Origin of the sequence: Pseudomonas protegens CHA0 (genome assembly GCF_000397205.1) — a bacterium.
Lineage (GTDB): Bacteria > Pseudomonadota > Gammaproteobacteria > Pseudomonadales > Pseudomonadaceae > Aquipseudomonas > Aquipseudomonas protegens.
In genome coordinates this window covers 125001-355686 of the sequence record NC_021237.1, presented here as the reverse complement: position 1 = coordinate 355686, position 230686 = coordinate 125001, and the positions used below count along the sequence as shown (strand labels likewise).

Below are 230686 nucleotides of genomic sequence, written 5' to 3'. Positions count from 1 at the left end.
CTCCGCCAGCAAGGCCGCATCCGACCACCTGGTCCGCGCCTGGCAGCGTACCTATGGGCTGCCGGTGCTGATCACCAACTGCTCCAACAACTACGGCCCGTTCCACTTCCCCGAAAAGCTGATTCCGCTGGTGATCCTCAACGCCCTGGCAGGCAAACCGCTGCCGGTGTACGGCAACGGCCTGCAGGTGCGCGACTGGCTGTATGTCGAGGATCACGCCCGGGCCCTGTTCAAGGTGATGACCGAAGGCACGGTCGGCGAGACCTACAACATCGGCGGCCACAACGAGCAGAAGAACATCGACGTGGTACGCGGCATCTGCAGCCTGCTGGAAGAGCTGGCCCCGCAGAAACCCCAGGGCGTGGCTCACTACGCCGACCTCATCACCTTCGTCCAGGACCGCCCCGGCCACGATCTGCGCTACGCCATCGACGCCGGCAAGATCGAGCGCGAGCTGGGCTGGGTTCCGGAAGAAACCTTCACCAGTGGCCTGCGCAAGACCGTGCAGTGGTACCTGGAAAACCTCGAGTGGTGCCGCCGGGTACAAGACGGCAGCTACCAGGGCCAACGCCTGGGTTCCACCGACATCAAGGATCTGATTGCATGATCAAAGGCATTGTTCTGGCGGGCGGCTCCGGCACCCGTCTGCACCCCATCACCCTCGGTGTGTCCAAGCAGCTGCTGCCAATCTACGACAAGCCGATGATCTACTACCCGATCTCGGTACTGATGCTGGCCGGCATCCAGGACATCCTGATCATCTCCACCCCCCAGGACCTGCCGCAATACCGCAACCTGCTGGGTGACGGCAGCCAGTTCGGCGTGCGTTTTTGCTACGCCGAACAGCCTTCGCCGGATGGCCTGGCCCAGGCCTTCCTGATTGGCGAGGAGTTCATCGGCAATGACCCGGTGTGCCTGATCCTGGGCGACAACATCTTCCACGGCCAGTACTTCGGCGAACAGCTGCGCGATGCCGCCAAGCGCACCAGCGGCGCCACGGTGTTCGGCTACTGGGTCAAGGACCCGGAGCGTTTCGGGGTCATCGACTTCGACAGCGAGGGCCGTGCCCTGTCCATCGAAGAGAAACCCAAGAAGCCGAAGTCCAGCTACGCGGTCACCGGCCTGTATTTCTACGACAATGACGTGGTGCAGATTGCCAGGGACGTCAAGCCTTCGCCCCGGGGCGAACTGGAGATCACCGACGTCAACAACGCCTACCTTAAGCGTGGCGACCTGCACGTGGAGCGTTTTGGCCGGGGCTTTGCCTGGCTCGACACCGGCACCCACGACAGCCTGCTGGAGGCCTCGCAATACGTGCAGACCATCGAGCATCGCCAGGGCCTGAAAGTCGCCTGTCTGGAAGAGATCGCCTATGAGAACCGCTGGATCAGCCGCGAGCACCTGCTGGAGCGCGCCGCTTACTTCGGCAAGACCGGCTATGGCCAGTACCTGTTCACTCTGGCGGGGGAGACCCAATGAACATCATTCAGACAGAGCTCACCGGTGTACTGATTATCGAGCCCAAGGTCTTTGGCGACGAGCGTGGCTTCTTCTACGAGAGCTTCAATGCCAAGGCCTTTGAAGAGGCCACCGGCTTGCAGAAGAGCTTTGTACAGGACAATCACTCGCGATCCGTCAAGAACGTCCTGCGTGGTCTGCACTACCAGATTGAGCACCCGCAGGGAAAACTGGTCCGGGTGATTGCCGGCGAGGTTCTGGACGTAGCCGTCGATATCCGGCGCAGCTCCCCGAACTTTGGCCGTTGGGCAAGTGTTCGCCTGTCTGCACATAACAATCGCCAACTATGGATTCCCGAAGGGTTCGCCCATGGCTTCGTAGTACTCAGCGACGCTGCCGAGTTTCTCTACAAGACCACCGATTACTACACGCCTTCTGCTGAACGTTGCATCAGCTGGGACGATCCGACCCTGGCGATCAACTGGCAGTTGCAGGATATGCCAACGCTCTCGGCCAAGGACCAGAAAGGTAAAAGCCTAGAAGAGGCCGATCTGTTCCCATGAACGCTCCTCTGAAAATCCTTATCAGCGGCCAGCACGGCCAGGTCTCCCGGGAGCTGCAGCAGCGCCTCGGCGACCTCGGTGAGCTGGTGGTCCTGGGTCGTGAGCAACTGGACCTGAGCCACCCGGAACAGATCCGCCAGCAAGTGCGCGCCATTCGCCCGGACCTGATCATCAATGCCGCCGCCCACACCGCCGTCGACCAGGCCCAGAGCGAGCCGGAGCTGGCTTTTGCGATCAACGCCACGGCCCCCGGGATCTTCGCCCAGGAAGCCTTCGAGCTGGGTGTGCCGCTGATTCACTACTCCACCGACTACGTGTTCGATGGCAGCAAGGAAACGCCCTATGTGGAGGACGACGAGCCCAACCCGCTGAGTGTCTACGGCGAGAGCAAGCTGGCCGGCGAACGGGCGATCCGGCTGGTCCAGGGCCAGCATTTGATCCTGCGCACCAGTTGGGTCTACTCCAGCCATGGCAAGAACTTCCTGCTGACCATGCAGCGCCTGCTGCAGGAAAAACCCGAGCTGCGGGTGGTGGCCGACCAGATCGGCGCGCCCACCTGGGCCGGCACCATCGCCACCAGCACCCGGGCGCTGATCGAGCGTTGGCGAGCCGGGCAGCCCGGCGCCTGGGGCACCTACCACCTCACCGCCCACGGCGAGACTTCCTGGTTCGGCTTTGCCCAGGCCATCGGCGAGCAGTTGCTGGCCATGGACAAACCCTGCGCCGTCCTTGAAGCCATCCCTTCCAGCGCTTACCCGACACCGGCGCCGCGGCCGTTGAACTCGCGCCTGGACTGCAGCCGCCTGGCACGGGAGTGGGGCGTGGTCCAGCCGGACTGGCACACCGCATTGCGCGAGTGTCTTGCCGAGCAGGGCTAGGCATAATGCGCCTGTATCCACAGGCGCCTTTTCCATGACCCCACCCCTTCCCCGTCGCCCTCGCTGGCGCAGCCTGGCCTTGCTGGCACTGTGCCTGGCGCCGTTGCTGTGGCCGCTGGAGCATCTGGCGGAGCGCTACTACCGCAACGAGCTGACCAGCCAGAACCGCCAGACCCTCGACCTGTACGTGGCCAACCTGCTGGGCACCCTGCACCGCTACGAAGTGCTGCCGCAGATCCTCGGCGACTTGCCGGCACTGCGCGCGGTACTCGGCGCCCCGGACGATGGCGTGACCCAGGGCAACGCCAACCGCCTGCTGAAGAACATCAGTGCCCAGACCGGCGCCGAGGTGATGTACCTGATGGACACCAGCGGCAAGACCCTGGCGGCCTCCAACTGGGACAAGCACGACAGCTTCGTCGGTCGCAATTTCGCCTTCCGCCCCTATTTCAGCGAGGCCATGGCCGGGCGCCTGGGGCGCTTCTTCGGCCTGGGCACCACCTCGGCCAAGCGCGGTTACTTCTTTGCTGCCGCGGTGCGCGATGGCGAGCGGATCCTTGGCGTGCTGGTGGTCAAGGTCGACCTGGACCACACCGAAAGCCTGTGGGGCAAGACCCCGGAACAGCTGCTGATGACCGACCACAATGGCGTGGTGATCCTCACCTCGCGCCCGGAATGGCGCTTTCGCGCGACCCGGCCGCTGAGCGACGAGGAACGCCAGGCGATCGTCGCCATCCAGCCCTATCCGACTCGCGACCCAAGGCCGCTGAACCTCAACCCCAATGCCTGGCTGACCCAGACCCAGCAGATCGACGAAACCCGCTGGGCCGTGAGCATCCTCGCACCGCGCACTCTGATCGACCGGCCGGTGCGCACGGTAGTGGCCGTGGGCGCCGCCGCGCTGCTGGTGCTGATGCTGTTGCTCGGCCTGATGATGCAGCGCCGCCGCCACTACCTGGAGCGGATCGCCTTCGAAGCCAAGGCGCGGCGCGAGCTGGAGATGCGTGTGGCCGAGCGCACCAGCGACCTGGAAAGCCTCAACCGGCGCCTGAAGCAGGAAGTGCTGGAGCGCGAAACCGCCCAGCAGGAACTGGTGCGGGCCCAGGACAACCTGGTCCAGGCCGGCAAGCTCTCGGCTCTGGGCACCATGTCGGCCAGCATCAGCCACGAGCTCAACCAGCCCCTGGCGGCGATCCGCAGCTATGCCGAGAACGCCGAAGTGCTGCTGGACCACCAGCGCACCGACGACGCCCGAGGCAACCTCAAGCTGATCAGCGAACTGACCGGGCGCATGGCCTCGATCATTGCCCACCTGCGGGCCTTCGCCCGGCGCGATCACCACGCCCCGGAAAGCGTGGCCCTGCAACCGGCCCTGGACGACGCCCTGGCGCTACTGGCCAAGCGCCGCCGGGCCATGGAAGTGGAACTGATCCGCGACCTGCCGGCTGCCACCCTGTGGGTCGAAGCCGGGGAAACCCGCCTGCGCCAGGTGCTTGGCAATCTGCTGGCCAACGCCCTGGATGCCCTGACCGAAAAAGGCCCACCGCGCAAACTCTGGCTGAGTGCCGAATCCACCGCCACCGGCGTCAACCTGTACATTCGCGACAACGGTCCGGGCTTCTGCATGGAAGCGCTGGGTCGCGCCGGAGAGCCGTTCTACACCACCAAGACCCGTACTCAGGGCCTGGGCCTGGGGCTGGCCATCTGCGACACCCTGATGCGTGCCTTCGGTGGTGAACTGTCATTCGCCAACCACCGCGAAGGCGGGGCCCTGATCACCCTGCGCCTGCGGGCCGGGGCCCCCGGAGTCAGCCTGCAGCCCTCCGAGGACCGCGGGGTATGAAGCAGAGCGGCAACCCGATATCAACCCTGTCCGGCCCGGCGCTCCCGGCCCCGACACGATCTGGAAAGTGAGCGATGAGCCATCCCGAGAGCCTCGATCCTCAGTTGCAAGTGGTGCTGATCGACGACGATCCCCACCTGCGCCAGGCCCTGAGCCAGACCCTGGACCTGGCGGGGCTCAAGGTGCTGTCCCTCGCCGAAGCCCAGGGCCTGGCGCCGCGCCTGGAGCGGGATTGGCCGGGGGTGGTGGTCAGCGACATCCGCATGCCCGGCATGGACGGCCTGGAGCTGCTCAACCAGCTGCATGCCCAGGACCCGGAACTGCCGGTGCTGCTGATCACCGGCCACGGCGACGTGCCCCTGGCCGTGCAGGCCATGCGTGCCGGCGCCTATGACTTTCTGGAAAAGCCCTTCGCCAGCGATGCCCTGCTGGACAGCGTGCGCCGCGCCCTGGACTGGCGGCGCCTGGTGCTGGACAACCGCAGCCTGCGCCTGGCCCTCAGCGACCGTCAGGAACTCAGTGCGCGGCTGGTAGGCCAGTCGCCGCCGATGCTGCGCCTGCGCCAGCAGATCGGCGCCCTGGCGGCGACCCGGGCCGATGTGCTGATCCTCGGCGAGACCGGCGCCGGCAAGGAAGTGGTGGCCCGTGCCCTGCACGATCTCTCCGGACGGCGCAACGGGCCGTTCGTGGCGATCAACGCCGGTGCCCTGGCGGAGTCGGTGGTGGAAAGCGAGCTGTTCGGCCACGAGCCGGGGGCCTTCACCGGCGCGCAGAAACGCCGCATCGGCAAGTTCGAATTTGCCAACGGCGGCACCCTGTTCCTCGATGAGATCGAAAGCATGAGCCTGGATGTCCAGGTCAAGCTGCTGCGCCTGCTGCAGGAGCGGGTGGTGGAACGCCTGGGGGGCAATCAATTGATCCCGCTGGATATCCGCATCATCGCCGCGACCAAGGAAGACCTGCGCCAGGCCGCGGACCAGGGACGCTTTCGCGCCGACCTCTACTACCGCCTGAACGTCGCGCCGCTGCGCATTCCACCGCTACGCGAGCGTGGCGAAGACGTGCTGATGCTGTTCCAGCACTTCGCCGACGAAGCCAGCACCCGCCACGGCCTGCCGCCCCAGGAACTGCAACCCGGACACCGTGCCTTGCTGCTGCGCCACAGCTGGCCGGGCAACGTGCGCGAGCTGCAGAACGCCGCCGAACGCTTCGCCCTGGGCCTGGAACTGGCCCTGGACAACAGCGAGCCGGGTACTCTCGCGGCTGCGGCCCCGAGCCTGATCGAAGGTGGCTTGAGCGAGCAGGTGGAGCACTTCGAAAAGACCCTGATCGCCGCTGAAATGGCCCAGCCCCACAGCTCCATGCGCAGCCTCGCCGAAGCCCTGGGGATTCCGCGCAAGACCCTGCACGACAAGCTGCGCAAGCACGGTTTGAACTTCGCCGACGGCGGCGCCAACCAGCCCGGCGACGAATCAGAATGAAGCGTTCCGTTATTCCCTTGACCCCTGAGGCCCCGGCATGAATCGCGACAGTCGATACCTGGAATCCATCCTCCACCGCGACATCCCCCTGACACGGGACATGGGTCTGCAGGTGCTCGACTGGCAGGTGCAAGAGTTGCGCCTGCACTTGCCCCTGGAGGCCAACGTCAACCACAAGAGCACCATGTTCGGCGGCAGCCTGTACTGCGGTGCGGTGCTCGCCGGCTGGGGCTGGCTGCACCTGCGGCTCAAGGAACAGGGCATCGATGACGGGCACATCGTCATCCAGGAAGGCCAGATCAGTTACCCGCTGCCGGTGACCGGCGACGCCGTGGCGATCTGCGCCGCACCGGATGACAAGGTCTGGAACAAATTCCTCGCCATGTATCAGCGCTACGGCCGTGCCCGGCTGACCTTGCACACCCGGGTCGTCAATGCCGGCAGCGCAGAAGACGCCGTGCGTTTTACCGGCCAGTACGTCCTGCACCGCTAACCCGTTTGCGACCCGGCTCAAATCTGTAGGAGCTGGCTTGCCAGCGAAGAGGCCGGAAATGCTTGCACAGGGCCCAAGGGCCCCGTCGCCGGCAAGCCGGCTCCTGCACAAGGGTGGCAGCGGCAAGTCGCCGCGAGGTGATCAGGAGCGGGCCAGTTCCAGCAACTTGGCGCGCCAGGGCGCCTTGGCCGGCAGGGCCAGGAAGAAGCCGTTGAGCAACGACTCCCGAGGTGGATAGCAGAACGGCGCACCGCTGAGATCCAGCACCTCGCCGCCCGCGCCTTCGAGCACGCCCTGGGCCGCCGCGGTGTCCCACTGCGAGGTGGGCGCCAGGCGCGGATAGCAGTCCGCCGCGCCTTCGGCCAGCAGGCAGAACTTCAGCGAACTGCCGATATTGGCCAGTTGCAATTCACCCAGGGCGGCGCTCAAACCACTGAGCAGACGTTCCTGCTCCGGGCTCGAATGCCGGCGGCTGGCCACCACGGTAAACGCCTCGCCGGCCCCCGGTTGCTCACGCACCTGGATCGCCTGCGGTGCCTGCCCGCGATCCACGCGCCAGGCCCCAAGGCCGGCACCGCCCAGGTAGCAGCGGCCACTGGTGGGCATCGACACCACGCCGAACACCACCCGCCCCTGCTCGATCAGGGCGATATTGACGGTGAATTCTTCACTGCCGGAAATGAATTCCTTGGTGCCGTCCAGCGGGTCCACCAGCCACCAGCGCTGCCAGCTGGCGCGGGTGGCCTGGGGAATGTCCGCATCCTCTTCGGACAGCACCGGGATGCTCGGGTCCAGGGCCGTGAGGCCGGCCACGATCAGGTGATGGGCGGCCAGGTCGGCGGCGGTCACCGGCGACTCGTCGGCCTTGTGATTGACCGCCACATCGGCGCGCCAGAACGGCAGGATCGCTTCACCGGCACGCAGGGCCAGCTCGGCAACCGGCGCCAGCAAGGGGTGGGGAAAATTCATTGACGTCTCGCTCATGCTTGAAAGACCCCGCGCTGGCTCAGCAGGTCGCGGGTCAGGTACAGCGCAGCCAGGGCCCGGCCTTCGCTGAACTGAGGGTTCTGCGCCAGGCTCGCCAGTTCGCGCAGGTTGACCTTGTCGACCCGCATCGGCTCCGGCTCGTCGCCTTCCAGGCGCTCTTCATACAGATCGGTGGCCAGCACTACCTGGATCTTCTGGCTCATGTAGCCCGGGGACAGCGACAGCTCGGTCAGGTGCTCCAGTTGCCGCGCGCCAAACCCGGCCTCTTCCTTGAGCTCGCGCTCGGCCGCTGCCAGCACATCCTCCCCCGGCTCGATCAGGCCCTTGGGCAACGACAGCTCGTAGGCGTCGGTGCCTCCGCAGTATTCCTCCACCAACACTGCATGCTCGGCGTCGAGCATTGCCACGATCATCACCGCGCCATAGCCGGCGCCCTTGCCCACCAGGCGCTCATAGGTACGTTCGACGCCATTGGAAAACCGCAACTGCACCTCTTCGACACAGAACAGACGACTGGTGGCGACGATCTCGCGGGCGAGTACGGTGGGTTTCTGGCGCATAGCGGGCTCCTTGGCGATAGCGGGTTACTATACAGCCTGTTTTAAAGTGACTGGGTTGCAGATTGCCGGTGCACAGCACCACGGCGGAACCTATTGTTTACTGCGTGTGACCGCCCTCTTCGAGGCGGCTCCTTTCTATCCGTTCTAGTGACCGGGCCTCCCTGCCCCACTGGCCTTGTCGACCCCGCCGGTCGGCTGTTTTCTTACCACTGGAGAAGTGTTCGATGGCCCTACTGCCCTGGCACCAGATCGATACCGTCCTGCTGGACATGGACGGCACCTTGCTGGACCTGCACTACGACAACCATTTCTGGATGGAACACCTGCCCCAACGCTACGCCGAGCTGCACGGGGTCAGCCGGGCCATGGCCGAGCTGGAGCTGCAGCCCCTGTTCGAACGCAACGCCGGCCAGTTGCAGTGGTATTGCCTGGACTTCTGGAGCGCCGAACTGCAACTGCCGGTGCGCGAGTTGAAGCTGGAAACCGCGCACCTGATCGCCCTGCGTCCGGACGCAGACACCTTTCTTGCAGCCATCAAGCAAGCCGGAAAGCGGGTGATCCTGATCACCAACGCCCATCGCGACTCCCTGTCATTGAAGCTGGAACGGATCGAACTGGCGCCATACTTCGAACGCCTGATCAGTTCCCACGACTACGGTTTCCCCAAGGAAAGCCCCCAGTTCTGGGACGCCTTGCAGGCCGATATCCGGTTCGACCCGGCCCGCAGCCTGTTCATCGACGACACCCTGCCCATCCTGCGCAGTGCGCGGGACTTTGGTGTGGCGCAGTTGCTGGCGGTGAGCCAGCCGGACAGCCGCAGAGGGCCGAAAGACACCGCGGAGTTCGCGGCGGTGGGGGATTACCGGGCGTTGATCGAAGGCTTGTGAAGCCCTTCGCGGGCAAGCTCGCTCCTACAGAACCCCGTGGGAGCGGGCTTGCCCGCGAAGAGAACCGATCATTCGGGAATACGCAGCACCTGGCCCGGGTAAATCTTGTCCGGGTGGGACAGCAGCGGCTTGTTGGCCTCGAAGATCTTGTTGTACTTGTTGGCATCGCCGTACTGCACCTTGGCGATGGCGCTCAGGGTGTCGCCTTTCTTCACGGTGACGAATACCGCAGAAACCACCGCCGGACCGGTCACGGTGATCTGGTCCTCGACACTGCCGACGCCGGAAATGTTGCCCAGGGCCAGCAGGATCTTCTCCTTCTCTTCCTGGCTCGCCACTTCACCGCTGACAATCACCTTGTCACCTTCCACCGTGGCATGAACATTGGGATTGCCCAGGCCAACCTTTTCGATGTGCTCCTTGAGTTGCTCACTGGCATTGGCGTTACCCGGGGTCAACAGGTCGATCAGTTTCTCACCGGCTTCCTTCACAAAGCTGAAAATGCTCATGTCGCACACTCCTTGGTTGATAGATCCAGACGCGAAAGACTAGACCAGCCTGGCCGGATGAGGTTCCCGGGCGACCAGTGACCCAAGGTCACAGGCCCGCGGTAGAATCCCAGCCTTTTGCCGCTCCGGAGCGAAGATGGACCTCAAGCAGCTGAAATTCCTCATCGCCCTCGACGAAACCCGGCATTTCGGCCAAGCCGCCGCGCGCTGCCACATCACCCAGCCGACCCTCTCCATGCGCCTGCGCAGCCTGGAAGAAGAGCTCGACTTGCCGCTGGTCAAGCGCGGCCAGCGTTTCGAAGGCTTCACCGCACCCGGCGAGCGGGTGCTGGCGTGGGCCCGCACCGTGCTCACCGCCCATGACGGGCTATTGGCCGAGGCCGCCGCCTGCCGCGGCAACCTGGTGGGCACCCTGCGCGTAGGGGTGGTGCCGCTGTCGAGTTTCAATCCCCAGCCACTGCTGCAGCGCCTGCATGCCGAGCACCCGAACCTGCGCTTCGAACTCTCGTCCCTGAGCTCGGAACAGATCCTCGAACAGTTGGCCAGCAATCGCCTGGACCTCGGGGTTTCCTACCTGGAGCGCCTGGACAGCGAGAATTTCGACTCCCTGCCCCTGGAACCGACCCACATGGGCCTGCTCTACGACCACCGGCACTTCAGCTTCGGCGAGCAGCCCCTGAGCTGGGAGGCGCTGATCGAACTGCCCCTGGGCCTGCTCACCAGCGGCATGCACTTTCGCCAGTCCATCGACCACAACTTCCACATCCGCGGCCTGCAACCGCAGCCGGTGCTGCAGACCGACGCCGTCCATCAGCTGGTGCAGATGGTCCATGGCGGCCTGTGCTGCGCCGTGATGCCTCTGGACAGCAGCCTGGAAACCCTCACCGAGCACCTGCGCCTGCAACCCATTGCCGATGCCCAGACCCTGGCCCGCCTGGGCCTGATCATGCGCCGCAGCGCGCCGCGCTCGGCCCTGGCGCAAGCCTGCTTCGCCCTCTACCAGCAATCCTTCGGCGATTCTTGATCGACGCCATCTATCAATAGATCAGTACTAGCAATTAGACGCGACAGATTGCCGCGCTTAGTCTTGGGAGCCGTTACGCCGCTGGTCACCCCGGCGCGGCGCCAGCCCCGGCGAAACGGGCACCCGCACTCGCTGCCAGCCAGCCCCACAGCATCCCTCGAACGCTAGTACGCGAAGGCATTTGCCCGGCCAGACGCTGGCCGCGCGAGCAGCGTCTCAACCTTGTCCACCTGCCGCCGAGCGTGCGCTGCGGGTCAGCAGCCTGCGATGGAGAGTCGCCCGTGAGTACACATAACCAAGCCGATCAGAAACCCGTAGCCCGCTACAAGCCCTACAAGGGACCCGCCGGTGGCTGGGGTGCCCTGATCAGCGTGGCCCAGGCCTGGCTGACCAGCGACAACGCGCTGAAGAACATCCGCATGATGCTCAAGACCAACCAGAACGGCGGCTTCGACTGCCCGGGCTGCGCCTGGGGCGACTCGCCGGAAAGCGGCATGGTCAAATTCTGCGAGAACGGTGCCAAGGCGGTGAACTGGGAAGCCACCAAGCGCCGGGTGGACGCGGCCTTCTTCGCCAAACACAGCGTCACCTCGCTGCTGGAACAAAGTGATTACTGGCTGGAGTACCAGGGCCGTCTGACCGAGCCGATGCGCTACAACGCCGACACCGACCGCTACCAGCCCATCACTTGGGAAAACGCCTTCAGCCTGATCGCCAAGCATCTGCGCAACCTGCCCAGCCCGGACATGGCCGAGTTCTATACCTCGGGCCGGGCCAGCAACGAAGCGGCGTACCTGTATCAATTGTTCGTGCGCGCTTACGGCACCAACAACTTCCCCGACTGTTCGAACATGTGCCACGAGGCCAGCGGCGTAGCCCTGGCGCAAAGCGTCGGAGTCGGCAAGGGCACCGTGACTTTTGACGATTTCGAACACGCGGACGCTATTTTCGTCTGGGGCCAGAACCCCGGCACCAACCACCCGCGGATGCTCGAACCGCTGCGCGAAGCAGTGAAGCGCGGCGCCCAGGTGGTATGCGTCAACCCGTTGAAGGAGCGCGGCCTGGAACGCTTCCAGCACCCGCAGAACCCGCTCGAAATGCTCACCAACGGCAATCGACCGACCAACACCGCCTATTTCCGCCCGGCCCTGGGCGGCGACATGGCGCTGCTGCGGGGCATGGCCAAGTTCCTTTTGCAGTGGGAGCGCGATGCGCAGAAAGCCGGGACAGCGTCGGTATTCGACCACGATTTCCTCAACGCCCACACCGCCAACGTGCTCGACTACCTGGGCACCATCGACGACACCCCGTGGGAGCAGATCGTCGAGCAGTCCGGCCTGGCCCTGGTGGAAATCGAGCAAGCGGCACGCATGTACGCCAAGGGCAAGAACGTGATCATGTGCTGGGCCATGGGCATCACCCAGCACCGCCACTCGGTGCCGACCATCCAGGAAATCGCCAACCTGATGCTGCTTCGCGGCAACATCGGCAAGCCCGGCGCCGGGCTGTGCCCGGTGCGTGGCCACAGCAACGTGCAGGGCGACCGCACCATGGGCATCAACGAACGCCCGCCAGTGGCCTTCCTCGACTCCCTGGAGCGGCGCTTCCAGTTCAAGGCCCCCCGGGACAACGGCCACAACGTGGTAGAGGCGATCCACGCCATGCTCGAAGGCCGCTCCAAGGTATTCATCGGCCTGGGAGGCAACTTCGCCCAGGCTACCCCGGACAGCCCGCGCACCTTCCAGGCCCTGAGCAACTGCGACCTCACCGTGCAGATCAGCACCAAGCTCAACCGCAGCCACCTGGCCCACGGCAAGGACGCACTGATCCTGCCATGCCTGGGGCGTACCGATATCGACCAGCAGGCGGGCGGCCCGCAAGCGGTGACCGTGGAAGACTCCTTCAGCATGGTCCACGCCTCCAACGGCCAGCTGCAGCCGCTGTCGTCGCAGATGCGCTCCGAGCCGTGGATCCTCGCCGGCATCGCCGCCGCGACTCTGGGCAGCCAACCGGTGGACTGGAACTGGCTGGCAGCGGACTACGGGCGCATCCGTGACCTGATCGCCGACACCATTCCCGGCTTCAAGGACTTCAATGAACGGCTCAAGCACCCGGGCGGCTTCTACCTGGGCAACAGCGCCGGCTCGCGCCAGTGGAACACCCCTTCGGGACGCGCCAATTTCCGCGCCAACCTGCTGCCCAAGGACCTGATCCACGAACGCACCCGGGCCACCGGGCAACTGCCGGACCTGATCCTGCAGTCCATGCGTTCCCACGATCAGTACAACACCACCATCTACGGCCTCGATGACCGCTACCGCGGGGTCAAGGGGCAGCGCGATGTGCTGTTCGCCAATGAGGCAGACATCATCCGCCTGGGCTTCAAGCCGGGGCAGAAAGCCGACATCGTGTCCCTGTGGGATGACGGCCGTGAGCGTCGGGTCAAGGGCTTCACCTTGCTAGCCTTCGACATTCCGGCCGGCCAGGCCGCGGCCTACTACCCGGAAGTGAACCCGCTGGTACCGTTGGAAAGCACCGGCGATGGCAGCCACACCCCGACTTCCAAGTTCATCGCCATTCGCCTGGAAGCGGCCAGCGACAGCGGCCTGATCATGGCTCGCTCGGCCTGACTCCTGGCTTGAGGGTCTCTTCGCTGGCAAGCCAGCCCCTACGGTTGACAGGTAAGCCGTAGGAGCCGGCTTGCCGGCGAACGCTTCCCCACGACTCTAAATCGCGGACACAAAAAAGGCCGCTCTTGCATAAAAGCGGCCGTTCCGAAGTAGCTAAAGACCCGTAAAAACCACTTAAGTTCCGCAATAAAAACAATAAGTTACGAGATTGTGTACAACTCGTGCTATTCGTCGGATTTCGTTTGTAAGCGTCGTGGTACAGCCTCAGGATCGCGCCGTCATCCCTTTGAGGCTCCTCTATGAAGTTCTCCTCGATTCTCTTGTTGTCCCTTGGCCTGGTCAGCGGCGTCGCCTCTGCCGGTGGCACCACTGAAGCAGGTGTGGGCGGCGCATTGGGCGGGGTTCTAGGCTCGGTGGTCGGTCAGCAGATCGGCGGCAATACCGGTTCCGCCATCGGTGCGGCCCTGGGCGGCGCCGGCGGTAGCGCAGTGGGCGCGGACAAACGCAGCCGTGGCCAGGCAGCCATTGGCGGCGCCCTGGGCGCAGCCGGCGGCAACGTGGTGGGCCGCAGCATGGGCGGCAACACCGGCAGCCTGATCGGCGCAGCGGCAGGCGGTGGCGCCGGCGGCGCGCTGGGCAACTACATGGGCAATGAAAGTGCCCGGGAAGATCGCGACTACCGCGGCCGCGACGACCGCCGCTACTACCGCGACGGCCACCGTGGCCGTGGCCATGCCTACGGGCATCGCAAGCACCGCCACTACCGCGACTGATCCCCTGTAGCCGCTGCCGCAAGCTGCGAGCGAGGCCGCAGGGCTCGCCAGAGCAGGCGCTGCGGTGTGTCAGGCGGCTCGTGGAGACAGGTTAGCGTCTCCTGCGGAGCCGATCGCAGCCTACGGCAGCGGCTACAGATTCCAGATCAATTATCGACGTTCACGCCACCAGCAGCTGTTCCAGGGCCGCTCGCAATGCGGGCGGAATCGGCACCGGCTGGTTCGATGCCCGGTCCACGAACACATGGACAAAACGCCCCGCTGCACAGGCATCCGCCTCTCCCGCCTTGAACACCGCCAGTTCGTACTGCACTGAACTGTTGCCCAGCTTGCCGACCCGCAAACCGATCTCGATGCGTTCGGGAAAGGCGATGGACGCAAAGTAATCGCAGGCCGAGCTGACCACGAACCCCACCACCTCGCCGTCATGGATATCCAGCCCGCCCCGTTCGATCAGGTAGGTGTTCACCGCCGTGTCGAAGAAGCTGTAGTAGGTGACATTGTTAACGTGGCCGTAGACATCGTTGTCATGCCAGCGGGTGATGATCGGCTGGAAATGGCGATAGTCGCCGCGTTGCGGCATAGGCTCGGACATCAGGGCTCTCTCCCATCGTTTGAAGGCCGGGCGATCGGTTGATCGCCCGGCATTTCACCCCAGGCAGCTAAGCCTGGGCAAACCCTTTTCCGGCCGCGGCCAGTTCCTCGATCAACTGCGCCGGGCGCCAATGCGCCCCGTGCTCGGCTTGCAGGTGCTGCAAACGCTGACGGACCTGCTCCAGCCCCTGGACATCCGCCCAGCTCATCGGCCCACCCTGATCCTTGGGAAAACCGTAGCCATTGAGATAGACCCGGTCGATGTCGGCGGCCGACTGGGCGATGCCCTCTTGGAGAATCTTCGCCCCTTCGTTGACCAGCGCCAGCAGGCAGCGCTCGAGGATCTCCTCGGGGCCGATGTCCCGGCGCCGGTAACCCAGCTCCTCGCTGACCTGCAGCACCAGCGCATCCACCTGCAGGTCATGCTCGGCCTGGCGGCTGCCGGGTTCGTAGTGGTAGTAGCCGTCGCCACTCTTCTGGCCGAAACGACCCGACTCGCACAACCGGTTGTCGATCTGCACCTCGGGCGCATCCTGGCCCACACCGTCCAGTTGCCGGGCGCGCCAGCCCAGGTCGATGCCCACCACGTCATACATGCGGAACGGGCCCATGGCGAAACCGAACCCCTGCAAGGCGCCATCCACCTGATAGGGAAACGCCCCTTCCAGCAGCATCTTGCGCGCCTCGAGCACGTAGGTGTTGAGCATGCGATTGCCGATGAAGCCGAAGCAGTTGCCCGCCACGACACTGACCTTGCCCATACGCTGCCCCAGGGCCAGGGCAGCGTCGAGCACCGCAGGAGCGGTCTTGGCCGCGCGCACCACCTCCAGCAGTTTCATGATGTGGGCCGGGCTGAAGAAGTGCAGGCCCAGTACCTGTGGCGCCCGCTGGGTGACTGCGGCAATCGCGTCGATATCCAGGGCCGAGGTGTTGCTGGCAAGGATCGCCTCGGGCTTGAGGGTCGCGTCCAGCTGACGAAAGATCTGCTGCTTGAGTTCGAGGTTTTCGTAGACCGCCTCGATCACCAGGTCCACGTCGGCGAGCTGTGGATAATCCGCCGCCGGCTTGATCCGCGCCACCCGCGCATCGGCCTCGGCCTGATCGATGCGCCCCTGGCGCACGTTGTGGGCGTAGGTGTCCGCCACCGCCGCCAGAGCCTGCTGGAGCATCTGCGGGTTGTTGTCCAGCCACAGTACCGGCAGGCCGGCATTGGCCAGGCACATGACAATGCCACGGCCCATGGTGCCGGCACCGATCACGGCGGCGCGCTGAATATCGAAAGCTGTCTGGCTCATGTTGGCTCTCTTGTGGGCGATCCAAAGACAGCCCCCACCATAGTCAGGCCCTCATCATTTTTGAAATTTATTCCTGTGATGAGCAGCATTCAGCAGATGGATTTTTAGCCTGGCAAATGGGCCTCGCACCACGCCCGCACCGCGGCATAAGGGTAATCTTCCAGTGCCGCGAAACCGGGGATGCTCCGAGCCTTGAGCCGGGTGAACAACGGCACGCTGATACCACAGAGAAAACGGGTCAGGCGTTCCGCCCCGGGTACATCGCCGGTGTGCTGCTGGTGCCTGTGGATAAAGTGGCCACACAGCCCGTCGAAACTCTTATCCACAAGCGCGGACAGAACCGGCGGCTCCGGCAGCCGCGCCACCTGGCCATGGCACACCGAACAATGCCCGCAACGCTGGGGTGCGTGCCGGTCGCCGAAATACTCCGCCAGGCGGTAACCCAGGCACTGCTCGGTGGCGAACAGGTCGAGCATGGCGTGGATCCGCGCAATCTCACTGCCCTCGTGGCGGGTGAAATAACCGTGCAGGTCGGCACTCAGTGCCGCCAGGTCAAAGTCCGTCTGCAACAGGCTGTAGACCTCGGTCATCTGCTTGCTTTCCAGCTCTACCCAGCCTTTTTCCTGGAAGTAATCCAGGGCCTTGACCACCCGGTTGCGCGGCGCCTGGTACTGCTCGTAGAGCGCGTCGAAGTTCACCGTGGCCCAGGTCCTGGCGCGGCTTGAAGTGTTGATCACGGCCTCGACGAAGTCCCTCCGCTCGCCCTCGAAACGCGCCAGCAGGGCCTCGGTTTCCAGCAGCAGTTTGAAGCGATATTCCGCGAAATAGGCATAGCGCGGCGCGATCAGGCCCCGCAGTTCCAACTGCACCAGCAAGGTCTTGAGTGGCAGTTGGCGAATGTTGCTCTGGTCCGCCAGGGGGCCGAGCAGGAACTCCCATTGCCCGTCCGCCGCCGATGCCTGCAACTCCTCCAGCACACAACGGATGCCACTCAATTCCGGGGTGTCGCCGTAGACGAAGTTTTCCAGCACGTTGAGGCTGTCGCGGTTGGCCAGCACCAGGCAATCCGAAGGCTGGCCGTCGCGCCCGGCACGACCGATTTCCTGGCTGTAGTTCTCGATGGACTTGGGCAGATCGAAGTGCACCACGTTGCGGATGTCGCTCTTGTCGATGCCCATGCCGAAGGCGATGGTGGCGACGATGCAGTGGCTGCGGCCCTCCATGAAGCGACGCTGGATCGACTCGCGCTGCTCATGGGGCAGGCCGGCGTGATAGGCCTCGGCGGCGATGCCTTGCTGGCTCAGGTGCTCGGCGATCTGCTCGGCGGTTTTCTGCAGGGTCACGTAGACAATGCTCGGCTGCCCGGCCCGGGCGCTCATCCACTGCACCAGCCGCCGACGCTTGTCGGCCCCCGGTACCGGCTCCACCAGCAGGTTGAGGTTGGGCCGGTAGAAACCGGTGGTTACTACGTCCTGCTGGGCGATGGCGAACTTGGCCTGCATGTCGGCGATCACTTTGGGGGTCGCCGTGGCCGTCAGTAGCAGGGCCTGGGGGATGTTGAACTGGCGCTGGTAGTCCGGCAGTTTCAGGTAGTCGGGGCGGAAGTTGTGGCCCCATTCGGAGATGCAGTGCGCCTCGTCCACCACCAGCAGGGAGATGGGCACCTGTTGCAGAAAATTGCGAAAGCGTTCGTTCTTCAGCCGCTCCACCGAGATCATCAGGATCTTCAGCTCCCCGGAACGAGCCCGGGCCATGACCTCATTGGCTTCATCCCGGCCCTGGGCCGAGTCGATGCTGGCAGCGGCAATGCCGTGGCGCTGGAGGAAGGCCAACTGGTCCTGCATCAGCGCCAGCAGCGGCGAGACCACCAGGGTCAGGTGCGGCAGCAGCAGGGCCGGCAACTGGTAGCACAGGGACTTGCCCGAGCCGGTGGGAAAGATCGCTGCCGCCGAGCGCCCGGCGAGCACCGCGCTGACCGCGGCCTCCTGGCCCGGACGAAACTGTGGATAACCGAAGACCTGTTCCAGGGTGCTGTGCATAAGGGTCACTCCTTGGACCGCTGACCTGTCTTGAAGACTAGCGGGACAGGTCGGCGGGGCCAGAAAAGGTCGAAGGAAAAGCGCTACCGGATGATACCGGGCACAAGAAGCTTCATCGGCAAGCCAGCCCCAGCGCAGGAGCCGGCTTGCCGCTAAAGGAGGCCACCGCTAGCGCAAGGTCCGGCAATCCAGCCACTGCACGCCGTTGTGCTGATTGGCCTTGAGCAAGGCCGGCACCGCCTGGGCGGCCTTGGCATGGGTGTCATGGAACAGAATGATGCCCCGGCGCCAGAGCAGCATCAGTGTCTGCACCCGCTGCGCGGCCGCCTCGGCGCCGACCTTCTTGCTCCAGTCCTGGGAGTCGATGTTCCACAGCATCACCTGCACCCCCTGGGCCTTGAAGAACCCGGCGCTGTCACTGCGACGCTGCCCGTATGGCGGCCGGAACAGCGGCAGGTACTCATTGGTCAACGTGCGGTTGGCCAAGTTGGCGCTGCGAATCACCGAGCTTTGCCATTCGTTCCAGGAGGAGTGGGACTTGTGCTCCCAGCCGTGTACGCCCACACACTGACCGTCGTACAACTCGCGCATTTTCCCTGCCGAAGACTGGCTCAGGCGCGCCTGAAACGAGTCCCCCAGGACAAAGAAAAGGCTATGCAGATCGTAGGCCCGCAGCACCTCGATCAACTGATCCGTAGGCCCGTCTCTCAGGCTCGGCCCATCGTCGAAGGTCAGCAGAAACTGCCGGTCTGCCAGTTCGTCGCCCAGGCGCTCTGCCGGGTCCATGCGCTGGATCTCACTGCTGACGGCGGGAAACAAGGCGGCCAGGCGCAGCTGTTCATTGAGGTACTGCTGATGAAACTGCCCACTGGCCTCACCCCAGGCGCCGTAGGCCGCCTTGCTGGCGCCGGTGAAACTGGCCGCCAGTTGCCGCAGCTCCCCAAGGTTGCGTACCTGCAGACAGAAAGGCTGGCCATCACAGCCCTGGCTGGCCTGCCGGTAGTTGTCCAGCAATTGGTCCCAAAAACGCTGGCGCAGTTGATCCACCGACTTGCGGTCAAGCTGCCGCACTCCAAGCCGCTGCTTGAGGGCCTTGTCATCCAAGGCCTCGGTGGCCAGCAGGGCTTTGCTGAACATCAGAATCTCGGCCCGGGAGGCGGTATCGAAATCTGCGGCGCTGGTCAGCGGATTCGGCCAGCCACTGCGGTCGATGGTGGCGAACACCAGCGGCCCGGCCGCCTGGGCCACCCCTGTGGTCAGACACAGCGCCAGCAACCAGGGGAAAACACGAATTCGCATACCAACCTCCATAAATGCACAACGCGCCACTGCCGGCGCGTTGTGGAGATAACTTCTGCCTGTGTGATCAGCGGTTCTGCAACCGCTCTATCGCCTTGTCGTACACCGGGTTGGCCTTCTGCTCCCGGGCCTTGCGGTAGTGCTCCAGCGCCGTGACCAATTGCCCGGCATCTTCGTAGATGCGCCCCATGTCGTAGTAGGCGCTGGCGCGTATGGTGGGTGCCGACGGGCCACTGGCCAGGGCGATTGCCTGGCGATCGGCGGCCACGGCCTCGTCGGGGCGGCTGTTCTTGCGGTTGGACAGCGCCAGGTTGCTGTAGGCCTGGGCAAAGCCTGGATCCAGCTCGATGGCTTCGCGATAGTAGATACCCGCACTGCCGAAGTCGCCCTTGCGGTAGGAAGCCTCGCCTTTCTGGTTGAGGCTCTTGGCATCCACCGGCCCCTCGTCCCTGGCCAGCACTTCATCGATGGGCTTGCCATTGGCCAGTAGCAGCGGATCGAGGTCGCTCATCCGCGACTCCACTTCCTCGTTGCCTTGCAGCACCCGATCGATGTCCTGCAGTTGGCCATTGGCCGTCAGGCGAAACACTACCCAGAGGTTGCCCTGGCGGTTCTGTGGCACCCGGTAGCTGCGCATCAGCGTCGGACCCTTATAGACAAAGACCTGCGCCTGGCTGCGGCCCAGGCGCAAGGATTCGGGATTATTGCCGTTGGTAAAGTCGTGCACCGCATACACGTAGGCATCGCCCGGCACAGGCTGTTCGATGGTGAGGGTCTCCGGCCCGCGGCTGTCGGTGCTATCCACATTCATCCGCGCCCCCGGCCCGGTGCCGGTGGCGTAATACAGCAACCGGTGGGGATAACTCAAATGCGCATCCAGGTCTTCCCCCGGTGCACTCCAGCTCAGCACCACGCGCAGGCTTTGCGGATCCTTGAGCACCGGGCTCATGGCGTAGCTCAGCCCCTGGCACGGGCACTTGGCCCGCAGGTCGGCATAACCGAGCTTGCGGATCAGCAGTTCACTGCCCGGCGAATCGGCGGCCTCCAGCGTCACTCGCCCCTGGGCATCGGTCCGCCCGGAAGCCTGCCCCAACTGCACTTCGGCATCGGCCAGTACCGCGTCCTTGACCACCGCATCCAGCACCTGGAGCGACAACGACTGAGCCTGCACCGGACTCATCAGCATCCCTAGCCACAACAACGCCGCCAGGCGGAAAAAAGCCATAACAAAATCCCTGTAGATAACGATGGCCGGACCTCTGTCCCGCCCCACCCATCAGCGGCGAACCATACACAGTTTTGCCCGCCAATGCTCGGCCTGGCGCCGTAAATACAGCGCAAAACGACAGTCTTGCCTACCCGGAGCAACGCCCCCCGTCCCGACCTCCGAGCACTTGCAAGCCAAACCCCTACTCGCCTTACACTGCAGCTCCTGGAAACCGCAAGTGAACCCCGACCATGCAACTGGCCCCCGGCTTTCCCGACGACGTCATCATGCGCCAGCTCATGCAACTGCTGCATGAGGAAATAGGCCTGCCCGAGCGCAAGACTCTTCGCCTGAACACCGCGATCAATCTCGACCTGGGTTGCGACGGCGCCGACGCCCGTCATTTACTCAACGCTCTGGAAGAACAGTTTGATATCGATTTTGTCGATTTCGACAGCTATCGCTACTTCCAGCCCGAAGGCTACGATGTGTCCCTCAAGCGTCGCGCCAAGGGTCGGGGAGACAAGCTCCCGCTGACCATCGGCATGCTGTACCGGGCGCTCAAGGAGCAACGCTGGGACACTCAGGAGCTGGAAGGCCTCTAAGGTTCACGGCAGTACATAAGGAAATGCCGTGGACGTACTGATGGGCTTGCTCGCCGCCCTGCTCTGGGGCGGCACCGATTTTCTCGTGGGGCTCAACGTGCGCGCCGTGGGCGTGAAACGTGCGGTGTTCTTCAGCCAGAGCCTGGGGTTCACCCTGATGAGCCTGCTGCTGACGATCTTTCCCGCCTTCCTGCTCAAGGCCATGGCCGCGCCCCTGGAGGTCTGGCTGATGGGCGTGGTCGCCGCGGCCTTCACCGTCTCCGGCGCCCTGGCCCTGGGCAAGGCCTTCGCCCTGGGCAAAGCCTCCATCGTCGCCCCATTGGTGACCTCCTACGGTGTGGTCACCACCTTGCTGTCCTGGGCCAGTGGCGAGCAGATCAGCCCGCTGCAGCTCATGTGCATCCTGTTGTGCGTGATCGGCGTGATCCTCTCCAGCCTGCACTCGGACTCCAAGCTGCCCCACAGCACCGCCGCCGGCCGCTCGATCTTCTTCGCCCTGCTCTCGGCCTTCCTCTATGGCACCAGCTTCTGGCTGCAGGGCCGCTACACCCTGCCGCAACTGGGGCCGATCAGCATGCTCTGGCTGGGTTACGCGGTGGGCAGCGGCGTGATGCTGCTGATGGTGCTCAAAGTTGCGGACGGGCTGAAGATCCCGCCGCTGAAGAACTGCGGCCTGCTGGCCTCCACCAGCCTGATGAACCTGGGCGCCTTCTTCGCCTTTTCCTGGGGTGCCATGAGCGGCTCGGTGTCGGTGGTGACGGTAATCAGCACTCTGTCCGGCGGCATCGCTGCGGTGCTGGGCTATGTGTTCTTCAAGGAGCGGCTGACGGCGGTGCAGGTGACGGGGGTGGTGCTGGTGTTGCTGGGGGCGCTGGTGTTGCACTTGAAGACGTGAGGGTGTCTGGCTGGCCCAGGGGATGCCGCGCATCCCATCGCAGCCTGCGCCTGCGGCTACAGCTGCGCACAAAAAAGCCGCCCCGAAGGGCGGCTTTTTAATGGCAGGTCGAAGCTTACAGCTTCGGACCAGCAGCCTTGATCGCGTCGCTCACGTCGAACTTCTTGAAGTTCTCGATGAACAGGCCGGCCAGGGCCTTGGCGGCTTCGTCGTAGGCGGCTTTGTCAGCCCAGGTGTTGCGTGGGTTGAGCAGGCCGGTTTCAACGCCCGGTACGGCTTTTGGCACGTCCAGGTTGACGATGTCCAGGTGCTCGGTCTCGGCACCGATCAGCGCGCCGCTCTGGATCGCTGCAATCACGCCACGGGTGGTGGGGATGTTGAAGCGTTTGCCCACGCCGTAGCCACCGCCGGTCCAGCCGGTGTTGACCAGGTAGACCTTGGAGCCGAAGCCGCGGATGCGCTTGATCAGCAGCTCGGCGTATTCGCCCGCCGGACGCGGGAAGAACGGTGCGCCGAAGCAGGTGGAGAAGGTCGACTTGATGCCCGAGCCCGAACCCATTTCAGTCGAGCCCACCAGAGCGGTGTAGCCGGACAGGAAGTGGTAGGCGGCTTGTTCTTCGCTGAGGATCGACACCGGCGGCAGTACGCCGGTCAGGTCGCAGGTCAGGAAGATCACGGCGTTAGGCTCGCCACCGAGGTTCTTCGGTGCGCGTTTTTCGATCAGCTCGCGCGGGTAGGCGGCGCGGCTGTTCTGGGTCAGGCTGTCGTCGGCGTAGTCGGCTTTCTTGGTGACCGGGTCGATCACCACGTTTTCCAGAACGGCACCGTGCTGGATGGCTTTCCAGATCACCGGCTCGTTCTTTTCCGACAGGTCGATGCACTTGGCATAGCAACCGCCTTCGATGTTGAACACCACGCCCACGCCCCAACCGTGTTCGTCGTCACCGATCAGGTAACGGCTTTCGTCGGCGGACAGGGTGGTCTTGCCGGTGCCCGACAGACCGAAGAACAGGGTCACGTCGCCTTCTTCGCCCATGTTGGCGGCGCAGTGCATCGGCAGTACGTCGGCAGCCGGCAGCAGGAAGTTCTGCACGGAGAACAGGGCTTTCTTCATTTCACCGGCGTAGCGCATGCCGGCGATCAGCACTTTCTTGGCCGCGAAGTTGAGGATCACGGTGCCATCGGAGTTGGTGCCGTCGCGCTCTGGCTCGCAGACGAAGTTCGGCGCGTTGAGGATCTGCCACTCATCCTTGCCACCGGCGTTGTACTGCTCGGGGTTGATGAACAGGCAGCGGCCGAACAGGTTGTGCCAGGCGGTCTCGGTGGTCATTTTCACCGGCAGGTAGTGCGCCGGATCGGAACCTACATGCACATGGGAAACAAAACGCTCGCGCTCGCCCAGGTAGGCTTCAACGCGGTCCCACAGGGCGTCGAACTTGGCCGCCGGGAATTTGCGGTTGATCGGGCCCCAGGCGATAGCGTCCTGGGTGCTGGGCTCTTCTACGATGAAACGATCCACTGGCGAACGGCCGGTACGATGACCGGTGCGAACCACCAGAGCGCCGGTATCGGCAAGCTCGCCCTCACCGCGGTTCAGGGCTTCTTTGACCAGATCATCCACACTCAGATCGGTGTACACGGCGTTATTGGCTTGCGTCATGAGGTTCCCCGTCGGCCATTGGCCGAGTGCTCCAAACGTTTTGTAGTAGAAACTCGCGCACTACTACCGCGAAAAAAGTGCGCCGGATTATGCCAGAAAAGCCCCAAAATAGTAGGGCCCTCCCGTCAGCACGGCGTAATTCCGGCGTTTGCCAGGTGATTTACCTGCGCTGAATCGTTTTAGTGACGAGTATCTGACGGCGTGTCCACGCCCGCCCCCGCGAACAATTGCGCGATATCAGCGGCATCGAACAGGTAGCGTTCGTTGCAGAACTGGCAATCGATCTCGATGCTGCCGCCATGTTCGACCACCAGTTGCTGGGCATCTTCCAGACCCAGGCTGACCAGCGCATTGCCCGAGCGTTCCCGCGAGCAACTGCAGCGAAAACGCAGCGGCTGCACGTCGAACAGGCGCACGGCTTCTTCGTGGTACAGGCGGTGGAGCACGGTTTCGTTGTCCAGGCTCAGCAGCTCATCGGCGGTCAGGGTGCTGGCCAGGGCAGTGAGGTGCTGCCAGCTGGCGTCACGCTCTTCCTGATCACGCAGGCGGTCGGCGGGCAGTTGTTGCAGGAGCAGGCCACGGGCGCTGCGGCCGTCGGCATAGAGCCAGAAACGGGTGCCGGTCTGTTGCGACATGACGAAGTAGTTGGTGAAGCATTCCGCCAGGTTGGTGCCGTCCAGGTCGACGATGCCCTGGTAGCGCTGGCCATTGGTCGGGTCCACGGTCAGGGCCAGGACGCCGTTGGGCATCAGGTCGGCGAGGGTGGCATCAGGGGCGATCTGCTCCGCGTCGTAACGGGCCAGGCCACGGATCTCGCGCTCGCTGGAGCACTCGATCATCAGCAGCGGCACCGGGCCTTCGGAACGGGCCTGGAGAATCAGCAAGCCATCGAATTTCAGGGTGCCGACCAGCAACGATGCCGCCGCCATCAGTTCGCCAAGCAGCTGTGCAACCGGCTCGGGATAGGGGTGTTTGGCGAGGACTTCCGCGTAACTGCGCTCCAGCGCCACCAGCTCGCCGCGGGTGTCGCTCTCATCGAAGATGAAGCGTTGAGTGAAGTCGGTATCCGGCAAATCAGTCATAGGTCTGGGTATCTGAATGATGACAAAAAGGTGACAAGCACCGAAAATTGCGGCTTTGCACCATGAGGGTGCAGTTTTGCGGTGATTGGAGATATTTTATGAACAATCCGGGTTTGTTCCAAGCAAGGTGGAACCTCGGCAAGCTGGTTCTGTGCAATTTACTCCCTTTGGCCCTGCTGGGTTTCTGGTTGTGGCCCACCGGGCAGGCGCTCTGCACGGTCTTCGACGAATGGCTGTTCCACCACCTCAACGCCCCTCTGGCAAGCAACTCGACCTGGCTGCATATCTGGGCCGTGGCCAGCCTGCGGCCGTTCGATATCGTAGTGGGGCTGATCATGCTCGGCCTGCTGATTCGCGGTGACTGGGTGTTCAAGGCGGTGGACGTGCGCCGTGCCTTCTTCGGCTTTCTATCGATCCTGATTCTGATGGTGGTGATTCGCGCGCTGTTTTCCAAGCTGGTGGCCGTCATGAACTGGCAGCACAACAGCCCGTCCATGGTGCTGGAAGGCGCCGTGCACATGAGCGACTACTTCCCGGGCTGGGAAAAGACCTGGGAACTCAAGGACCGCTCCAGCCAGAGCTTCCCGGGCGACCACGCTTCGGTGCTGCTGATCTGGGGCCTGTTCATGGGGATCTTCAGCCGCAGCATCGGCCAGTTCCTGATCGTCTGGGGCCTGACCCTGCTGTTCATGATGCCGCGCCTGGTGGCAGGCGCCCACTGGGGCCAGGACGACTACATCGGCGGTGTGCTGCTGGCGGTGCTGGCCCTGGGCTGGGGCTACTACACCCCGTACGCGGCGCGGATGTCGAACTTCCTGCTGCGCCTGACCCACCCGCTGTTCAACCTGTTGAGCCGGATGCCCGTGCTCTCGCGCATGAGCGTGGTGCGCGCCAGCAGCCTGCTGCGCTAAGCAGCCCCGTAGGAGCCGGCTTACCGGCTCCTACGGTTTCATTCGTGGTTGCTGCCGTGGAACTTGAACAGGTCCCGGCGCTGTTTCTTGCTCGGTTTACCGTCGGTGCTCACTCCTAGGGCACCAGCCTTGCGCTGGGCCGCAGCGGCTTCGCGCTTGGCGATGCTGGCCTCGGTTTCCGCGTACAGAGCCTGCGCTTCAGGAGCGCCACGGCGGACGATGGACAGGGCCTGGACCACCACGGTGCGTTCGTCGAAGCCGGCGCGAATCTGGTATTCATCGCCTACCCGCGGCTCCTTGCCCGGTTTGCAGCGCTCGCCCCGGTGATGCACCTTGCCGCTTTCAATCGCTGTCTTGGCCAGGGCACGAGTCTTGTAGAAGCGCGCTGCCCACAGCCATTTATCCAGACGAACCTTGTCCTCTTCTTCCTGCTTGTGCGCCACTGGAATTCCCCTCGCTGAAAAATGTCGCAACTTTACCGCCTGCAAGCGGGCTCTCATAAACCCTGCCGCTCACCTAAAATAACCCAGGTTGCGCCCTGATACGCGAGGAGTCCCCGTGACTGACTTCCCCACTTCCCTGACCTCGCCCGGCAACCGTTGCGAAGGTTGCCAGCAAAGCCAGCCACTGGGCTTCGATTTTTCCTTCGCCTACCAGCCCATAGTCGATCTGCGGGACCGCTCGGTCTTCGCCCATGAAGCCCTGGTGCGCGGGGTCAATGGCGAAGGGGCGGGAACGGTGCTGGGCCAGGTCAATGACAGCAATCGCTACCGTTTCGACCAGCGCTGCCGGACCCAGGCAATCACCCTCGCCGCCCAGTTGGGGATGCAAAGCCACCTGTCGATCAACTTCATGCCCAACGCCGTGTACCGGCCGGAACTGTGCATCCGCAGCACCCTGGAGGCGGCCCGGGCCCAGCGTTTTCCCCTGGACCGGCTGATTTTCGAAACCCTGGAAAGCCAGCACGTAGATAACTATCGCCATTTGACCAATATTCTGCGTGAATACCGCGAATTCGGCTTCAAGACCGCCATCGACGACTTCGGCTCGGGGTACTCGGGGCTGAACCTGCTGGCGGATTTCCAACCCGACCTGATCAAGCTCGACATGGCGCTGGTGCGCGATGTGGACCAGGATCGCGTACGCCAGGCGATCATCCGCGCGATTGTCACAATGTGTGCGGAGTTGGGGGTTACAGTCATCGCCGAAGGTATTGAAAGCGCCGGTGAACGGGACTTTCTCAGCGACTGTGGAATTTATCTGATGCAGGGCTACTGGTTCGCCAAGCCTGCATTCAAAGCCCTGGCCGAGGTTCCGGCCGCGGCCTGGAACAGCTAATTGCGGATTTTCCTTATTGAAGACTTTTGACCATTTGACCGTTGTCGGTCTGCGCGAGTGGGTGGCGCTCCCGGATCTGGGCGTGGCCGGCCTGCGCGCCAAGATCGACACCGGGGCCAGCACCTCCAGCCTGCATGCCACCGAGATCGAGCCCTTCGAGCGCGAAGGTGAGCAGTGGGTGCGCTTCAATGCCCACCTGGGCAGTGTGGTGCAGTTGCGTCACCGGCGCTGCGAAGCACCGCTGGTGGCGATGAAAACCATTAAAAGCTCCAACGGCCAGGCCCAGGTGCGCTACGTGATCAGCACCACCCTGGCCCTGGGCGATCGGGTGTGGCGGGTGGAGTTCACCCTCGCCTGCCGCAAGGCCATGCGCTATCGCCTGCTGCTGGGTTCCAAGGCTCTGATCGACGGCCAACTGGTGGTCAATCCGGGCATCAAGTACGTACAAGACAAACCGGTGTTCCCGGTATCCACTACCTCTGCCACAGGTGTTGCATGAAGATCGCTGTGCTGTCGCGTAACCCGCGTCTGTATTCCACTCGTCGTCTGGTCGAGGCCGGCACCGAGCGTGGCCATGAAATGGTAGTGGTCGATACCCTGCGCGCCTACATGAACATCGCCAGTCACAAGCCGCAGATCCACTACCGCGGCAAGCCCCTGGAAGGCTTCGATGCGGTGATCCCGCGGATCGGTGCCTCGGTGACCTTCTATGGCTGCGCGGTGCTGCGCCAGTTCGAAATGATGGGGGTGTTCCCCCTCAACGAATCGGTGGCCATCGCCCGCTCCCGGGACAAGCTGCGCTCGCTGCAGTTGCTGTCGCGGCGTGGCATCGGCCTGCCGGTGACCGGCTTCGCCCATTCCCCGGACGACATTCCCGACCTGATCGAGATGGTCAACGGCGCGCCGTTGGTGATCAAGGTGCTGGAAGGCACCCAGGGCATCGGCGTGGTGCTGTGTGAAACCGCCACGGCGGCGGAATCGGTGATCGAGGCCTTCATGGGCCTGAAGCAGAACATCATGGTCCAGGAGTACATCAAGGAGGCCGGCGGCGCCGACATTCGCTGCTTCGTGGTGGGGGACAAGGTGATCGCGGCGATGAAACGCCAGGCCAAGCCGGGGGAGTTCCGCTCCAACCTGCATCGCGGCGGCAGCGCCAGCCTGATCAAGATCACTCCCGAAGAACGCATGACCGCGCTGCGGGCGGCCAAGGTCATGGGCCTGAGCGTGGCAGGGGTGGATATCCTGCGTTCCAATCACGGGCCGCTGGTGATGGAAGTCAATTCCTCGCCGGGCCTGGAAGGCATCGAGACCACCACCGGCAAGAACGTGGCGGGAATCATCATCGAGCACATCGAGAAGAACGGCGGGCCGAACATGACCCGGACCAAGGGCAAGGGCTAGGGATCGCGTGGCCGGCCTTGCGCTGGCAAGCCAGCTCCTACGGGCTATGTGCTGCCTGCAGGAGCGAAGCCCCGATCAATCCGCATCACGGGGCAGCAGCAAGCCCAGCGGCAGGCGTACTCGCGCTTCCAGGCCACCATCGGGGCGGTTGCGCAGTTCGACATTGCCACCGTGCATGGCGGCAATCCGCTTGACGATGGCCAGCCCCAGCCCGGTGCCCTTGCCGCCGCGGGCACGGTCGCCACGGGTGAAGGGGTTGAAGATCGCTTCCAGTTCCGAAGGATCGATCCCCGCGCCACGGTCCATCACGCTGAGCACCACATAGGGCGCATTGGTGTCACCGGACACATAGGCCGCCACTTCCACTTCCGTACCCGCATGATTCAGGGCGTTACCGATCAGGTTGTTGAGCAGGCGCTTCATCGACACCCGGCGCAACGGGAACGGCTGGATCGGCTCCAGGCGCAGGTGCACCCGTTCTTCGTTCTGGTTGTAGGGCGCCGCCACTTCCTGCACCAGATCGCCCAGGTCCACCTCTTCCACCGATTCGTCGCGCCCATCGCGAATGAAGGCCAGGAACTGGTCGAGAATGGCGTCCATGTCCTCGATATCCCGCACCATGTCGTCGGTCAGGTCAGTGTGATCGCCCATCAATTCCAGGGACAGGCGCAGCCGGGTCAGCGGCGTGCGCAGGTCGTGGGACACCCCGGCCAGCATCAACTCCCGCTCTCGCCCTGCCTGTTCCACGTCCTCGGCCATCTGGTTGAACGCGCGGTAGACCTCGGTCATCTCGCTGGGCGTATCGCTGATGGGCAGGCGCACGCTGCGTCCCTGGCCCAGTTGCCGGGCGGCATACACCAGGCGCTTGAGGGGCTGGTTGAGCTGGCTGACGAAAATCCAGGCCGAGGCGGTGGACAAGAGGCCAATGGCCAGGAACCAGCCCAACACGCTCCAGATCTTCTGCCCCCGCAGCGGATGGGGGTACAGCGGCACCTTGAGCCAGCCGTCCCCCAGGCTCGGCGCCCGCACCCAGAGCGCCGGCGGCGCATGCATGCGCAGGCGCACTTCGGTGTCGGCGCCCAGTTCGGCCTGCATCTGCCGCTGGTAGATCTCGCTGTAGGGCCAATGCTGCTCGCCGGCCGGTACGCCGCTGCCCACCACCTTGATCAGGCCGGCAGCCTCGGCGATCTGGTCACGGTTGGATTCATCGGCGGCCCAGTAGGCGCGCAGGGTCAGGGCCACGCCGTGGCTGTACTGCCGGTCCACCAGCACGTCCTCGTTCATCAACAGATAAACCAGGGTCAATGCCTTGGAAAACAGCACCACGATCAGCACCAGCCACAGGGTGCGGGAGAAGAAACTCTGGGGGAACCACAGCGGGGTTTTCATAACAGCCACTACACACTTTGCAGGAGCGACTCGCGCTCGCACCGTTGCGGAATGCGAACGCCCGGGTCGTTACCGGCCCGGGCGTTGGCTCCTACAAATCAATGATCACTTGGTCGCGGTGCCATCCGGCACAAAGACATAACCCACGCCCCAGACGGTCTGGATGTAGCGCGGCTTGGAAGGATCGGGCTCGATCATCCGACGCAGGCGGGAGATCTGCACGTCAATGGAGCGCTCCAGGGCGTCCCATTCGCGACCACGGGCCAGGTTCATCAACTTGTCCCGGGTCAGCGGCTGGCGGGCGTTCATCACCAGCGCCTTGAGCACCGCGAATTCACCGGTGGTGAGCATGTGCACTTCATTGCCGCGCTTGAGCTCGCGGGTGGCCAGGGACAACTCGTAGTCGCCGAAGGTCACGCTTTCGTCTTCGCTGCCCGGCGCACCCGGCACCGGGGCAGACTGGCGACGCAATACGGCCTTGACCCGCGCCATCAGCTCGTCGGGATTGAACGGCTTGGCCAGGTAATCGTCGGCGCCCAGTTCCAGGCCCTTGATGCGGCTCAGCTCGTCGCCCTTGGCGGTGAGCATGATGATCGGAATCTGGTTGTTCGCGCTGCGCAGGCGGCGGCATGCGGTCAAGCCGTCTTCGCCGGGCAGCATCAGGTCGAGTACCACCAGGTTGAACACTTCGCGACCCAGCAGGCGGTCCATTTGCTCGGTGTTAGGTACTGCGCGGGCACGGTAGCCCTTGCTGACGAAGAAACGCTCCAGCAGGCTGCTCAGCCCCGGGTCGTCGTCAACAATAAGAATTTTTTCGCCTTCAGCAGTTTGTACAGTGCTGCTCATTGGATGCTCCTCTAATCTCGGTGCGCATTATGGCGTAGCTGCCGTTATACGCACCGAGTGCATTGTTAGCAGATTTTTCCTCTATCGCCAGCAAACCCGCTGTCGGCCTGAGGCTGGCGATCACCCCGCAACGGCTAACGCTGGGTATAATGCGCCGCCTTTTGTGTTGGGCAATATCTGATCAGTACGCCTGCGGCCGGTTTATTTTTTTACCCGGGCCGGCAGTATTTTTTCGATTTCACGGGTCAACAGGCAGCCTTTTGATCCAGGTGGCGGCGCGTGCCAGGCCGCTCAACCAGACTCGCCGGGCCTTATTTTCGTGCCCGCGGGCCTGCTTTCACAATTTGTCAGGTGGTTTTATGGACAGCATCAACAGCCGCATTGCCGAGGAACTCGGCGTACGCCCACAACAGGTCGAAGCGGCCGTCGCTCTATTGGATGAAGGCTCCACCGTGCCCTTCATCGCCCGCTACCGGAAAGAAGTCACCGGCAGCCTCGATGACACCCAGCTGCGTCATCTGGAAGAGCGCCTGCGCTACCTGCGAGAACTCGACGAACGGCGGATCAGCATCCTGGCCAGCATCGAAGAGCAAGGCAAGCTGACCCCGGAACTGGCCCGCGACATCAAGCTGGCCGACACCAAGACCCGCCTCGAAGACCTTTACCTGCCTTATAAGCAGAAGCGCCGCACCAAGGGCCAGATCGCCCTGGAAGCCGGCCTCGGCGAACTGGCCGACGGCCTGTTCAACGACCCGAACCTGGCTCCGGAAACCGAAGCCGCACGCTTCGTCGACGCCGAAAAAGGCGTGGCCGACGTGAAGGCCGCCCTGGAAGGCGCCAAGTACATCCTGATGGAGCGCTTCGCCGAAGACGCCAGCCTGCTGGAAAAGCTGCGCAATTTCCTCAAGCAGGAAGCGACCATCAGCGCCCGCGTGATCGCCGGCAAGGAAGAGGAAGGCGCCAAGTTCCGCGACTACTTCGAACACGATGAACCACTCAAAAGCATGCCGTCGCACCGCGCCCTGGCAATTTTCCGTGGCCGCAACGAAGGCATTCTCAGCTCCGCGCTGAAAGTCGGTGACGAACTGCCGGGCACCATGCACCCGTGCGAAGGCATGATCGGCCAGCAATTCGGCATCCAGAACCAGAACCGCCCGGCCGACAAATGGCTCGGCGAAGTGGTGCGCTGGACCTGGAAGGTCAAGCTCTACACCCACCTGGAAACCGACCTGCTGGGCGAACTGCGCGATGGCGCGGAAACCGAGGCGATCAACGTCTTCGCCCACAACCTTCACGACCTGCTGCTGGCCGCTCCGGCCGGCCCGCGCGCCACCCTGGGCCTGGACCCGGGCCTGCGCACCGGCTGCAAGGTGGCGGTGGTGGATGCCACCGGCAAGCTGCTGGACCACGCCACCGTCTACCCCCATGTGCCGCACAACAAATGGGACCAGACCCTGGGCATTCTGGCTGCCCTGTGCGCCAAGCACTCGGTGGACCTGATCGCCATCGGCAACGGCACCGCCAGCCGGGAAACCGACAAGCTGGCGGCCGAGCTGATCAAGAAATACCCGGCCATGAAGATGACCAAGGTCATGGTCTCCGAAGCCGGTGCATCGGTGTACTCGGCCTCGGAGCTGGCGGCCAAGGAATTCCCGGACCTGGACGTATCGATCCGTGGCGCGGTGTCCATCGCCCGCCGCCTGCAGGATCCACTGGCCGAGCTGGTGAAGATCGACCCGAAATCCATCGGTGTCGGCCAGTACCAGCACGATGTCTCGCAACTGAAACTGGCCCGTGGCCTGGACGCGGTGGTGGAAGACTGCGTGAACGCCGTGGGCGTCGACGTCAACACCGCCTCCGTGGCCCTGCTGGCGCGGATCTCCGGCCTCAACGCGACCCTGGCGCAGAACATCGTCAGCCACCGCGACGAACACGGTGCCTTCAAGACCCGCGCCGCGCTGAAAAAAGTCGCCCGCCTGGGTGAAAAGACCTTCGAACAGGCCGCCGGCTTCCTGCGTGTGATGAACGGCGACAACCCGCTGGACGCTTCCGCAGTGCACCCGGAAGCCTACCCGCTGGTACAACGCATCGCTGCCGACACCGGCCGCGACATCCGCTCGCTGATCGGCGACAGCGGCTTCCTCAAGCGCCTGGACCCGAAAAAGTTCACCGACGAAACCTTCGGCCTGCCCACCGTCACCGACATCCTCCAGGAACTGGACAAGCCCGGCCGCGACCCGCGCCCCGAGTTCAAGACCGCCGAGTTCCAGGACGGTGTCGAAGACCTCAAGGACCTGCAACTGGGGATGATCCTCGAAGGCGTGGTGACCAACGTCACCAATTTCGGGGCCTTCGTCGACATCGGCGTGCACCAGGACGGCCTGGTGCACATTTCGGCGCTGTCGGAGAAGTTCATCAAGGACCCACGCGAAGCGGTGAAGGCCGGTGACGTGGTGAAAGTGAAGGTCATGGAAGTCGATATCCCGCGCAAACGCGTCGGCCTGTCGATGCGCATGGGCGACACCCCGGGCGAGAAGATCGACGGTGCCCGTGGCTCCCGCCCCGGCTCGGCGCCACGCTCCTCCCAGGGCAATGCACCGCGCAAGGAGAGCGCCGCGCCCGCCCCGAGCAACAACGCCATGGCCTCGCTGTTCGCCAACGCCAAGCAGTTGAAGAAACGCTGATGCAGATCCCTGCCGGCCTGACCGAAAGCGCCTTCAGCCAATTGCTCGGCTGCCGTCTGCAACGCCTGGAAACCGGCGAAGCGGACGTCGCCCTGGAGCTGACCCCGCAACTGCGCAATCGCGGGCAGAAGCTGCACGGCGGGGCGATCTTCAGCCTGGTGGACATTGCCATGGGGCTGGCCTGTTCCAGCACCCACGGCTTCGACCAGCAGAGCGCCACCATCGAGTGCAAGATCAACTACATCCGCGCCGTGGCCGAGGGCGAGGTGCTGTGCCGGGCCAAGGTGATCCACCCCGGCCGCCGCACCCTGGTGGTGGAAGCGGATGTGATCCAGGGCGACAAACTGGTCGCAAAAGCACAAGGCACCTTCGCGGTCCTATAGCTCCCTGTCATGTATTTGGGTTAATTTCGGCGCTGCAAAAGCGGCGTCGGAGTTTTCTGCCCGCGCTAAAGCCAGATTCAGGGATGAAGGATTGGCGTTTTCAGGCGAGTCGGCTTGACTCAAAAACCAGGCGAAAACGCCAGTTTTAACTTCACCCTTGTAGACCGTCCTGCCCACCCCCATATTGGGGCGACTGACGCGTGAAGGAATCCAACTTGAGCGAACTTCTCAACCGCCGCCTGGCTCTGCTCGGCGAGCGCGCTAACCTCTCTCTGCTCGAGCAGTGCCTGCACGGTATCGAACGTGAATGCCTGCGTGTCACCGGCGAAGGCCGCCTGGCACAGACCCCGCACCCGGAAGAACTGGGTTCCGCGCTGACCAACGAACAGATCACCACGGACTACTCCGAGTCGCTGCTGGAGTTCATCACCCCGGCCCTCAAGGACCCGGCGGACACCCTGGCCAGCCTCGACAAGATTCATCGCTTCGCCTACAGCAAGCTCGGCAACGAGTACCTGTGGAGTCCATCGATGCCGTGCCCGTTGCCGGCCGAGGAAGATATCCCCATCGCCTACTACGGCACCTCCAACATCGGTCAGCTCAAGTACGTGTACCGCAAGGGCCTGGCCCTGCGCTACGGCAAGACCATGCAGTGCATTGCCGGGATCCACTACAACTTTTCCCTGCCGGAACAGCTATGGCCGCTGCTCAAGCAGGCCGAGGGCTTTGTCGGCACCGACCGTGACTACCAGTCTTCGGCCTATATCGCGCTGATCCGCAATTTCCGTCGCTACAGCTGGCTGCTGATGTACCTGTTCGGTGCCTCGCCGGCCCTGGACGCGGGTTTCCTGCGCGGCCGCTCGCACCAGCTGGAACAGTTGGACGCCGAGACCCTGTACCTGCCCTACGCCACCAGCCTGCGCATGAGCGACCTGGGCTACCAGAGCAAGGCCCAGGCCGGCCTGACCCCTTGCTACAACGACCTGAACAGCTACACCGACAGCCTGCGCAAGGCCGTGGCCACGCCCTACGCGCCCTATGTGGAAGTCGGCACCCACAAGGATGGCGAATGGGTGCAACTGAACACCAACATCCTGCAGATCGAAAACGAGTACTACTCCAACATCCGCCCCAAGCGCGTGACCTACACCGGCGAGCGGCCGATCCAGGCGCTGATGGCCCGGGGTATCCAGTACGTCGAAGTACGCTGCCTGGACATCAACCCGTTCCTGCCACTGGGCATCGACATCCAGGAAGCCCGCTTCCTCGACGCCTTCCTGCTGTATTGCGCACTCAACGACAGCCCGCTGTTCGAGAACAACGAGTGCGGCAATGCCACCTCGAACTTCCTCGCCGTGGTCAAGGAAGGCCGGCGCCCGGGCCTGCAGCTGCAACGCCAGGGCCAGCCGGTGGAAATGAAGGAGTGGGCCGCCCAACTGCTGGAGCAGATCGCCCCTCTGGCCGCCCTGCTCGACCAGAGCCATGGCAGCGACGTGCACAGCAAGGCCCTGGACGCCCAATTGGCCAAGGTCAAGGATTCGTCCCTGACCCCTTCGGCCCAGGTGCTGGCGGCCATGAGCGAGCACAAGGAGAGCTTCACCCAGTTCTCCCTGCGCCAGAGCCAGGCCCATGCCGAGTACTTCCGCAGCCAGGCCCTGAGCAAGGAAGAGCAAGCCGCGTTCGAAGAAGCGGCGCGCAAATCCCTGGAACAGCAGACCGAGCTTGAACAGAACGAGGTGGGTGATTTCGACGTGTTCGTCGGTGCCTACCAGGCCAGCATCCTGGCCATCAGCAACTGACGCTTCGCCGGCCAGCCGGCTCCTACACCCCTCCCGTAGGAGCCGGCTTGCCGGCGAACAGCACTCTGCATATTCCCCTCATAAGCTAATGCAAATAAGTTATTTATTTCTGCATTCTTAGATCATTTAGTCTCCTCCCACGCCGATCACCGGCCGCCTATGAGGAGCCTCCCATGAAACTGCATTTCCCCCTTCGCCTCCTGGCGGCCGCGTCCCTGGCCGCAGCGAGTTTCTTCGCCCAGGCGGCCGACGTCACCGTCGCCTACCAGACCACCGTCGACCCGGCCAAAGTGGCCCAGGCCGACGGCAGCTATGAAAAAGCCACCCAGGCCAAGATCAACTGGCGCAAATTCGATAACGGCGCCGACGTCATCGCCGCCATCGCTTCCGGCGATGTGCAGATCGGCTACCTGGGCTCCAGCCCGCTGACCGCCGCCATCACCCGCAAGGTGCCGGTGCAGACCTTCCTCATCGCCACCCAGATCGGCGCCGCCGAAGCCCTGGTGGCCCGGGACGGTTCCGGGATCACCTCGCCCCAGGACCTGGTAGGCAAGAAAGTCGCCGTGCCCTTCGTTTCCACCGGCCACTACAGCCTGCTGGCAGCCCTGAAGCACTGGAACATCGACCCCTCGAAAGTGCAGATACTCAACCTCGCGCCACCGGCGATCATCGCCGCCTGGAAGCGCGGCGATATCGATGCCACCTACGTCTGGGACCCGGCCCTGGGCGTGGCCAAGGAAAACGGCAAGGTGCTGATCACCTCCGGTGAACTGGCCAAGTTCGGCGCGCCGACCTTCGATGCCTGGATCGTGCGCAAGGATTTTGCCGAGAAGCATCCGGAAATCGTCACGGCCTTCGCCAAGGTGACCCTGGATGCCTACGCCCAGTACCGCAAGGACCCGCAAGCCTGGCTGGCCAACCAGGGCAACGTCGACAAGCTGGTGAAGCTCTCCGGGGCCAAGGCCAGCGATATTCCGCTGCTGCTGCAGGGCAACGTCTACCCGCTGGCCGCCGACCAGGTGGTCAGCCTCGGTGCGCCGACCACCAAGGCCATCACCGACACCGCCGCGTTCCTCAAGGAGCAGGGCAAGGTGGAGGCAGTGCTGCCGGACTACGCCCCCTACGTCAGCGCCAAGTTCATCCCTGAATAACCCGCGTCAGGACAGGAGATAGCCGTCATGGCCTTGCTACAACTGGAGCGCATCAGCGCACAGTACCCCGGCGCCGCCGAACCGGTGCTGGCGGATATTTCCCTGACCCTGGGGCCACAGCAACTGCTGGTCGCCCTGGGCCCTTCCGGCAGCGGCAAGACCTCGCTGCTGAACCTGATTGCCGGCTTCGTCGAACCCAGCGCCGGGCGCATCCAGCTCGATGGCGTACCGGTGCAGGGCCCCAGCGCCGAACGCGGCGTGGTGTTCCAGGACGATGCCCTGCTGCCCTGGCAGGACGTGCTGGGCAACGTCGCCTTCGGCCTGGAGCTGGCCGGCGTGGCCCGCGACAAGCGCGAAGCCCGGGCTCGGGAAATGCTTGCCCTGGTGGACCTGGCCGGCTTCGACAAGCGCCGCATCTGGCAGCTCTCCGGTGGCCAGAAGCAGCGTGTGGGCCTGGCCCGCGCCCTGGCGGCCGACCCGCGGGTGCTGCTGATGGACGAACCTTTCGGTGCCCTGGATGCCTTCACTCGCGAGCAGATGCAGGAGCTGTTGCTGCAAGTCTGGCGGCGCACTGCCAAGCCGGTGTTCCTGATTACCCACGACATCGAGGAAGCGGTGTTCCTGGCCACCGACCTGATTCTCCTGGCGCCCAACCCGGGGCAGATCGTCGAACGCCTGAACCTGGACTTCGGCCAGCGCTACGCCGCCGGCGAGTCGGCGCGGGCGATCAAGTCCGACCCGCGGTTCATCGAAACCCGCGAACACGTGCTGGCCCGGGTGTTCTCCCAGCGCAGCGCCACCCAGCAGCAGGAGCGGCCATGAGCAGCTACGAGATTCCCGTCACCGCCACCGGCGATGCCAACCCCAAAGCGCCACAAATCGTGCGCCGCAGCCTGAGCACCCGCTGGATCAGCGTGCTGACCCTGATCGCCCTGCTGGCCCTGTGGTGGGCCGTCACCGCCACCGGCCTGATCGAGCCGCTGTTCCTGCCGCCCCCTTCTGCGGTGCTGCAAAAGGGCTGGTTGCTGGCCACCAGCGGCTACATGGATTCCACCCTATGGCAGCACCTGGCGGCGAGCCTGCAACGCATCGGCCTGGCCCTGGGCTTTGCCGTGCTGACGGCGATTCCGGTGGGCATCGCCATCGGCGCCAACCGCATCGCCCGTGGCGTGCTCGACCCTTTGATCGAGTTCTACCGGCCGATTCCGCCCCTGGCCTACCTGCCGCTGATCGTCATCTGGTGCGGCATTGGCGAGCTGTCCAAGGTGCTGCTGATCTACCTTGCGATCTTCGCCCCGATCGCCATCGCCACCGCCACCGGCGTGCGCACCGTGGACCCGGCGAAGCTGCGCGCCGCCCAGTCCCTGGGGGCTACCCGGGCCCAGCTGATTCGCCATGTGATCCTGCCCAGCGCCTTGCCGGACATCCTCACCGGCGTGCGCATCGGCCTGGGCGTGGGCTGGTCGACCCTGGTGGCGGCAGAGCTGATTGCCGCCACCAGCGGCCTGGGTTTCATGGTGCAGTCCGCCGCGCAATTCCTGGTCACCGATGTGGTGGTGCTGGGGATCCTGGTGATTGCCCTGATCGCCTTCGCCATGGAAATGGGCCTGCGCGCCCTGCAGCGCAAGCTTGTGCCCTGGCATGGCCAGAGCCACTGACTGGCGCCTGCCTTGCGTCGATTGCCTCGGCTGTCTGTAGCCGCTGCCGAGCCCCCGCGAAGCTGTGACCGAGCGCACAGCGCTCGCAGCGATCGACCAGGACGACCGCGCTGCAAGGGTTTGCGTCTGCTGCGCAGCCGTTCGCAGCCTCGCCAAGGCTCGGCAGCGGCTACAAGAGCCGTGCATGCCAGCGATTTCAAGATTGATGCAGATAAACCGAATCCGACCACGCCGACGTCCGGCGCCGTACAAGAGAACGACCATGAGCCTGACCATCACTCCTCTAAGCTCCGCCCTCGGCGCCCAGATCGGCGGCATCGATATCAGCCAGCCCTTGAGCATCGAACATCGTGACGCCATCGAGCAGGCGCTGCTCAAGCACCAGGTACTGTTCTTTCGCAACCAGCCGGTCACCCCGCAGCAGCAGGCGCGTTTCGCCGCCTGCTTCGGCGACCTGCACATCCACCCGATCTACCCCAATGTGCCGGAGCAGCCGGAGGTATTGATCCTCGATACCGCCGAGACCGACGTACGCGACAACGCCATCTGGCACACCGACGTAACCTTTCTGCCGACCCCGGCCCTGGGCGCGGTGCTCAGCGCCAAGCTGCTGCCGGAGTTCGGCGGCGATACCCTGTGGGCCAGCGGCATTGCCGCCTACGAGGCGCTGTCGGAGCCAATGAAGAATCTGCTGCAGGGCCTGACCGCGACCCACGACTTCACCAAGTCCTTCCCTCTGGAGCGCTTCGGCAACACCCCCGAGGACCTGGCGCGCTGGGAAGAAACCCGGCGCAAGAACCCGCCGCTGTCGCACCCGGTGATCCGCACGCACCCGGTGAGCGGGCGCAAGTCGCTGTTCGTCAACGACGGCTTCACCACCCGGATCAATGAGCTGTCGGAAAGCGAAAGCGCAGCCATCCTGCAACTGCTGTTCGCCCACGCCACCCGCCCGGAATTCACCATTCGCTGGCGCTGGCAGGAGAACGACATTGCCTTCTGGGACAACCGCGTGACCCAGCACTATGCGGTGGACGACTACCGTCCACAGCGCCGGGTGATGCAGCGCGCGACCATTCTTGGGGATGTGCCGTTCTTGCGCTGAAACGCGGGGATGCAGCAAACCCCGGCCGCGCTGCATGAGCGGGGCCGGGGCCACTGGCTATTTGACGCCGGCGGGGGCTTTCTTCTTGCGATTGCCGATATGGATCGCCTGGCCATTCACGGCCAGCGCGGCTTCATGCAGGGCTTCGGACAGGGTCGGATGGGAGAACACCATCATCCCCAGGTCCTCGGCACTGGTGCCGAACTCCATGCCGATGGCCCCTTCCTGAACCAGCTCCGCCGCGCCCGGCCCGATCACATGCACGCCCAGCACGCGGTCGGTGCCTGCATCGGCAATCACCTTGACCAGCCCGGCGGTGTCGTTGGCCGCCATGGCCCGGCTGCTGGCAGCGAACGGGAAGGTGCCGATGTTCAACTCGACGCCCTCGGCCTTGAGAGCCTGCTCGGTCTGGCCGACCCAGGCGATTTCCGGGTGGGTGTAGATTACCGAGGGGATCAGGTCGTAGTTCAACGGGTGCCGATGCCCGGCAATCCCCTCGGCCACCATCACCCCCTCTTCAGAAGCCTTGTGCGCCAGCATCGGGCCGCGTACCACGTCGCCAATGGCGAACACCCCGGGGACGCTGGTGCAGCACTGGCCATCGACGTGGATAAAACCGCGTTCGTCCAGGTGCACGCCGCTGTCGGCGGCCAACAGATCGGTGGTCAGGGGGCGGCGACCGACGGCGACGATCAGCCGGTCGAACACCTGCTGCTTGTCCTCGCCGGCCTCACTGAGGCTGACCTTGACGCTGTCGCCCTGCACTTCGCAGGCCGTCACCCGGGCGCCCAGGCGGATATCCAGGCCCTGCTTGCCGAGGATCTTCTGCGCCTCCTTGGCGATCTGCGCATCCACCGCCGGGAGGAAGCTGTCGAGGGCTTCCAGCACCGTGACTTCAGCCCCCAGGCGTGCCCAGACCGACCCCAGTTCCAGGCCGATGACGCCGGCACCGATCACCCCGAGGCGCTTGGGCACCTGGGTGAATTCCAGGGCGCCGGTGGAGTCCACTATCACCTCGCCGGCCAGGGGCGCCGCGGGAATGTCGATCGGCCGCGAGCCGGGAGCCAGGATGATATTGCCGGCGCTGATGCGTTGCGTGCTGCCATCGGCGGCGGTGACTTCCACTTCCTTGTTGGCCAGCAGCTTGCCGTGACCTTCCAGCAGGGCCACGCCATTGGCCTTGAACAGCGAGGCAATGCCGCCGTTGAAATTGCGCACCACGTTGTCCTTGCGCGCCAGCATGGCTGGCACATCCATCTGCGGATTGCTGATGGCGATGCCGTGCACTTCGAATCCGTTGCGCGCTTCGTAGTAGTGGTGGGAACTGTCCAGCAGTGCCTTGGAGGGAATGCAGCCAACGTTCAGGCACGTCCCGCCCAGGGCGGTCTTGCCATCCTTGCCCTTGTAGCGCTCGATGCAGACTGTCTTGAGCCCCAGTTGCGCGGCCCGGATGGCGGCGACATAGCCGCCGGGCCCCGCACCAATAACGATCACATCGTAACTTTCACTCATAGGTTGCCGTCCTTTGCACAGACAAACTCGACCACGGCCTCCATGGTCGCGCTGTCCTTGAGAATTTTCAGATGGCCCAACCCGCGAGTCTGCAAGACCCGCCGGTGTCGCAAGCCTTCGGCGAAGGATTGCAGGTCATCTGCCGGGACTTCCTGATCCTGCTGGTCATGCACCAGCAGCACCGGGACCTCCACCTGGCGCCCATAACGGCTGACCGCCAGGCTGGCCATGTCCTTCTGATAGCGTTGCTCAACCAGAAGTTGCATGCGTTGCCTGACGTCATCGTTGATCCACAAAAATGCGGCAAAGCGCCGGACCACGTTTTCGATATCGGCCGGCGCGGCCACCAGGACCGCCCGCTGGAAACCCTTGCCGACCGGAGTGCTCAAGGCATACCCGGCGGCAGCGCCGCCCAGGGAGTGACCAATCACGGTGTCGAAGGGCCCCAGTTGCTTTTGCACCTGGTCGAGCATGCTGACGAAGGTCGGCAGCGAGGCCTGCCGACCGCCGCTGCCGCCATGGCCGATGCAGTCGAAGGAGAGGACCTCGCAGCCCTCCTCCAGCAACAGCGGGATCAGGTACTGCCACTGGGTGCTGGCGCCACTCCAACCGTGCACCAGCACCACGCGGCGCCGGACCTGCGGTGGAGTCCAGCGAAAGCAGCGCAGGCGCCCCTGGTCGGTTTCCAGGTCCTGCACCGTGGCGCTGGGCAAGGTCTGCGGAAAATGCTGGCGCAGCCGTTGTGGCGTCGTGAACATCTTCAGCGCCCGTGCTGCAGCGCGCTGGGGAAAAAGCCGCGACTCGATCCAGAAGCTGCAGCGAAGCAGCCCCAGAACTCCGTTGTAAATGCCCTTGAAGAGCATCTTCCTGAAGCTGTTGCGCCGGCCCCTGGCAGGTGCCGGCCTTGGCTCTTGGGTCGCCATCTTCCTTCCTCATCGACTACAGAATTCAAGCGCTGGGCTACAGCTTCACCATGTTGAAGTCCAACTTGCTCACGCCGCATTCCGGGCAGGTCCAATCCTCGGCAATGTCGTCCCAGGCGGTGCCCGGAGGCACCCCCGAATCCGGATCGCCAAGGCGTTGATCGTAGATCCAGCCACAGATCAGGCACATCCACAGGCCGGACTCGGCCACAGCGTTTTCAGCGTAGGTGCTCATGGGTGGTCAACCATCATCAAAGGGTTATGCGTTGTTCTCATGCGCTGGCCTGGGCCACTTCGGCCACCTTGACGTTCTCCACGAGGAACTGCGCCACCTGCTCCAGTACCGCGGCATCGGAGAGGATCCGCACATGCCCGAGCCCGGACACCGGCTCCAGCTTGGCCCATGGCATCAGCGTGGTGATCTGCTGCGCTTCGCAGAACGGCACGATCGGGTCGTTGAGGTCATGCAGCACCAGGGTTGGCAGTTGCAGGGCGTTGCCCAGCGCCGGGATATCCCAGTGCTCCACCGGCACGCCGTTGCGTTTCCACAGTTCCCGGTGCATGGCCTGGACCACCGCCGGCTTGAGCTTCAGGTAGCCGTTGGCCCAGCGCTGGATCACCACCGGCAGGTTGGCCGGCGAGCCCAGCAGGCACAGGGCCTTGATCCGATGAGTCTCGGCCAGTTCGGCCAGGGCTCCGGTGGCGGCGATCCCGCCCAGGGAATGGGCAACGATACCCACCACGTCGCCGAGGGCGACAATCGCCGCTTTCACCGCGTCCTTGAACTCGGTCATGGTGCTCAGCGAGCCCGGCGAGATGCCGTGGGCTGGCGCATCGAAGGTCGCGACCTTGAAGCCCTGGCGCTGCAGGACCCGGGTGAAGGAATACAGGCTGCGGCTGTCCGCACCCCAGCCATGGACCAGCAGGATGGTCTGGTTGCCCGTGCCCCACTGATAGCCATGGGGAACGCCGGGGATACCCTTGATATGGAAACGCTGGGCGCCCAGGGGGCTCATTTCCTTGTCCGGCTGCTTGATGTATTCCCGGGTGTAGCCGAACAGGTCGGTGGCCTTGGCCCCGGCGGTCTCCAGCGACACCGATCCCAGCACGCCCATGTAGCTGCGCAGCATCTGCTGCTTCATGGTCAACGGGCCGTTGGCGGCCCGGGCTCCGGGGGTGCTCGGGTCTCCGGCCGCCTGGGCTGGTTGGTCGAAGGACTCATAGAAACCGTTCACCGGGTCGTACAGGTGGCAGCTACGCGCCACGTGCCACACGTCCTGCACGGTCATGGGCTTTTCCCGGACCATGCCGGGGAAGGCCGTCTTCAACGCGGCCTGGGCTTCGGGCAGGTTGTAGTGGGGAATGATCGGCGCCACATGGTGCGCGGTGTGCACCGAAATGTAGTGGGTCAGGAACAGCAGCCACTTGGGGTACATGTAGTCGGTGGTCAGCAGCAGGCGGCTGCTGTTGAAGCTCCAGTGTTCCTTGGTGAGGAACGGGGTCTCGTCGCTGATGTGGTGCATCATGGTGGTCAGGCTGAACCAGGCATGGGTCGCCAGCCACGGGGCGATGAAGTACAGGAACAGGCCGGTGAAGCCGGTGAAGTAGACCAGGGTCGGCAGGTAGATCAGCGCAGCCACCACCATGAACAGGATCGAGCGACGCACTTCGTTGCGCGCTTCGAGCTTGTGGAACATCGACGGACGGAAGCCCGAGTGACGCTGGTAGTTGACCGTGCCCAGCCAGAACAGCCAGGTGCGGGTGCTGCTGTAGACCAGCTTGTCCCACCAGGGCATGGCGTCATATTGCACGCGCAGCACCGGGCGCCAGTCGACGTCCATTTCCAGGTTGTTGGTGTTGGCGTGGTGCATGTTGTGCATGTGGCGCCAGCCGTGGAACGGGTACAGCAACGGCAGCAGCGCGATGTGCCCGAGGATGTGGTTGAAGCTGCGGTTGCGCGAGAACGAGTTGTGCCCGCAATCGTGAGCGACACAGAACAGGCCCCAGCCGCCCAGGCCCGCCACCAGCCACAGCGGCAGGTAGAACATCCAGTGCACGTGGGCGACCGCCACGATGGCACCGATGTAGAGCATGTAGCTGACGACGAAGCTGAGCATCCCGCGCCATACCCGCGGCTGATACAGGTGCTTGGGGATTGCGTCGGTCAGACGCAGGCCCTCGATCTCCTGAGAGCGTCGGAGCAGGTCATTGAATTTATCGTTTTTTTGCGAGGGCATCTGTGCAATGGCCATGGCCAAGCTCCTGCGAAGTCAAACTTCGGATGTGGTCAGTTCATTGGCCAGGTATTTGGACAGGTCATCGATGCTGGAGTATTCGAACAGCAGGGCCGGCGACAGGCGCTGCTCCATGAACTTCTCCAGGTCACCCGCCACTTTCACCGCTACCAGCGAATCGAGGCCGTAGGACTCGAAGCTGCGGGCGGTATCGACCTGGGAAGGATCGATCTTCAAGAGCGCGCCCATCTTCTGCACCAGCCAATGCTTGATGCTGTCCTCGTTGAGTTCGACCGCCGCCTGTTTTTTCTCTGAGAAGCTCAGAGTGCTCAGCAAATTGGAGATGAAATTGGACATAGGATCTTCCTTGATGAGTGAGGTGGTTAATACGATCAGCCGATTGGGCGTTTCAGGACGAGGCCTGGCGCTTGCGGACTTTGTCGATCATTGCCTGGGACGGGGAACGCAGGTCTGAGACCAGTCTCAGCTTGCCCATTAACGCCAGTGTCCAGCCCGACAGGTCGGGCTCCCACCAGTGCACGCCATGCCGGTACCAGGCAGGGAATGCGTGGTGATTGTTTTGCAGCCCCTCGCCAAAGGTGAGGAAGGCCACGATCCAGTTGTTGGTGCTCTGGTCGTGGGTCACGAACGGGCGAGCGCCGTAGCGGTGGCAGATGGAGCCCACACACCAGGCCGCCTGGTTGGCGACGAAGATCCGCGCCAGGCCGCCGAAGATCAGGCCGCTCCAGGCACCGGACCAGCTCTGGCTGACCAGCCCGCCGATCACCCCTGGCAGGATTACCCCCAGGGCCACCCAGAACAGGTAGGTCTGGTTGTAGAAGAACAGCCGGCGGTCGCGCAGGATGTCCGGGGCGAAGAAGTTCCAGCTCGACATGTCCGGGGCCAGCATCCACGGCATGTGCGCATGCCACAGCCCCTTGGCCCGTTGCCAGCGGCTCTGGCCCATGAGGTTGGGGGAGTGCGGGTCACCGTGCTGGTCACTGTAGGTGTGGTGCCGGCGATGGGTGGTGACCCAGAACAGGATCGGCCCCTGGGCCGCCATGCAACCGGCGATCAGCATCAGGCTGCTCATCAGCCGCGAGGTCTTGAACGCACGATGGGCCAGGTAACGGTGGTAGCCCATGGAAACCCCGAACATCTGCACCGCGTAGAACACCGCGAAGAGGATGAAATCCAGGGCATGGACCTGGCCGGTGAACCATAGTCGGATTGCCTCGAAGGTCCCGAACAGGGGCACCAGCATGACTGCCAGCGCGATCCGCGCCTTGGTCCTGGCCGCACTCGGGCTCAGCTGGGCAACCCCGCCGACCTCTGGTGTCGCTGTGTTGGTGAGTATCTCGTCCATGAATTGCTTCCTGTGAGGTAGGGACCGGCAATCAGCTTTCTGAAGGTTCTGCAGCCACGGTCGGGCCGGGCCGTTTGACATCCCAGGCCAGGCCGCAGAGGGCGAGCAGCTCGATGAACAGGCCGCCAATATCCAACTGCCAGGGTTTCAGGCCGGCATGGGCCAGCGCCGGGAAGGCATGGTGGTTGTTGTGCCAACCGCCCCCTACCGTCGGAATCGCCAGCCAGAACACGTTGCGGCTGGTATCCCGGGTCTTGTGGTCGCGGCCGCCAACCCGGTGGGCAAAGGAGTTGATGCACCAGGTGGCGTGGTCCACCAGGAAGATCCGCACGAAGCCGCCCCACAGCAGGCCGCTGAGCGCGCCCTCCCAGCTGCGGGTTATCAGCCCGCATGCCAGGCTGGGCAGCAGCAGGCCGAGGATGATCCACAGGTAGTAGCGCTGGTTGATCTGCATGATCAGTCGATCGCGCAGCAGGTCCGGCACGAACTGGCTCCAGTTCTGCTTGCGCAGGCTGAACAGCCAGCCCAGGTGAGCGTGCCACCAGCCCTGGATATTGCCGATAAAACCCGCCTTGAGCGGACGCGGCGAATGCGGGTCGCCTTCCTTGTCGGTGAAGGCGTGGTGCTGGCGATGGGTCGCCGCCCAGAACAGGATCGGGCCCTGCGCCGCCATCGAACCGGCGATGCCGAAGAATGCGGTGATCACCGGGCCGGCCTTGAACGCATGGTGGGAAAAGAACCGGTGCATGCCCACTTCCACTCCCAGGGCGGTCAACAGGTACATGCTGGCCAGCGCGCCGATTTCCAGCCAGCCGATGCCCTGATGCCAGGCCAGCACCAGGGCCACCACGGTGCCCACTGCCGGAGTTGCGACCGTCAGCCAGGCCAATTGCCGCTCGCGCTGGCCGGTGCGGTCGATATGAGGATTCATGGCCGTCATGACAGGGCATCCGTTGCAGTTTTAAGGGTAGGTGCCGCAGCCGCGCGACTGGCGCCATAGCGCGCCAGCGTGTCGTTGAGCAGGGCCTTGCGGGTGGCCTGGCGCTGGACCTTGCCACTGGTGGTCAGTGGAATGCCGCCCATGGGCGCCAGGTGGATGCGTGCCGGGGCCACGCCGAACTGGCTGACCAGCGCACTGGTGATCACCTGGCGCAGCTGTTCCTGCTGGGCTTCATCGAGTTTCTCGCTGCGCTTGACCTCGGCCACGATCGCCAGTTGTTCCTGCTGACCGTTATCGATGCCCACCGCCACGCAGCCGTTGCTGCGGATGCGCGGGTCGGCGCTTTCCACCGCCAGCTCCAGGTCCTGGGGATACAGGTTGCGCCCGGCAATGATGATCAGGTCCTTGAGGCGCCCGGTGACGAACAGCTCATCGCGGTGCAGCGCGCCAAGATCGCCGGTGCGCATGAAACGCCCATGGATGCCCGGCAGGCTGGCGCGAAACACCTGCTGGCTCAGCGCTTCCTTGCCCCAGTAGCCGGCGCCCACGTTGTCGCCCTGGACCCAGATCTCGCCGATCTGGCCGTCCGCCACCGGTTGCAGGCTGACAGGGTCGACAATCGCCACACGCAGGCCCGGGGCGACCCTGCCGCTACTGACCAGCGGCAGGGCCCGGGCATCCTCGGCATCGACAATGGCCAGGGTGCCACTGGCGAGTTGGTCCCGATCCACCTGGGTATTGAACGCCGGCTCATCGTGGCGCTTGCCCGAGACCAGTACGGTGGCCTCGGCCAACCCGTAGCAGGGGCCCAGGGCCGCCGGGTTGAAGCCGGCGGCGGCAAAACGTTCGGAGAAGCGCGCCAGGGTGCTCTGGCGCACCGGCTCGGCCCCGCAATAGATAGCCTTGAGCTTGCTCAGGTCGAGCTCTGCCAGTTCCTCGTCGGTGATGTTTTCGACACACAGGTCGAAGGCGAAGTTGGGCGCGATGGTGACGTCGGCGCCGTACCTGGACACCGCATCCAGCCAGCGCAGCGGCCGCTGGACAAAGTGCCCGGGGCTGATGAGCACGGTAGGGAAGGCATCGAAGATCGGCTGCAGGATTCCGCCCATCAGGCCCATGTCGTGATAGGGCGGCAGCCAGCTGCAACCCACGCGATTCCTGGCCGGGCCCATCCACTGGCTGGCACTGCGGCAATTACTGTAGAGGTTGTCGTGGGTCAGCATCACGCCCTTGGGCGCCGAGGTGGAGCCCGAGGTGTATTGCAGCAGGGCCAGTTGGCCGTGGGCGAGCGCCTGCCCGCGCCAGGATGAATCCGCCTCGGCCAACTGCTCCGGGTCAACCCACTGGGGCGCGGGCAAATCACCCTGGAGCAGAGCGTTGACCCGCTCCTGGGACCGCATGAAGCGCGAGCTGGTGAGCACCAGTTGCGGATGGGCATCAGCGCAGATCAGTGCCAGCCGCTCCAGCCCCCGGGTCCCCACTGGGGGAAAGGCCGGGATCGCCACGGCACCGGCCAGCAGCAGGCCGAACAGTGAAACGATGTAGTCGATACCGGTCTCGAACAGCATCAGCACCCGTTTTTCACGGGGCTCGAAGATCTGCAGCGCGGCGGCCAATCGTTGACTACGCTTCCACAGTTCGGCGTAGCTGATCGACGCCTCCTCCCGCTCGCCATCGAGCAGATGGATGAAGGCAATGGCATCGGGTTGCCGCCATGCGCGATAGGCCAGTACTTCGGTAACCGAACTTAAACATTCGATGCCCGGGACTTCAGCCAACGGCAGATCATCAACTGCTACATGCGCTGAGATGGCTGGATTGACATCATTAAGATAATCACGAGGCACGGCGTAGTTCATTCAAAATCCTTTTTAAATGGAGAGCCATATATTGACCTAAAGGTCGTTTATTATTTTCAGCACTAAGGAACCGAACAAACGCCCCTAAGAAGGGGAGCTCTTACTAGGCAGTAGACAAAGATGTCATTTTATTGACAGAGCAACGCATTCACTTGATGAATGCATATTTTTTTATGTCCCACAGGGAATAGCGTGGGCAGGAAAGTGAAATCTGGATGCGTTGAGAAGTCTGCCACCAGCTTGTATATTTTGCTAATGCACAAATGGACACTTACAGGGAGAAAATGGACATGGATGTGCTCACGCTTATTGCGCTGGAAGGTGCCATGGGATCGAGTGTCGCGATCACCCTGGATGTGCTGCGAACAGCTAACCAGGTCGCCGAAGTCATGGGCCGGCCAACCATCACCTGGAAGATTATCGGCAGCAGCGAATCGGTTCGCATGCGCAACGGCATGCGCCTGGATGCCCAGCCACTGGACAAGGTCCAGGCCATCGAAGGCAGCATGCTGGTGATCCCTGGACTGGGGCTGGAGAACACCCAGGAGCTGGATTTCTTTGGCTGTCGCCGGGAAAAAAGGCTGCCTGGGCTCAGCCTGTCCAGCGAACTGATCACCCGGCTCGGGCACGCCGATATCCGCAAGCTCAGCCAGCTGGTGCATGACCATCACCGCCGCGGGCAGCAGACGGCGGCGTCCTGTTCAGCAGTTTTCGTCCTGGGTGAGGCGGGGGTTCTGGAGGGGCATACGGTCACCACTCATTGGCAACTGTATGAAACTTTCAAAGAGCGTTATCCCGAAGCGATACTCGACACAAAACGCATGCTTATTCATGACGGAAATATGATTACAGCAGGCGCAGGCATGTCGCAAATGGATCTAATGCTCTACATATTGCGTAATAAGATGGGCAATCAGATTGCTGAATTGACCATGCGTTATCTGTTGATAGATGGTCGACCGGCGCAATATCACTACATGGCCTTGTCCAACTTGCAAACGGAAAACCGTGAAGTTTTGTTAATGGAGAAGTTCATCGAGGATTGCCTGCCCAACGTTCCACCACTGAGCACCATTGCCGAACATTTGCGTATAACCGAGAAGACCTTATCCCGCAGAATTCGTAGCGCCACGGGAAAGCCGCCCATGGCCTTCATTCAGAAAGTTCGCCTGCAACATGTTCAAAGCTTATTGGAAACCACCAATATGAGCATTGAAGAAGTTGCTTTCAAAGTGGGCTATGCCGATTCCACCGCTCTACGCCGCCTGATGTGGAAAAACATGGGCTGCACCCCCAGCCAGTTGCGCAAGACCCGCTCCGGGCCGCCGATCATCTAGGCCCCGGCTGCTTATCACTTCTCCTCCTCGGCTGCGCCTGGCGCGGCCGGGGGCACCTTGCACAACGGCACCAGCAACAACGCCACCACGAACATCATCGCCATCAGGCGGAACACATCGCCAAAGGCCAGGGTCAGCGCTTCACGCCCCACCAGGCGGCCGAGAATGCCCTGAGCCATCAGGAAAGCGTGGCTGGCATCCGGTGTATCGGCGGCAATCTTCAGCGCCAGTTGGCCCATGAGTTCCTGGGCGGCGACAGCCTTGCTCCCCAGCGACTCGGACAGGCGCAGGACCTGAGTCCGGGCATCGTCCTGCAGCCAGGTGTTGACCGTAGCAATACCAATGGCGCCGCCCAGGTTGCGCATCAGGTTGAACAGCCCGGAGGCCTGGCGCAGTTCAACCCCCTGGAACGAACTCAAGGCCATGTTCACGCTCGGCACGATGCACAGCATCAGGAACAGCCCACGCGCCACCTGCGGCACCAGCAACTCATCGAATCCCCAGTTGGAGGTGACCCGGGAAGTCAGCCACAGGCTCAGCGCCAGGCCGAGGAAACCCACCGAGATGATCAGGCGCCGATCAACTTTTTCCGAGGCCCGGGCAGCAATAATCGTACTGACCAACTGCCCGATGCCCACGACAAAAACCGTGGTGCCGATTTCCAGGCTATCGAAGCCACGCACCCGGCCAAGAAACACCGGCACCAGGTAGGTCGACGAATAAAGGCCAAAACCGATCACCAGGTTCAGCAGGCAGGCAATGGAAAAGGTACGGTCGCGAAACGGCACCAGGGACACGATCGGGTTGTTCGAATACAACGAGCGCTCGATGAACAAACCAAAGGACACAAGGGACACCCAGGCCGCGATGATGATCCCGGTATCGCTGAACCAGTCCTTGCGCGGTCCCTCCTCCAGCACGTATTCAAAACACCCCAGGGCCAGCGCCATGGCGACGAAATGCAGCCAGTCGATACGCCGCAGCATGGACAGGTCCGGGCGATCCACATCGATCAGCAACGCCGCGCCGATGCAGATCACCAGCCCCGGCAGCACGTTGATGAAGAAGATCCAGCGCCAGTCCAGGTAGAAGGTCACCAGGCCGCCCACCGTGGGGCCCAGGGTCGGTGCCAGCACCGCGGTCATGCCAAGGATTGCCGGGACCATCGCCCGCTGCTTGCCTTCGAACAATACGAACCCCACAGCGAATACCGTGGGCACCATCGCCCCGCCGGCAAAGCCTTGCAGGGCCCGCAGCACGATCATCGACTCGATGTTCCAGGCCATCCCGCAACCCACGCTGAACAGGGTAAAGAACGCCGCGCTGGCAGCGAACAGCCAGCGGGTGGAAATCGCCTGGGCAAGAAACGCCGAGAAGGGAATCATGATCAGTTCGGCAATCAGATAGGCGGTCTGCACCCAGCTCACTTCATCAGGGCCGGCACTGAGCCCGGCCTGCACGTCGTTGAGCGAGGCCGCCACGATCTGGATGTCGATCAGCGCCATGAACATGCCGAAAGCCATGATCGTGAAGACCAGAAACTTGCGCTTGGTGGACTGTTGGCCGGGCTGGGCACCCGCTTCGGAGAGGTCAGTTGCGCTTGTCGTCACGGTAGGTACTTCCCTGTAGTATTGCGACCGACATGTGAATATTATGATCGTAATTCAAAACAGCATGGAGCTTCAACATGGAGCAGAGCACCCAGACTCAGAACGCCATCCTGCAAGCCGCCCAAGAGTCCGAGAAGCCGCGCAAGCGTTCCAAGCGCCCGCTGATCGCCGGCGCTATCGCCCTGACATTGGTAGCAGTCGGGGTTGGCTGGGTGCTGATGGCGCCGTCGACGCAGGCCACGGACGATGCCTACATCGCCGCCGATGCGACCTCCGTCGCGCCGCGGGTCCATGGCCTGGTGACAGAGGTGCTGGTCAAGGATCACCAGAACGTCACCGCCGGGCAGCCCCTGGTGCGCATCAACAGCGAAGAGTTCGACAGCCGGGTATCCCTGGCCGAAGGCGATCTGGCGGACAACCAGGCCCAGGTCGCCCTGGCCGAGGCCGCGCTGACCATCCAGGACGCCGAGCAGCGCCTGGCCAGTGCCCGCGTGCAGGCGGCGCGCACCTCGATCCGCACCAACCAGGCCGAATCCAAGCGTGCCGGTGCGGAGCGCAATCGCTTCGATACCCTGGTCACCACCGGCGCCGTGGCGCGCAACGAGGTGGAGAAATACAGCACCCAGGCCATCTCCGCCGAACAAGGCCTGGCCTACGCCCAGGCCATGTTGCAAGTGGCGGAGAACGACCTTGCGGTCACCACCGCGCAACGGCAACGCCTGCAAGCGCAATTGCAGATGGCCAAGGCCAAGGTGGTAACCGCCAAGGCGCGGCTGGAACTGGCCCAGCAGGACCTGCGCCACACCACCATCTATGCACCGATGGACGGCACCGTCGGCAATCGGCAGATCCAGGTTGGCGATTACGTGCAACCGGGTTCGCGCCTGCTGACCCTGGTGCCGCTGCATGACCTCTATGTACTGGCCAACTTCAAGGAGACCCAGACCCAGCACATGTACCCGGGGCAATCGACGCAGATCAAGATCGATGCCCTGCCAGGCGTCAGCATCACCGGCACCGTGGAAAGCCTGGCTCCGGGTTCAGGCTCGACCTTTGCCCTGCTGCCCTTCGAACCGGGCACCGGCAACTTCACCAAGATCGTCCAGCGGGTGCCGGTGCGCATTCGCTTCGACGCCAACCAGTCCGGCCTCGAACGCCTGCGGCCGGGCCTGTCGGTGACCGCCAAGGTCGACCTCGATGATCCCCAGGACCGCACTGTGGCCGGCAATCCGTCCTCCTTGAAAGTCAGCAGCACGACCAGGTAACGACGCCTGCCGCCCCGCTCCAGGCGGCAAAGCCAACAGCCCCCGGCAGATCGCTCTGCCGGGGGCTGTTTTATCGGTGCAGGGGCAGACTTACCTCACTCTGCCGTCGAAGGTTTTTCCCACAGGTTGATGCGCCCTTCTTTGGCGAAATGATCGATTTCCGCCAGTTCCTCGACACTGAAGCTCAGGTTCTGCAACGCCCCGACGTTCTCGATGATCTGCTCCGGCCGGCTGGCACCGATCAGCGCCGAGGTCACCCGCGGGTCGCGCAGGGTCCAGGCCAGGGCCAGTTGCGCCAGGCTCTGGCCGCGGTTCTTGGCGATCTCGTTGAGCGCGCGGACATGGGCGATATTGGCCTCCGACAAGTGCGAAGCCTGCAACGAGCCGCCCCCAGGACGATTGACCCGCGCATCCTCGGGAATGCCATTGAGGTACTTGTCGGTAAGCAGGCCCTGGGCCAGCGGCGTAAAGGCGATGACCCCGGCGCCGAGTTCCTCGGTGGTGTCCAGCAGGTCCTTCTCGACCCAGCGGTTGAGCATGTTGTAGGCCGGTTGATGGATCAGCAGCGGCACCTTCCACTCCTTGAGCAACGCGGCGATTTCCCGGGTCTTGGCCCCCGAATAGGAAGAAATACCGATATACAGCGCCTTGCCCTGCTGCACGGCGGTGGCCAGGGCGCTGGCGGTTTCCTCCAGCGGCGTATCCGGGTCGAAGCGGTGGGAATAGAAGATATCCACATAGTCCAGGCCCAGGCGCTGCAGGCTCTGGTCGAGGCTGGCCAGCACGTACTTGCGCGAACCGCCGCCCTGGCCGTAAGGCCCGGGCCACATGTCCCAACCGGCCTTGCTGGAGATGATCAATTCATCGCGATAGGACTTGAAGTCTTCACGCAGCAGGCGGCCGAAGTTGATTTCGGCGCTGCCGTAGGGCGGGCCGTAGTTGTTGGCCAGGTCGAAGTGGTTGATCCCCAGGTCGAAGGCGGTGCGCAGCAGGGCACGCTGGGTGTCGATCGGCGTGCTGTCGCCAAAGTTGTGCCACAGCCCCAGGGACAGCGCCGGCAGTACCAGGCCACTGCGGCCGACACGGCGATAGGGGATGGAGTCGTAGCGGTTTTCAGCAGCTATGTAAGTCATCGAATCCTCTCTGAGTCAGGTCTTTCCAAAACGACTAACGTCGATCAAAGCGCCCCACGGTAGGAGCCGGCTTGCCGGCCAAAGGCCCGCAAGCCTTGGCCACCACGAGCGCCTTCGCTGGCAAGCCGGTCCCTGCGCCAGCCGCGTTGTCACACAAACTGATTTTTCGGTCGCGCCAACCCCAGGTTTTCCCGCAGGGTTCGGCCCTCGTATTCAGTTCTGAACAGCCCGCGCCGCTGCAGTTCCGGAATCACCCCGCCGGCAAAGTCCCGTAGCCCACCAGGGAGATGTGGCACCAGCACATTGAAACCATCGGCCGCGCCCTCCTCGAACCAGGCTTGCAGTTCGTCGGCTATCTGCCCGGGCGTACCGATCAGGCTGTAGTGCCCACGGCCACCGGCAATCCTGCGCCCCAGCTGGGCCAGGGTCAGGTTGTCCTTGCCGGCCAGCTCGGTGAGCAATTGCTGGCGGCTCTGCTGGCCGCTCTCGGTCAGTGGCAGCGCCGGCAACGGTGCATCCAGCAGGTAGCCGGACAAGTCGAAGTTGCCCAGCATCCTCCCCAACAGGGCCACGCCCACTTCGGGCTCCACCAGGTCCTGGAAGGCTTCGAACTTTTCCCGGGCCTGACTTTCGCTGTCCCCCACCACCACGAATACCCCAGGCATGATTTTCAGGGATTGCGTACTACGATCGTACTGCTTCAGGCGTCCTTTCAGGTCGGCATAGAAGGCCTGCGCGGCGGCCATGGAAGGCTGGGCAGTGAATACCACTTCGGCGGTCTGGGCCGCCAGCTCACGACCGCTCTCGGAAGAACCGGCCTGGACGATCACCGGGTATCCCTGGGGTGGGCGCGCCACATTCAATGGTCCTTTGACCTGGAAGAATTCACCGCGATAGTCCAGTAAATGCTGCTTGTCTGGGTCGAAATACTCGCCACTGGCCTTGTCGCGGACAAAGGCGTCGTCCTCCCAGCTGTCCCAGAGCCCGGTGACCACCCGATGGAACTCCCGGGCCCTGCGATAACGTTCCGCGTGCCCAAAATGTTCCTCCCGACCGAAATTCCGCGCTTCGGCGGCATTGTCGGAAGTCACCAGGTTCCACCCCGCCCGACCACCTGAAAGATGGTCCAGCGACGCGAATTTACGTGCTACGTGGTACGGTACGTTATAGCTCGTAGTGCTAGTGGCAATTAGCCCTATCCGCTCGGTCACGGCCGCCAGGGCCGCCAGTAACGTCAAGGGTTCGAAGTAATCGGAGCGGGCCATGCGGCTGGCGATGGGGCCGGTAGGGGCTGCCAGGCTGTCGGCGACGAACAGTGCATCGAAGCGCGCGGCTTCGGCGATCTGCGCCAGTTCTTTATAGACGGCAAAATCCAGCCCTGCCTGGGCCGGAACATCCGGATGACGCCAGGCGGCAACGTGGTGACCGGTGGCCATGAGAAAGGCGCCGAGCTTGAGCTGGCGAGTGGAACGGGACATGGATCACTCCTTGTTTCATGCTGCAAAAAGGGCACCGCCAAAGCCCGCTGTAGGAGCTGGCTTGCCAGCGAAAGCGCCCACAAGACCTGCTCCCAGTTCGCCAACCCATTCGCCGGCAAGCCGGCTCCTACAACGGCAGGGCATCAGAAATCCTTGCGCAACTGCACGCCGAAATAACGTTCGTCATCCCGGGGCACGGCGCGGTAGATGTAGTTGCCGCCACTGGCCAGCAAGGGCGAATAGGACTTGTCGGCAAGGTTCTTGCCCAGCAATGCTACGCGCCAGCCATCGTTGTAGTCGGCCAGGGCAATGCTGGCGTTCCAGATGCCGTAGGCGCCCTGCCGGGTGTCGAGGTTCTGGCTGATGTCGTACTGCACTTCGCTTTGCCAGCTGTAGTCAGTGCCCAACTCGATATCCAGGCCGTTATCCAGGGGAATGCTGTAGTCGGCGCGCACGTAGCTTTTCCAGTCCGGGCTGAAAGGCAACGGCTTGCCGTTGACGTTGCACGAAGCCGCCGCGCCCGCCGGGCAGGCGAATTCGTCGATGCGCGCCCGGGTGTAGGCCAGGGCCCCGGAGAACTTCAGTTGCTGGGTGGCCTGCAGGGCGTAATCCAGTTCCACGCCCTCGCTGCTGACGCTCCCGGCATTGATCAGGCGGGTCACTACCTGCCCGGCCACGGTGTCGAAGAAGTTGGCCTGGTAGTTGTCGTATTCGCTGTGAAACACCGCGAGGTTGGTGGTCAGCCGGTTGTTCCAGCTGCTGGCCTTGATCCCCACCTCCCAGGTGTTGGAGGTTTCGGGTTTCAGTGCTTGGGTGTCCCGCGGCTGCATGTTGAAGAACACGTTGTAGGCCGGGCCCTTGTAGCCCCGGGAATAGGTCAGGTAGCTGGTGACCGTGGCGCTGAGGTCATATTGCAGGCCCAGGCGCCCGGACCAGCCATCCTCGTCCACCGAGCCGGAACTCTGGGTGCCCGGCTGGATACCGCTGATCGTGGTCGCCGAAGTCGAGACCCGGCGGTGATCGTACTTCAGGTCATCATGGGTCCAGCGCAGGCCGGCGATGCCACGAAAGTCCTCGGTGAAATTCAGGGTGCTCTCGCCAAATACCGCGTAGCTGTCGTTGGTGGTGCTGTAGTCGGCAATGCCCCGGTTGGCGCCGGTGGTCGTGGTCAGGGTGCGCTGATAGGTTTCTTCATCCTTGCCGTGCATGTAGAACAGGCCGCCGACGTACTCCAGGAACTGCCCCTTGGGCGATGCCAGGCGCAGCTCCTGCGAGTACTGGTTGTAGTCCAGGTCACCCTTGTCGGCGGTCCCGGGGAACGCCGCAGTGACCGTGCCAAGACGGTCGCCGTCCTGGTACTGGGTATTGTTCCAGCCGCGCCAGGCGGTGATCGAGGTCAGGGTGTAGTCGCCCAGGCTCCAGTCCAGCTGGCCGGAAAGGCCCTTGTTGATATCGTCCACATGGGTACGGGTGTCGGTGTTGATGTCCCGGTTGTCGCTGCTGGCGCGCACGGGGTTCAGGGCATTGGCAAAGGCAGGTGTCAGGGCCTTGCTCACCACCCCGTTGGGGGCGTCATCATGGGATTGCATGTAGTCCGCCGCGAAGGTGAACTTGAGGTCCTCGCTGGGGGTGAACTCCAGCTTGCCGCGCACGCCCTTGCGGTTGTAGCCGTTGACCTCCTGGCCGTTGTGGCGGTTATCCACATTGCCGTCGTAACTGCCGAACAAGGTGGTGAGCGAGCCCTTGAGGGTGTCGGGAATCAGGCTGCCGCCAATGCCGAAACGGGTGCGGCTTTCATTGCCGCTGTAGTAGGCCTGGTCGATGTAGCCATGAGTCTCGGCCGTAGGCGCCTTGGTGATGACATTCAGCACCCCGGCCGAGGCGTTCTTGCCGAACAGGGTGCCCTGGGGCCCGCGCAGGACTTCGATCCGTTCCAGATCCAGCAGGTCCAGGGTGGCCTGGCCGGGGCGGCCGTAGACCACGCCGTCGATCACCGTCGCCACCGTGGGCTCCACCCCCGGTGAGGTGGAAATGGTGCCCACGCCACGGATGAACAGCGAGGTGTCCTTGTTCGAGGCACCCGTGCGGAAGTTCAGCGATGGCACCTGCTGCACGATGCTTGCAACGCCGTTGCGGTTATCCCGCTCCAGTTGCTCGCCCTCCACCACCGAGACCGCCACCGGGACTTTCTGCAGCGATTCCTCGCGGCGGGTGGCGGTGACGGTCACCGACTTCAGGGTCGGTTCCTGATCCTGTGCGCTGGCGCCGCTGCCAGCGGCATAAGCCGCCGGCAGCGGCAAGGCGGCCAGCCCCGCCAACAACCAGCCCAGATGGGGTCGCAATGGCGTGGCACCACGGATCGACTGCGTGAGACTGTGCTGTTCCCCAAGAAAGTTCTGCATGCTGCACCTGCTGAAAAATGCCCCGAACCGCTGCCGATCTGTGCCGGCAGCGCCTGAAAACTGTCTTGGGCATTCGCTCGAGCGAGTAGCAGACATGGCGCTTTGTTAGCGCTAACATCGCCAGTATCGACAGGCTCTTGATAGAGCGTCCAATACTGAAAAATTACTTTTATATGCCTTTTTGTTCAGACAAAGGAATGCGCTCATGAGCTCTGACCAAGCGCCTGGCCGCAAGCGCCGCGGCGCCGGCCGCGTAACCCTGAACACCGTGGCGCGCCAGGCCGGGGTGTCGGCGATCACCGTTTCGCGCTATTTCAACCAGCCCGACAGTGTTTCCCCCGAGCGCCGTGAACGCATCGCCGCGGTGGTCGCCGAACTCGGCTATGTACCGAACCTGGTGGCCGGCGGGCTGGCCTCGGCCCGCGGGCGGATTGTCGCCATGGTCATCCCGAACATTTCCGGGCCGATTTTCGCCCAGACCATCCAGGGTTTCAGCGACACCCTCAGCCGCCATGGCTACCAACTGCTGCTGGCTTCCAGCTACTTCGACGCAAGGCAGGAGGAGAGCGCGGTAAGGGCCTTTCTCGGCTGGTCGCCGGCAGCCCTGGTACTGACCAGCCACTTCCATAGCCCGGGCACGGAAAAGATGCTCGCCGACACCGAGATCCCGGTGATCGAAACCTGGGACTACCAGCCCCAGCGCCAACCGCTGCAGATCGGCTTTTCGCACTTTCAGGTAGGGGTCACGGCCGCTCGTCACCTGCACGCCAAAGGCTACCGGCGCATCGCCTTCGTGCAGAACAGCGCCCCGGGAGACTTCAGTGCCCTGGAGCGGCGCGACGGCTATCTGGCAACGCTGGCCGAGTTGGGGCTGGCGCCCCGGGTGTTTGCCCCGGATGCCGACCGCGCGCCCTTCGAGGCCGGCAAACAGGCCATGGAAGCGCTGATGGGCAGCCTTGAACGCCCCGACGCGATCATCTTCGCCAACGACAACCTGGCGGCCGGCGGCCTGCTGGCGGGGCAACGAGCCGGGCTGAAGATCCCCGAGGAATGTGCGGTGCTGGGCTTTGGCGACTACCCCTTTGCGCAGATGCTGCTGCCCAGCCTGAGCACCATCCAGCCACCGGCGCTTCAGATCGGCGTACTGGCCGCGACCCGGGTGCTGGAGAGCCTGGGAGTGCTGCCAGTGGCCGGCACGGTGCAACGCCTGAACCTGCTGCAATGCCAGCTGATCGAGCGCGAAAGCAGTTGAGCCCACCGCCCCTCAGGCAGAGAGCTCGCGCAGCGGCCCATAGCTCCACCCTGCAGGAGCCGGCTTGCCGGGGAACAGGCCATCAGGTCCGGCATCGCTCTCGCGGCCGCCTTCGCTGGCGGCCCATAGCTCCTGCGCATGGCGTGCCAGCGGGGGCGTCAATGCGCCTCGGTAAACACCTGCGCCAGCCAGTCGACAAACACCCGCACCCGCGGCGACATGTGCCGGCTGTGGGGGTAGACCACCGACACCGGCATTGCCGGGGGCGGCGTGTGACAGAGAATCTCGCGCATCGATCCCTGCTCGATCTGCCGCGCCACGTGATAACGCGGACACTGGATGATCCCCAGCCCCGCCAGGGCCGAGGCGCCGTAGATCTGCGCACCGAACACCGACAAGGCGCCATCGATGGCCACTTCGCGCACCTGCCCCTCGACCAGGAACTCGAAGGGGAACGAGCGGGTGGCGGTACGCGAAACGTAGTTCACCGCCCGATGCGCGCCGAGTTCGTCCAGGCTCTGCGGTTCGCCGTATCGCGCCAGGTAGGCGGGGCTGGCGCAGGTCACCTGCTGCAGGTTCGCCACCCGCCGGGCAATCAGCGAGGAGCCTTCCAGGTTGCCGGCACGCAGCACGCAGTCCACGCCCTCGGCGACCAGGTCGACAAAGTGGTCGGCCTCGCTGATGGCAAGTTCGATCTGTGGATAACGTTGCATGAACTCCCCCAGCCGCGGGATCACGAAGTGCTTGGCCAGGGTGCCGTGCATGTCCACCCGCAAGCGCCCATGGGGCTCCACAGTGCGAAACGCCAGTTCAGCCTCTTCCAGCTCCGCCAGCAGTTGCACGCAACGGGGGTAATAGGCCTGGCCATCCAGAGTCGGGCGTACCCGGCGGGTGCTGCGCTCCAGCAGCCGGGTGCCGAGCCAGGCCTCGAACTGGTTGAGGGTGTGGGTCAGGGTCGCCCGGGGCAGGTTCAGGTCATCGGCGGCTAGAGTGAAGCTGCTGCGCTCGTAGATCCTTACGAACACTTTCATCCCTTTGACTTGGTCCACAGGTGGCTCCAGAAGCTCGATTGTTGGCGAATATTGAACAGTCAAGGCAACTCTGGCGCATTTATCCAGCACGGTAAATCCGTGAACCTGTTGCCCAGACAAGCCGTTCAACCTCCGTGAAGGACTGACCCCATGACCGCTCAAGCCGCAAAAGTCGCCATTGTCACCGGAGCCTCCCGAGGCATAGGCGCAGTGATCGCCCGCCAGTTGGCCAAGGAGGGTTACGCCGTGGCGATCAACTACGCCAGCAGCAGCGAGGAAGCTTCCCGGCTGGTGGTGGAACTGCGCCAGGCCGGGCACCGGGCCATAGCGGTCAAGGCCGACGTGGCCAGCGCCAGCGATGTGCGCCGGCTGTTCGAAGAGACCGAGACCCAACTGGGCAAGGTCGATGTGCTGATCAACAACGCCGGCATCCTCAAGGTGCTGCCCCTGGCCGAGCACAGCGACGAGCTCTATGAGCAGACCTTCGCCATCAACACTCGCGGTACCTTCAACACCCTGCGCGAAGCCGCCGGGCGCCTGAATGACGGCGGCCGTATCGTCAATTTCTCCAGCAGCACCGTCGGCCTCAACCTGCCGGGCTACGCGGTGTACATCGCCAGCAAGGCGGCGGTGGAATCCCTGACCCAGGTGTTTGCCAAGGAGCTGCGCGGGCGCCAGATCACGGTCAATGCCGTGGCGCCGGGGCCGGTGGCCACCGAACTGTTCCTCAAGGACAAGACTGCCGAGCAGGTGGCCAGCTTCGCCAGGATGCCGCCCCTGGAACGCCTGGGGCAGCCTGAGGATATCGCCTGCATCATCAGCTTCCTGGCGAGCCCGGCGGCGGCCTGGGTCAACGGGCAGATCCTGCGGGCCAATGGCGGGCTGGTTTGACGCCTATGCTCGATACATGCGCCGGCACACCGGCTCCCGGGGAGTACCCATCATGCACACCACCATCATCATCACCTTTGGCCTGATCCTGCTGGCACTGGTGCTGTTTATCGGCGAGCGGCTGGGTTTCAGCCGCCAGACCCTGGGCTATGGCTTCTCGGGGCTGTGGCTGGCGTTGACGGTCATCAACGGTGCGGTGGGCATGGTCACCGCCCACCAGCCCCTGCGTTCGGAGCTGGCGGTCGGCAGCCTGGTGTTTGCCGTGCCGGTGCTGGCCCTGGTGTTCTACCTGTTGCTCACCAAGGCCTGAGCGAACGGCTCAGCGCACCAGATGCAGGAACTGCATATGGCGTTCGTACTGGTCGAGGATGTCGTTGATGATCTGTTCCTTGGTGTAGCCCATCAGGTCGTAATCCTGACTGCCCTCGGCCAGGTGCACCTCGGCCCGGTAGTAACGGCGGTTGCGCAGCTCCTTGGGCCCCATGCCGCCACGGGCGAAGGACGGGGTGAAGTAACCGCGCATCTGCACCTGGTAGATGAACGGGTGCTGGTCGCCATGACCGATTTCCAGGCTCACGCTGTCGTTGGCCGGGTCGGGCTGGGTCACCACGTTCAAGCCCTTCTCGACGAACACCGCGGTCACCTCTTCGATGGCCGGGCGCACTGTCTGGTCGAGGAAGCGATACACCTCATCCCGTGACGGGAAATGCACCGCCTGGCTCAGGCGCTGGCGCCAGCCGCCCTTGCCCCGCCGCGAAGGCGCAACCGGCGCCAGGGAATGCAACTGGGCGATGCGCCGCTGGGATTCCAGGTAGAACGCCTTGTGCAGCCCCCACATCATCAACAGCAGGATCAGCGAGAACGGCAGCGAGGTCAGCACCACCGCCGACTTCAGCGAGTCGATACTGCCGGCGAACAACAGCGCACTGGTGACCAGGGCGGTCATCGCGCCCCAGAACACCCGCAGCCATTTCGGTCCGTCTTCATCGGCGTTGCCGCCCTTGGCCGACAGGGTCGAGAGCACCACGGTGCCGGAATCCGCCGAGGTGACGAAGAACACGAAGCTGATGAACACCGTGACCGCAATCACGGTCTTGCTCCAGGGGTAGGTTTCCAGCAGCAGGTAGAGGGTCATCGACGGGTTGTCGATAGCCGACATGCCCAGGGCGCTCATACCGTGGTTGAGCACCTGGTCGATGGCGCTGTTACCGAAGATCGACATCCACGCCAGGGTAAAGCCCAGGGGAATCAGCAGTACGCCGAACACGAACTCGCGGATGGTCCGGCCCCGGGAAATCCGCGCGATGAACAGGCCCACGAACGGCGACCATGCAATCCACCAGGCCCAGTAGAACACCGTCCAGCCGCCCAGCCAGTCGCTGGGCTTGTTGTAGGCGTAGACGTCGAAGCTCTTGGTGGGCAAGGCGCCCAGGTAGTCGCCCAGGTTCTGGATCAGGGTGTTGAGCAGGTGCTGGGTGGGCCCGGCGAACAGCACGAACAGCAGCAGCGCCACCGCCAGCAGCATGTTGATGTCGGACATCACCCGCACGCCCTTGTCGACCCCGGACACCGCGACAATGATCGCCGCGCCCATCATCAGGGTGATCAGGCCAACCTGGATCCACTGGGTGTGGGCGATGCCGAACAGGTAGTCGAGGCCGGAGTTCAGGTGCAGTACGCCAAAGCCCATGTCGGCGCCCAGGCCGAACACCGTGGCGATGATGCCGAAGCCATCCACCGCGTAGCCGATAGGGCCGTTGATGCGCTTGCCGATCAGCGGGTACAGCGCCGAACGCAGGGCCAGCGGCAGGTTGTGCCGGTAGGCGAAGTACGCCAGGGCCATGCCGACGAAGGCGAACACGCCCCACCCGTGCAGGCCCCAGTGCAGGAACAGCAGCTGCATGCCCTGGCGCGCCGCCTCGGCGGTGCCGGCCTCGCCCTGGGGCGGTTGCAGCATGTGGGTCAGGGGCTCGGAAACGCAGAAGAAGAACAGCGTGATGCTGATCCCGGCGGCGAACAGCATGCCGGCCCAGGACAGGTAACTGAACTCGGGTTCGTCGTGGTCGGCACCGAGCTTGATCTTGCCGTAGCCGGACAAGGCGGTGACCACCACGAAGACCAGGTACAGGGTCATCGCCAGCATGTAGTACCAGCCGACCGTATTGGCCGCCCAGTTTTGCGCCGCCAGCAGCCAGGCGCCGGCCTGTTCCGGCATGGAAATGACCACCACGCCGAAGATCAGGATAAAGCTCGCGGCGAAGTAGAACACCGGAGGGTTCATGCGAATCAGAGCATTCGCGGAGGTGGATGGTGCACTCATGAACGGTGCACCTCGAAGGGATGAAACATGGCTGAAATAGACGGACTCAGCAAAGGCAAGCCTCCTGTTGTGAGCGGGCAGCGAACCACCGGTTTAACTTGAACAAGCGTTCAAGTTAAACATGGATAGGGGGCTCAGGACTAATCGCAGGGCTCAGCGGTACCTTTTGTACGCTAGCTCAGGGAAGGGTATGACGTGTGTCGAACGCAATCGTTCAGCAGAAAAAGCCCCTTGCCGGGCCGGCCTCTCTCCCGTAGGAGCCGGCTTGCCGGCGAAGAGGCCCGCAAGCCCTGCATCGCCCTCAGGGACGCCTTCGCTGGCAAGCCAGCGCCTACTTCTGCGAGCCGTCGTCGTGCTGCAGGTTGGCCTGGGTCAGGTTGCAGCCGGCCGGCACGCTGCGGGTCAGCCAGACGTTGCCGCCAATGGTCGAGCCCTTGCCGATGGTAATGCGCCCCAGGATGGTCGCGCCGGCGTAGATCACCACGTCGTCCTCGACGATCGGGTGGCGCGGGTGGCCCTTCTGCAACTGGCCGTCCTCGTCCGCCGGGAAGCGCTTGGCGCCCAGGGTCACCGCCTGATAGATGCGCACCCGCTCGCCGATGATCGCGGTCTCGCCGATCACCACGCCGGTACCGTGGTCGATGAAGAAGCTGCGGCCGATCTGCGCACCCGGGTGGATGTCGATGCCGGTGGCCGAGTGGGCGATTTCCGAGCTGATCCGCGCCAACAGCGGCAGGCCGGCGCGATACAGATGGTGCGCCAGGCGGTGGTGGATCACCGCCAGGATGCCGGGGTAGCACAGCAGCACCTCATCCACGCTGCGGGCCGCAGGGTCGCCGTGATAGGCCGCCAGCACATCGGTGTCCAGCAGCACCCGCAGGCCGGGCAGGGCCAGGGCGAAATCCTGGATCAGGCGGATCGCCCGGGCGTTGACTTCAGCATCGGCCTCGCCGCTCTGCCGGGCCACATAGCGCAGCTCCAGGCGCGCCTGGGCCAGCAAGGCGTTGAGCGCCGCGTCCAGGGTGTGGCCCACGTAGAAATCCTCGCTCTCTTCGCGCAGGTCCACCGGCCCCAGGCGCATGGGAAACAGGGCACCGCACAGGGCCTCGAGGATTTCCGCCATGGCCGCCCGCGACGGCAGCTCACGCCCGCCCTGCTCGCCGCTGACCCGACCGTTGCGGGTACGCCACTGGTCACGGGCATCACGCAGTTGGCCAACGATGGTCTGCAATTGCCAATGGCTGGAACGCTCGCTCACGATAAGACTCCTTACTCGGGCGGCCGGACAATCGGGCCGCGCAAACGGCGATCACTTTACGCCCGGCGACGGCGGCGCTTAAGAACTAATTGTCTGGCTTCAAGCACTTTTTCGCATAAGCGATTGGCGGTTGCCCGGGCAAAAAGGGCTGCCTATAGTCCTTGCACCTTCCCTGTTCCGTGCGGCCCCATGATCAAACAACAGCTCGCCCGCTTTAACCGTCTCGACCTGCTCAGGTCTACCACCGCCCTGGAAAAACTCGAACGCCTGTCGGCCTGGATCGGTCGCGATGTCTACGTCAAGCGTGACGACAGCACCCCCCTGGCCATGGGCGGCAACAAGCTGCGCAAGCTCGAATACCTGGCCGCCGATGCCCTGGCCCAGGGCGCCGACACCCTGATCACCGCCGGTGCCATCCAGTCCAACCATGTGCGCCAGACCGCAGCCCTGGCCGCCAAGTTGGGGCTGGGCTGCGTGGCCCTGCTGGAAAACCCCACCGGCACCCAAGACCCCAACTACCTGGGCAATGGCAACCGCCTGCTGCTGGACCTGTTCGACGCCAAGGTGGAGCTGGTGGAAAACCTCGACCAGGCCGACGAGCAACTGCACGCCCTGGCCGCGCGCCTGCGCAGCAACGGCAAGAAACCCTACCTGGTGCCCATCGGCGGCTCCAACGCCCTGGGGGCCCTGGGCTACGTGCGCGCCGGCCTGGAGCTGGCGCAGCAGATCGAAGACAGCGGCCTGGAGTTTGCCGCCGTGGTCCTGGCCTCCGGCAGCGCCGGCACCCACAGCGGCCTGGCCCTGGCCTTGAGCGAAGTGCTGCCGCAACTGCCGGTGATCGGGGTCACCGTGTCGCGCAGCGAAGAAGACCAGCGGCCCAAGGTCCAGGGCCTGGCCGAGCGCACCGCTGAGTTGCTGGGAGTGAAGCTGCCCGACGCTTTCAACGTGCAGTTGTGGGACGAGTACTTCGCCCCGCGCTACGGTGAACCCAATGCCGGGACGCTGGCGGCGGTCAAGCTGCTGGCCAGCCAGGAAGGCCTGTTGCTGGACCCGGTATACACCGGCAAGGCCATGGCCGGTCTGCTGGACGGGGTCGGCCGCCAGCGCTTCGACGATGGCCCGCTGATTTTCCTGCACACCGGCGGCGCCCCGGCCCTGTTCGCCTACGCCGGCGCCTTCTCGTAGCAGCGCGAGCCTTGCATCGCCCTCGACGCCGCCTTCGCTGGCAAGCCAGCTCCTGCGGGGTCAGGGCAATGGAGTTCTTTGTAGGAGCCGGCTTGCCGGCAAAGAGGCCCACGAGCCTTGCATCGCCCTCGATGCCGCCTTTTCTGGCAAGCCAGCTCCTACGGAAGGATGGTGCGAGGAGAGCCAAACAAAAAGGAATAACAAAGTAAATTTATATTATTTTTAAACCTATAAATGCCGTCTTATAGTCGCGCCGCAGGCCCAATTGCCACGAGACGCGCCACGCGCATTTAAGGCAGGATAAAGCACAGTTCGCGCCTCATCGATTGACCTGCAACTCCACCCGCATCGTGCATAAGAAAACACACAGGGGCTTGTCATGAATTTTTCCGTACTGCGTCGCAATCTGCTGATTGGCACACTGGGCCTGGCCTTGGGTGCCGGACTGATGGGGCAAGCGGTTGCCGGCGAGCAACTGCAGAAAATCAAGGATGCCGGAGTCATCAACGTCGGCCTGGAAGGCACCTACCCACCGTTCAGCTATGTGGACGAAAACGGCAAGCTGACCGGCTTCGAGGTGGAATTCTCCGAAGCCCTGGCGAACAAGCTCGGGGTCAAGGTCAAGCTGCAGCCGACCAAGTGGGACGGCATTCTCGCCGCCCTGGAGTCCAAGCGCCTGGACGCCGTGGTGAACCAGGTGACCATCTCTGAAGAGCGCAAGAAAAAGTACGATTTCTCCATCCCCTATACCGTCTCCGGCATCCAGGCCCTGACCCAGAAGAAGGACGAAGGCAAGTTCAAGACCGCCGCCGACCTGGGTGGGCACAAGGTCGGCGTGGGCCTGGGCACCAACTACGAGCAGTGGCTCAAGGACAACGTGCCCACCGCCATCATCAAGACCTACGACGACGATCCGACCAAGTACCAGGACCTGCGCGTAGGCCGTATCGAAGCCATCCTGGTGGACCGCCTGGCGGCCTTCGAGCTGATCAAGAAAACCAAGGACACCCTGGTGGTATCCGGCGAGCCCTTCTCCCGCCAGGAAGCCGGCGTGGCCCTGCGCAAGGGCGAACCTGAGCTGCTGGCGGCGGTGAACAAGGCCATTGAGGAACTGCGGGCGGACGGCACGTTGAAAAAACTCTCGGAAAAATACTTCAACGCTGACGTCACCCAATAATGGAAGCAGGCCTGCAACTGGCGCTGGAATCAGCGCCATTTCTTCTCAAAGGCGCGTACTACACGGTCATCCTCAGCCTCGGCGGCATGTTCTTCGGGCTGCTGCTGGGCTTTGGCCTGGCCTTGATGCGCCTGTCGCGCCTGGCCCTGGTGAGCTGGATCGCCCGCATCTACGTGTCGTTCTTTCGCGGCACGCCGCTCTTGGTGCAGCTCTTCGTGATCTATTACGGCCTGCCGCAACTGGGGCTGGAACTGGACCCGCTGCCCGCGGCACTGATCGGTTTCTCCCTGAACATGGCGGCCTATGCCTGTGAAATCCTCAGGGCTGCCATCGGCTCCATCGAGCGTGGCCAATGGGAAGCCGCCGCCAGCATCGGCATGACCCGCGCGCAGACCCTGCGCCGGGCGATCCTGCCCCAAGCCATGCGCACGGCCCTGCCGCCGCTGGGCAACAGCTTCATTTCCCTGGTCAAGGACACGGCCCTGGCCGCCACCATCCAGGTGCCTGAACTGTTCCGCCAGGCGCAGCTGATCACCGCCCGCACCTTCGAAATCTTCACCATGTATCTTGCCGCCGCCCTGATCTACTGGATTCTCGCCAGCGTGCTCGCGCACCTGCAGAACCGGCTTGAAGAGCGGGTCAATCGGCACGACCAGGAGTCCTGAAGCCATGATCGTGGTGGAAAAACTGACCAAGCAGTTCAAGGGCCAGACGGTGCTCAATGGCATCGACCTGGAGGTCAAGGAAGGCGAAGTGGTCGCCATCATCGGCCCCAGCGGCTCGGGCAAGACCACCTTCCTGCGCTGCCTGAATTTTCTCGAAGAACCCACCAGCGGCCGCATCCGCATCGGTGACATCAGCATCGACAGCGGCATCCCCCTGAGCCATCAGCAGGGCCGGATCCGCCAGTTGCGCCAGCAAGTGGGCTTCGTGTTCCAGAACTTCAACCTGTTCCCCCACCGCACCGCCCTGGAGAACGTCATCGAAGGCCCGCTGGTGGTGAAGAAAACCCCGCGGGAGCAAGCCGTCGCCCTGGGTCGCGCGCTGCTGGCCAAGGTCGGGCTGGCAGGTAAGGAAGATGCCTACCCCAGGCGCCTGTCCGGCGGCCAGCAACAGCGGGTAGCGATCGCCCGGGCCCTGGCCATGGAACCGCGGGTGATCCTGTTCGACGAACCCACCTCGGCCCTGGACCCGGAGCTGGTGGGTGAAGTACTGGCCACCATCCGCAGCCTGGCCGAAGAGAAACGCACCATGGTCATCGTCACCCACGAGATGGGCTTTGCCCGGGACGTGGCCAACCGGGTGATCTTCTTCGACAAGGGGGTGATCGTCGAACAGGGCGAAGCCAAGGCGCTGTTCGCCAACCCCCAGCACGAACGCACCCGACAGTTTCTCAGCAAGTTCCTCGGCGCAAGCCACGCCCCCTTGTAGGAGCCGGCTTGCCGGCGAAGAGGCCCTTGAGCCTTGCACCGCCCTCGCGGACGCATTCGCTGGCAAGCCAGCTCCTACAGCAGATCACGCCCCCTCCCCCGTAGGAGCCGGCTTGCCGGCGAAAAGGCCCTCAAGCCTTGCACCGCCCTCGCGGACGCATTCGCTGGCAAGCCAGCTCCTACAGCAGATCACGCCCCCTCCCCCGTAGGAGCCGGCTTGCCGGCGAAAAGGCCCTCGAGCCTTGCACCGCCCTCGCGGACGCATTCGCTGGCAAGCCAGCTCCTACGTGCAGGTACGGGGTGGTTTGTGGGACATTCGTCGCTAGAACCACAGCCGTGGAAGCACGCTAAGGCCTTGATCCATAACGCCTGCGGGCTTCGATTCAACCCTTCTATTCATATTCCTAAAAGTTAGTTTATTTAATTTTTATACGCGCATAGGGTATATGCACCGGACCACCGGACATTCTTGATTCTGATTTCGCCGCATGACGCGGCCTATCCAAAAGATGTGAGGTAGGTATGGTCCGGAACACAATCACCCCAGTGCAGATCGCCAGGGCATTGCGTGCAGCCAAGGAGTGGCACTGATGTCCAGTCTGATCGAAGCCCAGGTCCAGAGTGACCTGGATATCGCTCCCCTTTTGCTGCCCGCTCGGGTTCTGCGCAACGACGCCGAAGCCCTTCAGGCTGCCCATGAATTGGCCGACGCGGCCCGCCAGCAGGCCGCCCAGCGCGACCGCCAGCGCAAGCTGCCCTGGGCGCAGATCGAACAATTCACCCGCAGCGGCCTGGGCAGTATTTCCGTGCCCCGCGCCTACGGCGGGCCACAGGTTTCCTTCGTCACCCTGGCCGAAGTCTTCGCCATCATTTCCGCGGCCGACCCGGCCCTGGGGCAGATCCCGCAGAACCAGTTCGGCATCCTCGGCCTGATTCTCGGCTGCGGCACCGAGCGGCAGAAGAAACAGCTGCTGCAGAGCGTCCTGGAAGGCTGGCGCATCGGCAATGCCGGCCCGGAACGCGGCACCAAGAACACCCTGGAACTCAAGGCACGGATCACCGCCGACGCCGACGGCCACGTGATCAATGGCCAGAAGTTCTACTCCACCGGCGCCCTGTTCGCCCACTGGGTGGCGGTCAAGGCGCTCAACGAGGAAGGCCGCCAGGTGCTGGCCTTCGTCCGTCGTGGCACCCCGGGGCTGCGCATCGTCGACGACTGGTCGGGCTTCGGCCAGCGCACCACCGCCAGCGGCACCATCCTGCTCAACGATGTGCGGGTGGACGCCGAGCTGGTGCTGGACAACTGGCGGATCAACGAAACACCGAATATCCAGGGCGCGGTATCCCAGCTGATCCAGGCCGCCATTGACGCCGGCATCGCCCGGGAAGCCGTGGCCGACGCCATCCGTTTCGTTCGTGAACGAGCACGCCCGTGGATCGATGCCAACGTCGAGCGGGCCGGCGATGACCTGTATGTGATCGCCGACATCGGCAAGCTGCAGATCGAACTGCACGCCGCCGAAGCCCTGCTGCGCAAGGCCGGGCAGGTGCTGGACCAGGTCAGCGCGGCGCCGATCACTGCCGAGTCCGCGGCCCGCGCCTCCATCGCCGTGGCCGAAACCAAGGTGCTGACCACCGAGATCTCGCTGCTGGCCAGTGAAAAGCTCTTCGAGCTGGCTGGCAGCCGCGCCACCCTCGCCGAATTCAACCTCGACCGTCACTGGCGCAACGCCCGGGTGCACACCCTGCACGACCCGGTGCGCTGGAAGTACCACGCCGTGGGCACCTATCACCTGAACGGCACCTTGCCTGCCCGGCACTCCTGGATTTAACCGCGCAGAACGCTTTTGACCAGATCTCTGGAGAAACACATGTCTCTTTCCCAACACGTCGCGGTCATTACCAGCGATGAGCAAGCCCTGATTGTCGCCAGCGACCTGGCGGAAGATTTCAAGCGCGACAGCGCCCTGCGCGACCGCGAGCGGCGCCTGCCGCACCCCGAGCTGGAAGCCTTTTCCCGCTCCGGCCTGTGGGGCATCAGCGTGCCCAAGGAATACGGCGGCGCCGGGGTTTCCAACGTCACCCTGGCCAAGGTCATCGCCCTGATCGCCGAAGCCGACGCCTCCCTGGGGCAGATCCCGCAGAACCATTTCTACGCCCTGGAAGTGCTGCGGGTGAATGGCAGCGAGCCGCAGAAGCAGCGGCTGTATGCCGAAGTCCTGGCCGGCCGGCGTTTCGGCAACGCCCTGGCCGAGCTGGGCACCAAGACCGCCCACGACCGCACCACCCGCCTGAGCCGCGACAGCAACGGCCCGGGCTACCGCATCGACGGGCGCAAGTTCTACGCCACCGGCGCCCTCTACGCCCAGCGCATCCCCACCTCGGTGGTGGATGAACACGGCGTGCAGCAACTGGCCTTCGTCCCCGCCGACGCCCAGGGCCTGGACGTGATCGACGACTGGAGCGGCTTCGGCCAGCGCACCACCGGCAGCGGCTCGGTGCAATTCGACAACGTGTGGGTGGACGAGGCCGACGTGGTGCCGTTCCAGAGCGCCTTCGAGCGCCCGACCCCAGTCGGCCCGCTGGCGCAGATCCTCCACGCCGCCATCGACACCGGCATCGCCCGCGCCGCCTATGAAGACGCCCTGCGCTTTGTGCGCACCAAGACCCGGCCGTGGATCGACTCCGGCAACGACAAGGCCACCGACGACCCGCTGACCATCAAGAGCTTCGGCCACCTGAGCATCCGCCTGCACGCCACCGAGGCCCTGCTGGAGCGCGCCGGGGAATTCCTCGACCGGGCCCAGGCCGACACCAACGCCGACACCGTGGCCGCCGCGTCCATCGCCGTGGCCGAGGTCCGCGCCCTGAGCACGGAAATCTCCCTGGCCGCCGGCAGCACCCTGTTCGAACTGGCGGGCAGCCAGGCGACCCTGGCCGAGCACGGCCTGGACCGCCACTGGCGCAACGCCCGGGTGCACACCCTGCACGACCCGGTGCGCTGGAAGTACCACGCGGTGGGCAACTACTACCTGAACCAGCAGAACCCGCCGCTGCGGGGGACCATCTGATGGCCGCGCCACAAACCACCAAGAAGAAGATCCTGCTCAACGCCTTCAACATGAACTGCGTCGGGCACATCAACCACGGCCTGTGGACCCACCCGCGGGACAACTCGACCCAGTACAAGACCCTCGAGTACTGGACCGAGCTGGCCCAGTTGCTGGAGCGCGGGCTGTTCGACGGGCTGTTCATCGCCGACATCGTCGGGGTCTACGACGTCTACCAGAACTCGGTGGACGTGCCCCTCAAGGAGTCGATCCAGCTGCCGGTGAACGACCCGCTGCTGCTGGTCTCGGCCATGGCCGCGGTCACCAAGAACCTGGGGTTCGGCCTCACCGCCAACCTCACCTACGAGGCGCCCTACCTGTTCGCCCGGCGCCTTTCCACCCTCGACCACCTGAGCCGTGGCCGGGTCGGCTGGAACATCGTCACCGGCTACCTGGACAGCGCCGCCCAGGCCATGGGGCTCAAGGAGCAGATCGAGCACGACCGCCGCTACGACCAGGCCGACGAGTACCTGGAGGTGCTGTACAAACTCTGGGAAGGCAGTTGGGAGGACGACGCGGTCCTCAATGACCGCGAGCAACGCATCTATGCCCAGCCGGAAAAAGTGCACAAGGTCGAGCACCAGGGCGAGTTCTACCAGGTCAGCGGCTACCACCTGTGCGAACCGTCGCCGCAACGCACCCCGGTGCTGTTCCAGGCCGGCAGCTCGGATCGCGGCCTGCTGTTCGCCGGGCGCCACGCCGAGTGCGTGTTCATCAGCGGGCAGAACAAGGCCGCGACCAAGGCCCAGGTGGACAAGGTCCGCGCCAGCGCCGTGGCTGCCGGGCGCAATCCCGAGGACATCAAGGTGTTCATGGGCCTCAACGTGATAGTCGGCGAGACCGAGGAACTGGCCTGGAAGAAGCACGCCGAGTACCGCAGCCACGCCAGCGCAGAGGCCGGGGTGGCGCATTTTTCCGCGTCCACCGGGATCGATTTTTCCCAGTACGAGATCGACGAGCCGATCCAGTACGTGAAGAGCAATGCCATCCAGTCGGCCACCAAGAACCTGCAGAACAACGACTGGACCCGACGCAAGCTGCTGGACCAGCACGCCCTGGGCGGCCGCTACTTCACCGTGGTCGGCTCGCCGCAGCAGGTGGCCGACGACCTGGAATCCTGGATCGCCGAAACCGGCCTGGACGGCTTCAACCTGACCCGCATCGTCACCCCGGAAAGCTACGTCGACTTCATCGACCTGGTCATCCCCGAACTGCAGCGCCGCGGCTCCTACAAGACCGCCTACGACGACGGCACCCTGCGGGAAAAGCTCTTCCGCCAGGGCCGCAAGCTGCCCGAACAACACACCGGCGCGGCCTACCGCCGCTAAACGCTTCGCCGGCAAGCCGGCTCCTGCACACCTCACTGTAGGCGCTGGCTAGCCAGCGAAGAGGCCCGCAACCACACCCCATTCCCTGGCCCCGACTCGGACCCTGACCCCTATGAAAACCAAACGCCTGCGCCACCCGCTCAAAGCCCTGGCCCTCGCCCTCGGCCTGTTCAGCAGCGCCGTCTTCGCCGCCGACGCGCCGCTCAAGGTCGGCACCACCGCCGCCTTCGCCATTCCCCTGGAGGCCGCCGTGGAAGAGGCCGGCAAGCAGGGCCTGAAAGTCGAGCTGGTGGAGTTCACCGATTGGATCGCGCCCAACGTCAGCCTGGCCGCCGGTGACATCGACGTGAACTACTTCCAGCACATCCCGTTCCTGGAAAACGCCAAGGCCGCCGCCGGTTTCGACCTGGTGCCCTTCGCCCCGGGCATCATCAACAACGTCGGCCTGTACTCGAAGAAATACAAAAGCTTCGACGAACTGCCACAAGGCGCCAGCGTGGCCATCGCCAACGACCCGATCAACAGCGGGCGCGGCCTGCAACTGCTGGCCAAGGCCGGGCTGATCACCCTCAAGCCGGGCGTTGGCTACAAGGCCACCGAAGAAGACATCGTCAGCAACCCGAAGAAGATCAAGATCCTCCAGGTCGAAGCCGTGCAACTGGTGCGCGCCTATGACGACGCTGACCTGGTCCAGGGCTACCCGGCCTACATCCGCCTGGCCAAGACCTTCGATGCCGCCTCGGCGCTGCTGTTCGACGGCCTGGACCACAAGGAATACGTGATCCAGTTCGTGATCCAGCCCAAGAGCAAGAACGACCCGCGGCTGATCAAGTTCGTCGATATCTACCAGCACTCGCCTGCCGTTCGCGCCGCTCTGGACAAAGCCCACGGCAAGCTCTACCAAGCCGGCTGGGAAGGTTGAGATGAGTGTCGCGACGCTACAGCGCAAGCTGCCGGAAGCGGCGCCCCGGCGCGCCGAGCAGACCGAGCTGCACCCCGAACTGAATCGCGCCCAGGTGCGCTTTATCGGCCTGGGCAAGACCTACCAGGGCCAGCAGGGTCCGGTGCAGGCCTTGCACGATATCGACCTCTCGATCCAGCGCGGCGAGGTGTTCGGCATCATCGGCCGCAGCGGCGCCGGCAAGTCGTCGCTGATCCGCACCATCAACCGCCTGGAGCAGCCCAGCAGCGGCCGGGTGCTGATCGACCAGGTGGACATCGGCGACTTCGACGAAGACCGCCTGGTGGCCCTGCGCCGGCGCATCGGCATGATCTTCCAGCACTTCAACCTGATGTCGGCCAAGACCGTGTGGCACAACGTCGAGCTGCCGCTGAAGGTGGCCGGGGTACCCAAGGCCGAGCGCCAGCGCAAGGTGCGCGAGCTGCTGGAGCTGGTGGGCCTCAAGGACAAGCACCGGGCCTACCCGGCGCAGTTGTCCGGCGGCCAGAAGCAGCGGGTGGGGATCGCCCGGGCCCTGGTCCACGATCCCGAGATCCTGCTGTGCGACGAAGCCACTTCGGCCCTGGACCCGGAGACCACCCAGTCGATCCTCGGCCTGCTGAAAGAGATCAATCAGCGCCTGGGCCTGACCATCATCCTGATCACCCACGAGATGGCGGTGATCCGCGATATCTGCGACCGGGTGGTGGTACTGGAGCACGGGCGCATCGTCGAGCAGGGGCCGGTCTGGGAAGTCTTCGGCAACCCGCAGCACGAGGTCAGCAAGACCCTGCTGGCGCCCCTGCAGCACGGCCTGCCGGAAGAACTGCAGAACCGTCTGCAAAGCCATTCGACGTCTTCCGATGCGGCGCTGGTGCTGAGCCTGCGTTTCACCGGCAGCAGCCATGAGGAACCGGACCTGGCGGCGCTGTTCGGCGCCCTGGGCGGCCGCGTACGCCTGCTGCAAGGCGGCGTGGAACGCATCCAGGGCCACGCCCTGGGGCAACTGCTGCTGGCAGTCCAGGGCTCGTCCCTGGAGGCTGCGCAACTGCGCCAGCGCGCCGGGCAATGGGCACAACAGGTGGAGGTACTGGGCTATGTGGTTTGATCGCTTGTTGCAGGGCATTCTCGACACCCTGCTGATGGTCGGCGTGTCCTCGCTGATTGCCCTGCTGGCGGGGATTCCCCTGGCGGTGATCCTGGTCACCAGCGGCAAGGGCGGGATCTACGAGGCGCCGAACCTGAACCGGGCGCTGGGGGCCTTTGTGAACCTGTTCCGCTCGATCCCGTTCCTGATCCTGATGGTGGCGCTGATCCCCTTTACCCGGATGATCGTCGGCACCACCTACGGCGTGTGGGCCGCCGTGGTGCCGCTGACCATCGCCGCCACGCCGTTCTTTGCGCGGATCGCCGAAGTCAGCCTGCGTGAGGTCGACCACGGCCTGATCGAGGCCGCCCAGGCCATGGGTTGCCGGCGCTGGCACATCGTCTGGCACGTGCTGCTGCCCGAAGCGTTGCCGGGCATCGTCGGCGGCTTCACCATCACCCTGGTGACCATGATCAACTCCTCGGCCATGGCCGGGGCGATTGGCGCGGGCGGCCTGGGGGACATTGCCTACCGCTACGGTTATCAGCGTTTCGACAGCCAGATCATGCTCACGGTGATCGTGCTGCTGGTGATTCTGGTGGCCGCGATCCAGCTGGGTGGCGACCGCCTGGCGCGGGTGCTGAACAAGCGCTGAGGGCTGTGGTGTCCGTTCGGACGCCTTCGCGAGCAAGCTCGCTCCTACCAAGGACTGTGATCATCCCGTAGGAGCGAGCTCGCTCGCGAACAGGCCGCCAGGCCGTCATTGGCGGTATATTGGCTCCCTCCTCTCTAGCCACGCAGCCCGCCATGAAACTCGCCCCCGACGATCTCGACAGCATCACCGCCACCACCCTCGGCCACTACCAGCAGGTGGCCGAGGACTTTCGCGAAGGCACCCGCGACCACGACGTCAGCCAGAACATCGACGCGCTGCTGCGGCACATCCAGGGCCCGGCGCCATTCACCGTGCTGGATTTTGGCTGCGGACCCGGCCGCGACCTGCAGGCCTTCACCCGCCTGGGCCATGTGGCCATCGGCCTCGATGGCTGCGAGCGCTTCGCCCAGATGGCCCGGGAAGACAGCGGCTGCGAAGTCTGGCAGCAGGACTTCCTCAAGCTCGATCTACCGGCGGCTCACTTCGACGGCATCTTCGCCAACGCGGTGCTGTTCCACATTCCCCGCCAGGAACTGCCGCGGGTGCTCAAGCAACTGCATGCCAGCCTCAAGGACGGTGGCGTACTGTTCAGCTCCAATCCCCGGGGTGACAACCAGGAAGGCTGGAACGGCCCGCGCTATGGTGCCTACCACGACCTGGCGGCCTGGCAGGCGTTGCTGACGGATGCCGGGTTCGTCGAACTGGAACACTACTACCGCCCCGTCGGCCTGCCTCGGGAACAGCAACCGTGGCTGGCCAGCGTCTGGCGCAAGGCCTGATCCCCCTGCGAGTCAGGCGCCCGCCTCTCGGGCCCCTTCGCTGGCAAGCCAGCTCCTACGAGGCCGTGGGGGGCCTACGCCCTCTGCAACGCCACATACCCCGTAGGAGCCGGCTTGCCGGCGAAGGCGATTTCAGATCAGGCGCCTGTCTCTCGGGCCTCTTCGCTGGCAAGCCAGCTCCTACGGAAATAGCCAGCGCCTACGAGGCCGTGGGCCGGGTGCGCTCGGTGTCCTTGCTCGGTTCCTTGATCTTGTACCAGGCCACGTACAGCGCCGGGAGGAACAGCAGGGTGAGCAAGGTGGCAACGATGATGCCGCCGATCATGGCGTAGGCCATCGGCCCCCAGAACACTTCCCGGGCAATCGGGATCATCCCCAGGCTGGCCGCCGCCGCGGTCAGCAGGATCGGCCGCCGTCGATGGTGGGTGGCTTCCAGCACCGCGTCCCAGGGGTGATAGCCCTCACGCTCGTATTCGTCGATCTGGGTCACCAGGATCACCGAGTTGCGGATGATGATGCCGATCAGCGCCAGGATCCCGAGGATCGCCACAAAGCCCATGGGCGTGCCCGTGGGCACCAGGGCCAGGACCACGCCGATCAGCCCCAGGGGCGCCACGCTGGCCACCAGGAACAGCTTCTGCACGCTGTGCAGCTGGATCATCAGGAAGGTCGCCATCAGGAACAGCATCAGCGGCACCACCTTGGCGATCGGCCCCTGGGCCTTGCCGCTTTCCTCCACGGTGCCGCCGGTGGCCACCGAATAGCCGGCGGGCAGTTGCGCGGCGAAATGGTCGATGTCCGGCTTCAGTTGCTTGACCAGGTCGGTGGGCTGGATCGCATCGCGCACCGCGGCCTTGATGGTGATGGTCGGCTTGCGGTCGCGACGCCACACCAGCGGCTGCTCCAGCTCGTAGCGCACCGTGGCGAAGGCCAGCAGCGGGATCGAAGTGCCGTTGGGGGTGACGATCTGCAGGTTCTGCAGGGTTTCCGGGGAGCCGCGCTCGTTGTCGTCGGCGCGACCGACCACGTTGATCAGGTAGATGTCGTCATGCACCTGGGTCACGGTGGAGCCGCTGACGATGCTGTTCATCAACTGCGCCACGTCTTCTGAGGACAGCCCCAGTTGCCGCGCCTTGTCCTGGGCGATGTCGATGCGCAGCACTTTGCCGGGCTCGTTCCAGTCATAGATGATCTCGCCAATGTGCGGGTTCTTGTCCAGCTCGGTGGCCAGTTCGATGGCGTGCTTGCGCACCTGGTCGATGTCCTTGCCACTGACCCGGTACTGAATCGGCCGCCCCACCGGCGGGCCCATTTCCAGGGCCTGCACATAGCTGCCGATGCCGACGAAATCTTCCCGCAGGCGTTTCTGCAAGCGCTGGGTCAGGGCCGTGCGCTGCTCCAGGCCCTTGCTGACGATCACCAGCTGGGCGTAGTACGGGTTCTGCAATTGCTGGTCCAGGGGCAGGTAGAAACGGATCGCGCCCTCGCCGATATAGGTGCTCCAGCGCTCGATGTCCGGGTCGTCCTTGAGGGTGGCCTCCAGGCGGTCCACGGCCTGGCGGGTCTCGTTGATCGAAGCGTTCTGCGGCAGGTTGAGGTCAACGAGGATCTCCGGCCGGTCCGATGACGGGAAGAACTGGTTCTGCACGAAACGCATGCAGAACACCGAAGCCACGAACAGCAGCACGGTGATGCCGATGGCCCACCAGCGGTTGCGCATGGCCCAGAGCAAACCGCCATTGAAGGCGCGACCGATGCGCCCCGGCTCATCGGAATGGGGTTTGACGTTGGTGCTGAGGATGTGGATGCCGATCACCGGGGCAAACAGCACCGCGACTATCCACGACACCAGCATGGCCACCGCGATCACCGCGAACAGGGTAAAGGTGTACTCACCGGCAGAACTGGCGTTGAGGCCGATGGGCACGAAGCCGGCCACGGTCACCAGGGTCCCGGTGAGCATGGGAAAGGCGGTGGAGGTGTAGGCGAAGGTCGCTGCCTGCTCCTTGCTCTCGCCCTTCTCCAGCCGCGTGACCATCATTTCCACGGTGATCATCGCGTCATCCACCAGCAGCCCCAGGGCGATGATCAGCGCCCCCAGGGAGATCCGCTGCATGGTGATGCCGCTGTACTCCATGAACACGAAGACCATGGCCAGCACCAGCGGAATCGAGCAGGCCACCACCAGCCCGGCGCGGACCCCGAGGCTGATGAAACTCACCACCAGCACGATGATCACCGCCTCGAACAGGGCACTGGTGAAACCGCCCACTGCCTCTTCCACCACCTCGGCCTGGTCGGAAACCTTGTGCACCCCGACGCCCACCGGCAGGTCGGCGGTGAGCTGGTCCATGCGGGCGTGCAAGGCCTTGCCGAAGTCCTGGATGTTGCCGCCCTTCTTCATGGCGATCGCCAGGCCGATGGCCGGCTTGCCATTGAAGCGGAACAGCGGCGTGGAAGGGTCGACATAGCCGCGGCTGATCTCGGCGATGTCCGCCAGCCGGTAGAAGCGGTCGTTGAGCCGCAGGTTGACCGTGGCCAGGTCCTTCTCCGAGGCGAACTGCCCGGACGTGCGCACCGAGATGCGCTCCGGCCCAGCCTCGATCACCCCGGCCGGGGTCACCGCGTTCTGCGATTGCAGGCTCTGCAGGACCTGGCGCTGGTCAATGCCCAAGGCCGCCAGCTTGCGGGTGGAGAAGTTCAGGTAGATGACTTCATCCTGCTCGCCGACCATCTCCACCTTGCCCAGGTTCGGCACTTCGCGGATCTGCGCCCGTACCTGTTCCACGTAGTCGCGCAGCTGGCGCATGCTCAGGCCATCGGCGGTGAAGGCGTAGATCGAGCCGAACACATCGCCGAACTCATCGTTGAACCCCGGGCCCTGCAGGCCCTGGGGAAAGTCGCCGCGGATGTCGTTGATCTTCTTGCGCACCTGGTACCAGATCTCGGGAATGTCCTTGGCACTGGTGGTGTCGCGCAGGTAGACGAAAACCGTCGACTCGCCGGGGCGGGTGTAGCTTTTCACGTAGTCCAGCGAGTCCAGCTCTTCGAGTTTCTTCTCGATGCGGTCGGTGACCTGCTTCAGGGTTTCTTCCTGGGTCGCACCGGGCCAGCGGGTCTGGATGACCATGGTCTTGATGGTGAAGGAGGGGTCTTCCTCGCGCCCCAAATTCATGTAGGAAAACACGCCCATTAGCAGCGCAACGAACATCAGGTACCAGACGAAGGACTGATGCTTGATCGCCCACTCGGACAGGTTGAAGCTCCCTTTGCTGTCGGGCGTCATTGTGCGCGGTCCTCATCGATTTTGACTTTCTGCCCCGGCTTGAGGCTGTTGACCCCGGCACTGACCACCCGCTCGCCGGACTTGACGCCCTGGCTGATCAACGCCGAAGCATTGTCGCGGCTGAGCACCGTGACCTCGCGCGGAGCCACCGTCTGGCTCTGGGGGTCGACGACCCAGATCCGGGTCTTGCCCTGCACCTCTTGCAGGGCGGTCAGCGGCACCTCGGTGCGCGGCTCGATGGCGGTGCTCAGGGTCACGCTGATGGCGGTGCCCAGGCGAAAGGCCTCGGGGGTGTCCTTGAGGGTCAGGCGCGCACGGCGGGTACGGGTCGCGCTCTGAGCCTGGGGCTCGATCTCGCGCACCGTGGCAGTGGTGTTGATGCTTGGGTCCAGCTGTGCCGCGACCTTGAATTCCACACCGGCCGGCAACTGGTCCACCAGGCTGGCCGGCAGGTCGATCACCGCTTCCTTGATCTCCGGTCGGGCCAGGGTCACCACTTGCTGGCCGGCGGTCACCACCTGCCCGGCCTCGGCGTTCCAGGCGGTGATCACACCGCCGTGATCGCTGCGCAGTTCGCTGTAGTTGAGCTGGTCCCGGGCCTGGCGCACCGAGGCCTTGGCCTGGTCCAGGGAGGCACCGGTGGTCTTCAGGTCGGTCTGGGCGATGTCCAGTTGCGCCTGGGCGCCCACGCCGCGATCGAACAGTTCCTGCTGGCGCCGGGCATTGGCCTGGGCGTTGATCCACTGCGCCTCGACCTTGGCCAGGTCGCCCTGGGCGGCCCGCAGCTGGTTCTGCTGGTCGGTGGGGTCCAGAGTCGCCAGCAAGTCCCCGGGGCCCACTTCGGCACCGACATCGACATTGCGGTTGGCAATGCGCCCCGGCACCCGGAAACCCAGGTTGGTCTCGTAGCGGGCCTGGATGGTGCCGGCAAAACGCCCCAGGCTTTCCTCGGCTTGGGGCGCCACCCGGAACGACAGCACCGGGCGCACCGGCTCCGGCGCCGGCTCTTCCCTGGAGCAGCCCAGCAATAAGGCGCTGGCACACAACAACGGCAGCAGGCGCTTCATGGCTGTGCTCCTTGGTCGCTCGTTTGCGAGGCGATCTCCACGAACATCCCCGGGTGCAGCAACTGCCCACCCGCCACTACCACTTTCTCGCCGCCCTTGAGGCCGTCGCTGATGATCACCTTGCCGGTGAGGTAGCGCCCGACCTTCACCGTGTGCAGGGCCGTCTTGCCGTCCTCGCCCACCAGCCACACGGCAGGCTCGCTGAGGTTCTTGGTCAGGGCCGACCAGGGCAGCACCACACTGGCCTTGCCATGGGCCCGGGCGGTGGCGCTGACCACCGAGCCCAGGTCCATGCCCGCCGGCAACGAATCGAGCACCACTTTGACCTGCACCGTGCCGCTCTGGGCCGAGACCACCGGCGTCACCTCGCGGACCTTGCCGGTGGTGGTCACCTTGGGGTTGTCCAGCAGGCTGATGTGAATGGTTTCCTGGCCCGGTGGCTGCATCAGCAGCGACTCGTAGACGTTGAACACCGCATCGCGCTCGCCATCCCGGGCCAGGCTGAAGATCGGCACCGTGGCCTGCACCACCTGGCCGACCTCGGCCTGGCGCGCGGTGATCACCCCCGGAGCCTCGGCCACCAGCTCGGTGTAGCTCAGTTGCTCGCGGGCGTTGGCCAGTTGCGCCTGGGCCGCGCTCAGGGCGCTCTGGCTGCTGCGCAGGGCGGCCTGGGCCGAATCGTATTCACTCTGGCTGGTGTAGCCCTTGGGCAAGAGCTTCTGCTGGCGGACAAACGCCGCGCCGGCCTGCTTGACCCGGGCCTGCTCGGCGAACACCGAGGCCGCGGCAGAATCGACATTGGTCTGCAGGTCCTTGGGATCGAGCTTGGCCAGCACCTGTTGCGCGGTAACCCGATCGCCGACATCGACCATGCGCTGGATGATCTTGCCGCCGACGCGGAACGACAGTTCGGTCTGCACCCGGGCCTGGACGTCACCGGTCAGGGTCACCGAAGGGGCGAAGTCACTGCTCTGCACCTCCAGGATGCGCACCCGCGGGCGCTCCTTTTCCCCGGGCTTTTCCGCCCCGCAGCCGCCAAGCAGCAGCAACAGGGTCAATCCCACTATCCACTTCGAATTGAACGCAGCCATGCAGGCTCCTTTTGCGTGATGCTGTCTCGCCAGTGACGTTACGACTGTGAGCTTAGAACAGGGTTCAACCGCTGCACGCCAGTCTCATCAGAGAGGGTTTCGGTGGCGCGGAGCTTGCTCCCGCTGGCCGGCCGGCGCCCCGGGGCGCAGCAGCCGCAACGGCCCTCGACGCGCTCTATCCTGGCAAGCACAACGTCGGTTTCGAGGGCAGCCGCAAGCAAGCTGCGGCTCCACAAATCAGGCACACTGCGCACCACGCAACAGGAGACCCGGCATGCTCAAGACCCTGGCGGTGGCCAACTACCGCTCCATCAACAAACTGGTGATTCCCCTGGGTCGGCTGAACCTGGTCACCGGCGCCAACGGCAGCGGCAAGTCCAACCTGTACCGCGCCCTGCGCCTGCTGGCGGAGACCGCCCAGGGCGGCGTGGTCAACGCCCTGGCCAAGGAAGGCGGGCTGGAATCGACGTATTGGGCCGGGCCGGAACAGATCAGCCGACGCATGAGCCAGGGCGAGGTGCCGATCCAGGGCGGGCAGCGCAAGGCCGCCAGACGCCTGCAACTGGGCTTTGCCGGTGAGGACTTCGGGTACGCGATCAGCCTGGGGCTGCCGGATTCCAGCGGCCATTTCATGTTGCCCGGGCACAGCTCGCCGATTGCCTCGCGCTTCACTCTCGACCCGTGGATCAAGCGCGAGAGCATCTGGGGCGGGCCCCTGTACCGCTCGGCCAGTGCCCTGGTGGACCGCCAGGGCCCGATGATACGAGCCCGTGCGGGCCGACAATGGGAGGTGCTGGCGCAGCACACGAGCAGCGGCGACAGCCTGTTCGACCGGGTGGGCAACCTGAGTTCATCGCCCGAGGTCCTGCATCTGCGCGAGCAGATCCGTGGCTGGCGTTTTTATGATCACTTGCGCACCGACAGCCAGGCACCCGCGCGCCGACCACAACTGGGCACCCGCACCCCGGTGCTGCACCACGATGGCCGGGACCTGGCCGCCGCGTTGCAGACCATCATCGAAGTGGGCGATCAGCAGGCATTGCACGAAACCATCAGCGATGCCTTCCCGGAGTCGCGGCTGGAGATCGATGCCGTTCCGGGGGGGCTGTTCGGGGTGCAGTTCTATCAGGAAGGCTTGTTGCGACCGTTGTCGGCCGCGGAACTGTCCGACGGCACCTTGCGCTACCTGTTGCTGGTAGCGGCCCTGCTGACCCCACGACCCCCGACCCTGATGGTGCTCAACGAACCGGAGACCAGCCTGCACCCGGACCTGTTGCCGGCCCTGGCGCGCCTGATCATTCGCGCCTCGCAGCAGTGCCAGGTGTGGGTGGTGTCCCACGCCCGGCGGCTGATCGCGGCCTTGCAGCAAGACCCCGAATGCAACTGCATCGTGCTGGAGAAACAACTGGGCCAGACCGGCATCGTCGGCCAGCGCATGCTGGACGAACCGGCGTGGAACTGGCCCGATTGACCCCTCCCCGCCGGCCCCGACTGCCATGCCCCCGTAGGAGCCAGCTTGCTGGCGAAGAGGCCCTCAAGCCCCGCACCGCTCTCGCGGACGCCTTCGCTGGCAAGCCAGCTCCTACGCGGAGGGAGGAGGGATCAGCCCTGCCACTTGCCGCCTTCGACAATCACGCTCTCGGGCTTGGTGTCGTCGCTCAGTTCCTTGCGCACGTACTGGTCATACAGCTTGAGCAGGTATTTCTCTTCGCCCAGTTTGGCCAGTTCGGCATTCACCCAGTCCCGCAGTTCGATGTTGCCTTTCTTCACCGCCGGGGCAATCGGCGCCTGTTCGCCCAGGGTCTGGGGCAATACGCGGTAGCCCGGGTTCTGCTTGGACCAGCTGAACAGAATCAGGTTGTCCTGGGCATAGGCGTCGCCACGGCCATTGGCCAAGGCTTGCAGGGACTCGGTGTTCTTCTCGAACTTGAGCAGTTTCCAGTCCGGGTGGTTCTGGGTCAGCCAGATGTCCGCGGTGGTGCCGGTGGTGACGATGGTGGTGCGGCTCGCCAGGTCATCCAGGCTCTTCACTGCACTGCCTTCGGGCACCAGGGCCTGCACCGCCACCTTGAGGTTGGGGTTGGTGAATTCCACCGCTTCCTTGCGCTCCGGAGTCACGGTCATGTTGGCCAGGATCAGGTCAACCTTGTCGCTCTGCAGGAAGGGAATGCGGCTGGCCGGTTCCACGGCGACGAATTCAACCTTGTTCTCGTCCCCCAGCAGGTCCTTGGCCAGTCGCCGGCCGATGTCGGTATCGAACCCCACATAGCGCCCGGTTTCATCGACGAAACCGAACGGCGGCTTGTCGGTGAACACGCCGACGATCAGCTTGTCCCGGGCCTTGATCTTGTCCAGGTAGCCGGCCGCCGGCGCGGCGCTGGCAGCGGTGGCCGCAGGCTTGGGGGCCTCGGCAGATTTATCGCAGCCGGCCAGCAGGGCCAGACCGAACAGCGGCAGTAACAACAGCGAAGACTTGGCAGTTTTCATAAGAGCTCCAGTTCCTTTTTAGGGGCTTTCTTGGGCAGTGCTTCAACGAAGGAGAACTTCTCCAGGAACTGCTGCGCGCGTGCGCTCTGCGGGTTCGTGAAGAAAGCCTCGGGGGTGTTCTGTTCCACGATGCGCCCGCCATCCATGAACACGATGCGGTCGGCCACGGCCCGGGCGAAGGCCATTTCATGGGTGACAATCAACAGGGTCATGCCGTCGCGGGCCAGGCCCTGGATCACTTGCAGCACTTCCTTGACCATCTCCGGGTCCAGCGCCGCGGTGACCTCGTCGAACAGCATCACCTGGGGGTTCATGCACAACGAACGGACGATGGCGATGCGTTGCTGCTGGCCGCCGGAAAGCTGCCGGGGAAAGGCCTCGCGCTTGTCCAGCAGGCCCACTCGTTCCAGCAGCGCCTCGGCCTGGGCCCGGGCTTCCCGGGGCTCGCGCTTCTGTACCTTGAGCGGCCCCAGGAGGATGTTGTCCAGCACGTTCATGTGGGGAAACAGGTGATAGCTCTGGAACACCATGCCGATCTGCTGGCGCACCTGGCGCCAGTCGGTGGCGGGGCTCAGCAGTTCGCGCCCGGCAAAACGCAGGTGGCCGCTGTGGGCGGTTTCCAGGCCGTTGAGGCAGCGCAACAGGGTGCTCTTGCCGCAGCCGCTGGGGCCGAGGATGACGATCACCTCACCCGCCGCCACGCAGAGGTCCACTTCCTTTAGCACCTGCTGCGGGCCGAAGAACTTGTTGAAACCCTGGAACTCGATCAATGCGCTCATGCTTGCGTCCAGCGCCGTTCCAGCACGCGGGAGGCGGCTGACAACGGGTAGCAGATAAAGAAGAAAAACAGAAACAGAACGCCGTAGATCAGCACCGACTCGTAGGTGCGCTCGATGATCTGCTGGCCGACCTTGATCACGTCCACCACGCCGATCAGCACCGCCAGGGAACTGGTCTTGATGATCCGCGTGTAGACGTTGATGGTCGGTGGCGTCATGCGTTTCAGCGCCTGGGGCAGCAATACGTAGCCGTACAACTGGGCACCGGAAAGACCGATGGACAAGCCCGCTTCACGCTGGCCCCGGGGCAGGGATTGCAGAGCCCCGCGGACCACCTCGCCGACCTCGCTGGCACCCCACAGCGACAGCACCAGCACCGCGCAGGTGAAGCTGGGAATACTGATGCCGAAGAAGATCGGAAAGCCGAAGAACAGCAGGTACAACCAGACCAGCACCGGGATCGCCCGGAACAGCTCCAGGTAGATCCGCAGCGGCACGTCCAGCACCTTGCGCTGCAGGCTGCGCAGCACGCCATAGAGCACGCCGCCCAGGGTGCTGAAGGCAATGCTCAGCAAGGAAATCGACAAGGTCTGCGCAGCGCCCCTGGCCAGTTGCGGCAGGGACACCAGCAACAGCTCAAGACCCGAACTGGCCATGCTGCAACCTCCTTTCCAGACGGCTGAGCAACAGCGACAGGGGCAGGAACAACAGCACGCAGATCAGCGTCAGCACCGCGAGCATTTCGTAGGTCTTGTAGTACAGGGCGATGTAGCTCTTGGTGGTGTAGAGAATTTCCGGCACCGCCACCGCCGAGACCACGGTGGTTTCCTTGAGCAGGAAAATGAAATTGGCGAACAGCGATGGCAGGCTGAGGATCCCGGCCTGTGGCAGGATCACGTAGCGCAGCAACTGCCACTGCGACAGGCCGATGGAACGCCCCGACTCCAACTGCGCCTGGGGCACGGCTTCCACGCCGGCCCGCAGCACCTCGGTGAGGTAGGCGCCGCCAAGAAAAGTCATGGTGATGATCGCCGCGGTGAAGCCGGAGACCTTGATCCCCAGGGCCGGCAAGGCGAAGTAGACGAAGAACAGCTGGATCAGCAGCGGTGTGTTGCGCGCCAGTTCCACGTACAGGCCGATCAGCCGGTGCAGGTAAGGGGTGCGAAATACCAGGAGCGTGGCGTTGATCAGGGCCACCAGCAGGGAAGTGCCGATGGCGATCAGGCCGACCTGCAGGGTTACCCCAACGGCTTTGAGAAAGGCCGGCAGGGTGCTGAGGATAAAGGCGTAGTCGAGGGTCATTGAAAGTCCTGGACGCCGCTGGGGTACAGCGGCGGTGGTGCAGTCCATGGGGCGATGGGTAACCGCCCGGCTGCCGCGACTTTATAGCTATAAAAAGCAGAATTTAAATACCGTTAAGGCATATTGATATCACCCAAAAACCTAACCCGCGGATTTGCCGGGCTGGCGCAGGGCTACTACCTTTTCTACCGGGTCGAACGGAGCTTTCGCGCCCATCCCCCCACTGGACGCTGCACCTCTCAAGGACGACCACCATGGCCGATGCAAAGACCCCGCAACCCCTGGACCCCCATGAACTGATGAAATGGCTGGCGGCCCTGCGCCGGGCCACCCAGCCCACTGCCAAAAACGCCGCTGTATAGGCGCCGGCTCCTACGGTTTTCGGGCGCAATAAAAAACGCCGACGCTGCGCTAGCCGTCGGCGTTTAAACCTTGAAGGGGTTTGTCGCGTCAGTAGCCTAGTTCATCAGAACGCCGGCAGTACTGCGCCGCTGTATTTTTTCTCGATGAAGGCTTTGACTTCCGGGCTGGTCAGGGCCTTGGCCAACTTCTGGATGGCCGGGCTGTCCTTGTTGTCCGGGCGAGCCACCAGGTAGTTCACGTAAGGCGAATCGGAACCTTCGATGATCAGCGCATCCTTCGCCGGGTTCAGGCCGGCTTCCAGGGCATAGTTGGTGTTGATCATGTCCAGGTCAACCTGGTCCAGGACCCGCGGCAGCATGGCCGACTCAAGTTCCTTGAACTTGAAGTTGTGCGGGTTCTTGGCGATGTCCTTGGGCGTGGCCACGGCGTTCTTCGGGTCCTTGAGCTCGATCAGGCCGGCCTTCTGCAGCAGGATCAGGGCGCGGCCGCTGTTGCTGCCTTCGTTGGGGATGGCGATGGTTGCGCCATCTTTCAGCTCGGCCAGGGTCTTGACCTTCTTCGAGTAACCGCCGAAAGGTTCGACGTGCACGCCGATCACGGTTTCCAGGTGGGTGCCTTTGCCTTCGTTGAAGCTTTTCAGGTAGGGCAGGGTCTGGAAGTAGTTGGCGTCCAGGCGCTTCTGGTCGACCTGCACGTTGGGCTGCACGTAGTCGGTGAAGACCTTGATTTCCAGGTCCACGCCTTCCTTGGCCAGGGTCGGCTTGATCAGCTCGAGGATCTCGGCGTGGGGCACCGGGGTCGCGGCGACCACCAGCTTCTCGCCAGCCTGGGCGATACCTGCGCTCAGGGCTGCCGCCAGTGCGGTGAACAACAGAACTTTTTTCATGCAAGGTCCTTAGGTGTCGAGGTCGACGACGGCTTCAAATAGGGAACTGATCGAGGTGCCAGTGAAGTGCCACTGCTGGCGTGAGGCGGACAATACCGAGATTTTTTATTCCCGAACAATATCTTTTATTCACGTTCATATTCCATTTTGTTCATACAGCCTCCCGGCGCTCTAGCCTGCGATTTCCCACCTGCCAGGCCAGCCTTGGTAGTAGCCGGCTTGCCGGCGAAGAGGCCCTCAGGCCTTGCATCGCCCTTGTGCACGCCTTCGCTGGCAAGCCAGCTCCTACGGTGGCCGGGGTTTCAGGTCAGGGCGGTGCGTTGCAGCAACTGGTGCAGCGCCTGGCGCTCGACAGCGGATCCGATCTCGGCGATCTGCTGCAACAACTGCTGGATCTGCTCCAGCGGCGAGGGCGTCGGCGGCAGGTTGAGGTGCTCGGGCAGTATCTCCTCGCCGCTGCTGACCAGCAGCGCAAAGTGGATGACGTTCTCCAGCTCCCGGGTGTTGCCCGGCCAGCTGTGGCGATTCAGGGCCTGCTGCGCGGCTTCGCTGATCAGCGGCACCGGCAGGTCCAGGCGCTGGCTGTAGATGCCGAGGAAGTATTCGGCCAGGGACTCGATGTCTCCCACCCGTTCCCGCAGCGCCGGCAGTTCCAGCTGGCCTTCGCTGAGGTAGCGATACAGGCGCTCGTGAAACTTGCCCGCCGCCACCGCCTGGGCCAGGTCGATGCTGGTGGCCGCCACCAGGCGTACGTCCACCGGGCTCGGTTGCTGGGCGCCAACCCGGGTCACTTCGTGGTTCTCCAGGGCGGCCAGCAGCTTGGTCTGGATCGGCAGCGGCAGGTCGCCGATTTCATCCAGGTACAGGGTCCCGCCGTTGGCCGAGCCGAACCAGCCGGCGCGGCTGCTGGCCGAACCGCTGAAACTGCCGGCGGCATAACCGAACAGTTCGGCGTCGGCGTAGGTCGGGCTGATGGCGCCGCAGTTCACCGAGACGAACAGGCCACTGCGATCGCTGGCACGGTGGATGTGCCGGGCCAGCAGCTCCTTGCCGGTGCCGGTTTCGCCACGGATCAGTACCGAGACCGAACGCGGCGCCAGTTGCTCCAGCTCTTCGCGCAACTGCCGCGAGCGCGGGTCGACGAACACCAGCGCCTTGGCGCGGATGCTCAGGGGGCTTTTCTCGGCATCGGGGAAGGTCAGCAACGGCTGACCGAATGGGGTATGGGCACTCATGGCAGGCTCCCGCCCCAGACCGCCGGGGGACGGGGCGTTTAAACGAAAAAAGGACGATCAGGCACGACGCAGGGCGTGTTGTTCCATGCGGTTCTGCAAGCGGTACAGATAGGCGAAACCCTGCTCCCAGCGATGGTGGCCGGACTTGACGTTGATATGGCCGGCGCCGGCCAGGATCCCGGCTTCGGCGCCCCAGTCACGGGCCAGCTCCAGGGCCCGCGGCGCGCTCACGGCACTGTCGTTATCCGAGCTGACCACTTGGCTGGGGAACGGCAGCAGGTGCCGGGGGATCGGCGCGAAATTGCGCAGCGCCGGGGCACAGGCCGGGCGCTCGACGTCCGCCGGGGCCACCAGCAACGCACCGCGCACCTGGCGCAGGGCCGCTACGGGCGCGCGCGCGGCCCAATGAGCCACGGTAATGCAACCCAGGCTGTGGGCAATCAGGATCACCGGAGTGTCGTCGGCGGCAATGGCCTCGGCCAGGGCCGCCACCCAATCTTCGCGGCGCGGCGTCAGCCAGTCGGCCTGCTCCACCCGCGCGCTGTTGGGCAGGCTGTTCTGCCAGTGGGTTTGCCAATGATCTTCTGGCGATCCTTGCCAGCCCGGCACAATCAAGTAGCGAATGGATTCGTTGCGCATGGGGAACTCTCCTGCTGCGTGTCTGTTCCCGGACGAGTATAGGGAGGGGATTTATATTCGTTAAGGAATAAGAAGCTATTTATTAATACCTTAAACGAATATAAAACTTCCCCCCGGCCTCCGTAGGAGCCGGCTTGCCGGCGAAGAGGCCCGCAAGCCTTGCGTCGCACTCAAGGACGCCTTCGCTGGCAAGCCAGCTCCTACATCTGGCGCGAATACGGCGGTGTTCTTGTAGGAGCCGGCTTGCCAGCGAAGGGGCCCGCAAGCCTTGCACCGCGCTCAAGGACGCCTTCGCTGGCAAGCCAGCGCCTACGGCTGGCGCGATTACGGTGGGGGCCTTGCGGGGGCTTTTTCGCCAGGCAAAAAAAAGGCCGCACCCTGCCAAGGAGACGGCCTGAAAAGTCGTGGCGTTGTTGCTCGGTCTCAGCGCGCGGTAATCACCGACAGTTTGGTGATGCCCGCACGCTCGATGGACGCCATGGCTCGGGCCACTTCGCCGTAGTTGACGCCATCGTCGGCCTGCAGCTGGACCCGCACTTGCGGGTCCTTGGCCTTGGCCGCTTGCAAGTTGGTTTCCAGCAGGTCCGGCTGGATCTCGTCCTTGTTGATAAAGAGTTTGCCGGCACCGTCGATGCTCACCACCAGCGGGTCTTTCTGCTCCACCGGGGCCACGGCCTCGGTCTTGGGCAGGTTGATCGGAATGGCGTTGGTCAGCAGCGGCGCGGTGACGATGAACACCACCAGCAGCACCAGCATCACGTCCACCAGCGGCGTGACGTTGATCTCGCTCAGCACTTCATCGCTGTCTTGGGTGGAAAAGGCCATGTCAGGACGCCTCCTTCACTTTTTGCGGGCTGCCCTGGGCCGCGGCCTTGTGCACGCTCGGGTGGATCAGCACGCGGAAGGAGTTCTTCTGCGCCAGGCTGTAGAAGTCGTGGGCGAAGTCGTCCAGGTCCGCGGCCGTGAGCTTCAGGCGCCGCAGGAAGTAGTTGTAGACCAGCACCGCCGGCACTGCGACGGCGATCCCCACCCCCGTCGCCACCAGGGCTGCGCCAATGGGACCGGCCACGGTTTCCAGGCTCGCCGAACCAGCAGCGCTGATGCCTTTCAAGGCTTCCATGATCCCCCACACGGTGCCGAACAGGCCGATGAAGGGCGAGGTGCTGCCGATACTGGCAACCACCGCCAGGCCGGTTTCCAGGGAACGACGCTCACGCACGATCTGCTGGCGCAGGGCACGTTCGAGACGGTCCTGGTGGTTGATTGCCTGGCTCAGGTCCGCCGCGTGGGGCGCTTCGCCAACCTGGATCGCCGCATAGCCGGCCTGGGCCACCCGGGCCGCCGCGCCGGGCTGGGTTTCACTCAACGAGGCAGCGGAGTCGAGGCTGGACGCCGCCCAGAACTGATTGTGGAACTTGCGATCCTGGGACTTGAGGCGGGCGAACTGCACGCCCTTGACAAGGGCCAGGCCCCAAGTGGCGACGGAGAAGACCACCAACAGCCAGATCACCGCGCTTTCGATGGATTCCAGTGGAGATGCCAGTAACGTCATGATGTGTTCCCTCTGTGTAAGCGTTTAGCGCGTGTTGGTTGATCGGCCTTGCGGCTCAATGAATCTTGAAATCTATGGGTACGCTGACCCAGCCGTCCTGGGCCACGTCGCCCTGCTTGGCCGGGACGAAACTCCAGCGCTTGACCGCGGCCAGGGCGGCGTCATCGAGTTGCTGGCGACCACTGCTCTTCTGGATCTGGATCTCGCCCGGCTTGCCGCTGGCCAGTACATGCACCCGCAGCAGCACCGTGCCTTCCCAACCGCGACGCTGGGCCAGCGACGGATATTCCGGCGCCGGGTTCTTCAAGTACGCGGCATTCGCCGAAGCCGGGGTCACGGGCGCCGGGGCCGGTGGCGCGGGCGGAGCCGGAGCGGCTACCGGGGCCGCGGGCTGTGGCGGCGCCGGAGTCTGCTGCACCGGTTTGGGCGCAGGTTTCGGCTCGGGCTTGGGCACCGGCTCGGGCTTGGGCACCGGCTTGGGTTTGGGTTTGGGCACCGGCTTGGGCGGTGGCGGCTTCACGGCCAGCTCGTCCTCCACCGGAGGTGGCGGCTCCACCACCGGCTGTACCGGTTGTGGCGGTGGGGGCTCGACCACCGGCGGCGCCGGGCGCGAGAACTCGATGGTCATGGGCGGGATTTCCGGCGGCACGATCGGCAGCACCGGGGTCGGCTTCTGGCTCAGCCAGTAGATCACTGCCGCGTGCAGTACCAGGGCCGCGGCGCCGAGGATGATGGCCTCACGGCGACGCAATATCCCCTTGGGCGTGCGTTGCAGACGCAATTGGCCCAGCGGCAAGCGGTGAGGCCGGCCGAGGTCGACCAACTCGCCGCTCGGTGCCTGGCGCCACAGCACCTCGTGTGCACTGGCGGCGGTCTGGACATTGCCCATGGATTCACTCCCTACGATCTTTTGAAAAACCCGGCACCGGCGTTTGAACTGCCCCCACGCAACGGTGCCGCGGGGTCAATGATCAGTGCCCCGTGCTTATCTCTTAAAGTAATCTTTCAAGTTATAGATAGATCGAAATCGAATACCTGATTTCGCGAAAAAGCCCCAGGCCCCGTGGTTCAAGGGCTGCAGCCAAGAGGGAAAAACACCATGCCTTGCGGGCATCGAAAATATTCCCGCAAAGCATCGAAACAAGACGCTTGGCGGAGGATGGAACAGCTCTCCAAGCAGCAGCGCCCCCTCAAGATCAGCCCTTGCGCTGCTGAACAATCTTGTGAAGGGGCATTCCAGGGCCGCTGGGGCACTGTGCTACCGGCATGAGGCGACGAGATCCCGGCGGCCGCCTGTTATCGAACGCGCGACGGCTAGGCGAAGCTGTTCCGCAACTCGCCCCCCGGATGATCGGCCTGTACAGCCCTGGTGCAGACGAACCTGGCCAACCAGCAGACAGTCATCGCCTGGCCACTTGCGGCTTGACGCTTGCCACTGCCCGCAACTGTTCCTGTAGCTCCTTGCCGGCCCGGCTCAAGCCACTGCCGGCGTACAACGCCAGGCGCACGCCCTGGATGTCCGGCAAACCGCTGTCGGCGTCGAGCACGCGATGCCCCTTGCCCAGCACCCGTACCGGCAACAGGCTGATGCCCAGGCCCGCCGCCACCGCCGAACAGACGCTGGCCAGGCTGGCGCTGGAATAGGCGATGCGCCACGGCCAGCCTCCGACCTCCAGGTGATGGAGCATTTCCTGGCGGTACAGGCCGCCCACCGGGAACGCCACCAAAGGCAGCGGATCGCGGCCAAAGGCGGGCTGGCGAACGCTATCGACCCAGCACAGCGGCTCGGGCCAGGAGTCCACGCAGTCATCGCTGTGGCCCATCTGCTTGACCAGCAGCAGGTCGAACTCACCCCGCCGGTACTGGCGCAACAGCTCAGGGCCCAGGCCGCTGCTGACCTCCAGGCGCACTGCCGGGTAGTCCAGGCCAAAGCGCGAGAGCATGGGCATCAGGCGCTCGGCGGCGAAATCTTCCGGCACCCCGAGGCGCAGGACTTCTTCGCCGCGCTGGTTGACCAGCATATCGCTGGCCTCTTCATGCAGCGCCAGGATGCGCCGGGCGTAGGCCAGCAGCCGCTCGCCCTCCACCGTGGCCACCACCCGGCGCTGGTCACGGTCCAGCAACTGGCAGCCCAGGCTCTCTTCCAGGCGCCGCACCTGCTGGCTCACAGTGGACTGGGTGAGGTGCAGGCGCTCGGCGGCGCGGGTGAAGTTCTGGCTGTCGGCGACCGCGACAAAACTGCGTAACAACACCGGATCCAACATGTTGACCTACCATCCTGACTGCCACTGGTTGGCATGATTATATTTAATTTCAGAATACCCAGGGCCGTCACCATACTTCCCTTTCATCAGCCGGAACGGGAGGTTCTCATGCAACTCAAGCGTTTTCTCAAACGCGGCCTGATCGCCGCCGGCCTGTTCACTGCGGGGGTGGTCATGGCCAGCGATGGCGCGTTGCTGGAAGCGGTACGCAAGGGGCAACTGCAACAGGTGCAACAGTTGCTTGAGCAAGGCGCGGCGCTCGATGGCCGTGGCCTGGACGGCAGCAGCCCGCTGCTGGTGGCCACCCGGGACAACCGCATCGACATCGCCCGGGCGCTGATCGAGGCCGGGGCCGACGTCAACCGCAAGAACCTGATCCAGGACAGCCCCTACCTGCTGGCCGGCGCCAGCGGTCACAACGAAATCCTCAAGCTGACCCTGGCCCACGGCGCCGACCTCAAGAGCACCAACCGCTACGGCGGCACCGCGCTGATCCCGGCCTGCGAACGCGGCCACGTGGAAACCGTGCGCCTGCTGATCGAGGCCGGCGTCGAGCTGGACCACGTCAACCACCTGGGCTGGACCTGCCTGATGGAAGCCATAGTGCTGTCCGACGGCGGCCCGGCGCACCAACAGATCGTCGCCCAACTGATTGCCGCCGGCGCCGACCTGAACCTGCCGGACCGTGCCGGCCTCAGCCCGTTGCAACAGGCCGAGCGCCGTGGCCAGGGCGCCATCGCCAAGCTGCTGCGCGATGCCGGCGCTGCCTGAGCCGGCCCCTCTTTTGAAGGAACCTTGCATGCACGACGATCAACACTACCTGCAACAGGCCGTGGCACTGGCCCGGCGCAATGTCGAACAGGGCGGCCGCCCGTTCGGCGCATTGCTGGTGCGCAACGGCCGGGTACTGGCCGAGGCGGTGAATGAAATCCACCTCAGCCAGGACCCCACCGCCCACGCCGAGATGCTGGCCATCCGCGCCGCCAGCAGGCAATTGGGCCCGCGCCTGGATGGTTGCGTGATCTACGCCAGCGGCCAGCCCTGCCCCATGTGCCTGGCCGCCATGTACCTGTGCGGCGTGTCCCGCGCGGTATTCGCTGCCAGCAATGAGCAAGCTGAGCCGTTCGGCCTGTCCACCGCGGCCATCTACCAGCAACTGAGCAAGCCCCTGGAAGCCCAGCGCCTGCCGGTGCTGCACCTGCCCCAGGCAGCGATGAGCGCCCTCTACCAGGATTGGCAGGAGCGTCATGCAGCGAACTGAATCCACCTTCCAGCGCTGGGCCGGCTGGGCCCTGCTGGTGTGCCTGGGGCTGAACCTGCGGCCCATCCTCAGCTCGGTCAGCCCGCTGCTCAACGAGATCCGCGGCGCCACCGGCATGAGCTTCCAGAGCAGCGCCTGGCTCACCAGCCTGCCGGTGATCTGCATGGGCCTGGTGGCCTTGCTCGGTGTACGCATCGAAGCCCGCCTGGGCGAGCGTCGGGGCGTTTCCCTGGGCTTGCTGCTAGTGCTGCTGGCCTGCCTGGTGCGGCTGTTCTTCGGCCAGGCCGCGGCCTTGCTCGCCACCGCCCTGCTCGGCGGCGCCGGGGTGGCCTTGATCCAGGCCCTGGTGCCGGCGTTGATCAAGCGCCAGTTCCAGCACCGGGTGGCCCTGGCCATGGGCGTCTACTCGGCCTCGCTGATGGGCGGTGGCGGCATTGCCGCCCTGCTCAGCCCGCAGGTGGCCAGCCACTTCGCCAACTGGCAGGCGGGGCTTGGCGTCTGGCTGCTACCGGCCATGGCGGCGCTGCTGCTCTGGGCCTGCCTGCCCCTGGGCGCCGGCCGCCGCAACGGCAGCCCGGCCCCCCTGGCCGGGCTCTGGAACAACCGCCGCGCCTGGCTGCTGGCGTTGTATTTCGGCCTGGTGAACTGCGGCTACATGAGCATGGTCGCCTGGCTGCCGGCCTACTACCTGCAGATGGGCTGGAGCGCCAGCCAGAGCGGTTCGCTGCTGGCCTTCATGACCCTGTTCCAAGTCAGCGCCGCCCTGCTGATGCCGGCCCTGGCCCAGCGCAGCAGCGACCGCCGCCCGCTGCTGGGCATCAGCCTCGCGGCCCAGGCCGCGGGTTTTCTCGGGCTGGTGCTGTGGCCCTTGCAGAGCCCGCACCTGTGGGTGGCGCTGATCGGCTTCGGCCTCGGAGCGTGCTTTGCCCTGAGCCTGATCCTCACCCTGGATCACCGGCGCGACCCTCGGGAAGCCGGGCAACTGGCGGCTTTTGTCCAGGGCGTGGGCTTTCTGATCAACGCCGTCTCGCCATGGCTCAGCGGCTGGCTGCGGCAAGTCACCGGCAGCTTTGTCAGCGCCTGGTGGGTGCTGATCGTGGGTGTCCTGGCGATGCTGCTCCTGACCCGGATCTTCAGCCCCGCCAGCTATCAGGCCCGGGCCCAGCTCGATACCGCGCCCCAACCGGCCTGACACCGGCCCTCCAACCCACCGCCTGCCAGCACGGCAGGCGGCGTTCTTCATGTCGCCACAGCACCACTATCCTTCTCGACCGGCTAAGATCGGCCGCCAACGCCTCTCGCGACAACGGGCACACACTCAACTCAGGACACAGGAATAGCGATGGACGCTGCAACGATCGGCCGCTGGGTAAGCAGCCTGGGGCTCAGCCATGAAGAACTGATCGCCCGGGGAGAACGCATCGAGACCCCGACGGACAAGATCTACGATGAATTCGATTGGCTGACCGTGATCGTCGAGCCCGGCCTGATGCTGGACTTCTGGGAAGACAGCCTGGCCCTGGAAAAGGTATTGATCGAACTCATGCCCCTTGAACAGGGGCGCTCCTTCTACAGGGGCGAGCTGCCCGCCCCGTTCTCGCGCAGCATGACCCACGCCGACATCCGCAACCTGCTGGGTACGCCCCTGCGATCGGGGGAGCGCAGGCCATCAGCAGATGGGCAATACACGCTCAACGCCTGGGAGAGCTACCGCCTGCCGGAGCACCTGCATCCCGGTGCGCGGGTTGGGTTCGTCTATAGCGCCGACCGGCAGATCAAGGTCCTGTCGTTCGACTTGCTGGAGCCGCAGCGCGACTGATTCGGCCACACAGAGTGGCTCGTGGAAACTCGCGGCGATCCGCCAGGCATCAGAGGACCGGCGCGAGATCGCCAAGCAAGGCCCTGCGGTCCTTTTCGCAGCCTCGCAGGCTCGGCAGCGGCGACAGGAAACGTGGAGGACGACAGAGATAGGTCGGCCGGTAGGCCGCCGGCAGATTTTGATCCTGCTCTGGCTTTTGATCTTACTGCCCCCTTAGACACGATGGCCAAACGCAGGCGAGGCACCGAGTGGAGGGGCAGGAGCCTTTGGTTACTTTGGGCTGGCCGGCATTCCGGGCTTCAAAGTGACTCGCTGCAAGAGCGAAACCATAAGTGGCCGTGACCGCAGCAATGGATAGGTACACCAATAAGACCCCAACCTCAGGTTTTACGGCCACTACGCGCCCGAGCGGGAACAAGCTCCCTCGCCACAGCATGATTCCTGGCCTGGAGTCGTGACGATTATTGAAAATAAATTATTGTAATTCGATAATTTTTTATCAATAATTTGCCACCCCCAAAGTTTTGCAAGGAATAACGCATGAACTCCCAAATCAACGGCTCGGCCCAGTACCGCTTACGACGGGTCGGCCTGCTGGCCGCGATCCTGGCCTGGGTCATGGGCGTGGTGGAGCTGGGCGGCAATGCCGGGCTCTGGATCTACAGCAAGGACCAGGTCCTGGGCGCCCTGCTCGGCGTATTCGCCGAACACTCGCCGCGCCTGCTGGAAGCGGACTTCAAGCTCTCGTCGCTGAGCTTCGCCCTGCTGGTGATCCTCGACTTCCTGCCACTGCTGCTGTCGAGCTTCGCCCTGTACCTGACCGGCGTGTTCTTCCTGCGCCTGTCCCGTGGCGAAACCTGGAGCGATCGCAACATCCGCATCCTCTGGCGCGTGGGCATGCTGTGGATAGTCGCCCCGGCCACATTCCCGATGATGGAAACCCTGCAAGGCCTGGCCCTGTCCATCGACCTGCCGCCCGGCCAGCGCATCCTGCAGATTTCCGCGGGCTTCTCGTCCTACGCGGCCTACGAGGTGGTCAAAGGAATCTTGCTCTGCTCGTTTTCCATTATCATGCGCGACGCCAAAGTCCTCAGTGATGAGCACAGTCACTACATATAGAACAATGAGATGACCATTATCGTTCGGCTTGACGTTGTCATGGCTAAAAACAAGATTCGCTCGAAAGAGTTGGCCGCCATCCTGGGCATTACCGAGGCCAATCTGTCGTTGCTGAAAAATGGCAAGGTCAAGGGGATGAAAATCGAGACCCTGGACAAACTCTGCGCCGCACTCGACTGCCAGCCCGGCGACCTGCTGGAATATCAGGCCACCGAGCCCGCGTGACACCCCCGCGTTTGTTTGATCCGAGTCCCGATCGTTAAAGCCTTACCACTCCTCACGTTGCACATTGGCTTATTCATGACTCGCTACCTGCTCTGCCCGCTGCTTTTGCTCGCCTGTCTTTTGACCGGCTGCGCCAACAAACTCGAAGTGGCGATTGCCGCCACTCCGGCCCCGGACTACTACTTCGACCCTCAGGCCCCGGTGCTGGTAAGCATCAACGGAGCCAACGATGCCCACGGCCTCAACGCCAGCTACTACCTGCGCGACATGGTCGCCGCCCTGCATGGCATGGGTTTCAAGCAGGTCTACACCGATACGTCGCTGCCCAAGAACCATCCGCCGTTCCGAATGAACTTCACCCTCGACGTGGGCAGTGAAAAGGTCAGCTACCGCTACACCGCCACCGACTACGGCCAGGTGCCCAGCAGCACCAAGACGGTGTGCAAGCAGAGCTCCCATAAAGACAAGAACCTGGTGTGCAACAGCACCCCGACCACCACCTGGGGCCCGGTGGGTTCCTCGGAGCGCACCGGCTACACCACCCTCAGTACCTTCAACATCAAGGCCAAGGACGAGCAGAGCCGGCGCACGGTATTCCTGCTGCGGGCCTCGTCCTATAACGAGGACTGCCAGGACGCCAAGGTCGAGGATTTCCTGGTGCAGGAAAGCCTGGACAACCTGGACTTCCGCAACCGGGTGCAGCGCAAATACACCGTCACCCTGCCCGAAGGCCATAGCTGCAAATAAGCGCCTACCCCGCACCGGGCGACACGCCTACAATCGCCCCTCGACGCCCACCCGATCCTCCATCGGGCGGGCGCGGCCCCTCAACGACAAGGCGCATGTCGAGCATGACCCTGGATTGGAATGCCTGGGAAATAGAACCCGGATCTATCGTGGACGAACAGCTGATCGCCCAGGTGCAGCATCGCCTCGGCGTCGAGTTTCCGTCGCTGTACCTGGAGCTGGTGCAGTACGCCGAGGCCGCCACGCCGGGGATCGGCGGCTTCGCCTATGACGGCGGCTACACCTGCATCAGCGAGTTCTTCGAATTCGGCCTGAGCAGCCAGCCCTGGACCCTGCTCTGGTACGCCAGCCCTGGCCGTGTGCCGGGGCTCGCCGCAGGCTGCCTGCCGATTGCCCGGGATGCCGGCGGCCTGCTGATCTGCCTGGACTTCAACAGCCCGGCCGTGGCGGTGGAAATCTTCGACCCCGAGAGCGCCAGCCGTTACCCGGTGGCCGCCGATTTCAAGGCCTTTGTCGAGCTGTGGCAGCCATGAACACACCGCGCAAATGGATAGTCGTGCCCACCAGCAAAGAGGCCCAGCAACGCCTGGACCTGGACCAGTGCCTGCCAGGAGACCTGGAGGAGCTGGCGCTGTCCCCGGAGCAGTGGGCAACCCTGTCCCGCAGCGACCTGCTGCCCAGCTTGAACCGTGCCCTGGGCACCCTGATCGATGACTACGAGGACGCGTCGATCCAGGGCCAGACCGCCCTGGCCACGGCCCTGTCGATCCTGACCCGGGCCGCTACGGCGCAAGACGAACTGCTCCCCAAGCTGATCGCCTTGAATCGTCTGGCCCTGGAACGCGACACCGGCCTGTTTTTCTACTTCTGAGGCCATCCCCAGGGCTGCTCCCGCACCTGATTTGTGGCGAGGCCGCCCGCCCCGGGAACCTGCTCAAATCCCCGCCTGTTTGAGCCCCGAGTCCGGCACGCTCACTGCCGTTTCCGAACGTGGCGTGCCCTGGGGCACCCAGTCGTAACTCACCGGCAGAGCCCGGTACACCCAGTTGCTGATGGCCTCGCTGCCCGGTGCCTTGCCCAGATAGGGGCTGACGTATTCCCAGACGATTTCACCGCCGGCCGTCACCTGGAAGAAGCGCCCGTTCATGCCTTCGTCGATCAGGGTATTGCCGTTGGGCAGGCGCCGCGCACTGCTGATGAACGAGCTGTAGAAAGCCCAGCCCGGCTGCCGGGAACTGGCGGCGCTGTACTGCCAGACGATCTGGTTCTTGATCGGGTCGATCTCCAGCACCCGGGAGCCGGCGATCAGCCCCAGGGGCACCGAGGGGTAACCGGCGGTGCCCTGGTTGTCGAACACCAGCAGATGCCCGGCCCCTGGCAAGCCGGCGGGAATGATGTGGGCGTCATGCTGGCCGACGAACTGGTCCACCGGGCGCGGCACCTTGGCGGCGGTCTTCGGGTTGATCGGCGACAGGTTCGGCCCCAGGCGCCAGACCACCTTGCCGCTGTGCTTGTCGAGGATGGCGATGAAGTTGGCGTTGCGCGAGTCGATCAGCAGGTTGTCCGGGGCGAAGCGTTTATCACCGGCGTCGAACCACTGGTTGGGGCCCACCACGCTGAGGTTGTTGATGTGCAGGTAGTCCGGGTTGTCGGTGCCGTACACCAGCTTCAGTTGCGCCGGGGTAAAGCCGAATTCCTTGAGGTGTTCGGAGGCCAGCCACTGCCATTTGACCTGGCCCTCGGGGCTGACTTCATAGATCGCGTCGTCGATCACCTGGGGCACCTTGAACCCCGCCACCTTGTTCACCTTGTTGGCCAGCACCAGGGTGTTGCCGTTGCTCAGCCGGCGCTGGTCATGATGCTGCTGGGCCGCACCGCCCGGGGCCTGGTCGCCCCACTGCCAGACCAGCTTGCCGTTCCAGTCCAGCTCGCCGACGCTCTGGTTGCCCAGGCCGTTGCCCGCCGAACCCAGGGGCCCGGGCTCCTTGTCCTTGAGCTGCAACAGCACCCGGCCACGCTCGCCGCCCACCAGTTGCGGGTCGATGATGGCCGAGGGGAAACCGGCCTGGGGCCAGTTCTTCACTTCGTTGCCGTTCATGTCGATCAGGTGGGTCTGCTTATCGGCACCACTGAAGATCACGTACTGGTTATAGGCCCTGGCCGGGTCGTAGCGAGTGACGCCGGTGGGGTAGACGCTGGGCGCGGCCTGCACCGCCGAGGCCAGCAGGGCGGTGGACAGCAGCAGGGGCAAAGCGGTGGTGAGGCGCAACATGACAAGCACTCCTGTTCAAGTCGAAAGGCGCCGGAGAACCCGGCGCAAGGTGCGAAAAGCCGGGTATCAGAAATCGTAGCGACCGGTCACGCCCAAGGTCCGCGGGGTGCCCAGCAGGCCTTCGTAACCGCCGTTGCCGCCGGTCCAGAGGGTGGTGTAGTAGGTCTTGTCGAAGGCGTTCTTCAGCCACAGCGAAACGTCCCACTGGCCCTGCTCGTAGTTGCCGCGCAAGCCGGTGGACAGGTTGACCACGGCGTAGCTGGGGATCTGCCCGTACTCGGAATCCTCCACGGTGCCCACCGCCTTGGAACGGAACGCATAGCTGGCGGTGACGTACTCTTCCAGGCCGTTGTCCAGGTTCCACTTGTATTCGCCGTTGGCGTTGCCAATCCATTTTGAGGCGCCCACTACCTGGTGGCCGCTGAGATCGCACGAGGCCGGGGCACCGGGGCGCAGGCTGACTTCCGGCGGGCACGGCGCATCCTTGTAGGAGAGGTAGCGCACGTCGTTGTAGGAACCGTTGAGGTTCAGGGTCAGGCCACGGATCGGCACCAGGGTGCTTTCCACTTCCACCCCGCGCGAGCGCACCGAACCGGCGTTGGTCAGGTACTGCACGCGGTTAACGTCGTCGTAGGCGTTGGTCTGGTAGCCGTTGACCTGGGTCCAGAACAGGTTGGCGTTGAGTTGCAGGCGGCGGTCCCACAGGGTGCTCTTGAAACCCAGCTCGGCGTTGTTGGCCCGCTCGGTGCCGATCAGCAGCGAATCGGCCCCGGCGGTAGGCGCCGACCCCACCGTCAGGTTGACCCCACCGGACTTCTCGCCGTGGGACAGGGTGGCGTAGCCCAGCAGGTCGTCGGTGATGCGGTAGCTGAGGTTGAGCAGGCCCGAGGGGCTGGTGCTGTACTGATTGAGGTCGCCGGAGTCATAGGCTCCGGTGCGCCCGCGCCGCGCGTTGGCGGCGGCGCCGGCCACCGCCACGCCGCCCACCGGGGCGTTGCGGGTCACCCAGGCGCTTTTCTCCTCGTAGGTGCCGCGCAGGCCGGCGGTGAAATCCAGGCGCTCGGTGAGGTGCCAGGTGCCCTGGGCAAACAGGGCGAAGCTGTTGGTCTGGATATGCCCGTTGCCGATGCTGGTGACGTTGCTCAGGGCGCCGGCCGGGGTGCCATTCCAGATGTCCGCCTTGGGCCCGTAATAGGCGAAGGATTTGTTGTCCAGGTCGGAGCCGAAGTAGTAGGCGCCCAGCACGTAGTCGAAGAAGCCGCCGGTGGGCGAGGCCAGGCGAAATTCCTGGGACCACTGCTTGTCTTGCACCGAAACCCCGGCGTTGTAGCTGGCCGGAACGTTGAGGCCATCGTCGTTGCGCGGGGTGAAATTCCACCAGCGGTAGGAGCTGACCGAGGTCAGGGTGAAGTCGCTGGGCAGGGTCCAGTTGGCCTCAAGCGAAGTGCCGCCCTGGAACACCGTCACGTGCTGGTCGTTGTCCAGGTTGACCTTGCGGTGCGAACCATTGACCAGGGTCGCGCCGGCCGCCGCCGCGCGCGACTCGTAGACATTGGTGCCGTTGATGGTCGGCCCGGTGCTGTACAGCACTCGTGTGCCGGCGCTGGAATCCTCTTCGTTGTAGTCGCCGATCCAGCGCAGGTTGAAGCTCTCATTGGGCTTGTACAGCAACTGCCCGCGAAAGCCCTGGCGTGAGCCGCCATTGAGGTCGTGGCCGTCGAATTCGTTCTTGATGTCGCCGTCGCTGCGGGTGCGGTAGGCGGAAAAACGCCCCGCCAGCTCATCGGTCAGCGGCCCGGAAATCGTGCCCTTGGTCTGGAAGTATCCATCCTCGCCGAGGGAGGTTTCGATGCTGCGCTCCGGGGTGAAGCTCGGCGCCCGGGTGCTGATGTTGATCACCCCGGCGGTGGTGTTCTTGCCGAACAGGGTGCCCTGGGGGCCGCGCAGCACTTCCAGCTGCTCGATGTCCATCAGGTCGAACACCGCCATCCCCGGCCTTCCGAGGTAGACGTTGTCGATGTACAGCCCGACGCTGCCTTCCAGGCCGTCGCTGGCCGGGTTGTTGCCCAGGCCACGGATCGACACGCTGGACTGGCGCGCATGCATGTAGGCGACGTTGACGCTGGGCACCAGTTGCTGCAGATCCTGGATGCGGTACACCCGCTGGCTCTCCAGGGCCTGGCCGCTGACCACGCTCATGGGGGTGGGCACGCTCTGGGAGCTTTCCTCGCGTCGACGGGCAGTGACGGTCACCGTCTGCAACTGGCCATCATCGGCCTTGGCCTTGCTGGCACTGCTCTTGGCCGGGGTGGCTTGCGGCGCCGGGGCCTCTTCGGCCCAGGTCGGTGTCCAACTGGCACTGCCGGCCAGCAACAGCGCCAGGGGCAGGCGCTTGAGCCGCCGGGGCGAGAGGGGTGAAGCGAGGGACAACGGGCTCATGGGCGGCTCCTGGTCAGAAAATATACAGCCTTGTATATTCCTTAAAGTTATTTATTTATGTTTTTACAAAGATTTACTGCATAAGAGATTGCCTTTATAAGGAGTCGACCTAATGCATAGCCAATGCATTTCCCCGATATTTTTTATGTGAAAAATGCATATCGACCTGCGCCAGCTCCGCCACTTCATCGCCCTCGCCGAACAGCGCAGCTTTGTCGCGGCCGCAGCGGCGGTGAACCTCTCGCAATCGGCCTTCAGCCGCAGCATCCAGGCCCTGGAACACAGCGTCGGCTGCCAGCTGGTGGATCGCGGGCGCAAGGACCTGGCGCCGACCAAGCAGGGCCAGTTGCTGCTGGAGCACGCGCGCCGGCTGGTCAGCGGCGCCCAGCAGATGGCCAACGAGATCAGCCAGTTCAATGGCCTGGAAGCGGGAGAGTTGCGCTTCGGCTGTGGCCCGGCGCCAGCCGCAGGGCTGATCCCCCGGGCCATCGGCAGCTTCATCGGGCGTTATCCCAAGGCCCGGGTGCAGTTCCAGGTGGATGACTGGCAAAGCCTGAGCAAGCGCCTGCTCAGCGAAGAGTTCGAATTCTTCGTTGCCGACACCCGGCACTTCGAGGCCGATCCGGACTACCTGACCCAGCGCCTGCGCCCGCGCAAATGGCATTTCTGCTGCCGCGCCGGGCACCCCCTGGCCCAGCACGAAAGTGTCAGCGCCAGCGAACTGATGAGCTACCCACTGGCGGTGACCATCCGCCCGCCCAACCTGCGCAAGGTCATTGTCGATCTGAGCGGCAAGCCGGACTTCACGCCCAATGTGGAATGCGAAAACAGCTACAGCCTGCTGGGGGTGGTCATGCGCTCGGACGCCATCGGCATCGTCGGCTCCTACAGCGACGCGTTGCACAACGCCAAGGGCGAGCTGGTGTGCCTGAAGATCGACGGCCTGGCCGACGACCTGGAAGAGCTCTACACCCGCTACGGCATCGTCAGCCGCGCCGGCTATCGCCTGTCGCCTTTGGCCGCGGCGATGATCGACGAGATCAAGCGCATCGACGAACAGGACGAAGAGGTATGCAACCTGGACAACCTCGCCGTGTGAACTGCCCCCACCCGTAGGAGCCGGCTTGCCGGCGAAGAGGCCCTTGAACCTTGCAGCGCGCTCGAGGGCGCCTTCGCTGGCAAGCCAGCTCCTACAAGACCCTGCCGTCCGCACACGACGTGGGGGGCCGGTCGGCATTGCATGAAACGCATCGAAACTATTCGGCAAATGCGCTTGCCGGAAGCCCCCGCCGGAGGCGAAAAACCTCGCCTGTCTTCCCCTCGGTGAACCCCATGTCCAATACCCATCCGCCCGTGCGCAACGTGCTCTACATCATGTGCGACCAGCTGCGCCGGGATTACCTCTCGTGCTACGGCCACCCGCACCTGCATACCCCGAACATCGACCGCCTGGCCGCCGCCGGGGTGCGCTTCAGCCGCGCCTACACCCAGGGCACCATCTGCGGCCCGTCGCGCATGTCGGCCTACACCGGGCGCTACGTCAGCAGCCACCAGGTGGCCTGGAACGCCGTGCCCCTGCCCCTTGAAGAACTGACCCTGGGGGACTACCTGCGACCCCACGGCATCCGCACCGCGCTGGTGGGCAAGACCCACGCCACGCCCAACCTCGACGCCCTGCAACGCCTGGCCATCGACCCCGGGAGTGCCCAGGCCGAGGTGCTCAACGAAGTCGGCTTCGAGCCCTATTTCCGCCATGACGGCATCTACCCCGACGACCCGGTATTCGACGACAAGCGCGAGTCGGCGCCCTACACACACTACCTGCGCGACCTCGGCTACCAAGGGCGCAACCCCTGGCACGACTGGGCCAACGCCGGGGCCGGCGAGCAGGGAGAAATCCGCAGCGGCTGGAAAATGCGCAACGCCCACCTGCCGGCCCGGGTCGCGCAAGAGCACTCGGAAACCGTCTACACCACCGACCGCGCCATCGACTTCATCAGCGAACAAGGCGAGCAGCCCTGGTGCCTGCACCTGTCCTACATCAAACCGCACTGGCCCTATATCGCGCCTGCCCCGTACCACGCCCTGTATGGCCCGGAGCAGGTGATCCCGGCGGTGCGCGCCGCGCCAGGGCAGCTCAGCGATCACCCGGTCTACGCCGCCTTCCGCCAGCATGAAGAAAGCCTGAATTTTTCCCGGGATGAGGTGCGCCTGAACGTGGTGCCCACCTACATGGGCCTGATCAAGCAGGTGGATGACCAGCTCGGCCGGCTGTTTGACTTCCTGCAGAGCAACGGCCGCTGGGACGACACCCTGATCGTCTTCACCAGCGACCACGGCGACTTCCTTGGCGACCACTACCTGGGGGAAAAGGAATTTCTGCTGGAACCGGCGGTGGGCGTGCCGTTGATCGTCCGCGACCCGCGCACGGCGGCAGACAGCAGCCGCGGCACCGTGGACGAACGCCTGGTGGAAACCATCGACGCCCTGCCGACCTTTCTCGAGGCCCTGGGCCTGCCGGGGGCCGAGCATCGCCTGGAAGGCCGCTCGCTGATCCCCCTGCTGCACGGCGCCGAACCGGCCTGGCGCCGCTACGCCATCAGCGAATACGACTACGCCTTCCAGGCCCCGGCGCGAGAGCGCCTGGGCCAGCCCATCGACCGCTGCCGCATGACCATGGTGCGCAGCGAGCGCTGGAAGTACCTGGCCTACGATGGCTTGCGCCCGCAGTTGTTCGACCTGCACAACGACCCCCAGGAGTTGCACGACCTGGGGACCGATCCGGCCTATGCCGCGGTGCGCGAAGAACACCTGGGATATGTGCTGGAATGGCTGCGCGGCCTGAAACGCCGTACCACCATCAGCCATCAAGAAATCGACCTGCGCGGCCAGCGTTTTCGCTACGGCGAGCCGGAAAGCGAAAAGCTGGTACAGATCGGCGTGTGGTAACCCCCACCCGTACCTGCACCTTCCCCCGTAGGAGCCGGCTTGCCGGCGAAGAGGCCCTTGGACCTTGCAGCGCTCTCGAGGGCGCCTTCGCTGGCAAGCCAGCTCCTACAGTGGGCAGGTTCATCGGGTAAATGCCCGTAGGGGCTTGAGGGGGCGGGTCAGAGGCCTTTGGTGGTCTGGCTGCGCTGGCCGTGGACGCCCACCGGGACGTCGCCCTTGAGGGTCACACGGCGCACGATGCGGTCCTGGGTGCCGTAGTCGTCCACGGCATAGTGCTGGGTCGAGCGGTTGTCCCAGATCGCTACGTCCCCTGCGCTCCAGCGCCAGCGCACGGTGTTTTCCAGACGGGTGACGTGGCTTTGCAGCAAGCCGAACAGATGCGCCGAGTCCGCCTGGGAATAGCCCTTGATGCGCTTCACGAAGTGCCCCAGTACCAGGCTCTTTTCACCGCTCTCGGGGTGCACGCGAACGATCGGGTGCTCGGTCTCGAATACCGTGGAGGTGAATACCTTGCGGTAACGCTCCAGCTTCTCCGCCGAAACGTCCGGCTTGGCCCCGGCGTAGTCGTATTCATTGCTGTGCACCGCCCAGAGCTTGTCCGCCAGCTCCCGCAGTTCCGCCGACAGTTCGTTGTAGGCCGTGGCGGTGTTGGCCCAGACGGTGTCGCCACCGGAGGCCGGGGCCACCACCGAGCGCAGGATCGAGGCCTTGGGGTAGGCGTCGACGAAGGTCACGTCGGTGTGCCAGGAGTTGGCCCGCTGGCCCTCGGCGCCATCCAGTTCCAGCAGGTAGCGGGTGCCGTCGCGTACCGGCACGGTGGGGTGGGCCACCGGTTCGCCCAGCAGGTGCGAGAAGGCTTCCTGGCTCTGGTCGTCGAGGTGGGTCTGGCCACGGAAGAAAATCACCTTGTACTGCACCAGCGCTTGTTGGATCGCTTCCACGGTGGCGGCGTCGAGATCGCCGGACAGTTGCACGCCACGGATCTCGGCGCCGATACGGCCGGCCACCGGGTGAATATCAAGGGCATGAACAGCAGGTTGAACGGCTAAGGCGGCATTGCTCATCAGGTACACCCTCATCGGACTGCTTACAGTGGAACCGCCGCGAAACAACGCTCTATCTATATTCAATTTAGATCTAATAGATAACTACATGCTTCGTTGACGGAATAAGAGCTTGCATTTAAAACCTCATTCCTCACTCGTCGCAAATGCCTTCGAGCTATTTTTCGGATGCCGGGAAAGCATATGGATCTTCGCCAATTGCGTTACTTCATCGCCCTCAATGAACACCGCAGTTTTGTCCGCGCCGCCGACGCCATGGGTATCACGCAGCCGGCCTTCAGCCGCAGTATCCAGGGCCTGGAACAGGAGTTCGGCTGCGTGCTGGTGGACCGCGGCAACAAGGATCTGCGCCCCACCCCGGAAGGCCAAGTGGTGCTGCAGCACGCCTTGAGCCTGGTGCAGGGGGCGGCCTTGCTCAGCAGCGAAGTGACCCAGATGACCAAGCTCGACGCCGGCGAAGTGCGCTTCGGCTGCGGCCCGGCCCCGGCGGTGAAGTTGGTGCCCGATGCGGTGGCGCAATTCACCAGTGCCCACCCGAAGGTGCGCACCTGCTTTGCCGTGGATAACTGGGAAAAACTCAGCCGCAGCCTGAACCGCGAAGAGATCGAATTCTTTATCGCCGATATCCGCCATTTCGAAGCCGACCCGAACTACCAGACCCAGCCCCTGACGCCCAAGCGCGGAGTGTTCTTCTGCCGCCCCGGGCACCCGCTGCTGGCCAAGGAGAGCCTGTCCACCAACGACATGTTCGATTACCCCCTGGCCACCACCCTGATCCCCCCGGGGATCCGCAAGCTGCTGGCCAACCTCAGCGGACGCATCGATTTTTCCCCGACCATCGAGACCGAGCACTTTCCGGCGCTGGTGAAGATCGTCCGCCAGTCCAATGCCATCGGCGTGGGCACCGCCGAGGCCTTTGCCGAAGACATCGCCCAGGGTTCGCTGGCGCTGCTGCACTGGCGCAACCTGCCGCAGAACATCGACAGCCTGAATGCCCGTTGCGGCATCGTCAGCCGCAGCGGTTTTCGCCTGTCGCCGGCGGCGCGCAAGATGATCGAAGTGCTGGTGGCGGTGGATCGGCAGGGGCACGCCATCGCCGTGTAGAACAGCTTCGCCGGCAAGCCGGCTCCTACAAGATCCCGCACGATATCCCCGTCGACCGTAGGAGCTGGCTTGCCAGCGAAGAGGCCCTCAAGACCGCCCTCGCCGACAAGCCGGCTCCAGGGTTACGCAAGAGCCGGCTTGCCGGCGAATGGTGCCGACCTCAAAGACCGGCAGCGGCCAACTGCGGGGCGACCCAGGCATCCACCTTGAACGGCTTGCGAATCAAGCGTTCCTTGGCCGCCAGGTCTACCGAATCCTGCAGTTTGCCGAGGAACACCGGGTCCAGGGTCGAGGGGAAGATCTCGCTCAGGCGCTGGTCCTTGAGGTCATCCTGCAAGATCACCGGCGGGTAGCTGGCCAGCCCCGAAACCAGCTGGATGTAGGCTTCCTTGTTGCTGTCCTGGGTCAGCCACTCTACGGCCTGCTGCTGGGCCTTGAGCAGTTTTTCCACGGCCTCGGGATGTTCGTCGACAAACTTGCCGGCGCCCACCAGCACGCTCTGCACGCTGCCTGCGCCGCCCAGGTCCTTGGTGCTCAGGGGCAGTTCGGCCAGGCCTTTGCTGCGCAGGGCCGAGAGCCCGGTGCTGCCCCAGGAGGCGTCGATCTGCTTGGCCGCCAGGGCCGCCACCGCCGCGTTGAAGTCAAGGTTGACCACCTTCAGGTCCTTCTCGCTCAGGCCCCGGCTGGCCAGGGCCGCGTCGAACGACAGCTGGGTGGCGGTGCCACGGAACACCGCTACGCGCTTGCCCTTGAGGTCTTCCAGGGTCTTGATCCCCGAACCCGGCACCACCCCCAGATAGTGCTTGACCCCACGGGCCGAGGCGCTGAGCAGGCGGGTATCCAGGCCGTTGGACTTGCCGATGATGGCGGCCAGGTCCCCCAGGTACGCCAGGTCCACCTGGCCGTTGGCGAAGGCCTCGTTGATCACCGGGCCTGCGCCCTTGAAGAAATTCCACTGGATCTTGATGCCCTGGTCGGCGAAGGCCTTTTCAAAGATCTGTTGCTGGCGCAGCACATCCACCACCCCACCGCCGCTGTGCTGGGTGCCGGCACTGAGGTCGGGCACGGCAATGCGGATTTCCTTGAGTTCGTCGGCCTGGGCCAGCAGCGGCAGGCAGCCCAGGAGCCCCGCCAGGGCCGGGGCGGCGAACAGGCTGATGACGCGTTTGAAGGGAAGGTTCATGGGTGCGGCTCCTGGTGGCAAAGGCTGAGAGGAGCAAAAGGTAGGCACGGAATCGTTCAACATTTAAATACTATAAATTCACATTTTAATAACTATATCGAATAAATCAGCTGCCACGGGCGTCCCCGGGGATATGCATGAAATGCATGAAAAATATTCTTCAAATGCATTGGATGCGTGTCGGCGAGAAGCCTTAAATGGCCTTTCTTATCTCTTAATAGAATCGATAAGAATTTTAATAGACCACAAATGCATAACACGTAGAAACCGCCTTGCCAGCGAACAGACCCTCAAACGCTGATTCGCCGACAAGCCAGCCCCTACGGCATCGACCCACGCCATGCAGTACCCGACGACGGAGGTCATCCATGGCCCGTGTTTCCCTGCTCAGCCTGCCCCTGGCGGCGCCGTCCGACGGACGCCCGGGCTGGCCCCTGATCAGCCAGCGGCTGCTGCCCTGGCTGTTGCCCATCAGCCTGTTAGCCCTGTGGTGGCTGGCCAGCCGCAATCAATGGATGAGCGAACAGATCCTGCCGGCCCCGGCCCTGGTCTGGAGCAGTGCCCTGGAGCTGGCCCACGGCGAGCTGTGGAGCCATCTGGCGATCAGCCTGCAACGGCTGTTCTGGGGCCTGCTGGCGGGTATCGCCGCCGGCGCCCTGCTGGGGGGTGCCCTGGGCTTCAGCCGACGCCTGGAGCGCCTGGTGTTTCCCACCTTCGGCGCCCTGTCGCAGATCCCCACCCTGGCCTGGATCCCGTTGTTCATGGTGTTTTTCGGCATCGGCGAAGTGCTCAAGCTGGTGGTGCTGATCAAGGCGGTGGTGGTGCCCGTGACCCTGCACACCCTGGTGGGCGTGCGCGATGCCCAGCCCCGGCTGCGGGAAGCCGCCGCGGTGCTGCGCCTGCCGCCGGCGCTGCTGGTGCGCCGCCTGGTGCTGCCCGCTGCGCTGCCGGCCTTCATGGCCGGGGTGCGCCTGGCGCTGGCCACCGGCTGGACCTCGCTGCTGGCAGTGGAACTGCTGGCCTCCAGCGAAGGCATCGGCTACCTGATGGTCTGGGCACGCCAGCTGTTCATGCTGGACATCGTCTTCGTGTGCATCCTGGTGATCGGCCTGCTGGGGGTGTGCATGGACCGCGGCATCGGCTGGCTCGACCGCCGGCTGGTGCACTGGCCGCACCCGGCCACCGCCGAATTCCGTCGCGGCCCGCGCTACCAGGGCTGGCAGCGCCTGCAACCCTGGCTGCTGCCCCTGGCGCTGCTAGCCCTGTGGCAAGTGGCGAGCGACCAGCAGTGGGTCGACCCGAACATCCTGCCCAGCCCCCTGGCGGTACTCGCCACCACCGGCAACGGCCTGCTCGATGGCAGCCTGCTGGGGGGCATGGGCCTGAGCCTGGGCCGCACCCTCGGCGGCCTGCTGCTGGGCGGCGGCCTGGGCTTTGCCTTTGGCCTGCTGCTGGGCCTGTCGCGGTTCAGTGAACGCCTGCTGGGCCCGACCCTGGCCGCCATCCGCCAGATCGCCATCTTCGCCTGGGTGCCGCTGCTCACCGCCTGGTTCGGCCTGGGGGAACTGGCCAAGTGGGTGTTCGTCGCCCTGGCCGCATTCTTCCCGCTGTTCATCGCCACCCAGCGCAGCGTCGCCCAGCTCTCGCCGCAACTGGCGGAAGCCGCCCAGGTACTGCGCCTGAACCTCTGGCAACGGCTGCGCCGGCTGGTGCTGCCCGGCGCCGCGCCGGGGATTTTCGCCGGCCTGCGCATCAGCCTGATCTACGCCTGGCTGGGCACCATCGGCGCGGAATACTTCATGCCGTCCAACGGCGGCATCGGCAGCCAGATGATCAGCGCCCAGCAACTGCTACGCATGGACCTGATCATGGCCGGCATGCTCCTGGTGGGCCTTACCGGGGCCCTGCTCAACCTGATCGGGCAACAACTCGAACTTCGCGCCACCCGCTGGAGACACGCATGAACGCACCCCTGGTCAGTTTCACTCACGTGGGCAAGACCTTCGCCGTCGCCGGTGGCGAGGTGGAGGCGATCCGCGAATTCAACCTGGACATCGCCGAAGGCGAGTTCGTCGCCATCGTCGGTTCCAGCGGTTGCGGCAAGTCCACCCTGCTGCGCCTGCTGATCGGCCTGGACACCGAGTTTCGTGGCCAGATCCGGGTCGACGGCAAGGCCGTCAGCGGCATCGGCGGCGAGCGCGGCATCGTGTTCCAGGAACACCGCCTGTTCCCCTGGCTGACGGTGGCCGAGAACATCGGCCTGGGCCTGGTCAACGAGCCCCTGAGCGCCGCCGAGCGCCAGCAACGGGTCGGCGAATTCATCGAACTGGTGGGCCTCAAGGATTTCACCCGGGCCTATCCCCACCAACTGTCCGGCGGTATGGCGCAACGAGTGGCCATTGCCCGGGGGCTGGTAGCCAGCCCGCGGATCCTGCTGCTGGACGAACCCTTCGGCGCCCTCGACGCCCTGACCCGCCAACAGATGCAGGACGAACTGCTGGCGATCCGCGAGCGGGCCAAGATCACCACGGTGCTGGTGACCCACGATGTCGAGGAAGCGATTTTCCTCGCCGACCGGGTGGTGGTGATGGAACCGCGCCCGGGGCGGATCAAGCGCGTGGTCGAGGTGGCCCTGCCCCACCCGCGCCAGCGCAGCAGTTTCGACTTCCACCAACTGCGTGAGGAGCTGCTTCACGAACTGACCCGCGACGAGCTCTACCAGGCGCCTTCGCCGGTACAGATCCGCGACCTGCCCCTGACCTTCATTGCTTGCTGAACAGGAGTGACTCGATGCCGCAACGTCCCAACTTCCTGGTGATCCTGGCCGACGACCTGGGCTTCTCCGACCTCGGCGCCTTCGGCGGCGAGATCGCCACGCCGAACCTCGATGCCCTGGCCTTCAACGGCCTGCGCCTGACCGACTTCCACACCGCCCCCACCTGCTCGCCAACCCGCTCCATGCTGCTCACCGGCACCGACCATCACATCGCCGGGATCGGCACCATGGCCGAAGCCCTGACCCCCGAGCTGATCGGCAAGCCGGGCTATGAGGGTTACCTCAACGACCGCGTGGTGGCCCTGCCGGAACTGCTGCGCGAGGCCGGCTACCAGACCCTGATGAGCGGCAAATGGCACCTGGGGCTGACTGCCGAACGCGCGCCCCATGCCCGGGGCTTCGAGCGCTCGTTCTCGCTGTTGCCGGGGGCGGCCAACCACTACGGCTTCGAGCCGACCTACGACGAGCACACCCCCGGGCTGCTCAAATCCACGCCGGCGCTGTACATCGAGGACGACCGCTTCATCGATGAACTGCCAGCGGGTTTCTATTCCTCCGATGCCTTTGGCGACAAGCTCTTGCAGTACCTGAAAGAGCGCGACCAGAGCCGGCCGTTCTTCGCCTACCTGCCGTTCTCGGCGCCCCATTGGCCGCTGCAGGCTCCGGAGGAAATCGTCGCCAAGTACCGGGGCCGCTATGACGCCGGCCCCGAAGTGCTGCGCCGCGAGCGCCTGGAAAAACTCCAGGCCCTGGGCCTGGTGGACCCGCAGGTCGAGCCCCATCCGCTGATCAACCTGAACGCCGAATGGAACGCCCTCAGCGAAGAACAGCGCCAGGTGTCGGCACGGGCCATGGAGGTGTATGCGGCGATGGTCGAGCGCATGGACTGGAACATCGGCCGGGTGGTGGACTACCTGCGCCAGCAGGGCCAGCTGGACAACACCCTGATCCTGTTCATGTCCGACAACGGTGCCGAGGGCGCGCTGCTGGAAGCCTTCCCCAAGTTCGGCCCGGAGCTTTTGACCTACCTCAACCAGCACTACGACAACCGCCTGGAGAACATCGGCCGGGCCAACTCCTACGTCTGGTACGGCCCGGCCTGGGCCCAGGCGGCCACTGCGCCATCGCGGCTGTTCAAGGCCTTCACCACCCAGGGCGGAATTCGCGTGCCGGCGCTGCTGCACTACCCGCAACTGCCGCTCAAGGGGCAGATCAGCCACGGCTTCGGCACGGTGATGGACATTACTCCGACCCTGCTCGACCTGGCCGGCGTGCGCCACCCGGGCAAGCGCTGGCGCGGGCGCGATGTGGCGCCGCTGCGGGGCAAGTCGTGGCTGGGCTTTCTCTCCGGCGAAACCGCCCGGGTGCATGACGAACAAACGGTAACCGGCTGGGAGCTGTTCGGCCGCCGGGCAATTCGCCAGGGCCAGTGGAAGGCGGTGTACATCCCCGGCCCCGTGGGCCCGGCGACGTGGCAGCTGTACGACCTGGGCCAGGACCCGGGGGAGATTCACGACCTGGCCCACAGCCAGCCGGAAAAACTGCGCACCCTGCTGGAAGAATGGCAGCGCTACGTGGATGAAACCGGAGTGATCCTCAGCGAATCACCGTTCCAGCCGGATTGAGCTTGTAGGAGCTGGCTATCGGACCGTGTAAAAGCCGGCTCCTACGCTCGCACAGCCTCCCCCGCATCCCCCTGCGCCTGTTCCACAGGATGAAAACGGTTGGCCCGGGCAAAGGTGCCGAAATCGTTGAAGCGCACGCCCATCTCGGCCATCACTTTATGCGCCACCGATGCCGTCATCTGGCGGATGTAGAACGGCTCCCTGACCACGAAATGGTGGATGCCGTGGGTGCTGCCGAAGTTGCAGCAGAAGGCCTGCAACGGCCACATCCACCAGGGGTTGAGTACCTGGGTCTGCTGGATCACGTTGCCCGGCTCGATGTCGCCGTAGTAGTGCATGTTGGAACTGACAAAGTGCAGGCAGAAGGTGCGCAGCACGTTGGGGCCGATGATCACCACCACGGCGATATCGACGTAGTGCATCAGCGACACGGTGTCTTGCGACCACTGGATCGGGCTGCCCAACAGGGCGGCCACGCCGTTGGCCCCATGAAAGCCCAGGAACACATACCAGGCGCCCCAATGCAGCAATGCCAGCGGCGCGTACACCGCCAGGGTACGAACGAGGATGCCCAGCTTGCGCCTGGCCCCCGGCGCCCGCAGCAGGCGGATGAAGGCCGCCATCATGTTGTCCCCCACCATCAGCAGGCGGGCGATGCCCCAGGGCTCGCCGTTGGTGATGGCGCGCTCCTCGATGTCGCTCTCGCTGCCGGACACCTTGTGATGATTCAGGTGCAGGTGGCGGCGCACCCAGGGGTTGATGGTGCTCGGCCGCGCCAGCCACACCAGCCCCAGCATCAGGTTGTGGGGCAGGCGCTGCTTGCGAAAGTACATACTGTGGATCAGGTCGTGTTCCAGCTCGTGGGTCAGGGAGGCGAAAAAGGCATTGAGCAGCAGGCACGCCCACCAGGCCAGGTGCCCCGTGACATAGAGCAGCGCTGACCCCAGCATCCCCGACAGAGCGAACGCAAGGATCCCCGCGCCCAGCGCGTCCTGGTGCCGCAGCAAAGGAAAACGCTGGCGCAGTTCATCACCCCGGGCCAGGACCACCTGGCGTATATGCGCCGCCCGCTGCTGTGCGTTCATCCGCTCGGGGCTTGCAGAAATACCCTGCATGATTCCATCCTCTGGTCAGTGATGTGTGCATCCTGCCCCGAGCCCCGGCTCCGGGCGCTAGCCGTAAACGCCAACCTGTTGACCGGACGCGCCAATCGCATGACCGAAGCCACCTCCCTTGCCAGCTGGACCCGCGCCTTGCGCAAGCAACTGGACGCTCTGGACCTCGACAGCGCCGCACTGTGCCGCGAAGCCGGGCTCGACCCGCAATTGATGGACGACCCCAACGCCCGCTACCCGCTGTCGGCCACCACCCGCCTGTGGCATCTCGCCGTGCAGGCCAGCGGCGACCCGGCCATCGGCCTGCGGGTGTCGCGCTTTGTCAGCCCCACCACCTTCCATGCCCTGGGCTACGCCCTGGTGGCCAGCGGCAGCCTGCGGGAAGTGTTCGAACGCATCGTGCGTTATCACCAGGTGGTCAGCGACGCCCTGGAACTGGCCCTGACCCGGGAAGCGGACCGCTACCGGTTCTTCCTCAAGGTGCCGGAGGGCTCGCCGCAACCGGCCTTCGAAGCCATCGACGCCTTTGCCGCGATCTACGTGCGCACCTGCCGCAACCGCCTGGGCCGTGACTACGCGCCGCTGGCCGTGCAATTACGGCGCCCGGCCCCGGCGGACCCGAGCCAGTGGCACAAGGTATTCCGCTGCCCGGTGCAGTTCGCCGCCGTGGACGACTGCCTGGAGTTCGGCCTGCACGATTTCGACAGCCACCTGGACGACGCCAACCCGGAGCTGGCCGAGCACAACGAAGCGGTGCTCAAGCGCACCCTCCTGCAACTGCGGCCCCTGACCTGGGAGCGCAAGGTACGCGGGGTGATCGAAGCCCAATTGCCCGAAGGCGAACCTTCGGCGGAGCGAGTGGCCCAGGCCCTGCACCTGAGCCTGCGCAGCCTGCAACGGCACCTGGCGGATGAAGGCACGCGCTTTGACACCCTGCTCAACGAATGCCGGGAAAACCTCGCCCTGCTGCACCTGCGGGACCTGGAGTGCTCCCTGAGCGAGATCAGCTACCTGCTGGGCTTTGCCGATGCCAGCAGTTTCAGCCGGGCATTCAAGCGCTGGACCGGGATGACCCCGGGGCAATTTCGCGACGGCCTGCGCTAAGCCCCAGCAGCCTTGTAGCCGCTGCTGAGCCTGCGAAGCTGCGAACGACCGCAACGCGGGCGCAAATACTGCAGACCGCTGAAGGCCTGGCGGCCTTGTCGCAGCCTCGGCAGCGGCTACAGGAGGGGGAAGCCCAGTTCGAATACCGTGGCCTGCTCATCGCTCGTGACCCGCACCTGGCCGCCATGTAGCAGCATGATCGAGTGCACGATGGCCAGCCCCAGGCCCCCGGAGTCCCCCGGCTCGGCTCGGGACGGGTCGACCCGGTAGAAACGGTCGAACAGCCGGGGCAGGTGCTCGGGGGCGATCGCCGGGCCCTGGTTGTGCACCTGCAACCAGCACCAGCCCGCTTCGTCGTGGCGCCGCAGGCGGATCAGCGACCCTGCATCGGCATGACGCACGGCATTGGCCAGAAGGTTGCCCAGGGCCCGTTGCAGCAATTGCTGGTCAGCCCGCAGCTCGCCGGAAAAACCGTTCTCCAGGCGCAACTGGCGGTCGTCGGCCAGGGCTTCGAAGTAGTCGCACAGTTGCGCCCCGACACCGGCCAGTGACAGTACCTGCAGGTCCAGCACCGCATCGGCCTGCTCGGCCCGGGCCAGGAACAGCAGGTTCTCGGCCATGCGTCCCAGGCGCTCGAACTCTTCCATGTTGGAGGCCAGCACTTCCTGGTACTCCGCCGCACTGCGCGGCTGGTTCAAGGCCAGGCCATTGCTGCCCAGGAGGTTGTGCAACGGCGTGCGGATCTCGTGGGCCAGGTCGGCGGAAAATTGCGACAGACGCTCAAAGCTCTCTTCCAGCCGCGCCAGCATGGCGTTCAGGGCCTGCACCGGCTCGTGGAATTCCGCCGGGATGCCGTTGGTGTGCAGGCGCCGGTCGAGGCTGCGCAGGTCGATCTGGCGGGCCGCTTCGCTGAGCTGGCGCAAGGGCTGCAAGCCCCGGCGCAACAGCAGCAGGCCCAGGGCGAAGGCCAGCAAGGCCCCCAGCCCCACCGCCAGGTACAGGCGCAGGCGGTAACTGGCGAGCATCTGCTCGCGCTCGCTGAGAACCTTGCCGGCGACCACAGTCAGGGCTTCGCCCTTGGGCCCCCGGGCCTGGCCCGCCAGCAGCGCCACCGGCACATCGTCCGGCCCCGGCCAGAGGCGGACATCGGTGCGTTGCGGCGCCTGTTGCAGCGCAATGGGGTCGAGCGCGGGCAGGGGCTGCCGGCGCGGGTTGATGTCGATCACCGTCGAGCCATCGGCCCGCAGCACCAGCAGCAGGCTTTCCTGGTTGCCCAGCATGTTCTGGTACAGCCGGGGCCGGGCTTGCAGGGCATCCAGGCTGTCGCTGTCCTGCAGCAGGGCCCGCACCTGTTCCAGGCGGCCGAGCAGGGCCAGGTCGTCGCGGTAGGCGATTTCCCCGGCCAGGGAACGGTAGAGGAACACCCCGATCACGCTGAGCACCAGGGCGCAGACCGCGGCAAAGGCCAGGGCCAGCCGCCAGGCGATGGAACTAGAGCGCTTCATCCGGGGCTTCCAGCTGGTAGCCGACGCCACGCACGGTGTGGATCAGCTTGGGCATGTAGGGGTCGTCGACCTTGGCCCGCAACCTTCGTACCGCCACTTCCACCATGTTGGTGTCGCTGTCGAAATTCAGGTTCCACACCTGGGAGGCGATGAGGGTCCGCGACAGCACTTCGCCCTGGCGGCTGGCCAACAGGTGCAGTAGGGCGAACTCCTTGTTGGTCAGGGCGATGCGCTGGCCGCCACGGCTGACGCGACGGCGCAGCACGTCGATCTCCAGGTCGGCGATGCTGAAGGACTCGGCCTCGCGCAGCGGTCCGCGGCGCAGCAGGGTGCGCACCCGGGCCAGTAGCTCGGCAAAAGCGAAGGGCTTGAGCAGGTAGTCGTCGGCGCCCAGTTCCAGGCCGCGGACCCGATCCTCGATAGCGTCGCGGGCGGTGAGGAACAGCACCGGGGTGGCACCGCGCTGGCGCACCAGTTGCAGCAACTGCCAGCCGTTGAGGCCGGGGAGCATGACGTCGAGGATGATCAGGTCGTACTCCTGCTGCTCGATGAAATAGCGCCCGTCCAGGCCGTTCAGGGCCACGTCCACGGCAAAGCCGGATTCTCCCAGGCCCTTGGCAAGGAAATGGGCGGTCTTGGCTTCGTCTTCAACTACCAGCAAACGCATGGCGCACCTCGGAAATGATCGGCACAGGCTAGGCGCCCGACGCGCGCTTGCCCATTACAAACTTGTAATCAAGACGACGGAGTTCTGACGGAGTGCGCTGGCTAAGGTGGCCACCGGTCTTTATGGAGCTCGTTCGATGATCTGCAAACCTCTTGTCCTGGGCCTCGGCCTGAGCCTCGCCGGCACGGCCCTGGCGGCGCTCGAACTGCCGCGCCATGCCGAACTGGACCTGGCCGCCGCACGCCAGTTGGCCGATGCCAGCCTGGCCCAGTGCACCGCGGCGGTATCGGTGCTGGACCGTGGCGGCAACCTGCTGGTGGCGATGCGCGGCGATGGGGTGGGCCCGCACAACGGCCCGGCCAGCCAGCGCAAGGCCTACACCGCGCTGTCGACCAAGACTTCGAGCCGGCTGTTCGCCGAACGGGCGCGCAACAACCCCGAGGCGGCCAATCTCAATACCTTGCCGGAGCTGTTGTTGCTCGGTGGCGGCCTTGCGTTGTTTGCCGGCAAGCAGTTGGTGGGGGCCATCGGGATTGCCGGGGCCGGTGGCGCGGCGCAGGACGAGGCGTGTGCGCTCCAGGCCGCGCAGCGGGTGGGGTTGGCTACCGAGGCCGGGCGTGAGTGATCGTGAAAACCTGCGCCCGCGTTGCGGTCGTTCGCAGCCTCGCGGGCTCGGCAGCGGCTACAGGTTCTGTTGTTTGTTCAATCGAGGAAGGAGTGGGGCATGAATGTTTTGCGTAATAGTCTGGCGGCCATCGGCCTGTGTGGTTTGTCGAGCCTGGCCCTGGCGGCAGGCAATCCGTTGAGCGTGCACGTGCTGAACCTGGAGAACGGCCTGCCATCGCCGGGGGTCAAGGTGACCCTGGAGCAGCAGGTGGGCCAGGACTGGAAGCCCTTGTCCGAAGGGGTGACCAATGAGCAGGGGCGGATTGCCGAGCTGTTTCCGGCGGGCCGGGCGCTGACGGCCGGCGAGTATCGGGTGGTGTTCAAGACCGGCGAGTACTTCAGGCAAGCCAAGCGCGAGACCTTCTTTCCGGAGATCCCGGTGATCTTCGAGGTCAGGCAGACCGAGCAGCATTACCACATTCCGTTGTTGCTCAGCCCTTATGGGTTCTCGACCTATCGTGGCTCGTAGGAACCGGCTGCCGGCGAAGGCGATCTTGCGGGCCCCTTCGCTGGCAAGCCAGCTCCTACGGGAGGCAGGAACAACGCGGGGGTTTCTGTAGGAGCCGGCTTGCCGGCGAAGGCAATCTCGCGGGCCTCTTCGCTGGCAAGCCAGCTCCTACGAGAGGCAGGAACAACGCGGGGGGTTTCTGTAGGAGCCGGCTTGCCGGCGAAGGCGATCTTGCGGGCCTCTTCGCTGGCAAGCCAGCTCCTACGGGAGGCAGGGACATCGCGGGGGCTTCTATGGCGAGGTCAGGGCGCGCAGGCGCTCGGTGTCGAGGATTTCGATCTCGCCATAGCTCAGGCGCAGGATGCCCTGGTGCTGCAGCTCCTTGAGGATCTGGTTGGTGGTCTGGCGCGACAGCGAGAGCATCAGCGCCAGTTGTTCCTGGGGCAGTTGCAGCACGCGGCGGGCCTGGGCCACTTCACCGTAGCCGGCGGCCATCGCCAGCAGGCGGCTGGCCACCCGCGCCGGGGCCGGCATCAGGCTCAACTGCTCCAGGTTGATAAAGGCCAGGCGCAGTTTGTGGCTCATCAGCAGGGCGAACTGGCGCCAGTATTGCGGCTGCTGCTCCAGTAGTTGCAGCAGATTCGCCTGCGGCACCTGGAGCAGGGTGCAGGCGCCCTCGGCGTAGGCATCGTGGGTACGGGGCTGGCCGTCGAACAGGCAGATCTCGCCGAACCAGTGGGGCGCTTCCATCAGGCTCAGCAAGGCCTCCTTGCCCTGCTCGCTGACAGCTCCGACCCGCACCGTGCCCTCGAGCACCGCGTACAGCCCGCAGGGCGGATCGCCGCGCCGGAACAGGCACTGCCCCGCCGTCAGCCGGCGCGGGCGCGCACTGTCGAGCAAACTATTCTGTAAGGAAGCCGGCAGGTGGCTGAACCACTGGCCGGTCATCAGGCATTCACGCCACTGGTGCAGGTCCATGAACAGGTCTTTCCCTCAGGGCATCGCAATGATTGTCGCCTAGCTGACAGAGCCGAGCACCGCCGCCGGGCATGATCGAGCCACCCTAACGGAGGAACAACAATGAAAAGCCTCGTTGATCATCTCAGTCAATACGCCGCCTACCACCGCGACCCGCGCAATATCGCCAGCCACTTTATCGGCATTCCGATGATCGTGGTGGCGGTGGCCGTGCTGTTGTCGCGTCCCGCCTGGAGCATGGCCGGGCTGTCGTGGTCGCCGGCGTTGCTGCTGGCCCTGGCCGCGTCAGTGTTCTACCTGCGCCTGGAAGTGCGCCTGGGGGTGCTGATGACGGTGCTGATGGCGCTATCGGTGTGGGCCGGCCAGGTGCTGGCGGCGCAAAGTACCGGGCTCTGGCTGAGCAGCGGCCTGGGCCTGTTCGTGATCGGGTGGGTGATCCAGTTCATCGGCCATTACTACGAGGGCCGCAAGCCGGCCTTCGTCGACGACCTTTCGGGGCTGATTGTCGGCCCGCTGTTCGTGGTGGCCGAACTGGTCTTCCTGCTGGGCCTGCGCCATGACCTGAAGCAGGCCATCGAGCAGCGTTCCGGGCCGGTGGCCCTGCGGCACAAGAAAGCCATGGTCTGAAGCCCGGGAACGCTTCGGGAATATTGGGCCGGCCCCCGCAGGAGCCGGCTTGCCGGCGAAGAGGCCTTCGAGCCAGGTGCAAACCTGAAGGACGCTTTCGCTGGCAAGCCAGCTCCTACAGCGGGCGTGATGTCGGCGGGGTCAGAGGCTGGCGTGTTTCTGCCAGACCTTGGGCTTGAAGAACAGGGTTTCGCCACGGGCCAGGCCGATCAGGCTGTCGTGGTCCTTCACCACTTCGGCCTCGATCAGTTCGCTCTGCCCTTCCACCTTCAGGGTCACCCGGGTGGTGGCCCCCAGCGGACGGATATCCCGCACTTCGGCGGCGTGGTGGTCCTCCAGTTCGGAACGCGACAGCGACACTTCGTGAGGCCGGAACAACACGTGGTTGTCCTCCCCCAGGTGCAGGCGGTTGGAGTCGCCGAGGAAGTGGTAGACGAAGTCGCTGGCCGGGTTCTCATAGACGTCCCCCGGGGAGCCGATCTGTTCGATCACGCCCTTGTTCATCACCACGATGCGGTCGGCCACTTCCATGGCTTCTTCCTGGTCGTGGGTAACGAATACCGAAGTCAGGTTGATGTCTTCGTGCAGCCGCGCCAGCCAGCGCCGCAGCTCCTTGCGCACCTTGGCGTCGAGGGCGCCGAAGGGTTCGTCCAGCAGCAGCACCTTGGGCTCCACCGCCAGGGCGCGGGCCAGGGCGATACGCTGGCGCTGGCCGCCGGAGAGCTGTTCCGGGTAACGGTCGGAGAGCCAGTCCAGCTGCACCATGTTCAGCAGCTCGTGGACCTTCTCGGCGATCTTGCTCTCGCTGGGGCGCTGGTTCTTCGGCTTCATGCGCAGGCCGAAGGCAACGTTGTCGAACACGCTCATGTGGCGGAACAGGGCGTAGTGCTGGAACACGAAACCGACGTTGCGATCACGCACGTCGTGGCCCGAGACATCCTCGCCGTGGAACACGATGCTGCCTTGGTCCGGGGTTTCCAGCCCGGCGATGATCCGCAGCAGGGTGGTCTTGCCGCAGCCGGACGGGCCCAGCAGGGCCACCAGCTCGCCGCTCTGGATGTCCAGGTTGATGCTGTTCAGGGCCTTGAAGGCGTTGAAGTTCTTGCTGACGTTACGGACTTCGATCGACATGACTTATTCCTCCGCGGCGCTGGCGCGCAGGCGGTTGATTCGGGATTCGCTCCACTGCTTGAGCAGCAGGATGAACAACGCAAGGATCAGCAACAGGCTGGCGACGGCAAAGGCGGCGACGTGGTTGTACTCGTTGTAGAGGATTTCCACGTGCAGCGGCAGGGTGTTGGTGACCCCGCGAATATGCCCGGAAACCACCGACACCGCGCCGAACTCACCCATGGCCCGGGCGGTACACAGCACCACGCCGTAGATCAGGCCCCATTTGATGTTGGGCACGGTGACGTGCCAGAACATCTGCCAGCCATTGGCCCCCAGCAACCTGGCGGCCTCCTCTTCCTGGGTGCCCTGCTCCTGCATCAGCGGGATCAGTTCCCGGGCAACGAAGGGCACGGTGACGAAGATGGTGGCCAGGACAATGCCCGGCAAGGCGAAGACGATCTGGATGTCGTGGTCCGAAAGCCACGGGCCGAACAGGCCCTGGGCGCCGAACATCAGCACATAGACCAGGCCGGCGATCACTGGCGACACCGAGAACGGCAGGTCGATCAGGGTCACCAGGATGCTCTTGCCGCGGAACGAGTACTTGCTCACGCACCAGGCCGCGCTGACCCCGAACACCAGGTTCAGGGGCACCGAGATCAGCACCGCGATCACCGTGAGTTTCAGCGCCGACAGGGCGTCGGGCTCGAAGATCGCATCGAAGAACGCCCCCAGGCCGAGCTTCAGGCCCTGGGACACCACGATGAACAGCGGCAGCAGCAGGAACAGGGCGAAGATCAGCCAGCCGAGGCCGATCAGCAGGCGCCGCGAGGTGGCGCTGCCACGGCGGGCGGCGTTGGCGGAGGACGCGGCGGAAATGGACGATTGGGACATGGTCGCGCCTCCTTAAGGTCGTTCGATGCGCCGCTGCAGCAGGTTGATCAGCAGCAGCAGAATGAAGGAAACCACCAGCATCAGCACGCCGATGGAAGTGGCGCCGGTGTAATCGTACTGGTCGAGCTTGACCATGATCAGCAGGGGCAGGATCTCGGTCTTCATCGGCATGTTGCCGGCGATGAAGATCACCGAACCGTACTCGCCCACGCCGCGGGCAAAGGCCAGGGCAAAACCGGTGAGCCAGGCCGGCAGCAGGGCCGGTACCAGGATATGGCGGAACACCTGCCACGGCTTGGCACCCAGGCAGGCGGCGGCTTCTTCCACTTCACGGGGGATGTCCGCCAGCACCGGCTGCACCGTGCGCACCACGAATGGCAGGGTGACGAAGGTCAGTGCCAGGGTGATGCCCAGGGGGGTGTAGGCGATCTTGAAACCCAGGTCGGTGGCGAACTGCCCCACCAGGCCGGTGGGCGCGTAGAGCGCAGTCAGGGCAATGCCCGCCACGGCGGTGGGCAGGGCGAATGGCAGGTCGATCATGGCATCGATGATCTTGCGCCCGGGGAAGCTGTAGCGCACCAGGACCCAGGCCAGCAGGGTGCCGATGACGCCGTTGATGATGGCCGCATACAACGCGGTACCGAAGCTCAGCTTGAGCGCGGCGAGCACCCGTGGCGCCGAAATGATCGCCCAGAACTGTTCCCAGGTAAGTTGCGCGGCATGCACGAACATCGCCGCCAGGGGGATGAGCACAATCAGGCTGAGGTACACCAAGGTGTAGCCCAGCGTCAGCCCGAAGCCGGGTATGACGGGGGAGATACGACGCGACATAAGAGTCCTTGGTTAACGGAACGGATACGCAAAACCCGCAACTCAATGCGGGCTCTGCCTGGTAGGAGCCGGCTTGCCGGCGAAAGGGCCCGCAAGTCGTGCATTGCCCTCAGGGGCGCCTTCGCTGGCAAGCCAGCCCCTACAACAGGGTTATTGCGCCGTGTAGATCTGGTCGAACACGCCACCGTCATTGAAGAATTTCGGTTGGGCAGTTTTCCAGCCGCCGAAGTCCTTGTCGATAGTTACCAGGTCCAGTTTCGGGAACTGCTGGGCATATTTGGCGGCGATGTCCTTGTCCCGTGGGCGGTAGAAGTTCTTCGCGGCAATTTCCTGGCCGGCCGGGCTGTACAGGTGCTTGAGGTAGGCCTCGGCGATCTGGGTGTTGCCTTTCTTCTCGGCGTTCTTGTCCACCACCGCCACTGGCGGCTCGGCGAGGATCGACAGCGAAGGTACGACGATATCGAACTTGTCGGCGCCGCCGTCTTCCTTGAGGGCCAGGAAAGCTTCGTTTTCCCAGGCCAGCAGCACGTCGCCCTGACCGTTGTTGACGAAGGTGATGGTCGAGCCGCGGGCCCCGGTGTCCAGTACCGGTACGTGCTTGAACAGCTCCTTCACGTATTCCTGAGCTTTGGCCTCACTGCCACCGGCCTTCAGGCCGTAGGCCCAGGCGGCGAGGAAGTTCCAGCGTGCACCACCGGAGGTTTTCGGGTTCGGGGTGATCACCGAGACGTCTTTCTTGATCAGGTCGCCCCAATCCTTGATGCCCTTGGGGTTGCCCTTGCGCACCAGGAACACGATGGTCGAGGTGTAGGGGGTACTGGCATCGGGCAGGCGTTTCTGCCAGTCCGCCGGCAGGGTCTTGCCGAGCTTGGCGATTTCGTCGATGTCACCGGCCAGGGCCAGGGTCACCACGTCGGCGCGCAGGCCGTCGATCACCGCCCGGCCCTGCTTGCCCGAGCCACCGTGGGATTGCTGGATCTTCACGTTGTCGCCCGGGTGGTCCTTCTTCCAGAAGTTCACGAACTCGGCGTTGTAATCCTGGTACAGCTCACGGGTCGGGTCATAGGACACATTGAGCAGCTCATAGTCCTTGGCAACGGCGGAACCGGCGAAAACGGCGCTGGCGAGGGCGGCCAGGGCATAACGGCGAATCGACGACATGGTGAAGCTCCTGAAATTTTTTAAGGTGCTGGCATTTTTCTTATGGCGATTTCAGCCCGCATTCGAAAAGGAACGCTGGGATTCGTGCAGGGGGTCATGGATGACGCCCTCCGGTTGACCAGTCGGGCCTCTCGTTCGCGAGAGGGTGACGCGGTGTTCAGCGAGGTACTTTCAACTCGGTTTGTGGCCGGGCTGCTGCAGACGGAATTTTTCCTTGCGTTCGATCTGCACGACCTGGGCGTTGTGCACGGTGATTTCCACCGCACCGAAGCGCAGGTCGCGCAGTGCGCTTTGAATTTCCCGCAAGATGGTTGCTTCGTCCTGGCCGTCAACGCTACGTAGAGATGCGCTCATGGTGTTGCTCCTGAGTGGGATGTGCCTGGCAGTGGCGGCACTGCTTGCGGCGTGGGAGCAATACTAGATAGGGCCGGATATTCTTAAAAATACTATTTAAGAATGTTTATATAACCAGAAGAAATTATTCGAGCTGACAGCAGCTTAGCCCCAACCCTGTAGCCGCTGCCGAGCTTCAGCGAGGTTGCGCAAAGGCCCCCAGGGCCTTGCCTGGCGCCCTTGCGCCAAACCTCAACACCGCGCCTGCCACGTCGGTATGCCGCCCAAACCGTTCGCAGCCTGCGCCAGCGGCTACAGGGATCAACGGATCTGCGGGGCGTTGCTCCAGACCAGTTGCGCCGCCGGCATCGGCCGGCCGAACCAGTAGCCCTGGCCCAGGTCGCAGGCGTGCTCCAGAAGGAAACGCGCCTGTTCCACCTGCTCGATACCCTCGGCATGCACCTGCATGCCCATGCTCTGGGCCAGGGCAATGATGACCCGGGATATCGCTGCATCGTCCTCGTCGAACGGCAGGCCGGCGACAAAACCCTGGTCGATCTTGAGCTTCTGCACCGGCAGGCGCTTGAGCCGCAGCAGGGAGGAGTAGCCCGTGCCGAAGTCGTCGATGGCCAGGCGAATACCCAGCTCGCGCAAACGGTGCATCTGCTCCAGGGCCACTTCGGGATCGTCCATCACCGCGCTTTCGGTGACTTCCAGCTCCAGGTAGGCCGGATCCAGCCCGGTCTCGTGCAGCACCTGGGCCACCTGCTGGTACAGCTCGCTGCGGGCGAACAGGCGGGTCGAGACATTCACCGCGATAAACGACAGCACCACGCCATCGGCCTGCCACTGGCACATCTGCCGGCAAGCCTGCTGCATGACCCAGGCATCGATCTCGGCGATCATCCCGGTGCGCTCGGCAATCGGTATGAACTCCGCCGGCGACACCAGCCCGCGCTCGGGATGCTCCCAGCGCACCAGGGCCTCGACGCCTACCAGGCGGCTGGTCTTGAGGTCGTGCACCGGCTGGTAATAGACCCGCAGTTCCTGCTGGTCCAGGGCGCGGCGCAGCTCGAAGGCGATTTCCACCCGCTGCTGGGCATGGGCGGTGAGCTCCTCGGTGTACAGGGCGTAACCGTTGCGCCCGGCGCTTTTGGCCTTGAACAGCGCCGCATCGGCGTTGCGCAGCAGTTGGCTGGCACTCAACGCGTCGCTGGGAAACAGGCTGATACCGATACTGGCGTTGATCACCACCTGCTGCTCGCCGAGCTGGAAGGGCTCCTTGAGGCCGTCGATGATGCGCTGGGCCAGGGCCGCCGCCTGCACCAGCTGCGGGCAGCTTTCGGCCAGCACCGCGAACTCGTCGCCGCCCAGGCGCGCCAGGGTGATGCCCGGGCCGAACATCCCGCCCAGGCGCTCGGCCACCGCCTTGAGCAGTTGGTCGCCGACGTTGTGCCCCAGGCTGTCGTTGATCATCTTGAAGTGGTCCAGATCGATCATCAGCATGGCGCAGCCGCGCTTGTGGATCTGCGCCGAAGCCAGGGCCTGTTCGGCACGGTCGGTGAACAGCAGGCGGTTGGGCAGGTCGGTCAGCGGATCGTGATGGGCCAGGTGAGCCAGCTCGTGCTCGGAATCCTTGATCGCGCTGATGTCGGAAAATACCGCAACGTAATGAGTCAGCTCGCCCTGCTCATCGCGGATCGCGCGGATGGTCTGCCATTGCGGGTAGATCTCGCCGCTCTTGCGCCGATTCCAGATTTCGCCGCTCCACTCATCGGTCTTCTGCAACGAGTCGAACATCGATTGATAGAACTGCGCCGAATGATGCCCGGACTTGAACAGGCTCGGCTGGCGGCCCAGCACCTCTTCGCGCTGGTAGCCGGTGATTTCGATGAAGGCGCGGTTGACGTGGACGATCTGCCCCTGGGTATCGCTCACCAGCACCCCTTCGCGGGTGCAGTCGAACACCGCCGCCGCCTGGCGCAGGCGCTCGCGGTCCTTCTGCTGGTGGCGCAGCCAGCGATCGGCCCCCAACACCCGCAGCAGACGGGCCCGGGCGAAGAAGATCAGCACCGCGCTGACCACCGCCCAGGCATAGCCGCCAACCAGTTGCCAATGGGCCCGATCGGAAAACTCATCGAAGAAACTGCTCAATAAGTAACCACTGAACTGCAACCAGACCAGCGACAACAGCAGATAGAGCAGCGCGGCACGCAAACCATTGCGATAAGAAACCGACATAAGTCCGTCTATTTCCACACGAAAAGTTTGGGATTATAGAGGAAGAAACATTCCGCCACTCTTATCTGAAAGGGCGACTGGTTTTCTCAGTGGGCTTAGTGATAATGCCTGGGCTGTTTTTTTCTTTATCGAGGGCCTTATCGCCTATGTGGTACGAAGGTTTACTTGGCTTGTCCGCCTGGCAACTGGTGGCAGTCACCCTGTTGATGACCCACGTGACCATTGTCGCGGTCACGGTCTATCTGCATCGCTATTCCGCGCACCGTTCCCTGGAACTCAACGCCGGCCTGAAACATTTCTTCCGCTTCTGGCTGTGGCTGACCACGGCGCAGAACACCCGCGAGTGGACCGCCATCCACCGCAAGCACCACGCCAAGTGCGAAACCGCCGACGACCCCCACAGCCCGGTGGTCAAGGGCCTGTCCACCGTGCTGCGCAAGGGCGCCGAGCTGTATCGCGAAGAGGCGAAGAACCCGGAGACCCTGCGCATCTACGGCAAGAACTGCCCGGAAGACTGGATCGAACGCAACCTCTACAGCCGCTACAAGCTGGGCGGCGTGGCGCTGATGGCAGCCATCGACCTGCTGCTGTTCGGCACCATCGGCATCACCATCTGGGCCATCCAGATGATGTGGATTCCGTTCTGGGCCGCCGGGGTCATCAATGGCCTGGGGCATGCGGTGGGCTACCGCAACTTCGAATGCCGCGACGCCGCCACCAACCTGGTGCCCTGGGGCATCATCGTCGGCGGCGAAGAGCTGCACAACAACCACCACACCTACCCCAACTCGGCCAAGCTCTCGGTGAAGAAGTGGGAGTTCGACCTGGGCTGGGCCTGGATCAAGGTCTTCAGCTTCCTGCGTCTGGCCAGGGTCCAGCGCGTGGCGCCCATCGCCCACCGAGTCGAAGGCAAGGGCCACCTGGACATGGACACCGCCATGGCCATCCTCAACAACCGGTTCCAGATCATGGCCCAGTACCGCAAGCTGGTGATCGGCCCGCTGGTGAAACAGGAACTGGCCAAGGTCGATCATTCGGTGCGCCACCAGTTCCACCGCGCCAAGCGCCTGCTGTCCCGGGAAACCAGCCTGCTGGAAGACCGCCACCACCTGCGCATCCAGAGCATGCTGGAGCACAGCCAGGCCTTGAAGGTGATCTACGAGAAGCGTCTGGCCCTGCAGCAGATCTGGGTCAAGACCAGCTCCAACGGCCACGACATGCTCGCGGCCATCAAGGATTGGGTACACGAGGCCGAGGCCAGCGGCATTCAGTCCCTGCGTGATTTCGCCCATCAGCTCAAGACCTATTCCCTGCGCCCCACCACCGCCTGACCCCAGCCCCTCGCCACTCCCGTGGCGAGGGGCTGCCCTTCTGAAATCAAGCCTTGCAGGCCCCTCTCGACCGTCTGGCGGGCGCTCGCGCTATCGCTGTAGCGGCCGGGAACTTAGCGCCCGATCCCCTATCTCAAACAACACTTCGCCACCCAGGCGGGCTTGGTTGTAGCCGCTGCCTAACGGCGCGCGGCACGCCCTTTGAGATCTGTGCCGATGGTCAACAAGAACCCACACACTCCCTCTGCGCTTCCACAGTGGCCCGAAGCCGCGCAAACCCTGATGGCCCTGATGCATGCACAGGGCGAAGTGGCCCGCCTGACCGAACGCGAGCAGCTGTTCAGCTCGCTGCTGGTCAGTGTCAACGCGGTGCTCTGGGCCTTCGACTGGGACAGCCGCCAGGTGCTGTACGTCAGCCCGGCCTATGAACGGATCTTCGGTCGCCCCGCAGGCCTGCTCCTGGCGGACTGCAATCAATGGCGCGACAGCATCTACCCCGATGACCTGGAGTACGCCGAGCGCAGCCTGGCCCAGGTCCTGGAAAAGGGCGCGGTGGAAGATCGCGAATACCGCATCATCGATGCCCAGGGCCAGGTGCGCTGGCTCAGCGACAAATGCTTCATCAACCGCAATGCCGAGCCCGGGCAACGCCTGATCGTGGTCGGCATCGCCGAAGACATCACCGAAAAGAAGCAGCTGGAAACCGAGTTGCAACGCCTGGCCACCACCGACGTGCTGACCCAGAGCAGCAACCGTCGGCACTTCTTCGAATGCGCCAACCGCGAGTTCGAGCAGGCGCGCCTGCAAGGTTCGTCCCTGGCCTTCCTGCTGCTGGATATCGATGACTTCAAAGTGATCAACGACACCTACGGCCACCCCGAAGGCGACATCGTCCTGCAGCGCATCGCCGAAAGCGGGCGCGCGGCCCTGCGTCGCGGCGACCTGTTCGGGCGGATCGGTGGCGAGGAGTTCGCCGCGGTTTTTCCCGGCTGCACCGCGGACATGGCGCGCCAGGTGGCCGAGCGCCTGCAACGGGAGATCCAGCGCCAGAATTTCAGCCACCAGGGCCAGACGTTCACCATCACCGTGAGCCAGGGCCTGACCGGCCTGCTGGCGGAAGACGAAAGCCTGGACAACCTGTTCGCCCGCGCCGACAGCGCCATGTACGAAGCCAAGCGCCAGGGCAAGAACCGCATCATCACCGGATAAACCCGCGACCACTCGCCCGTAGGAGCTGGCTGGCCCGCGAAGGCGCCCGCAAGGCTTGCACAAGACTCGAAGGCCTCTTCGCCGGCCAGCCGGCTCCTACAGTGGTTCAGCCCTTGCGCAGACGGGTCAGTTCCGGCAGCCCGACCTTCAGCAGCCGCGCGGTCTTGCAGCGCGCGATCTCTTCCACCCCTTCGTGCTCGGTCAGCCGCGCCAGCTGCGCCGCCAGGTTCATCACCAGTGCCTCGCGGGAATACACCCCACCGCCCAACTGGTAGATCGAGGCAATCAGTTCCCGCAGTTCCAGGGGCATGCGCCAGCGGGTCCGCAGCGCCGAGCCGTAGGCCGCGCCAAAGCGCTCCAGGGCATCGCCGATTTCTTCCTGGTCGTCCAGTTCGCCGCCGGCCTGTTTCCACTCCTGCAGGCAACGCAGCAGCGCCAGGTCGCCCAGGCGATGCAGTAGCCCGGCGCAGTAGCAGCGCTCCTGGTCCAGGTCCAGCAGGCGCGCCAGGGTCCGGCCGTATTCCGCGGTATGCAGGGACAGCTCCCAATAGCGCTCGGCATAGTCGGCCAGGGCCGGATCGCTCAGGCGCGCGCTGCGCTTGAGGGTCAGGCCGAGGATCAGGTTCATGCTCTGCCCGGTGCCCAGCCGATGCAGGGCCTGGGACAGGGTCTGCACGCCGTCGCCATGGTGCTGCGCGGCGCTGTTGGCTGCAGCGATCAGCACCGCGGTGACCTGGGGATCGGTGCGGATCTCTTCCTCCAGCACCTTGAGATCCAGGCCTTCGGGGTTGAGGCTGCGCTTGACCGCCAGTTGCACATCGGTGAGCAGCGGCGCGCCGTCGGCCACATCGCGCCGGCGTTCGAGAAAGGGCCACAGGGTCATGCCCGGCGCCAGGGCCGGCACCTCGCAGGAGACTTCCTGGCCGGCGTCCAGCAGCAGGCCCTGCAGGCGCTGGGTCAGCCCTTCCATGTTCAGGGGCTTGGTCAGGTAGGCAGTGGGCGCCAGGGGCAAGGCCTCGCGCACGCTGGCGCTGTCGCTGCGCACGCTCAGCAGGATGAACGGCTGCACCGGGTTGCGCTTGCGCTGGCGCACCGCGCGCAGCAGCGACAGGCCATCGATGCCCGGCAGCTCCCAATCGGCAATGATCAGGTCATAGGGTTTGGCGCTCAGCAGGTCCATGGCCTCCTGACCGTCGGCACACAAGTCCAGACGCGCATCACAGCGCACGTTCAACAGCACTTGCTTGAGCAAATCACGAGACCAGGGATCAGCCTCGGCAATCAGCACGCGAGGTACAGCGGGTAAATCAACAGCGGTCATGCAGCACGCTCCCTAGGCAATCCCTTGCACCTTAGTCAATGCGCGGGCTTCCATACAACGCAAATCCCCCTGGAGCCGCCTGAGGGCGAAAAAAAACCCGCCGAAGCGGGTTTTTCTGTCGATCAGGTCACAGCGTCATCAGAGTTCAGCGAAGCACTCTTCGATGATGGCCAGGCCTTTGTCCAGCTGGGCATCCGGCGAGGTCAGCGGTACCAGAACCCGCAGAACGTTGCCGTAGGTGCCGCAGGACAGCAGGATCAGCCCCTTGTCGCGAGCCTTGGCCACGACCTGGGCCACGGCAGCGGCGTTCGGCTTGTGGCTGTCGCCGTTTTCGAACAGCTCCACCGCGATCATCGCGCCCAGGGCACGCACTTCACCGATCACCGGGTACTTGGCCTGGATGGCCTTGAGGCCGGTCACCAGGCGCTCGCCAACAGCCTTGCAGCGATCCAGCAGGTGCTCTTCCTCGAACACTTCCATCACCGCCAGGGCCGCCGCACAGGCGATCGGGCTACCGGCGTAGGTGCCGCCCAGGCCGCCTGGAGCGATGGCGTCCATGTACTCGGCCTTGCCGCAGACACCGGCCAGCGGGAAGCCGCCGGCGATGGACTTGGCGAAGGTGGTCAGGTCGGCGGTAACGCCCATCTGTTCCATGGCGAAGAAGGTGCCGGTACGGCCAGCGCCGGTCTGCACTTCGTCAGCGATCAGCAGGATGCCGTGCTGGTCGCACAGGGCGCGCAGGCGCTTCATGAACTCTTTGGGCGCGACGTAGAAGCCGCCTTCGCCCTGCACCGGCTCGATGATGATCGCGGCGATATCACGAGGCTCGGCGTCGTTCTTGAAGATGCGCTCGATGCTGGCGATGGAGTCGTCGATGCTCACGCCGTGCAGTTCATTCGGGTACAGCGCGCGGAAGATGCCGCCTGGCATCAGGCCCATGCCGGCCGAGTAAGGCACGACCTTGCCGGTCAGGCCCAGGGTCATCATGGTGCGGCCGTGGTAGGCGCCGGTGAAGGCGATCACGCCGGCGCGGCCAGTGGCGGCACGGGCGATCTTCACGGCGTTCTCTACGGCTTCGGAACCGGTGGTCACCAGCAGGGTTTTCTTGGCGAAATCACCTGGCACCTTGGCGTTGATTTTCTCGCACAGCTCCACGTAAGGCTCGTAGGCCAGGACCTGGAAGCAGGTGTGGGTCAGCTTGTTCAGTTGCTCGGTCACCGCGGCGATGATCTTCGGGTGCACGTGACCGGTGTTCAGTACCGCGATACCGCCGGCGAAGTCGATGAACTCGCGGCCTTCAACGTCGGTGACGGTGGCGTTCTTCGCGCTGTCGGCGAAGATCGGGTGAATCTGGCCAACACCGCGCGGTACAGCGGCTTCACGGCGTTTCATCAAAGATGCGTTGGTCTTGCTCATAGTGTCCTCATTCACCGCTGCGGCAGCGGTGTGATTCAAGGGTTGCGGGGCGGGGAAGCGCCTGCGACAGCATGCGATGATCGACTGTCGGAGCGGTCCCGGGCCACCTTGAAAAGTGCGTTTTTTAAAGCTGCGCAGGGGGACAGCGCTCTCGTGCCCCCGGCGCTTGAAACCGGATCAGATACCCAGGCAGAGGTATTTGATTTCCAGGTAATCCTCGATCCCGTACTTGGAACCTTCACGGCCCAGGCCCGAGGCCTTGATGCCGCCGAACGGCGCCACTTCGTTGGAGATCAGGCCGGTGTTGACCCCGACCATGCCGTATTCCAGGGCCTCGGCCACACGGAACACACGGCCCAGGTCGCGGGCATAGAAGTACGAGGCCAGGCCGAATTCGGTGTCGTTGGACATGGCGATGACTTCGGCTTCGTCTTTGAAGCGGAACAGCGGCGCCAGTGGGCCAAAGGTTTCTTCCTTGGCCACGGCTGCATCCTTGGGCACGTTGACCAGGATGGTCGGCTCGAAGAAGTTGCCTTCCATGGACTTGCCGCCGGCCAGCAGGGTCGCGCCTTTTTTCAGGGCGTCGGCGATGTGTTCCTGGACCTTGGCCACGGCTTTTTCGTCGATCAGCGGGCCAGTGGTGGTGCCTTCTTCCAGGCCGTTGCCGATCTTCAGCTTGGCCACTGCTGCCTTCAATTTCTCGGCGAAGGCGTCATAGACCGAATCCTGGATGTACAGGCGGTTGGCGCAGACGCAGGTCTGGCCGTTGTTGCGGTACTTGGAGATGATCGCGCCTTCGACGGCCTTATCCAGGTCCGCGTCGTCGAACACGATGAACGGCGCGTTGCCGCCCAGCTCCAGGGAGACTTTCTTGATGTCCTTGGCGCATTCGGCCATCAGCTGGCGACCGATCTCGGTGGAGCCGGTGAACGACAGCTTGCGCACGATCGGGTTGCTGGTGAGCTCGCCGCCGATGTCGCCGGCGCTGCCGGTGACCACACTCAGCACGCCTTTCGGGATGCCGGCACGGTGCGCCAGTTCCACCAGGGCCAGGGCCGAGAACGGGGTTTGCGAAGCGGGCTTGATGACCATGGTGCAACCGGCGGCCAGGGCCGGGCCGGCTTTACGGGTGATCATCGCCGCCGGGAAGTTCCACGGGGTGATGGCCGCGGTCACGCCGATCGGCTGCTTGATCACGATCAGGCGCTTGTCGGGCTGGTGGCCGGGAATCACGTCGCCGTAGATGCGCTTGGCTTCTTCGGCGAACCATTCGATGAAGGAGGCGGCGTAGGCGATTTCGCCCTTGGCTTCGGCCAGCGGCTTACCCTGCTCCAGGGTCATCAGGCGACCCAGGTCGTCCTGGTTCTCGATCAGCAATTCATACCAGCGGCGCAGCTTGGTGGCGCGCTCCTTGGCGGTCAGGGCACGCCAGGCCGGCAGGGCCTTGTCGGCGGCCTCGATGGCGCGGCGGGTTTCGGCAGCGCCCATCTTTGGCACGGTACCGAGGATTTCACCGGTAGCGGGGTTGTTGACCTTGATCGTCTGGCCGTTGTCCGCGTCGACCCAAGCTCCATCGATGAAGGCTTGTTGGCGGAACAACTGGGCGTCTTTGAGCTGCATGTCGGCTTCCTTAACAGCACCGCGCATACGCGGGGCGAATTGTGATTGTAGAAAGGCGCCAGGTCAGGAGGAGAGCGCCGGGGCGCTGTCACCAGCCCGTGGCCAGGCTGCCGTCAGGAAAATCGTTCACTGGGTAAAAGCACGAAAAAGTCGCACACAAGAATAGACGTGCGTTTGGGCACCCAGGCAAGAGCGTTTGAAATCTCAAACGAATCCTAGGGTCAACGGGGGTAAAGGACAATAGGCTGTTCGAAAAAAAGAACGTAAAGGCGCCTAGCGGTAAAAAATCCGCTTCAACCTCCCATGCCGCCGGGCAAAAGACAACGCCCCCGCAGCCTATGGCAGGCGGCGGGGGCGCTGGCATGGCGCCTGGGGAACGGTCAGCTACTGAACGACTTGAGCACCGTCAACAGGCTGGTGAGGTTGTCGGCCACACCTCCCTGGGCGACTTTCTCGGTGGCCGACGCACCGGCGGTGGTGTCGACGCTGTAGATCTGCATCACGCCCTGGTTGGTGGCCGCCTGGGCCAGGGTGTTTTGCTGCTGCTGCGCCGAAACCGAGTTCTGGAACAGGATGGCCACGGACTGGCCCATGGACTGGTAGATGGTGCCCATCGACATGGCTGGCGCTTCGGCGACGACCTTGACGTTGGTCTGGGTGACGGCATCGGTGATTTGCGGACTGACTGTGCTCATAAAAACTCCATTTTTTCAGCAGGTAGGTTCAACGGAAAATCAGGCTTTCAGCCATCAGCTCTGAAAGGACTTGAGAACCGTCAACAGGCTGGTGAGGTTGTCGGAGACCCCGCCCTGGGCGACTTTTTCGGTGGCCGCCGCCCCGGCGGTGGTGTCGACGCTGTAGATCTGCATCACGCCCTGGTTGGTGGCCGCCTGGGCCAGGGTGTTTTGCTGCTGCTGCGCCGAGACCGAGTTCTGGAACAGGATCGCGGTGGCCTGGGCCATGGATTGGTAGATGGTGCCCATCGCCATGGCCGGCGCTTCGGCGACGACCTTGACGTTGGTCTGGGTGACGGCATCGGTGATTTGTTCGTTTACAAGTGGCATGGCTCAACTTCCTTTGTTAGGCACACGGAGCATTCCGTGTCATTGAGTGAACGTGGCAGCCCTGATGCTGTGAAGCGGGGCTTGAACGGCCTTGCGGTTATTTCAGGGGGCCCTTATTGCCCACTGCCGGCGGTCAGTTGCTGGAGGGTGTCTTCGACTTTCTGCGACAGCCCGGCCATCCGCGCCTCGACCGCGGCTTTCACCTCCTGCTGGACCAGGGCGCTGATCATTGCCTTGAGCTGCGGATCGTCCGCCGGGAAGCTGGCCGGGGACAGTGCCGGCGCCAGCGCCGCCGCGGCGGCTGCAGCGGCGGCGGTCGTCACCAGGCCGGCCCCGGGGGGCGATACCGACAGCGGCTCCTCGGACTCGGCGGCCGCCAGCAATTGGCGCAGCACCAGCTCCCGCGCCTGGGGATCGGCCTTGCCCGCGGCGGCGGAACCGGCCAGTTGATCGATGATCTGCCGGGTGCGCAGCCCATCGGACTGCATCAGCTCCGTGGCCCGCTGCCGCGCCTGATCGACGCTCTGTTGCGCGGCCCTGGACATGTCCAGCGGCTTGTCCTGGGCAAATGCCTCCAGTACCTGGCGCTCGACCTGGGTCAAGGGGCGTTTCAGATACTTCTCGGCAAAGCCGAATATCGTCGCCATCGGGGTCTGCTCTTCATTCGCCATTGCATGCTCCTTACTCAATGAATGACGTTGAAGGGCTGGGCACCGGGTCCGTCGAACTTCAACGCCAGGGGGAAAGCCTGTGTCGCGGTCATGCTCCTGGCCGTGCAGGCCCCGGGCACCTGGCGCGCCCGGGGCGCTTGCTCAGGAGGACGGTGTGCGATTGGCCAGGGTGCTGCTGTACTTGGCGATGCTCTGGTCGATCTTGTCGATGGCCACGCCGGCCGCGTCGGCCTCCATGGCCCCGGCAGCCGCCGCCACCGCTGCCGCCGCGCCCACCAGCAGATCGGTGACCAACGCGCCCAGGGCATCCTCGGCAGCCCCCTTGACGTTCTCTTTGACGATGTTCTCGGTCATCTGCTTGAGCAGCACCGCCTGGGCCGCCAGGGCCAGCTTGCTGACCCCGTCGAAATACCCCGCCGCCGACTGCGCCACCAGGCCGGCGGCCTGGCTGATCATCATGTCCGGCGCTGCTGCGATCTGCGCCGGGGCATAGCTGAAGGTCTGGGCATTGCTGAACTGCACCGCCTGGACAATCTGGCTGTTCAGGGCATCGGTGCTGTCGCTGCTGGGCGTGCCGGCCTGCTTGAGCAGGTGCGCGTTCATCGTCTGCATCATCGAGGGCTGCGCCGGGCCTGCAGGCGATGGCGCAGGATCGGGCGCCGGCGCGCTGGCTGTCGAGGCGGCGTCACCGGCCATCGCCGAGGGTGCCTCAGGCTCGGCGGCTACTGCAGCGGCGCCAGGGTCGGCCGCCGCGCCGGCGCTTTCATCGGCCGCGGCTGCGGGTGGGGTTTTCTTCTTGAACCAGGCCATGACGATTCTCCCGGGCGGTCAGCCCTACTCGCCAATCGCCATGATCAGCGCCACGGCCTTGGACACCACCGCATTGGAGATCTGGTTGAGCGCCTGCTGGCTGTTGACCGCGTTCTGCAGCGACAGGCCGGCCGAGTGGCTGGCCACCTGGTACAGCGAGGCGATGGCCTGGGCCGGAGCCTCGGCCACGACCTTGACGTTGGTCTGGGTGACGGCATCGGTGATCTGCGAGTTGACCATTGGATCGGGCATACATCTCTCCTTAGATGGAATGGCCCACCGCAGAAGGCGGCGGCACCGGCTACAGCATCGAAAACAGGCTCACTGAACAGGAACGCCCGAGCGAGCCGGCTGTGAAACCTCAGGCCGCATCAACGCAACTGCGCCCGCAACAGCTGCACATACTTGCGCGCCAAGGGCTGGTTCATGCCCAGCTCGGCGGCGATGTGGGGATAGGGCAGGTCGTCGACAAACTTTAGTTCAAAGAGGCGGCGCTTCTTCGGCGGCAGTTGCGCCACCCGTCGACTGAGCAGGGCCAGGGTTTCCAGCAACTCCACCTGGTCGAGCACCGACATCTGCGGGGCCTCCAGCTGCTGCAGCGGGTCATCCTCAAGCCCGGCGAAATCCACAAACAGGCGCTGCTCCCGGGCCTGCCGGCGGCAGCTGTCGACAAACACATGATCGAGCACCAGGAACAGAAAGCCCTGGGGGTCGCGAATCCGCTCCGGCGAGCGGCGAAAGAACAGCAGCGCCTTGATCGCCGTGGCCGCCAGCCACTCTTGGGCACCATCGGCGTTGCCCCGCGCCAACTGCCGGGCGCGGCGCTGCAAACCGGGCAATACCGCCCTCCAGCTGGCTTCGAACAGTTGGTCCGACAGGCCCGCTTGCAGACCGCCCGGCATGGAACAGTTCATCTCCTGCACCTCCCTGTGCCCCGTGATTGCACGGTTCTGGCTGCAGGTTGCGCGCAGGTACGAGGAAGCTTCAGCAGGAAAAACTGCCACTACGGCCCGGGTTTCCGGGGGTTGCGACGGACAAGCACCAGCCGATGAAAACCGGCGTGGACGCCCCGAGTCGACATAGGTATGATGTCGCCCGCACTGCACTCGTAGCTCAGCTGGATAGAGTACTGCCCTCCGAAGGCAGGGGTCGTGGGTTCGAATCCCGCCGAGTGCGCCATCTTCAGCGAAAAAGCCCCAGGTCTTACGGCCTGGGGCTTTTTTGTTGATCCGCGATGCAAAACGGCGCGATGCCCGGACGGCACCCCGCACACATGACGGCCCCGGGCTGTCCTGGCGAGGCGCAACTTGCTACATTCGCCGCCCCCGGACAGGAGGTCCCGATGCTGCGCCATCCCCTGCACAATCAACCCTTCGAGCCCCAGATACGCGACTGGGTCACCTGGTTCATGGGCTATGACATGCCCCCGGCCCTGGATGCCGAACTGAACCGCTACAACCCCAATGACCCGGACGACCGCGAATACCTGGTCCGCCACTACGGCCTGATGCGCCACGGTTCCCGGGAAAATTTCCGGCATCGACAGCGGCTGGTGGAGGTGCTGCAAGCGGCCCTGGATGACCCGGACTACGACTTCGAACAGATCTGGGAGCCCATCGAGGACGACTACGAATACGATCAGTGGCCCAGCAACTGGCCAGGGGTGATCGACAACAGCCGGGACCTTTTCCAGCGCCTGCTGAACGCGGCACGGGAGCGCTGGCAGGAAGACCTGGTCCGCGCGCAATTGCCTTCGCTGGCAGAGTGCCGGGCAATCCCGCACCGTGAGCGTTTCGGCGGGGATTGGCTGTTCGGCATCGACAACCCTGAAGCCTGGCGGGCCGAGTTCGATGTGACCGCCACGCCCTATGACCTGGAGACCCAGGGCCCGCAGTTCCAGGGCGAGCAACTGAGCCTGCACCTGAGCGGTGAACTGCCGCGCTTGTCTGTGCCTGCCAGCTGGCCGGTGATCGAGGCGGCGACCCACTGCAGTTTCGTGCTCAAGGTCCAGGGCATCAGCGAACTGGCGGTCAGCGGCACGCGCTTCGACGGGCGCATGCGCACCCAGCTCACTCGCCTGGGCCCCGGTTATCACCTGCGCCTGGAAATCGGCTTCGATTGCGTGATCGAATGCGTGGCGTTATCTGTGAGCATCGCCGACGTCAAGGGAACACCCGATGAAAAGCAACTTTGAAGTGGCTCTGGAGCGCGAGGAAGTGCTGCAGTTCTTTCGCGGCCAGGGCCAATACCTGACCCGGGACGGCGATTGGGACGAGCACCTGTACTGCATCAATTGGCCGGGGATCTTCGCCTACCTGCGGGACAACGCCGACGGCGCACAGCAACTGAGCGCCAGCTTCGAGCGCTACGCATACAGCGTCGAGGAAAGCATTGAGGACTGTTTCGGCCTGCGGGAAAACCTGTTCTGCTACTACTCGACCCGAGCCCGCTGGGCGCCCGAGAGTGTCGACCTGCTGGGGCAATTGCCGGAACCCTGCCGGCGGCGGATCGTGCAGCGCCTGAGCTGGTATCGCTGGCAAGTGGAAAACCACGCCCGGCTGCTGCCGGAACGGGCCCGGCGCATGACCGCGGACGGTGCCTGCGCCGAGTTCATCGAGTTGCCCGCCACCCCCTACGCCTGAGCGCTGGGGCTGCCAGGGTCACTCCTCCTCGACGGCGTCGGAGTGCGGGTCCGCCTGATCGTCTTCGTCGTCGGCCTGCTGATCGAGGTCCTCGCCCTCTTCAAGGCCAAAGTCCTTGCGGCTTTCCTTGATGGCCTGGCGCAGCTCCGCGCCCTTGATCGGGCAGTTCAACATTGCAGCAATACGGTCGATGCGGGGTGCCATGACCGGCCTCTCACTTTCTGGAAACTGGGCAGATAGTGCGCGTTTTCCGCTGCGACAGCCAACCCCCGCACCTTATTGACGACGCAAGGCTTGCAGGCGCGCGTCCAGATCCTCCTGTGGATAAGTTTCCTGCAGCTGGAGCAGCAACTCGGCCGCCGCGCGGTTCTGACCCTCGTCCCATAGACGCAGCACTGTCTGCAGTTGCTCATTCAATCGCTTGATCGCCCGGGGCGCGGCCGGCGCCGACATGCGCTTGGCCAGCTTGCTCGACTCGGCCCTGGGCTTGGCCATCGCAGGTGGCGCTGCATCAGCGGACGCTTCCATCTCCGGCGCCGCGGCAAAACTGCCGACAGGGGCCGCCGGAGCGATGGGCGAAGGGGCAGCCGGCTCAGGGACGCTCAAGGCCCCGGCCAACTCGGCGGAACGTGGCGCCGCCTGGCGTACCATGGGCGCAGCTGGGGCTGGAGCGGGCGCAGGGACAAAGGCCTGCTCTTGTGGATAGTGCTCCGGGGAAGGCCGCAGCAAACCGATGACCAGCGCCACGCCAAACAGACTGGCAAAAGCCAGTTGATAACGCGGCCGCAGGCAGGCCTGCATCCAGCGTTGCCAGAAGCCGGGCTTGGGCGCCGGGGCTTCGCGGCGGGCAGTGGCCAGGATCAGGGCATCCAGATGGGCCGGTGGTTCCTGGGTACTGTGTTGGCGGATATGCGCCAGCATCTGCTCTTCGGGGGTAGGGGTCTGTCGGGCGTCAGTCATGTGAGTACCTCCTCGGCCAGGAGCCGACGCAATTTTTTCAACGCATAGCGGAAACGGCTTTTCACCGTTTCCAGGGGAGCCTGGGTCAGGCTGGCGATTTCTGGCAGTTCCAGGTCGCCGTGGGCCCGCAGCAAGAACACCTCGCGCTGGTCTTCGGGCAGGTCCTGCAGGGCGGCTTCGATACGCTGCTGGTCGCGGCACAGGCTCAGTTGCTGTTCGGGGCCGGGGGCTTGGTCGGCTTCACCGTGCAGTTGTTCGTCATAGCTGTCGTGCAACGGGTTGCGCTGGCCGTGCTTGCGCCAGTGGTCGATCAAGCGGTTGCGGGCAATCTGGTACAGCCAGGTCCGAAAGCTGGCCCGGCCCTGGGGCTGGCTGGTGCTGCGGATCAGGCTGAGCCAGGTTTCCTGGTAGACCTCATCCGCCAGCTCGGCCTTGCCACACAGGCTCAGCACAAAGCGATACAAGCCCTGGCGATGGCGCTGGTAAAGCACCTCGAAGGCCGCGGGGTCTCCGGCACGGTAACGCGCCAGCAGCGTTTCATCGCTGCTGGCGTCGCTGGTGGATTGGGCAGCAGACATAGGGCGGTTGAACTCCTGTTCACTGCGGGTCTGAGGTCTACTCAAGGCGGCTCTGCACTTGGCTCAAGTCCACGGGCTGCGCCGCCTGGGCTTTCGGCGCCTGAGTTTGCAGGCTTTGCGCCAGCTCCACCAGCTGTACGAACTCGCCTCGCAGGCCGTAAGGGTCGGCACCCTTGGCGCCCTGGGCCAGCTTGACCGTGTCGGCCAGGCTGAAGTTGCCGGTGTAGCGGCCGTCCTTGAGCTGCTGGGAGAACGCCGCCACGGCTGCGGCGAAGCGCAGGTCGGGGCTGGCCGCCGCCAGGCTGCCGGGCTGCTGGGCACTGATGGGCCGTTCGATCAGGCGGCTGCTGCCGCCTTCCGGCGCCTTGTAGCGCAGCCGCAGCATGGCCAGCTCGCCCTGCTTGCCACTCTGTTGCGGCGCCTTGGCCTGGGCATAACGCAGCGGCTCCAGCCAACCCTTCTCGCCAGCCGGGACAATTTCATACAACGCGGTAACCGTATGCCCTGCACCGATTTCCCCGGCGTCGACCTTGTCATTGCTGAAGTCTTCTCGCTTGAGTGCACGGTTCTCATAACCCAGCAGGCGGTATTCGCTGACCTGGGCCGGGTTGAACTCCACTTGCAGCTTCACGTCCTTGGCCACCACCGCCAGGGTCGAGCTGAGCTGGTCCACCAGCACCTTGCGCGCTTCGCGCAGGTTGTCGATGTAGGCGTAGTTGCCGTCACCGGCATCGGCCAGTTGCTCCATCAGGTGCTCGTTGTAGTTGTCCACGCCGAACCCCAGGGTGGTCAGGGAGACACCACTCTTGCGCTTCTCGGCGGCCATGGCCTTGAGGCTGTCGAAGTCGCTGACGCCGACGTTGAAGTCGCCGTCGGTGGCCAGCAGGATGCGGTTGATGCCCTTGTCGATAAAACCCTGCTGGGCCATCTGGTAGGCCAGCTGGATACCCGAGGCGCCCGCCGTGGAACCACCCGCGGTGAGCTGGTCGATGGCAGTGCGGATCTTCGCCTTGTCACGACCGGACGTGGGCTCCAGCACCACCCGTGATTCACCGGCGTAGACCACCAGCGACACCCGGTCCTGGTCCCGCAGTTGATCCACCAGCAGCTTGAGGGTGCTTTTCACCAGGGGCAGGCCTTCACGGCGATCCATGGAGCCGGAGACATCCACCAGGAACACCAGGTTGGCCGGGGCCAGCTCCGCCACCGCGCGATCCGATGCCTTGATGCCGATGCGCAGCAGGCGGGTATGGGGATTCCACGGCGACGGCGCCAGCTCGGTGGTCACGCCAAAGGGCGAGCCGTCCGTGGGCAGGGCGTAATCGTAGGGGAAGTAGTTGACCAGTTCCTCCAGGCGCACCGCGCCCTCCGGCGGCAGGCTGCCCTGGTTGAGCAAGCGGCGGACGTTGGCATAGGCACCCGTATCGACGTCGGCGCTGAAGGTCGAGACCGGTGCTTCGGCGACGCTGTGGATCGGGTTGTCCGGCAGTTTCTGGTACTGCTCCCGGGGCTCGTCGCGGTAACCGGCCACCAGCGAATCCCGTGAGCTAATGGGCGCCGGCATCGGCGCTGACAACCTCATGGGATGCACAGCGCGCTTGGCCATGGTGGCATCGGCATGCTGCACCTCGTACTGCGGCAATGCTCCCTGGGTTGACGAGCCGGCAGCGGATTCGGGCTTGGACGACACACCACAGCCGGCAACTGCCAGCAACAGGCCGGCGGCAAAACCCTGGGCGGCCGGACGAAGGAAATGCACGGGAAGGGACATGGGGCTGACCTCGGAAAGAAATGATCCATTCCCCCCTTCAGACGAAGCCCCTGGGCGATTCGGGTTAAGCCTTCGGAAAAAATTTCACTCAGCGGGAATAGCGGCGCACCACACTGCTGTTGCGCAGTACGTGACCGTTGATCTTTTCCAGCAGTTGGGCGCGGGTCAGCCCGGCGGGCAGGGCTTCCGGCGGCAGGTCCAGGGCGTAGATCTGGATGATGTAGTGGTGCGCGCTGTCACCCACCGGCGGGCACGGGCCCATATAGGAAGTACCGTTGCGGCTGTTGAGGCCGGCCAGCCCTTCCAGGTTCGGCTTGTTGCCGGCACCGGCGGGAATCTGCCGGGTGGTGGGCTTGATGCCGTAGTGCACCCAGTGATCCACGCCCTGGCCCTTGGCCCCGTCCGGGTCGTGCATGACGATGGCGTAGCTCAAGGTCCCGGTCGGGCCGGCGGTCCAGTTCAAGGCCGGGGAATTATTGTGCCCGCCACAGCCCTTGGCATCGCTGGCATTGCCCGTGGTGAACAGCCGGTCATCCGAAACCCCGGGAATGTTCAGGGTAAAACGCTCCTGGGCCTGCACGGGCAAGTGCAGGCACAGCAACGCGGCACCAACGGCCAGCCAAGTATTGCGGGAGGCAAAGCGAGACATACGAAAGCACCTTATTTGCGGATGAGGTCAGGGTGAGCACAAGACTATAGCCTGCACGAAAGAGCGCACTCCTTCGCACCAGGCAAGGGAGCAGATTGAGCTTGAGGACGGGGGTAGTTGTAAATGAATATTTCAGACAGGAATCGCAATGGCGACCACCCTCCACGGCCGGCCGGAAAGAGCGGCGGGCCATCCGCCCGCCTCCTGAAATGATGCACAGGCCTCAGTCCCGGTGGGCCTGCATGTACTGGCGCAGCAACTGGTTGATCCGCGTCTGGTAACCCGCGCCCTGGCCCTTGAACCACTCCAGCACATCGGCATCCAGGCGAATGGTCACGGCCTTCTTGCCCGGCAGGTGCACCTCGGCGCGGCGAAAGAAATCGTCATCCAACTCGGGAATATCAGAAGTATCGATGCCCTGGTCATCGGTTTTCGCCAGGCGATCCCAATCAGTTTTCGATCCGTTGGACATAATATTTAGCCTCCCGCTTAGTGGCTTTTCGCGCCGAGATGATGCGCACCGCATGACCCCGCCGCTCGGTATGGACCACCACGCCCACCAGGGTCCTGATCCAACCGAGGCTGGCCCAGCGCTCCTCGCCATAGTCCAGGCGCTCATCGCGCAAGGACAGCACCGGGCGCTGGAACATCAGCACCGCATCGTTGAAATCGATGCCGTGCTTGAGCATGTTGGCGTGGTTCTTGGCCTCGTCCCATGCAACGTACATAAGCAATTCCGTATTTACAAATGTACATACAGGCTAGCCGACCGTTCGCCAAAAGCGCCCTGGCTAAACACCTGGAAATACAGTCGCAAGCGGGATGGATGTGTACGGAAAAAGCCCTACAACGCTCTCGGAAAAGACGCCACCACACTTGCCTTGCACCCTCGCAAGCCGGCGGCTTATAGTCCGGCCGTCGCCCATATGGCGACCTGGTTTGGCGACCGGAGTAACGAGTACATCGATCCATTAAGCGAGGTGTACTAATGAACCGTTATATATCCCTAACCGGCCACGACTGCCTGATTCCTTCCCTGCTGATCGACACCCATGCGCCCATCGATGTGCTGCACGACGCCGCAGCCTTTCGCATCCGCGCCGCGACCCAACTGCTGGAGAACTTCGCCGCCGAGACCCTGCGCAGCGAACCGGTGCTACTGCAGGAACTGACCCTGGTGTGCAGCATCCTGCTGCGCGATGGCTGTGATCTGCTGGATGTGACATCACGGCGTTTGCAACCGCAAATGACCTAGTCAATAAATAAGGGCGACTTTAAAGTCGCCCGCTGCCTTTAGCGGAAGTTGCTCACTTATATTGCTCAGCAACACATTCATCTCCTTCGGCATTCATTACTTTTGAAATGCATGGTCGGAATATCGATTTTTTTAGTGTTCACAAATATATCAGGAAGGGTTATCGAAAAATCGTCCAACTGCCCCGGCGACAATTGGATAGATATAACACTGGGTCGATTTTTCTTCGCTTCAAAAGTCGTCTGTATTTGCGGAGCAAAAATTTCTCTCTGGTCTCCATTGTTCAATCGCAACACTATATAAGACGAGGATGTACTGATGAACGTAGGGTTTTGCGCATGCATTTTCTGCATGACATGTGCTTGTCGAACAATGGCCTTGGCCTCTTTGCCGAAAGCCCATTGTTGTTCAGGCTTATATGGATGAACCTCAAACTCAATTCTCAATTGAGTGTCTGTTGTACCGGTAATAGATCGAGTAACAGGGTCAAATTCTGGCGTACCTGGCAGCGTGGTATAAACAGTCGCAATCACCGCTCCAGAAAAATCGCCAGGATTTACAATCCCATACCAAAAGGCACTTCGCCTGCCATGACAAGTCGAATTAGAGTGACCCTTATTTATATTCGTAGATTCAGGATGAATATAGGGACCAACACTACATCCGGAAAAAATTAGAAAAACACTAAAAAAAGACAGTCTCAGCATCTGACTCACTTGAATACAAACTCCTGTATTTCACGACCTCCCGCTTCTTTAAATAGTCACCTCTTTCAAAGCTGCTCGTCCCTATCTATAGCCATTAGACTAAAAAACATAACAGCTTTTCGTGTTTGCGGCCTCATATCTCCAAGACTTTATAATTCCATCCCTAGAAACCAAAACAGAATATCGACAATCTCTTATCCACGTTATGTAAAAGCGCCTGCCTTCCCCTTCTTCGAGCACACGATCAAACACTTCATTTCTATTTACCGGCGACCAATACGAATCTCCACACCCTCGACTACAGTCCGAATAAATATGGGACTCAAACTTAGTACCAACCAGAGCATTCATCCCGTCAGTCCAGTGAGAGTATGAAGGGGCACAACCCACAAGCAAAAACAGCACTAAAATAATAGCATTATTTCTTATCACGCCTTTTCTCCAGCAGTTCCTTTTGCAGCTACAAAATCACAATCGAATTAAAGTGATTGGAAACTCAACGTCCTCGCCGTCAACATACATCCAAGATATTGAAAACAGCTTTTTTGATGTTTTTTCATCAAATGGCATGAGTAACATCACAAACTCATCCAGTTCGCAACTATACTCAACACCTCTTATATCTGAGTCATCATGCATCTTCCCGGTTAGTTTTCGCTCAACGCCGTCAACTATAAAAACATAAAGAATTTCCTGAGAGCCCTCAGAATAACAAAGCGACCGAATTACAACGCTACTGCTTATATACGGATTGCCCATTCCATACGTCCTTAAAGCTATAAAGATCCATCTTACGAGTCTTTAATCAACACTCGGCCCGCATCATCACCCCCACTAACAACAACCCAACGCCCTATTTTATTTTCCGAATCCCACATTATTGCACTTCACAAGCCTGTTTTATTCAATGCATTAAAACTAGACGTATACAACAGTATTACCTGCCCAACCAGAGTCAAATTTATTCAGCTTGTTTGCCAAGGTATTCGTAGGGGGGCAGCTCTGCCCCCAACTCAACTTGAGTAGTAAAAATCCCACGATCATTCAGCAGTATCTCACCGCAGGCCGCTCCACAACCTGTGGGAGTAAGTTGCTTTACAACATTAGGATTTACGACTTCATCCAGAACATTGCAGCTTCCACCGGCTCCCGCACTCCCCCCCAAAACAACAGACAATGCCTCAGAGCTCACCTGTTTCCCGGTCTGCTTTTGCAGCTCCCTCAACGCTCGGACGTCGCTGAGCTGCTCCGCTGTCAGTTTGGCCGCTCCACCGGCGACTAATCCGGCTGGTAGTACCTCACTCGCCACAAATTCGGCTAGCCAAATATTGGCTTCGTTAACGCACAGCCCCGGATTAACCTTGCAACCAGCCGTGGAAGCACGGACAAGAACAATGACTTCAGGGGTCGCTGCAGTGGCGGTTACAGCCGCCAACATAGCAGCAGAAAGTACCAGACCACCGCTAGCTCCTTGCTGCGCAATCTTGCCTTTGCACTCGATGTCACACTCGTTGTTATTGGATAACCAACTTCTGTCGGTCCGCCTCAAGCATCTGCGGATCTTTCTGAGCCTTGACCGCGTCAATGGTGCCCCGAGTCCGAATGATATCCATCGCCTGACACAGGCGTTTTTGCTATTTCTCCTTATCGAAGATCGGGCTCAAGGCGTTATTGGCGTGTTCAACATCGCGACTTAGGTTGGCGACGTCCTGCTTCTGCTGGCCTGAATCACGAATCTCCAAGGTGCCGCTGTAGGTTACCGATGAACTGGTAACGCTGACGTTTGCGCTCTGAATCTGGTTTCTAGATTCCGCCGTACTATTTAGCTCGACTACTTCATTACTCCAACCAAAAAAAATTAGATCTTCTCCTAACTAAAAATCACCTACATAGAAAGGAAAAACCACGTCCCCCCCCCGATAAATTTCAAAAACTAATCGATGCATATTTTTCACGCTTTCTGCATTTTTATGTAAAATCTCCTGAATACCCACCCCATATTCAACATATAGCACGACACCTTGACACACTTTCACCTCATCTAAAAAAAGTTGCTCTCCATACTTTAAAAAAAACGAATACACTCCTTTATTTTTCGTCTCGCAACTAACAACCACTAATTTCATAATCTACTGCCCCCAGATTGAATAACCATTCCACGTCCCTTGAAATTCTTTCATATCCATTTTGTAGCTAGTTCCTTTCCATGGATCACGAATCATCACACGCCCGCCGCTATCCAAGCCATCTACCACAACCCAATGTCCGATTTTACTACCTCTTTCCCAAAGCTGAGCAGCCCACGCCCCAGTTGAACTCAGCCCATGAAAAGTCCCTATATCGTCCGCATCAACACCAGATCCAACCCACTTACGAGAGCCAGAAGAGTCTAGCTTATTCAGTACGGAGGCCAGCTGCGTCTCATAGGTTGCTCCGTCACCCGCAAGTTTCGAAATAACATTTTGAGAAGCATTAATCTTGCGATCCCCAAGCATCATTTCAACACAAGCTTGCCCGCAGCTAAGACTATTTACTTGCTTCACTACAGAGGGATCTACCACCTCATTTATTACTTTCCAATTACCACCCGCACCACCTAAAACTTTCTCTGAAGTCAATAAACCATCAGTACCTCCACCCTTCCCGGCTATTCCGAGCATACTACTAAACGTAGTCAGGAAACTCGCATCCTCTACAGCTTGAAACCCAAGGCGAACCCAGTTTCCATTAGCCAAATTGACTGCCCGGGTAGCCTCGCCGATTGCCTGACCTATACCTACGCTGTCGCCCGCATACGTCACCGTCGTGACGGCCATATGGGTAGCAACATTGCGCTCACAAGCAGCGTTCCCTTTACATAGAGGCAGCACTTTCTCTGTATAAACTGCCTCTACGAACTGTTCCCACCCTGCCTGAGCCTCTTTTGTCTCCAACCCGCCCTGCCGGTAGGAAGTTTCTTTCCATGTGTCGTAAGTTTTCAGACAAGCTTGCAGCCCTCCGGAATCACCACAGGATGCTTTGAGTTCGTTGCCAAATTCCGCTACTTGGTCCTTACCCAATTGATGGCCAAAAATATTGACCCCTGTTCCTAAATGATTATTTTCCACAGCATTCTTGCCAGCCCCGGCACCCGCAATTGCACCCGCGCTATCGCCTTTCGCAATTCCCCCCGCAAGCCCAGCGGCTAACGTCGATAGCGCAGCCACTGTCTGCTTTTGTTCTTCACTGAGGGAGCTGGTATCGCTGGTGCCATACAGCTGCTGGGTGATCAATCGAGCAGCCAACTCTCCACCTGCGGCGCCCGCTTCAGCTCATCACATTCCAGCGTCGGCGCATGGCGTAATGGAAGATGGCTCTATCCGTAATGCTTTATGAGACCGAGACGCTGGATATGGCCGAGAACATCACTGGCTTTGCCGAACGGCTACGCAGCCTTCGCAAGCAGAAAAACCTGTCCCAAACCGAGCTGGGGCAACTGGCTGAACTGCACTACACCCACATTGGCCGCTACGAACGTGGAACTTCACGGCCCAGCGGCGACACTTTGAAGCGTCTGGCCGATGCCCTGGATGTCAGCAGCGATTACCTGCTGGAAGGAGCAAGCGATGACGCGGCCAAGGCTAAGTTCGAGGATCGGGAATTGTTGCGGCAGTTTCAGGAAGTCGAGCAGATACCCGAAGAAGACAAGAAGGTGGTCAAGACGTTGCTCGATGCCTTCCTGATCAAAAAACATTTGCAGACGCTGACCCGTTAGCCCTGCAAAAAAGACGCGGGCCTTGAGTGCTCTAACACCCAAGACCCGCTAACCACAAGCAGCTAAACAGGAGCTGAATATGGCTAAGGCCGATCATAGGGCAGCCCTGCCCAAAACTGAACGTTTCGCCACCATCGCAGCCGATTTCTACCCGCCGTTGAGTGGCACCGAGTATCCCCACGCTTCCATTACGTGGGCATTGGTTGCAGCAGGCGGGATTTGAGGTCAATCAGAAGATTAGAATTGAGGTCAGTAAGAATAGGAGTGAAACATAGAAATCTCCCCGGCTAGCCGGGGAGATTTTCATTCCTTTTCTTCAAGGTAAGGCCAATATTCTGGCCCTTCATCCTTTTTTATCCAAATCCGAGCGCATACAGGGCAAATAATAACATCTTTGCCAGTTGCTTCTATACGATCAAAAAATTCATCAAAAGGAACTCTTCCTTTATCAGCCTGCTCCGCAAAATCATACAGTAGCTTATTTGAAACAAGAGTGAACTCATCTGAAGTAGGAGAGCTAACCAAGCTAATGACATGGGAGCATCTACATAGAAATTTAGACACTTTTACCTCCCTAACAGGCTATTAATAGCTTGCCTATCTAACTGAATAGTTTTTTCCCCCTGAGAGAAAATCACTTGCTTCAGAGGAATTGGTTCCCCCCCTTTGTTTTTCCCAAAAGCTGCAGCAGCAGACTTATACATATCTACTTTGCTAAAACTCTCAGGAACGACCACCACCACTGAATTTGCCTGCCCTTGAACAACTTTCTTCTCAATCTCTCGAGAAATAGTCTTAGGGTTCAAATTATTTGGCGCGTAAACGTCAACCTTCCCAAACCCTTGAACGTTGAATTCAGCAGTAGGCAAGCCAGATATGCCTTTTTTGCTTGCCTCCAAGGGTACATGGACGTCATAGCCAAGATTTTAAATAGCTTTCAGTCCTTGTTGCTCCGAAGCACTCAGACTCTCAAATGTCTTTCCGTTCTCGAAGGAAACACTTCCTTTTTGGGGAACTACAGAAGTCCCAGTTCCTTTTGCAGCATTAAACTTAGCTTATTTTCCCGCCGCCAACTCTATCGCAACAGCTAACTTCAACTGAGCATGACGCCCCCGAATTAACTTTTTATAACCATTAACATCAATAATGGAAAAATTTTCAGGCTCGGCATCAGCACTACCCCGAGAAAGTTCAAACTTAACTACAGCAGAGCCATTTACTAGAACCACATAAAAATCCTCACCTTGATCGGGAGTATGGCTTAGCACATAAGCAGACGACAAAGAGCCAAACACCCGCTCAAGAAACTTCAGAACAAATATATTTTCGAATATATATGCTGCTGACGAAATGAGAGTCGCTCTAATTTCCTTCTCAGCAGCATTCCCTACAAATTTCATTTGATCACTCCTGGGAATGCGGAAACCAAATTTCCTGCCCCATCCGTCAGCACGCTCATTTTAGATGTCGGAGAAAAGTTATTAAACTTATCAGTCCCAATACTTCTCCCCAAGTCAACCTCACGTACATATCGAGGTCCATCGGCACTCGGCAGAATCTTAGTTATTGGTGTGCTAACAACCTCTTTACTTTGCAAAATTTGACGTAGTTCCTCTTGCGGAACAGTAAACTGACTTTTGTTTTTTGTTAGTGAATAGTGCTCATTTGTCAGATGATTCCAACCGGCGCCCTCTGCCTGGCTTCCGTTCCTTAGATTTACCCGACTTTGTACTCTACCAGGGACTTGCAAGGCGGTTTCTACGGTTTGTGTCCCTTTTGCAGCTACTCCGAGCATACTACCAAGCGTAGCCAGTAAACTCGCATCCTCTACGACTTACAACCCAACGCGAACCCAGTTTCCATTAGCCAAATTGACTGCCCGGGTAGCCTCGCCGATTGCCTGACCTATACCTACACTGTCGCCCGCATACGTCACCGTCGTGACGGCCATATGGGTAGCAACATTGCGCTCACAAGCAGCGTTCCCTTTACATAGAGGCAGCACTTTCTCTGTGTAAACTGCCTCTACGAACGCTTCCCAGCCCGCCTGAGCCTCTTTTGTCTCCAACCCGCCCTGCCGGTAGGAAGTTTCTTTCCATGTGTCGTAAGTTTTCAGACAAGCTTGCAGCCCTCCGGAATCACCACAGGATGCTTTGAGTTCGTTGCCAAATTCCGCTACTTGGTCCTTACCCAATTGATGGCCAAAAATATTGACCCCTGTTCCTAAATGATTATTTTCCACAGCATTCTTGCCAGCCCCGGCACCCGCAATTGCACCCGCGCTATCGCCTTTCGCAATTCCCCCCGCAAGCCCAGCGGCTAACGTCGATAGCGCAGCCACTGTCTGCTTTTGTTCTTCACTGAGGGAGCTGGTATCGCTGGTGCCATACAGCTGCTGGGTGATCAATCGAGCAGTCAGCTCTCCACCTGCAGCACCTGCAGCGCCCGCTATTGCCGAGTTACCTTGGGCCTGGGCAACGGCAGCTCCCAGCACAGCGTGAGCCATTGTGTTGAGGGCTGGATTGTCACCTGTGGATTTCTTGATCAACTGCGCCAGATACGGTGCCGAGGCGCCAGCCAGGGCAGAGCCGATATCCCCACCGGCCAATCCTTGCAGGGCGGCGGTGACGGCTTGGGCTACTCGCTGGTAATCACCACCCGTACCGTATTTGCCCATGATCTGCTGATAGGCATCAGTAGCAATCAGCTTCGTCTGGTACTTCTCAACCTCCTCTTTGCTGGCATTGCTTCCTGGTCGATAAATACCTTTCTCTTCAAGTTCCTTGCTCGCCTCTTGATCGGCCTTCAACTGCCCCTCGGTCCGAACAATGTCCGTCACCTGAGTGCCAATCTCGCCAATCAGCTGCACCTCTCGCAGGCGCTTCTGCTCCTTCTCCTTGTCGAAGATCGGGCTGATGCTGCCATTGGCGTGTTCGACGTCGCGGCTGAGGGTGGCAATGTCCTGCTTCTGCTGGCCTGGATCACGAATGTCCAAAGTGCCGTTGGAGATTGCCGATGAGGTGGTGCCGCTGGCACTGCCGCCGTGGTTGTAGGCGATCAACATGCCGCTGGGCATGTTGCTGGTGAAGCCATCAGCACCGCCGTTACCGCTGCTGACGCTGGCGCTCTGCATCTGGCTTTTGTATTCGGCCTCGTTCTTGAGATCGCTCCAGCCCAGGGTGCCCGTGCTCAGGCGGTTTTTGTCGGTTTCTGCGGTGCTGGCGATGACGCTGCCATCGAGCTGGGTGTGCTTGCCCACTTCAACCTGATAGCCGCCCTTGCCGGCAAACAACCCGGTCTGTTCCTGCACGCTCTGGTACTTGGAGTCGATCTTGCTCTGGCTGACGCTGACCGAAGCGCTGCCGGTCATCGTGCCGAACGTGAAGCTGGCACCACCGCTGACATTGCTCTGCTTGGACTTGTAGTCGTCGGTGTCTTGCAGGCTTTGCAGCGTGAGGTCGCGCCCGACCTTGGCCGTGATCTTGTCCGCATTGACTTGCGCACCCTTGAGAACGGCGTCCCGCCCACTGATCAGGCTCGCCTGGTTACCGGCGTCCAGGGTGGTCTCGGTCCAGGTGGTGCCGGTGCCCTTTTCCTTGCCCACACCCTTGTTGCCGTTGGCGAAGATACTCAGGCCTGCGCCGTTGGGGCCAACGCCCAAGCTGACGCCAATGGCACCGCCACTGCTGCTGTTCTTGCCATCAAGCTTTTGCCGGTTGGCCGCGGCCTCAAGCTGGATGTCACGCTCAGCGGCCAGCAGCACGTTATTGCCTGCCTTGAGTTGGCTGCCTTGCACGCGGATGTCGCCATCCGTCGCAGCGGTGCCACTGCCGGCCGCCACGATGGAGAGGTTGTTGCCGCTGGTCAGGCTACTGCCCTGACTGACCACCTGTTCCTGAGTCTGCTTGGAACTGGACTGTTGCGAGCCCAGGGAAATGCTGATGCCGACGAACTGGCCGATGTTATCGCCGTTCATCCCGCCGCCCTGTTGGGCCGCTTGCCAGGCCTGGACACCGGTCAGGCCGGCCTTGATGCCTTGCAGGGCAGAGAGGCGGCTATCGTCCTCCTCCTTGGCCTGCTTGGTGGTCTGGTACGCGGCGTCGACGGCACTGCCGACGGTTCCAGACAAGGCCAAGGTCAGGCCGCTGGTCTTGGTTTTGGAGGTTTGCTCGCTCTTGTTGTGATTTTCCGCCGCGAGGATGTTGACGTTCTGTCCGACGAGGCTGATGTCCTTGCCGGCAATGACGTCGGAGCCTTTCAGAGTCAGGTCCTTGCCGGCCTGGATATCGACGTTGCCGAGCACACTGCCAATGGTGCTGGCCTTGGCGTTTTCGGTGGTGCTGGAAGAGGTGTTCTTCGCACTGGTGGAGCCCAGGGTGAAACCAATCCCGCCACTGCTCAACAGGCCGGACTTTTTCTTCGATGTCGAATGGCTTTCTTCGCTGGTTTCGGTAGCGCTGTCGATCTCGACATTACGTCCCGCGACCAGGCTGGTGGAGTGGGTGGAGACAATATCGCTGGCGGTTGCGCCAATGTCTTGGCCGGCCCGTATGACCACCGTATCGCCACTGACGGAGGAGCCCTGTTGGGTGGTGGAGCTGCTGCTGTCGATCCGTGTTTTCTGGCTGCTGGACAGCCCGGAGCTGCTGGTCTTGGTCTTGCGGTAATAGCTGTAGTCACTGTTTTGCGCGGCGCTGAGGTTCACATCACCGCCCGCATAGAGATACGCCTCATCCCCCGCCGTCACTCGGCTGGCCGTCAGCGCAAGATCCTCACCGGCCTTGAGCGCCACATTGCCGCCCGCCACCAAGGTGGTAGCTACCTGCTGAACATGATCCTCCTGGCTGGTCACCTTCTTGGTCTTGCTCGCCGAATGCTGCTCGTTGGCCGCCGAGATCAGGTTGAGGTTGTCCGTGGCGGTCATCGCCACATCGCGCTTGGCCTCGATCTGGCTGGCGATGGCCGTGATGTCGCGCCCGGCGCTGATGGCCAGGTCGCGACCGGCCTGCAGGCTGGAGCCGTTCTGGGTCACGCTGAGGTCGTTGTAGCGCACGCCGCGGTCATTGCTGACCACCTGTTCCACAGCGCTCAGGTTGACGTCGCGACCGGCCTTGAGGCAGGTGTCGGCTCCGCTCTTGAGTACGCCGCCGTTGTTGTTGATGTCGCGTCCGGCACTGATCACCAGGTTGTTCGCCGCCTCTACCCGGGCGGCGTTGTCGACGAAGTCGCGCTGCTGGGCGTAGCTGCCGTTGCTGCTCTGGTGCGAGGTCAGGGTGCGCTCGTTGATGACGTCGCCCCAGGTTGCGGCGAGGCTCACGTCACGCCCGGCGATGATGCCGCCGGCCTTGTTCACCAGGTCGTTGCCGGCCAGCAGGTCAAGGCGACTACCGGCTTCCACCAGGCCGCTGTTGATCAGGTTCTGCCCGGCCTGGGCCGACAGGTTGTTGGTCGCGCGCAGGGTGCCGACGTTGTTCAGGTCCTGGCCGGCGATCAGGTTGACGTCGTTACCCGCGATCAGGGCGCCGTTCGGGGCCAGTCGGTTCTTGGCCTGGGCCAGGTAGAGCACGGGCACCAGCACTTGTTCGCCGTTCACTTCATGGCTTTCCAGCCAGACGATGTCGTGGGTCAGGGCCGCCACCTGCTCGGAGGTCAGGGCCACGCCCACCGCCAGGTTGAGCTGTTGCCGGCTTTGAATGGCGTTGTCCATCAGGTACTTGAACAGCTGTTCGTCGCTGTTCTGGCCGTCGATAAAACGCTGGCCGGTACGGGCTTGTACCGCTTGTTGAATCAGCTTCTGCTCGTAGAAGCCATCCCCCAGGCGTTTGGCGCTGTCGTCCGGGTTGTAACCGAGGCTGGACAGCAGGTAGTCCGAGCTCATGAACTGCTTGAGGTCGGTGAGTACCGGGTTGGTTTCTATCAGGTACTTGTGCGGCCGGGTAAGGTTCGCGGCATCCGGCAGGCCGGCGATCTGCGCCGGAGCTGGTGCGGCGCTGCTGCTCTGACCACTGAGGCGGAACAGACCGTTCTGCCCAGCGGGCAGACTAAAGCCAGGCAGGGCCAGGGGGTTGACCTGTTGCTGGGTCAGGTCTGGGGGCAGTTGCGGGTTGAGGCTGATGCGAGTGGCGAAGGCGGTACCCGGTACTTGGGTATCGGTACGCGCACCGCTGCCGACATAGGTGTAACCCGGACGGACCACGCTGCTGTCGAAGCCATTGCCGGCCTTGATGCTCACCGCTCCCCCGGCCTGGATCACTGCGGCATAGCTTTGATCACCACCGGCGAGTTTTTTCGTCGTCCCCAGGCCGACCCACTCACGTTCGGTCATGCCGATAAAACCGGCCAGCGCGCCTTCCAGACCACCCAGGTCATCAGGCGTATAACCCGCACTCTGGAACCAGTATCGGTTGGTGACAGCGTTAGCGACGTTGTACCAGGCACTGGCATTTTTGGTCCGCGCCGACATGAACACCCGGGTGGTTTCGGTCTCGCCGGTTTCCACGCCGCTGTGGGTCAGGTTGTTGACCGTGGCCATCAGGTTGCCGGCCGCGCTGATACTGCTGCTCTGGTTCAGCAGGTCGCCAGCGTTGATATTCAGGTTGACGCCAGCGGCAATGCTCGACGCCGCACTCGCTTCGGTGACTTCGAATTTGTCGCGCTGAACGATCTCCCACACGTGATTGCGTTTGCCGCCACAGTCACCGGCGTTGTAGCCCTCGATGCAGGCGACTTCAGCGATTCTGGCGGTGTAGATGCCGCCGTTGTTGGTGGCCAGCACATCGCGCATGTTCTCAAGGGTGCTGGCTGCAAGCGTCATGGAACCATCGCTTTGCAGGGTGCCGGAACGGTTGGCGATGCGGCTGGCCAGAGCCCCCTGACCATCGCGATCGATCGTCAGATGACCGAGGCTGTAAACGTTGCCGTAGCTGTTGGTCAGGGTGTCGACCCGCAGCCCCATGTCGTCGCCACTGAACACCAGCCCGTGATCGTTGAGCAGGCCGCCGGTGGTCAAGGTCAGGTTCTGGGCAGCCCCAAGGGTGCCCTGATTGTTGATGCCACTCGCGTTGAGCGTGAGCCCGGCCGCAGCGCTCAGGCGCCCTGCGTTGTTCAATTGGCCGAACACCGAGACTGTGGTGTTGCCGCCGCCAGCAATACTGGCACTGTCTGCCAGGTCCACTTGGGCAGCTTTTAGGTCCAGTTGCCCAAAGCTGCTGAGTCGGCCCTTGCTGCTGTAATGACCACTGAGGTCGATATTGACGCCTGCATCACTGCCGATCAGGCCGTCATTGATCCAGTTCACGCCGCTGCCTATCAGGCCATTGCCGGCTAGGAGCTGGCCCGTACGGGCCTGTGTCAGGTGGTTGACGTTGACTGTCAGTTTCCCGGCCTGGATCGAGCTGCTGTTGGTCCAGCGTTCGCCTTCCAGGGTCAGCTGGCCGGCGGTTTTCAGGCGCCCGCCCACATCCTCGAGGTTGGCCATGGACAGGCCGAACAGGCCGTTGCCGCTGTGCAGCACGCTGCCGCCACGGTTGTTGAAGCTGCCAGCGTCGAAGGCCAGGTTTTGGTTGGCGGTTTCCAGAGAGCCATCGCGGTTGTCGAACAATCCTCCGAGCTCCAGCCGTGTATCGCCACCGTCTCCCAGGGCGCGCAATTGGCCGGTCTGATTGTCGAGGCTGGCGGCCTTGATCGTCAGGCTGCTGTCGCTTTCGATGATGCCCTTGTGGTTATTCAGAGCGCCGCTGAGGTCGAAATTAATCTGCTGGCCGGCGATTTGCCCGTTGTTGCCGCTGTTGTCGAAATGGCCGCCGCTAACTTTGACAAGGCCCTTGGCGTAGAGGCCACCGTTGCGGTTATCGAAATCGTCGGTGGTGATCAGCGCATCGCCGCTTTGCGCGGAAATCCGCCCGCCGTCGTTGTCTATGCCAGCCAGGGCCTTGAGGGTCAGGCGCTGGGCCTGGGTCACGCCGCCCTGGCGGTTGTTGCTCGGGTCGTAGCCGTTTTTCAGCACGCCGCGTAGATCGGCGGTCATCGCGCCTTGCACGCTAGAAAGCACGCCCCCACGGTTATCCAAGTGGCCGGCGCCGATGTTCAGGTTACCGTTCCTGGCCAGGATGCGACCACTCTGGTTGTCGATGTCGCCGGTGCTCAGGTTCAGAGCGCCTTGGCTCTGCAGGGTGCCCTTGCCATTGGTGAGGCTCCCGGCCTGAACGTGCAGGCCGCCGTTCTGGCTGTAGATCAAGCCATCACCGCTGTTCTGCAGTGCGCCGTCCAGGGTCAGGCTCAGTGGGTCGTTGGCCATCAAGGTCCCACGGTTACGATTGTCCAGGCTGGCAGCGAACAGGCTCAGCAGGCCCTGGCTGGCCATCTGGCCACCCCGATTGTCGATCTGCCCTGCGCGTTCGATGCGCAGCGGGCCGCCGCTGGCCAGCTTGCCGTGGGTATTGTTCAACGCGCCCAACAGATTAAGGGTGACGGCGGTTTTGCCGGTGAAAGTGCCGGTACCATTGTCCAGGTCGGTGCCGGTAAAGGTCAGGTCACCCGCGGCGTCAAGGGTGCCGCCGTTGTTGCCCAGGGTCATGGCCTGCAGGGTCAGGGTCGCGGCGCTGTCGATGGAGCCGCCCTGGCTGTTGTCCAGCAGGTCGCGCAGCTTGAGGCTTTGCTCGCCGGCGCTGGAGATCACCCCCTGGTGGCTGTTGTCGAGGCTGGCGGCCTTGACGTCCAGAGCCTGCTGGCTGACTAGGCCTCCGCCCTGGCTGTTGTTCAAGGCGTCGCTGAGGGTGATGTCGACACCGCCCTTGAGGCTGGAGACGGTGCCCTTGTTGCTGTTGTTCAAGCCTGTGCCGTTGAGGGTCAGGCCCTGCCAGCCCGACAGCAGCCCGCCCTGGTTGTCCAGCTCAGCGCTGCCGGTGATGGTCAGGGTCTGCTGCGCCAGTACCACGCCGGTGAGGTTGTCCATGCCGGCCAGTACCAGGGTGCTGCTGCCCTGGCTCGACAGCTCGCCGCCGCTGTTGCCCAGGTGGCCCAGGGTGGCATTGAGGGACTGCTGGCTCTTGATCAGGCCGCCCTGGCCGTTGCGCACCTGATCGGCATTGAGTTGCAGGCGCTCGGCGCTCAGCAGCTTGCCCTGATGGCTGTTATCCAGAGTCCCAGCGCTGACCGTTACCTGGCGCTGCCCACTCAGGGTGCCGCCCTGGTTGTCCAGGGTCTGGGTGGTCGTGACCGTCAGATCACGGCTGGCCACCACGCTCTTGCCAGTGTTGTTCAGGTTTTGCGCCGTCAGGGTGACATCGCCGTTCGGGTTGCTGCTGTTGTCGAGGTTGACCCCGGCTTCGATGATGCCCTGATTGTTCAGTTGCCCGCCGCTGCCCAGGTTGATGCTGTTGGCCGCCGCCAGGGTGCTGTGGTTGTTCAGGTCGTCTTGGGTTTGCACCTTGAGCTCGGTGCCGGCGTAGACCGCGCCCTGGGCCTCCAGGCTTTGCGCCTTGATCGCCACCGCGCCCTTCTCCGCGCTTGCCTCCGCCATGCGCAACTGGCCGTTGGCATCCAGTTGGATATCACCGCCACTGGCGATCAGCTTGCCGTCGAGCTTCACCCCCACCCCGGCCTCGGTGCCCACCAGTTTGATGGCCCCGGCGTACATGCCGCCCAGGGCTGATGAGTCGATGGCCAGTTGCGGTGCATCCGCCGGGTTGGCGGTGCGGGCCGTGGCGTTCAAGGTCTTGGCGTCGACGTCGTTGGCCCCGGCGATCACCGCCAGGTGCCTGGCCTGGATCTCGGCGTTGATCTTGGCGCTGCGGGTGATGATTTCGAACTGGTCGATATTGCTCGCGTTGAGGCCCGCACCCTCGATGGCGACGCTGCCCTGGTCCACCTGGTAACGCTGGATCTGACCGTTCTCAACCACCGGTTTGCCGGTGGTCAGGGTGGCTTTCGGGGTGTTGATAAAGCCGCAGCCGTTGCAGCTCACGCCATAGGGGTTGGCGACGATGACATGGGCCGACTGCCCGGCCACTTCGGTGTAGCCCTTGAGCTGGCTGGGGCTGCCGCCGTTGACCTCGTTGAGGATCACATTGGCCGCGCGGCCGCCCAGGTTGGGGTTGCCGAGGATGATTCCGCCGAGCTGGGTTTCCTGGGTGCGGTTGATGGCGTTGTTGAGGATCACCCCCTGCTGGCCGACGTTGTAGTCGCTGAACTTGTTGTGCGACAGGCCGCCGCCATTTGGCGTGGCAATGTTGACGATGGGCACGCCATTGCCCGCCTGGCCGAGGCTGGTGCCGCTGCCGTTGACCACGATGCCGTCGGCCATCGCCACCAGCGGCTGCCAGAACATCACGTTGGCCAGGACGAACGCCAGGCTGCGCTTGGACAAGCCGCAGAACGAATCACGCGCTTGCAGGGTGGCGGAAGGCTGGCGGGCCAGAAAGGCGAGTTGGCGAACGTCCATGTCAAAAGCCTCAATGAATCAGTGCAATCAGAGATAGAAATCCAGGCGGAAATGGGTCGGGGTTTCCCGTTCACTCAAGGCTTCGGGACGTTCGAGGGAATGGGTAAAGCTCACGCCGGTGACAAGGTGGTGGCCCATCGGGCGAGTCCAGCGCAGGTGGTTGCGCCAGCAGTAGCCGCTGTCGCCGTTCAGGCTCGGGTCTTTGTAGCCGCGGATGAAGGACTGGGCGCCCAGGTTGAAGGTGGTACCAGGCATCGGCGCGACAGCGGCGCTATGCAGCGCGCTAAACAGCAGCAGGCAGGCCAAGGCACAGCACAACCTCATCCCGAGCGTAGAGAGAGACATATCCGATCCTTCGAAAGCGTGACGACAAGAGCTACGAAGGACGTGACGCTAATAAGCTATTACTGCATCGTCAAATGACTGCCGAAGAATCGCCAATAAAAATCAAATCAAACTTTCAAACAACTTTACGAGATAAAAAACATGCAGTTCCATCATGGAGCCGCCCATTTTAAATTTTGAAATATTTAAAGAAAAAATCACCTTAAAGCCTTTTAAATCAAGGCTATATAGCTTTAAAAAGTTTGAGCAACAATAGGAGATTGCACACTTACAAGAGCCAACGCCCGTACGCAAGAACCCTGTTTCTCACTCTCTCGCTACGATAAAGAACAACTCACCCGCAACCACATCCGGAGCGACAAACCCACGCAGAAACCCCAAATAAATCAATAACGCATTGATTTATTTACTGAAAATAGAATCAGACAATTCCCTCTGCAAATTCAGAAGAGCCGTCCCCCCCCCAGGGCTCATCCCCCCTGGGCAATCAATCTTCTCCTGTCTTCTTGCCTTCATCCCCTTCCGAACGCAGATGGATCACCCGCGGTGGCGGTTCCACCCTCAGCGGCGGGTGCTGCTGGTCTTCGGGAAGAATGCGATAGAACTGCGTGGTGACGTGGCTGATACCGCCCTCCTCGTCGTTGTGCACGATCATGGTGCCGGGCTGGCGCATCTGGGCGAAGGTCGCGTCGTTGAGCTTGAAGGTTTCGCTCAGGCGCTTGTCGTCTACCACGGGTGCCGGCAGCCGGGGCGGGTAGCTCTTGTTGCGACGCTGGCGGTAGCGGGCCCAGGAAATCAGCAGCACCGCATTGAGTACCGCCACCCAGGCATAGAACTGCAGGGTGGTCAGGGCATCGAGCATGCCCGCTTCGATCCGCGGCCCTTCATGGCTGTCTAGCAGCGGAATGAGCCCACGAACCAGCAAGTACAGCAGGCCTACCCAGGCCAGTACGGTGAGGACAACGTCGACGATCACCATGAACGGACGCTGGCGGGTTCGGATGATTTTCATCAGCGCACCTCCTCTTCGTCATCGATGGGTTTGATGCCGCGGTCCGGGCTGACCCAGCGCGCGCGTTTCTGGTGTTCGCCAAACAGCACCCGGGGAAAGCTCACCAGGGTGGTGAACAGGCTGATGAACCAGAATACCAGCGGGTACCAGACCACCCAGAACATGGTTTTCCAGAGGTCTTTTTCATAACGGCGGTCGATCAGGATACTCACCGCGAACTGGGTCAGGCAGACCATCGCCAGTACCAGCCCGGTGAAGGCCGGTGGGACGATGGTGTGCACCGCGACGGCCTCGGGCATGACGATGAACTTGCCCAGGGCCCAGAAGATCACCGACAGCAGGAAGGTGAAGGCCCAGCCGGTGGACAGGCAGTAGTCGAACAGCAGGGTCCAGAGGTAGCGGTGGCGCCACTCCCAGATCCCGCGGATGTTCTTGAACAGCACCTCGGCGCCGCCCTGGGCCCAGCGCAGGCGTTGCTTCCACAGGCCGCGCAGGGTCTCCGGCATGAGGATCCAGCACAGCGCCCGCGGCTCGAAGAACACGTACCAGTGGTCCAGTTGGAGCTTCCAGCTGATGTCGATGTCTTCGGTGATCATGTCCGGGCTCCAGTAGCCCACCCGGTGCAGGGCGGTGCGACGGAAGGCGACGATCACCCCGGAGACGGTGAAGACTTTGCCGAACACCCGCTGGGTGCGCTTGATCAGGCCGATGATCGAGGAGAACTCGCCCACCTGGACCCGACCCACCAGGGTCGAACGGGTGCGGATCCGCGGGTTGCCGGTCACGGCGCCCAGGCGCGGGTTGTCCAGCATCGGCGCCACCAGGTAGGCCGCCGTGTTGGGCGCCAGCAGCGCATCGCCGTCGATGCACACCAGGTATTCGCTGTGTGCCGCCACCGCGCCCATGCGCAGGGCCACGGCCTTGCCCTGGTTCTGCGCCAGGTGCAACACCCGCAGGCGCGGGTCCTGGGCGGCAAGGCGGTCCAGCACCTCGGCGGTGTTGTCCTTGGAGCCATCGTTGATGGCGATCACTTCGATGTTCGGGTACTGCTGGGCCAGGGCCGCATGAATGGTGTCGGCGACGTTGTCGCCTTCGTTGTAGCAAGGAATGAGGATGCTGATCAGCGGCTCACCGGCCAGGGGCGGCGGCAGGGTGTCGTCGCTCCACGGCCAGTGGCGCTCCCAGTGCATCCAGTAATACAGGCCGCCGGCGATCCACAGCGCCGACATGAACAAGGGGTAGTAGAAGACGAAGTCCATGAGGAATTCGCCGGTCAGCACGAAGATCAGCCCCAGGGGCACGCCGAGAACGAGCGCCAGGACCACCAGCGCAAAGATACGATCCACCATGATTCAAGGGCTCCATTTGTTGGAGAGCGCGGGCCGCAGAGTCTTCAGGTCCGGTGAGTTCTCGAGGAAGTTGTCCGGGTAGTAGCCGAAATTGGTCGCGCCCTGGCGCTTGAGGCGGCCCATCCAGTCCGCCAGTTGCTGGGCGGAGAGGTCGCTGGCGGGCTTGCGGGCCCAGTCCCGGGCCTGCAGCTCGAACACCGTGCGCTGCAAGGCACCGGGGCGGGCGCGCACCTGGTCCACCAAGGCTTCGAGCCAGGGCCCGGAATGCCGCTGGCTCTGGCCTTCCATCAGCGGCATGGCCATGGGCGCGGTCCAGTCGTAGCTGACCAGGAAATCATCGAGGTTCTGGGCGAACCAGGTTTCACTCTGCGGGTTGATGATCGGCTCGGCGAACAGGTTGCGCGCGGTCTGCACCTGCGGCCCGCGAATCGCCCGGACCTTGGCGGCCAGCTCATGGGTGAAGTCGATCAGGTAGCGGCTCTTGAAGCGGGTCCAGCGCTGCAGGGTGGCCGGATCGTCGCGCAGGGCGGCCATGGAACCCGGCAGGCCCTGGGCCGCATAGGCGCGCAAGGCCCCGGGGCTGGCGTCTTCGAAATCCGAGAGCACGGCGTCGTCGTGGAACAGAATGCCGTCCACCGACGTCATGCGCGCCACGTCCTCGTAGAGGTCGCCGATCTGCCGGCGCACAGTGGGGTCGAAGGGCGACAGCCGCTGGTACTGCTTAGGATCGATGGTGCTCTGGCCGGTGGCCGGATCCCAGCGCGTGACCCGGGGCAGCCGGGCGTCCAGGGCGAAGCTGAGCACCGGCATCCAGGCATAGACCTTGACGTGGGCCCGGGTGCGCAACTGCCAGGCGACCCGGTCGAACAGGTCGGCGCGCATCGGCAGGTGCCGGTTGGGGAAATACAGCGACTGCACCAGGCCGTCGCCCTTGGGGTCGGCGAAGGCCTGGAGGAATACGGTGTTGGCCCCCAGGTCGGCCATGCGCTGCACCAGCTTGCCGAGGTTGACCTCCTGCTGCTTGGGATCCGGGTCGTAGACGTTGTCCAGGTCCACGTGCACCACGCGCATGGGTGCGGCGGTCTCGGCGCCGACAATGCTGTTGGAGAAGTGGATGCCGTCCGGGTCCGAGACCACCAGGAAACGCGGGCTGCTCATCAGGTTGTCGAGTGTGTCCAGGCCGTCGTCCAGGGTCAGGGCCAGCTTGAAGCCCTGGCTGTCCACCACTTGCAGGGTGGAGCCGTCGGCCGTGCCGTAGGGCCAGACCCAGATCCGCGGGCGATAGCCGGCCACGGCCAGGATCTTGTTCGAGATGGCGGTCACGTCCTGGCGCATCCGCGCCTGGAAATCCGCCTCGCTTTCATAGCGCCCGGAGGCGGCGTCAAAACGGCGGGTCGCCGCCGCCGGCTGCAGGTTGCCCTGAGGGTTGGCAAGAATGCCCAGGTGGCTGTGGTCGGTATGGGCGGCGATTTCCACCAGCCCGGAACGGGAGATTTCCCGGACCTGCGCCCAGGTCAGGAACTGTGAGCGGGGCCGCAGCTCGCCGGCGAAGTTCACCGGCTGGTCGGCCGGGGTGTCGATCCAGGTACCCACCGGCGCCAGCACCGCAGGCCAGTGATAGCTGCGCAGCACCGGCAGCACCCGGGTGTAGAAGCTCGAATAGCCGTCATCGAAGGTCAGCAGGATGGCCTTGGCCGGCAGTTCGGGGCCGCCGTTACGCGCCGCCAGGATCTGGTCCACGGTCACGGGCCGGTAGCCGTTTTCCCGCAACCAGGCCAGTTGCTCGATCATCCGCTCGGTGCGCACCGCCACCACCCGTTGGTCCGGGTCGCGATCCTCGATGTCGTGGTAGGCAATGCCCAGCACGTGGTTCTTCGGCCAGGGCGCCTCGGTGTTGGGCAACGGCCGTTGCGCCGGGGCGAGAAAGTCGGCGGCGGGCTGGGAACAGGCGCTGAGAACCAGGGCTCCCAGCAGGAGGATGCAACGGTTGATCAGGCGCATCGTCACACTCTTCTCTAGAAGCGATAGGTAAGGTCGACAGCCAGGCGCAGGTCGGTTTCCCGATCGCCGTCGTAAGGCCGGTTGATCACGCTCAGGACTCCGCCGATGTCGAACACGTCGTTCCAGCTGTAGCGCTGGCCGTAGCTGAGCAGCCCCACCGCTCCAGTGGAGTAGCCGCGTTCGCTGTAGGTACCGGCGCCGGCCTGGAACTGTTGGCTCCAGGAGGTCTGATAGCGGTGATAGAGCACGTGGTTGACGGTGACGGTGGGCAGGACGCTGAGGTCCGCCTCGGGGTTGTAGTAGGGGGTGTCTTCCAGGGTGTTGTGGCTGGCGCCCACTTCCAGGCCGAGGTCGACCTGCACTTTCGGCGAGCGGTAGACCCCTTCGCGGCCCGTGAGCAGGGCCTCGAACCGATTGTTGCCGTCGCTGAAGTGCGATGGGCTAAGGGACAGTTTCCACTCGCGGCTTTCATTGGCCCGCCAACGCAGGAAGGCGCTGCCGCCGTTGGCGCTGATATCACTGTTGAGGGCCCGCAGCGGGGTGTTGGCAGAGAGGTAGTCGAGGCTGCCGCCGTATTGCCAGTGATCGTCGATGTCCCGCGCCAGCGACACCCGGGCACCGGTCTTGTCGCCGTAGCCATAGGAATGGTTGGAGACTTCCGCTTCCAGGGTCATGTCGCGGGTGCGCCGCTCGACCCCCAGGACCTGCCAGCGGTGATGGCCGATCCCTTCCGAAAAGTCCCCCATGGCATAGCCGATGCCGCCGAACAGGCGCCAGTCCTCGGCGATCGGCGGCGTGTAAAGCCGGCTTTCGATGCCGAAATCACGGCTGCCGGATACCGCGCCGGCGCCATTGCTGCCACCGCCGTAACTTTTGCCGCCATAGGTCATGACCCGCAGTTCGGCCATGTCGTGCACTTCGCGCTCGCGGGCCAGGCGCTGCACCTGGCGGCTCTCCGGAAAGCGCTCCACCACGTCGTCGGTCAGCGCATCCAGTTGCCGCCATTCCTGCAGGTCCTGGGCCGTATGGCCCTGGGACACTTCCAGGCTGACATCGCGCGGGGCCACGCTCTCGGTTTCCTTGAGCAGGCTTTCCGAAAGCCGGGGCCAGTCGCGCACCCGGTACAGATCGGCCTGGGCCAGGCGCACGCTGATGTTGCCCGGAGCCTGCCCCGCCAGGGTCTCCAGGCGCTGCTCGGTGCCCGGCAGGTCAGCCCCGGCCGTGCCGTCGGCACCGGCCTGGGCCGCCAGCAGTTGGGCATCGACCCAGTCGTCATTGGGGTCGCCCACGGTTTGCCCGGTGAGCTGAATTCGCTGCGGCACACTGTCGGCCAGGTCATTGGCGAGTTTCAGCGCTTCTTCCGGGCGTTCACTTTCCAGCAGCGCGTAATACAGCGCGGTGGTGTCTTCCAGGCGGTGGTCGGCATCACCGTCCGGTGCCGAAAACACACGCCGATACAGGTCCGCGGCGATTTCCGGCTGGCGCTGGTCGAGGTAGGAGGCCGCCACCCAGCGCAGGGCATACGGGGGAATGGCCACGCCGGCAGCGGTGAGCTGCTCGTATTCGCTGATCACCTCTGCGGTGCGCGCCCGGGACTTGAGGGCGCCCAGGCGGTCGATGCGCCAGCGGGTCAGGTCGTCCTGGGCTTGAGGGTCCTTGCCCCAGGCGGCGAACAGGGTGTCGTAGTCGGCCAGGGCACGGTCGGCCACCACAAAGCGCTCTTTCTCACTGCGGCTGGCCAGCTCCGAGAGGCGCACCCGTTCGGCGGCGAGGTCGGCCTGGATGCGCCGCTGGATCACCGGATCGATCAGCCCGGGGTGCTGCCGGGCCAGGCGCAGGGCCGGTTCCGGCAGGCGCGCCCGCTGCAGGGCGTAGATGTATTCGCGAATGACTTCGGGCTTGTCGCCAGCGCGGATAAACGCCTGGTCGTATGCAGCCAGGGCGTCATAAGGCTGGTTGGCGCGGGTCAGCGCGTAGCCCAGGGCCAGGCGCCGGTTCGGGTCATCGGGCTTGGCCGCCACCAGGGCCTTGGCCCGGGCCACGGCTTCGACCGGCTGGCCGGCATCGGCCTGGGTCAGGGCCAGCCCCAGCTGCAGGTCGGCGTTCTGCGGGTCGCGCTGCAGGGCCAGGCGATAGACCTGGGTGGCGTTGTCCCACTGCTTGAGGTTGCGATAGGCACGGGCCGTGGCGGCCAGCGCCTGCGCCGGCAGCACCCGGTTGCGGCCCTGGGTCTCGTAGACCTTCACCACCTCGGCATCGAGGCCGGCCCAGCTGGCGATCTGCAGGTGGTCGCTGACCAGCCCGTTGTTCAACCGGTCCGCCGGCACTTGGCGCAAATGGTTCAGCGCCGGGGCGTAGCTGCCGGCCCGGGCCTGGATGATCAACTGGTCATAGGCCGCATCGGCGAACGCCAGGCCCGGCCATAACAGTTGGCTGCACAATGCCAGGCGAAACAGCGGACGAAGGCCGTAGCGGCGAGCGGGATGAACAGTGCGTTGCATTTCGTCAGCATCCTTACGTGGCTAGCCGGAGTTATGCGCCCCGCCCTTACGCCCCAGCCCGGACGATCAGAAGATCGACAGAGCGTCTGGGAGAATTCTTCCACGAAGGTTAGTTCAGAATTTGCAGCGCCATATTTATTCAGAATCAGATTCTGCGGGGCCTGCAGCCGCCCTCACCGCCTTGCTCCAGACAGCACAACGCCCGACCTGTGGGCTGCACAGGCCGGGCGTCAGGGGTTGCACAAGAAGGGCCGCGCAAAGCGGCCCGTGCACCTTTACTGCTGGGCGCCTACGCCCCCCAGCTTGCTCATGACCAAACCGATGAACTGCTCAACGGTCATTTTCTGGCCGTTGAAGTTCACTTCGTTATTGGCATAGTGCAGGGCCGACACCACGTCATTGCCTTCCAGCTTGGCCAGTTGGGTGGACAGGGCCATGGCACTGAGCATTTCTGCAGTGGCCGCGCTTTGCTCGGCGATCAGCTTGGCATCGGTCTGGCCTTCGGCCTGGGCCTGCAGGGCGGCGATGTCTGCCACCATCGGCTTGGACAGCGACAGCTTGGCATCCAGCTGGCTGACCAGTTGCTTGCCCAGCTCAGCCGGCGGCAGCTCCAGGCTCTGCGGCTTGGCCAGATCCAGGCTCAGGCTGAAACGGCTTTCACCACCGGCGGTCTTGAATGCCAGGCTTTCCAGGGCGATCTGCGGCTTGGCTTCCAGGACCTTGTTCACGGCAGCCCGTACCTTGACCTGCTCGGCGTCGGACATTTGCAGTTCCGGAGCCGGTTCACCCTCGGCAGAGGCCTCGGTGGCGGCCTTCTGATACGGCTGCAGCACGTTCTGGTAGACCTGGACCAGATCGAGCATGCCCTGGCTGTCGAGGCTCTTCATGCTCCAGAGCATCTCGGCCGAACCCACGGTCTTGCCGTCGAAGGCGATTTCGCCCACTCGGTAATCCGCACGGCCCGCCACTGTGCTGCCGGTTTCTTCGCTGAAGGTCTTCTGCTCGAAGTGCTTCAGGGTCAGCACCGACTGCTTGTCACCGAAGGTGGCCTTCAAACCGCTGAGCTCCAGGGTGTTCTGGCCCAGGAAGTAGTCGAAGCTGCTCTTCTGCAGGTTGCTGGCCAGGGTCAGGCCGTTGATTTCCAGTTTGAGCGGGGCCTTGTCCGGCGAACTGAGGAACAGGCTCAGGCTGTCCATATAGCCATCGACCTTGGCCTTGCGGCGATTGTCGCCGACGCTGAAAGTGGCATTCAGGCCGGAGAACTTGAGGTTGTTCAGCTCATCCAGGGCAAGTTCCATCGGAGCGAAATCTACGGTGCCCTCCGCGGACAGGTCATAGCCGACATTGACCACGCCCTTGAACGGTGCAGCACCCTTGGTGGCGGCAAACCACTTGTCGGTCTGCCCGTTGTTCTCCAACTCGTAATGACTGGACGCCATGACTGGCAGCCACTTGAGGCGGATCAAGCGCGAGAAAGGCAGCGGGCCGTGTTCGATATGGTCGGCGATCATCAGTTCCAGCCCACCGTTGAACACCTCGCCCTGGGTCTTGAGGCGGTAGCGGGCATTGCTGCTGAACACGCCACGCTCCAGGGACACCAGCTCCAGAGTGGCGGTGGCGTCATAGCCGATCAGCGCCGCTTGCAGCTCCTTGTTGCTTTCAATCACCTGCTGCTGCAGGACCCCTTCCAGCTTGGTGCCGGTGTACCAGGCGCCGCCGGCACTGATGGCACCTACTGCGACGACGATTCCTAACAGTACGCCTGCTGATTTATTCATGTCTGACCCGATCAATATCCGTTGTTTGAAGGTGTGGTCGTCTTCCCTGAACCCATGACGGGTTGCGGCTCGACTCCGCGTAAAACCGGCGCAGATTACCACTGGCGGCTAGGGCGAGCCCAATCTTTGAATGTGAAAAACCGTGGAGCGCGGGGAGATGGCCCCGGCAGCGGCTGCCGCAAACCGGCAGCCGCCGCTGTTACAGGGCCAGGGGAAGGGGCTTTTAGGAGTATTCGATTTCCAAGGCATCGAGCTGATGATCGAAGCTCTTGAGCCGGGCGCTCCAGGTGTACACCAGGACCTCGAAATCGCGGTCGATCACCGCGCTGTTGCCCCGGGATTCGCCCCGTGGGTCGCAGAAATCCAGCTGGTAGCGCTCCCGCGCCATGGCGGTGGCGACATCCGACAGCTCCCGGGCATTGCTCAGCCAGTGGTGACCGTCCTCGGCTTGCTTGTCCAGCAGCATGCACTGCTTCTTCAGGGCCTCCAGGCTCTTTTCCAGCGGGGTGCCGGTGAGTTCGCCCATGACTTCGGCGAAGGTCCGCCCCGGTTGCCAGTAACTGCCCCAGAAGTAGCGGTCGAATACGGTTTCGACCCGGCGCAAGGCCACCTTGGTGTCCCAGATGACCACCAGGGTCTTGCTCTGTTCGAGCTGTTTCTTCTTGATTTTCTGGCCCTGAAAGGAGGCCCAGGCCACCACACCGATGGCCATCACCGCGATCAACGCGCTGGCGCTGTCGAGGAACACCAGGGCCTTGTCGATCTGATGGGCCAGCATGATGCCGTAGAAGTAGGTGGCAGACAGCAGCACCAGGGCGCAGAGCGCGCACCAGAAGCCCGGAGCATAAGGGTTTTTCATTATTGGAATCCCCATGACCATCACATGCTTTGATCGGTTGGAAGGCACGTTGCACAAGGCACTTTTCCAACTGATCAAAGCATAGCAACCGCCTCAGGGTTTCGCGTGTTCCGGGCCTTGCGTTCGTCCGCTTTCCCAACCGCCGCCCAGGGCCAGGAACAGATCGATCTGGCTCATGGCTACCTGGGTGTTGGCCGCCGCCAGTTGCGCGCGCATATCGGTGTAGGTGCGGGTAGCCTGCAGGTCGGCGAGGAAGGACGCGCGCCCGGCCTGGAAGAAGCGGTGGGTCTGGTCCGCCGCCAGTTGCGCCGACTGCTCGGCATCCGCCAGGGCATCGCGGCGCTGCAGCTGCGCGCTGTACTGGGCCAGGCCGGTCTGGGTTTCGCGGATGGCGTTGAGCACCACCCCATCGAAATGCGCCAGGGCGCCCTGGCTGGCGGCCTCGGCTTCATGAATGCGCTCGCGGGCGCCATTGGCCGGCACCGTCCAGCTGATCAGCGGGCCGAAGCCCCAGCGATTGGTGGAAGGCTTGCCGAGGTTGTCGAGGATGCCCACGGTGCCGACCGTCGCGCCGATGCTGATATCCGGATACAGGGCCCCGGTGGCCACGCCGATGCGCGCGGTGGCGGCGGCCAGCTGGCGCTCGGCCTGCCGTACGTCGGGGCGGCGCTTGAGCAGCGCCGCGCCATCGCCCACCGGCAACAGCTGGGTGATATGCGGCAACTGGGCGCAACTGTCAGTGCCGGCGGGCAATTGATCCAGCGGCTTGGCCAGCAGCATCGACAGGCGGAACAGCCCCGATTGGCGCGCCGCCTCATAGCGCGGCAGTTCGGCACGCAGGGATTTGAATTGGGTCTGAGAACGGGTGACCTGGGTTTCGTCGCCGCGCCCCGCATCGCGCAGGCGCTGGGTCAGCTCGGTGCTCTGGGCTTGCAGGCTCAGGGAGTGCTCGGCGATTTCCCGTTCTTCGTTGGCCGCGCAAACCTGGGTGTAGGCCCGCACCACGTCCGCCACCAGGGTGATGCGCGCGGTATCCGCCGCAGCCTGGGTCGCGTCGGCATTGGCCTGGGCCGCCTCGATGCCGCGCTGCAAGGTGCCGAACAGGTCGAACTGGTAGGAGGTGCTGATGGACAGGTTGCCGACGTTGGCCACTGGCACCTTTTCCGGCAGCAGGAAGGCTTCGCCGGATTCCTGCAGGCGCTCGACCCCGGCCTTGACCCCACCGCTCCAGCCACCGGCGGCCTGGGCTTCATCCACCTGGGCGCGGGCCCGAGCCAGGTTGGCCGCCGCCACCCGCAGGTCGGTGTTGGAAGCCAGGGCCTGCTGCACCAGCTGGTCCAGACGCGGGTCCTGGTACAGCCGCCACCAGTCGGCAGGCACCGGCGCCGACACCACGTTGGCGCCCTTGGCGCTCAACTGGCCCTGCAAATCCTTGCGCTGCACCGCAGCATCCCCGGGCACCTGGTAATCCGGCCCGACCATCTGGCAGGCCGAGAGCAGCAGGCCGAGCCCGGCCAGGGCCAAACGCGCGCCGTTGTTCATTGGCCGGGCTCCTGCTTGGCCTGGTCGTCGAGGATCGACACCGTGGCGGTGCGCCCGGCGATCATGCGAAAGTCCGCCGGCACATCGTCGAAGGCGATGCGCACCGGAATCCGTTGCGCCAGGCGCACCCAGCTGAAGGCCGGGTTGACGTTGGGCAACAGGTTGGAGCCGCTGCTGCGATCACGGTCCTCGATCCCGGCGACGATGCTTTCCACATGCCCGCGCAGCCGCGCACGGTCGCCGATCACACGGATATCCACGGCCTGGCCGACATGGATGCCATCGAGCTTGGTCTCTTCGAAATAGCCATCGATATGAAAGGAGTTGCTGTCCACCACCGATAGCACCGGGCGCCCGGCGGTGACGAATTCCTGGGTGCGCGGTGCACGGTCGTTGACGTAGCCGTCCACCGGGCTGCGTACCACCGAGCGGTCGAGGTTGAGCTGGGCGCTGTCCACCGCCACCTGGGCCTCGGCCAGGGCCGATTGGGCACGGGCCTCGCGGGACTGGCTTTCTTCCAGTTGCTCGCGCGGCACCAGGTTGCCCAGGCCACGGTTGCGCTTGGCCTCGCGCTGGGCCTGGGCCAGGGTTTCCTGGCGGTCGGCCAGGGCCGCCTTGGCCTGGCGCAGGGCCAGCTTGAAGCGGTCCTGGTCGATGCTGAACAGCACCTGGCCGCGCTGCACCAGTTGGTTGTCACGCACTTCCACCTGCTGGATCAGCCCGGACACGTCCGGAGCGATCTGCACGATATCGGCGCGGATATGCCCGTCCCGGGTCCAGGGCGCGAACATGTAGTACATCACCATGCGCCAGACCACCACGACCGCGAAGGTCACCACCAGTAACGTCAGGACCACACGGCCAATGGTCAATAAAGGTTTTTTCATGTCATCAGGTATCGACTGAGAGAGTCCACGGCGCCCAGTAGCAGAGCGTAGAGACCCACGTTGAACAGCGCCCGGTGCCAGACCAGACGATAAAAGTGCAAGCGCGTCAGCACCCCGTGCACCAGCAGGTACAAGCCATAAGTGATGCCCATCAGCACCAGCAGCGTGGGCAGGAACACCCCGCTGATATCCAGATCACCGATCATAGGGGCGCTCCATCGATGCCATGGGGAAGGGGTTCTTCAAGCTCGCCGGTGGCGACGAATTCCACCCCCGGCAACAGCGCCAGGCGCAGGCCGCTGAGGGCGTGCAGCAGGTGCAGGCGGGTTTCGTGGTCGCCTTGCAGGCCCTGGCTGCCAAGGGCGCGGCGGGTACGGTCGAGGGTCATCAGCAGCCCGCTGGGGGCCGGCAGGCGTTCGCCGGCCTTGAGGCAGGCCTTGAAGTACTCGCCCACCTCGGCCACCACCTGGCGCAGCAGGCTCTGGGCCACGCCCTGCACCCGCGGTGCGTAGGCCAGCAGGTCCAGCATATTGAGCGCCACCCGCAACTCCCGCAGGGCTATGCCGGTGTCCTGCCCGGTCATGGCCAGGCGCGGCAGGTGCTGCATCAGGCGGTCGAGCATCTGTGCACCCATGTGCCGGTGTTCGGCCAGGGTCGCCGGTTCGCTGAGGCTGACGATGTCGCGCCAGCTGAAGCGGGTCAGGCGCTTGGCCGCCAGTTCGGAGCCGAACGGCCGGGCGATCAGGGTCCAGACAAAGGCGAACAGCAGGCCCATGGGGCCGGCCAGGTTGGAGTTGGCAAAACTCAGGAAGTCCGCGTCGTAGGCGCCCTGGATGCTGATGAAGGACGAGGTGTTGACGATGGTCAGCAGCATGCCGAGGTAGAACCGCGGCTGCACCGTCAGGGTGCCGACGCAAATGAACGGCACGGCAAAGGCCAGCACCAGCATCGGGAAGTCGTGCAGGTTGGGCAGGATCAGGAACAGGTAGAGGCTGGCGAACAGCACCGACATCGCGGTCCAGAAAAAGAACCGGTAGATCTGCGGCGCCGGGTCGTCCATGGAAGCAAAGAAACTGCAGGCCACCGCCGCCAGGATCACGGCGCTGCCGCCGTCGGTCCAGCCCAGGAGAATCCACAGCACCGAGGCGACGATGATCGCCAGGACCGTCGAGCCCGCCGAGTACAGCATCAGCCCACGATCGAGAAACGGCGTCAGCCGGCCCAGCCGCCAATGCCGGTAGACCGCGCGCCAGGGCGCCTGGCTTTCACTCTGGATGGCGTGCTGCAGGCTGCGGCAGTCCTGCCACAGGTCGATCCACTCGCCGAGGCGATACAGAGCGTTGGACATCAGCAGCTGGCGCCGGTCATCCAGGGCTTCGGGGCTTGGCTGCAAGGCTTCGAGTTCATCGCGCAGGGCCTGCCAGCGTTCCACCGAAGCATCCCGGGCGGTGCCTTGCAGCCATTCATCGGCCTTGGCCAGCAAAGGGGCGAACTGCGCCACCAGCTCCGGGGTACGCCGTTCCAGGGCATACAGGGCATCGTCCAGGGCATCCACCACCGGCAGCAGGTTGATCATCCGCCCGCGCAGCTCCTTGGTGTTGCGCACGGTCTGCGGCCGGGCGCCCTCGTGGGGCAACTGGCCGATCATCAGTTCCAGGGTGTTGAAGGTGCCCACCATGGACGCGCGCAGGGCACTGACTTCCTCGGGCTGGACGTTGCGGGCCAGGAAGCGCTGGCTGTAGAGCGCGGCATCGGCGAACCACTTGGCGGCGGAATCGACGAACACCGGGGCCAGCCGCCGGGGCCAGAACATGCTGCCGATCACCGCGGCGCAAACGATGCCGAGGAAGATTTCCTCGGTCCGCGCCTCGGCGACGTCCCAGACCCCCAGGGGGTTGTCCACCACCGGCAGGGCGATCAGCGGCAAGGTGTAGCCGGCCAGCATCAGGGCGTAGTTGTTGGCAGTGCGCAGGTGCATGGACAGAAACAGCAGGATCCCGGTCCACAGGGCGATGATCACCACCAGCAGGTAGGGGCTCTGCACGAACATCGGCACGAACAGCACCGCGGCCGCCGCCCCGAGAAAGGTGCCGATCGCCCGGTACAGGGCCTTGGAACTGGTGGGGCCCACGTAGGGGCTGGAGACGATGTACACCGTGGCCATCGCCCAATACGGACGGGGCATCTGCATCAGCATGGCGATGTACAGGGCGATCATCGACGCGGCGAAGGTACGTACGCCATAGAACCAGTCCCGCGCGGGAGGCATGCCGGTAAAGAAGCCTTTCAAGATGGCAGCACCGGTACATGACTGGCGGACTCGAACGCGCGGATCACCCGCAACGCCGCTTCCAGGTCGGCGCTGCCAATGCCTTCCAGCACTTCATGACGCAGGCGCACCAACTCGCTTTCCACCGCCTGCACCAGCTCGCGACCAGTGTCGGTCAGGCTCAGGCATTTGGCCCGGCGGTCGTGGGGGTCTTCACTGCGGCACACGTAGCCGGCGCTGCACAGTTGATCCAGCAGGCGCACCAGGGACGGGCTTTCCATCCCTGCGGCCTGGGCCACCGTGACCTGGCGCACGCCCTCGCCCAGGCGCCCGATCATCAACAGCGGCACCGCGCAGGCTTCGGAAATGCCGAAGTTGACCAGCGTGGTCTGGCAGATCCGCCGCCAATGCCGGGACGCGACCACCATGCCACTGCTGATATTCATGTGGAGTGATTCAAGGGAGTTGGACACAAGATTGTTCGCACACTGTTAGTTTGCTAACTATCAATATGTCATTGACGGATAAATCCAGTCAAGTTTTGTAACAAATACCTCGGCCAAGCCTTGGATCCAGCGCCTGCAAAACAGAAGAAGTACTGAAAAGGTATATACTTTTTCAGTACTTTTTGAGGAGAACGCTCATGCCCAAACACGCCATCTTTACGATGAAACTGGAAACTGAACTGCGGGATCAGTTTATGGCGGAGGCACTGGCCGCACATCGCCCAGCCTCACAGATCGTGCGCGAGTTGATGCGCGAGTTCGTGCAAAAACAGCACGAATCCCGTGAGTACGAGGCCTTCCTGCAACAGAAAGTCCTGCTGGCTCGAGCCTCCGTAGACGCTCAACGCGGGCACAACCATGAAGAGGTAGAAGCAGAGTTCGCTGCCAGACGCGCTCGGGCATCGAGGCTGGAATGAAGGTTGTATGGGTTCCCGAAGCCGTTCAGGACCGCATGGATATCTGGGATTACCTGCATGTGCTCAACCCGAGGGCTGCGGTCGACATGGACAGGCGCTTCAGCGAATGCGTCGACCATCTGGTCCTCAACCCGCAGATAGGCTCCACGGGACTGGTGGCAGGAACCCGCGAGCTGATTCCCCACCCGAGCTATCGCCTGGTCTATCAGATAAGCCAAGGCCACGTCTGGATCCTGGCCCTGGTCCACACCGCTCGCCAATGGCCGCCACCGACCTAGCCCCCGCGCCCCTTCCTCAACAACACATCCAACTGATCCACCACCTCGGCCCAATCCGCATCATCGAGCACTTCCGTGCGCAGAAAGTCGGCCTGGCTCTCGCTCCAGAAAAATGCGTCCGCCAGGTGCAGCTCCGGTTTGAGCGGCGAATGGGTGGCGATGAAACGCTCGATGCTCACCGGGTCGTCGGCCAGCCCCAACTGCTTGAACAACGCCGGCAGGCTGTGGGTCGGTGCTTCCATGGTCGGGCTCCTGATCAGTGCGAGACTTCGCAAACCTCGGCGTGGGGCACCAGCTTCAGGTACTGGGCCATGCTCATGTGCACCAGGTTGTGGTGGTTGCCGGCTTCCAGGTAGATGTCTTTCTGCCGGGTCAGCAGCGGGTCGATCACCACGTCCAGCCCATAGGACTCGCCCAGGGCCGGCACCGCGCCGCGCTCGCAGTCGTTGAACAGGTGGGCCAGGGTGCTTTCCCGGGTGACCTGCCATTCGCCGCTGCCGCGCACCTTGCCGAGGTCCAGGTGCCGACTGGCCGGCAACACCGCCATCAGGTAATGGCCGTGGTGATCGTCGAGGATCACCGACTTGGCCACTCGCTCCGCCGGTACCCCCGCCACCCGCGCCGTTTCCAGGCTGCTGGCGGAATGGGGATGGCTCACCAGATCAAACTCGCAAGCGGCTTGTTCCAGGCTGCGCTGCACGGTTCTTGCCATACGCATGATGCACCTCGGTGCCCCGCAAGCGGGGACAGGACTGTGACTCCTGATGCAAGTCTAGGTCGCGCTGCAAGACACAAGGCCTCGAACTTCCGAACGGCACCCTGCGCGTTCATTGCCCGGCACAGGAAGCGCCGGCTACCGAGCCACAGAGGACAAACAAGCGGGCCCGAGTACCACCCGCGGCGAACTGACCGACTTTGTGCCACCCCTGGGGCAATGGCGCGAATTCCTCGGACTGATCGTCCGACCCCACCAGCCAATAGCGCCCGCTGCCCACTGACAAGGCGCTCAACTGATCCAGGTAGACCTGATCCGGGTGGTCGATCAGGGTGCCGAAGCCGTAGGCGTTCGGCCTGCTGGAGGTGCCTCCCGGCAGCGGCGGCGTATAGAGCATCGGCTGGGCATCGGTGCGGTTGTAGTAGACGTAGCTCAAGTACCAGAGCATGTCGCTGATAACGATGCGGTCGCCCGCGACGTAGTGCCGGTTGACGTAGTCGACCATCACGCTGATCTGGTCGTTGGCGTCGACATCGATGTTGTTTTTCAGCCCCACCGCTTCCAGCCCCACGAACCCCAGCAGCAACGCCAGCGCCACCAGCCGGGCACTCTTAAGCCAGCGATCGATGAGCACCGCCATGATCATCGGCAAGCCCAAGGCATAAGCGGTCAGGTAGCGTTCGATAAACACTGGCGAAGCGAACGACACCGCAAACACCAACAACAACGGCAGCAGGGTGAAACTCGCCAGCAGCCCGCCGAACCTGGCAGGTGCACCATCACGCCAGGCCAGGACGCTACAGAACGCCAGCAACAGCAGCGGCATGCCCACGAACAGCGCACCTGGCAGGTTGTCGCCTTCGTCCTGGATCAGCAATTGCCAGACCATCGCCGGCAGCGAAGACCAGGTGACCACCGGCTCCCAGCCGACATCGCCATTGGCCTTCAACTCGTCCATGTGCCGCAGCAGGTCCAGCAACTCCGGAACCCAGGGCAGGAACAGCAGCACGATCGCCGCATTCGCCAGCCACCAGGCCGGGCGGGTGACCAGGCGCCCGCCACCCTCGGCGCGCACGCCCGAAACGGCCAGGTACAGCCAGTGCGCCAGCACGCAGAACACCGTGAAGTAATGGGTGTAGAAAGCCAGGGTCATCAGCAGCGCGTAGCTCACCAGATGGCCCCGACGCGAGGGCTGGCGCAGCCAGTACACCAGGGCCAGGGTCGCCCCCAGCAGCAACAGGCCGAGCAGCGCATACATGCGCACTTCCTGGCTGTAGCGCACGGCCGTGGGCAGCAGGGCCAGCAGCACACCGGCGAGAATCGCCGCGCGACGGGTCGCCAGCAGCGCCACCAGCCACATGCCGAGCCCTACGGTGACTATCCCTGGCAGCGCGCTGAAGGTGCGAATGGAAAAAATCCCGTCGCCGAACAGTTCAATCCAACCACGCAAGAGCATGAAATACAGCGGCGGATGGACGTCGCGGGCCGCATGAAACCAGATTTCGCTCAGCGAATACTGGCTGAGCACAAGGCTGGAACCTTCGTCGCCCCAGATGGCCGCGGCGGTCAGGTCATAAAAGCGAACGGCCGCAGCCAACAGCAACACCGGCAGCAACCAATACTCCAGCGCCAAGCGCATCAGCCGCTGCACACCTTGCTCCCGAGGCACGACGGCCTGCTCTTGCAAACGCCCGATCAACTCCGGCGCTCTGCGAAAATCCATTCCTTGCTCCCCATAAACTCGCCTGATCTGGTCGCTCAAACCCCGATAGCATCGTCCTTTGCCTGGAAAACCGCAAAGCACAGACGCAAGGGTAAAAAGCCGCTCCTCGAATGCCATGTGCGACTCTTGCCGATAGCCCTCGGGGACGGCGGTACGGGGTCAGGCCCGGCCATCACCGGCAATGGATGAACATAGACCGGAGGACAGCAAAGGCGCGTCACAGAACGGCGGATTTTCTAACCAGCGACGTAGGTGCCAGCCGGCGCCTTCTGTATGATTTTCGCCACACTCGGAACCTGCCCTCATGGCTTTTCTGAATTAAGGACAATTCATGCGCAAGCTTCTGCTCTCGGCATTGACCCTCACCGCCCTGTGCGCCGGCCAGGCGCAGGCCAGCTCGGATGACATCTGCTCGCCGACCTGGTCGCTCTACTCAAATCGCCTGGACGGTTGCAGCAACCTGCCCTTTCTCAGCCCGGGCAACGACAGCCGGGTCAACCTGCGGCTGCTGCTGGCCGACCAGGGCAGCCTGCCCCTGGCACCCCGGGCCCTGACCCAGGATGAGCTGGGCATGGGCTACGGCCCTGTGCCCTTCATGCACTATCGCCTGCACCCGGCGCAGCCCGAACTCGATCCCGACACTGGCAACCCACCCAAGCCCGGCCCCTCGCCCGCCACCGAGCAGCTCGACAGCCTGCTGCAGGCCGTAGGCCTGCGTCGCGATAGCAAGGAAGCCGCCGGGAACGGCTTTCTCTCCGGAGAAGGCAGCCGCTGCCGCAGCAACTCGGACGCCAGTGCCCTGGCTTTTGTGGAGCAGCTCGACCAGGCGCCACTGAGCCCGGAAGAACGCCAGGCCCTGGCCGAGGCCCGGGTGCAATTGCTGGCCAGCTGCGACTGGAACGCCAGCGAAATGAGCAAGCTGCTGCCGGCCAACCTGAACTCGGCGGCAGCCAAGGCGTTCGCCAGCTACCTGCAGGCCGCCGCCGACTTCTACAGCGGCCGCTTCAACGAAGCCGGCAACGGTTTTGCCGCGCTCAAGGACAATCCTCAGCCCTGGCTGGCCGAAACCGCGGCCTACATGAGCCCGCGCACCCTGCTCAACCTGGCCCAGCAGAACGCCTTCGATGAATGGAGCATGGTCAATCTGGAGCATGTGGACAAAGCCGTCCTGCAACAGGCCGGCGCCGGTTTCGAGGCCTACCTGAAGACTTATCCACAGGGCCGCTACGCCGTTTCCGCCAAGGGTCTGATCCGCCGTGTGCACTGGCTGACGGGCGACACCCAGGCCCTGGCCGAGGACTACGCCTGGCAACTGACCCAAGCTCCCGGCACCCCACGCAACATGCCTCTGGACGACCTGGTGGAAGAAGTCGACTACAAACTGCTGAGCCTGCCCGAAGACCACTTCAAGGCTCCACTGCTGCTGGCGGTCAAGGACCTGATGCGCATGCGCGACGCCCCATCGGCGCCCCTGACCCGGGATGCCCTGCAACAGCAGAAGGCCCAGTTCGCCAGCCAGCCGGCGCTGTTCGACTATCTCCAGGCCGCTTTCAGCCTGTATGTCGAAAAACAACCGGCGGCGGCGCTCAAACAATTGCCCAGCCAACTGCCCGCGCAACTGGACTACCTGAGCTTCAGCCAGCAGACCCTGCGTGGCCTGGCAATGCAGGCCCAGCAGGACTGGAAAGGCGCCGAGGCGCTGTGGCTGCAATTGCTGCCCCTGGCCAAGCAACCGCTGCAACGTGAACAGTTGGAACTGGCCCTGGCCTACAGCTACGAGCGCAGCGGGCAACTGGCCAAGGTGTTCGCCGACGACTCGCCGATCAAGACCGCCCAGGTGCGCGCCATTCTCCTGCGCCAGGTGGCCTCTCCCCAACTGCTGCGCCAGCAAGCTCAGAAGGCCGAGTCGCCAGCGGAACGCAACGCCGCGCGTTTTATCCTGCTGTACAAGGACCTGACCCGCGGCCAGTACGCGGCCTTCGGCAAAGACTTCGAGCAACTGCCGCCCACCCTGCCCGACGCTAGCCTTGCCGCCAGCCTGGGCTACATCTACCTCGATACCCCGCCGTTGCAGGACTTCCACTGGAATGGCCCACAGCCCGAAGAAGAAAAACCCGACTACCGCTGCCCAAGCCTGTTGGAGACGGCCGCCCTCCTGCAGCGTGACCCGAAAGCTCCGGCCGGGCTGCTCTGCCTCGGCGAGTTCATGCGTTTCAGCGGCTTCGACCGCATGCCCCTGGACACCCCGCCACTGGCCGAGTACCTGGGCGGTACCCAGGACACGTTCCCGGGCAAGCCGTTCTCGCGGCTCGACGGCTATCAGGTGGTGATCAACAACCCCAAGGCCAGCCGTGACGATCGCGCCTACGCGTTGTACCGAGCCATCAACTGCTACGCCTCCTCGGGCCATAACAACTGTGGCGGTGCCGGCGTCGAACCCGCCGTGCGCAAGGCCTGGTTCCGCCAGTTGAAGACCAAGTTGGGGGATACCCAGTGGGCCCAGTCGCTGCGTTACTACTGGTAGGCAAGCGCCTGGGCTATGGCCTGCTGCCGCTGTGGCTGTGCTGGGCAACGCCGGCCAGCGCGGCAGTGGACGCCGCCGACTACGACGCCTTCTGGCTATGGAGCGGGGTCAAGACCCAGCCGGTGCTGGGCCAGGCCAGGACCCTGTACCTCCTCCAGGGCCAGATCAGCCGTTCGCGGCGCCATCCGGCCAGCGGCGTCCAGCTCATCGCCCAGGGCCTGCCAGTGTCGCGTCTGCGCCAGGAGCAGGTGTGGGTGGTCTACCGCGCCCACACCCTGGCCTGGCCCGAACCGCTGTATGACCAGTTGCTGGGCCAGGTCCGGCGTTGGCAGGCCACGGGCACCCAGGTGGTGGGCATCCAGATCGATTTCGACAGCAGCACCCACGACCTGGAGCGCTATGGCCACTTCCTGCGCGACCTGCGCCAACGCCTGCCGGCGCACTACCGCCTGAGCATCACCGGGTTGATGGACTGGGGCAGCAACGCCGACCCGCAAGCCATCGGCCAGCTCAAGGGCGTGGTGGACGAAGTGGTGGTGCAGACCTACCAGGGCCGCCGCAGCATCCCCAACTACGCCAGCTACCTGCCGCGCCTGGACCGCATGGGCCTGCCCTACAAGGTCGGCCTGATTCAGGGCGGTGAATGGCAGGAACCCCAGGCCCTGCGCGACAGCCCCTGGTTCAAGGGCTACGTGGTGTTCTTGCAGAATCCTCAGCCTGAGCCCTGAATCCGGTGCAATAAGTGCTCACAGTAATACCCATCGATGCCCTTGATCCTCGAAGCCTGCTGGGGCAAAACGGTTCCTGCGGAGTTGATATGCCAAGCAGCCATTTGTGATGCCTCTCTCGTCGGACAAGGATTGACCTCGACGAATACAGGCACTAGGCTCGACCTCACAACTCAACCCCGTACGCAGAGATTCAGTTCGCTGGCCGTTGGGGTGAAAAAACCGGCCCAGGCCGGTTTTTTCGTTTCCAGGGAATGGAATAGTGCGCACGGCCTTCTTTGTCGATGGCTACAACCTGTTCTACGGGTTGCTGGCCGACACCCCATTCAAGTGGCTCGACCTGCCTGGGTTGCTGACCCATATCGTGCAGATCGAAAACCCCGCCAGCCGACTGGCCTCGGTGGACTACTTCACTTCTTCAGTCAAACCCCGGCTGGCCACCCGTGGCCGGGCCTCCAAGGAAGCACAAGACACCTACCTGCGCGCCTTGAAGGCGTCCCAGGTCAATGTGCACCTGGGGCGCCATCAGCTTGAACCGGCCAAAGCCCCACGCTTCATCAATAAAGCCGTAGGGGCTTCACGCCAGGACACGGTGGACATCTGGAAACTTGAGGAAAAGGAAACCGACGTCCATCTGGCGATCAGCATGTACCGCCTCGCAGCCAGGCAAGCCCTGCATCCTCCAGATGAACGCATCGAGCAACTGGTGCTGGTCTCGGGAGACACCGATATGGCACCAGCGCTGCGGGCCATTCGCGAAGACTTCCCGGACTTGACCCTTGGCGTGATCCTGCCTCACCGCCCGCAGTATCAGCGCCCGCAACCCGGCTCACTGAAAGCCCAGGCCCACTGGATGCGCCGGGTCGTCAGCGCAGAGGAACTGTGCAAGCACCAGTTCCCCGAACGAGTGGCGACCCGCAAGGCGCCCGCGATCAAGCCGGACTACTGGTGAGCCCAGCTGCTGCGGCCTTACCAGTCATAAGTCAGGCTCGAGACCATGGTCCGGCCTTCGCCGTAGTAGCAGTCCCAGATGCTGGTGCATTTGGCGACGTAGGTCTTGTCGGTGAGGTTCTTCACGTTCAGCGCCAGCTTCACGCCCTTGAGCTGCAACGGCGACTTTTCAAGGTCGTAGGTCAGGCCGGCGTCGTACACGGTGTAGGAAGGGATCTGGAAGGCGCCGTCGTAGTCGGTGCCGTAGCTGCCCTTGACGTAGCGGGCGCCGACGCCCGCTCCCAGGCCTGCCAGGGGGGTGTCGCCCAGGATGGTGTAGTTGAGCCACAACGCAGCAGTCAGGGGTGGCATGCCCGCCGGGTGGCGACCCTCGCGGCCATCGTTGTCCTTGGTGTACTTGATGTCGTTGCGCGATGCCGAGGCAATCACGTCCAGCGATTCGTTGAGGCTGGCCTTGGCTTCAAGCTCGATACCCCGGGAGCGCACCGCGCCGCTCTGGATACTGAACCCGGGGTTGGCCAGGTCGGTGGTCAGAATGTTCTCCTGGTCCAGCTGATAGGCCGATACCTGGACGAAGCTCTCCTGGCCCGGAGGCTGGAATTTCACCCCCACTTCGTACTGCTTGCCGGTGGAAGGCTCGAACGCGCTGCGCTGGAAGCTGGTGCCGCTCAACGGCAGGAAGGACTCCGAGTAGCTGACAAAGGGCGCCAGCCCGTTGTCGAACAGGTACACCAGCCCCCCGCGCCCGGTGAAGGACTGGTTCTTGACGTTGGTATGGGCCCCACCCAGCGGCGCCTTGTTGTCGGTTTCCGCCCAATCGTTGCGACCGCCCAGCACCAGCACCCACTTCTCGTACTTGATCTGGTCCTGCACGTAGAGGCCGGTCTGGATGATGGTGTTGTCCCACTGGTAAGCGTTGCCGAAATTCAGCGACTGGCCGTAGGTGGGGGTGAACATGTCGAGAATCGGCGGGTTGTAGTCGTACTTGCCGTGGTATTTCGAATTGAAGTGGTAGTAATCCAGTCCCACCAGCACCGTGTGGTTGAACGGCCCGGTGTCGAATTCGGCCTGGGCGATGTTATCCACGCCGAAGACCTTGTTGTGCTGCTTCCAGTCGACCCCGTAGCGGGTCATGTAGCGCTGGTCGTCGAGCCCGGTCTTGGGGTTGGTGACGAACTTGTAGCCGTGCAGCGGCGCACGGTAACGGTCGTCGACGTCGGCATAGCGGGCATTCTGCTTCAGGGTCCAGACATCGTTCAGGCGATGGGAGAACTCGTAGCCCACGACGAACTGGTCACGGTCGTAGGCATTGACCCCGGGCTCGCCGAGAAACAGGTCGCGGTCGATCTTGCCGTTGGGGTTGGCGAACACCGTGCCCACGCTGGGCAGGCCCTGGGCCTCGGGCACGTCGTTGTCCTTCTGGAACTGGGCAAACACCGTCAGTTGGGTGTCGTCATCCGGCCGCCAGGTCAGGCTCGGGGCAATGAACTGACGCTGGCGCTGCACGTAATCGATGGCGTCCTGGCTGTCGCTGGCCAGGCCGGTCAGGCGATAGAGGAACTGCCCCTGCTCATCCAGCGGGCCGCCCAGGTCCAGGGCGATGCTCTTGTGGTCGTAGCTGCCGGCTTCCACTTTCAGCTGATGCACGGGGGTCTCGGTGGGCCGCTTGCTGACCATGTTGACGATCCCGCCCGGCTGGTTCTGCCCGTAGAGCACCGAGGCCGGGCCCTTGAGCACTTCGATGCGCTCCAGGGAATAGGGCTCGATCTGCAGGGCACCACCGGTACTGCCACCGCCATAGGGCAAGTGCAGGCCGTCGAGGTACAGCGGAGTCGGTGAAAAACCACGGGAGGTGGGTTCGTCGAAAATCTTCACCCGGTCGGAAAAGCCGCCGCCGGTCATGCCCGGGGTATAGAGCAGCGCCTCGGTCACGCTCTGGGCACCACGGGCGCTGATTTCCTTGGCGCCGATCACGTTGATGGTCTGCGGAATCTCCACCAGCGCCGAGTCGGTCTTGCTGCCGGTGGCGCTGCGCTTGGCCACGATCCCCGGCACCGCGCCCCAGGCATTTTCATCCACTTGGGTGGCGCCGATGCGGGTTGGCCCCAGCTCCAGCGCAGCGCCCTGGGCCACCGGCTGCAGCCCCCAGCTGGCGCCACTCTGGGTGGCTTGCAGGCCGGTCCCCGCGAGGAGCTGGTGCAGCCCTTGCGCCACTTCGTAGCGGCCTTGCAGGCCCTGGCTGTGCTTGCCGGCCGTCATGCTCGCATCCACCGACAGGAGAATGCCCGCCGCACTGGCAAAGCGGTTCAGCACCTGGTCGAGGTTGCCGGGGGCGATCTGGTAGTCGCGGGCCTGGCTCTGGCTGCCCGGCTCGGCCTGGACAATGCCTGGCAGCACGGGTGCCACCGCCAGCAGCGCAACAAAGGCTCGGCGGCGCGCGGTAGCGCCCAGGGTCAAAATGGATGCAGCGGTCTGGTAAGGCATTCCTGAACTCCCCATGAGAATGCGTCTTGATCGGCTTTCATGGGGTATCCCGAACGGCGCGCCGGAACCGACAACCGCCTGACAAAATATTTTTGCATTCAGCCTCGCGGCTTGAGGGTTACCCAGTAGCGGGTCACCGCATGGGCCCGTACCGGTAGCGAGCGCTCCAGGGCGGCGAGCACCGCATCGCTGTCGGCCAGGGGAAAGACCCCGGTCAGCAGCAAGCCCGCCACCTGCTCATCGCAGCGCAGCACCCCTGGCCGATACCGTGACAGCTCAGCGACGAACTGCCCCAGGGGCTGGCGTTCGGCAATCAACCGGCCCTCGCTCCAACTGCTGGCATTGACCTGGGCCACTTGCCGGGCCGACACCCGGCCGGCGTCGAACCACAGGCGTTCGCCGGCATTCAGTTGCAGGGCCTGGGTGTGACGGGGGCTGATCCGCAGGGCCCCTTCGTAAAGATCGACCCGGGTGCCGCCGTCCAACTCGCGCACGGCGAAACGTGTGCCCAGGGCCTGGATATCGCCGGCGGGGGTTTCCACGATCAGCGGCCGCGACGGGTCATGCCCGCTGGTCAGCAGGATCTCGCCCTGGATCAGGCGGATGCGCCGTTCGCTGGCGCTGAACAGCAGGTCGACGGCGCTGGCGCTGTTGAGGTCCAGGCGGCTGCCGTCGCTCAGGGTCAGGTGGCGTATTTCCCCGGTGGCGCTGCGCTGCGCGGCGAAGGCCGCTCGCCAGGGCTGGCTGTCCTGCACCAGGTAGCCGCTGCCACCGGCCACCAGCAGCAAGCCGAGCAGCTTCAGTGCGGCGCGGCGCTGCTGGTCCGGCGCCTTGGCCAACAGCACATGAGTGCTGTGTTCCGGCACGCCTTGCAGGGTCTGCTGCAGTTGCTGCAAGCGTTGCCAGGCTCGCTGGTGCTCGGGATCGGCCTGCTGCCAGGCGTCGAAGGCGCTGCGCTGCTGCGCGCTCAACTCGCCGCCCCAATGCAGCATCAGCCACTCGCTGGCCTGCTCGACAACGCTGGGGGCAATGGGTGCTTGATGAGGTTTCATTCTGCGTAGAGCACCTGGTAACAGGCCTGGATCGCACGGGTCATATACTTCTGCACCGAGCTGACGGAAACCTCCAGGCGCTCGGCAATCTGCGCATAGCCCAGCCCCTCGAACTGCGACATGACAAAGGCCTGGCGCACCTTGTCCGGCATGCGGTCGAGCATGGCGTCGATCTGCATCAGGGTTTCGAGAATCAGCGCGCGGCTTTCCAGGGAGGGGGTCTGCGGCTCCGGCAAGTGGGCGATGCTTTCCAGGTAGGCGCGCTCGATGCGCGCGCGCCGCCATTGGTCGACCACCAGGTTGCGGGCGATCTGCGCCAGGTAGCTGCGGCTTTCCTGCTGCCCGGGAAAACGCCCCGAGAGCAAGAGGCGCAGGAAGGTGTCCTGCGCCACGTCCGCGGCATGCTCGCGATCGCCCAGGCGCTTGCGCAACCAGCCCTGCAACCAGCCGTGATGATCCTGATACAGACGATGGAGTTGAGCGTTGCCGTCAGTGGTGGCTTGCATGAATGAAACTGCGCACATGATTGAGAGCAATTATCATTACACTTTTTTCTCAATCCAGGCAAAACGCTTTTCAACCTGGCTGGCTGGCAGCCTGCAATGGGTAGACCGACTGCCAACCACCCCCCAGCGCCTTGTACAGGCCAACCATGGCCAGGGACACTCCGGCCGAGCTTTCCACCAACTGCTCCTGGGTTGCCAGCAAGGCCCCCTGCACCGTCAGCACGTTGACAAAATCCACCACCCCTTCGATGTACTGCTGCTGTGCCGTGCGCAGGGCGATCTGGTTCTGCCGCACCGCTTCGGCCAGGCTGTCGCGGCGCAACTGGCTGGCGTTGTAGCGGGTCAGTTGGTCGTCGATTTCGTGCCAGGCCCGCAGCACCGTCTGCTGGTAGGCCAGGGCTGCTTCCTGCTGCTGGGCCTCGCGCAACTGGAGCATGCCCCGCAGGCGGCCGCCATCGAACAGCGGCAGGCTGAACTGCGGGCCGATGCCGAACTGCCGCGAACTCCAGGAACCGAAGTCCGCCAGTTGCAGGGCCTGGGAGCCGAAGTTGCCGGACAGGGTAATGCGCGGATAGAAATCGCCCTTGGCCACACCGATGCTGGCCGTGGCTGCATGCAGGCGCGCCTCGGCCTGGCGGATATCCGGACGCCGCTCGGCCAGTTGCGAAGGCAGGCCGATAGCCACCTGGGATGGCGGTTGCGGCACTGGCGCATCGCTGGCCAGTTCCTGGTGCAAGGCCTGGGGTGGCTCCCCCAGCAGCAGGCTCAGGGCATTGATCAGCTGCGCCTGGCGCTGTTGCAGCTCCGGCAGTTGCGCCTCGATGGTGGCGACCTGGGCGGCGGCTTCGGCCACGTCCAGGTCGGTGGCCACGCCGTCGGCCAGGCGCAGTTGCGAGAGTTTCAGGCTGTGCCGGGCGACCTCGAGGTTCTGCTCGGTGACCGCCCGGGTGCTCTGCACGCCGCGCAGTTGGATGTAGTCCTGGGCGGTTTCCGCCAGCACCGACAGCAGCACCCCGCGCCGGTCGTTCTCCGCCACTTCCAGGGTCGCATCGGCGGCCTCGGTTTCGCGCCGCACCCGGCCCCAGAAATCCAGCTCCCAGGAGGCGGAGAAGCCCGCTTCCCAGAGATTGAAGGCCGATTTTCCGTTGTTCCCCGAAGGGTCGTTCAGGCCCTCGGCACTGTTGCGCTTGCGCCCGTAGCCGCCATTGGCCGAGGTGCTCGGATAGCGTTCGGCAGTAATGACCTGGCGCGCCGCCCGGCTCTGCTGCAAACGGCTGGTGGCCAGTTGCAGGTCGAGGTTATCGCTCAGGACGCGACGGCTCAGGGCCGACAGTTGCGGGTCGTTGAACACCTCCCACCAGCGCTCCTGCATGGCACTGTCCACCGCCTGGCTGGCAGCGGCCTGGGCCGGGGCGGACCAGGCCTGGACCTGGGTCGCCTGGGGCCTCTGGAAATCCGGGCCGACATTGCACGCGGCCAGGGACAGCAGGCTCAGCGCCAGCAGAGTGCGGAGCCCGTGGGAGCGTCTGTGACGGCTGCGTTCGCGGCTCATCGCTGGGTCACCTCGCGGGCGCTGGTGGCAGAGCTGTGGGTGTCCACGCTGGCTTCCACCGACATGCCCACCCGCAACCGCTCGGCCAACGGCTGGTTGGGTTCCAGAAGGATCTTCACCGGAATGCGCTGCACCACCTTGGTGAAGTTGCCGGTGGCGTTATCCGGCTTCACCGCGGCGAAGGTCACACCGGTGGCCGGGGCCAGGCTTTCCACCCGACCATGCAGGGTCTCGCCGCCCAGGCTGTCGACCCGCACCTCCACCACCTGCCCGGCATGCATGGCCGTCAGCTGGGTTTCCTGGAAGTTGGCCAGTACATAGGCCTGCTGCAGCGGCACCACGGCAAGGATCTTGCTGCCCGGGGTGACATAGGCACCGACCCGCACCGCGCGCTCGCCGACCATGCCGTCCACCGGCGCCACGATGCGCGTGTAGGACAACTCGTAGCTGGCCATTTCCAGGGCCGCCTGGGCACGTTTCAAGCCACCTTCCGCGGCGTCACGCTGAGCGGTGATGATCTCCACCTGCTTGCGCTCCGCCGCCAGGGCTGCGGTGGCGGTGGCCAGCCGGGCGCTGGCCTGGTCGATGCGGGTCCGGGCCTGCTGGGCGTTCTGCACCGTGCCGGCGCCGACCCCGGCCAGGTGGTTGTAGCGGTTCAGTTCATGCTCGGCAAAGGCTCGCTCGGCCTGGGCCGCGCTCAAGGCAGCCTGGGCCTGGGCGATCACCGAACTCTGCCGGTCCAGGGTCGCCCGGGCGTTCTGCAACTGCGCCTTGGCCACCAGGGTCTCGGCATCCGCCGCCTGGGCCGCGGCCCGCAGGTCACGGTCGTCGATCAGCGCCAGCAGTTGCCCGGCCTTGACCTGCTGGTTGTCCTCCACCAGCACTTCCTTGATGAACCCCGCCACGCGCGGGGCCACCAGGGTGTAGTCGGCGGCGATGAAGGCGTCGTTGGTGGTCTGCTCGCCGGCGCGGCCGAACAGCCCCGGCAGCGCCAGGTAGGCCAACACGCCAAGGGCCGCCACTGCCGCTACCGCAATGGCGATTTTGTGTTTGTTCTGGGTCGTCATGACAAAGGTCTCGTTCAAGTCGGCGCCCGCGGTGGGTAGATCCGCGTCGGCAGCCAGAAAATCAGCAGGATCAGCACAGCGGCCAGCCCTGCCATGCAGTAGTAGAGGTCGGCGGAGGTCAGCACCACGGCCTGCTGGTGCAGGCGCCGGGCCAGGCCGGCGACGCCGTCGTCCACCAGAGGCGAGTTGCCCAGGCTGTCCACCAGAATGGTCGAATGAAAATGCAGGCGGCGGGTGGTCAGCACATCCAGCACACCGGTGGCGATCACCGCCGCCAGGCCTTTCACGGTGTTGAACCACGCCGAGGCAAAAGGCCCTTCCATCGGGGTGATACTGCCGGTGGAAAGCATCAGCAATGGCAGCACTGCCATGGGCTGGCCGAAGATCTGCAGCAGTTGCAGCACGTAGAAGTCGTCACGGATCCAGGCCGATGTCAGGTGCGTACCGCCCAGACAGGACAGCACCAGCATGCCCAGGCCGATCCCCAGCACCCAGCGGCAATCGACCCAGCGCAGGTTGCACAGTGCTGCCACCAGGGGCAGCGCAAGCAGTTGCGGCAGGGCCATCACCAGCATCACCGGCGCGGTCTGCAACGGCCGGTAGCCCTGGACCTGAGCCAGATAGGCGGACGGGATGATGATCACCGCCGTCAGTACCACCAGCACCCCGGCCAGGGTCAGCAGGGCGAAGGACAGGTTGCGGATGCCGAGCATCTGCAGCTTGAAGAAGGGAATCGGCTGCGACCACTCGTTGATCATGAACAGCACCAGCAGCACCAGGCCGCCGGCCAGCAGCACACAGATCAGCGGCGACTCGAACCAGTCCAGGCGGTTGCCCTGCAGGATACCGATCACCAGCATGCAGATCGCCGGAAAGCCCAGCAGCAGGCCGCGCCAGTTGAACTGCTTGAAACGCTCCAGGCGCAGCGGGTCCTGGGGCAGGCCGTAGGCCACCGCCGCCATCGCCAGCAGGCAAGGCAGCACCACCTGCCAGAACGCCCATTGCCAGCCCACGTACTCGGTCCAGAGTGCCGCCAGGGGCGTGCCCAGGCTGGGGCCGAAGGTGGCGGTCAGGGCATAGCCGGCCAGGCCGTAGAGCTTGACGTTGGCCGGCAGGAAACGCAGGGCCACGGTCATCAGCATCGGCGGCAGCGCGCCGCCGGCCAGGCCTTGCAGGGTGCGCAACAGCAACAGGCTTTCGTAGTTCGGGGCGAAGGGGCACAGCACCCCCAGCAGGGTGAACAGGCCAATGGCACACAGGGTGAAGCGCCGCAGGGAAAAGGTCACCGAACACCAGGGCGCGAAGGCCATGGCCGCCACCGAGGTGGCGGTGTAGCAGGCCACCAGCCAGGTGCCTTCGTCGTAGCCGATGAACAGCGCACCACGAATGTCCGCCAGGGCGATCTTGGTCACCATCTCGTTGAGGCCCGAGACCAGCACCGCCAGCAGCACGCCCACCAGGCCGATGATGATCCGCGGCCCGAACACCGGCGGTGCAATGGCTGCCGGCTTGCTGGCGGCTTCAACCGAAGCAGGCGCAGCGACAGCGAGGGAACTCATGGAAATACTGCTCCAGACAAGAAAACCAGAGCAGTTTATGAACAGCCGATGCTGACGAAAACTGACTTATCGACAGTTTATAAGTGCGTCAGACGCAATGATTCACCCTGTTGACCGTAGGAGCTGGCTTGCCAGCGAAGGGGCCCTCAAGACCGCTTGCGCCGGCAAGCCGGCTCCTACGAGGAGGTCGGCTGGGCTTCTTGCCAGGTGGCCTGGCAGGAGGTGCGCAGGGTTTCGCGAAACCACTTGTGCGCCGGGTCCTTGTCGTAGCGCGGATGCCAGGCCTGGGTCAGGACCAGGGTCGGCAGGGAAATCGGCAGCACGAACGAACGCAAGCGCAGGCCCAGGCGCGAGACGCTGAGCAGGGTTTCCTGGGGCACCGGCAAAATCAGGTCCGAATCCGGCAGCATGAACATGGCGGCGTGGAAGCTCGGGGCAATCAGCGGCACCCGGCGCTCCAGGCCCTGCTCGGCCAGGGCCGCATCGATAGGTCCACGGGCTATGCCCCGGCGAGACATGCTGATATGGGGAAACGCGGCAAAACGCTCGGCGGTGATGTCTTCGTCCAACAGCGGGTGGCCTTCGCGCACCAGGCCGACAAAAGCGGTGGTGAACAGGTTCTGCACCTTGACTTCCGGGGTCAGGGGCCGGGTGTTGCTAATCCGCAGGTCGATCCTTCCCTCCCGCAGGGCCTCGTCATCGCCATCGCCTTCGGGCACGAAGCGCAGCTCGCACAAGGGCGCCTGACGCTCCAGGGTATCGATGAGGCGACCGCCATACACGCCGACGAAAAAATCGTTGGCGCGCACGTTGAAGCGCCGCTGCAGGGAACCCAGGTCGACCTTGTCCGCCGAGCGGAACACCAGCGCCGCCTGCTCCACTACATCGCGCACCTGGCTGCGCAGTTCCAGGGCCTTGGGGGTGGGCACCAGGCCGCGTCCGGCACGTACCAGCACCGGGTCGCCGAGGGCGTCGCGAATCCGCGTCAGGGTCCGGCTCATGGCCGCCGGGCTGAGGTTCATGCGCCGCGCCGCGCCCACCACGCTGCCCTCGTCGAGCAGGGCGTCGAGGGCCACCAGAAGGTTCATGTCCGGAAGTTGCATGCTGAGCACTCGTGACTGGTCAGGGATGATCCAGGCGCAATGCTAGCAGGCTTGGCGCCTAGGAAAATGAGGGAGATCAATCCTTACCCGTGAACCCACTAGCCGCGTAGGAGCCGGCTTGCCGGCGAATGGGCCCTCGAACCTTGCATAGCCCTTGAGGACGCTTTCGCTGGCAAGCCAGCTCCTACGGTCGGGGGACTGGCGGACGAGGTAGCTCAGCGCTGCATGCCCCAGCGTTTTACCGTGATCCGCTCCAGGGTGTCGAAGATCAGGTTTTCCACCAGCAGGCCGATGAGGATCACCACTGCCAGCCCGGCAAACACCTTGTCGGTGTACAACTCATTGCGGTTCTGGAAGATGTACCAGCCCAGGCCACCCTTGCCGCTGGTGGCGCCGAACACCAGCTCGGCAGCGATCAGGGTGCGCCAGGCGAAAGCCCAGCCGATCTTCAACCCGGCGAGAATCGACGGCAGCGCCGCCGGGATCAGGATGAACAGCACCAGGCGCAGGCCCTTGAGGCCGTAGTTGCGCCCGGCCATGCGCAGGGTTTCGGAAACCCCGAGAAACCCGGCATAGGTGTTCAAGGCCAAAGCCCAGAGCACCGAATGCACCAGCACGAAGATCAGGCTGTTCTGCCCCAGGCCGAACCACAGCAGCGCCAGGGGCAGCAGGGCAATGGCCGGCAGCGGATTGAACATCGAGGTCAGGGTGCTCAGCAGGTCACGGCCAAGCCGGGTCGAGACCGCCAGGGTGGTCAAGGCAAACGCCAGGACGATGCCGATCAGGTAGCCCTTGAGCAGCACCACCAGGGAAATGCCCACCTTGCCCAGCAATTCGCCGCTGAGCAGGCCCTGGTAAAGAGCGCTGGCAGTTTGCAGAAAACTCGGTAGCAGCAGGTCGTTGTTCTGGTAACGGGCCACGGCTTCCCAGAGCAGCGCCAGCAGGACCAGGATCAGGCTCTTGCGCAACCAGCCTTGTTGCCAGAGGCGCTGCCCCAGGGGCAGCTCGCGCTCCAGGGGCACTTGCAGCAAGGGCTGCAGGACAACTTCGTATTCCTCGCGCGCAGGGGATGAGTGGCTCATCGGGCATTCCTCGTTCAACGGTGGCCTGACGGCTCAATAAGCGATACGGATATCGGCGAAATCCAGCTCGGTTTCAGTTTCCGGCGATTGGCCTTCATCGAACAGCAAGCGGTGGACGCGCCGCGCGGTCTGCTGAAAAGCCACGCCACCGAGGCTCTGCAGGTCGTACTGGTGGCTGTGGACTTCCGCCCGCACGCGCCCCGGATGAGGCGACAACAGGAGGATGCGATTGCCCACCACCAGCGCTTCCTCGATGGAGTGAGTGACGAACAGCAAGGTGAAGCGCACCTCCTCCCAGAGCCGCAGCAACTCCTCCTGCATCTTGCGCCGGGTCAGGGCGTCGAGGGCGGCGAAAGGTTCGTCCATCAGCAGGATCTTCGGCTGCATGGCCAGGGCGCGAGCGATCGCCACCCGGGCCTTCATGCCACCGGACAGGGTATGCGGATAGGCATCGGCGAAAGCCGCCAGGCCGACTTTCTCCAGGTATTCCAGGGCGCGCTCTTCGGCCTCGCGGCGGCCGAGGGTCTTCGACGCCAGCAGGGGAAACATCACGTTCTGCTTCACGGTTTTCCAGGGGGGCAACTGGTCGAACTCCTGGAACACCACGATACGATCCGGCCCGGGCTGGCTGACGCGCTGGCCTTGCAGGCGAATCTCGCCCTCACAGGGCTGGATGAACCCGGCCACGGCCTTGAGCAGGGTCGACTTGCCGCAGCCAGAAGGCCCCAGCAGGACAAAGCGGTCGGCCGGATCAACCTCGAAACTCACCTGGTGGGTGGCCCGCACCACCCGCTGCGGGGTGCGGTATTCCAGGCTGACTTGTTCCACCGCCAACAGCGCCTGGGCGATGGCAGCGCGATTGCTGGCCGTGTGGCCTGGCAAGGGGGCATTCATGGCGATCAGCTCCCCTGCAACGGTTTGGCATCCTGGAAGAAGTAGTCCTTCCACGACTCGGGCTTGTTCTTGATCGCACCGACCCGGTAGAGGAATTCCGCCAGTGGGTAGGTGTTTTTCGGTGTCACGCTGAACTCGAACTGCGGGTTGTCGATGATCTTCAGCAAGGCGGCGCGGTCGATCTTGGCCTTGGTCACGCGCAGGTAGGTATCGGCGGCTGCGCCCTTGTCGTGCTGGGCGAACTCGGCCGCTTCGGCCAGGGCTTCGACGAAGGCCTTGTAGGTCTTGGGGTTGTCGTTGCGGAATTTCTCGGTGGCGAACAGCACCGTCGGTGAGTTGGGCCCCAGCAGGTCGTAGGTATTGAGCACCACGTGCACATTGGGGTTCTCCAGGGCCTGGTCCTGGAATGGCGGGTTGGAGAAGTGCCCGGTCAGCTCGGTGCCGCCGGCAATCAGCGCGGCGGTGGCGTCCGGGTGGGGAACGGCGATGGTGTACTTGTCCAGGCGATTGAATTCCTTGTCGCCCCATTGCTTGGCGGCGGCGTATTGCAGGAAGCGCGATTGCACCGAGACCCCCACCGCCGGTACCGCAATGCGGTCCTTTTCGGTGAAGTCGGCGATAGTCTTGACCTTGGGATTGTTGCTCACCAGGTAGTAGGGAAAGTTACCCAGAGAGGCTACGGCCTTGACGTTCTGCCGGCCGTGGGTGCGATCCCAGATGGTCAGCAGCGGCCCGACGCCGGCCCCGGCAATGTCGATGGAGCCCGACAGCAGCGCGTCGTTGACCGCCGCGCCGCCGGACAACTGGGTCCAGTCGACCTTGATGTCGATGCCCTGCTCCTTGCCGTGCTTTTCGATCAGGTTCTGGTCGCGCACCACATTGAGCAGCAGGTAGACGATACCGAACTGTTCAGCGATGCGGATCTCGCCTTCGGCCTGGGCCGGCGCAGGCGCGACCAGGCTGCCGGCCAGCAGGCTGAAACCCAGGCCGATGGCCGTGGCCAGCCTGCCGAGGCGGGGAATGAAGGGAATGGATAAGGACATGCTGGTTCTCCTGCCGTGCCTGGCTGATCAGTAAGGGGCGTCGCCCTGGATGGTGGTGCGATACAGCTTGCGGCGCAGATGGCTCGGGCAACCGGCGGCCAGGTGGATCAGCGAGCGGTTGTCCCAGAACACCAGGTCGTGGGGCTGCCATTGATGGCGGTAGATGTTGTCCGGCAGCACGCTGTGGGCATACAGCTCGGCCAGCAACTGGGCGCTTTCGTCTTCCGGCAGGCCAACGATACGGGTGGTGAAACCCTCGCTGACGAACAACGCCTTGCGGCCGTTTTCCGGGTGAGTGCGCACGACCGGGTGCACCACCTCGGCGACCTGGGCCAGTTGCTCCGGGGTCAGGGTCGGGCGCCAGTTGCCCTCGAACTTGGTCTCGCTGTAGCGCGCCGTGTAGGAGTGGGCGGCGCTGCGTCCCTCGACCGCCTTGCGCAGCGCCTCGGGCAAGTTGTCCCAGGCCTGGTGCATGTTGGCGAACAGGGTGTCGCCCCCTTCGGCTGGCAGTTCCTGGGCGTGCAGCATCGAGCCCAGACTCGGCAGCTCCTTGTAGGAGAGGTCCGAGTGCCAGAACTTGCCGGCGTCCCCCAGGCCGATGGACTGGCCGTTCTCGATGATGTTGGAAACGATGAGGATTTCCGGGTGCCCGGCCAGCAGGAACTGCTTGAGCACATGAATCTGCAACACACCGAAGCGACGGCTGAAGGCAATCTGCTGTTCGGGGCTGATGCGCTGGTCGCGGAACACCACTACGTGATGGTCCAGGTGGGCGCGGTGGATGCGGACGAAGTCCTGGTCGTTGACTGGCCGGGACAGGTCGAGGCCGACGATCTCGGCGCCGACAGCCCCATTCAAGGGCCGGATTTCGAAAGCTTGTGCGGCAATGGAGGCGGCACTGGCTGATGCAGACATGACTGAAACTCCCGCGCAGGCGCGCCCAGGGCGCGCGCGTCGATCAGAAACTCACGGAGATCCCGTGTGGGTTCATTTCGTGCGGCGCGCCGATTGGTCGGCAGGTACGCAGGGATTCAACTTTATAGATATAAGAAAACTAATTTAAATACCGTTAGTGAATAACGATATGTTGATTCAACCGATGGACCGCTTGGGGACGGTACGCCGACGAAGGCGCTCTCAAGGCCCCTTCGCTGGCAAGCCAGCTCCTACAAGGCTGGCTGGTGGTTTTTATAGGGATCAGCGTTCGTGCAGGGCTTCGGCGCGGGCGCGGATGATCGGCTTGAGCAGGTAGCTGAGGATGCTTTTCTTGCCGGTGATGATGTCCACCGAGGCCACCATCCCGGGGATGATCAACAGCGGCTTCTCATCGGTGCCCAAGTGGCTGCGGTCGGTGCGCAGCTTGATCATGTAGTAGGTGGTCTTCTTGTCTTCATCGGTGATGGTATCGGCGCCGATCTGTTCCAGGCGGGCCTTGAGGCCACCGTAGATGGTGTAGTCATAGGCGCTGAACTTGACCACCGCTTCCTGCCCCGGATGCAAGAAAGCAATGTCCTGGGGACGGATCTTGGCTTCCACCAGCAGGGTGTCGTCCAGCGGGACGATTTCCACCATGTCGCTGCCCGGCTGGATCACCCCGCCGATGGTGTTGACCATTAGCTGCTTGACGATACCGCGTACCGGCGAGGTCACCAGGGTGCGGCTGACCCGGTCTTCCAGGGCCTTGCCGGTGGCGCTGGCCTTGTTCAGTTCGGTGCGCGCTTCGTTGAGCTGGGTCAGGGCCTCGCTGCGGAACTTGCCGCGGGTTTCATCGATCTTGCGCTGCACTTCCTTGATCGCCGATTCGGCGCGGGGGATCGCCAGGGTGGTGGCGTCCAGCTGGCCACGGGTTTCCACTTCGGCACGCTTGAGCCGCAGCACTTCCACCGGCGACACCGCGCCCTGGGCCACCAGCGGCTCGGACATGGCGATTTCCTGGCGCTGCAGGCCCAGTTGCTGGCGGTATTGCGCCTGCTTGGAGGTGAACTCGCGCAGTTCCTGCTGCTTCTGGATCAGCTGTTCCTGGAGGCCACCGATCTCGTCATGCAGTTGCTGGCGACGGCTCTGGTACAGGGATTTCTCACTGGCCGCCTGGCCCGGCGCTTCCTTGACCGCCTCGGCGGGGAAATTCAGCTCGCGTTCATCCACCTCGGCGCTCAGGCGCTCGACCCGCAGCAGCATGGACAGGCGCACGGTCTCGGTCTCGCCGACGTTGGACTGGAAGCGCGTGTCGTCGAGGCGAATCAGCGGCGCGCCGGCCTCGACTATCTGGCCTTCCTTGACGTACAGCTCGGAGACGATGCCGCCTTCCAGGTTCTGGATCTTCTGCAGCTTGGAGGAAGGAATCGCCTTGCCCTCGCCCTTGGTTACCTCGTCGATCACCGCGAAGTTGGCCCACAGCACCAGGAACAGGAAGAACGCGATGATGCCCCAGATGGTCAGGCGGATAACCCGCGGCGCATCTTCGATCAGTGCCTTGTTGACCTCGGGCAGCGGCTGCCCCTGGAGCGAATCGGTGCCTTTGAAATAGCGACGGATCGAGTCCTTGAATCCCGACTTAAGCAACACTGATCTGCCCCTTCTTCAACGCTTCCATCACCACCGCTTTCGGGCCATCGGCCAGGATTTGTCCACGGTCCACCACCAACAGCCGGTCCACCAGCGACAGCAACGACGCCCGGTGGGTGACCAGTACCACGGTCTTGCTCTGCACCACCGCCTCCAGGCGCTGTTTCAAGCGCTCTTCGCCGGTGTTGTCCATGGCGCTGGTGGGCTCGTCGAGCAGCAGGATCTGTGGGTTGAGCAACAGCGCGCGAGCCAGGGCGACGTTCTGCCGCTGGCCACCGGAAAGGTTCTGCCCGCGCTCGCCCACCTGCAATTCATAGCCCTGCGGGTGCAGCCTGGCGAACTCATGGACCCCCGCCAGTTCCGCGGCCTGCAGCACCAGTTCGTCCTCGACGTAGCGGGCACCGGAAGTCAGGTTGTCACGCAGGGTCCCGGCCAGCAGTTGGATGTCCTGGGGCACGTAGCCGATGTTGTGACGCAGTTCGCTGACATCGATCTGGCGGATGTCCACACCGTCCACCAGCAGGGCCCCGGAGTCCGGCTGGTAGAGCCCCACCAGCAGCTTGGCCAGGGAGCTCTTGCCGGAGCCGCTGCGGCCGATGATGCCGACCTTTTCACCCGGCTTGATCATCAGGTTGATGTTCTTCAGCGCCGGGTTCTGCTGCCCCGGGTAGGTAAAGCTCAGTTGCCGGCACTCGATGGCACCCTGCAGCACGCTGCGGCTCAGGGGGCGCTCGTCGAAATTGCGCTCTTGGGGCAGCTCCATCATCTGGTCCACGGAGGTCATGGTGACCCGCGCCTGCTGGTAGCGGGTCAGCAGCCCGGACAGCGAAGCCAGCGGGCTCAGGGCCCGACCGCTGAGCATGTAGCAGGCGATCAGGCCGCCCATGCTGAGGTTGCCGTCGATGATCTGGTACACGCCGAAGATGATCATGATCACCCCGGCCAGTTGCTGGATCAGCAAGGTGATGTTCATTGCCAGGCTGGACAGCATCTTCACCCGCAGCTCAAGCCGGCTGAGGGTACCGATGGTCTGCTCCCACTGGTACTGGCGCTCGCTCTCGGCGTTGTTGACCTTGACCGCGTCCAGGCCGGCCAGGGTCTCGATCAGGCTCGACTGGCGCTCGGCCCCCAGGGCCATGGTCTTCTCCATGGTCGCCACCAGCGGCTTCTGCAGGGCATAGCCTATGCACAGGGCAATCGGGAAGGCCAGCACCGGAATCCACACCAGATGCCCGCCAAGGATGGCGATCACCAGGAAGATCAGCAGGGTGAACGGCAGGTCGATCAGGCTGGTGAGGGTCAGGGATGCGAGGAAGTCCCGCAGGCTCTGAAACTCATGGATGTTCTGGGCGAAGCTGCCGACCCGTGCCGGACGGTACTTCATGGCCATGCCGACGATGCGCTCGAACAGCGTGGCGGAAATGATCAGGTCGGTCTTCTTTCCCGCCAGGTCCAGGCACAGGCTGCGCAGGCCCTTGAGGATCAGGTCGAAGATGTAGGCGCCTATGATGCCGATGGACAGCACCCACAGGGTCGAGGTGGCCTGGTTGGGCACCACCCGGTCATAGACGTTCATCACGAACAATGGCGCGGCCATGGCGATGATGTTGATCAGCAGGCTCGCGGCAATGGCGTCGGCATACAGCCAGCGCGAGCGCTTGAGGGTGTCGCGGAACCAGGAACGGGCGCGGGGGATCAGCGACCCGTGGTTGACGTCGAACTTGTGCTGGGGCTGGGCGAAGAACACCTGGCCGCTGTAATCGTCGGCCAGCAACTGGCGGTCGACACAGACTTCGCCGCCATCGCTTTCGCTGAGCAGCAGCCGCGCCTGGTCTTCACCCTGCCAGCCCAGCAGCACCGCGCTGCGACCGTCCTTGAGCAGCAACAGGGCGGGCATGGCGATGGCTGGAATCTGTTCGAGCTTGCGCCGCAGCACCCGGCCCTGCAGCCCGGCCCGGGCCGCGGCCCGGGGGAGCAGCTCGGCGCTCAGGCGCTGGGATGGCAAGGGCAGGCCGGTGGTCAGCATCGCCGCACTGGCGGGCTTCTGGTGCAGGAAGCAGAGGGTCAGCAAACCATCCAGAAGGGGATCGTCATGCATGCCGCGTGGATCATGACTGAGTTGCACACTGACTTCTGATTCCACGCTCGACACTCTTGACTGGCTGGTTGGATGAAATTAGCTCAATTCATCCCGGGCAGCTGGACCTTGGGCTTCACATCGCTTTGCACGACGGAGGCCATAGGTGCCACCACTCCCTGGCTTTTGAGCAACTCGCCCATGGTCGCCTTGATTCGATATTGAGTAAATAACTGAATGTTCTGGATCTCGGCCAGGCGCCGGGAGGCGGTGAACAACTCGTTTTCACTGTCGAGCAAGTCCAGCAGGGTACGTTCACCCAGGCTGAACTGCTTCTGGTAGGCGGTCCGCACGCTGGTGCTGTGATCCACATATTGCTGGGCGATCGGCACCTGGGCGTTGGCGTTGTTCAAGGCGTTCCAGGCCAGGCCCAGTTCCTCGTTCAGCACCCGCAGGGCGTTGTTGCGGATATCCAGCGCCTGGTTGGACTGGTAGGCCTTGGACTCCAGGTCGGCCTTGTTGCTGCCGCCGGCGAACAGGTTGAAGCGCATGCGCAGCATGGCCTGCCATTCATTGTTGTGGCCGTTCTGGCCGTCCAGGTCGTTGTCGGCAGTACGCCCCAGCTCCGCGTCGAAGCGCGGATAGAACGCCGACTTGGCGGCATCGTACTGCTTCTCGGCAGCGACGATATCGGACTCGGCGGAACGCAGGATCGGGCTGTTTTCCAGCATCTGGTGCCGGGCCTCGTCGAGGTTGGCCGGCAACAGCGCCATGAAACTGGCAGGGCGTTCCAGTTGGTCCGGCATTTCTCCGACGGCACTCAGGTAGTTGGTCTGGGCGTCGGCGAGGTTGGTCTGCTCGGTGATCAGGTTGTTGCGGGCTTGGGCCATCCGCGCTTCAGCCTGGTCAAGGTCGGCGCCGCTACCCACGCCACGCTGGGTGCGCAGCTTGATCTGGTCGTAGATACGCTCGTGATTGCGCAGGTTGTCTTCCGCCAGTTGCACGAATTGACGGCGGGTCAGCACATCCAGATAGACCTGGGCCACGGTCAGGGCCGTGCGCTCGGAGGTGCCCAGCAGGGAGTAGGCGCGGGAGTTGACGGTGGCTTGTTGACGCCCGACTTCGCTGGACGTGGCAAAACCGTCAAAAACCATCTGTTGCAGACGCAAACTTGACTCGCCGCGGTTCAAGGTTTCCCAGTGGTTGCTGCCTGTACCCGCACGGGTCGTAGGGTTATCCGTCCCTTCACGACCATAGCCAGCTAGCATGTCCACTCGTGGCAGATAGCCACCTTTGGCGGCTTTCAGCTGGTAGTCAGCAGCCAGACGGCTGTTCACGCCGGCTTGGATTTCCGGGTGCACATCCAGTGCTTTCTGCATGGCTTCAGGAAGGGTTTGAGCCTGCACAAAGCTGGCGGCTAAGGCAAAGGGCAGGGCCTTGAACAGATGAAAACGCATGGTAAGAATTTCCCTCGGACAGCGTGTCCAGAATCACGTCAGAACGTGGCACCACATCGATTTATTACAACCAAAACAACCGTCCGTCGGAAAGTTCAAACTAAGAACTGGTTCACATACTTCAAGTCAGGTTACCGCGTGAATATCAATGTGACATTAATTCGGCGATTGTTTAGGATGGCGTCCATAAGGTCAATAGTTTGGCATAAAGTTAATACCCAAAAAATATAGCCAAACTTTTGACGGTAGATCTGTCAATTACCCGTTCCCAATTACACACCTAGTACGTCCTGACTGAGTTGCGGCCCGCGCCTAAGCCGGTACATGGAAGTCGACTGAGCGGTACACCGGAGAGTCCCCAATGAGCAGTGTTGTTGCCATCGTCAAAAGCATTGTCGGCCAAGTTTTCGTGGTTTCCCCGGAAGGGATCCGACGCGTACTCATTGAAGGGGACCGCCTGTTCGTGGGTGACGAGGTAGACACCGGCCCGGCCGGGGCCGTCACCCTGGAGTTGACCGACGGGCGTACTCTGGACCTGGGGCGTGACACCCAGTGGAGCGGTGCCGCACCGGACTCCAGCACGGACCTGGCACAGGCCACCGCTCAGGCCGCCCCTTCGGTGGCAGAACTGCAGCAGGCCATCGCCGCCGGCGCCGACCCGACCACCGACCTGGAAGCCACCGCCGCCGGCCCGACCGCCGCGGGGAATGGCGGCGCGGCCGGTGGTGGCCACAGTTTTGTGCAGTTGGAAGAGACTGCGGGCCGGGTCGACCCGACCATCGGTTTCCCCACCGCTGGCCTGGGGCTGGCCAATTCGACCCAGGACAACACCTTTGGCGGCCTGACCAACAATGGCGGCCTGGGCAATGGCAACGGCAATGGCAGCGGGAGTGACTCCCTGCGCCCGGCCACCCTGACCCTGGGCGCCACCCCAACCATTACCGAAGCCGGTGGCACCCTGGTGTACACCGCGACCCTGACCCAGGCGCCACTTACCGACCTGACTGTGACCCTGTCCAATGGCGCGGTCATCGTCATCAGCGCCGGCCAGACCACTGGCAGCGTGCAGGTGCCCCTGGCGCCCCAGGACAACGTCTATATCGACCCGGGCCAGATCAGCGTCAGCGTGACCGGCACCACCGGCGGTGGCGGCCTGCTGGTAACGGTCAACCCGACCCCGGCGGTCACCCAGGTCACCGACACCATCGACACCACCACCGTCAGCCTGACCGCTGATGCCAGCGTTACCGAGGGCGGGCAGATCACCTACACCGCCACCCTCACCAACCCGGCACAGACTCCGGTGACCATCACCCTGTCCAACGGCTCGGTGATCACTATCGAAGCGGGCAAGTCCAGTGGCTCGATCGACGTCCCGGCGCCAGCCAATGACGTCTACAAGAACGGCGACACCATCGAAGTCGGTATCACCAAGGCTGAAGGCGGCAACTTCGAGAACCTGCAACCCAGCCCAGACAAAGCGGTCACCACCGTGACCGACAGCATCGACGACACCGGCCTGAGCCTGTCGGCCACCGATACCGTGGCCGAGGGTGGCTCCATCGTCTACACCGCGACCCTGACCAACCCTGCTGGCACCCCGGTCACCGTGACCCTGAGCAACGGCGCGGTAATCACCATCGCTGCCGGTGCCACTTCCGGTACTGCCACCGTCGCCGCCCCTGCCGATGACGTCTATAAAGACGCGGGCAAGGTTGAAGTCACCATCACCAAGGCCGATGGCGGCAATTTCGAAAACCTGGTCACCGACCCGGCTCCGGCTGTGACCGATGTCACTGACACGATCGATACTTCGACCGTCAGCCTGACCGCAACACCAAGCGTCGCCGAGGGCGGCACCGTCGTTTACACCGCATCGGTGACTGCGCCAGTGACCGGTTCGCCGGTCGTCGTCACTCTGTCCAATGGCCAGACCATCACCATTCCGGTGGGCGAGTCGTCCGCCAGCGTCAACTTCACCGCGCCAAACGATGCGTTGGCGGGCGGTAGCTCCCTGAGCACCACTATCACCAAGGCGGACGGCGGTAACTACGAGAAGCTGGAAATCAGCGACAAGCCTGCTGAAACTTCCGTCACCGATACCCCGGATACAACGACCCTGAGCGTGACCGCCACCGATACCGTGGCCGAGGGTGGCTCCATCGTCTACACCGCCACCCTGACCAATGCCGCTGGTACTCCAGTCACCGTGACCCTCTCCAACGGCGCGGTAATCACCATCGCAGCGGGTGCCACTACTGGCACCACCACCGTGGCCGCTCCGGCGGATGACGTCTACAAGGACGCCGGTAAAGTCGAAGTCACCATCACTAAAGCGGACGGTGGCAACTTCGAGAATCTGGAGACCAATCCGACTCCAGCCGTCACCGATGTCACGGACACCATCGACACCAGCACCGTTTCCCTGACTGCCACGCCGAGCGTCGCCGAAGGCGGCACTGTGGTTTACACCGCCTCGGTGACAGCGCCGGTAACCGGCTCGCCAGTCGTGGTGACCCTGTCCAACGGCCAGACCATCACCATTCCAGTGGGTGAGTCGTCCGCCAGCGTGAACTTCACCGCACCCAACGATGCCCTCGCTGGCGGCAGCTCCCTGAGCACTACCATCACCAAAGCGGATGGCGGTAACTACGAGAAGTTGGAAATCAGCGACAAGCCAGCCGAGACTTCGGTTACCGATACCCCTGACACCACCACTCTGAGCCTGAGCGCTACCGAGTCCGTGGCCGAAGGCGGCTCCATCGTCTACACCGCCACATTGACCAATGCAGCTGGCACTCCGGTCACTGTGACCCTGAGCAATGGCGCGGTAATCACCATCGCCGCCGGTGCCACTTCCGGTACTGCCACCGTCGCCGCTCCGGCTGACGATGTGTACAAAGACGCCGGTAAAGTCGAAGCCACCATTACCAAATCCGAGGGTGGCAACTTCGAGCACCTGGAGACAAATCCAGCCCCGGCGGTGACTGATGTCACTGACACGATCGATACGTCGACTGTCAGTCTGACCGCAACACCAAGCGTGGCTGAGGGTGGCATTGTTGTTTACACCGCGTCGGTGACAGCGCCAGTGACCGGTTCGCCGGTAGTCGTCACTCTGTCCAACGGCCAGACCATCACCATTCCAGTAGGTGAGTCGTCTGGCAGCGTGAATTTCACTGCTCCCAACGATGCATTGGCGGGCGGCAGTTCGCTCAGCACCACCATTACCAAAGCCGACGGTGGTAACTACGAGAAACTGGAAGTCAGCGACAAGCCGGCTGAAACCTCCGTCACCGATACTCCTGACACCACCACTCTGAGCCTGAGCGCGACCGAGTCCGTGGCCGAAGGTGGTTCGATTGTCTACACCGCGACCCTGACTAATGCTGCGGGTACGCCTGTTACTGTCACGCTCTCTAACGGCGCGGTGATCACCATCGCCGCTGGCGCCACTTCCGGTACTGCCACCGTCGCGGCCCCGGCGGATGACGTCTACAAAGATGCAGGCAAAGTCGAAGCCACCATTACCAAGGCCGAAGGCGGCAACTTCGAAAACCTGGAGACCAATCCAGCCCCGGCGGTAACCGATGTCACTGACACCATCGACACCAGCACCGTTTCCCTGACTGCCACACCGAGCGTGGCTGAAGGTGGAACCGTGGTGTATACCGCCTCCGTGACCGCGCCAGTGACCGGTTCTCCAATGGTCGTCACTCTGTCCAACGGTCAGACCATCACCATCCCGGTGGGTGAGTCTTCTGCCAGCGTAAACTTCACCGCGCCAAACGATGCCCTCGCTGGCGGCAGCTCCCTGAGCACCACCATCACTAAGGCCGACGGCGGCAACTACGAGAAGCTGGAAATCAGCGACAAGCCCGCTGAAACCTCGGTAACTGACACACCAGACACTACAACCCTGAGCCTCTCGGCTACTGAGTCCGTGGCCGAAGGCGGCTCCATCGTCTACACCGCAACCCTGACCAACGCCGCTGGCACTCCGGTCACCGTGACCTTGAGTAACGGTGCCGTGATCACTATTGCTGCCGGTGCCACTTCGGGCACGGCAACCGTGGCCGCACCTGCCGATGACGTTTATAAGGACGCGGGCAAGGTCGAAGCCACCATCACTAAAGCCGAAGGCGGTAACTTCGAGAATCTGGAGACCAACCCGACTCCAGCTGTCACCGACGTCACAGACACGATCGATACGTCGACGGTCAGTCTGACCGCCACTCCGAATGTGGCTGAAGGCGGCACCGTCGTTTACACCGCATCGGTGACTGCGCCAGTGACCGGCTCCCCAGTCGTGGTGACCCTGTCCAACGGACAGACCATCACTATTCCGGTTGGCGAAAGCCAGGGCTCGGTGAACTTCACCGCGCCGAATGATGCCCTCGCTGGCGGCAGTTCCCTAAGCACCACCATCACCAAGGCGGATGGCGGTAACTACGAGAAGCTGGAGGTCAGCGACAAGCCCGCTGAAACCTCGGTAACTGACACACCAGACACTACAACCCTGAGCCTCTCGGCTACTGAGTCCGTGGCTGAAGGTGGTTCGATTGTCTACACCGCCACATTGACCAACGCTGCCGGTACTCCGGTCACCGTGACCTTGAGCAATGGTGCCGTGATCACTATTGCTGCCGGTGCCACCACGGGTACCACCACCGTGGCCGCACCTGCCGATGACGTCTACAAGGACGCCGGTAAAGTCGAAGCCACTATTACCAAGGCCGAAGGCGGCAACTTCGAGAACCTGGAGACCAATCCAGCGCCAGCGGTGACTGATGTCACTGACACGATCGATACGTCGACTGTCAGTCTGACCGCCACCCCGAATGTGGCTGAAGGCGGCACCGTCGTTTACACCGCCTCCGTGACTGCGCCAGTGACCGGTTCGCCGGTAGTCGTCACTCTGTCCAACGGCCAGACCATCACTATTCCGGTTGGCGAAAGCCAGGGCTCGGTAAACTTCACCGCACCCAACGATGCGTTGGCTGGCGGCAGCTCCCTGAGTACCACCATCACTAAGGCCGACGGCGGCAACTACGAGAAGCTGGAGGTCAGCGACAAGCCAGCCGAGACTTCGGTTACCGATACCCCGGACACCACCACTCTGAGCCTGAGCGCGACCGAGTCCGTGGCTGAAGGCGGTTCCATCGTCTACACCGCCACCCTGACTAATGCCGCAGGTACTCCGGTCACCGTGACCCTCTCCAACGGCGCAGTGATCACCATCGCTGCCGGTGCTACCTCAGGCACAGCGACCGTCGCCGCGCCAGCCGATGACGTCTACAAGGACGCCGGCAAGGTCGAGGCAACGATCACCAAAGCCGAGGGTGGCAACTTCGAGAACCTGGAGACCAACCCGACTCCAGCCGTCACCGATGTCACTGACACCATCGATACCAGCACTGTTTCGCTGACAGCTACCCCTAATGTCGCCGAAGGCGGCACTGTGGTTTACACCGCGTCGGTCACCGCCCCCGTGACTGGTTCCCCGGTCGTAGTGACTCTGTCTAATGGCCAGACCATCACCATTCCAGTGGGCGAGTCGTCCGCCAGCGTCAACTTCACCGCACCAAACGATGCGTTGGCGGGCGGTAGCTCCCTGAGCACCACTATCACCAAGGCGGACGGCGGTAACTACGAGAAGTTGGAAGTCAGCGACAAGCCGGCTGAAACCTCGGTCACCGATACTCCTGACACTACAACTCTGAGCCTCTCGGCTACTGAGTCCGTGGCCGAAGGCGGCTCCATCGTCTACACCGCCACATTGACCAATGCAGCTGGCACTCCGGTCACTGTGACCCTGAGCAATGGCGCGGTAATCACCATCGCCGCCGGTGCCACTTCCGGTACTGCCACCGTCGCCGCTCCGGCTGACGATGTGTACAAAGACGCCGGTAAAGTCGAAGCCACCATTACCAAGGCCGAGGGCGGTAACTTCGAGAACCTGGAGACTAATCCAGCGCCAGCGGTGACTGATGTCACTGACACGATCGATACGTCGACCGTCAGCCTGACCGCAACACCAAGCGTGGCTGAGGGTGGCATTGTTGTTTACACCGCGTCGGTGACCGCGCCAGTAACCGGCTCGCCGGTCGTGGTCACTCTGTCCAACGGACAGATCATCACCATTCCGGTGGGCGAGTCGTCCGCCAGCGTCAACTTCACCGCGCCAAACGACGCTCTGGCTGGGGGCAGTTCGCTCAGCACGACCATTACCAAAGCCGACGGTGGCAACTACGAAAAACTGGAAGTCAGCGACAAGCCGGCTGAAACCTCGGTAACTGACACACCAGACACTACAACCCTGAGCCTCTCGGCTACTGAGTCTGTAGCTGAAGGCGGTTCGATCATCTACACCGCCACATTGACCAATGCCGCTGGTACTCCAGTCACCGTGACCCTGAGCAACGGCGCAGTGATCACCATCGCTGCCGGTGCTACCTCGGGTACCGCGACCGTCGCCGCGCCAGCTGATGATGTCTACAAAGACGCTGGTAAAGTCGAAGCCACCATCACTAAAGCCGAAGGCGGTAACTTCGAGAACCTGGAGACCAATCCAGCCCCGGCAGTCACCGACGTCACAGACACGATCGATACGTCGACGGTCAGTCTGACCGCAACACCAAGCGTGGCTGAGGGTGGCATTGTTGTTTACACCGCGTCGGTCACTGCTCCGGTAACCGGCTCGCCAGTGGTGGTGACCCTGTCCAACGGACAGACCATCACCATTCCAGTGGGTGAATCGTCCGGCAGCGTGAACTTCACCGCACCCAACGATGCGTTGGCGGGCGGTAGCTCCCTGAGCACCACCATCACTAAGGCCGACGGCGGCAACTACGAAAAACTGGAAGTCAGCGACAAGCCCGCTGAAACCTCCGTCACCGATACCCCGGACACCACCACTCTGAGCCTGAGCGCTACCGAGTCCGTGGCCGAAGGCGGTTCGATTGTCTACACCGCCACTCTGACCAACGCAGCCGGCACCCCAGTAACCGTGACTCTGTCCAACGGCGCAGTGATCACCATTGCTGCCGGTGCTACCTCGGGCACAGCGACCGTCGCAGCCCCTGCCGATGACGTCTACAAAGACGCTGGTAAAGTCGAAGCCACCATCGCTAAAGCCGAAGGCGGTAACTTCGAGAATCTGGAGACCAATCCGACTCCAGCCGTCACCGATGTCACTGACACCATCGATACCAGCACTGTTTCGCTGACAGCTACCCCTAATGTCGCCGAAGGCGGCACTGTGGTGTACACCGCCTCCGTGACTGCACCAGTAACCGGCTCGCCGGTCGTAGTGACCCTGTCCAACGGTCAGACCATCACCATCCCGGTGGGTGAGTCGTCTGCCAGCGTGAACTTCACCGCGCCAAACGATGCCCTCGCTGGCGGCAGCTCCCTGAGCACCACCATCACCAAGGCGGATGGTGGTAACTACGAGAAATTGGAAATCAGCGATAAGCCCGCTGAAACCTCGGTAACTGACACACCAGACACTACCACCCTGAGCCTCTCGGCTACTGAGTCCGTGGCCGAAGGCGGTTCGATTGTCTACACCGCCACATTGACCAATGCTGCCGGTACTCCGGTCACCGTGACCTTGAGTAACGGTGCCGTGATCACTATTGCTGCCGGTGCCACCACGGGTACCACCACCGTGGCCGCACCTGCCGATGACGTCTACAAGGACGCCGGTAAAGTCGAAGCCACTATTACCAAGGCCGAAGGCGGCAACTTCGAGAACCTGGAGACCAATCCAGCGCCAGCGGTGACTGATGTCACTGACACCATCGACACTTCGACTGTCAGTCTGACTGCAACACCAAGCGTCGCCGAAGGCGGCACTGTGGTGTACACCGCCTCCGTGACTGCGCCAGTGACCGGTTCGCCGGTAGTCGTCACTCTGTCCAACGGCCAGACCATCACCATTCCAGTAGGCGAAAGCCAGGGCTCGGTGAACTTCACCGCACCCAACGATGCGTTGGCTGGTGGTAGTTCCCTGAGCACCACCATCACCAAGGCGGACGGCGGTAACTACGAGAAGCTGGAGGTCAGCGACAAGCCCGCTGAAACCTCGGTAACTGACACACCAGACACTACCACCCTGAGCCTTTCGGCTACTGAGTCCGTGGCCGAAGGCGGTTCGATTGTCTACACCGCCACTCTGACCAACGCAGCCGGCACCCCAGTAACCGTGACTCTGTCCAACGGCGCAGTGATCACCATTGCTGCCGGTGCTACCTCGGGCACAGCGACCGTCGCAGCCCCTGCCGATGACGTCTACAAAGACGCCGGCAAGGTCGAAGCCACTATTACCAAAGCCGAGGGTGGCAACTTCGAGAACCTGGAGACCAACCCGGCTCCAGCCGTCACCGATGTTACCGATACCATCGATACTTCGACGGTCAGCCTGACCGCAACACCAAGCGTGGCTGAGGGTGGCATTGTTGTTTACACCGCGTCGGTCACCGCTCCCGTGACTGGTTCCCCGGTCGTGGTGACTCTGTCCAACGGTCAGACCATCACAATTCCAGTAGGTGAGTCGTCCGCCAGCGTGAACTTCACCGCACCCAACGATGCGTTGGCTGGCGGCAGCTCCCTGAGCACGACCATTACCAAAGCCGACGGTGGTAACTACGAGAAGCTGGAAATCAGCGACAAGCCGGCTGAAACCAGCGTGACCGATACCACGGACACCACTACCCTGAGCCTGAGCGCTACCGAGTCCGTGGCCGAAGGCGGTTCCATCGTCTACACCGCGACCCTGACCAACGCTGCCGGTACTCCGGTCACCGTGACCTTGAGTAACGGTGCCGTGATCACCATTGCTGCCGGTGCTACCTCGGGCACAGCGACCGTCGCAGCCCCTGCCGATGACGTCTACAAAGACGCCGGCAAGGTCGAGGCAACGATCACCAAAGCCGAGGGTGGCAACTTCGAGCACCTGGAGACCAACCCGACTCCAGCTGTGACTGATGTCACCGATACCATCGACACCAGCACCGTTTCCCTAACTGCCACGCCGAGCGTGGCTGAAGGTGGAACCGTGGTGTACACCGCCTCCGTGACCGCGCCAGTGACCGGTTCTCCAGTGGTCGTCACTCTGTCCAACGGTCAGACCATCACCATCCCGGTGGGTGAGTCGTCCGCCAGCGTCAACTTCACCGCGCCAAACGATGCGTTGGCGGGCGGCAGTTCGCTCAGCACCACCATCACTAAGGCCGACGGCGGCAACTACGAAAAACTGGAAGTCAGCGACAAGCCGGCAGAAACCTCGGTAACTGACACACCAGACACTACAACCCTGAGCCTCTCGGCTACTGAGTCTGTGGCTGAAGGTGGTTCGATCATCTACACCGCAACCCTGACCAACGCTGCCGGTACTCCGGTCACCGTGACCTTGAGTAACGGTGCCGTGATCACTATTGCTGCCGGTGCTACCTCGGGTACAGCGACCGTCGCCGCGCCAGCTGATGATGTCTACAAAGACGCTGGTAAAGTCGAAGCCACCATCACTAAAGCCGAAGGCGGTAACTTCGAGAACCTGGAGACCAATCCAGCACCAGCGGTCACCGACGTTACCGATACCATCGACATCAGTACTGTTTCCCTGACTGCCACGCCGAGCGTGGCTGAAGGTGGAACCGTGGTGTACACCGCCTCCGTGACTGCTCCAGTAACCGGCTCGCCAGTCGTGGTGACCCTGTCCAACGGCCAGACCATCACCATCCCGGTGGGTGAGTCGTCCGCCAGCGTGAACTTCACCGCACCCAACGATGCGTTGGCGGGCGGTAGCTCCCTGAGCACCACTATCACCAAAGCGGACGGCGGTAACTACGAGAAGTTGGAAGTCAGCGACAAGCCGGCAGAGACCTCGGTTACCGATACTCCAGACACTACAACCCTGAGCCTCTCGGCTACTGAGTCCGTGACCGAAGGTGGTTCGATTGTCTACACCGCGACCCTGACCAATGCTGCGGGTACGCCTGTTACTGTCACGCTCTCTAACGGCGCGGTGATTACTATCGCCGCCGGCGCCACCGCGGGTACCACCACCGTGGCCGCACCTGCCGATGACGTCTACAAGGACGCCGGTAAAGTCGAAGCCACCATCACTAAAGCCGAAGGCGGTAACTTCGAGAACCTGGAGACCAATCCAGCGCCAGCAGTCACCGACGTGACTGACACCATCGACAACTCCACCGTGTCGCTCAAGGCCACGCCTTCGGCGGCCGAAGGTGGCAACGTCACCTACACCGCTACCGTCACTGCTCCAGTGACCGGCTCACCTGTAGTCGTGACCCTGGCCAATGGCGAGAAGATCACCATCCCGGTCGGCGAAACCACTGGTTCGGTAAGCATCAGTGCGCCTAACGATGTGCTGGTCGGCCATACCCCGCTGACCAACTCCATCACCAATGTCAGCGGCGGTAACTACGAGAACCTGATCGCCGACAAGACTCCGGTCAGCACCACCGTGACCGACACCGTCGACACCACCAGCGTCAGCCTGACTGCCACTGGCACCGTCGCTGAAGGCGGCCAGATCATCTACACCGCCACATTGACCAACGCCGCCGGCACTCCGGTGACCGTGACCCTGAGCAACGGCGCGGTAATCACCATCGCCGCCGGCGCCACTACCGGCACCACCACCGTCGCGGCTCCAGCCGATGACGTGTACAAGGACGCCGGCAAGGTCGAAGCCACCATCACCAAGGCCGAGGGCGGCAATTTCGAGAAGCTGGTGCCGAACACCACGCCGGCCGTGACTGACGTTACCGATACCATCGACAACTCCACCGTGTCGCTCAAGGCCACGCCTTCGGCGGCCGAAGGTGGCAACGTCACCTACACCGCTACCGTCACTGCTCCAGTGACCGGCTCACCTGTAGTCGTGACCCTGGCCAATGGCGAGAAGATCACCATCCCGGTCGGCGAAACCACTGGTTCGGTAAGCATCAGTGCGCCTAACGATGTGCTGGTCGGCCATACCCCGCTGACCAACTCCATCACCAATGTCAGCGGCGGTAACTACGAGAACCTGGTCGCCGACAAGACTCCGGTCAGCACCACCGTGACCGATACCGTCGACACCACCAGCGTCAGCCTGACTGCCACTGGCACCGTCGCTGAGGGCGGCCAGATCACCTACACCGCCACACTGACCAACGCCGCCGGTACTCCGGTGACCGTGACCCTGTCCAACGGTTCGGTGATCCATATCGAGGCCGGAAAAACCACCGGGACGGTCACCGTTGCGGCGCCGGCAGACGACGTCTACATCGACGCAGGCAAGGTCAACGCCACCATCACCAACGCCACTGGCGGCAACTTCGAGAAGCTGGTCACGGACACCACGCCAGCGGTGACCAACGTCACCGATACACTGGACACCACTTCGGTGGGTATCAGCGGCAGCGCCTCGGTCACCGAAGGCCAGACCGCCAGCTACACCGTGAGCCTGACTCACCCGGCGCAGACCGAAGTCACCCTGAAGATCAGCTACAGCGGCACCGCCACCGACGGTTCGGACTTCAGCGGCGTGTACACCGTGAAGATCCCGGCCGGCGCCAGCAGCGCCACCTTCAACGTCGCCACCATTGACGACAAGATCACCGAAGGCACCGAGAATTTCACGGTCAAGATCGACTCGGCCACTGGCGGCAACTTCGAGAACCTGGTGGTGGGCAGCAACAACAGCGTCACTACCTCGATCATCGATAACGACGCTCCGCCGGTCATCGACCTGGATGCCAACAACTCCAGCGGTGCTACCGGGGCCGACTACAAGGTCACCTTCACCGAAGGCACCACAGGCCCCGGCGTGTCGATCGCCGACACCGACCTGAGCATCACCGACCCGGACAGCACCCTGCTCACCGGCGCCACCATCGTGCTGACCAACCGCCAGCCGGGGGACTCGCTGAACCTGGGCAACAGCGTCAACGGCATCACCATCAATGCCAACAGCAAGGACGGTTCGATCACCCTGACCCTGTCGGGCAGCGCGACGCTGGCCGACTACATGCAGCAGATCAAGAACATCACCTTCACCAACAACAGTGAAGACCCGAGCACCACGCCACGGACCATCACCGTGACCGTGACCGACGGCGGCAACTACTCCAACGTCGCCACTACCACGGTCAACGTGGTGGCGGTGAACGACGCCCCAACTGCCACTGGCGGCGCCGTGACCGGCAACGAAGACACCCCGCTGGCACTGACCTGGTCGAACTTCGGCGTCAGCGACGTCGACAGCCCGGCGTCCAGCCTCGGCGTGAAGATCACCCAACTGCCCAGCGACGGCAAACTGCAATACCTGGACGGTTCGACCTGGAAGGATGTGGCCAACAACCAGACCTTCAGCAAGGCCGATATCGATGCCGGAAAACTGCGCTTCACACCGGACGCCAACGAATCCGGAACCAATGGCTACGGCGGCAACGGCGTGGGCAACCAGCAGGCCGATTACGCCCAGATCAAGTTCCAGCCAACCGACGGCCAGGCCCTGGGCAACACCGGCACGGTGACCGTCGACATCACCCCGGTAGCCGATGCACCGACCCTGAGCGTGGCCGGCAACAGCGTGAATTCGGTGGGCCTGCTCAAGGAAGTCTGGACCAACCTCAGCGGCCTTGGCACCGACGGCAGCGGCGCTTCCGCCAGCACTCTGAAATCGGTGATCGACGCTGCCGGCACACCCAACAGCAGCAGCCTGGCGACCAACGTCCAGTCCGACGGCAACATCACGCCGGGCACCGCGTCGAAGACCTCAGGCCTGATCTACCTGGAAGCAGGCAAGGCCTATACCTTCTCCGGCACCGGCGACGACAGCCTGCTGGTGACCATCGGCGGCAAGAACGTGGCCAGCACCACCTGGGGCGCGGGCGGTAACCTCAACGGTACTTTCACCCCGACCACCAGCGGCTACTACACCATCGATATCTACCACCACAACCAGAGCGGCCCGGGCTCCTACGACGTCAACCTCTCGGTCAACGGCGGGGCTGCGGTGGACCTGAGCAACGCCGGCGTGCCGCTGTACACCGGCGTCACCGACCTGACCAACGCCGGAGTCTCGGTGTCCGACCTGCACGGCACCAACGGCGAAGGCTACTACGACGGCTACAAGCTCAACGAGGGCGGCGAAGGCGGCAGCGTGCATCTGTCGAAGATCACCACCGGCCTGACCGATACCGACGGCTCGGAAACCCTCAGCGTGAAGATCAGCGGCATTCCGGCAGGCTCGGTGCTCAGCGATGGCGCCGGGCACACCTTCACCGCCACCGCGACTTCCGGTGAAGCCAACGTCACCGGCTGGAACCTGGGCAACCTGACGGTCACGCCGCCGCCGTACTACAACGGCACCTTCAACCTGAACGTGACCTCGACCTCCACCGAGTCCCTGGGCGGCTCTGCCAGCACTTCGGCGCAGATCCCGGTCAAGGTCTACCCGGCGGTCTACAACTCGGTGGTCGCCACCTCCGGCGACGACACCGTTACCGGCACCGATGGCAACGACATCGTGGTTGCCGACATCGGCGGCCTGACCGTGGTCCCGGGCACCAACTACAACATCGCCTTCATGGTGGACAGCTCGGGCAGCATGAGCAGCGCCTCGATCACCGCGGCCAAGAACTCCCTGACCTCGGTGTTCAATACCCTGAAGAACAGCATCGGCGGCAGCAGCTCGGGGACGGTGAACATCTTCCTCGCCGACTTCGATACCCAGGTCAACAAGTCGGTGTCGGTTAACCTCAACGACCCGACCGCCCTGGCCCAGCTCAAGGCGGTGCTGGACTCGATGACGTCCGGCGGCGGTACCAACTACGAAGACGTGTTCAAGGCCACGGCCAACTTCTTCCAGAGCAGCCAGGCCACCGGCAACAGCAACGCCACCAACCTGACCTACTTCATCACCGACGGTAAGCCGACCTACTACCAGAGCGGCGAGCAGACCAACCCGACGCTGTACGGCAACGTGCGCCTCGACGATGTGGTGACCACCAGCAACTACAAGCTGGGGGATACCTTCGGCAAGTACCTCGACAACTCTCACTACCTGAGCGTCGCCAGCGACGGCACGACGATCCTGCAGACCAACAATGGCTGGGGCTGGAGCAGCAAGACCCTGGGCACCCTGCACGCCCAGGGCGACGGTACCTACGAGCTGTCGAACCTGGCCGGCTCCGGCAGCAGCACCGACTACTACACCACCACCAACTCCAACAGCGGCTTTGCCCTGCTCAGCGGCCTGTCGAACGTCGAAGCCATCGGCATCAACAGTGGTGTCAGCCTCAACGACCTCAAGCCTTACGACAGCGACGGCAAGCCGCAGACCAACATCGACCCGAACGACCTGGCCAACTCGATCATCGGCCACACCGAAGCGACCATGCCGGGGGCCGACAAGGTCAGCGGCGGCGACGGCAACGACATCCTGTTCGGCGACCTGGTGAGCTTCAACGGCGTCGCAGGCGAGGGCTACCAGGCCATGCAGGCCTATGTGGCCAAGCAGACCGGGGTCGACGTGAGCAAGGTCACCACCAGCAACGTGCACCAGTACATCACCGAGCACTACACCGAGTTCGATGTGTCTGGCAGCCACGACGGCAACGACACTCTGCTGGGCGGTGCCGGCAATGACATTCTCTTCGGCCAGGGCGGCAACGACCTGCTGGACGGCGGCAAGGGCAATGACATCCTGCTGGGGGGGACCGGCAACGACACCCTGATCGGTGGCCAGGGCAACGATATCCTGATCGGCGGTTCGGGTGCCGACACCTTCGTCTGGAAGGCCGGCGACACCGGCAACGACGTGATCAAGGACTTCAAGGCCAGCGAAGGCGACCGCATCGACCTGCGTGACTTGCTGCAGGGCGAGAGCGCCAGCACCATCGACAACTTCCTCAAGATCACCACCGTGGACGGGGTCTCGACCCTGCAGGTCAGCTCCGAGGGCAAGCTCAACGCCGCCGGGGGCCTGGCCAACGCCGACGTGACGATCAAGCTGGAAGGCAACAACTGGTCCAACGCCAACATCAATTCGTTGATCGCCGGCAGCGACCCGACCATCAAGATCGATCACAACAACAGCTGACCGGTCCCTAGCGGCCACCCCCGGGGTGGTCGCCGGGCCCCGGCAGGCAGCCCGCGGCGTGACGAGCGCCGCGGCGCACCGCATACTCGCGCTCTGAATGCTGCGTTGGCCTATGCTGCTGCCTGCCTGACGCCGGAAACACATGCCTGAGGGATTCGCCATGTTCTACGTGCAACGCGATGCACAGGGCCAGCTGATTCGCGTGGAAGCCGCCGCTTACGCCGAGGCCACCGAGACGCTGCCCGCCGACCACCACGAGATCCAGACCTGGTACGCCAACGAGGCGGTGGAAGTCAGTCTCAAGCAACTCAAGCAAAGCGACCTGGAAATGATCCGGGTGCTGGACGACCTGATCCAGCTCCTGACCCTCAAGGGCGTGATCCGCATCACCGACCTGCCGGCCGCGGCCCAGGCCAAGCTGATGGATCGCACCCAGGCCCGCGAGGCGCTGGGCGGTTTGAGCCGGTTGATCAATGACGATGAAACCGGATTGATCTGAACCCTTTTCGCCAGCCGACTCCTGCTGTAGGAGCCGGCTTGCCGGCGAAAGCGGTTTCAACCCCAGGGAGCCGGCTCGCCGAACAGCTGGCCCTGCACCCCGTACAAGCCCATCTCGCGAATCACCTGCAGCTCGCCCTCGGTCTCGACCCGTTCGGCAATCAGCGGCAGGTCGATGCTGTGGGCCGCGCGCTGGATGGCTTCGATAAACAGGCGCTTGTCGCTTTCCTGATCGATGTCGCGGATGTAGCTGCCATCGATCTTCAGGTACGCCAGCCCCAGGCGCGCCAGGTTGCCGATCATGCTGAAGCGCCCACCGAAGCGTTGCAGGCTGAGGGAGAAACCCAGCTCGCGCAGGCGCCGGGTCAGCTGTTCCAGCATGGCCTGCTCGGGTAATTGCTCTTCACCGATCTCCAGGGTCAGGCGCGGGCCCAGGTCGGAATGCTGGCGCAGGATCTCGAACACCCGATTCAGGGCGTGCGGGTCCGCCAGGGTCGCCGCCGACAGGTTCAGCGCCAGGCAGTCTTCGTGGCTCGTCATCTGTCTCAGCACCTGTTCGAGCATCAGCAGATCCAGGCGCGAGGTCCAGCCGAAACGCTCCAGCCACGGCAGGAAACGCCCGGCCGGAATGGTCTGGCCCTGTTCATCCAGCAGCCGCGACAGCACTTTGTAGTGCAGCACCAGGTGGGTGTCCCGAGCGGCCACCACCGGCTGGAAGTACAGCTGGAAGTGCTGCTCCGACAGCGCCCGGTCCAACAGCCGGTGCCAGGCATGGTGGTCATCCCCAACCTGGGCACTGGCGCCTTGATCGAGGCAGGCCCAGCTGGTGTCACCCTGGGCTTCGGCCTGGGCCAGGGCCTGGTCGCCGAGGCTCAGCACCGCTTGCGGCGAATCACCGTGAGCAAACGCCGCCAGGCCGATGGAGGCCACTGAGGCAACATCGGTGGCGCCGGTGGCGTGCAGGTTGCCCAGGGCACTGTCCAGGCTCTGGGCCAGCTGGATGGCTTCCTCACGCACCAGCCCCGGCGCCAGCACCGCGAACTCGCCACCACGGACCCGGGTGACCAGGTTGTGGGTTTCCGGGTACTTGTCGCACTCGCGCAGCAGTTGTTCACCCACCGCCTTGAGCAACTGGTCGGTACGCTGGCCGCCCAGGCGCTGGTTCAGCCCGGCCAGGTCCTTGACCCGCAACAGCAACAGGTAGCCGGAACTGGCCTGCTCGGGGTTGCTTACGCGGGCGTGCAGCTGCATTTCGAAATAACGCCGGTTGGCCAGCCCGGTCAGGCTGTCCTGATAGGACTCGGTGCGCAGTTTCTCGCTGCGCTCGGCCTGCTCCTGGAACAGCGCCTTGAGCTTCTCGACCATCTGGTTCATGGCCTGCACCACCCGCCGCAGCTCCGGAGTCCGGGGCAATTGCGGCAGGCTGAGGAATTCACGACGGGCAATGGCGTGGGACTGCTGGACCATGTAGTCCAACGGCTTGAGCTGGCGCCGCAGCAGCAGGGCGCCGAGCACCGCGCTCACCGCACCGCAGATCAACAGCCAGCCCAGGCTGCCCAGGGCACTTTGCCAGAGCTTGGCCACGGCGAACATCGGGTGGCTGAGCACCTCGACCCGAGCCGCCTGTTCCCAGCCGCGGCTGACGATGGCATCGCCACCCGCCGGTTCCAGGCCGATCAGGCTGACAAACCACTGGGGCACGTTGCCGACTTCCGGGATGCCGCTGCGCTCGACAAGGGTCTTGTCGGTGGCCAGGTCCACCACCCGGATACTGGCGTAGTAGCCACTGTCGAAGATCGAGCTGACCATCAGCTCGACCATCGCCGGGTCGTCGATGTTCGGCGTCAGCGACAGCGCCAGGGCAGTGGCGGCATCCTGGGCATGGGAGCGCAGCTGATTGACATACTGGGTGCGCGAGCTTTCCAGGCTGACCATGAAGCTGCCGCTGAAGGCGACCACCAGGAACACACAGATTGCGATCAACAGTTGTTTGAACAAAGACATCTGAGCTCGTGCTCCTAGTTAGTCGTCTCGACCGGAAAACCTTCGGCCTGCATTTTTTTCAACACGTCCTGCCAACGGGACAGGCGCTTGGTGTCGCCCACCCGCTTGTTGCCTTTGGCCCCCGGTAGCCACAGACCCTCGGCATTGAAGGAGTACACCGGCAACAGGTCGGTACGCTCGCTGGCCGGGCGGATCGAGTCTTCCAGGCTGTCGAGCACCAGAGGCATGGCCTCCGGGCTGGAATAGTAGGTCAAGACCATGTGCGCACGGTTCTGGCGCAGGGCCTTGACGTAGGTGATGCGCAGTTTGTCACTGGAAACCCCGAGGTGGCGCAGGCTGAAATACTTGGCGATCGCGTAGTCCTCGCAATCGCCGGCGCCCTTCCACAATGCCTCGATCGGCGTTTCCCAATAATCCACCTGGTGCCACAGGTCGATGTCTTCCACGTAGCGCATGTTCTTGTTGAAGAACAGGTTGACCACCTTCAACTGTTCGCGCTCGGGCACCTGCTTTTGCGTGGCCAGCAGGTGCTGCCAGGCATCGATGCGCGGCTGCCCTTCGCCCAGCGGACCGTAGAGCGCCGTGGCACGGCGGCTGATCAGGGAGAAATCCCAGTCGGCGTGCAGGCTGCCCAGCAGTGCGCCGGCCAGCAGCAATGCCGCGCAGAACCAGCGCAGGGTCCGAGAAAGAGCTAAACGTGCCGCCAATGCAATGCGTCCATGGGAGCTGTCGTAAATCGGCTGATGGTGAAGGCTGGCCCGGCAAAAAACAATGGCACCTTACAATCACCAGCCGCCGGAAAAGAGCCGGCGCGAAACATTCAGAGCATAGCCGCAAGCCGCGTTCCGGCGACCGACAGCAACCGCCCGCCCGGCCCGGCACACACGTGCCTTCACGGACGAGAGGCACTATGTTAGAAACCATCCGCAGACTGCGACGCCCTCTTCAGGCTGCCTCTGGCCGGCGCAGTGCCGGCCCACTTGCTTAAGGAAAAGCTGTGTACACCGACACCCGACAATGGACGCTGGTGATCAAACCCGGGCAAGCCACCCGGATCCGCCTGATCTGCTTTCCCCAGGCCGGGGCGGCAGCCGAGCAAATGCGGGTCTGGTCCAGTGGCCTGGCCGATCATATCGAGCTGGTGGTGCTCAACCTGCCGGGGCACGGTCCGCGCCGTGACGAAGCGCCCTGCGACAACTGGCCCAGCCTGCTGGAAAACACCTTCACCGCCCTCGACCCCTGGCTCGGCGAGCCCCATGCGCTGTTCGGCCACGGCCTGGGCGCGCTGCTGGCCTACGAGACCAGCAAGCATGCCCAGGAACGCTTTCCCCAGCAGACCCGCCACCTGTTCGTCTCCGGCTGTCGCAGCCCGGATAGCCTGCCGCGCCGGCCCTTGCTCCACTCCCTGCCCATCGCCGCGTTTCGCGAGGCGATCCTGACCCTCGGCGCCAGCCCCCTGGAGATGCCCCGCGGGCAGAACGACCTGCAATCCTACGAACGCCTGCTGCGCAACGGCCTGAAGCTTTTCGAAACCTGGTACGACACCTCCAGCGGTTGCCTGGATGTGCCGTTGACGGCCTTCTACGGCAGCGAGGACCCGCTGGCCACGGCCAACCTCATGCTCAACTGGCGCGAGTTCACCGGCCGCGAGTTCGAGCTGATCGAAGTGGCCGGCAATCACTTCTTCATCAAGTCCCAGCGCCAGCGCCTGTTGCAGGTGATCAATACTCACCTGGGGCTGCTGGGCGACCACCCGGCCTGATCGGTACCCATGAAAAAGCCCGCCCTGCCGTGAGGCGGGAGCGGGCTTGAAAGTGACGCGAAACCTCAGATCTTGAAGCTGTCCACCAGCTGCTTCAGGCGGCTGGCCTGCTGCGACAGGGCATCGCAATCCTTCAGGGTTTCGTTGAGGTTGGCCACGCCCTGCTGGTTCAGCAGGTTGATCTGGTTGATGTCGACATTGAGGGTCTCCACCACGGCCGTCTGCTCTTCGGTCGCCGCCGCCACCGACTGGTTCATGCCATCGATCTCGCCGATCCGCTGAGTCACGCTGACCAGCCGCGCACCGGCCTGGTTGGCCACTTCGACGCTCTCTTCGCTGGACGCCTGGCTGGCGTTCATGGTCGACACCGCTTCACGGGAGCCGACCTGCAAGGAGGTGATCATCTTGTGGATCTCTTCCGCCGACTCCTGGGTACGATGAGCCAGGTTGCGCACCTCGTCGGCCACCACGGCGAAGCCACGACCGGCTTCGCCGGCACGGGCCGCTTCGATGGCCGCGTTGAGGGCCAGCAAGTTGGTCTGCTGGGAGATGCCCTTGATCACGTCGAGAATGTGCCCGATGTTGTCGGTGCTGGCGTTCAGGGTCTCGATCTGAGTGCAGGACAGGCTGATCTTCTGCGACAGCTCGGTCATGGCCTGGATGGTCTGTTCCACCACTTGGCGACCGTCGTCGGCCTGTTCGCTGGCGCCACTGGCGTGCTGCGAGGCATCGGCGGCGTTACGGGCGATTTCCTGGGTTGCGGCCCCCAGTTCGTTGATCGCGGCGGCCACGCTGTTGGTGCGGGCGCTCTGCTCGTCGGAACCGATGATCGAAGCGTTGGACGAAGCCATCACGCGCTGGGACAGGTCGTGTACCTGGCGGGTGGCCGAGGACACTTCGGAAATCGAGGCATGGATCCGCTCGACGAACTGGTTGAACGAGCTGCCCAGTTCGCCGAATTCGTCCTTGCTCTCCACCACCAGGCGCCGGGTCAGGTCGCCCTCGCCCTGGGCGATGTCCTGCATCGCACGGCCCATGGTGATCAGTGGGCGCATCAACACCTGGATCAGCAGGGTCAGCAGTACGGCGATCACCGCCACGGCGATAAACATCGCGATCAAGGCGGAAGTACGGAATTGGCTCAGCGGTGCGTAGGCCTTGTCCTTGTCGATGGACAGACCGATGTACCACTCGGCATTCGGCAAGCCGGTCACCGGGGTGAAGGAGAGGATGCGCTCCTGTTTGTTCAGGACCACTTCCTGGTTGCCGTTTTCGATCCGTACGTTGGCGCCGGGGTAGATGTCCTTGAGGTTCTTCATCACCTGGTCCTTGTCCGGGCTGACGATCACCTGACCGTCGGCACTGACCAGGAAGGCGTGGCCCAGGCCACCGAAATCCACCGAGTTGATGATCTTCACCAGGGTTTCCAGGCTCAGGTCGCCACCAACCACGCCCAGCAGTTCACCCTGCTTTTTCACCGGCATGGCGATGGTCACCACCAGGCCACCGACAGCCGCCATGTAGGGCGGGGTCAGCATGGTCTTGTCGGCGGCGACGGCCTGCTTGTACCAGGGGCGCTGACGCGGGTCGTAGCCGTCGGGCATCTTCGCGTCTGGGCGCTGGGTGAAGGTGCCGTTGGCCTGGCCGACGTAGGTGAACTGGAAGTTCGAGGTAAAGGCCGGTTGGTCCACCAGCCCTGGGAAATCTGCGTTCTGACCTTGGTGAGCAACGTTCTGCGCGAGGTTCTCGAGCACCAGGATCCGCCCGCTCATCCAGTTCTGCACACTGCTGGAGGTGAGCTCACCGGCCTGCTGGATAGAGGATTCGAGGTTCTGTCGGATGGTGTTTCGCTGCAGGTAGTCGTTGTACAAGGTGAACAACGCAAAAGCCAGAACCACTACGCCGGAGGCGGCCAAAAGGATTTTATGGCTGAACTTGAGATTCATTTCATGGGACTTCTTATGCCGAAAGTGGGGATGCGTCCGTAATGCAACATTCCATGTAACAGCGCAGGCGATGTTCTCTGACCGCTCTACTTTGGTGCACGCATGTCTTATCAGTCTTTCGGCAAGAATCTGCGAACCCTTAGAGATTTTTCTGAATTACTCGCCTGAATTTACCTAATCCCGCCGAACGGTGTTCCAGAGCATCCGTGGCACATTTTCAGATGACCGACAGTGCGCTGCTTATTGCCAAATCGATAAAGCCTCAATGACAATGCGACTAATTATCATTAGTGACACTCAGGCAGTCCGCGTCCATGTCATCACCCGAGTTCGCCGTACAGACGCTCTACAGCCATCACCATGGCTGGCTCAACCGCTGGCTGCGCCAGCGCCTGGGCAATGCCGCGGATGCTGCCGACCTGGCTCAGGACACCTTCGTACGCCTGCTGCAGAAAACTGAACGTCTGGAACTCAAGGCCCCCCGGGCTTTTTTACGCACCATCGCTCGGGGGCTGGTAATCGATCACTGGCGCCGCGAGGAAATCGAACGTGCGTATCTGGAAACCATCGCCCACTTGCCCGAAGCCGAAACACCCGGCGCTGAAGCTCGGGCGTTGATTCTGGAGCTGCTGGAAAGCATTGCGCGTATGCTTGAAGGGCTGAAGCCGAAAGTACGTCAGGCTTTTCTCCTGGCTCAGTGCGAGGAACTTACCCACAAGCAGATTGCTCAGCAGATGGGCCTATCCCTGCGTACCGTCGAGCGTTATGTCGCCCAGGCGCTCTACCATTGCTACCTGCTGCGCTACGAGAGCTGAAGCCTGTGGATAACTTTCCCGCCAGCCTGCCGCTCAAGCCCAATCCCGATCACCTGGTGGTCAAGCAAGCAATCAACTGGTTGCTGCGCCTGCGCAACAACGGTGCCAACCCCAAGCTGCAGCAACAGTGCGATCTGTGGCGGGCGGCGCACCAGGAGCACGAACTGGCCTGGCAGCGGGTGCAATCGTTGCAGCAGGAACTCACGGCCAACCTGCGTTCAGTGCCGGGGGCTCAGGTGGCCTTGCATACCCTGGAACACAGCAGTCAGCGCCTGGGCCGGCGCCAGGCCCTGAAACTGCTCAGTGGCGCCCTGCTCCTGGGCTCCAGTGCCTGGGTCGGCAAGGATCTGCTGGGCTGGCAACAATGGAACGCAGACTTTGCCACCGCCGTCGGCGAGCAGCGAGGCTTCCAGTTGCCCGATGGCACCCGCCTGGAACTCAATACCGACAGCGCGGCGGACCTCAACTTCAATGCCGAGCAGCGCCTGATCAAACTGCGCCGGGGCGAGATCATGGTGTCCTGTGGAGCCGATCACGGCCCTGCCCGCCCGCTGCTGGTGGAGAGCCGCCACGCCCTGCTGGAAGGCTTCGACGCCCGCTTCGTGGTGCGCGTGGAGGAACGCTGCACGCGCCTGAGCGTGACCCACGGCAGCGTGGCCATTCATGCGCCGCACACCGCCGACGGCCGTAGCGCCCGGGTGGAAGCAGGTCAGAGCTATCAGATCAGCCATGGCCTGGCCGAACCTGCGGCCCCCCTGGCGATGGACGTCGGCGCCTGGGCCGATGGCCTGATCGTTACGCGCAACATGCGCCTGGACGACTTCCTCCAGGAGGTCGGCCGCTATCGCCATGGCTATCTGGGCTGCTCGGCAGCGGTTGGCAATCTGCGCCTTTCAGGTGTGTTCCGCCTGGAAGACACCGATAAGTTGCTGGCCATCCTGCCCCAGACCCTGCCAGTGCAGTTGCGCTACCGCACCCGTTGGTGGGTGACCTTGGGGCCCGTGGTTTGAAATTCACTGGGGTGATTTTTTTTGGCGGGTTTTGCCAGGACGTCCGGCTTAGTCAGTAAGCACTTCAATCTGCTTCCTGCGACTTCAACGGAACCTACCATGACTCTGCGCGACACCCGCCCAAGCTCTCCCTGCGCCCGCCCCTTGTGCCAAGCCATCCGCGCCGCCCTGCTGTGCTCCAGCATCGGCCTCGGGACAGTGGCGCCCCAGGTGCTGGCCGCCGATAGCGCTGTTGATGCCCCGCGTCACAGCTACAGCGTGGCCCCGGGCAACCTCGGCGATGCCCTCAACCAGTTCGCCCGGCAGGCCGGGATCACCCTGTCCACCACCCCGGCCCTGACCCAGGGCAGGCAGTCTCCCGGGCTCCAGGGCGACTACTCCATTCCCCAGGGCCTGAACCAGCTGCTGCGGGGTTCGGGACTGGAGGCGGTCAGCCAGGACGGCGGCAGCTACGTGCTGCGGCCCCTGCCCCAGGGCAGCGCCCTGACCCTGCCCACCACTGAGGTCAAGGGCTTCGCCCTGGGCAACGCATTAGGCAGCATGGAGGGCTACAACGCGACGCACAGTCAGATCGCCACCAAGACCAGTACCGCGTTGCTGGAGACCTCGCAAAGCGTCTCGGTGGTCACCCGGGAACAGATCGACGACCAGGGCGCGCAAACCGTCGCCCAGACCATGCGCTACACCCCCGGCGTGCTGACCAATCCCTATGGCGCCACCCATCGCTACGACTATGTAGCGATGCGCGGCTTCAATGATGGTTCGGTGGACAACATCTACCTCGATGGCCTCAAGTCCATGGGCGACAGCGGCACCTACAGCAGCATGCAGGTCGACCCCTACTTCCTCGAACGGGTGGATATTCTCAAGGGCCCCTCATCGGTGCTTTACGGCCGCAGCTCCCCAGGCGGCCTGGTGGCCCTGACCAGCAAAAAGCCTCTCTACGAGCCCTATCACCAGATTCAGGCAACCGTGGGCACCCAGGGCAAACAGGGCCTGGGGTTCGACTTCAGCGGCCCGCTCGATGACGAAAAACGCGTTGCCTATCGGTTGATCGGCCTGACGGACAAGTCCGACACTCAGTTCGACCACGCGAAGGAAAAACGCTTCGCCCTGTCGCCGACCCTGAGTATCGACTTCAGTGAAGACACCTCCCTGACGCTCCAGGCCTATTTGCAGAATGACCCCGATGGCGGCTACCACGGCGGCATGCCGGCCAACGGCACCCTGAACCAGCGCAATGGCCAGCGCATTTCTGAGCATTTCTTCGAGGGCGAGCCGGGCGTGGATGGCTACAAGCGCGATCAACAGTCCTTCGGCTATCAGTTCGAGCATCGTTTCAACGACACCTTCACCGCCCGCCAGAACTTCCGCTACCTGGACTCCAAGGTGAAGCTCGACCAGGTCTATGCCTATGGCTGGACCAATGCCACCAGCAATGACCTGAACCGCTATTACTCGGGTGGAGATGAGAAGCTCCACTCCTTCATCGTCGATAACATGCTGCAGGCCGAATTCCTCACCGGCGACGTCAAGCACACCTTACTGCTGGGAGCCGACTATCAACGGCGCAAGACCGTGGTCGACTGGGACCAGGGAACGCTGCAGCCGATCAATGCGTTCAACCCGGTCTATGGCAACTCGACGATCAACTACTACAGCCACACCAGCTATTTGCGGCGCCTGGAACAGACCGGCGTGTACTTGCAGGACCTGGTCGAGCTGGACAAATGGCGCTTCTCCCTGGGGCTGCGCCAGGACTGGGTGGAGACCTCGGATGAAAACCGCCTGGCTGAAGCCCAGCGCCCACTGGGCACCGAAATCAGCGACAAACGCACCAAGCTCACTGGGCGTGCGGGCGCGCTCTATCTGTTCGATAACGGTCTGGCGCCTTACGTCAGCTATTCCGAGTCGTTCAACCCCAACTCCTACGCAGACAGCGCAGGCAATCCGCTGCCACCCACCGACGGCACCCAATGGGAAGTCGGGCTGAAATATCAGCCACCAGGTACGGACAACTTGTTCACTGCCTCGTTGTTCCGCATCGACCAGGAGAACCTGGCGTCGAAGCTGCCCCAGGAAAACTTCTATCGTGCGGTGGGTGCTGTTCGCTCCCAGGGGCTGGAGCTGGAAGCCCACATGCAGCTGACCGACAACCTGAAACTGCTGAGCAGCTATACCTTCACCGACATCCAGTATTCGAAGTCGATGACCAGCACCTTGAGCAGCGCCACCAACCTCATCGAGAACAAGGGCAACTCGCCTACTCAGGCACCGCGGCAGATGGCGTCGCTGTGGGCCGACTACAAGTTCGACAGCGCGGCGCTGGATGGCCTGCGCCTGGGCGGCGGTGTGCGCTATGTGGGCTACAGCTGGGCCGATGCCGAGAACACCATGAAGGTACCGGCCTACACGCTCTTCGATGCCTCCATCGGCTATGACCTGGGCAAGTTGGGCCTCAAGGGAGTGGATGTACGGCTCAATGCCAACAACCTGACCAACGAATCCTACGTCGCCTCCTGTGCAAGCTTGAGCTACTGCTACCTGGGCGAAGAGCGCAATGTCGCCGCCACGGTAAGCTACCAGTTCTGATCTAGGTTGACGCCAACAAAGCCAGCGCCTGTCAGCAGCCGCTGGCTTTGTCGTCTCTACGGAAAAATGTCATGCGCGCCATTCTGGTTCTATTGCACCGCTACATGGGCCTGGCCACCGCAGTGTTCCTGCTGCTGGCCGGGCTGACCGGGAGTGTCCTGGCCTTTCATCACGAGCTGGATGAGTGGCTCAACCCCGAGTTCTATCACACGCCTGGCAAGGGGCCGGTGCTGGCCCCCGGCGCACTGGTGGATAGCGTTCAGGCCGAGCACCCGAGGCTGCAGGTCTGGTACATGGAATATCCACAAGAAGCCGGGCATGCCGCGCTGCTGGCAGCGGTGCCACGCACCGACCCGGCCACCGGCCAACCGTATACCGAGCGCAATCAAGTATTTTACTTGGACCCGGTTACAGCCCATCAGCAGGGGCAGCGCTTTTGGGGCGCCTGCTGCTTCCAGCGGCAGAACCTGGTGCCTTTTCTGCTGGAGTTCCACTACAACCTGAGCCTGCCCGGCAATTGGGGGCTATGGTTGATGGGGCTGGTGGCCATTGCCTGGGTCATCGACTGTTTTGTTGCCTTGCTGCTGACCCTGCCTCGTGGACGGCCGTTCTGGCGCAAGTGGGCCACGGCCTGGAAGATCAAGGGCGGCCATGCCTATCGGCTCAACTTCGACCTGCATCGCGCCGCAGGCTTGTGGTTATGGCTGCTCCTGCTGCCGATCGCCATCAGTAGCGTAGCCATGAACCTGCCGAGCCAGGTGTTCAAACCCGTGGTGTCATTGCTCTCGTCCATCGAACCCAGCGTCTATGAAGCTCGGGGACGAGTACCGGCGGCAGAGCTGGGGATAACCCGGCTGACTTATCAACAGGCCTATGAACAGGCTCTGGAAGAGGGGCAGCGGCTGGGCTTGAAGGAGACGATTGGTGAGTTGTATTACAGCTTTGAATACAACTTCTATGGAGCAGGTTTTGGTCGGCATGACAGCCAAGCCCATGGTAAGTCCTGGCTGTTCTTCCACGGTACGGATGGGCGCTTGCTGGGGCAGGAGATAGCGGGGCAAGGCACCCTCGGAGAGCGCTTCTACCGACTGCAACTGCCCATACATGGAGGCAGGATCATCGGTACCACGGGGCAGGTGATCATTGCTCTATTGGGCGTTCTGATTGCCGTGCTGGCACTGACCGGCATCTATATCTGGTGGCGTAAGTTAATCGCCCGTAGAAGCAGCAAGATGCGTAAGAACAGGGCGTAAGAGGCAAACAAATGTGGTCTTGATGACTGCTTACTCGATGCTGATGAAGCCCTGAATCCACCCTGCAATCTGCTTCTGCCACACAGCACAGGCTTTATAGCGCACAAAAACAAAACCCCTGTCTGCGTGAGCAGACAGGGGTTTTGGAATTTGATCTTGACGATGACCTACTCTCACATGGGGAAACCCCACACTACCATCGGCGATGCATCGTTTCACTTCTGAGTTCGGGATGGGATCAGGTGGTTCCAACGCTCTATGGTCGTCAAGAAATTCGGTAGCCAGTCCGTTGCTTGTGCAACGTGCCAGCGAATGGGTATGTAATAGATTTGTGTGTTCGCAAACTTTCGGTTTGTATCGTCTTCACACACCGCAACTCGCTTCTTAAGCAAATTGCTTGGGTGTTATATGGTCAAGCCTCACGGGCAATTAGTATTGGTTAGCTCAACGCCTCACAGCGCTTACACACCCAACCTATCAACGTCGTAGTCTTCGACGGCCCTTTAGGGAACTCAAGGTTCCAGTGAGATCTCATCTTGAGGCAAGTTTCCCGCTTAGATGCTTTCAGCGGTTATCTTTTCCGAACATAGCTACCCGGCAATGCCACTGGCGTGACAACCGGAACACCAGAGGTTCGTCCACTCCGGTCCTCTCGTACTAGGAGCAGCCCCTCTCAAATCTCAAACGTCCACGGCAGATAGGGACCGAACTGTCTCACGACGTTCTAAACCCAGCTCGCGTACCACTTTAAATGGCGAACAGCCATACCCTTGGGACCGGCTTCAGCCCCAGGATGTGATGAGCCGACATCGAGGTGCCAAACACCGCCGTCGATATGAACTCTTGGGCGGTATCAGCCTGTTATCCCCGGAGTACCTTTTATCCGTTGAGCGATGGCCCTTCCATACAGAACCACCGGATCACTAAGACCTACTTTCGTACCTGCTCGACGTGTCTGTCTCGCAGTCAAGCGCGCTTTTGCCTTTATACTCTACGACCGATTTCCGACCGGTCTGAGCGCACCTTCGTACTCCTCCGTTACTCTTTAGGAGGAGACCGCCCCAGTCAAACTACCCACCATACACTGTCCTCGATCCGGATAACGGACCTGAGTTAGAACCTCAAAGTTGCCAGGGTGGTATTTCAAGGATGGCTCCACGCAAACTGGCGTTCACGCTTCAAAGCCTCCCACCTATCCTACACAAGCAAATTCAAAGTCCAGTGCAAAGCTATAGTAAAGGTTCACGGGGTCTTTCCGTCTAGCCGCGGATACACTGCATCTTCACAGCGATTTCAATTTCACTGAGTCTCGGGTGGAGACAGCGCCGCCATCGTTACGCCATTCGTGCAGGTCGGAACTTACCCGACAAGGAATTTCGCTACCTTAGGACCGTTATAGTTACGGCCGCCGTTTACCGGGGCTTCGATCAAGAGCTTCGCGTTAGCTAACCCCATCAATTAACCTTCCGGCACCGGGCAGGCGTCACACCCTATACGTCCACTTTCGTGTTTGCAGAGTGCTGTGTTTTTAATAAACAGTCGCAGCGGCCTGGTATCTTCGACCGGCATGAGCTTACGGAGCAAGTCCTTCACCCTCACCGGCGCACCTTCTCCCGAAGTTACGGTGCCATTTTGCCTAGTTCCTTCACCCGAGTTCTCTCAAGCGCCTTGGTATTCTCTACCCAACCACCTGTGTCGGTTTGGGGTACGGTTCCTAGTTATCTGAAGCTTAGAAGCTTTTCTTGGAAGCATGGCATCAACCACTTCGTCACCTAAAAGGTAACTCGTCATCAGCTCTCGGCCTTAGAACCCCGGATTTACCTAAGATTCCAGCCTACCACCTTAAACTTGGACAACCAACGCCAAGCTGGCCTAGCCTTCTCCGTCCCTCCATCGCAATAACTAGAAGTACAGGAATATTAACCTGTTTTCCATCGACTACGCTTTTCAGCCTCGCCTTAGGGACCGACTAACCCTGCGTCGATTAACGTTGCGCAGGAAACCTTGGTCTTTCGGCGTGGGTGTTTTTCACACCCATTGTCGTTACTCATGTCAGCATTCGCACTTCTGATACCTCCAGCAAGCTTCTCAACTCACCTTCACAGGCTTACAGAACGCTCCTCTACCGCATCACTTACGTGATACCCGTAGCTTCGGTGTATGGTTTGAGCCCCGTTACATCTTCCGCGCAGGCCGACTCGACTAGTGAGCTATTACGCTTTCTTTAAAGGGTGGCTGCTTCTAAGCCAACCTCCTAGCTGTCTAAGCCTTCCCACATCGTTTCCCACTTAACCATAACTTTGGGACCTTAGCTGACGGTCTGGGTTGTTTCCCTTTTCACGACGGACGTTAGCACCCGCCGTGTGTCTCCCATGCTCGGCACTTGTAGGTATTCGGAGTTTGCATCGGTTTGGTAAGTCGGGATGACCCCCTAGCCGAAACAGTGCTCTACCCCCTACAGTGATACATGAGGCGCTACCTAAATAGCTTTCGAGGAGAACCAGCTATCTCCGAGCTTGATTAGCCTTTCACTCCGATCCACAGGTCATCCGCTAACTTTTCAACGGTAGTCGGTTCGGTCCTCCAGTCAGTGTTACCTAACCTTCAACCTGCCCATGGATAGATCGCCCGGTTTCGGGTCTATTCCCAGCGACTAGACGCCCTATTAAGACTCGCTTTCGCTACGCCTCCCCTATTCGGTTAAGCTTGCCACTGAAAATAAGTCGCTGACCCATTATACAAAAGGTACGCAGTCACAGAACAAAGTCTGCTCCCACTGCTTGTACGCATACGGTTTCAGGATCTATTTCACTCCCCTCTCCGGGGTTCTTTTCGCCTTTCCCTCACGGTACTAGTTCACTATCGGTCAGTCAGTAGTATTTAGCCTTGGAGGATGGTCCCCCCATATTCAGACAAGGTTTCTCGTGCCCCGTCCTACTCGATTTCATGACTAAGAGATTTTCGCGTACAGGGCTATCACCCACTATGGCCGCACTTTCCAGAGCGTTCCGCTAATCTCAAAGCCACTTAAGGGCTAGTCCCCGTTCGCTCGCCACTACTAAGGGAATCTCGGTTGATTTCTTTTCCTCAGGGTACTTAGATGTTTCAGTTCCCCTGGTTCGCCTCTTGCACCTATGTATTCAGTACAAGATAACCATCTTATGATGGCTGGGTTCCCCCATTCAGAGATCTCCGGATCAAAGTCTGTTTGCCGACTCCCCGAAGCTTATCGCAGGCTACCACGTCTTTCATCGCCTCTGACTGCCAAGGCATCCACCGTATGCGCTTCTTCACTTGACCATATAACCCCAAGCAATCTGGTTATACTATGAAGACGACATTCGCCGAAAATTTGCATTCTTAATTAAAAGAGAACTCACAAATTTTACCTTAGCCTGATCCGTTACCAGTGAAAGTAACGTTCAGTCTATCTTTCTATCACATACCCAAATTTTTAAAGAACGATCTAATCAAAAGACTAGAAATCAACATTCAAAGTGAATGCTCATTTCTAAGCT

General features: G+C 63.3%; 193 protein-coding genes, 1 tRNA gene, 2 rRNA genes and 1 pseudogene (1 of these 197 running past the window's edge). 81 read left to right on the top strand and 116 right to left on the bottom strand.

The genetic code is table 11. The annotated features are described in order from the left end of the window. From rfbB to PFLCHA0_RS01525, 7 genes are all read left to right on the top strand, one after another. A protein-coding gene (gene rfbB / locus PFLCHA0_RS01555; protein ID WP_015633786.1) for a dTDP-glucose 4,6-dehydratase crosses the window boundary here: on the top strand, positions 1-607 show its 3' portion. It extends 476 nt beyond the left edge of the window; the window shows 607 of its 1083 coding nt (coding positions 477-1083); its start codon lies beyond the left edge, outside the window; its stop codon occupies positions 605-607. Next, positions 604-1479 carry a glucose-1-phosphate thymidylyltransferase RfbA gene (rfbA, locus tag PFLCHA0_RS01550; RefSeq protein ID WP_015633785.1) on the top strand — a complete coding sequence of 292 codons (876 nt, stop codon included), beginning with the start codon at positions 604-606 and terminating at the stop codon, positions 1477-1479. The genes rfbB and rfbA overlap by 4 nt, the downstream gene beginning before the upstream one ends. After that, positions 1476-2021, top strand: a complete 546-nt coding sequence (gene rfbC, locus PFLCHA0_RS01545) for a dTDP-4-dehydrorhamnose 3,5-epimerase (RefSeq protein WP_015633784.1) — start codon at positions 1476-1478, stop codon at positions 2019-2021. Before rfbA ends, rfbC begins: the two co-directional genes overlap by 4 nt. Then, on the top strand, positions 2018-2899 hold the full coding sequence (rfbD, locus tag PFLCHA0_RS01540; protein WP_015633783.1) for a dTDP-4-dehydrorhamnose reductase: 882 nt from the start codon (positions 2018-2020) through the stop codon (positions 2897-2899). The genes rfbC and rfbD overlap by 4 nt, the downstream gene beginning before the upstream one ends. A gap of 34 nt (positions 2900-2933) precedes the next feature. Further along, positions 2934-4742: a sensor histidine kinase gene (locus tag PFLCHA0_RS01535; RefSeq protein WP_011058679.1), complete on the top strand. Its 1809-nt coding sequence runs from the start codon at positions 2934-2936 to the stop codon at positions 4740-4742. 74 nt (positions 4743-4816) lie between these two features. Next, entirely contained in the window at positions 4817-6223 is a 1407-nt protein-coding gene (locus tag PFLCHA0_RS01530) for a sigma-54-dependent transcriptional regulator (RefSeq protein ID WP_015633782.1), read from the top strand. Between the two features lie 37 nt (positions 6224-6260). Then, positions 6261-6716, top strand: a complete 456-nt coding sequence (locus PFLCHA0_RS01525) for a YiiD C-terminal domain-containing protein (RefSeq protein ID WP_015633781.1) — start codon at positions 6261-6263, stop codon at positions 6714-6716. Positions 6717-6857: 141 nt separating this feature from the next. On the opposite strand, the gene cysQ is transcribed toward PFLCHA0_RS01525, so the two are convergent. After that, positions 6858-7685: a 3'(2'),5'-bisphosphate nucleotidase CysQ gene (gene cysQ / locus PFLCHA0_RS01520; protein WP_011058676.1), complete on the bottom strand. Its 828-nt coding sequence runs from the start codon at positions 7683-7685 to the stop codon at positions 6858-6860. An 11-nt stretch (positions 7686-7696) separates the two neighbouring features. Beyond that, on the bottom strand, positions 7697-8263 hold the full coding sequence (nudE, locus tag PFLCHA0_RS01515; RefSeq protein WP_011058675.1) for an ADP compounds hydrolase NudE: 567 nt from the start codon (positions 8261-8263) through the stop codon (positions 7697-7699). Between the two features lie 224 nt (positions 8264-8487). Here nudE and yrfG point away from each other — a divergent pair, with 224 nt between their 5' ends. Further along, positions 8488-9150: a GMP/IMP nucleotidase gene (gene yrfG / locus PFLCHA0_RS01510; RefSeq protein WP_015633779.1), complete on the top strand. Its 663-nt coding sequence runs from the start codon at positions 8488-8490 to the stop codon at positions 9148-9150. A 68-nt stretch (positions 9151-9218) separates the two neighbouring features. Here yrfG and lysM read toward each other — a convergent pair whose 3' ends face one another. After that, a complete protein-coding gene (gene lysM, locus PFLCHA0_RS01505) occupies positions 9219-9659 on the bottom strand; it encodes a peptidoglycan-binding protein LysM (protein ID WP_011058673.1) in 441 nt (146 codons plus the stop codon). Between the two features lie 136 nt (positions 9660-9795). Here lysM and PFLCHA0_RS01500 point away from each other — a divergent pair, with 136 nt between their 5' ends. The 3 genes from PFLCHA0_RS01500 (at position 9796) to PFLCHA0_RS01490 (ending at position 14086) form a co-directional block, all read left to right on the top strand. Beyond that, positions 9796-10683: a LysR family transcriptional regulator gene (locus PFLCHA0_RS01500; protein ID WP_015633778.1), complete on the top strand. Its 888-nt coding sequence runs from the start codon at positions 9796-9798 to the stop codon at positions 10681-10683. Positions 10684-10964: 281 nt separating this feature from the next. Then, on the top strand, positions 10965-13313 hold the full coding sequence (locus tag PFLCHA0_RS01495) for an FdhF/YdeP family oxidoreductase (RefSeq protein ID WP_015633777.1): 2349 nt from the start codon (positions 10965-10967) through the stop codon (positions 13311-13313). A 299-nt stretch (positions 13314-13612) separates the two neighbouring features. Further along, the gene (locus tag PFLCHA0_RS01490) at positions 13613-14086 is read left to right on the top strand and encodes a YMGG-like glycine zipper-containing protein (protein ID WP_011058670.1); all 474 of its coding nucleotides are present in this window, start codon (positions 13613-13615) and stop codon (positions 14084-14086) included. Positions 14087-14246: 160 nt separating this feature from the next. Here PFLCHA0_RS01490 and PFLCHA0_RS01485 read toward each other — a convergent pair whose 3' ends face one another. From PFLCHA0_RS01485 to PFLCHA0_RS01465, 5 genes are all read right to left on the bottom strand, one after another. Next, positions 14247-14681: an acyl-CoA thioesterase gene (locus PFLCHA0_RS01485; protein WP_011058669.1), complete on the bottom strand. Its 435-nt coding sequence runs from the start codon at positions 14679-14681 to the stop codon at positions 14247-14249. A 67-nt stretch (positions 14682-14748) separates the two neighbouring features. Beyond that, on the bottom strand, positions 14749-15975 hold the full coding sequence (locus PFLCHA0_RS01480; protein ID WP_015633776.1) for a 3-hydroxyacyl-CoA dehydrogenase: 1227 nt from the start codon (positions 15973-15975) through the stop codon (positions 14749-14751). Positions 15976-16079: 104 nt separating this feature from the next. Then, on the bottom strand, positions 16080-18014 hold the full coding sequence (locus PFLCHA0_RS01475; RefSeq protein WP_015633775.1) for a RecQ family ATP-dependent DNA helicase: 1935 nt from the start codon (positions 18012-18014) through the stop codon (positions 16080-16082). 168 nt (positions 18015-18182) lie between these two features. Then, a complete protein-coding gene (locus PFLCHA0_RS01470; protein ID WP_015633774.1) occupies positions 18183-19313 on the bottom strand; it encodes a polysaccharide deacetylase family protein in 1131 nt (376 codons plus the stop codon). 67 nt (positions 19314-19380) lie between these two features. Then, positions 19381-20538, bottom strand: coding sequence for a YfaP family protein (locus tag PFLCHA0_RS01465; protein WP_015633773.1), 1158 nt, complete (start codon positions 20536-20538; stop codon positions 19381-19383). A 233-nt stretch (positions 20539-20771) separates the two neighbouring features. Between PFLCHA0_RS01465 and PFLCHA0_RS01460 the strand changes: the two genes are divergently transcribed. Beyond that, positions 20772-21125 (top strand): DUF1493 family protein, encoded by a 354-nt coding sequence (locus PFLCHA0_RS01460; RefSeq protein WP_011058664.1) that lies wholly within the window; start codon positions 20772-20774, stop codon positions 21123-21125. A gap of 40 nt (positions 21126-21165) precedes the next feature. Then, positions 21166-22020, top strand: a complete 855-nt coding sequence (locus tag PFLCHA0_RS01455; protein ID WP_172621755.1) for a DMT family transporter — start codon at positions 21166-21168, stop codon at positions 22018-22020. Between the two features lie 115 nt (positions 22021-22135). Here the strand turns inward: PFLCHA0_RS01455 and PFLCHA0_RS01450 are convergent, their stop codons facing one another. Both PFLCHA0_RS01450 and hslO read right to left on the bottom strand, forming a co-directional pair. Continuing rightward, a complete protein-coding gene (locus tag PFLCHA0_RS01450; protein WP_011058662.1) occupies positions 22136-23680 on the bottom strand; it encodes a phosphoenolpyruvate carboxykinase in 1545 nt (514 codons plus the stop codon). Between the two features lie 179 nt (positions 23681-23859). Continuing rightward, entirely contained in the window at positions 23860-24762 is a 903-nt protein-coding gene (gene hslO, locus PFLCHA0_RS01445; RefSeq protein WP_011058661.1) for an Hsp33 family molecular chaperone HslO, read from the bottom strand. A 98-nt stretch (positions 24763-24860) separates the two neighbouring features. On the opposite strand from hslO, the gene PFLCHA0_RS01440 reads away from it, so the two are divergent. Continuing rightward, complete coding sequence (locus PFLCHA0_RS01440) at positions 24861-25673, top strand: phosphatase PAP2 family protein (RefSeq protein ID WP_011058660.1); 813 nt, start codon at positions 24861-24863, stop codon at positions 25671-25673. 38 nt (positions 25674-25711) lie between these two features. Here PFLCHA0_RS01440 and PFLCHA0_RS01435 read toward each other — a convergent pair whose 3' ends face one another. After that, entirely contained in the window at positions 25712-26116 is a 405-nt protein-coding gene (locus PFLCHA0_RS01435) for an RNA-binding S4 domain-containing protein (RefSeq protein ID WP_011058659.1), read from the bottom strand. Positions 26117-26231: 115 nt separating this feature from the next. Here PFLCHA0_RS01435 and rimA point away from each other — a divergent pair, with 115 nt between their 5' ends. Genes rimA through rimK form a run of 3 tightly spaced genes read left to right on the top strand, consistent with a single transcriptional unit; the run spans position 26232 to position 28412 of the window. Beyond that, positions 26232-27011: a S6 modification regulatory phosphodiesterase RimA gene (gene rimA / locus PFLCHA0_RS01430; protein ID WP_015633769.1), complete on the top strand. Its 780-nt coding sequence runs from the start codon at positions 26232-26234 to the stop codon at positions 27009-27011. A 16-nt stretch (positions 27012-27027) separates the two neighbouring features. Then, complete coding sequence (gene rimB, locus PFLCHA0_RS01425) at positions 27028-27510, top strand: retropepsin-like aspartic endopeptidase RimB (protein ID WP_015633768.1); 483 nt, start codon at positions 27028-27030, stop codon at positions 27508-27510. After that, a complete protein-coding gene (rimK, locus tag PFLCHA0_RS01420; RefSeq protein WP_007931744.1) occupies positions 27507-28412 on the top strand; it encodes a 30S ribosomal protein S6--L-glutamate ligase in 906 nt (301 codons plus the stop codon). Before rimB ends, rimK begins: the two co-directional genes overlap by 4 nt. A gap of 75 nt (positions 28413-28487) precedes the next feature. On the opposite strand, the gene PFLCHA0_RS01415 is transcribed toward rimK, so the two are convergent. Next, on the bottom strand, positions 28488-29801 hold the full coding sequence (locus PFLCHA0_RS01415) for an ATP-binding protein (RefSeq protein ID WP_011058657.1): 1314 nt from the start codon (positions 29799-29801) through the stop codon (positions 28488-28490). A gap of 105 nt (positions 29802-29906) precedes the next feature. Continuing rightward, positions 29907-30647: an osmolarity response regulator transcription factor OmpR gene (ompR, locus tag PFLCHA0_RS01410; RefSeq protein ID WP_011058656.1), complete on the bottom strand. Its 741-nt coding sequence runs from the start codon at positions 30645-30647 to the stop codon at positions 29907-29909. Positions 30648-31006: 359 nt separating this feature from the next. On the opposite strand from ompR, the gene PFLCHA0_RS01405 reads away from it, so the two are divergent. The 7 genes from PFLCHA0_RS01405 (at position 31007) to tauD (ending at position 39424) form a co-directional block, all read left to right on the top strand. Next, on the top strand, positions 31007-33331 hold the full coding sequence (locus PFLCHA0_RS01405; RefSeq protein WP_011058655.1) for a Tex family protein: 2325 nt from the start codon (positions 31007-31009) through the stop codon (positions 33329-33331). Beyond that, on the top strand, positions 33331-33714 hold the full coding sequence (locus PFLCHA0_RS01400; RefSeq protein ID WP_011058654.1) for a PaaI family thioesterase: 384 nt from the start codon (positions 33331-33333) through the stop codon (positions 33712-33714). The genes PFLCHA0_RS01405 and PFLCHA0_RS01400 overlap by 1 nt, the downstream gene beginning before the upstream one ends. Positions 33715-33929: 215 nt before the next feature. Then, positions 33930-35513: a glutamate--cysteine ligase gene (gene gshA / locus PFLCHA0_RS01395; protein WP_026020196.1), complete on the top strand. Its 1584-nt coding sequence runs from the start codon at positions 33930-33932 to the stop codon at positions 35511-35513. A gap of 173 nt (positions 35514-35686) precedes the next feature. Next, positions 35687-36664, top strand: coding sequence for a taurine ABC transporter substrate-binding protein (gene tauA / locus PFLCHA0_RS01390; RefSeq protein ID WP_015633766.1), 978 nt, complete (start codon positions 35687-35689; stop codon positions 36662-36664). Between the two features lie 27 nt (positions 36665-36691). After that, the gene (tauB, locus tag PFLCHA0_RS01385; protein WP_011058651.1) at positions 36692-37486 is read left to right on the top strand and encodes a taurine ABC transporter ATP-binding subunit; all 795 of its coding nucleotides are present in this window, start codon (positions 36692-36694) and stop codon (positions 37484-37486) included. Next, entirely contained in the window at positions 37483-38322 is an 840-nt protein-coding gene (tauC, locus tag PFLCHA0_RS01380; RefSeq protein ID WP_015633765.1) for a taurine ABC transporter permease TauC, read from the top strand. Before tauB ends, tauC begins: the two co-directional genes overlap by 4 nt. 262 nt (positions 38323-38584) lie before the next feature. Continuing rightward, positions 38585-39424, top strand: coding sequence for a taurine dioxygenase (gene tauD, locus PFLCHA0_RS01375; protein ID WP_041751907.1), 840 nt, complete (start codon positions 38585-38587; stop codon positions 39422-39424). 57 nt (positions 39425-39481) lie between these two features. Here tauD and lpdA read toward each other — a convergent pair whose 3' ends face one another. The 8 genes from lpdA to PFLCHA0_RS01335 all read right to left on the bottom strand — a co-directional run bounded on the left by lpdA (position 39482) and on the right by PFLCHA0_RS01335 (position 48177). Next, positions 39482-40936: a dihydrolipoyl dehydrogenase gene (gene lpdA, locus PFLCHA0_RS01370; protein ID WP_015633763.1), complete on the bottom strand. Its 1455-nt coding sequence runs from the start codon at positions 40934-40936 to the stop codon at positions 39482-39484. Continuing rightward, positions 40933-41694: an alpha/beta hydrolase gene (locus PFLCHA0_RS01365; RefSeq protein WP_171053494.1), complete on the bottom strand. Its 762-nt coding sequence runs from the start codon at positions 41692-41694 to the stop codon at positions 40933-40935. Before PFLCHA0_RS01365 ends, lpdA begins: the two co-directional genes overlap by 4 nt. Before the next feature lie 202 nt (positions 41695-41896). Then, entirely contained in the window at positions 41897-42094 is a 198-nt protein-coding gene (locus PFLCHA0_RS01360; protein WP_011058646.1) for a rubredoxin, read from the bottom strand. A 37-nt stretch (positions 42095-42131) separates the two neighbouring features. Beyond that, positions 42132-44111: an alpha/beta fold hydrolase gene (locus tag PFLCHA0_RS01355; protein WP_015633761.1), complete on the bottom strand. Its 1980-nt coding sequence runs from the start codon at positions 44109-44111 to the stop codon at positions 42132-42134. 18 nt (positions 44112-44129) lie between these two features. Next, positions 44130-44450, bottom strand: coding sequence for an acyl carrier protein (locus PFLCHA0_RS01350; RefSeq protein ID WP_011058644.1), 321 nt, complete (start codon positions 44448-44450; stop codon positions 44130-44132). A gap of 52 nt (positions 44451-44502) precedes the next feature. After that, positions 44503-45459, bottom strand: coding sequence for an acyl-CoA desaturase (locus PFLCHA0_RS01345; protein ID WP_015633760.1), 957 nt, complete (start codon positions 45457-45459; stop codon positions 44503-44505). A 31-nt stretch (positions 45460-45490) separates the two neighbouring features. Beyond that, positions 45491-46399, bottom strand: a complete 909-nt coding sequence (locus PFLCHA0_RS01340) for an acyl-CoA desaturase (protein ID WP_015633759.1) — start codon at positions 46397-46399, stop codon at positions 45491-45493. Further along, entirely contained in the window at positions 46396-48177 is a 1782-nt protein-coding gene (locus PFLCHA0_RS01335) for a fatty acyl-AMP ligase (protein ID WP_041115188.1), read from the bottom strand. The genes PFLCHA0_RS01340 and PFLCHA0_RS01335 overlap by 4 nt, the downstream gene beginning before the upstream one ends. 371 nt (positions 48178-48548) lie before the next feature. Here PFLCHA0_RS01335 and PFLCHA0_RS01330 point away from each other — a divergent pair, with 371 nt between their 5' ends. Further along, a complete protein-coding gene (locus PFLCHA0_RS01330) occupies positions 48549-49595 on the top strand; it encodes a GlxA family transcriptional regulator (RefSeq protein WP_011058640.1) in 1047 nt (348 codons plus the stop codon). A gap of 14 nt (positions 49596-49609) precedes the next feature. On the opposite strand, the gene PFLCHA0_RS01325 is transcribed toward PFLCHA0_RS01330, so the two are convergent. Then, positions 49610-51205 (bottom strand): DHA2 family efflux MFS transporter permease subunit, encoded by a 1596-nt coding sequence (locus PFLCHA0_RS01325; RefSeq protein WP_015633755.1) that lies wholly within the window; start codon positions 51203-51205, stop codon positions 49610-49612. A gap of 77 nt (positions 51206-51282) precedes the next feature. On the opposite strand from PFLCHA0_RS01325, the gene PFLCHA0_RS01320 reads away from it, so the two are divergent. Then, a complete protein-coding gene (locus PFLCHA0_RS01320; RefSeq protein WP_011058638.1) occupies positions 51283-52470 on the top strand; it encodes an HlyD family secretion protein in 1188 nt (395 codons plus the stop codon). A 95-nt stretch (positions 52471-52565) separates the two neighbouring features. Here PFLCHA0_RS01320 and mgrA read toward each other — a convergent pair whose 3' ends face one another. The 3 genes from mgrA to PFLCHA0_RS01305 all read right to left on the bottom strand — a co-directional run bounded on the left by mgrA (position 52566) and on the right by PFLCHA0_RS01305 (position 57483). Further along, complete coding sequence (gene mgrA / locus PFLCHA0_RS01315; protein ID WP_015633754.1) at positions 52566-53603, bottom strand: L-glyceraldehyde 3-phosphate reductase; 1038 nt, start codon at positions 53601-53603, stop codon at positions 52566-52568. A 149-nt stretch (positions 53604-53752) separates the two neighbouring features. After that, a complete protein-coding gene (locus PFLCHA0_RS01310; RefSeq protein WP_015633753.1) occupies positions 53753-55081 on the bottom strand; it encodes an LLM class flavin-dependent oxidoreductase in 1329 nt (442 codons plus the stop codon). A gap of 143 nt (positions 55082-55224) precedes the next feature. Next, positions 55225-57483 (bottom strand): TonB-dependent receptor, encoded by a 2259-nt coding sequence (locus PFLCHA0_RS01305; protein ID WP_015633752.1) that lies wholly within the window; start codon positions 57481-57483, stop codon positions 55225-55227. Positions 57484-57688: 205 nt separating this feature from the next. Here PFLCHA0_RS01305 and PFLCHA0_RS01300 point away from each other — a divergent pair, with 205 nt between their 5' ends. Further along, positions 57689-58735, top strand: coding sequence for a LacI family DNA-binding transcriptional regulator (locus PFLCHA0_RS01300; protein ID WP_015633751.1), 1047 nt, complete (start codon positions 57689-57691; stop codon positions 58733-58735). Between the two features lie 158 nt (positions 58736-58893). Here the strand turns inward: PFLCHA0_RS01300 and PFLCHA0_RS01295 are convergent, their stop codons facing one another. Further along, a complete protein-coding gene (locus PFLCHA0_RS01295) occupies positions 58894-59784 on the bottom strand; it encodes a LysR family transcriptional regulator (RefSeq protein ID WP_011058633.1) in 891 nt (296 codons plus the stop codon). Positions 59785-59916: 132 nt separating this feature from the next. Between PFLCHA0_RS01295 and PFLCHA0_RS01290 the strand changes: the two genes are divergently transcribed. Both PFLCHA0_RS01290 and PFLCHA0_RS01285 read left to right on the top strand, forming a co-directional pair. Then, positions 59917-60657: an SDR family oxidoreductase gene (locus tag PFLCHA0_RS01290; RefSeq protein WP_015633748.1), complete on the top strand. Its 741-nt coding sequence runs from the start codon at positions 59917-59919 to the stop codon at positions 60655-60657. Positions 60658-60709: 52 nt separating this feature from the next. Beyond that, complete coding sequence (locus tag PFLCHA0_RS01285) at positions 60710-60967, top strand: hypothetical protein (protein ID WP_015633747.1); 258 nt, start codon at positions 60710-60712, stop codon at positions 60965-60967. A 9-nt stretch (positions 60968-60976) separates the two neighbouring features. Here PFLCHA0_RS01285 and betT read toward each other — a convergent pair whose 3' ends face one another. Both betT and epsC read right to left on the bottom strand, forming a co-directional pair. After that, positions 60977-62938 carry a choline transporter BetT gene (gene betT / locus PFLCHA0_RS01280; protein WP_161466434.1) on the bottom strand — a complete coding sequence of 654 codons (1962 nt, stop codon included), beginning with the start codon at positions 62936-62938 and terminating at the stop codon, positions 60977-60979. A 370-nt stretch (positions 62939-63308) separates the two neighbouring features. Next, positions 63309-64235, bottom strand: a complete 927-nt coding sequence (epsC, locus tag PFLCHA0_RS01275; protein WP_011058630.1) for a serine O-acetyltransferase EpsC — start codon at positions 64233-64235, stop codon at positions 63309-63311. Positions 64236-64424: 189 nt separating this feature from the next. On the opposite strand from epsC, the gene PFLCHA0_RS01270 reads away from it, so the two are divergent. The 11 genes from PFLCHA0_RS01270 (at position 64425) to PFLCHA0_RS01220 (ending at position 75926) form a co-directional block, all read left to right on the top strand. After that, positions 64425-65420 carry a D-cysteine desulfhydrase gene (locus PFLCHA0_RS01270; protein WP_011058629.1) on the top strand — a complete coding sequence of 332 codons (996 nt, stop codon included), beginning with the start codon at positions 64425-64427 and terminating at the stop codon, positions 65418-65420. A gap of 379 nt (positions 65421-65799) precedes the next feature. Beyond that, on the top strand, positions 65800-66597 hold the full coding sequence (gene tcyJ, locus PFLCHA0_RS01265; protein ID WP_011058628.1) for a cystine ABC transporter substrate-binding protein: 798 nt from the start codon (positions 65800-65802) through the stop codon (positions 66595-66597). Beyond that, positions 66597-67262 (top strand): cystine ABC transporter permease, encoded by a 666-nt coding sequence (gene tcyL / locus PFLCHA0_RS01260; RefSeq protein ID WP_015633746.1) that lies wholly within the window; start codon positions 66597-66599, stop codon positions 67260-67262. Before tcyJ ends, tcyL begins: the two co-directional genes overlap by 1 nt. 4 nt (positions 67263-67266) lie before the next feature. Beyond that, on the top strand, positions 67267-68028 hold the full coding sequence (tcyN, locus tag PFLCHA0_RS01255; protein ID WP_015633745.1) for an L-cystine ABC transporter ATP-binding protein TcyN: 762 nt from the start codon (positions 67267-67269) through the stop codon (positions 68026-68028). A gap of 589 nt (positions 68029-68617) precedes the next feature. Then, positions 68618-69859, top strand: coding sequence for an SfnB family sulfur acquisition oxidoreductase (locus PFLCHA0_RS01250; protein WP_015633743.1), 1242 nt, complete (start codon positions 68618-68620; stop codon positions 69857-69859). 39 nt (positions 69860-69898) lie between these two features. Continuing rightward, positions 69899-71098 (top strand): SfnB family sulfur acquisition oxidoreductase, encoded by a 1200-nt coding sequence (locus PFLCHA0_RS01245; protein ID WP_015633742.1) that lies wholly within the window; start codon positions 69899-69901, stop codon positions 71096-71098. Continuing rightward, positions 71098-72465 (top strand): LLM class flavin-dependent oxidoreductase, encoded by a 1368-nt coding sequence (locus PFLCHA0_RS01240; protein WP_015633741.1) that lies wholly within the window; start codon positions 71098-71100, stop codon positions 72463-72465. The genes PFLCHA0_RS01245 and PFLCHA0_RS01240 overlap by 1 nt, the downstream gene beginning before the upstream one ends. A gap of 112 nt (positions 72466-72577) precedes the next feature. Continuing rightward, entirely contained in the window at positions 72578-73387 is an 810-nt protein-coding gene (locus tag PFLCHA0_RS01235) for a MetQ/NlpA family ABC transporter substrate-binding protein (RefSeq protein WP_015633740.1), read from the top strand. A gap of 1 nt (position 73388) precedes the next feature. After that, positions 73389-74513: a methionine ABC transporter ATP-binding protein gene (locus PFLCHA0_RS01230; RefSeq protein WP_015633739.1), complete on the top strand. Its 1125-nt coding sequence runs from the start codon at positions 73389-73391 to the stop codon at positions 74511-74513. Next, complete coding sequence (locus PFLCHA0_RS01225; RefSeq protein ID WP_015633738.1) at positions 74503-75147, top strand: methionine ABC transporter permease; 645 nt, start codon at positions 74503-74505, stop codon at positions 75145-75147. Before PFLCHA0_RS01230 ends, PFLCHA0_RS01225 begins: the two co-directional genes overlap by 11 nt. A gap of 152 nt (positions 75148-75299) precedes the next feature. After that, positions 75300-75926 (top strand): class I SAM-dependent methyltransferase, encoded by a 627-nt coding sequence (locus tag PFLCHA0_RS01220; RefSeq protein WP_015633737.1) that lies wholly within the window; start codon positions 75300-75302, stop codon positions 75924-75926. A gap of 199 nt (positions 75927-76125) precedes the next feature. Here PFLCHA0_RS01220 and PFLCHA0_RS01215 read toward each other — a convergent pair whose 3' ends face one another. The 3 genes from PFLCHA0_RS01215 to PFLCHA0_RS01205 are packed head-to-tail and all read right to left on the bottom strand — an operon-like array spanning position 76126 to position 81370. Next, on the bottom strand, positions 76126-79212 hold the full coding sequence (locus PFLCHA0_RS01215; RefSeq protein ID WP_015633736.1) for an efflux RND transporter permease subunit: 3087 nt from the start codon (positions 79210-79212) through the stop codon (positions 76126-76128). Continuing rightward, positions 79209-80279, bottom strand: coding sequence for an efflux RND transporter periplasmic adaptor subunit (locus PFLCHA0_RS01210; protein WP_015633735.1), 1071 nt, complete (start codon positions 80277-80279; stop codon positions 79209-79211). The genes PFLCHA0_RS01215 and PFLCHA0_RS01210 overlap by 4 nt, the downstream gene beginning before the upstream one ends. After that, entirely contained in the window at positions 80276-81370 is a 1095-nt protein-coding gene (locus PFLCHA0_RS01205) for an efflux RND transporter periplasmic adaptor subunit (protein ID WP_011058616.1), read from the bottom strand. The genes PFLCHA0_RS01210 and PFLCHA0_RS01205 overlap by 4 nt, the downstream gene beginning before the upstream one ends. Positions 81371-81644: 274 nt before the next feature. Between PFLCHA0_RS01205 and PFLCHA0_RS01200 the strand changes: the two genes are divergently transcribed. Continuing rightward, on the top strand, positions 81645-82841 hold the full coding sequence (locus PFLCHA0_RS01200) for an AAA family ATPase (RefSeq protein WP_015633734.1): 1197 nt from the start codon (positions 81645-81647) through the stop codon (positions 82839-82841). Between the two features lie 131 nt (positions 82842-82972). Here PFLCHA0_RS01200 and PFLCHA0_RS01195 read toward each other — a convergent pair whose 3' ends face one another. The 11 genes from PFLCHA0_RS01195 to PFLCHA0_RS01145 form a co-directional block, all read right to left on the bottom strand. Further along, complete coding sequence (locus tag PFLCHA0_RS01195; RefSeq protein ID WP_015633733.1) at positions 82973-83857, bottom strand: transporter substrate-binding domain-containing protein; 885 nt, start codon at positions 83855-83857, stop codon at positions 82973-82975. Further along, positions 83854-84636, bottom strand: a complete 783-nt coding sequence (locus PFLCHA0_RS01190) for an amino acid ABC transporter ATP-binding protein (protein ID WP_015633732.1) — start codon at positions 84634-84636, stop codon at positions 83854-83856. Before PFLCHA0_RS01190 ends, PFLCHA0_RS01195 begins: the two co-directional genes overlap by 4 nt. Then, a complete protein-coding gene (locus tag PFLCHA0_RS01185; RefSeq protein ID WP_015633731.1) occupies positions 84633-85292 on the bottom strand; it encodes an amino acid ABC transporter permease in 660 nt (219 codons plus the stop codon). The genes PFLCHA0_RS01190 and PFLCHA0_RS01185 overlap by 4 nt, the downstream gene beginning before the upstream one ends. Beyond that, the gene (locus tag PFLCHA0_RS01180) at positions 85273-85938 is read right to left on the bottom strand and encodes an amino acid ABC transporter permease (RefSeq protein WP_011058611.1); all 666 of its coding nucleotides are present in this window, start codon (positions 85936-85938) and stop codon (positions 85273-85275) included. The genes PFLCHA0_RS01185 and PFLCHA0_RS01180 overlap by 20 nt, the downstream gene beginning before the upstream one ends. Positions 85939-86404: 466 nt before the next feature. Further along, a complete protein-coding gene (locus PFLCHA0_RS01175) occupies positions 86405-87187 on the bottom strand; it encodes a MetQ/NlpA family ABC transporter substrate-binding protein (protein WP_011058610.1) in 783 nt (260 codons plus the stop codon). 302 nt (positions 87188-87489) lie between these two features. Then, positions 87490-88422: a sigma 54-interacting transcriptional regulator gene (locus PFLCHA0_RS01170; protein WP_011058609.1), complete on the bottom strand. Its 933-nt coding sequence runs from the start codon at positions 88420-88422 to the stop codon at positions 87490-87492. A 57-nt stretch (positions 88423-88479) separates the two neighbouring features. After that, the gene (locus PFLCHA0_RS01165; protein WP_011058608.1) at positions 88480-89061 is read right to left on the bottom strand and encodes an alpha/beta hydrolase; all 582 of its coding nucleotides are present in this window, start codon (positions 89059-89061) and stop codon (positions 88480-88482) included. Between the two features lie 423 nt (positions 89062-89484). After that, positions 89485-89886 carry an ExbD/TolR family protein gene (locus PFLCHA0_RS01160; RefSeq protein ID WP_011058607.1) on the bottom strand — a complete coding sequence of 134 codons (402 nt, stop codon included), beginning with the start codon at positions 89884-89886 and terminating at the stop codon, positions 89485-89487. 1 nt (position 89887) lies between these two features. Continuing rightward, complete coding sequence (locus tag PFLCHA0_RS01155) at positions 89888-90613, bottom strand: MotA/TolQ/ExbB proton channel family protein (RefSeq protein WP_011058606.1); 726 nt, start codon at positions 90611-90613, stop codon at positions 89888-89890. Positions 90614-90668: 55 nt separating this feature from the next. Further along, the gene (locus PFLCHA0_RS01150) at positions 90669-91502 is read right to left on the bottom strand and encodes an energy transducer TonB (RefSeq protein ID WP_015633730.1); all 834 of its coding nucleotides are present in this window, start codon (positions 91500-91502) and stop codon (positions 90669-90671) included. Positions 91503-92013: 511 nt separating this feature from the next. Continuing rightward, entirely contained in the window at positions 92014-92877 is an 864-nt protein-coding gene (locus PFLCHA0_RS01145; protein WP_011058604.1) for a LysR substrate-binding domain-containing protein, read from the bottom strand. 108 nt (positions 92878-92985) lie between these two features. On the opposite strand from PFLCHA0_RS01145, the gene PFLCHA0_RS01140 reads away from it, so the two are divergent. The 9 genes from PFLCHA0_RS01140 to PFLCHA0_RS01100 all read left to right on the top strand — a co-directional run bounded on the left by PFLCHA0_RS01140 (position 92986) and on the right by PFLCHA0_RS01100 (position 98919). Continuing rightward, positions 92986-93648 (top strand): ankyrin repeat domain-containing protein, encoded by a 663-nt coding sequence (locus PFLCHA0_RS01140; protein WP_011058603.1) that lies wholly within the window; start codon positions 92986-92988, stop codon positions 93646-93648. A 28-nt stretch (positions 93649-93676) separates the two neighbouring features. After that, positions 93677-94138, top strand: coding sequence for a nucleoside deaminase (locus PFLCHA0_RS01135; protein WP_015633729.1), 462 nt, complete (start codon positions 93677-93679; stop codon positions 94136-94138). Continuing rightward, positions 94125-95330 (top strand): CynX/NimT family MFS transporter, encoded by a 1206-nt coding sequence (locus tag PFLCHA0_RS01130; protein ID WP_011058601.1) that lies wholly within the window; start codon positions 94125-94127, stop codon positions 95328-95330. Before PFLCHA0_RS01135 ends, PFLCHA0_RS01130 begins: the two co-directional genes overlap by 14 nt. 150 nt (positions 95331-95480) lie before the next feature. Continuing rightward, positions 95481-95957: a DUF6392 family protein gene (locus tag PFLCHA0_RS01125; RefSeq protein WP_015633728.1), complete on the top strand. Its 477-nt coding sequence runs from the start codon at positions 95481-95483 to the stop codon at positions 95955-95957. Positions 95958-96497: 540 nt separating this feature from the next. Next, positions 96498-97076: a hypothetical protein gene (locus PFLCHA0_RS01120; RefSeq protein ID WP_015633727.1), complete on the top strand. Its 579-nt coding sequence runs from the start codon at positions 96498-96500 to the stop codon at positions 97074-97076. A 9-nt stretch (positions 97077-97085) separates the two neighbouring features. Further along, the gene (locus PFLCHA0_RS01115) at positions 97086-97301 is read left to right on the top strand and encodes a helix-turn-helix domain-containing protein (RefSeq protein ID WP_011058598.1); all 216 of its coding nucleotides are present in this window, start codon (positions 97086-97088) and stop codon (positions 97299-97301) included. 75 nt (positions 97302-97376) lie between these two features. After that, entirely contained in the window at positions 97377-98048 is a 672-nt protein-coding gene (locus tag PFLCHA0_RS01110; protein ID WP_015633726.1) for a hypothetical protein, read from the top strand. A 95-nt stretch (positions 98049-98143) separates the two neighbouring features. Further along, positions 98144-98581 (top strand): SMI1/KNR4 family protein, encoded by a 438-nt coding sequence (locus PFLCHA0_RS01105; protein WP_011058596.1) that lies wholly within the window; start codon positions 98144-98146, stop codon positions 98579-98581. Next, positions 98578-98919, top strand: a complete 342-nt coding sequence (locus tag PFLCHA0_RS01100) for a hypothetical protein (RefSeq protein WP_015633725.1) — start codon at positions 98578-98580, stop codon at positions 98917-98919. The genes PFLCHA0_RS01105 and PFLCHA0_RS01100 overlap by 4 nt, the downstream gene beginning before the upstream one ends. A gap of 63 nt (positions 98920-98982) precedes the next feature. Here the strand turns inward: PFLCHA0_RS01100 and PFLCHA0_RS01095 are convergent, their stop codons facing one another. Together PFLCHA0_RS01095 and PFLCHA0_RS01090 are read right to left on the bottom strand one after the other, a co-directional pair. Next, positions 98983-100320 (bottom strand): aryl-sulfate sulfotransferase, encoded by a 1338-nt coding sequence (locus PFLCHA0_RS01095; RefSeq protein ID WP_015633724.1) that lies wholly within the window; start codon positions 100318-100320, stop codon positions 98983-98985. Between the two features lie 66 nt (positions 100321-100386). Then, a complete protein-coding gene (locus tag PFLCHA0_RS01090; protein ID WP_015633723.1) occupies positions 100387-102759 on the bottom strand; it encodes a TonB-dependent receptor in 2373 nt (790 codons plus the stop codon). Positions 102760-102913: 154 nt separating this feature from the next. Here PFLCHA0_RS01090 and PFLCHA0_RS01085 point away from each other — a divergent pair, with 154 nt between their 5' ends. Together PFLCHA0_RS01085 and PFLCHA0_RS01080 are read left to right on the top strand one after the other, a co-directional pair. Next, positions 102914-103858 carry a LysR family transcriptional regulator gene (locus tag PFLCHA0_RS01085; protein WP_015633722.1) on the top strand — a complete coding sequence of 315 codons (945 nt, stop codon included), beginning with the start codon at positions 102914-102916 and terminating at the stop codon, positions 103856-103858. Between the two features lie 233 nt (positions 103859-104091). Next, a complete protein-coding gene (locus tag PFLCHA0_RS01080; protein WP_015633721.1) occupies positions 104092-105708 on the top strand; it encodes an alkaline phosphatase family protein in 1617 nt (538 codons plus the stop codon). Between the two features lie 158 nt (positions 105709-105866). On the opposite strand, the gene PFLCHA0_RS01075 is transcribed toward PFLCHA0_RS01080, so the two are convergent. Next, a complete protein-coding gene (locus tag PFLCHA0_RS01075; RefSeq protein ID WP_015633720.1) occupies positions 105867-106772 on the bottom strand; it encodes a TauD/TfdA dioxygenase family protein in 906 nt (301 codons plus the stop codon). A 183-nt stretch (positions 106773-106955) separates the two neighbouring features. On the opposite strand from PFLCHA0_RS01075, the gene PFLCHA0_RS01070 reads away from it, so the two are divergent. After that, a complete protein-coding gene (locus PFLCHA0_RS01070; RefSeq protein ID WP_015633719.1) occupies positions 106956-107876 on the top strand; it encodes a LysR family transcriptional regulator in 921 nt (306 codons plus the stop codon). 160 nt (positions 107877-108036) lie between these two features. On the opposite strand, the gene PFLCHA0_RS01065 is transcribed toward PFLCHA0_RS01070, so the two are convergent. Then, positions 108037-109059: an ABC transporter substrate-binding protein gene (locus PFLCHA0_RS01065; protein WP_015633718.1), complete on the bottom strand. Its 1023-nt coding sequence runs from the start codon at positions 109057-109059 to the stop codon at positions 108037-108039. 368 nt (positions 109060-109427) lie between these two features. On the opposite strand from PFLCHA0_RS01065, the gene PFLCHA0_RS01060 reads away from it, so the two are divergent. Genes PFLCHA0_RS01060 through PFLCHA0_RS01050 form a run of 3 tightly spaced genes read left to right on the top strand, consistent with a single transcriptional unit; the run spans position 109428 to position 113460 of the window. Further along, a complete protein-coding gene (locus PFLCHA0_RS01060) occupies positions 109428-111023 on the top strand; it encodes an ABC transporter permease (RefSeq protein WP_015633717.1) in 1596 nt (531 codons plus the stop codon). Continuing rightward, on the top strand, positions 111020-111835 hold the full coding sequence (locus tag PFLCHA0_RS01055) for an ABC transporter ATP-binding protein (protein WP_011058586.1): 816 nt from the start codon (positions 111020-111022) through the stop codon (positions 111833-111835). Before PFLCHA0_RS01060 ends, PFLCHA0_RS01055 begins: the two co-directional genes overlap by 4 nt. Before the next feature lie 14 nt (positions 111836-111849). Then, positions 111850-113460: an arylsulfatase gene (locus PFLCHA0_RS01050; RefSeq protein WP_015633716.1), complete on the top strand. Its 1611-nt coding sequence runs from the start codon at positions 111850-111852 to the stop codon at positions 113458-113460. A gap of 41 nt (positions 113461-113501) precedes the next feature. On the opposite strand, the gene PFLCHA0_RS01045 is transcribed toward PFLCHA0_RS01050, so the two are convergent. After that, the gene (locus PFLCHA0_RS01045; protein WP_041751903.1) at positions 113502-114575 is read right to left on the bottom strand and encodes a fatty acid desaturase; all 1074 of its coding nucleotides are present in this window, start codon (positions 114573-114575) and stop codon (positions 113502-113504) included. A gap of 99 nt (positions 114576-114674) precedes the next feature. Here PFLCHA0_RS01045 and PFLCHA0_RS01040 point away from each other — a divergent pair, with 99 nt between their 5' ends. Then, positions 114675-115679, top strand: a complete 1005-nt coding sequence (locus tag PFLCHA0_RS01040; RefSeq protein ID WP_041751902.1) for an AraC family transcriptional regulator — start codon at positions 114675-114677, stop codon at positions 115677-115679. 116 nt (positions 115680-115795) lie between these two features. Here the strand turns inward: PFLCHA0_RS01040 and PFLCHA0_RS01035 are convergent, their stop codons facing one another. Continuing rightward, positions 115796-117184: a heavy metal sensor histidine kinase gene (locus PFLCHA0_RS01035; RefSeq protein ID WP_015633713.1), complete on the bottom strand. Its 1389-nt coding sequence runs from the start codon at positions 117182-117184 to the stop codon at positions 115796-115798. Then, entirely contained in the window at positions 117171-117851 is a 681-nt protein-coding gene (locus tag PFLCHA0_RS01030; protein ID WP_011058580.1) for a heavy metal response regulator transcription factor, read from the bottom strand. The genes PFLCHA0_RS01035 and PFLCHA0_RS01030 overlap by 14 nt, the downstream gene beginning before the upstream one ends. Before the next feature lie 136 nt (positions 117852-117987). Between PFLCHA0_RS01030 and PFLCHA0_RS01025 the strand changes: the two genes are divergently transcribed. Continuing rightward, positions 117988-118476 carry a GlcG/HbpS family heme-binding protein gene (locus PFLCHA0_RS01025; RefSeq protein WP_015633712.1) on the top strand — a complete coding sequence of 163 codons (489 nt, stop codon included), beginning with the start codon at positions 117988-117990 and terminating at the stop codon, positions 118474-118476. A gap of 99 nt (positions 118477-118575) precedes the next feature. Then, the gene (uraH, locus tag PFLCHA0_RS01020; RefSeq protein WP_011058578.1) at positions 118576-118986 is read left to right on the top strand and encodes a hydroxyisourate hydrolase; all 411 of its coding nucleotides are present in this window, start codon (positions 118576-118578) and stop codon (positions 118984-118986) included. 270 nt (positions 118987-119256) lie between these two features. On the opposite strand, the gene PFLCHA0_RS01015 is transcribed toward uraH, so the two are convergent. Further along, complete coding sequence (locus tag PFLCHA0_RS01015; protein ID WP_015633711.1) at positions 119257-119943, bottom strand: Crp/Fnr family transcriptional regulator; 687 nt, start codon at positions 119941-119943, stop codon at positions 119257-119259. 102 nt (positions 119944-120045) lie between these two features. Between PFLCHA0_RS01015 and PFLCHA0_RS01010 the strand changes: the two genes are divergently transcribed. Next, complete coding sequence (locus PFLCHA0_RS01010) at positions 120046-120570, top strand: Mpo1 family 2-hydroxy fatty acid dioxygenase (protein WP_015633710.1); 525 nt, start codon at positions 120046-120048, stop codon at positions 120568-120570. Between the two features lie 141 nt (positions 120571-120711). On the opposite strand, the gene PFLCHA0_RS01005 is transcribed toward PFLCHA0_RS01010, so the two are convergent. From PFLCHA0_RS01005 to dibA, 6 genes are all read right to left on the bottom strand, one after another. Continuing rightward, positions 120712-121701: a sulfate/molybdate ABC transporter ATP-binding protein gene (locus PFLCHA0_RS01005; RefSeq protein WP_015633709.1), complete on the bottom strand. Its 990-nt coding sequence runs from the start codon at positions 121699-121701 to the stop codon at positions 120712-120714. 3 nt (positions 121702-121704) lie between these two features. After that, a complete protein-coding gene (gene cysW / locus PFLCHA0_RS01000; RefSeq protein ID WP_011058574.1) occupies positions 121705-122577 on the bottom strand; it encodes a sulfate ABC transporter permease subunit CysW in 873 nt (290 codons plus the stop codon). A 12-nt stretch (positions 122578-122589) separates the two neighbouring features. After that, positions 122590-123408 (bottom strand): sulfate ABC transporter permease subunit CysT, encoded by an 819-nt coding sequence (gene cysT, locus PFLCHA0_RS00995; RefSeq protein WP_011058573.1) that lies wholly within the window; start codon positions 123406-123408, stop codon positions 122590-122592. Between the two features lie 150 nt (positions 123409-123558). Continuing rightward, a complete protein-coding gene (locus tag PFLCHA0_RS00990; protein ID WP_011058572.1) occupies positions 123559-124569 on the bottom strand; it encodes a sulfate ABC transporter substrate-binding protein in 1011 nt (336 codons plus the stop codon). A 171-nt stretch (positions 124570-124740) separates the two neighbouring features. Next, a complete protein-coding gene (gene oscA / locus PFLCHA0_RS00985) occupies positions 124741-124923 on the bottom strand; it encodes a sulfur starvation response protein OscA (RefSeq protein WP_011058571.1) in 183 nt (60 codons plus the stop codon). A 300-nt stretch (positions 124924-125223) separates the two neighbouring features. Next, positions 125224-127143 carry a phosphodiesterase DibA gene (dibA, locus tag PFLCHA0_RS00980; RefSeq protein WP_011058570.1) on the bottom strand — a complete coding sequence of 640 codons (1920 nt, stop codon included), beginning with the start codon at positions 127141-127143 and terminating at the stop codon, positions 125224-125226. A 146-nt stretch (positions 127144-127289) separates the two neighbouring features. Between dibA and desA the strand changes: the two genes are divergently transcribed. Together desA and PFLCHA0_RS00970 are read left to right on the top strand one after the other, a co-directional pair. Continuing rightward, positions 127290-128474, top strand: a complete 1185-nt coding sequence (gene desA / locus PFLCHA0_RS00975) for a delta-9 fatty acid desaturase DesA (RefSeq protein ID WP_011058569.1) — start codon at positions 127290-127292, stop codon at positions 128472-128474. A 216-nt stretch (positions 128475-128690) separates the two neighbouring features. Beyond that, on the top strand, positions 128691-129683 hold the full coding sequence (locus tag PFLCHA0_RS00970; protein ID WP_011058568.1) for a GGDEF domain-containing protein: 993 nt from the start codon (positions 128691-128693) through the stop codon (positions 129681-129683). 106 nt (positions 129684-129789) lie between these two features. Here the strand turns inward: PFLCHA0_RS00970 and PFLCHA0_RS00965 are convergent, their stop codons facing one another. The 9 genes from PFLCHA0_RS00965 to PFLCHA0_RS00925 form a co-directional block, all read right to left on the bottom strand. Next, on the bottom strand, positions 129790-131004 hold the full coding sequence (locus PFLCHA0_RS00965) for a response regulator (RefSeq protein WP_011058567.1): 1215 nt from the start codon (positions 131002-131004) through the stop codon (positions 129790-129792). Positions 131005-131142: 138 nt separating this feature from the next. Next, positions 131143-132420 (bottom strand): 4-aminobutyrate--2-oxoglutarate transaminase, encoded by a 1278-nt coding sequence (gene gabT / locus PFLCHA0_RS00960; protein ID WP_011058566.1) that lies wholly within the window; start codon positions 132418-132420, stop codon positions 131143-131145. A 177-nt stretch (positions 132421-132597) separates the two neighbouring features. Continuing rightward, a complete protein-coding gene (gene gabD, locus PFLCHA0_RS00955; RefSeq protein WP_011058565.1) occupies positions 132598-134040 on the bottom strand; it encodes an NADP-dependent succinate-semialdehyde dehydrogenase in 1443 nt (480 codons plus the stop codon). A gap of 380 nt (positions 134041-134420) precedes the next feature. Beyond that, positions 134421-134735, bottom strand: coding sequence for a RebB family R body protein (locus tag PFLCHA0_RS00950; protein WP_011058564.1), 315 nt, complete (start codon positions 134733-134735; stop codon positions 134421-134423). A gap of 54 nt (positions 134736-134789) precedes the next feature. Beyond that, the gene (locus PFLCHA0_RS00945) at positions 134790-135104 is read right to left on the bottom strand and encodes a RebB family R body protein (RefSeq protein WP_011058563.1); all 315 of its coding nucleotides are present in this window, start codon (positions 135102-135104) and stop codon (positions 134790-134792) included. A gap of 113 nt (positions 135105-135217) precedes the next feature. Next, positions 135218-135775 (bottom strand): hypothetical protein, encoded by a 558-nt coding sequence (locus PFLCHA0_RS00940; RefSeq protein WP_015633707.1) that lies wholly within the window; start codon positions 135773-135775, stop codon positions 135218-135220. 141 nt (positions 135776-135916) lie between these two features. Further along, entirely contained in the window at positions 135917-136585 is a 669-nt protein-coding gene (locus PFLCHA0_RS00935) for a hypothetical protein (RefSeq protein WP_011058561.1), read from the bottom strand. 24 nt (positions 136586-136609) lie between these two features. Continuing rightward, complete coding sequence (locus PFLCHA0_RS00930) at positions 136610-136837, bottom strand: RebB family R body protein (protein WP_011058560.1); 228 nt, start codon at positions 136835-136837, stop codon at positions 136610-136612. 119 nt (positions 136838-136956) lie between these two features. Continuing rightward, positions 136957-137499, bottom strand: a complete 543-nt coding sequence (locus tag PFLCHA0_RS00925) for an RNA polymerase sigma factor (RefSeq protein ID WP_015633706.1) — start codon at positions 137497-137499, stop codon at positions 136957-136959. A gap of 188 nt (positions 137500-137687) precedes the next feature. On the opposite strand from PFLCHA0_RS00925, the gene PFLCHA0_RS00920 reads away from it, so the two are divergent. From PFLCHA0_RS00920 to PFLCHA0_RS00910, 3 genes are all read left to right on the top strand, one after another. Then, positions 137688-137764 (top strand) — tRNA-Arg (locus tag PFLCHA0_RS00920). Positions 137765-137927: 163 nt separating this feature from the next. Continuing rightward, on the top strand, positions 137928-138779 hold the full coding sequence (locus PFLCHA0_RS00915; protein WP_015633705.1) for a hypothetical protein: 852 nt from the start codon (positions 137928-137930) through the stop codon (positions 138777-138779). Continuing rightward, on the top strand, positions 138763-139227 hold the full coding sequence (locus PFLCHA0_RS00910) for a hypothetical protein (protein WP_011058557.1): 465 nt from the start codon (positions 138763-138765) through the stop codon (positions 139225-139227). The genes PFLCHA0_RS00915 and PFLCHA0_RS00910 overlap by 17 nt, the downstream gene beginning before the upstream one ends. A gap of 18 nt (positions 139228-139245) precedes the next feature. Here PFLCHA0_RS00910 and PFLCHA0_RS00905 read toward each other — a convergent pair whose 3' ends face one another. The 7 genes from PFLCHA0_RS00905 to PFLCHA0_RS00875 all read right to left on the bottom strand — a co-directional run bounded on the left by PFLCHA0_RS00905 (position 139246) and on the right by PFLCHA0_RS00875 (position 143913). After that, the gene (locus PFLCHA0_RS00905; protein WP_015633704.1) at positions 139246-139431 is read right to left on the bottom strand and encodes a hypothetical protein; all 186 of its coding nucleotides are present in this window, start codon (positions 139429-139431) and stop codon (positions 139246-139248) included. A gap of 72 nt (positions 139432-139503) precedes the next feature. Next, positions 139504-140187: a hypothetical protein gene (locus PFLCHA0_RS00900; protein WP_015633703.1), complete on the bottom strand. Its 684-nt coding sequence runs from the start codon at positions 140185-140187 to the stop codon at positions 139504-139506. Further along, positions 140184-140765, bottom strand: coding sequence for an RNA polymerase sigma factor (locus PFLCHA0_RS00895; RefSeq protein ID WP_011058554.1), 582 nt, complete (start codon positions 140763-140765; stop codon positions 140184-140186). Before PFLCHA0_RS00895 ends, PFLCHA0_RS00900 begins: the two co-directional genes overlap by 4 nt. A gap of 37 nt (positions 140766-140802) precedes the next feature. Beyond that, positions 140803-142536, bottom strand: a complete 1734-nt coding sequence (locus tag PFLCHA0_RS00890; RefSeq protein WP_015633702.1) for a vWA domain-containing protein — start codon at positions 142534-142536, stop codon at positions 140803-140805. A gap of 88 nt (positions 142537-142624) precedes the next feature. Beyond that, the gene (locus PFLCHA0_RS00885) at positions 142625-143185 is read right to left on the bottom strand and encodes a YbhB/YbcL family Raf kinase inhibitor-like protein (RefSeq protein WP_011058553.1); all 561 of its coding nucleotides are present in this window, start codon (positions 143183-143185) and stop codon (positions 142625-142627) included. Between the two features lie 223 nt (positions 143186-143408). Further along, complete coding sequence (locus PFLCHA0_RS00880; RefSeq protein ID WP_011058552.1) at positions 143409-143657, bottom strand: BrnA antitoxin family protein; 249 nt, start codon at positions 143655-143657, stop codon at positions 143409-143411. Then, positions 143635-143913, bottom strand: coding sequence for a BrnT family toxin (locus tag PFLCHA0_RS00875; RefSeq protein WP_011058551.1), 279 nt, complete (start codon positions 143911-143913; stop codon positions 143635-143637). Before PFLCHA0_RS00875 ends, PFLCHA0_RS00880 begins: the two co-directional genes overlap by 23 nt. A 260-nt stretch (positions 143914-144173) precedes the next feature. Between PFLCHA0_RS00875 and PFLCHA0_RS00870 the strand changes: the two genes are divergently transcribed. Next, complete coding sequence (locus PFLCHA0_RS00870; protein ID WP_015633701.1) at positions 144174-144440, top strand: hypothetical protein; 267 nt, start codon at positions 144174-144176, stop codon at positions 144438-144440. 77 nt (positions 144441-144517) lie between these two features. On the opposite strand, the gene PFLCHA0_RS31605 is transcribed toward PFLCHA0_RS00870, so the two are convergent. The 5 genes from PFLCHA0_RS31605 to PFLCHA0_RS31920 all read right to left on the bottom strand — a co-directional run bounded on the left by PFLCHA0_RS31605 (position 144518) and on the right by PFLCHA0_RS31920 (position 148431). Then, positions 144518-145156 carry a hypothetical protein gene (locus PFLCHA0_RS31605; protein WP_134532526.1) on the bottom strand — a complete coding sequence of 213 codons (639 nt, stop codon included), beginning with the start codon at positions 145154-145156 and terminating at the stop codon, positions 144518-144520. A 459-nt stretch (positions 145157-145615) separates the two neighbouring features. Then, entirely contained in the window at positions 145616-145906 is a 291-nt protein-coding gene (locus PFLCHA0_RS30890; protein ID WP_051167100.1) for a hypothetical protein, read from the bottom strand. Positions 145907-146108: 202 nt separating this feature from the next. Further along, positions 146109-146696 (bottom strand): hypothetical protein, encoded by a 588-nt coding sequence (locus tag PFLCHA0_RS30885; RefSeq protein ID WP_155246647.1) that lies wholly within the window; start codon positions 146694-146696, stop codon positions 146109-146111. A 325-nt stretch (positions 146697-147021) separates the two neighbouring features. Continuing rightward, a complete protein-coding gene (locus PFLCHA0_RS31600; protein ID WP_134532523.1) occupies positions 147022-147273 on the bottom strand; it encodes a hypothetical protein in 252 nt (83 codons plus the stop codon). 3 nt (positions 147274-147276) lie between these two features. After that, positions 147277-148431 (bottom strand): VENN motif pre-toxin domain-containing protein, encoded by a 1155-nt coding sequence (locus tag PFLCHA0_RS31920; protein WP_080644439.1) that lies wholly within the window; start codon positions 148429-148431, stop codon positions 147277-147279. 65 nt (positions 148432-148496) lie between these two features. On the opposite strand from PFLCHA0_RS31920, the gene PFLCHA0_RS00860 reads away from it, so the two are divergent. From PFLCHA0_RS00860 to PFLCHA0_RS32175, 3 genes are all read left to right on the top strand, one after another. Next, positions 148497-148901: a helix-turn-helix domain-containing protein gene (locus PFLCHA0_RS00860; RefSeq protein WP_015633700.1), complete on the top strand. Its 405-nt coding sequence runs from the start codon at positions 148497-148499 to the stop codon at positions 148899-148901. A gap of 79 nt (positions 148902-148980) precedes the next feature. Next, the gene (locus PFLCHA0_RS31585; RefSeq protein WP_230493582.1) at positions 148981-149124 is read left to right on the top strand and encodes a hypothetical protein; all 144 of its coding nucleotides are present in this window, start codon (positions 148981-148983) and stop codon (positions 149122-149124) included. Then, the gene (locus tag PFLCHA0_RS32175) at positions 149105-149176 is read left to right on the top strand and encodes a hypothetical protein (protein WP_375154145.1); all 72 of its coding nucleotides are present in this window, start codon (positions 149105-149107) and stop codon (positions 149174-149176) included. Before PFLCHA0_RS31585 ends, PFLCHA0_RS32175 begins: the two co-directional genes overlap by 20 nt. A 28-nt stretch (positions 149177-149204) precedes the next feature. Here the strand turns inward: PFLCHA0_RS32175 and PFLCHA0_RS31580 are convergent, their stop codons facing one another. The 16 genes from PFLCHA0_RS31580 to PFLCHA0_RS00795 form a co-directional block, all read right to left on the bottom strand. Then, positions 149205-149465: a hypothetical protein gene (locus PFLCHA0_RS31580; protein WP_134532519.1), complete on the bottom strand. Its 261-nt coding sequence runs from the start codon at positions 149463-149465 to the stop codon at positions 149205-149207. Positions 149466-149467: 2 nt separating this feature from the next. Then, positions 149468-149770 (bottom strand): hypothetical protein, encoded by a 303-nt coding sequence (locus PFLCHA0_RS31575; protein ID WP_134532515.1) that lies wholly within the window; start codon positions 149768-149770, stop codon positions 149468-149470. Between the two features lie 186 nt (positions 149771-149956). Next, the gene (locus tag PFLCHA0_RS31570; RefSeq protein ID WP_134532512.1) at positions 149957-150301 is read right to left on the bottom strand and encodes a hypothetical protein; all 345 of its coding nucleotides are present in this window, start codon (positions 150299-150301) and stop codon (positions 149957-149959) included. A 434-nt stretch (positions 150302-150735) separates the two neighbouring features. After that, positions 150736-159342, bottom strand: a complete 8607-nt coding sequence (locus PFLCHA0_RS31790) for a hemagglutinin repeat-containing protein (RefSeq protein ID WP_015633699.1) — start codon at positions 159340-159342, stop codon at positions 150736-150738. 27 nt (positions 159343-159369) lie between these two features. Next, on the bottom strand, positions 159370-159687 hold the full coding sequence (locus tag PFLCHA0_RS00850; RefSeq protein WP_015633698.1) for a ShlB/FhaC/HecB family hemolysin secretion/activation protein: 318 nt from the start codon (positions 159685-159687) through the stop codon (positions 159370-159372). Between the two features lie 487 nt (positions 159688-160174). Beyond that, positions 160175-160699, bottom strand: coding sequence for a poly-beta-1,6-N-acetyl-D-glucosamine biosynthesis protein PgaD (gene pgaD, locus PFLCHA0_RS00845; RefSeq protein WP_011058546.1), 525 nt, complete (start codon positions 160697-160699; stop codon positions 160175-160177). Further along, complete coding sequence (pgaC, locus tag PFLCHA0_RS00840; RefSeq protein WP_015633697.1) at positions 160699-162048, bottom strand: poly-beta-1,6-N-acetyl-D-glucosamine synthase; 1350 nt, start codon at positions 162046-162048, stop codon at positions 160699-160701. Before pgaC ends, pgaD begins: the two co-directional genes overlap by 1 nt. Positions 162049-162051: 3 nt before the next feature. After that, positions 162052-164049 carry a poly-beta-1,6-N-acetyl-D-glucosamine N-deacetylase PgaB gene (gene pgaB, locus PFLCHA0_RS00835; RefSeq protein ID WP_015633696.1) on the bottom strand — a complete coding sequence of 666 codons (1998 nt, stop codon included), beginning with the start codon at positions 164047-164049 and terminating at the stop codon, positions 162052-162054. 14 nt (positions 164050-164063) lie between these two features. Beyond that, a complete protein-coding gene (pgaA, locus tag PFLCHA0_RS00830; RefSeq protein WP_015633695.1) occupies positions 164064-166550 on the bottom strand; it encodes a poly-beta-1,6 N-acetyl-D-glucosamine export porin PgaA in 2487 nt (828 codons plus the stop codon). A 275-nt stretch (positions 166551-166825) separates the two neighbouring features. Next, the gene (locus PFLCHA0_RS00825; RefSeq protein ID WP_015633694.1) at positions 166826-168328 is read right to left on the bottom strand and encodes a YdgA family protein; all 1503 of its coding nucleotides are present in this window, start codon (positions 168326-168328) and stop codon (positions 166826-166828) included. A 223-nt stretch (positions 168329-168551) separates the two neighbouring features. Next, positions 168552-169187: a hypothetical protein gene (locus tag PFLCHA0_RS00820; protein ID WP_015633693.1), complete on the bottom strand. Its 636-nt coding sequence runs from the start codon at positions 169185-169187 to the stop codon at positions 168552-168554. Positions 169188-169280: 93 nt separating this feature from the next. After that, on the bottom strand, positions 169281-170729 hold the full coding sequence (locus PFLCHA0_RS00815) for an efflux transporter outer membrane subunit (protein WP_011058540.1): 1449 nt from the start codon (positions 170727-170729) through the stop codon (positions 169281-169283). Beyond that, positions 170726-171616, bottom strand: a complete 891-nt coding sequence (locus tag PFLCHA0_RS00810; RefSeq protein WP_015633692.1) for an efflux RND transporter periplasmic adaptor subunit — start codon at positions 171614-171616, stop codon at positions 170726-170728. Before PFLCHA0_RS00810 ends, PFLCHA0_RS00815 begins: the two co-directional genes overlap by 4 nt. Further along, complete coding sequence (locus PFLCHA0_RS00805) at positions 171613-171822, bottom strand: DUF1656 domain-containing protein (RefSeq protein WP_011058538.1); 210 nt, start codon at positions 171820-171822, stop codon at positions 171613-171615. The genes PFLCHA0_RS00810 and PFLCHA0_RS00805 overlap by 4 nt, the downstream gene beginning before the upstream one ends. After that, the gene (locus tag PFLCHA0_RS00800) at positions 171819-173906 is read right to left on the bottom strand and encodes an FUSC family protein (protein ID WP_041751900.1); all 2088 of its coding nucleotides are present in this window, start codon (positions 173904-173906) and stop codon (positions 171819-171821) included. Before PFLCHA0_RS00800 ends, PFLCHA0_RS00805 begins: the two co-directional genes overlap by 4 nt. Continuing rightward, a complete protein-coding gene (locus PFLCHA0_RS00795; RefSeq protein ID WP_011058536.1) occupies positions 173903-174331 on the bottom strand; it encodes a MarR family winged helix-turn-helix transcriptional regulator in 429 nt (142 codons plus the stop codon). Before PFLCHA0_RS00795 ends, PFLCHA0_RS00800 begins: the two co-directional genes overlap by 4 nt. 197 nt (positions 174332-174528) lie before the next feature. Between PFLCHA0_RS00795 and PFLCHA0_RS00790 the strand changes: the two genes are divergently transcribed. Further along, complete coding sequence (locus PFLCHA0_RS00790; protein ID WP_015633690.1) at positions 174529-174807, top strand: hypothetical protein; 279 nt, start codon at positions 174529-174531, stop codon at positions 174805-174807. Continuing rightward, positions 174804-175085 carry a type II toxin-antitoxin system RelE/ParE family toxin gene (locus PFLCHA0_RS00785; RefSeq protein ID WP_015633689.1) on the top strand — a complete coding sequence of 94 codons (282 nt, stop codon included), beginning with the start codon at positions 174804-174806 and terminating at the stop codon, positions 175083-175085. The genes PFLCHA0_RS00790 and PFLCHA0_RS00785 overlap by 4 nt, the downstream gene beginning before the upstream one ends. Here the strand turns inward: PFLCHA0_RS00785 and PFLCHA0_RS00780 are convergent. The 3 genes from PFLCHA0_RS00780 to PFLCHA0_RS00770 all read right to left on the bottom strand — a co-directional run bounded on the left by PFLCHA0_RS00780 (position 175082) and on the right by PFLCHA0_RS00770 (position 177523). Continuing rightward, positions 175082-175327 (bottom strand): DUF2789 domain-containing protein, encoded by a 246-nt coding sequence (locus PFLCHA0_RS00780; protein WP_011058533.1) that lies wholly within the window; start codon positions 175325-175327, stop codon positions 175082-175084. The two genes, PFLCHA0_RS00785 and PFLCHA0_RS00780, sit on opposite strands and share 4 nt — an antisense overlap. A 14-nt stretch (positions 175328-175341) precedes the next feature. Continuing rightward, positions 175342-175803 (bottom strand): aminoacyl-tRNA deacylase, encoded by a 462-nt coding sequence (locus PFLCHA0_RS00775; protein WP_011058532.1) that lies wholly within the window; start codon positions 175801-175803, stop codon positions 175342-175344. 109 nt (positions 175804-175912) lie between these two features. Then, positions 175913-177523: a glycosyltransferase family 39 protein gene (locus PFLCHA0_RS00770; protein WP_015633688.1), complete on the bottom strand. Its 1611-nt coding sequence runs from the start codon at positions 177521-177523 to the stop codon at positions 175913-175915. A 331-nt stretch (positions 177524-177854) separates the two neighbouring features. Between PFLCHA0_RS00770 and PFLCHA0_RS00765 the strand changes: the two genes are divergently transcribed. The 3 genes from PFLCHA0_RS00765 (at position 177855) to PFLCHA0_RS00755 (ending at position 181727) form a co-directional block, all read left to right on the top strand. Then, positions 177855-180047, top strand: coding sequence for a hypothetical protein (locus PFLCHA0_RS00765; RefSeq protein WP_015633687.1), 2193 nt, complete (start codon positions 177855-177857; stop codon positions 180045-180047). Further along, entirely contained in the window at positions 180017-180775 is a 759-nt protein-coding gene (locus PFLCHA0_RS00760) for a DUF3142 domain-containing protein (RefSeq protein WP_015633686.1), read from the top strand. The genes PFLCHA0_RS00765 and PFLCHA0_RS00760 overlap by 31 nt, the downstream gene beginning before the upstream one ends. 262 nt (positions 180776-181037) lie before the next feature. Further along, the gene (locus PFLCHA0_RS00755; RefSeq protein WP_015633685.1) at positions 181038-181727 is read left to right on the top strand and encodes an NYN domain-containing protein; all 690 of its coding nucleotides are present in this window, start codon (positions 181038-181040) and stop codon (positions 181725-181727) included. A 17-nt stretch (positions 181728-181744) separates the two neighbouring features. Here the strand turns inward: PFLCHA0_RS00755 and PFLCHA0_RS00750 are convergent, their stop codons facing one another. The 14 genes from PFLCHA0_RS00750 to PFLCHA0_RS00685 form a co-directional block, all read right to left on the bottom strand. After that, positions 181745-184210: a TonB-dependent siderophore receptor gene (locus tag PFLCHA0_RS00750; RefSeq protein WP_015633684.1), complete on the bottom strand. Its 2466-nt coding sequence runs from the start codon at positions 184208-184210 to the stop codon at positions 181745-181747. Between the two features lie 98 nt (positions 184211-184308). Beyond that, a complete protein-coding gene (locus PFLCHA0_RS00745; RefSeq protein ID WP_015633683.1) occupies positions 184309-185262 on the bottom strand; it encodes a FecR domain-containing protein in 954 nt (317 codons plus the stop codon). Continuing rightward, on the bottom strand, positions 185259-185768 hold the full coding sequence (locus PFLCHA0_RS00740; RefSeq protein WP_011058526.1) for a sigma-70 family RNA polymerase sigma factor: 510 nt from the start codon (positions 185766-185768) through the stop codon (positions 185259-185261). The genes PFLCHA0_RS00745 and PFLCHA0_RS00740 overlap by 4 nt, the downstream gene beginning before the upstream one ends. A 70-nt stretch (positions 185769-185838) precedes the next feature. Beyond that, complete coding sequence (locus PFLCHA0_RS00735; RefSeq protein WP_015633681.1) at positions 185839-187320, bottom strand: efflux transporter outer membrane subunit; 1482 nt, start codon at positions 187318-187320, stop codon at positions 185839-185841. Beyond that, entirely contained in the window at positions 187317-188387 is a 1071-nt protein-coding gene (locus PFLCHA0_RS00730; RefSeq protein ID WP_015633680.1) for an HlyD family secretion protein, read from the bottom strand. The genes PFLCHA0_RS00735 and PFLCHA0_RS00730 overlap by 4 nt, the downstream gene beginning before the upstream one ends. 14 nt (positions 188388-188401) lie before the next feature. Further along, on the bottom strand, positions 188402-189946 hold the full coding sequence (locus PFLCHA0_RS00725; protein WP_015633679.1) for an MFS transporter: 1545 nt from the start codon (positions 189944-189946) through the stop codon (positions 188402-188404). A gap of 176 nt (positions 189947-190122) precedes the next feature. Then, positions 190123-191049, bottom strand: coding sequence for a LysR family transcriptional regulator (locus tag PFLCHA0_RS00720; protein ID WP_011058522.1), 927 nt, complete (start codon positions 191047-191049; stop codon positions 190123-190125). Positions 191050-191264: 215 nt separating this feature from the next. After that, the gene (locus PFLCHA0_RS00715) at positions 191265-192131 is read right to left on the bottom strand and encodes an ABC transporter permease (protein WP_011058521.1); all 867 of its coding nucleotides are present in this window, start codon (positions 192129-192131) and stop codon (positions 191265-191267) included. Between the two features lie 33 nt (positions 192132-192164). Continuing rightward, positions 192165-193025, bottom strand: coding sequence for an ABC transporter ATP-binding protein (locus PFLCHA0_RS00710; protein WP_015633678.1), 861 nt, complete (start codon positions 193023-193025; stop codon positions 192165-192167). Positions 193026-193030: 5 nt separating this feature from the next. Beyond that, positions 193031-194068 (bottom strand): ABC transporter substrate-binding protein, encoded by a 1038-nt coding sequence (locus tag PFLCHA0_RS00705; RefSeq protein ID WP_015633677.1) that lies wholly within the window; start codon positions 194066-194068, stop codon positions 193031-193033. Positions 194069-194095: 27 nt separating this feature from the next. Beyond that, positions 194096-194983, bottom strand: coding sequence for a TauD/TfdA dioxygenase family protein (locus PFLCHA0_RS00700; RefSeq protein WP_015633676.1), 888 nt, complete (start codon positions 194981-194983; stop codon positions 194096-194098). 282 nt (positions 194984-195265) lie between these two features. Further along, entirely contained in the window at positions 195266-196633 is a 1368-nt protein-coding gene (locus PFLCHA0_RS00695) for an HlyD family type I secretion periplasmic adaptor subunit (protein WP_011058517.1), read from the bottom strand. Continuing rightward, the gene (locus PFLCHA0_RS00690; RefSeq protein ID WP_011058516.1) at positions 196623-198776 is read right to left on the bottom strand and encodes a type I secretion system permease/ATPase; all 2154 of its coding nucleotides are present in this window, start codon (positions 198774-198776) and stop codon (positions 196623-196625) included. Before PFLCHA0_RS00690 ends, PFLCHA0_RS00695 begins: the two co-directional genes overlap by 11 nt. 38 nt (positions 198777-198814) lie before the next feature. Beyond that, positions 198815-200167: a TolC family outer membrane protein gene (locus PFLCHA0_RS00685; RefSeq protein ID WP_011058515.1), complete on the bottom strand. Its 1353-nt coding sequence runs from the start codon at positions 200165-200167 to the stop codon at positions 198815-198817. Between the two features lie 361 nt (positions 200168-200528). Between PFLCHA0_RS00685 and PFLCHA0_RS00680 the strand changes: the two genes are divergently transcribed. Together PFLCHA0_RS00680 and PFLCHA0_RS00675 are read left to right on the top strand one after the other, a co-directional pair. After that, positions 200529-215288 (top strand): retention module-containing protein, encoded by a 14760-nt coding sequence (locus PFLCHA0_RS00680; protein WP_015633674.1) that lies wholly within the window; start codon positions 200529-200531, stop codon positions 215286-215288. Between the two features lie 160 nt (positions 215289-215448). Beyond that, positions 215449-215787: a hypothetical protein gene (locus tag PFLCHA0_RS00675; RefSeq protein ID WP_011058513.1), complete on the top strand. Its 339-nt coding sequence runs from the start codon at positions 215449-215451 to the stop codon at positions 215785-215787. 56 nt (positions 215788-215843) lie between these two features. On the opposite strand, the gene lapD is transcribed toward PFLCHA0_RS00675, so the two are convergent. Continuing rightward, positions 215844-217790: a cyclic di-GMP receptor LapD gene (lapD, locus tag PFLCHA0_RS00670; protein ID WP_015633673.1), complete on the bottom strand. Its 1947-nt coding sequence runs from the start codon at positions 217788-217790 to the stop codon at positions 215844-215846. A gap of 14 nt (positions 217791-217804) precedes the next feature. Beyond that, the gene (lapG, locus tag PFLCHA0_RS00665; RefSeq protein WP_011058511.1) at positions 217805-218497 is read right to left on the bottom strand and encodes a cysteine protease LapG; all 693 of its coding nucleotides are present in this window, start codon (positions 218495-218497) and stop codon (positions 217805-217807) included. A gap of 290 nt (positions 218498-218787) precedes the next feature. Between lapG and PFLCHA0_RS00660 the strand changes: the two genes are divergently transcribed. Continuing rightward, on the top strand, positions 218788-219552 hold the full coding sequence (locus PFLCHA0_RS00660; protein WP_011058510.1) for a thioesterase II family protein: 765 nt from the start codon (positions 218788-218790) through the stop codon (positions 219550-219552). A 65-nt stretch (positions 219553-219617) separates the two neighbouring features. On the opposite strand, the gene PFLCHA0_RS32170 is transcribed toward PFLCHA0_RS00660, so the two are convergent. Then, the gene (locus PFLCHA0_RS32170) at positions 219618-220403 is read right to left on the bottom strand and encodes a methyl-accepting chemotaxis protein (protein WP_370059459.1); all 786 of its coding nucleotides are present in this window, start codon (positions 220401-220403) and stop codon (positions 219618-219620) included. A gap of 69 nt (positions 220404-220472) precedes the next feature. Next, positions 220473-221498 (bottom strand): annotated as a pseudogene (locus PFLCHA0_RS32165) (HAMP domain-containing protein); the annotation flags it as partial. A gap of 314 nt (positions 221499-221812) precedes the next feature. On the opposite strand from PFLCHA0_RS32165, the gene PFLCHA0_RS00650 reads away from it, so the two are divergent. The 4 genes from PFLCHA0_RS00650 (at position 221813) to PFLCHA0_RS00635 (ending at position 227168) form a co-directional block, all read left to right on the top strand. Then, a complete protein-coding gene (locus PFLCHA0_RS00650) occupies positions 221813-222313 on the top strand; it encodes a sigma-70 family RNA polymerase sigma factor (protein WP_011058508.1) in 501 nt (166 codons plus the stop codon). Positions 222314-222318: 5 nt separating this feature from the next. Beyond that, on the top strand, positions 222319-223323 hold the full coding sequence (locus PFLCHA0_RS00645) for a FecR domain-containing protein (protein ID WP_041751898.1): 1005 nt from the start codon (positions 222319-222321) through the stop codon (positions 223321-223323). A 99-nt stretch (positions 223324-223422) separates the two neighbouring features. Next, positions 223423-225915 (top strand): TonB-dependent siderophore receptor, encoded by a 2493-nt coding sequence (locus tag PFLCHA0_RS00640; protein ID WP_015633671.1) that lies wholly within the window; start codon positions 223423-223425, stop codon positions 225913-225915. 71 nt (positions 225916-225986) lie between these two features. Next, the gene (locus PFLCHA0_RS00635) at positions 225987-227168 is read left to right on the top strand and encodes a PepSY-associated TM helix domain-containing protein (protein WP_015633670.1); all 1182 of its coding nucleotides are present in this window, start codon (positions 225987-225989) and stop codon (positions 227166-227168) included. Between the two features lie 154 nt (positions 227169-227322). On the opposite strand, the gene rrf is transcribed toward PFLCHA0_RS00635, so the two are convergent. Both rrf and PFLCHA0_RS00625 read right to left on the bottom strand, forming a co-directional pair. After that, positions 227323-227438 (bottom strand): 5S ribosomal RNA (rrf, locus tag PFLCHA0_RS00630). Between the two features lie 138 nt (positions 227439-227576). Next, positions 227577-230468: ribosomal RNA gene (locus PFLCHA0_RS00625) — 23S ribosomal RNA — on the bottom strand. Positions 230469-230686: the final 218 nt, after the last annotated feature.

Coding starts and splice junctions, on each gene's coding strand:
- rfbA (WP_015633785.1), top strand. CDS start 604: ATGATCAAAGGCATTGTTCTGGCGGGCGGCTCCGGCACCCGTCTGCAC.
- rfbC (WP_015633784.1), top strand. CDS start 1,476: ATGAACATCATTCAGACAGAGCTCACCGGTGTACTGATTATCGAGCCC.
- rfbD (WP_015633783.1), top strand. CDS start 2,018: ATGAACGCTCCTCTGAAAATCCTTATCAGCGGCCAGCACGGCCAGGTC.
- PFLCHA0_RS01535 (WP_011058679.1), top strand. CDS start 2,934: ATGACCCCACCCCTTCCCCGTCGCCCTCGCTGGCGCAGCCTGGCCTTG.
- PFLCHA0_RS01530 (WP_015633782.1), top strand. CDS start 4,817: ATGAGCCATCCCGAGAGCCTCGATCCTCAGTTGCAAGTGGTGCTGATC.
- PFLCHA0_RS01525 (WP_015633781.1), top strand. CDS start 6,261: ATGAATCGCGACAGTCGATACCTGGAATCCATCCTCCACCGCGACATC.
- cysQ (WP_011058676.1), bottom strand. CDS start 7,685: ATGAATTTTCCCCACCCCTTGCTGGCGCCGGTTGCCGAGCTGGCCCTG.
- nudE (WP_011058675.1), bottom strand. CDS start 8,263: ATGCGCCAGAAACCCACCGTACTCGCCCGCGAGATCGTCGCCACCAGT.
- yrfG (WP_015633779.1), top strand. CDS start 8,488: ATGGCCCTACTGCCCTGGCACCAGATCGATACCGTCCTGCTGGACATG.
- lysM (WP_011058673.1), bottom strand. CDS start 9,659: ATGAGCATTTTCAGCTTTGTGAAGGAAGCCGGTGAGAAACTGATCGAC.
- PFLCHA0_RS01500 (WP_015633778.1), top strand. CDS start 9,796: ATGGACCTCAAGCAGCTGAAATTCCTCATCGCCCTCGACGAAACCCGG.
- PFLCHA0_RS01490 (WP_011058670.1), top strand. CDS start 13,613: ATGAAGTTCTCCTCGATTCTCTTGTTGTCCCTTGGCCTGGTCAGCGGC.
- PFLCHA0_RS01485 (WP_011058669.1), bottom strand. CDS start 14,681: ATGTCCGAGCCTATGCCGCAACGCGGCGACTATCGCCATTTCCAGCCG.
- PFLCHA0_RS01480 (WP_015633776.1), bottom strand. CDS start 15,975: ATGAGCCAGACAGCTTTCGATATTCAGCGCGCCGCCGTGATCGGTGCC.
- PFLCHA0_RS01475 (WP_015633775.1), bottom strand. CDS start 18,014: ATGCACAGCACCCTGGAACAGGTCTTCGGTTATCCACAGTTTCGTCCG.
- PFLCHA0_RS01470 (WP_015633774.1), bottom strand. CDS start 19,313: ATGCGAATTCGTGTTTTCCCCTGGTTGCTGGCGCTGTGTCTGACCACA.
- PFLCHA0_RS01465 (WP_015633773.1), bottom strand. CDS start 20,538: ATGGCTTTTTTCCGCCTGGCGGCGTTGTTGTGGCTAGGGATGCTGATG.
- PFLCHA0_RS01460 (WP_011058664.1), top strand. CDS start 20,772: ATGCAACTGGCCCCCGGCTTTCCCGACGACGTCATCATGCGCCAGCTC.
- PFLCHA0_RS01455 (WP_172621755.1), top strand. CDS start 21,166: ATGGGCTTGCTCGCCGCCCTGCTCTGGGGCGGCACCGATTTTCTCGTG.
- PFLCHA0_RS01450 (WP_011058662.1), bottom strand. CDS start 23,680: ATGACGCAAGCCAATAACGCCGTGTACACCGATCTGAGTGTGGATGAT.
- hslO (WP_011058661.1), bottom strand. CDS start 24,762: ATGACTGATTTGCCGGATACCGACTTCACTCAACGCTTCATCTTCGAT.
- PFLCHA0_RS01440 (WP_011058660.1), top strand. CDS start 24,861: ATGAACAATCCGGGTTTGTTCCAAGCAAGGTGGAACCTCGGCAAGCTG.
- rimK (WP_007931744.1), top strand. CDS start 27,507: ATGAAGATCGCTGTGCTGTCGCGTAACCCGCGTCTGTATTCCACTCGT.
- PFLCHA0_RS01415 (WP_011058657.1), bottom strand. CDS start 29,801: ATGAAAACCCCGCTGTGGTTCCCCCAGAGTTTCTTCTCCCGCACCCTG.
- ompR (WP_011058656.1), bottom strand. CDS start 30,647: ATGAGCAGCACTGTACAAACTGCTGAAGGCGAAAAAATTCTTATTGTT.
- PFLCHA0_RS01405 (WP_011058655.1), top strand. CDS start 31,007: ATGGACAGCATCAACAGCCGCATTGCCGAGGAACTCGGCGTACGCCCA.
- PFLCHA0_RS01400 (WP_011058654.1), top strand. CDS start 33,331: ATGCAGATCCCTGCCGGCCTGACCGAAAGCGCCTTCAGCCAATTGCTC.
- tauA (WP_015633766.1), top strand. CDS start 35,687: ATGAAACTGCATTTCCCCCTTCGCCTCCTGGCGGCCGCGTCCCTGGCC.
- tauB (WP_011058651.1), top strand. CDS start 36,692: ATGGCCTTGCTACAACTGGAGCGCATCAGCGCACAGTACCCCGGCGCC.
- tauC (WP_015633765.1), top strand. CDS start 37,483: ATGAGCAGCTACGAGATTCCCGTCACCGCCACCGGCGATGCCAACCCC.
- tauD (WP_041751907.1), top strand. CDS start 38,585: ATGAGCCTGACCATCACTCCTCTAAGCTCCGCCCTCGGCGCCCAGATC.
- lpdA (WP_015633763.1), bottom strand. CDS start 40,936: ATGAGTGAAAGTTACGATGTGATCGTTATTGGTGCGGGGCCCGGCGGC.
- PFLCHA0_RS01365 (WP_171053494.1), bottom strand. CDS start 41,694: ATGTTCACGACGCCACAACGGCTGCGCCAGCATTTTCCGCAGACCTTG.
- PFLCHA0_RS01360 (WP_011058646.1), bottom strand. CDS start 42,094: ATGAGCACCTACGCTGAAAACGCTGTGGCCGAGTCCGGCCTGTGGATG.
- PFLCHA0_RS01355 (WP_015633761.1), bottom strand. CDS start 44,111: ATGGCCATTGCACAGATGCCCTCGCAAAAAAACGATAAATTCAATGAC.
- PFLCHA0_RS01350 (WP_011058644.1), bottom strand. CDS start 44,450: ATGTCCAATTTCATCTCCAATTTGCTGAGCACTCTGAGCTTCTCAGAG.
- PFLCHA0_RS01345 (WP_015633760.1), bottom strand. CDS start 45,459: ATGGACGAGATACTCACCAACACAGCGACACCAGAGGTCGGCGGGGTT.
- PFLCHA0_RS01340 (WP_015633759.1), bottom strand. CDS start 46,399: ATGACGGCCATGAATCCTCATATCGACCGCACCGGCCAGCGCGAGCGG.
- PFLCHA0_RS01330 (WP_011058640.1), top strand. CDS start 48,549: ATGGATGTGCTCACGCTTATTGCGCTGGAAGGTGCCATGGGATCGAGT.
- PFLCHA0_RS01320 (WP_011058638.1), top strand. CDS start 51,283: ATGGAGCAGAGCACCCAGACTCAGAACGCCATCCTGCAAGCCGCCCAA.
- mgrA (WP_015633754.1), bottom strand. CDS start 53,603: ATGACTTACATAGCTGCTGAAAACCGCTACGACTCCATCCCCTATCGC.
- PFLCHA0_RS01310 (WP_015633753.1), bottom strand. CDS start 55,081: ATGTCCCGTTCCACTCGCCAGCTCAAGCTCGGCGCCTTTCTCATGGCC.
- PFLCHA0_RS01305 (WP_015633752.1), bottom strand. CDS start 57,483: ATGCAGAACTTTCTTGGGGAACAGCACAGTCTCACGCAGTCGATCCGT.
- PFLCHA0_RS01300 (WP_015633751.1), top strand. CDS start 57,689: ATGAGCTCTGACCAAGCGCCTGGCCGCAAGCGCCGCGGCGCCGGCCGC.
- PFLCHA0_RS01290 (WP_015633748.1), top strand. CDS start 59,917: ATGACCGCTCAAGCCGCAAAAGTCGCCATTGTCACCGGAGCCTCCCGA.
- PFLCHA0_RS01285 (WP_015633747.1), top strand. CDS start 60,710: ATGCACACCACCATCATCATCACCTTTGGCCTGATCCTGCTGGCACTG.
- betT (WP_161466434.1), bottom strand. CDS start 62,938: ATGAACCCTCCGGTGTTCTACTTCGCCGCGAGCTTTATCCTGATCTTC.
- PFLCHA0_RS01270 (WP_011058629.1), top strand. CDS start 64,425: ATGATCAAACAACAGCTCGCCCGCTTTAACCGTCTCGACCTGCTCAGG.
- tcyJ (WP_011058628.1), top strand. CDS start 65,800: ATGAATTTTTCCGTACTGCGTCGCAATCTGCTGATTGGCACACTGGGC.
- tcyL (WP_015633746.1), top strand. CDS start 66,597: ATGGAAGCAGGCCTGCAACTGGCGCTGGAATCAGCGCCATTTCTTCTC.
- tcyN (WP_015633745.1), top strand. CDS start 67,267: ATGATCGTGGTGGAAAAACTGACCAAGCAGTTCAAGGGCCAGACGGTG.
- PFLCHA0_RS01250 (WP_015633743.1), top strand. CDS start 68,618: ATGTCCAGTCTGATCGAAGCCCAGGTCCAGAGTGACCTGGATATCGCT.
- PFLCHA0_RS01245 (WP_015633742.1), top strand. CDS start 69,899: ATGTCTCTTTCCCAACACGTCGCGGTCATTACCAGCGATGAGCAAGCC.
- PFLCHA0_RS01240 (WP_015633741.1), top strand. CDS start 71,098: ATGGCCGCGCCACAAACCACCAAGAAGAAGATCCTGCTCAACGCCTTC.
- PFLCHA0_RS01235 (WP_015633740.1), top strand. CDS start 72,578: ATGAAAACCAAACGCCTGCGCCACCCGCTCAAAGCCCTGGCCCTCGCC.
- PFLCHA0_RS01230 (WP_015633739.1), top strand. CDS start 73,389: ATGAGTGTCGCGACGCTACAGCGCAAGCTGCCGGAAGCGGCGCCCCGG.
- PFLCHA0_RS01225 (WP_015633738.1), top strand. CDS start 74,503: ATGTGGTTTGATCGCTTGTTGCAGGGCATTCTCGACACCCTGCTGATG.
- PFLCHA0_RS01220 (WP_015633737.1), top strand. CDS start 75,300: ATGAAACTCGCCCCCGACGATCTCGACAGCATCACCGCCACCACCCTC.
- PFLCHA0_RS01215 (WP_015633736.1), bottom strand. CDS start 79,212: ATGACGCCCGACAGCAAAGGGAGCTTCAACCTGTCCGAGTGGGCGATC.
- PFLCHA0_RS01210 (WP_015633735.1), bottom strand. CDS start 80,279: ATGAAGCGCCTGCTGCCGTTGTTGTGTGCCAGCGCCTTATTGCTGGGC.
- PFLCHA0_RS01205 (WP_011058616.1), bottom strand. CDS start 81,370: ATGGCTGCGTTCAATTCGAAGTGGATAGTGGGATTGACCCTGTTGCTG.
- PFLCHA0_RS01200 (WP_015633734.1), top strand. CDS start 81,645: ATGCTCAAGACCCTGGCGGTGGCCAACTACCGCTCCATCAACAAACTG.
- PFLCHA0_RS01195 (WP_015633733.1), bottom strand. CDS start 83,857: ATGAAAACTGCCAAGTCTTCGCTGTTGTTACTGCCGCTGTTCGGTCTG.
- PFLCHA0_RS01190 (WP_015633732.1), bottom strand. CDS start 84,636: ATGAGCGCATTGATCGAGTTCCAGGGTTTCAACAAGTTCTTCGGCCCG.
- PFLCHA0_RS01185 (WP_015633731.1), bottom strand. CDS start 85,292: ATGGCCAGTTCGGGTCTTGAGCTGTTGCTGGTGTCCCTGCCGCAACTG.
- PFLCHA0_RS01180 (WP_011058611.1), bottom strand. CDS start 85,938: ATGACCCTCGACTACGCCTTTATCCTCAGCACCCTGCCGGCCTTTCTC.
- PFLCHA0_RS01175 (WP_011058610.1), bottom strand. CDS start 87,187: ATGAAAAAAGTTCTGTTGTTCACCGCACTGGCGGCAGCCCTGAGCGCA.
- PFLCHA0_RS01170 (WP_011058609.1), bottom strand. CDS start 88,422: ATGAGTGCCCATACCCCATTCGGTCAGCCGTTGCTGACCTTCCCCGAT.
- PFLCHA0_RS01165 (WP_011058608.1), bottom strand. CDS start 89,061: ATGCGCAACGAATCCATTCGCTACTTGATTGTGCCGGGCTGGCAAGGA.
- PFLCHA0_RS01160 (WP_011058607.1), bottom strand. CDS start 89,886: ATGGCCTTTTCCACCCAAGACAGCGATGAAGTGCTGAGCGAGATCAAC.
- PFLCHA0_RS01155 (WP_011058606.1), bottom strand. CDS start 90,613: ATGACGTTACTGGCATCTCCACTGGAATCCATCGAAAGCGCGGTGATC.
- PFLCHA0_RS01150 (WP_015633730.1), bottom strand. CDS start 91,502: ATGGGCAATGTCCAGACCGCCGCCAGTGCACACGAGGTGCTGTGGCGC.
- PFLCHA0_RS01145 (WP_011058604.1), bottom strand. CDS start 92,877: ATGTTGGATCCGGTGTTGTTACGCAGTTTTGTCGCGGTCGCCGACAGC.
- PFLCHA0_RS01140 (WP_011058603.1), top strand. CDS start 92,986: ATGCAACTCAAGCGTTTTCTCAAACGCGGCCTGATCGCCGCCGGCCTG.
- PFLCHA0_RS01135 (WP_015633729.1), top strand. CDS start 93,677: ATGCACGACGATCAACACTACCTGCAACAGGCCGTGGCACTGGCCCGG.
- PFLCHA0_RS01130 (WP_011058601.1), top strand. CDS start 94,125: ATGCAGCGAACTGAATCCACCTTCCAGCGCTGGGCCGGCTGGGCCCTG.
- PFLCHA0_RS01125 (WP_015633728.1), top strand. CDS start 95,481: ATGGACGCTGCAACGATCGGCCGCTGGGTAAGCAGCCTGGGGCTCAGC.
- PFLCHA0_RS01120 (WP_015633727.1), top strand. CDS start 96,498: ATGAACTCCCAAATCAACGGCTCGGCCCAGTACCGCTTACGACGGGTC.
- PFLCHA0_RS01115 (WP_011058598.1), top strand. CDS start 97,086: ATGACCATTATCGTTCGGCTTGACGTTGTCATGGCTAAAAACAAGATT.
- PFLCHA0_RS01110 (WP_015633726.1), top strand. CDS start 97,377: ATGACTCGCTACCTGCTCTGCCCGCTGCTTTTGCTCGCCTGTCTTTTG.
- PFLCHA0_RS01105 (WP_011058596.1), top strand. CDS start 98,144: ATGTCGAGCATGACCCTGGATTGGAATGCCTGGGAAATAGAACCCGGA.
- PFLCHA0_RS01100 (WP_015633725.1), top strand. CDS start 98,578: ATGAACACACCGCGCAAATGGATAGTCGTGCCCACCAGCAAAGAGGCC.
- PFLCHA0_RS01095 (WP_015633724.1), bottom strand. CDS start 100,320: ATGTTGCGCCTCACCACCGCTTTGCCCCTGCTGCTGTCCACCGCCCTG.
- PFLCHA0_RS01090 (WP_015633723.1), bottom strand. CDS start 102,759: ATGAGCCCGTTGTCCCTCGCTTCACCCCTCTCGCCCCGGCGGCTCAAG.
- PFLCHA0_RS01085 (WP_015633722.1), top strand. CDS start 102,914: ATGCATATCGACCTGCGCCAGCTCCGCCACTTCATCGCCCTCGCCGAA.
- PFLCHA0_RS01080 (WP_015633721.1), top strand. CDS start 104,092: ATGTCCAATACCCATCCGCCCGTGCGCAACGTGCTCTACATCATGTGC.
- PFLCHA0_RS01075 (WP_015633720.1), bottom strand. CDS start 106,772: ATGAGCAATGCCGCCTTAGCCGTTCAACCTGCTGTTCATGCCCTTGAT.
- PFLCHA0_RS01070 (WP_015633719.1), top strand. CDS start 106,956: ATGGATCTTCGCCAATTGCGTTACTTCATCGCCCTCAATGAACACCGC.
- PFLCHA0_RS01065 (WP_015633718.1), bottom strand. CDS start 109,059: ATGAACCTTCCCTTCAAACGCGTCATCAGCCTGTTCGCCGCCCCGGCC.
- PFLCHA0_RS01060 (WP_015633717.1), top strand. CDS start 109,428: ATGGCCCGTGTTTCCCTGCTCAGCCTGCCCCTGGCGGCGCCGTCCGAC.
- PFLCHA0_RS01055 (WP_011058586.1), top strand. CDS start 111,020: ATGAACGCACCCCTGGTCAGTTTCACTCACGTGGGCAAGACCTTCGCC.
- PFLCHA0_RS01050 (WP_015633716.1), top strand. CDS start 111,850: ATGCCGCAACGTCCCAACTTCCTGGTGATCCTGGCCGACGACCTGGGC.
- PFLCHA0_RS01045 (WP_041751903.1), bottom strand. CDS start 114,575: ATGCAGGGTATTTCTGCAAGCCCCGAGCGGATGAACGCACAGCAGCGG.
- PFLCHA0_RS01040 (WP_041751902.1), top strand. CDS start 114,675: ATGACCGAAGCCACCTCCCTTGCCAGCTGGACCCGCGCCTTGCGCAAG.
- PFLCHA0_RS01035 (WP_015633713.1), bottom strand. CDS start 117,184: ATGAAGCGCTCTAGTTCCATCGCCTGGCGGCTGGCCCTGGCCTTTGCC.
- PFLCHA0_RS01030 (WP_011058580.1), bottom strand. CDS start 117,851: ATGCGTTTGCTGGTAGTTGAAGACGAAGCCAAGACCGCCCATTTCCTT.
- PFLCHA0_RS01025 (WP_015633712.1), top strand. CDS start 117,988: ATGATCTGCAAACCTCTTGTCCTGGGCCTCGGCCTGAGCCTCGCCGGC.
- uraH (WP_011058578.1), top strand. CDS start 118,576: ATGAATGTTTTGCGTAATAGTCTGGCGGCCATCGGCCTGTGTGGTTTG.
- PFLCHA0_RS01015 (WP_015633711.1), bottom strand. CDS start 119,943: ATGGACCTGCACCAGTGGCGTGAATGCCTGATGACCGGCCAGTGGTTC.
- PFLCHA0_RS01010 (WP_015633710.1), top strand. CDS start 120,046: ATGAAAAGCCTCGTTGATCATCTCAGTCAATACGCCGCCTACCACCGC.
- PFLCHA0_RS01005 (WP_015633709.1), bottom strand. CDS start 121,701: ATGTCGATCGAAGTCCGTAACGTCAGCAAGAACTTCAACGCCTTCAAG.
- cysW (WP_011058574.1), bottom strand. CDS start 122,577: ATGTCCCAATCGTCCATTTCCGCCGCGTCCTCCGCCAACGCCGCCCGC.
- cysT (WP_011058573.1), bottom strand. CDS start 123,408: ATGTCGCGTCGTATCTCCCCCGTCATACCCGGCTTCGGGCTGACGCTG.
- PFLCHA0_RS00990 (WP_011058572.1), bottom strand. CDS start 124,569: ATGTCGTCGATTCGCCGTTATGCCCTGGCCGCCCTCGCCAGCGCCGTT.
- oscA (WP_011058571.1), bottom strand. CDS start 124,923: ATGAGCGCATCTCTACGTAGCGTTGACGGCCAGGACGAAGCAACCATC.
- dibA (WP_011058570.1), bottom strand. CDS start 127,143: ATGTCGGTTTCTTATCGCAATGGTTTGCGTGCCGCGCTGCTCTATCTG.
- desA (WP_011058569.1), top strand. CDS start 127,290: ATGTGGTACGAAGGTTTACTTGGCTTGTCCGCCTGGCAACTGGTGGCA.
- PFLCHA0_RS00970 (WP_011058568.1), top strand. CDS start 128,691: ATGGTCAACAAGAACCCACACACTCCCTCTGCGCTTCCACAGTGGCCC.
- PFLCHA0_RS00965 (WP_011058567.1), bottom strand. CDS start 131,004: ATGACCGCTGTTGATTTACCCGCTGTACCTCGCGTGCTGATTGCCGAG.
- gabT (WP_011058566.1), bottom strand. CDS start 132,420: ATGAGCAAGACCAACGCATCTTTGATGAAACGCCGTGAAGCCGCTGTA.
- gabD (WP_011058565.1), bottom strand. CDS start 134,040: ATGCAGCTCAAAGACGCCCAGTTGTTCCGCCAACAAGCCTTCATCGAT.
- PFLCHA0_RS00950 (WP_011058564.1), bottom strand. CDS start 134,735: ATGAGCACAGTCAGTCCGCAAATCACCGATGCCGTCACCCAGACCAAC.
- PFLCHA0_RS00945 (WP_011058563.1), bottom strand. CDS start 135,104: ATGCCACTTGTAAACGAACAAATCACCGATGCCGTCACCCAGACCAAC.
- PFLCHA0_RS00940 (WP_015633707.1), bottom strand. CDS start 135,775: ATGGCGAATGAAGAGCAGACCCCGATGGCGACGATATTCGGCTTTGCC.
- PFLCHA0_RS00935 (WP_011058561.1), bottom strand. CDS start 136,585: ATGGCCTGGTTCAAGAAGAAAACCCCACCCGCAGCCGCGGCCGATGAA.
- PFLCHA0_RS00930 (WP_011058560.1), bottom strand. CDS start 136,837: ATGCCCGATCCAATGGTCAACTCGCAGATCACCGATGCCGTCACCCAG.
- PFLCHA0_RS00925 (WP_015633706.1), bottom strand. CDS start 137,499: ATGAACTGTTCCATGCCGGGCGGTCTGCAAGCGGGCCTGTCGGACCAA.
- PFLCHA0_RS00915 (WP_015633705.1), top strand. CDS start 137,928: ATGCTGCGCCATCCCCTGCACAATCAACCCTTCGAGCCCCAGATACGC.
- PFLCHA0_RS00910 (WP_011058557.1), top strand. CDS start 138,763: ATGAAAAGCAACTTTGAAGTGGCTCTGGAGCGCGAGGAAGTGCTGCAG.
- PFLCHA0_RS00905 (WP_015633704.1), bottom strand. CDS start 139,431: ATGGCACCCCGCATCGACCGTATTGCTGCAATGTTGAACTGCCCGATC.
- PFLCHA0_RS00900 (WP_015633703.1), bottom strand. CDS start 140,187: ATGACTGACGCCCGACAGACCCCTACCCCCGAAGAGCAGATGCTGGCG.
- PFLCHA0_RS00895 (WP_011058554.1), bottom strand. CDS start 140,765: ATGTCTGCTGCCCAATCCACCAGCGACGCCAGCAGCGATGAAACGCTG.
- PFLCHA0_RS00890 (WP_015633702.1), bottom strand. CDS start 142,536: ATGTCCCTTCCCGTGCATTTCCTTCGTCCGGCCGCCCAGGGTTTTGCC.
- PFLCHA0_RS00885 (WP_011058553.1), bottom strand. CDS start 143,185: ATGTCTCGCTTTGCCTCCCGCAATACTTGGCTGGCCGTTGGTGCCGCG.
- PFLCHA0_RS00880 (WP_011058552.1), bottom strand. CDS start 143,657: ATGTCCAACGGATCGAAAACTGATTGGGATCGCCTGGCGAAAACCGAT.
- PFLCHA0_RS00875 (WP_011058551.1), bottom strand. CDS start 143,913: ATGTACGTTGCATGGGACGAGGCCAAGAACCACGCCAACATGCTCAAG.
- PFLCHA0_RS00870 (WP_015633701.1), top strand. CDS start 144,174: ATGAACCGTTATATATCCCTAACCGGCCACGACTGCCTGATTCCTTCC.
- PFLCHA0_RS30890 (WP_051167100.1), bottom strand. CDS start 145,906: ATGGGCAATCCGTATATAAGCAGTAGCGTTGTAATTCGGTCGCTTTGT.
- PFLCHA0_RS31600 (WP_134532523.1), bottom strand. CDS start 147,273: ATGAAATTAGTGGTTGTTAGTTGCGAGACGAAAAATAAAGGAGTGTAT.
- PFLCHA0_RS00860 (WP_015633700.1), top strand. CDS start 148,497: ATGGCTCTATCCGTAATGCTTTATGAGACCGAGACGCTGGATATGGCC.
- PFLCHA0_RS31585 (WP_230493582.1), top strand. CDS start 148,981: ATGGCTAAGGCCGATCATAGGGCAGCCCTGCCCAAAACTGAACGTTTC.
- PFLCHA0_RS31570 (WP_134532512.1), bottom strand. CDS start 150,301: ATGAAATTTGTAGGGAATGCTGCTGAGAAGGAAATTAGAGCGACTCTC.
- PFLCHA0_RS31790 (WP_015633699.1), bottom strand. CDS start 159,342: ATGGACGTTCGCCAACTCGCCTTTCTGGCCCGCCAGCCTTCCGCCACC.
- PFLCHA0_RS00850 (WP_015633698.1), bottom strand. CDS start 159,687: ATGTCTCTCTCTACGCTCGGGATGAGGTTGTGCTGTGCCTTGGCCTGC.
- pgaD (WP_011058546.1), bottom strand. CDS start 160,699: ATGAAAATCATCCGAACCCGCCAGCGTCCGTTCATGGTGATCGTCGAC.
- pgaC (WP_015633697.1), bottom strand. CDS start 162,048: ATGGTGGATCGTATCTTTGCGCTGGTGGTCCTGGCGCTCGTTCTCGGC.
- pgaB (WP_015633696.1), bottom strand. CDS start 164,049: ATGCGCCTGATCAACCGTTGCATCCTCCTGCTGGGAGCCCTGGTTCTC.
- pgaA (WP_015633695.1), bottom strand. CDS start 166,550: ATGCAACGCACTGTTCATCCCGCTCGCCGCTACGGCCTTCGTCCGCTG.
- PFLCHA0_RS00825 (WP_015633694.1), bottom strand. CDS start 168,328: ATGAATAAATCAGCAGGCGTACTGTTAGGAATCGTCGTCGCAGTAGGT.
- PFLCHA0_RS00820 (WP_015633693.1), bottom strand. CDS start 169,187: ATGAAAAACCCTTATGCTCCGGGCTTCTGGTGCGCGCTCTGCGCCCTG.
- PFLCHA0_RS00815 (WP_011058540.1), bottom strand. CDS start 170,729: ATGAACAACGGCGCGCGTTTGGCCCTGGCCGGGCTCGGCCTGCTGCTC.
- PFLCHA0_RS00810 (WP_015633692.1), bottom strand. CDS start 171,616: ATGAAAAAACCTTTATTGACCATTGGCCGTGTGGTCCTGACGTTACTG.
- PFLCHA0_RS00805 (WP_011058538.1), bottom strand. CDS start 171,822: ATGATCGGTGATCTGGATATCAGCGGGGTGTTCCTGCCCACGCTGCTG.
- PFLCHA0_RS00795 (WP_011058536.1), bottom strand. CDS start 174,331: ATGAATATCAGCAGTGGCATGGTGGTCGCGTCCCGGCATTGGCGGCGG.
- PFLCHA0_RS00790 (WP_015633690.1), top strand. CDS start 174,529: ATGCCCAAACACGCCATCTTTACGATGAAACTGGAAACTGAACTGCGG.
- PFLCHA0_RS00785 (WP_015633689.1), top strand. CDS start 174,804: ATGAAGGTTGTATGGGTTCCCGAAGCCGTTCAGGACCGCATGGATATC.
- PFLCHA0_RS00780 (WP_011058533.1), bottom strand. CDS start 175,327: ATGGAAGCACCGACCCACAGCCTGCCGGCGTTGTTCAAGCAGTTGGGG.
- PFLCHA0_RS00775 (WP_011058532.1), bottom strand. CDS start 175,803: ATGCGTATGGCAAGAACCGTGCAGCGCAGCCTGGAACAAGCCGCTTGC.
- PFLCHA0_RS00770 (WP_015633688.1), bottom strand. CDS start 177,523: ATGGATTTTCGCAGAGCGCCGGAGTTGATCGGGCGTTTGCAAGAGCAG.
- PFLCHA0_RS00765 (WP_015633687.1), top strand. CDS start 177,855: ATGCGCAAGCTTCTGCTCTCGGCATTGACCCTCACCGCCCTGTGCGCC.
- PFLCHA0_RS00750 (WP_015633684.1), bottom strand. CDS start 184,210: ATGCCTTACCAGACCGCTGCATCCATTTTGACCCTGGGCGCTACCGCG.
- PFLCHA0_RS00745 (WP_015633683.1), bottom strand. CDS start 185,262: ATGAAACCTCATCAAGCACCCATTGCCCCCAGCGTTGTCGAGCAGGCC.
- PFLCHA0_RS00740 (WP_011058526.1), bottom strand. CDS start 185,768: ATGCAAGCCACCACTGACGGCAACGCTCAACTCCATCGTCTGTATCAG.
- PFLCHA0_RS00735 (WP_015633681.1), bottom strand. CDS start 187,320: ATGAGCCGCGAACGCAGCCGTCACAGACGCTCCCACGGGCTCCGCACT.
- PFLCHA0_RS00730 (WP_015633680.1), bottom strand. CDS start 188,387: ATGACGACCCAGAACAAACACAAAATCGCCATTGCGGTAGCGGCAGTG.
- PFLCHA0_RS00725 (WP_015633679.1), bottom strand. CDS start 189,946: ATGAGTTCCCTCGCTGTCGCTGCGCCTGCTTCGGTTGAAGCCGCCAGC.
- PFLCHA0_RS00720 (WP_011058522.1), bottom strand. CDS start 191,049: ATGCAACTTCCGGACATGAACCTTCTGGTGGCCCTCGACGCCCTGCTC.
- PFLCHA0_RS00715 (WP_011058521.1), bottom strand. CDS start 192,131: ATGAGCCACTCATCCCCTGCGCGCGAGGAATACGAAGTTGTCCTGCAG.
- PFLCHA0_RS00710 (WP_015633678.1), bottom strand. CDS start 193,025: ATGAATGCCCCCTTGCCAGGCCACACGGCCAGCAATCGCGCTGCCATC.
- PFLCHA0_RS00705 (WP_015633677.1), bottom strand. CDS start 194,068: ATGTCCTTATCCATTCCCTTCATTCCCCGCCTCGGCAGGCTGGCCACG.
- PFLCHA0_RS00700 (WP_015633676.1), bottom strand. CDS start 194,983: ATGTCTGCATCAGCCAGTGCCGCCTCCATTGCCGCACAAGCTTTCGAA.
- PFLCHA0_RS00685 (WP_011058515.1), bottom strand. CDS start 200,167: ATGCGTTTTCATCTGTTCAAGGCCCTGCCCTTTGCCTTAGCCGCCAGC.
- PFLCHA0_RS00680 (WP_015633674.1), top strand. CDS start 200,529: ATGAGCAGTGTTGTTGCCATCGTCAAAAGCATTGTCGGCCAAGTTTTC.
- PFLCHA0_RS00675 (WP_011058513.1), top strand. CDS start 215,449: ATGTTCTACGTGCAACGCGATGCACAGGGCCAGCTGATTCGCGTGGAA.
- lapD (WP_015633673.1), bottom strand. CDS start 217,790: ATGTCTTTGTTCAAACAACTGTTGATCGCAATCTGTGTGTTCCTGGTG.
- PFLCHA0_RS32170 (WP_370059459.1), bottom strand. CDS start 220,403: ATGGCTTCGTCCAACGCTTCGATCATCGGTTCCGACGAGCAGAGCGCC.
- PFLCHA0_RS00650 (WP_011058508.1), top strand. CDS start 221,813: ATGTCATCACCCGAGTTCGCCGTACAGACGCTCTACAGCCATCACCAT.
- PFLCHA0_RS00640 (WP_015633671.1), top strand. CDS start 223,423: ATGACTCTGCGCGACACCCGCCCAAGCTCTCCCTGCGCCCGCCCCTTG.
- PFLCHA0_RS00635 (WP_015633670.1), top strand. CDS start 225,987: ATGCGCGCCATTCTGGTTCTATTGCACCGCTACATGGGCCTGGCCACC.